This window comes from Thermocatellispora tengchongensis (assembly GCF_014202315.1).
In the GTDB taxonomy this organism is placed as follows: domain Bacteria; phylum Actinomycetota; class Actinomycetes; order Streptosporangiales; family Streptosporangiaceae; genus Thermocatellispora; species Thermocatellispora tengchongensis.
The window spans coordinates 1-225,555 of record NZ_JACHGN010000001.1; the positions used below are offsets into that span (position 1 = coordinate 1).

217 protein-coding genes, 3 tRNA genes, 1 other RNA gene and 1 pseudogene (1 of these 222 only partly in view) are annotated in these 225,555 nt (G+C 72.1%); 129 read left to right on the plus strand and 93 right to left on the minus strand.

All coding sequences use genetic code 11. From position 1 onward, the window contains the following. Together HNP84_RS54655 and HNP84_RS00010 are read right to left on the minus strand one after the other, a co-directional pair. Positions 1–2,413 (minus strand): AAA family ATPase (locus HNP84_RS54655; RefSeq protein ID WP_185047229.1); only part of this gene is annotated, 2,413 nt, incomplete at its 3' end. Between the two features lie 346 nt (positions 2,414–2,759). Beyond that, positions 2,760–4,820 (minus strand): ATP-binding protein, encoded by a 2,061-nt coding sequence (locus HNP84_RS00010; protein ID WP_246517686.1) that lies wholly within the window; start codon positions 4,818–4,820, stop codon positions 2,760–2,762. Between the two features lie 83 nt (positions 4,821–4,903). Between HNP84_RS00010 and HNP84_RS52410 the strand changes: the two genes are divergently transcribed. Continuing rightward, positions 4,904–5,077, plus strand: coding sequence for a hypothetical protein (locus HNP84_RS52410; RefSeq protein WP_246517687.1), 174 nt, complete (start codon positions 4,904–4,906; stop codon positions 5,075–5,077). A 682-nt stretch (positions 5,078–5,759) separates the two neighbouring features. On the opposite strand, the pseudogene HNP84_RS56640 reads toward HNP84_RS52410, so the two are convergent. Then, positions 5,760–5,834: pseudogene (locus tag HNP84_RS56640) on the minus strand (hypothetical protein); the annotation flags it as partial. 136 nt (positions 5,835–5,970) lie between these two features. Here HNP84_RS56640 and HNP84_RS00015 point away from each other — a divergent pair. Both HNP84_RS00015 and HNP84_RS00020 read left to right on the plus strand, forming a co-directional pair. Beyond that, positions 5,971–6,537, plus strand: a complete 567-nt coding sequence (locus HNP84_RS00015) for a cadmium resistance transporter (protein ID WP_185047231.1) — start codon at positions 5,971–5,973, stop codon at positions 6,535–6,537. Positions 6,538–7,004: 467 nt separating this feature from the next. Beyond that, on the plus strand, positions 7,005–7,862 hold the full coding sequence (locus HNP84_RS00020; protein WP_185047232.1) for a helix-turn-helix transcriptional regulator: 858 nt from the start codon (positions 7,005–7,007) through the stop codon (positions 7,860–7,862). A 152-nt stretch (positions 7,863–8,014) separates the two neighbouring features. Here HNP84_RS00020 and HNP84_RS00025 read toward each other — a convergent pair whose 3' ends face one another. Continuing rightward, positions 8,015–8,932 (minus strand): NADP-dependent oxidoreductase, encoded by a 918-nt coding sequence (locus tag HNP84_RS00025; RefSeq protein ID WP_185047233.1) that lies wholly within the window; start codon positions 8,930–8,932, stop codon positions 8,015–8,017. Positions 8,933–9,224: 292 nt separating this feature from the next. Between HNP84_RS00025 and HNP84_RS00030 the strand changes: the two genes are divergently transcribed. Beyond that, positions 9,225–12,317: an AfsR/SARP family transcriptional regulator gene (locus tag HNP84_RS00030; RefSeq protein ID WP_312923184.1), complete on the plus strand. Its 3,093-nt coding sequence runs from the start codon at positions 9,225–9,227 to the stop codon at positions 12,315–12,317. Between the two features lie 143 nt (positions 12,318–12,460). Here HNP84_RS00030 and HNP84_RS00035 read toward each other — a convergent pair whose 3' ends face one another. Then, positions 12,461–12,946: a MarR family winged helix-turn-helix transcriptional regulator gene (locus tag HNP84_RS00035; RefSeq protein WP_185047235.1), complete on the minus strand. Its 486-nt coding sequence runs from the start codon at positions 12,944–12,946 to the stop codon at positions 12,461–12,463. A gap of 424 nt (positions 12,947–13,370) precedes the next feature. On the opposite strand from HNP84_RS00035, the gene HNP84_RS00040 reads away from it, so the two are divergent. Then, positions 13,371–14,840, plus strand: a complete 1,470-nt coding sequence (locus HNP84_RS00040) for an FAD-dependent oxidoreductase (protein ID WP_312923187.1) — start codon at positions 13,371–13,373, stop codon at positions 14,838–14,840. A gap of 447 nt (positions 14,841–15,287) precedes the next feature. Here the strand turns inward: HNP84_RS00040 and HNP84_RS00045 are convergent, their stop codons facing one another. From HNP84_RS00045 to HNP84_RS00055, 3 genes are all read right to left on the minus strand, one after another. After that, positions 15,288–16,019 carry a DUF7873 family protein gene (locus HNP84_RS00045; RefSeq protein ID WP_185047237.1) on the minus strand — a complete coding sequence of 244 codons (732 nt, stop codon included), beginning with the start codon at positions 16,017–16,019 and terminating at the stop codon, positions 15,288–15,290. Between the two features lie 37 nt (positions 16,020–16,056). Continuing rightward, entirely contained in the window at positions 16,057–17,118 is a 1,062-nt protein-coding gene (locus HNP84_RS00050) for a DUF418 domain-containing protein (protein WP_185047238.1), read from the minus strand. A gap of 178 nt (positions 17,119–17,296) precedes the next feature. Next, complete coding sequence (locus tag HNP84_RS00055) at positions 17,297–18,139, minus strand: isocitrate lyase/PEP mutase family protein (protein ID WP_185047239.1); 843 nt, start codon at positions 18,137–18,139, stop codon at positions 17,297–17,299. Positions 18,140–18,220: 81 nt separating this feature from the next. Between HNP84_RS00055 and HNP84_RS00060 the strand changes: the two genes are divergently transcribed. Beyond that, a complete protein-coding gene (locus tag HNP84_RS00060; protein ID WP_185047240.1) occupies positions 18,221–19,195 on the plus strand; it encodes a LysR family transcriptional regulator in 975 nt (324 codons plus the stop codon). On the opposite strand, the gene HNP84_RS00065 is transcribed toward HNP84_RS00060, so the two are convergent. After that, positions 19,170–21,008: a serine/threonine-protein kinase gene (locus HNP84_RS00065; RefSeq protein WP_185047241.1), complete on the minus strand. Its 1,839-nt coding sequence runs from the start codon at positions 21,006–21,008 to the stop codon at positions 19,170–19,172. The genes HNP84_RS00060 and HNP84_RS00065 overlap by 26 nt on opposite strands. Positions 21,009–21,110: 102 nt before the next feature. Between HNP84_RS00065 and HNP84_RS00070 the strand changes: the two genes are divergently transcribed. Together HNP84_RS00070 and HNP84_RS00075 are read left to right on the plus strand one after the other, a co-directional pair. Continuing rightward, entirely contained in the window at positions 21,111–21,755 is a 645-nt protein-coding gene (locus HNP84_RS00070; protein ID WP_185047242.1) for an SRPBCC family protein, read from the plus strand. Between the two features lie 193 nt (positions 21,756–21,948). Then, positions 21,949–22,566, plus strand: a complete 618-nt coding sequence (locus HNP84_RS00075; protein WP_185047243.1) for a hypothetical protein — start codon at positions 21,949–21,951, stop codon at positions 22,564–22,566. 16 nt (positions 22,567–22,582) lie between these two features. Here HNP84_RS00075 and HNP84_RS00080 read toward each other — a convergent pair whose 3' ends face one another. The 3 genes from HNP84_RS00080 to HNP84_RS00090 form a co-directional block, all read right to left on the minus strand. Then, on the minus strand, positions 22,583–23,650 hold the full coding sequence (locus HNP84_RS00080; RefSeq protein WP_185047244.1) for an alpha/beta fold hydrolase: 1,068 nt from the start codon (positions 23,648–23,650) through the stop codon (positions 22,583–22,585). Positions 23,651–23,739: 89 nt separating this feature from the next. Next, complete coding sequence (locus HNP84_RS00085) at positions 23,740–24,060, minus strand: protealysin inhibitor emfourin (RefSeq protein ID WP_185047245.1); 321 nt, start codon at positions 24,058–24,060, stop codon at positions 23,740–23,742. A gap of 55 nt (positions 24,061–24,115) precedes the next feature. Then, a complete protein-coding gene (locus HNP84_RS00090; RefSeq protein ID WP_185047246.1) occupies positions 24,116–25,264 on the minus strand; it encodes an FAD-dependent monooxygenase in 1,149 nt (382 codons plus the stop codon). 83 nt (positions 25,265–25,347) lie between these two features. Between HNP84_RS00090 and HNP84_RS00095 the strand changes: the two genes are divergently transcribed. The 3 genes from HNP84_RS00095 (at position 25,348) to HNP84_RS00105 (ending at position 27,500) form a co-directional block, all read left to right on the plus strand. Then, entirely contained in the window at positions 25,348–26,085 is a 738-nt protein-coding gene (locus HNP84_RS00095) for a TetR family transcriptional regulator (protein ID WP_185047247.1), read from the plus strand. A 99-nt stretch (positions 26,086–26,184) separates the two neighbouring features. Continuing rightward, on the plus strand, positions 26,185–26,607 hold the full coding sequence (locus tag HNP84_RS00100; RefSeq protein ID WP_185047248.1) for a helix-turn-helix domain-containing protein: 423 nt from the start codon (positions 26,185–26,187) through the stop codon (positions 26,605–26,607). After that, positions 26,604–27,500, plus strand: coding sequence for an alpha/beta fold hydrolase (locus HNP84_RS00105; protein WP_185047249.1), 897 nt, complete (start codon positions 26,604–26,606; stop codon positions 27,498–27,500). Before HNP84_RS00100 ends, HNP84_RS00105 begins: the two co-directional genes overlap by 4 nt. Here HNP84_RS00105 and HNP84_RS00110 read toward each other — a convergent pair. After that, positions 27,445–28,410: an AraC family transcriptional regulator gene (locus HNP84_RS00110; RefSeq protein ID WP_185047250.1), complete on the minus strand. Its 966-nt coding sequence runs from the start codon at positions 28,408–28,410 to the stop codon at positions 27,445–27,447. The two genes, HNP84_RS00105 and HNP84_RS00110, sit on opposite strands and share 56 nt — an antisense overlap. Before the next feature lie 97 nt (positions 28,411–28,507). On the opposite strand from HNP84_RS00110, the gene HNP84_RS00115 reads away from it, so the two are divergent. After that, positions 28,508–29,344, plus strand: coding sequence for an NAD(P)H-binding protein (locus HNP84_RS00115; protein ID WP_185047251.1), 837 nt, complete (start codon positions 28,508–28,510; stop codon positions 29,342–29,344). 13 nt (positions 29,345–29,357) lie between these two features. On the opposite strand, the gene HNP84_RS00120 is transcribed toward HNP84_RS00115, so the two are convergent. Genes HNP84_RS00120 through HNP84_RS00130 form a run of 3 tightly spaced genes read right to left on the minus strand, consistent with a single transcriptional unit; the run spans position 29,358 to position 31,617 of the window. Continuing rightward, positions 29,358–29,963 carry a response regulator transcription factor gene (locus HNP84_RS00120; protein WP_185047252.1) on the minus strand — a complete coding sequence of 202 codons (606 nt, stop codon included), beginning with the start codon at positions 29,961–29,963 and terminating at the stop codon, positions 29,358–29,360. Beyond that, the gene (locus HNP84_RS00125) at positions 29,960–31,141 is read right to left on the minus strand and encodes a sensor histidine kinase (protein WP_185047253.1); all 1,182 of its coding nucleotides are present in this window, start codon (positions 31,139–31,141) and stop codon (positions 29,960–29,962) included. The genes HNP84_RS00120 and HNP84_RS00125 overlap by 4 nt, the downstream gene beginning before the upstream one ends. Before the next feature lie 5 nt (positions 31,142–31,146). Continuing rightward, the gene (locus HNP84_RS00130) at positions 31,147–31,617 is read right to left on the minus strand and encodes a DUF6069 family protein (protein WP_185047254.1); all 471 of its coding nucleotides are present in this window, start codon (positions 31,615–31,617) and stop codon (positions 31,147–31,149) included. A gap of 757 nt (positions 31,618–32,374) precedes the next feature. On the opposite strand from HNP84_RS00130, the gene HNP84_RS00135 reads away from it, so the two are divergent. From HNP84_RS00135 to HNP84_RS00165, 7 genes are read left to right on the plus strand one after another with little or no spacing between them, the layout of a single operon-like run. Beyond that, complete coding sequence (locus HNP84_RS00135; RefSeq protein ID WP_185047255.1) at positions 32,375–33,388, plus strand: DUF8094 domain-containing protein; 1,014 nt, start codon at positions 32,375–32,377, stop codon at positions 33,386–33,388. A 26-nt stretch (positions 33,389–33,414) separates the two neighbouring features. Beyond that, positions 33,415–34,980, plus strand: a complete 1,566-nt coding sequence (locus HNP84_RS00140; RefSeq protein ID WP_185047256.1) for a hypothetical protein — start codon at positions 33,415–33,417, stop codon at positions 34,978–34,980. Beyond that, a complete protein-coding gene (locus HNP84_RS00145; RefSeq protein WP_185047257.1) occupies positions 34,977–36,914 on the plus strand; it encodes a hypothetical protein in 1,938 nt (645 codons plus the stop codon). Before HNP84_RS00140 ends, HNP84_RS00145 begins: the two co-directional genes overlap by 4 nt. 38 nt (positions 36,915–36,952) lie before the next feature. Beyond that, positions 36,953–38,137, plus strand: coding sequence for a nucleotide-binding protein (locus HNP84_RS00150; protein WP_312923208.1), 1,185 nt, complete (start codon positions 36,953–36,955; stop codon positions 38,135–38,137). Further along, on the plus strand, positions 38,137–38,886 hold the full coding sequence (locus HNP84_RS00155; RefSeq protein ID WP_185047258.1) for a hypothetical protein: 750 nt from the start codon (positions 38,137–38,139) through the stop codon (positions 38,884–38,886). Before HNP84_RS00150 ends, HNP84_RS00155 begins: the two co-directional genes overlap by 1 nt. Positions 38,887–38,911: 25 nt before the next feature. Then, on the plus strand, positions 38,912–40,642 hold the full coding sequence (locus tag HNP84_RS00160; protein ID WP_185047259.1) for a hypothetical protein: 1,731 nt from the start codon (positions 38,912–38,914) through the stop codon (positions 40,640–40,642). Beyond that, on the plus strand, positions 40,639–41,391 hold the full coding sequence (locus tag HNP84_RS00165; RefSeq protein ID WP_185047260.1) for a glycoside hydrolase family 16 protein: 753 nt from the start codon (positions 40,639–40,641) through the stop codon (positions 41,389–41,391). Before HNP84_RS00160 ends, HNP84_RS00165 begins: the two co-directional genes overlap by 4 nt. Positions 41,392–41,407: 16 nt before the next feature. Here the strand turns inward: HNP84_RS00165 and mnhG are convergent, their stop codons facing one another. Genes mnhG through HNP84_RS00195 form a run of 6 tightly spaced genes read right to left on the minus strand, consistent with a single transcriptional unit; the run spans position 41,408 to position 47,503 of the window. Further along, entirely contained in the window at positions 41,408–41,758 is a 351-nt protein-coding gene (gene mnhG, locus HNP84_RS00170; RefSeq protein ID WP_185047261.1) for a monovalent cation/H(+) antiporter subunit G, read from the minus strand. Then, positions 41,751–42,014 (minus strand): monovalent cation/H+ antiporter complex subunit F, encoded by a 264-nt coding sequence (locus HNP84_RS00175; RefSeq protein WP_185047262.1) that lies wholly within the window; start codon positions 42,012–42,014, stop codon positions 41,751–41,753. Before HNP84_RS00175 ends, mnhG begins: the two co-directional genes overlap by 8 nt. Continuing rightward, positions 42,011–42,532 (minus strand): Na+/H+ antiporter subunit E, encoded by a 522-nt coding sequence (locus tag HNP84_RS00180; protein WP_185047263.1) that lies wholly within the window; start codon positions 42,530–42,532, stop codon positions 42,011–42,013. Before HNP84_RS00180 ends, HNP84_RS00175 begins: the two co-directional genes overlap by 4 nt. Then, complete coding sequence (locus HNP84_RS00185; protein WP_185047264.1) at positions 42,529–44,076, minus strand: Na+/H+ antiporter subunit D; 1,548 nt, start codon at positions 44,074–44,076, stop codon at positions 42,529–42,531. The genes HNP84_RS00180 and HNP84_RS00185 overlap by 4 nt, the downstream gene beginning before the upstream one ends. Further along, positions 44,073–44,660 (minus strand): Na(+)/H(+) antiporter subunit C, encoded by a 588-nt coding sequence (locus HNP84_RS00190; RefSeq protein WP_185047265.1) that lies wholly within the window; start codon positions 44,658–44,660, stop codon positions 44,073–44,075. The genes HNP84_RS00185 and HNP84_RS00190 overlap by 4 nt, the downstream gene beginning before the upstream one ends. Continuing rightward, positions 44,657–47,503 (minus strand): Na+/H+ antiporter subunit A, encoded by a 2,847-nt coding sequence (locus tag HNP84_RS00195; protein ID WP_221335707.1) that lies wholly within the window; start codon positions 47,501–47,503, stop codon positions 44,657–44,659. The genes HNP84_RS00190 and HNP84_RS00195 overlap by 4 nt, the downstream gene beginning before the upstream one ends. Positions 47,504–47,728: 225 nt before the next feature. On the opposite strand from HNP84_RS00195, the gene HNP84_RS00200 reads away from it, so the two are divergent. The 3 genes from HNP84_RS00200 to HNP84_RS00210 are packed head-to-tail and all read left to right on the plus strand — an operon-like array spanning position 47,729 to position 50,653. After that, positions 47,729–48,487 (plus strand): hypothetical protein, encoded by a 759-nt coding sequence (locus HNP84_RS00200; protein ID WP_185047266.1) that lies wholly within the window; start codon positions 47,729–47,731, stop codon positions 48,485–48,487. 45 nt (positions 48,488–48,532) lie between these two features. Beyond that, positions 48,533–50,014, plus strand: coding sequence for an amidohydrolase family protein (locus tag HNP84_RS00205; RefSeq protein WP_185047267.1), 1,482 nt, complete (start codon positions 48,533–48,535; stop codon positions 50,012–50,014). Positions 50,015–50,050: 36 nt separating this feature from the next. Then, positions 50,051–50,653 carry a Chromate resistance protein ChrB gene (locus tag HNP84_RS00210; RefSeq protein WP_185047268.1) on the plus strand — a complete coding sequence of 201 codons (603 nt, stop codon included), beginning with the start codon at positions 50,051–50,053 and terminating at the stop codon, positions 50,651–50,653. Between the two features lie 29 nt (positions 50,654–50,682). Here HNP84_RS00210 and HNP84_RS00215 read toward each other — a convergent pair whose 3' ends face one another. Together HNP84_RS00215 and HNP84_RS52420 are read right to left on the minus strand one after the other, a co-directional pair. After that, positions 50,683–51,231, minus strand: a complete 549-nt coding sequence (locus HNP84_RS00215; protein WP_312923216.1) for a flavoprotein — start codon at positions 51,229–51,231, stop codon at positions 50,683–50,685. A 486-nt stretch (positions 51,232–51,717) separates the two neighbouring features. Then, complete coding sequence (locus HNP84_RS52420; RefSeq protein ID WP_246517689.1) at positions 51,718–51,858, minus strand: hypothetical protein; 141 nt, start codon at positions 51,856–51,858, stop codon at positions 51,718–51,720. Positions 51,859–52,111: 253 nt separating this feature from the next. On the opposite strand from HNP84_RS52420, the gene HNP84_RS00225 reads away from it, so the two are divergent. The 8 genes from HNP84_RS00225 (at position 52,112) to HNP84_RS00260 (ending at position 64,853) form a co-directional block, all read left to right on the plus strand. Further along, a complete protein-coding gene (locus tag HNP84_RS00225; RefSeq protein ID WP_185047270.1) occupies positions 52,112–52,711 on the plus strand; it encodes a hypothetical protein in 600 nt (199 codons plus the stop codon). A 13-nt stretch (positions 52,712–52,724) separates the two neighbouring features. Next, positions 52,725–54,788, plus strand: coding sequence for a flotillin family protein (locus HNP84_RS00230; RefSeq protein ID WP_185047271.1), 2,064 nt, complete (start codon positions 52,725–52,727; stop codon positions 54,786–54,788). A gap of 2 nt (positions 54,789–54,790) precedes the next feature. Beyond that, positions 54,791–59,659 (plus strand): DNA repair ATPase, encoded by a 4,869-nt coding sequence (locus HNP84_RS00235; protein WP_312923219.1) that lies wholly within the window; start codon positions 54,791–54,793, stop codon positions 59,657–59,659. A gap of 179 nt (positions 59,660–59,838) precedes the next feature. Beyond that, positions 59,839–60,387, plus strand: coding sequence for a helix-turn-helix domain-containing protein (locus HNP84_RS00240; protein WP_185047273.1), 549 nt, complete (start codon positions 59,839–59,841; stop codon positions 60,385–60,387). Between the two features lie 5 nt (positions 60,388–60,392). Then, positions 60,393–61,508 (plus strand): retropepsin-like aspartic protease, encoded by a 1,116-nt coding sequence (locus HNP84_RS00245; RefSeq protein WP_185047274.1) that lies wholly within the window; start codon positions 60,393–60,395, stop codon positions 61,506–61,508. Between the two features lie 153 nt (positions 61,509–61,661). Continuing rightward, positions 61,662–62,942 (plus strand): PP2C family protein-serine/threonine phosphatase, encoded by a 1,281-nt coding sequence (locus HNP84_RS00250; RefSeq protein ID WP_185047275.1) that lies wholly within the window; start codon positions 61,662–61,664, stop codon positions 62,940–62,942. A 7-nt stretch (positions 62,943–62,949) separates the two neighbouring features. Beyond that, positions 62,950–63,972: a cobalamin B12-binding domain-containing protein gene (locus HNP84_RS00255; protein ID WP_185047276.1), complete on the plus strand. Its 1,023-nt coding sequence runs from the start codon at positions 62,950–62,952 to the stop codon at positions 63,970–63,972. Positions 63,973–64,010: 38 nt separating this feature from the next. Then, the gene (locus HNP84_RS00260; RefSeq protein ID WP_185047277.1) at positions 64,011–64,853 is read left to right on the plus strand and encodes a hypothetical protein; all 843 of its coding nucleotides are present in this window, start codon (positions 64,011–64,013) and stop codon (positions 64,851–64,853) included. Between the two features lie 96 nt (positions 64,854–64,949). Here HNP84_RS00260 and HNP84_RS00265 read toward each other — a convergent pair whose 3' ends face one another. Beyond that, positions 64,950–65,306 carry a YciI family protein gene (locus HNP84_RS00265; protein ID WP_221335760.1) on the minus strand — a complete coding sequence of 119 codons (357 nt, stop codon included), beginning with the start codon at positions 65,304–65,306 and terminating at the stop codon, positions 64,950–64,952. A gap of 217 nt (positions 65,307–65,523) precedes the next feature. Here HNP84_RS00265 and HNP84_RS00270 point away from each other — a divergent pair, with 217 nt between their 5' ends. Continuing rightward, the gene (locus HNP84_RS00270; RefSeq protein WP_312923224.1) at positions 65,524–67,305 is read left to right on the plus strand and encodes an ATP-binding protein; all 1,782 of its coding nucleotides are present in this window, start codon (positions 65,524–65,526) and stop codon (positions 67,303–67,305) included. A 139-nt stretch (positions 67,306–67,444) separates the two neighbouring features. Here the strand turns inward: HNP84_RS00270 and HNP84_RS00275 are convergent, their stop codons facing one another. Beyond that, positions 67,445–67,987: a hypothetical protein gene (locus HNP84_RS00275; protein WP_185047279.1), complete on the minus strand. Its 543-nt coding sequence runs from the start codon at positions 67,985–67,987 to the stop codon at positions 67,445–67,447. A 290-nt stretch (positions 67,988–68,277) separates the two neighbouring features. Between HNP84_RS00275 and HNP84_RS00280 the strand changes: the two genes are divergently transcribed. From HNP84_RS00280 to HNP84_RS00315, 8 genes are all read left to right on the plus strand, one after another. Further along, positions 68,278–69,333, plus strand: coding sequence for a glucose 1-dehydrogenase (locus HNP84_RS00280; RefSeq protein WP_185047280.1), 1,056 nt, complete (start codon positions 68,278–68,280; stop codon positions 69,331–69,333). A 104-nt stretch (positions 69,334–69,437) separates the two neighbouring features. Further along, positions 69,438–70,862, plus strand: coding sequence for an NADP-dependent phosphogluconate dehydrogenase (gene gnd, locus HNP84_RS00285; protein WP_185047281.1), 1,425 nt, complete (start codon positions 69,438–69,440; stop codon positions 70,860–70,862). Positions 70,863–70,957: 95 nt separating this feature from the next. Next, positions 70,958–71,935, plus strand: a complete 978-nt coding sequence (locus HNP84_RS00290) for a 3-oxoacyl-ACP synthase III family protein (protein WP_185047282.1) — start codon at positions 70,958–70,960, stop codon at positions 71,933–71,935. Further along, positions 71,935–72,675: a glycosyltransferase gene (locus tag HNP84_RS00295; RefSeq protein ID WP_246517690.1), complete on the plus strand. Its 741-nt coding sequence runs from the start codon at positions 71,935–71,937 to the stop codon at positions 72,673–72,675. The genes HNP84_RS00290 and HNP84_RS00295 overlap by 1 nt, the downstream gene beginning before the upstream one ends. Next, positions 72,672–73,796 (plus strand): cytochrome P450, encoded by a 1,125-nt coding sequence (locus HNP84_RS00300; RefSeq protein ID WP_312923229.1) that lies wholly within the window; start codon positions 72,672–72,674, stop codon positions 73,794–73,796. Before HNP84_RS00295 ends, HNP84_RS00300 begins: the two co-directional genes overlap by 4 nt. After that, positions 73,793–75,268, plus strand: a complete 1,476-nt coding sequence (locus HNP84_RS00305) for a class I adenylate-forming enzyme family protein (protein ID WP_185047283.1) — start codon at positions 73,793–73,795, stop codon at positions 75,266–75,268. Before HNP84_RS00300 ends, HNP84_RS00305 begins: the two co-directional genes overlap by 4 nt. Positions 75,269–75,291: 23 nt before the next feature. Further along, on the plus strand, positions 75,292–76,218 hold the full coding sequence (locus HNP84_RS00310; protein WP_185047284.1) for an NAD-dependent epimerase/dehydratase family protein: 927 nt from the start codon (positions 75,292–75,294) through the stop codon (positions 76,216–76,218). A 108-nt stretch (positions 76,219–76,326) separates the two neighbouring features. After that, positions 76,327–77,703 (plus strand): LCP family protein, encoded by a 1,377-nt coding sequence (locus tag HNP84_RS00315; protein ID WP_246517691.1) that lies wholly within the window; start codon positions 76,327–76,329, stop codon positions 77,701–77,703. Positions 77,704–77,748: 45 nt separating this feature from the next. On the opposite strand, the gene HNP84_RS00320 is transcribed toward HNP84_RS00315, so the two are convergent. Then, positions 77,749–79,005, minus strand: coding sequence for an MFS transporter (locus HNP84_RS00320; protein ID WP_185047285.1), 1,257 nt, complete (start codon positions 79,003–79,005; stop codon positions 77,749–77,751). Between the two features lie 258 nt (positions 79,006–79,263). Here HNP84_RS00320 and HNP84_RS00325 point away from each other — a divergent pair, with 258 nt between their 5' ends. Together HNP84_RS00325 and HNP84_RS00330 are read left to right on the plus strand one after the other, a co-directional pair. Beyond that, positions 79,264–80,325, plus strand: a complete 1,062-nt coding sequence (locus HNP84_RS00325; RefSeq protein WP_185047286.1) for an ATP-binding protein — start codon at positions 79,264–79,266, stop codon at positions 80,323–80,325. A gap of 33 nt (positions 80,326–80,358) precedes the next feature. Next, positions 80,359–80,745, plus strand: a complete 387-nt coding sequence (locus HNP84_RS00330) for an SCO5389 family protein (protein WP_185047287.1) — start codon at positions 80,359–80,361, stop codon at positions 80,743–80,745. On the opposite strand, the gene HNP84_RS00335 is transcribed toward HNP84_RS00330, so the two are convergent. The 3 genes from HNP84_RS00335 to HNP84_RS00345 are packed head-to-tail and all read right to left on the minus strand — an operon-like array spanning position 80,714 to position 83,423. Further along, positions 80,714–81,763: an LLM class flavin-dependent oxidoreductase gene (locus tag HNP84_RS00335; protein ID WP_425586081.1), complete on the minus strand. Its 1,050-nt coding sequence runs from the start codon at positions 81,761–81,763 to the stop codon at positions 80,714–80,716. The genes HNP84_RS00330 and HNP84_RS00335 overlap by 32 nt on opposite strands. Before the next feature lie 26 nt (positions 81,764–81,789). Continuing rightward, a complete protein-coding gene (gene rnhB, locus HNP84_RS00340) occupies positions 81,790–82,485 on the minus strand; it encodes a ribonuclease HII (RefSeq protein ID WP_185047819.1) in 696 nt (231 codons plus the stop codon). Beyond that, entirely contained in the window at positions 82,482–83,423 is a 942-nt protein-coding gene (locus HNP84_RS00345) for a LysR family transcriptional regulator (protein ID WP_185047288.1), read from the minus strand. The genes rnhB and HNP84_RS00345 overlap by 4 nt, the downstream gene beginning before the upstream one ends. Before the next feature lie 98 nt (positions 83,424–83,521). Between HNP84_RS00345 and HNP84_RS00350 the strand changes: the two genes are divergently transcribed. Both HNP84_RS00350 and HNP84_RS00355 read left to right on the plus strand, forming a co-directional pair. Then, complete coding sequence (locus HNP84_RS00350; protein ID WP_185047289.1) at positions 83,522–84,820, plus strand: pyridoxal phosphate-dependent aminotransferase; 1,299 nt, start codon at positions 83,522–83,524, stop codon at positions 84,818–84,820. Positions 84,821–84,934: 114 nt separating this feature from the next. Then, the gene (locus tag HNP84_RS00355) at positions 84,935–85,579 is read left to right on the plus strand and encodes a GNAT family N-acetyltransferase (RefSeq protein WP_185047290.1); all 645 of its coding nucleotides are present in this window, start codon (positions 84,935–84,937) and stop codon (positions 85,577–85,579) included. Positions 85,580–85,701: 122 nt separating this feature from the next. Here HNP84_RS00355 and HNP84_RS00360 read toward each other — a convergent pair whose 3' ends face one another. Continuing rightward, the gene (locus tag HNP84_RS00360) at positions 85,702–86,199 is read right to left on the minus strand and encodes a hypothetical protein (RefSeq protein WP_185047291.1); all 498 of its coding nucleotides are present in this window, start codon (positions 86,197–86,199) and stop codon (positions 85,702–85,704) included. Between the two features lie 423 nt (positions 86,200–86,622). Between HNP84_RS00360 and HNP84_RS00365 the strand changes: the two genes are divergently transcribed. Beyond that, on the plus strand, positions 86,623–89,634 hold the full coding sequence (locus HNP84_RS00365; protein WP_185047292.1) for an AfsR/SARP family transcriptional regulator: 3,012 nt from the start codon (positions 86,623–86,625) through the stop codon (positions 89,632–89,634). A gap of 337 nt (positions 89,635–89,971) precedes the next feature. Here HNP84_RS00365 and HNP84_RS00370 read toward each other — a convergent pair whose 3' ends face one another. Beyond that, positions 89,972–91,438, minus strand: a complete 1,467-nt coding sequence (locus HNP84_RS00370) for a DUF7059 domain-containing protein (protein WP_376771804.1) — start codon at positions 91,436–91,438, stop codon at positions 89,972–89,974. Between the two features lie 162 nt (positions 91,439–91,600). Here HNP84_RS00370 and HNP84_RS00375 point away from each other — a divergent pair, with 162 nt between their 5' ends. Next, positions 91,601–91,912 (plus strand): hypothetical protein, encoded by a 312-nt coding sequence (locus HNP84_RS00375; protein WP_185047294.1) that lies wholly within the window; start codon positions 91,601–91,603, stop codon positions 91,910–91,912. Positions 91,913–91,995: 83 nt separating this feature from the next. On the opposite strand, the gene HNP84_RS00380 is transcribed toward HNP84_RS00375, so the two are convergent. Continuing rightward, positions 91,996–92,595 carry a TetR/AcrR family transcriptional regulator gene (locus tag HNP84_RS00380; RefSeq protein ID WP_185047295.1) on the minus strand — a complete coding sequence of 200 codons (600 nt, stop codon included), beginning with the start codon at positions 92,593–92,595 and terminating at the stop codon, positions 91,996–91,998. A 71-nt stretch (positions 92,596–92,666) separates the two neighbouring features. Continuing rightward, positions 92,667–93,230, minus strand: coding sequence for a GNAT family N-acetyltransferase (locus tag HNP84_RS00385; RefSeq protein ID WP_185047296.1), 564 nt, complete (start codon positions 93,228–93,230; stop codon positions 92,667–92,669). A gap of 86 nt (positions 93,231–93,316) precedes the next feature. Here HNP84_RS00385 and HNP84_RS00390 point away from each other — a divergent pair, with 86 nt between their 5' ends. The 3 genes from HNP84_RS00390 to HNP84_RS00400 all read left to right on the plus strand — a co-directional run bounded on the left by HNP84_RS00390 (position 93,317) and on the right by HNP84_RS00400 (position 95,276). Then, positions 93,317–93,808, plus strand: coding sequence for a winged helix-turn-helix transcriptional regulator (locus HNP84_RS00390; protein ID WP_185047297.1), 492 nt, complete (start codon positions 93,317–93,319; stop codon positions 93,806–93,808). 62 nt (positions 93,809–93,870) lie between these two features. Continuing rightward, a complete protein-coding gene (locus HNP84_RS00395; protein ID WP_185047298.1) occupies positions 93,871–94,689 on the plus strand; it encodes an SURF1 family cytochrome oxidase biogenesis protein in 819 nt (272 codons plus the stop codon). A 5-nt stretch (positions 94,690–94,694) separates the two neighbouring features. Beyond that, the gene (locus tag HNP84_RS00400; RefSeq protein ID WP_185047299.1) at positions 94,695–95,276 is read left to right on the plus strand and encodes a putative glycolipid-binding domain-containing protein; all 582 of its coding nucleotides are present in this window, start codon (positions 94,695–94,697) and stop codon (positions 95,274–95,276) included. Here the strand turns inward: HNP84_RS00400 and HNP84_RS00405 are convergent. After that, positions 95,263–95,970 (minus strand): hypothetical protein, encoded by a 708-nt coding sequence (locus HNP84_RS00405; protein ID WP_185047300.1) that lies wholly within the window; start codon positions 95,968–95,970, stop codon positions 95,263–95,265. The genes HNP84_RS00400 and HNP84_RS00405 overlap by 14 nt on opposite strands. Positions 95,971–96,028: 58 nt before the next feature. Here HNP84_RS00405 and HNP84_RS00410 point away from each other — a divergent pair, with 58 nt between their 5' ends. Beyond that, positions 96,029–96,835 carry a tyrosine-protein phosphatase gene (locus tag HNP84_RS00410; RefSeq protein ID WP_185047301.1) on the plus strand — a complete coding sequence of 269 codons (807 nt, stop codon included), beginning with the start codon at positions 96,029–96,031 and terminating at the stop codon, positions 96,833–96,835. A gap of 64 nt (positions 96,836–96,899) precedes the next feature. Next, positions 96,900–98,096, plus strand: a complete 1,197-nt coding sequence (locus HNP84_RS00415; protein ID WP_185047302.1) for an amidohydrolase family protein — start codon at positions 96,900–96,902, stop codon at positions 98,094–98,096. On the opposite strand, the gene HNP84_RS00420 is transcribed toward HNP84_RS00415, so the two are convergent. Continuing rightward, the gene (locus tag HNP84_RS00420; protein WP_185047303.1) at positions 98,093–98,455 is read right to left on the minus strand and encodes a YkvA family protein; all 363 of its coding nucleotides are present in this window, start codon (positions 98,453–98,455) and stop codon (positions 98,093–98,095) included. The genes HNP84_RS00415 and HNP84_RS00420 overlap by 4 nt on opposite strands. Before the next feature lie 82 nt (positions 98,456–98,537). Beyond that, positions 98,538–99,482, minus strand: coding sequence for an LLM class F420-dependent oxidoreductase (locus tag HNP84_RS00425; RefSeq protein WP_246517692.1), 945 nt, complete (start codon positions 99,480–99,482; stop codon positions 98,538–98,540). 1,262 nt (positions 99,483–100,744) lie between these two features. Between HNP84_RS00425 and HNP84_RS00430 the strand changes: the two genes are divergently transcribed. Then, positions 100,745–101,068: a hypothetical protein gene (locus HNP84_RS00430; protein WP_185047305.1), complete on the plus strand. Its 324-nt coding sequence runs from the start codon at positions 100,745–100,747 to the stop codon at positions 101,066–101,068. A gap of 829 nt (positions 101,069–101,897) precedes the next feature. Here HNP84_RS00430 and HNP84_RS00435 read toward each other — a convergent pair. Both HNP84_RS00435 and HNP84_RS00440 read right to left on the minus strand, forming a co-directional pair. Beyond that, the gene (locus HNP84_RS00435; RefSeq protein ID WP_185047306.1) at positions 101,898–102,692 is read right to left on the minus strand and encodes a bestrophin-like domain; all 795 of its coding nucleotides are present in this window, start codon (positions 102,690–102,692) and stop codon (positions 101,898–101,900) included. 62 nt (positions 102,693–102,754) lie between these two features. After that, a complete protein-coding gene (locus HNP84_RS00440) occupies positions 102,755–103,429 on the minus strand; it encodes a TetR/AcrR family transcriptional regulator (protein ID WP_312923249.1) in 675 nt (224 codons plus the stop codon). A gap of 154 nt (positions 103,430–103,583) precedes the next feature. Here HNP84_RS00440 and HNP84_RS50905 point away from each other — a divergent pair, with 154 nt between their 5' ends. Next, complete coding sequence (locus tag HNP84_RS50905; RefSeq protein ID WP_221335710.1) at positions 103,584–104,717, plus strand: hypothetical protein; 1,134 nt, start codon at positions 103,584–103,586, stop codon at positions 104,715–104,717. 49 nt (positions 104,718–104,766) lie between these two features. Here the strand turns inward: HNP84_RS50905 and HNP84_RS00450 are convergent, their stop codons facing one another. The 5 genes from HNP84_RS00450 to HNP84_RS00470 all read right to left on the minus strand — a co-directional run bounded on the left by HNP84_RS00450 (position 104,767) and on the right by HNP84_RS00470 (position 108,708). Then, positions 104,767–105,825 (minus strand): aspartate-semialdehyde dehydrogenase, encoded by a 1,059-nt coding sequence (locus HNP84_RS00450; RefSeq protein WP_185047308.1) that lies wholly within the window; start codon positions 105,823–105,825, stop codon positions 104,767–104,769. Then, positions 105,822–107,132 carry an aspartate kinase gene (locus tag HNP84_RS00455; RefSeq protein ID WP_185047309.1) on the minus strand — a complete coding sequence of 437 codons (1,311 nt, stop codon included), beginning with the start codon at positions 107,130–107,132 and terminating at the stop codon, positions 105,822–105,824. Before HNP84_RS00455 ends, HNP84_RS00450 begins: the two co-directional genes overlap by 4 nt. A 103-nt stretch (positions 107,133–107,235) precedes the next feature. After that, positions 107,236–107,766: a DUF5063 domain-containing protein gene (locus HNP84_RS00460; RefSeq protein WP_185047310.1), complete on the minus strand. Its 531-nt coding sequence runs from the start codon at positions 107,764–107,766 to the stop codon at positions 107,236–107,238. Next, positions 107,759–108,358 carry a recombination mediator RecR gene (gene recR, locus HNP84_RS00465; protein WP_185047311.1) on the minus strand — a complete coding sequence of 200 codons (600 nt, stop codon included), beginning with the start codon at positions 108,356–108,358 and terminating at the stop codon, positions 107,759–107,761. The genes HNP84_RS00460 and recR overlap by 8 nt, the downstream gene beginning before the upstream one ends. 2 nt (positions 108,359–108,360) lie before the next feature. Continuing rightward, complete coding sequence (locus HNP84_RS00470; RefSeq protein WP_185047312.1) at positions 108,361–108,708, minus strand: YbaB/EbfC family nucleoid-associated protein; 348 nt, start codon at positions 108,706–108,708, stop codon at positions 108,361–108,363. A gap of 384 nt (positions 108,709–109,092) precedes the next feature. Here HNP84_RS00470 and HNP84_RS00475 point away from each other — a divergent pair, with 384 nt between their 5' ends. Beyond that, positions 109,093–110,577 (plus strand): helix-turn-helix domain-containing protein, encoded by a 1,485-nt coding sequence (locus HNP84_RS00475; protein ID WP_185047313.1) that lies wholly within the window; start codon positions 109,093–109,095, stop codon positions 110,575–110,577. A gap of 140 nt (positions 110,578–110,717) precedes the next feature. Here the strand turns inward: HNP84_RS00475 and HNP84_RS00480 are convergent, their stop codons facing one another. Together HNP84_RS00480 and ffs are read right to left on the minus strand one after the other, a co-directional pair. After that, positions 110,718–113,015, minus strand: coding sequence for a DNA polymerase III subunit gamma and tau (locus HNP84_RS00480; RefSeq protein ID WP_185047314.1), 2,298 nt, complete (start codon positions 113,013–113,015; stop codon positions 110,718–110,720). Positions 113,016–113,031: 16 nt separating this feature from the next. After that, positions 113,032–113,127: signal recognition particle sRNA small type (gene ffs, locus HNP84_RS00485), an RNA gene on the minus strand. A gap of 128 nt (positions 113,128–113,255) precedes the next feature. On the opposite strand from ffs, the gene HNP84_RS00490 reads away from it, so the two are divergent. Beyond that, a tRNA-Ser gene (locus HNP84_RS00490) sits at positions 113,256–113,341 on the plus strand. 124 nt (positions 113,342–113,465) lie between these two features. On the opposite strand, the gene HNP84_RS00495 is transcribed toward HNP84_RS00490, so the two are convergent. Then, complete coding sequence (locus HNP84_RS00495) at positions 113,466–114,365, minus strand: TIGR03564 family F420-dependent LLM class oxidoreductase (protein ID WP_185047315.1); 900 nt, start codon at positions 114,363–114,365, stop codon at positions 113,466–113,468. An 89-nt stretch (positions 114,366–114,454) separates the two neighbouring features. On the opposite strand from HNP84_RS00495, the gene HNP84_RS00500 reads away from it, so the two are divergent. Then, positions 114,455–115,030, plus strand: coding sequence for a TetR/AcrR family transcriptional regulator (locus HNP84_RS00500; RefSeq protein ID WP_185047316.1), 576 nt, complete (start codon positions 114,455–114,457; stop codon positions 115,028–115,030). On the opposite strand, the gene HNP84_RS00505 is transcribed toward HNP84_RS00500, so the two are convergent. After that, entirely contained in the window at positions 114,976–115,623 is a 648-nt protein-coding gene (locus tag HNP84_RS00505; protein WP_185047317.1) for a LysE family translocator, read from the minus strand. The genes HNP84_RS00500 and HNP84_RS00505 overlap by 55 nt on opposite strands. Before the next feature lie 109 nt (positions 115,624–115,732). On the opposite strand from HNP84_RS00505, the gene ypfJ reads away from it, so the two are divergent. Next, a complete protein-coding gene (gene ypfJ, locus HNP84_RS00510; RefSeq protein ID WP_246517693.1) occupies positions 115,733–116,608 on the plus strand; it encodes a KPN_02809 family neutral zinc metallopeptidase in 876 nt (291 codons plus the stop codon). Between the two features lie 80 nt (positions 116,609–116,688). Next, positions 116,689–116,988 (plus strand): type II toxin-antitoxin system VapB family antitoxin, encoded by a 300-nt coding sequence (locus tag HNP84_RS00515; RefSeq protein ID WP_185047318.1) that lies wholly within the window; start codon positions 116,689–116,691, stop codon positions 116,986–116,988. Positions 116,989–117,042: 54 nt separating this feature from the next. Here HNP84_RS00515 and HNP84_RS00520 read toward each other — a convergent pair. The 4 genes from HNP84_RS00520 to HNP84_RS00535 form a co-directional block, all read right to left on the minus strand. Further along, positions 117,043–117,132, minus strand: a tRNA-Ser gene (locus tag HNP84_RS00520). Positions 117,133–117,234: 102 nt separating this feature from the next. Beyond that, entirely contained in the window at positions 117,235–117,678 is a 444-nt protein-coding gene (gene tadA, locus HNP84_RS00525) for a tRNA adenosine(34) deaminase TadA (protein ID WP_185047822.1), read from the minus strand. A gap of 181 nt (positions 117,679–117,859) precedes the next feature. Then, on the minus strand, positions 117,860–118,351 hold the full coding sequence (locus HNP84_RS00530; protein WP_185047319.1) for a tRNA adenosine deaminase-associated protein: 492 nt from the start codon (positions 118,349–118,351) through the stop codon (positions 117,860–117,862). A gap of 16 nt (positions 118,352–118,367) precedes the next feature. Continuing rightward, a complete protein-coding gene (locus HNP84_RS00535) occupies positions 118,368–118,877 on the minus strand; it encodes a tRNA adenosine deaminase-associated protein (RefSeq protein WP_185047320.1) in 510 nt (169 codons plus the stop codon). Positions 118,878–119,026: 149 nt separating this feature from the next. On the opposite strand from HNP84_RS00535, the gene upp reads away from it, so the two are divergent. The 6 genes from upp to HNP84_RS00565 all read left to right on the plus strand — a co-directional run bounded on the left by upp (position 119,027) and on the right by HNP84_RS00565 (position 123,155). Next, positions 119,027–119,665 (plus strand): uracil phosphoribosyltransferase, encoded by a 639-nt coding sequence (upp, locus tag HNP84_RS00540; RefSeq protein WP_185047321.1) that lies wholly within the window; start codon positions 119,027–119,029, stop codon positions 119,663–119,665. 115 nt (positions 119,666–119,780) lie between these two features. Next, complete coding sequence (locus tag HNP84_RS00545) at positions 119,781–119,996, plus strand: hypothetical protein (RefSeq protein WP_185047322.1); 216 nt, start codon at positions 119,781–119,783, stop codon at positions 119,994–119,996. Between the two features lie 124 nt (positions 119,997–120,120). Continuing rightward, positions 120,121–120,279 carry a hypothetical protein gene (locus tag HNP84_RS00550; protein WP_185047323.1) on the plus strand — a complete coding sequence of 53 codons (159 nt, stop codon included), beginning with the start codon at positions 120,121–120,123 and terminating at the stop codon, positions 120,277–120,279. After that, positions 120,276–120,806 carry a PH domain-containing protein gene (locus HNP84_RS00555; protein ID WP_185047324.1) on the plus strand — a complete coding sequence of 177 codons (531 nt, stop codon included), beginning with the start codon at positions 120,276–120,278 and terminating at the stop codon, positions 120,804–120,806. The genes HNP84_RS00550 and HNP84_RS00555 overlap by 4 nt, the downstream gene beginning before the upstream one ends. Positions 120,807–120,939: 133 nt before the next feature. Continuing rightward, on the plus strand, positions 120,940–122,322 hold the full coding sequence (locus HNP84_RS00560) for a helix-turn-helix domain-containing protein (protein WP_185047325.1): 1,383 nt from the start codon (positions 120,940–120,942) through the stop codon (positions 122,320–122,322). A 158-nt stretch (positions 122,323–122,480) separates the two neighbouring features. Then, a complete protein-coding gene (locus HNP84_RS00565; RefSeq protein ID WP_185047326.1) occupies positions 122,481–123,155 on the plus strand; it encodes a FadR/GntR family transcriptional regulator in 675 nt (224 codons plus the stop codon). A gap of 12 nt (positions 123,156–123,167) precedes the next feature. On the opposite strand, the gene dnaN (HNP84_RS00570) is transcribed toward HNP84_RS00565, so the two are convergent. The 4 genes from dnaN (HNP84_RS00570) to HNP84_RS00585 form a co-directional block, all read right to left on the minus strand. Continuing rightward, the gene (dnaN, locus tag HNP84_RS00570) at positions 123,168–124,268 is read right to left on the minus strand and encodes a DNA polymerase III subunit beta (protein WP_185047823.1); all 1,101 of its coding nucleotides are present in this window, start codon (positions 124,266–124,268) and stop codon (positions 123,168–123,170) included. Between the two features lie 94 nt (positions 124,269–124,362). Continuing rightward, positions 124,363–125,010, minus strand: a complete 648-nt coding sequence (locus HNP84_RS00575) for a response regulator (RefSeq protein ID WP_185047327.1) — start codon at positions 125,008–125,010, stop codon at positions 124,363–124,365. An 8-nt stretch (positions 125,011–125,018) separates the two neighbouring features. Then, complete coding sequence (locus tag HNP84_RS00580; protein WP_185047328.1) at positions 125,019–126,506, minus strand: sensor histidine kinase; 1,488 nt, start codon at positions 126,504–126,506, stop codon at positions 125,019–125,021. Further along, positions 126,507–128,081: a sensor histidine kinase gene (locus tag HNP84_RS00585; RefSeq protein ID WP_185047329.1), complete on the minus strand. Its 1,575-nt coding sequence runs from the start codon at positions 128,079–128,081 to the stop codon at positions 126,507–126,509. It lies immediately after the preceding gene. Between the two features lie 151 nt (positions 128,082–128,232). On the opposite strand from HNP84_RS00585, the gene HNP84_RS00590 reads away from it, so the two are divergent. From HNP84_RS00590 to HNP84_RS00610, 5 genes are read left to right on the plus strand one after another with little or no spacing between them, the layout of a single operon-like run. Further along, a complete protein-coding gene (locus HNP84_RS00590) occupies positions 128,233–129,141 on the plus strand; it encodes an ABC transporter ATP-binding protein (protein WP_185047330.1) in 909 nt (302 codons plus the stop codon). 23 nt (positions 129,142–129,164) lie between these two features. Beyond that, complete coding sequence (locus HNP84_RS00595; protein WP_185047331.1) at positions 129,165–129,899, plus strand: ABC transporter permease; 735 nt, start codon at positions 129,165–129,167, stop codon at positions 129,897–129,899. Between the two features lie 41 nt (positions 129,900–129,940). After that, positions 129,941–130,516, plus strand: coding sequence for a TetR/AcrR family transcriptional regulator (locus HNP84_RS00600; protein ID WP_185047332.1), 576 nt, complete (start codon positions 129,941–129,943; stop codon positions 130,514–130,516). A gap of 30 nt (positions 130,517–130,546) precedes the next feature. Continuing rightward, the gene (locus HNP84_RS00605; RefSeq protein WP_185047333.1) at positions 130,547–131,920 is read left to right on the plus strand and encodes an MFS transporter; all 1,374 of its coding nucleotides are present in this window, start codon (positions 130,547–130,549) and stop codon (positions 131,918–131,920) included. Further along, positions 131,917–132,675, plus strand: coding sequence for an SDR family NAD(P)-dependent oxidoreductase (locus HNP84_RS00610; RefSeq protein WP_185047334.1), 759 nt, complete (start codon positions 131,917–131,919; stop codon positions 132,673–132,675). The genes HNP84_RS00605 and HNP84_RS00610 overlap by 4 nt, the downstream gene beginning before the upstream one ends. Here the strand turns inward: HNP84_RS00610 and HNP84_RS00615 are convergent. The 4 genes from HNP84_RS00615 to HNP84_RS00630 form a co-directional block, all read right to left on the minus strand. Then, positions 132,672–133,400, minus strand: a complete 729-nt coding sequence (locus HNP84_RS00615; protein ID WP_246517694.1) for an SseB family protein — start codon at positions 133,398–133,400, stop codon at positions 132,672–132,674. The genes HNP84_RS00610 and HNP84_RS00615 overlap by 4 nt on opposite strands. A 681-nt stretch (positions 133,401–134,081) precedes the next feature. Further along, positions 134,082–135,065 (minus strand): threonine ammonia-lyase, encoded by a 984-nt coding sequence (locus HNP84_RS00620; protein WP_185047336.1) that lies wholly within the window; start codon positions 135,063–135,065, stop codon positions 134,082–134,084. After that, the gene (locus HNP84_RS00625) at positions 135,062–135,937 is read right to left on the minus strand and encodes an SMP-30/gluconolactonase/LRE family protein (protein ID WP_185047337.1); all 876 of its coding nucleotides are present in this window, start codon (positions 135,935–135,937) and stop codon (positions 135,062–135,064) included. Before HNP84_RS00625 ends, HNP84_RS00620 begins: the two co-directional genes overlap by 4 nt. Positions 135,938–135,980: 43 nt before the next feature. After that, positions 135,981–136,409, minus strand: coding sequence for a winged helix-turn-helix transcriptional regulator (locus tag HNP84_RS00630; RefSeq protein ID WP_185047338.1), 429 nt, complete (start codon positions 136,407–136,409; stop codon positions 135,981–135,983). 112 nt (positions 136,410–136,521) lie between these two features. Here HNP84_RS00630 and HNP84_RS00635 point away from each other — a divergent pair, with 112 nt between their 5' ends. After that, on the plus strand, positions 136,522–137,466 hold the full coding sequence (locus HNP84_RS00635; protein WP_185047339.1) for an NADP-dependent oxidoreductase: 945 nt from the start codon (positions 136,522–136,524) through the stop codon (positions 137,464–137,466). A 74-nt stretch (positions 137,467–137,540) separates the two neighbouring features. Here the strand turns inward: HNP84_RS00635 and trpS are convergent, their stop codons facing one another. The 4 genes from trpS to HNP84_RS00655 all read right to left on the minus strand — a co-directional run bounded on the left by trpS (position 137,541) and on the right by HNP84_RS00655 (position 140,908). Further along, positions 137,541–138,584, minus strand: a complete 1,044-nt coding sequence (gene trpS, locus HNP84_RS00640; RefSeq protein WP_221335714.1) for a tryptophan--tRNA ligase — start codon at positions 138,582–138,584, stop codon at positions 137,541–137,543. 154 nt (positions 138,585–138,738) lie between these two features. Beyond that, entirely contained in the window at positions 138,739–139,797 is a 1,059-nt protein-coding gene (locus HNP84_RS00645) for a fatty acid desaturase family protein (protein ID WP_376771805.1), read from the minus strand. A gap of 113 nt (positions 139,798–139,910) precedes the next feature. Further along, entirely contained in the window at positions 139,911–140,762 is an 852-nt protein-coding gene (locus tag HNP84_RS00650; protein ID WP_185047340.1) for an HAD family hydrolase, read from the minus strand. 2 nt (positions 140,763–140,764) lie between these two features. Beyond that, on the minus strand, positions 140,765–140,908 hold the full coding sequence (locus tag HNP84_RS00655; protein ID WP_185047341.1) for a hypothetical protein: 144 nt from the start codon (positions 140,906–140,908) through the stop codon (positions 140,765–140,767). Between the two features lie 214 nt (positions 140,909–141,122). Here HNP84_RS00655 and HNP84_RS00660 point away from each other — a divergent pair, with 214 nt between their 5' ends. After that, positions 141,123–141,884: a TetR/AcrR family transcriptional regulator gene (locus tag HNP84_RS00660; protein WP_185047342.1), complete on the plus strand. Its 762-nt coding sequence runs from the start codon at positions 141,123–141,125 to the stop codon at positions 141,882–141,884. Between the two features lie 74 nt (positions 141,885–141,958). On the opposite strand, the gene dnaB is transcribed toward HNP84_RS00660, so the two are convergent. Next, positions 141,959–144,373, minus strand: coding sequence for a replicative DNA helicase (gene dnaB, locus HNP84_RS00665; RefSeq protein WP_486401718.1), 2,415 nt, complete (start codon positions 144,371–144,373; stop codon positions 141,959–141,961). A gap of 1,086 nt (positions 144,374–145,459) precedes the next feature. Here dnaB and HNP84_RS00670 point away from each other — a divergent pair. Together HNP84_RS00670 and HNP84_RS00675 are read left to right on the plus strand one after the other, a co-directional pair. Then, positions 145,460–146,749: an MATE family efflux transporter gene (locus tag HNP84_RS00670; RefSeq protein WP_312923275.1), complete on the plus strand. Its 1,290-nt coding sequence runs from the start codon at positions 145,460–145,462 to the stop codon at positions 146,747–146,749. A 195-nt stretch (positions 146,750–146,944) separates the two neighbouring features. Further along, the gene (locus tag HNP84_RS00675) at positions 146,945–148,447 is read left to right on the plus strand and encodes an APC family permease (RefSeq protein WP_185047344.1); all 1,503 of its coding nucleotides are present in this window, start codon (positions 146,945–146,947) and stop codon (positions 148,445–148,447) included. On the opposite strand, the gene HNP84_RS00680 is transcribed toward HNP84_RS00675, so the two are convergent. From HNP84_RS00680 to rpsF, 7 genes are all read right to left on the minus strand, one after another. Beyond that, a complete protein-coding gene (locus tag HNP84_RS00680) occupies positions 148,444–149,187 on the minus strand; it encodes an amino acid ABC transporter ATP-binding protein (RefSeq protein ID WP_221335715.1) in 744 nt (247 codons plus the stop codon). The genes HNP84_RS00675 and HNP84_RS00680 overlap by 4 nt on opposite strands. Continuing rightward, entirely contained in the window at positions 149,184–150,065 is an 882-nt protein-coding gene (locus tag HNP84_RS00685) for an amino acid ABC transporter permease (protein ID WP_312923278.1), read from the minus strand. Before HNP84_RS00685 ends, HNP84_RS00680 begins: the two co-directional genes overlap by 4 nt. A 155-nt stretch (positions 150,066–150,220) precedes the next feature. Continuing rightward, the gene (locus tag HNP84_RS00690; protein ID WP_185047345.1) at positions 150,221–151,111 is read right to left on the minus strand and encodes an ABC transporter substrate-binding protein; all 891 of its coding nucleotides are present in this window, start codon (positions 151,109–151,111) and stop codon (positions 150,221–150,223) included. Positions 151,112–151,215: 104 nt separating this feature from the next. Beyond that, on the minus strand, positions 151,216–151,662 hold the full coding sequence (rplI, locus tag HNP84_RS00695) for a 50S ribosomal protein L9 (RefSeq protein ID WP_185047829.1): 447 nt from the start codon (positions 151,660–151,662) through the stop codon (positions 151,216–151,218). A gap of 22 nt (positions 151,663–151,684) precedes the next feature. After that, the gene (gene rpsR / locus HNP84_RS00700) at positions 151,685–151,921 is read right to left on the minus strand and encodes a 30S ribosomal protein S18 (protein ID WP_030452635.1); all 237 of its coding nucleotides are present in this window, start codon (positions 151,919–151,921) and stop codon (positions 151,685–151,687) included. A 76-nt stretch (positions 151,922–151,997) separates the two neighbouring features. Continuing rightward, positions 151,998–152,540, minus strand: a complete 543-nt coding sequence (locus HNP84_RS00705) for a single-stranded DNA-binding protein (RefSeq protein WP_185047346.1) — start codon at positions 152,538–152,540, stop codon at positions 151,998–152,000. A 105-nt stretch (positions 152,541–152,645) separates the two neighbouring features. Further along, complete coding sequence (gene rpsF / locus HNP84_RS00710) at positions 152,646–152,936, minus strand: 30S ribosomal protein S6 (RefSeq protein WP_185047347.1); 291 nt, start codon at positions 152,934–152,936, stop codon at positions 152,646–152,648. A 294-nt stretch (positions 152,937–153,230) separates the two neighbouring features. Between rpsF and HNP84_RS00715 the strand changes: the two genes are divergently transcribed. After that, complete coding sequence (locus HNP84_RS00715) at positions 153,231–153,542, plus strand: hypothetical protein (RefSeq protein WP_185047348.1); 312 nt, start codon at positions 153,231–153,233, stop codon at positions 153,540–153,542. A gap of 128 nt (positions 153,543–153,670) precedes the next feature. Here HNP84_RS00715 and HNP84_RS00720 read toward each other — a convergent pair whose 3' ends face one another. Beyond that, a complete protein-coding gene (locus HNP84_RS00720; RefSeq protein WP_185047349.1) occupies positions 153,671–153,850 on the minus strand; it encodes a hypothetical protein in 180 nt (59 codons plus the stop codon). A 120-nt stretch (positions 153,851–153,970) separates the two neighbouring features. Between HNP84_RS00720 and HNP84_RS00725 the strand changes: the two genes are divergently transcribed. Then, positions 153,971–154,729 carry a deoxyribonuclease IV gene (locus HNP84_RS00725; protein ID WP_185047350.1) on the plus strand — a complete coding sequence of 253 codons (759 nt, stop codon included), beginning with the start codon at positions 153,971–153,973 and terminating at the stop codon, positions 154,727–154,729. A 582-nt stretch (positions 154,730–155,311) separates the two neighbouring features. On the opposite strand, the gene HNP84_RS00730 is transcribed toward HNP84_RS00725, so the two are convergent. The 4 genes from HNP84_RS00730 to HNP84_RS00745 all read right to left on the minus strand — a co-directional run bounded on the left by HNP84_RS00730 (position 155,312) and on the right by HNP84_RS00745 (position 161,220). Then, positions 155,312–156,475: a mannosyltransferase family protein gene (locus HNP84_RS00730; protein ID WP_185047351.1), complete on the minus strand. Its 1,164-nt coding sequence runs from the start codon at positions 156,473–156,475 to the stop codon at positions 155,312–155,314. Positions 156,476–156,491: 16 nt separating this feature from the next. Then, entirely contained in the window at positions 156,492–157,838 is a 1,347-nt protein-coding gene (locus HNP84_RS00735; RefSeq protein ID WP_246517695.1) for a glycosyltransferase family 87 protein, read from the minus strand. Positions 157,839–157,840: 2 nt separating this feature from the next. Then, positions 157,841–159,949: a transglycosylase domain-containing protein gene (locus HNP84_RS00740; RefSeq protein WP_185047352.1), complete on the minus strand. Its 2,109-nt coding sequence runs from the start codon at positions 159,947–159,949 to the stop codon at positions 157,841–157,843. Positions 159,950–160,779: 830 nt separating this feature from the next. Then, positions 160,780–161,220 carry a DUF5318 family protein gene (locus HNP84_RS00745; protein ID WP_312923286.1) on the minus strand — a complete coding sequence of 147 codons (441 nt, stop codon included), beginning with the start codon at positions 161,218–161,220 and terminating at the stop codon, positions 160,780–160,782. 131 nt (positions 161,221–161,351) lie between these two features. Here HNP84_RS00745 and HNP84_RS00750 point away from each other — a divergent pair, with 131 nt between their 5' ends. Together HNP84_RS00750 and HNP84_RS00755 are read left to right on the plus strand one after the other, a co-directional pair. After that, on the plus strand, positions 161,352–162,023 hold the full coding sequence (locus tag HNP84_RS00750) for a PadR family transcriptional regulator (protein WP_185047354.1): 672 nt from the start codon (positions 161,352–161,354) through the stop codon (positions 162,021–162,023). 13 nt (positions 162,024–162,036) lie between these two features. Continuing rightward, positions 162,037–163,116 (plus strand): inositol-3-phosphate synthase, encoded by a 1,080-nt coding sequence (locus tag HNP84_RS00755; RefSeq protein ID WP_185047355.1) that lies wholly within the window; start codon positions 162,037–162,039, stop codon positions 163,114–163,116. Positions 163,117–163,167: 51 nt separating this feature from the next. Here the strand turns inward: HNP84_RS00755 and idi are convergent, their stop codons facing one another. After that, positions 163,168–163,752, minus strand: a complete 585-nt coding sequence (idi, locus tag HNP84_RS00760) for an isopentenyl-diphosphate Delta-isomerase (RefSeq protein WP_312923292.1) — start codon at positions 163,750–163,752, stop codon at positions 163,168–163,170. 92 nt (positions 163,753–163,844) lie between these two features. Between idi and HNP84_RS00765 the strand changes: the two genes are divergently transcribed. Next, a complete protein-coding gene (locus HNP84_RS00765) occupies positions 163,845–165,134 on the plus strand; it encodes an MFS transporter (RefSeq protein WP_185047357.1) in 1,290 nt (429 codons plus the stop codon). Here HNP84_RS00765 and HNP84_RS00770 read toward each other — a convergent pair. After that, complete coding sequence (locus HNP84_RS00770) at positions 165,122–166,351, minus strand: adenosylmethionine--8-amino-7-oxononanoate transaminase (protein WP_185047358.1); 1,230 nt, start codon at positions 166,349–166,351, stop codon at positions 165,122–165,124. The two genes, HNP84_RS00765 and HNP84_RS00770, sit on opposite strands and share 13 nt — an antisense overlap. Before the next feature lie 15 nt (positions 166,352–166,366). After that, a complete protein-coding gene (locus HNP84_RS00775) occupies positions 166,367–167,764 on the minus strand; it encodes a CCA tRNA nucleotidyltransferase (protein ID WP_185047831.1) in 1,398 nt (465 codons plus the stop codon). Between the two features lie 215 nt (positions 167,765–167,979). Between HNP84_RS00775 and HNP84_RS00780 the strand changes: the two genes are divergently transcribed. From HNP84_RS00780 to trxA, 8 genes are all read left to right on the plus strand, one after another. Continuing rightward, the gene (locus tag HNP84_RS00780) at positions 167,980–168,549 is read left to right on the plus strand and encodes an aminoacyl-tRNA deacylase (RefSeq protein ID WP_185047359.1); all 570 of its coding nucleotides are present in this window, start codon (positions 167,980–167,982) and stop codon (positions 168,547–168,549) included. Positions 168,550–168,588: 39 nt separating this feature from the next. Further along, positions 168,589–170,841 carry a DUF6049 family protein gene (locus HNP84_RS00785; RefSeq protein ID WP_185047360.1) on the plus strand — a complete coding sequence of 751 codons (2,253 nt, stop codon included), beginning with the start codon at positions 168,589–168,591 and terminating at the stop codon, positions 170,839–170,841. Positions 170,842–170,862: 21 nt separating this feature from the next. Next, complete coding sequence (murJ, locus tag HNP84_RS00790; RefSeq protein WP_185047361.1) at positions 170,863–172,467, plus strand: murein biosynthesis integral membrane protein MurJ; 1,605 nt, start codon at positions 170,863–170,865, stop codon at positions 172,465–172,467. A 529-nt stretch (positions 172,468–172,996) separates the two neighbouring features. Continuing rightward, entirely contained in the window at positions 172,997–174,508 is a 1,512-nt protein-coding gene (locus HNP84_RS00795) for a protein kinase family protein (protein ID WP_185047362.1), read from the plus strand. Positions 174,509–174,521: 13 nt separating this feature from the next. Next, the gene (gene sigM, locus HNP84_RS00800) at positions 174,522–175,166 is read left to right on the plus strand and encodes an RNA polymerase sigma factor SigM (protein ID WP_185047363.1); all 645 of its coding nucleotides are present in this window, start codon (positions 174,522–174,524) and stop codon (positions 175,164–175,166) included. Beyond that, positions 175,156–176,217 carry an RsmA family anti-sigma factor gene (locus tag HNP84_RS00805; protein WP_185047364.1) on the plus strand — a complete coding sequence of 354 codons (1,062 nt, stop codon included), beginning with the start codon at positions 175,156–175,158 and terminating at the stop codon, positions 176,215–176,217. Before sigM ends, HNP84_RS00805 begins: the two co-directional genes overlap by 11 nt. A 162-nt stretch (positions 176,218–176,379) precedes the next feature. Beyond that, positions 176,380–177,312: a thioredoxin-disulfide reductase gene (trxB, locus tag HNP84_RS00810; protein ID WP_185047365.1), complete on the plus strand. Its 933-nt coding sequence runs from the start codon at positions 176,380–176,382 to the stop codon at positions 177,310–177,312. Positions 177,313–177,326: 14 nt separating this feature from the next. After that, entirely contained in the window at positions 177,327–177,650 is a 324-nt protein-coding gene (gene trxA / locus HNP84_RS00815) for a thioredoxin (protein ID WP_185047366.1), read from the plus strand. A 157-nt stretch (positions 177,651–177,807) separates the two neighbouring features. On the opposite strand, the gene HNP84_RS00820 is transcribed toward trxA, so the two are convergent. After that, the gene (locus tag HNP84_RS00820) at positions 177,808–178,425 is read right to left on the minus strand and encodes a GNAT family N-acetyltransferase (RefSeq protein WP_185047367.1); all 618 of its coding nucleotides are present in this window, start codon (positions 178,423–178,425) and stop codon (positions 177,808–177,810) included. A gap of 319 nt (positions 178,426–178,744) precedes the next feature. Between HNP84_RS00820 and HNP84_RS00825 the strand changes: the two genes are divergently transcribed. From HNP84_RS00825 to HNP84_RS00835, 3 genes are all read left to right on the plus strand, one after another. Continuing rightward, positions 178,745–179,977: an aminotransferase-like domain-containing protein gene (locus tag HNP84_RS00825; protein WP_185047832.1), complete on the plus strand. Its 1,233-nt coding sequence runs from the start codon at positions 178,745–178,747 to the stop codon at positions 179,975–179,977. A gap of 99 nt (positions 179,978–180,076) precedes the next feature. Further along, complete coding sequence (locus HNP84_RS00830; protein WP_185047368.1) at positions 180,077–181,045, plus strand: D-alanine--D-alanine ligase family protein; 969 nt, start codon at positions 180,077–180,079, stop codon at positions 181,043–181,045. A gap of 23 nt (positions 181,046–181,068) precedes the next feature. After that, positions 181,069–182,112: a threonine aldolase family protein gene (locus tag HNP84_RS00835; protein ID WP_185047833.1), complete on the plus strand. Its 1,044-nt coding sequence runs from the start codon at positions 181,069–181,071 to the stop codon at positions 182,110–182,112. 107 nt (positions 182,113–182,219) lie between these two features. On the opposite strand, the gene HNP84_RS00840 is transcribed toward HNP84_RS00835, so the two are convergent. From HNP84_RS00840 to rpmH, 9 genes are all read right to left on the minus strand, one after another. Then, positions 182,220–183,335, minus strand: coding sequence for a methyltransferase (locus tag HNP84_RS00840; protein WP_185047369.1), 1,116 nt, complete (start codon positions 183,333–183,335; stop codon positions 182,220–182,222). Between the two features lie 2,056 nt (positions 183,336–185,391). Beyond that, positions 185,392–186,399, minus strand: a complete 1,008-nt coding sequence (locus HNP84_RS00845; RefSeq protein WP_185047370.1) for a ParB/RepB/Spo0J family partition protein — start codon at positions 186,397–186,399, stop codon at positions 185,392–185,394. A gap of 179 nt (positions 186,400–186,578) precedes the next feature. Next, positions 186,579–187,568: a ParA family protein gene (locus HNP84_RS00850; protein ID WP_246517736.1), complete on the minus strand. Its 990-nt coding sequence runs from the start codon at positions 187,566–187,568 to the stop codon at positions 186,579–186,581. Positions 187,569–187,786: 218 nt separating this feature from the next. Next, the gene (rsmG, locus tag HNP84_RS00855) at positions 187,787–188,470 is read right to left on the minus strand and encodes a 16S rRNA (guanine(527)-N(7))-methyltransferase RsmG (RefSeq protein WP_312923303.1); all 684 of its coding nucleotides are present in this window, start codon (positions 188,468–188,470) and stop codon (positions 187,787–187,789) included. 379 nt (positions 188,471–188,849) lie between these two features. Beyond that, the gene (locus HNP84_RS00860; protein ID WP_185047372.1) at positions 188,850–189,347 is read right to left on the minus strand and encodes a Jag family protein; all 498 of its coding nucleotides are present in this window, start codon (positions 189,345–189,347) and stop codon (positions 188,850–188,852) included. Positions 189,348–189,396: 49 nt separating this feature from the next. Next, a complete protein-coding gene (yidC, locus tag HNP84_RS00865) occupies positions 189,397–190,362 on the minus strand; it encodes a membrane protein insertase YidC (protein WP_185047373.1) in 966 nt (321 codons plus the stop codon). Positions 190,363–190,366: 4 nt separating this feature from the next. Then, on the minus strand, positions 190,367–190,660 hold the full coding sequence (gene yidD, locus HNP84_RS00870) for a membrane protein insertion efficiency factor YidD (RefSeq protein WP_185047374.1): 294 nt from the start codon (positions 190,658–190,660) through the stop codon (positions 190,367–190,369). 163 nt (positions 190,661–190,823) lie between these two features. Beyond that, a complete protein-coding gene (gene rnpA / locus HNP84_RS00875) occupies positions 190,824–191,204 on the minus strand; it encodes a ribonuclease P protein component (protein WP_185047375.1) in 381 nt (126 codons plus the stop codon). 113 nt (positions 191,205–191,317) lie between these two features. Continuing rightward, on the minus strand, positions 191,318–191,455 hold the full coding sequence (gene rpmH / locus HNP84_RS00880; protein WP_020547366.1) for a 50S ribosomal protein L34: 138 nt from the start codon (positions 191,453–191,455) through the stop codon (positions 191,318–191,320). Positions 191,456–192,034: 579 nt separating this feature from the next. On the opposite strand from rpmH, the gene dnaA reads away from it, so the two are divergent. The 9 genes from dnaA to HNP84_RS00925 all read left to right on the plus strand — a co-directional run bounded on the left by dnaA (position 192,035) and on the right by HNP84_RS00925 (position 204,937). Continuing rightward, positions 192,035–194,101, plus strand: a complete 2,067-nt coding sequence (gene dnaA, locus HNP84_RS00885; RefSeq protein ID WP_185047376.1) for a chromosomal replication initiator protein DnaA — start codon at positions 192,035–192,037, stop codon at positions 194,099–194,101. A 592-nt stretch (positions 194,102–194,693) separates the two neighbouring features. Next, a complete protein-coding gene (gene dnaN, locus HNP84_RS00890; RefSeq protein WP_185047377.1) occupies positions 194,694–195,830 on the plus strand; it encodes a DNA polymerase III subunit beta in 1,137 nt (378 codons plus the stop codon). Between the two features lie 159 nt (positions 195,831–195,989). Beyond that, positions 195,990–196,928, plus strand: coding sequence for a phosphogluconate dehydrogenase (NAD(+)-dependent, decarboxylating) (gnd, locus tag HNP84_RS00895; protein ID WP_185047378.1), 939 nt, complete (start codon positions 195,990–195,992; stop codon positions 196,926–196,928). 75 nt (positions 196,929–197,003) lie between these two features. Further along, a complete protein-coding gene (gene recF, locus HNP84_RS00900) occupies positions 197,004–198,260 on the plus strand; it encodes a DNA replication/repair protein RecF (RefSeq protein ID WP_185047379.1) in 1,257 nt (418 codons plus the stop codon). Positions 198,261–198,426: 166 nt separating this feature from the next. Next, complete coding sequence (locus HNP84_RS00905; protein ID WP_185047380.1) at positions 198,427–198,888, plus strand: DciA family protein; 462 nt, start codon at positions 198,427–198,429, stop codon at positions 198,886–198,888. A 366-nt stretch (positions 198,889–199,254) separates the two neighbouring features. Further along, positions 199,255–201,198: a DNA topoisomerase (ATP-hydrolyzing) subunit B gene (gyrB, locus tag HNP84_RS00910; protein WP_185047381.1), complete on the plus strand. Its 1,944-nt coding sequence runs from the start codon at positions 199,255–199,257 to the stop codon at positions 201,196–201,198. A gap of 42 nt (positions 201,199–201,240) precedes the next feature. Next, positions 201,241–203,754 carry a DNA gyrase subunit A gene (gene gyrA, locus HNP84_RS00915; protein WP_185047382.1) on the plus strand — a complete coding sequence of 838 codons (2,514 nt, stop codon included), beginning with the start codon at positions 201,241–201,243 and terminating at the stop codon, positions 203,752–203,754. A 291-nt stretch (positions 203,755–204,045) separates the two neighbouring features. Further along, on the plus strand, positions 204,046–204,711 hold the full coding sequence (locus tag HNP84_RS00920) for a DUF3566 domain-containing protein (RefSeq protein ID WP_312923310.1): 666 nt from the start codon (positions 204,046–204,048) through the stop codon (positions 204,709–204,711). 149 nt (positions 204,712–204,860) lie between these two features. Then, positions 204,861–204,937, plus strand: a tRNA-Ile gene (locus HNP84_RS00925). A gap of 44 nt (positions 204,938–204,981) precedes the next feature. Here the strand turns inward: HNP84_RS00925 and HNP84_RS00930 are convergent. From HNP84_RS00930 to HNP84_RS00940, 3 genes are all read right to left on the minus strand, one after another. Beyond that, the gene (locus tag HNP84_RS00930) at positions 204,982–206,247 is read right to left on the minus strand and encodes a tyrosine-type recombinase/integrase (RefSeq protein ID WP_185047384.1); all 1,266 of its coding nucleotides are present in this window, start codon (positions 206,245–206,247) and stop codon (positions 204,982–204,984) included. A 24-nt stretch (positions 206,248–206,271) separates the two neighbouring features. Beyond that, the gene (locus tag HNP84_RS00935) at positions 206,272–206,613 is read right to left on the minus strand and encodes a hypothetical protein (protein ID WP_185047385.1); all 342 of its coding nucleotides are present in this window, start codon (positions 206,611–206,613) and stop codon (positions 206,272–206,274) included. A 237-nt stretch (positions 206,614–206,850) separates the two neighbouring features. Then, entirely contained in the window at positions 206,851–207,465 is a 615-nt protein-coding gene (locus HNP84_RS00940; protein ID WP_185047386.1) for a hypothetical protein, read from the minus strand. Between the two features lie 94 nt (positions 207,466–207,559). On the opposite strand from HNP84_RS00940, the gene HNP84_RS57100 reads away from it, so the two are divergent. From HNP84_RS57100 to HNP84_RS01100, 32 genes are all read left to right on the plus strand, one after another. Then, positions 207,560–208,000, plus strand: a complete 441-nt coding sequence (locus HNP84_RS57100) for a helix-turn-helix domain-containing protein (protein ID WP_221335718.1) — start codon at positions 207,560–207,562, stop codon at positions 207,998–208,000. A 74-nt stretch (positions 208,001–208,074) separates the two neighbouring features. Next, on the plus strand, positions 208,075–208,437 hold the full coding sequence (locus tag HNP84_RS00950; RefSeq protein ID WP_185047388.1) for a hypothetical protein: 363 nt from the start codon (positions 208,075–208,077) through the stop codon (positions 208,435–208,437). Continuing rightward, complete coding sequence (locus tag HNP84_RS00955; RefSeq protein ID WP_185047389.1) at positions 208,434–208,604, plus strand: hypothetical protein; 171 nt, start codon at positions 208,434–208,436, stop codon at positions 208,602–208,604. Before HNP84_RS00950 ends, HNP84_RS00955 begins: the two co-directional genes overlap by 4 nt. Beyond that, a complete protein-coding gene (locus HNP84_RS00960) occupies positions 208,601–208,864 on the plus strand; it encodes a hypothetical protein (protein ID WP_185047390.1) in 264 nt (87 codons plus the stop codon). Before HNP84_RS00955 ends, HNP84_RS00960 begins: the two co-directional genes overlap by 4 nt. Continuing rightward, positions 208,857–209,699, plus strand: a complete 843-nt coding sequence (locus tag HNP84_RS00965) for a PD-(D/E)XK nuclease-like domain-containing protein (RefSeq protein WP_185047391.1) — start codon at positions 208,857–208,859, stop codon at positions 209,697–209,699. The genes HNP84_RS00960 and HNP84_RS00965 overlap by 8 nt, the downstream gene beginning before the upstream one ends. Beyond that, positions 209,696–211,075, plus strand: a complete 1,380-nt coding sequence (locus HNP84_RS00970; protein ID WP_185047392.1) for a hypothetical protein — start codon at positions 209,696–209,698, stop codon at positions 211,073–211,075. Before HNP84_RS00965 ends, HNP84_RS00970 begins: the two co-directional genes overlap by 4 nt. After that, the gene (locus HNP84_RS00975; RefSeq protein WP_185047393.1) at positions 211,072–211,347 is read left to right on the plus strand and encodes a hypothetical protein; all 276 of its coding nucleotides are present in this window, start codon (positions 211,072–211,074) and stop codon (positions 211,345–211,347) included. Before HNP84_RS00970 ends, HNP84_RS00975 begins: the two co-directional genes overlap by 4 nt. Positions 211,348–211,410: 63 nt before the next feature. After that, the gene (locus HNP84_RS00980) at positions 211,411–211,740 is read left to right on the plus strand and encodes a hypothetical protein (RefSeq protein WP_185047394.1); all 330 of its coding nucleotides are present in this window, start codon (positions 211,411–211,413) and stop codon (positions 211,738–211,740) included. Beyond that, a complete protein-coding gene (locus HNP84_RS00985; RefSeq protein WP_185047395.1) occupies positions 211,737–211,898 on the plus strand; it encodes a hypothetical protein in 162 nt (53 codons plus the stop codon). Before HNP84_RS00980 ends, HNP84_RS00985 begins: the two co-directional genes overlap by 4 nt. Positions 211,899–212,007: 109 nt before the next feature. Further along, entirely contained in the window at positions 212,008–212,301 is a 294-nt protein-coding gene (locus HNP84_RS00990; RefSeq protein ID WP_185047396.1) for a hypothetical protein, read from the plus strand. Next, a complete protein-coding gene (locus HNP84_RS00995) occupies positions 212,298–212,756 on the plus strand; it encodes a hypothetical protein (protein WP_185047397.1) in 459 nt (152 codons plus the stop codon). The genes HNP84_RS00990 and HNP84_RS00995 overlap by 4 nt, the downstream gene beginning before the upstream one ends. After that, the gene (locus tag HNP84_RS01000) at positions 212,753–214,378 is read left to right on the plus strand and encodes a DNA primase family protein (protein WP_185047398.1); all 1,626 of its coding nucleotides are present in this window, start codon (positions 212,753–212,755) and stop codon (positions 214,376–214,378) included. Before HNP84_RS00995 ends, HNP84_RS01000 begins: the two co-directional genes overlap by 4 nt. An 88-nt stretch (positions 214,379–214,466) precedes the next feature. Further along, positions 214,467–214,694 (plus strand): hypothetical protein, encoded by a 228-nt coding sequence (locus tag HNP84_RS01005; protein WP_185047399.1) that lies wholly within the window; start codon positions 214,467–214,469, stop codon positions 214,692–214,694. A 117-nt stretch (positions 214,695–214,811) separates the two neighbouring features. Next, a complete protein-coding gene (locus HNP84_RS01010) occupies positions 214,812–215,489 on the plus strand; it encodes a hypothetical protein (RefSeq protein WP_185047400.1) in 678 nt (225 codons plus the stop codon). Further along, positions 215,486–215,884 (plus strand): DUF6221 family protein, encoded by a 399-nt coding sequence (locus tag HNP84_RS01015; protein ID WP_185047401.1) that lies wholly within the window; start codon positions 215,486–215,488, stop codon positions 215,882–215,884. The genes HNP84_RS01010 and HNP84_RS01015 overlap by 4 nt, the downstream gene beginning before the upstream one ends. Further along, complete coding sequence (locus HNP84_RS01020) at positions 215,881–216,099, plus strand: helix-turn-helix transcriptional regulator (protein WP_185047402.1); 219 nt, start codon at positions 215,881–215,883, stop codon at positions 216,097–216,099. The genes HNP84_RS01015 and HNP84_RS01020 overlap by 4 nt, the downstream gene beginning before the upstream one ends. A gap of 213 nt (positions 216,100–216,312) precedes the next feature. Beyond that, entirely contained in the window at positions 216,313–216,513 is a 201-nt protein-coding gene (locus tag HNP84_RS01025) for a hypothetical protein (protein WP_185047403.1), read from the plus strand. 20 nt (positions 216,514–216,533) lie between these two features. Further along, on the plus strand, positions 216,534–216,830 hold the full coding sequence (locus HNP84_RS01030) for a hypothetical protein (protein WP_221335719.1): 297 nt from the start codon (positions 216,534–216,536) through the stop codon (positions 216,828–216,830). A 155-nt stretch (positions 216,831–216,985) separates the two neighbouring features. After that, positions 216,986–217,231, plus strand: coding sequence for a hypothetical protein (locus tag HNP84_RS01035; RefSeq protein WP_185047404.1), 246 nt, complete (start codon positions 216,986–216,988; stop codon positions 217,229–217,231). Beyond that, on the plus strand, positions 217,197–218,735 hold the full coding sequence (locus HNP84_RS01040; protein ID WP_185047405.1) for a terminase large subunit domain-containing protein: 1,539 nt from the start codon (positions 217,197–217,199) through the stop codon (positions 218,733–218,735). The genes HNP84_RS01035 and HNP84_RS01040 overlap by 35 nt, the downstream gene beginning before the upstream one ends. Positions 218,736–218,750: 15 nt before the next feature. Then, positions 218,751–219,962: a phage portal protein gene (locus HNP84_RS01045; protein ID WP_185047406.1), complete on the plus strand. Its 1,212-nt coding sequence runs from the start codon at positions 218,751–218,753 to the stop codon at positions 219,960–219,962. Next, positions 219,959–220,165, plus strand: a complete 207-nt coding sequence (locus HNP84_RS01050; RefSeq protein ID WP_185047407.1) for a hypothetical protein — start codon at positions 219,959–219,961, stop codon at positions 220,163–220,165. Before HNP84_RS01045 ends, HNP84_RS01050 begins: the two co-directional genes overlap by 4 nt. Beyond that, positions 220,162–220,833, plus strand: coding sequence for an HK97 family phage prohead protease (locus HNP84_RS01055; RefSeq protein ID WP_185047408.1), 672 nt, complete (start codon positions 220,162–220,164; stop codon positions 220,831–220,833). Before HNP84_RS01050 ends, HNP84_RS01055 begins: the two co-directional genes overlap by 4 nt. 139 nt (positions 220,834–220,972) lie before the next feature. After that, entirely contained in the window at positions 220,973–222,364 is a 1,392-nt protein-coding gene (locus HNP84_RS01060) for a phage major capsid protein (protein ID WP_185047409.1), read from the plus strand. A 61-nt stretch (positions 222,365–222,425) separates the two neighbouring features. Continuing rightward, positions 222,426–222,644, plus strand: a complete 219-nt coding sequence (locus tag HNP84_RS01065; protein WP_185047410.1) for a hypothetical protein — start codon at positions 222,426–222,428, stop codon at positions 222,642–222,644. 1 nt (position 222,645) lies between these two features. Then, on the plus strand, positions 222,646–223,236 hold the full coding sequence (locus tag HNP84_RS01070) for a phage head-tail connector protein (protein WP_185047411.1): 591 nt from the start codon (positions 222,646–222,648) through the stop codon (positions 223,234–223,236). After that, positions 223,233–223,661 (plus strand): hypothetical protein, encoded by a 429-nt coding sequence (locus tag HNP84_RS01075; protein ID WP_185047412.1) that lies wholly within the window; start codon positions 223,233–223,235, stop codon positions 223,659–223,661. The genes HNP84_RS01070 and HNP84_RS01075 overlap by 4 nt, the downstream gene beginning before the upstream one ends. A 12-nt stretch (positions 223,662–223,673) precedes the next feature. Further along, positions 223,674–223,859, plus strand: coding sequence for a hypothetical protein (locus HNP84_RS01080; protein ID WP_185047413.1), 186 nt, complete (start codon positions 223,674–223,676; stop codon positions 223,857–223,859). Next, on the plus strand, positions 223,856–224,587 hold the full coding sequence (locus HNP84_RS01085) for a hypothetical protein (protein ID WP_185047414.1): 732 nt from the start codon (positions 223,856–223,858) through the stop codon (positions 224,585–224,587). The genes HNP84_RS01080 and HNP84_RS01085 overlap by 4 nt, the downstream gene beginning before the upstream one ends. 57 nt (positions 224,588–224,644) lie before the next feature. Further along, positions 224,645–225,049: a radical SAM protein gene (locus HNP84_RS01090; RefSeq protein WP_185047415.1), complete on the plus strand. Its 405-nt coding sequence runs from the start codon at positions 224,645–224,647 to the stop codon at positions 225,047–225,049. Then, entirely contained in the window at positions 225,049–225,489 is a 441-nt protein-coding gene (locus tag HNP84_RS01095; RefSeq protein WP_185047416.1) for an HK97 gp10 family phage protein, read from the plus strand. Before HNP84_RS01090 ends, HNP84_RS01095 begins: the two co-directional genes overlap by 1 nt. 13 nt (positions 225,490–225,502) lie before the next feature. Beyond that, positions 225,503–225,555: the 5' portion of a hypothetical protein gene (locus tag HNP84_RS01100; protein ID WP_185047417.1), read on the plus strand. Its footprint extends 448 nt past the window's final position; only the first 53 of its 501 coding nucleotides appear in the window; it begins with the start codon at positions 225,503–225,505; its stop codon lies off the right edge, out of view.

A 225,555-nucleotide genomic window follows, 5' to 3' on the forward strand; every position in this document is an offset into this window, starting at 1 on the left:
ACCACTGACCGTAGTGAAGCCGGGCCAGCGCCCGCGCCAGGGGCCACTGCTCACCCGCCGGATTGACCGTCGCCAGCCGGAAGTGATGCTCGGCCCCATCCGCACCTCCGGTCAACGCATCGGCGTGATGCAGCAGCAGCGTCATCCGCGCCGTCGGCCGCGACCCCAGCGCGGCACGCACCGCCGCCACCACACGCGCCGCCTCCTCCCGCCGGCCCGTACGATGCGCCGCCACCGCCAGGTCGGCGATCACCCGATGCGACAAGAAGTAGTGCAAGGGAGCACCGTCCTCGCCGAAACACTGCCGCAAGTGACGGAAGGCACCATCGAAATCCCCCGCCGCCGCGGCGGCGGCACCGGCCGCGCGCAGCAGACGCGTGTGCGTGGCCCGATTCTCCTCCAGGTCGACCGCCGTCCACGTGGTGTCGGCGGGCATGCCGACCCGCTGTCCGCGTATGGCGGCCAGGGTGATCCGCAGCGCCTCGATATCGATCTCGATATGCCTCAGTTTGTAGACGGCCGCCCACGTCGCGGCCTCCTCCAGATGCCGGTCGGCCTCCGCCCACCGCCCGGTGTCGATCAACGCCGAGGCCATCGGCGCGAACGAGAGCACGGCAGTGCCCATGGAGCCGTACGCGGCGAACAGGGCGTACGCCTGCCGCAACGACTCCACGGCGAGGTCGGACTCGTCGGCGTACCAGGCGATTCCGGCGAACGCCAACAACCGGGTCATTTCCGCAAAGCCGGCGTGCGGCTCCGGCACGTTCGGCCGCCGGACCCGCCGCAGCAGTTCGGGAGCGGTCCTCGGGTCGGTTCCGGCCAAGGACATGGCCCGCACCGCGGTCAAGGATTCGGCCATCGCCGGCTCGGAAGAGAGCGTGTCGTGGCTTCCCGTCTCCGGCTCGTCCAGCAGAGCCGCGATCGGACGCCTGAACTCGGGCAGGCCCGACTGGAACGCGATCCCCTTGAGCACGGCGGCCAGGGCGATCACGATCGCGCGGTCGCTGGGCGGGTCCGGCTCCAGCACGCTCATCAGCACCTGAAAACCCTGCCGCTGGTGGCCGGACAGCGACAGCGACAGGCCGCCGCCGCGGGCCGCGAGAGCCAGCAGGTCACGGTCCTCGGTCAGCGCAGTGATCTTCTCGTACAGCTCGCGGGCCCACGAGGGATCCCCGACATTGTTGACGGCCCGCAACGCCTTGGCATACCGGCGCGCCCCATCCTCACCCACCGGACTGCACTCCGCAGCACGCTCCAACGCCCGCGCCGCCGCGAAATAGCCACCACGCCGCAAAACAAACTCCGCACTATCCTCCAACGCCGCCGCCACCACCTCATCCCGCCCCAGACACGCCGCCGCCAAATGCCACGCCCGCCCAGCCGGATCCGACACCAGCACACCCGCCAAATCCCGATGCACCCGCTGCCGCACAAAAGCCGGAGCACCCTGATAACACCCCGCACGCACCAACGGATGCCGGAAAACCACCCGCCCCGCCACCACGCTCACCAACCCCGCACCCTCCGCCGGAGCCCACACCGAAAGATCCCGCCCCACACCCGCCGCCGCCATGATCGTCGCCAGGTCCTCACACTCCGACGCCGCCGCGTACAGAATCAACCGCCGAGTGACCTGCGGCAAAGCACGCAGACGTGCCACGTACATCTCCTGAATCCGCTGCGTCTGCGACAACCCGTCACCCGGCAACGCCCGCGCACCACCCGTCCTGACCGCCCGGCACAACTCGATGATCGCCAGCGGATTGCCCTGAGCCTGCTCCAGCACATCGATCCGCGCCCGCCCCACCGGCGGATACGGCTGCGCGTCCACCAGTTCGGCGGCGGCCTGCTCGGCCAGCGGCCCCAAAAGCAACGTGGGCACGTCCGCGGCCACACCCTCCGGAGGCGTCTGCCCGCGCGCCGCGAGCAGCACCGAGACATCCTCCATCGCGACCCGACGCATCACGAAGCGCAGAACGTCGAGAGAATCCCGATCGAAGTGCTGGACGTCATCGACGACCAGCAGTACGCGCTGCCGCCGGGAGACGCCTGTCAGCAGGGTCAAGGCGGCCATGTGCAGGAGCATCGGGTCAGGCTGTCCCTCGGCGGCAGCGATGCCCAAGGCCGTCTCGAGTGCTCGGCGCAGATGTTCGGCGAGCATGCCGACGTCGGGCAGTAGCGGGAGAAGGAGTCGGTGCAAGGACGCGAAGGACTGCTGTGACGCGGCTTCGCCGGCCTGAGACATCAGCACGAGCGTATTGTCATCACGCGCATGCTCGGCGGCGGCCGTCACCAAACTGGTCTTGCCCGTGCCGGCCTCGCCGAGCAGGAGCAGTAACCGCGGCCCGCTCGTCCTGCCCTCGACGATGTCCAGGATCTGCGCCATCTCGGTCTTCCTGCCCACCAGCGTCATGGCGGTTCCGCCCCTTCCCGGGCCATGGGCTCGACGACAGGTAGCGGAACGAGCGTGCGGTTCGACGCCAGGCGTGAGGGCCGCGCGATCGTCGTCGTGCGTGTCGTCGCCATTCACGTGGTCGTGCACAGGATCAGCATCGGCCGCGCGACTGCTCATTCGGAAGGCCATTCGCCGCTCAGCACGCTCCTGTCACGGAGCGGACACAGCCGGCCTGGTCACCTCGGCGCCTCCATGGGCGCGAGGCAGACCCGAAGACCCCGGCTGCAGCAGCCGTCCGGTTCGCCCTGCGAGAGCACGTTCGAAGGCGAGGTCGATGCCGCGTTCCAGAAGCTCAAAGGGCGGCTCACCGCGAGTGGGCCGGATCTGCGCCGTACAACTCCCGGTGCCACAGTTGGGCGCAGATCCGCTCGATGCCGGAGACGAGGTGGCGCCGGTAGGTGGCGAAGGGCAGGCCGAGACGTTCGGCGGCCAGTTCCTGGGTCGGAGCGGCGTGGAGGAAGGTGGCGTCGAGCGCGCGGTGGAACTTGGCCGAGCGCGGGTCCTCGCGCAGCGAATCGATTGCCTGTTCCAGCAGATCGCGCAGCGCCCTGGCGGGATGATCCCTCTCGCCGTGCTCCGCGACGAGCCTGCTGCGTGTCAGAGGAGAGCCGGCCAGCGCGTCCGGACGCGACAGGTGGCGCAACGCCTTGCGGACCGCCTCGGCGAACTCCTCCCGCGACAGCACCGCCAGTCTCCCCATCGTCGCGGTCGCGGCGCCGGGCGGGTCGCGTCTCTGCGCTCGGTCGAGGCGCTCCAGCCAGACCTGCGGCGGCACCGCCCGCCAGTCGTGGGCGAACAAGGTGTACGGCTCGTCGCCCAGGTGCCGGATCACGGCGATGTCGTGCATGTCGTGCCGCCGCAAGCACTCCACCTGGTCTTGGCCGGGCCGGCGAATCGCGAGGTACGACCACGCCATCCGCTCCGATCTCAGGCAGTTGGCGATCATCCGCCACTGCAGCAAATCCATGACCGGCGAATTGCCGCGATGACCGGGTAAGACCCACGACCGGCCGACCGCCAGATGCTCACCGGCGCGCAGCGGCGCGGTGGCGCGCGCGTGCGCCCACGCCGCGGCCACGACGGGGTCGGCCGCGCATTCGGCCTCGTCGGGTTCATTGAGACGCAGCCACGCATGACAGGCCACAGGCTCACCGGTCTCCGTCCGCCGGTAGATCCGGAACGCCTCCGGCCGGCGCTTCACCCAGAAGCCGGCGCGCGCCGCCGATACCTCGTCCTCGGCGGCGATGGCCAGCCGCAGGAGGGCGCCGGCGTCCTCGGCCCGTACGACGTCCTCCTGGATCTCGCCCTCGTCGTACCCGCCCTGCGGGGCGTCCATGGACGCGTTTCCGCGATGCAGGTAGCACAGCGCGGCCACCGCGCTCAGCGCGTCGTGGTCGGCCGCCGTGCGCACTTTCTCCGCCAGGTACGCGTGGATACGGTCGTGCATCGCCGCGTAGCCCTGCGGATCCCGCCATCGCAGGTCGGCCTCCAGCACCTCCCGGGCCACGTCGTGCGGGTAGAGCCCGCTGCCGCTCGACTCCACGAACGGCAGCCGCCGCAACCAGTCGAACATCGCCGCGGCGTCCTCCGGCATAGCCGCGCGCAGCAGATCCTCCGTCGTCATGTACGCGTGCGCGCATATCTCCAGAGCGTGCCGGTGGGCGTTCGAGGGAACCTCGCCCACCAACTGGTCCAGCAGAGTCGCCACCACGTCCCGGTCGGGCATCCAGCGCCGGCTCGCCCCGCCGTCCTCCAGCGCCACCGCGGCCCCCAGCAGCAGTGCCAGCGGGTGACCACCGGCGAACGCCAGCAGCGGCTCCCGAAGTTCGTCGGTCACCCCGCAACAGTCCATCAGCGCCTTGGCATGCTGAGGCGGCAGATCGCGCAGGGACATCACTTCCAGCGCCTCGGCCCAGCCCGGATCGGCCTGCCACCGCATGTCCGGCGGGAACCGGCCCGCGATCACCACGAGCGCGCCCACGGGCAACCGCGGCAGGAAGCGCTCCCGCAGCCAGCCCTCCAACCCCTGGATCCGTTCGAAGGTGTCCACCAGGAGTACGGCCCGCTCGTCACGCAGCACCGCCTCCGCCTCGGCCTCGAACGCCGCAGGCGAGGGATCCAGCGTCCGCCCATCCACCCTGGCCACCGACCACCCGGCGACCGCCGCCTCCTGCGCGAAGCGCCGCAGCAGCGCCGATTTCCCGATGCCGCCGGGGCCGTGCACGTAGAGCACGCTGCACCGGCCGCCGGACAGCGCCGCCCTGAAAAGCGCGAGCTCCTCTTCCCGGCCCACGAATGCCGGCTCGCACGCCGCCTGCGAACGCCGTCCGAGCAACTCGGGCTTCCCGCCCATCCCCGACGACATACGCATGACTCTAGCCTCTGACGATCCCAGCCTCTGCCCAGCTCGAGGACGGCCGGACCCTGGCCTGCGCGGGAAAGGACGGCGTGTCCCTCCTGGACGCGGCCACCGGGCGCGTCCGGAACGACAGCTTCCGGCAGACCCTGGAGTGGACGTGCCACATCTGCGCCAGGAACGGTGCCCGGCTGCGCTTCGACGGCCGTCACCTGGTCGCCTTCGCGGGCCGTGACCTGCGCGTGTCATGGACGACGCCGTGGTGACCGTGGACCTCGCCCCGCGCATCACGTCCACGCCGATGGAAGGGCCGGCCGTGCTCAGCCCCGACGGGCGGTGGGCCGCGGTGCACGACCCCCGGGACCAAGAGGTCAGGCTCCTGGCCCTGCCCGGCCGCCGTGAGGTGCGCGGTTCCCCGTCACGTCGGAGGAGTTCATGACGGGCACGGGCTTCGACCGGACGGGCACGCGACTGCTCATCGTGGAGTCGCCGCACCGGGTCAGGCTGATCGACCTCACGAAAGTGAAGGAGATGTGGTCGGTTCCCGCGCCCCGGGGGGAGAACTCGCCGCTCAAGGTCGTGTTCTCCCCCGACGGCGGGATCATCGCCCTGCTCATGGGACCGGCGGCGCAGATGGGCGACAGCCGCGTGGTGGTGTACGACGCGGCCACCGGACGCGTCCTGCACGACCATCGCACGGCGACGTTCCCTCTGGGGCCGTTCACCGACGAGGGCAAGACGCTCGACACCGCCAGTGGCAGGTTCCTCGCCGTGACCACCGGCGAACCGGTCGGCCGCGGCTACGACGAGGCGTACTCCGGCGCGCGTGCGCGGGGAGCACTCGTCGTGCTGGTCATCGACTCCATGACCGCGGGGACCCATCTGCACCCGGTTATGCAGGGTGTACTCGTTGACACCAAGAGCTCGCGCGACGTGCGAGACGGGCTTGCCGGTCTCCTTGACGATCCTCACCGCTCGGGCCTGGAACTCAGGATCAAAGCGACGCCTCGTGGTTCCCGCCACGACCAAACCTCTCCCGGTTCGGTCTCCATGTCACGAGGGGAAGCCCAATTCCGCGGGCCGCGTCACTCGACAGCTCGGACGGATAGATTCCTGAGCCGTGGATGGGATCGTAGGGACCCTGCTTACGGCCGCCGGCATGTTCGTCGGCACCAACGTGGACGACATCATCGTCCTGACCGTGCTGTTCCTGTCATCCCGTGCCACCGGTAGTCCCAAGGTGTGGCAAATCTGGGCAGGGCAGTACGCGGGGATCGCAGTGCTGGTCAGCGTGTCCGTGATCGCGGCCCTTGGGCTGACGATCCTTCCGGACGACTGGGTCGGCCTGCTCGGCCTGCTTCCCTTCGCGCTTGGCGTGCGCAGCCTCGTCTCAGCCATCCGAGCCAGGAACAACGGCGAAAACCACGCCCCCGCCGTCGCCTCCAACATGATCTCGGTGGCTGGAGTCACGATCGCCAACGGAGCCGACAACCTCTCCGTCTACACCCCCGTCTTCCGCACCATCGGCGCCGGCCCTACCACAGTGACCATCGGCGTCTTCGCCATCGGCGTCGCCGTCTGGTGCCTAGCCGGATCATGGCTCGGGTCGCACAAGAAGGTCATCGAGGTCGTCGAACACCACGGACGATGGATCGTCCCCGGCGTGTTCATGGCCATCGGCGCTCTCATCGTCATCGAATCCGGTGTCCTCCGAAATATCTACTGACGACGGGCCTCGTAGCGATGGGTGATGGACTTTCATGCCTCCGGCCGGGGCACTCCGGCTTCGGGATGATCGCGGAAGGGCTCGGGTCGAATGCCGTAAGTGGCTGAGGCGGGAGGCTGATCATCCCGCCATCGACCCGGGACAGGACTGCTATCTCGCGCACCCCTCGCTGCTGCCCATCCCGGCCGGACTCCGGGCTCGCGCCGGCGCCGCGATCCGGTGCAGCCTGCTCGACCACCACGGACACGAGCAGAAGCCGGCCTGGGCCAGGCCGGCGGCGTTGTTCGAGGCAGGAATGCGCTCGGCCGGCATCGACATCGCGTCCCGGGCTGCAACCGACCGAGCCCAAAGATGACCATCGCTCGTCTCGCGGAAGGGGGACGGTAGATCCTGCGGCTGGGTCAGGAGCGGAAGGTGGTGATGGCGTCGCCTGCCCCCGTTTATGGCGTTGGCCCACAATGGCGGCCATGGATCTGCGTGAGTTCGGCGAGTTCCTGAGGTCGCGGCGGGACCGCATCCAGCCCGCGGAGGTGGGACTGCCGGTCGGGACGCGGCGCCGGGTTCCCGGGTTGCGCCGGGACGAGGTGGCGGTGCTGGCCGGGGCTTCGACCGACTACTACAACCAGCTTGAGCAGGGGCGCGGCGCGCAGCCGTCGGAGCAGATGGTGGCGGCGCTCGCCCGCGCCCTCCGGCTGACGGAGGACGAACGGTCGCATCTGTACTTCCTGGCCGGCCGCCCGGTTCCGCCGCGGCACGGTCTCGCCGCGCACGTGCACCCCGGCATGCTGGACCTCCTGGAGCGGCTGCCCACGACGCCGGCAGCCGTGATCACCGACCTGCACGCCACCCTCGTCCAGAATCGCCTGGCCACCGCGCTCCTCGGGCCGATCAGCACGGCGAAGGGCCGCGAGGCCAGCTTCGTCTACCGGTGGTTCACCGATCCGGAGGCCCGCTCCCGCTACCACCCCGACGAGCATGATCACCAGTCTCGCGTCTTCGTCGCCGACCTGCGGGCCGTGGCGGCGCGCCGCGGCGGGGACGAGCAGGTGACCGGTCTCATCCGCGAGCTGCTGTCCTCCAGCGCCGAGTTCGCCGACCTGTGGGCGCACCAGGAGGTGGCCGTACGGCGGGCCGACCGCAAGCGCCTCATACATCCGGAACTGGGCGCCATCGAGCTCGACTGCCTCAGCCTGCTGAGCGAGGACGGCACCCAGCGCCTGCTCTGGTTCACCGCGCCGGTCGGCGGCGACTCAGCCGAGAAGCTCGCCCTGCTCGACGTCCTGGGCGGCCAGGACATCGGCACGGACCGGCATCCGACGCGCTGAGCCCTTCGTCGCGCCTCGCCTGCTCGGGGTGGCCGGATCGACCGCGACGTTGACGGCGCTTCGGCGACGCGGGCGCGGACCTGCTCAGGGCCTGGGGCGGGGGTCGGTGCCTGGACGGTGCGGATGGCGTCCGGGCCGTCCGGTGTATCTCGTCACGGCTGGATGACGACCTTGCCCTTGGCGTGGCCCTCGGCGAGGTGGTCGAACGCCCAGGCGGCGTCCGGCAGCGGGACGATGCGATCGACGACGAGTTCCAGCCCCTCGTCGGCCGCGGCGGCGACCTTGGCGAGGCGATCGGCGTCGGTGCTGTGGAACAGGAACTCGGCGCGGATCCCGCGGCCGGCGGCACGCTCGACATCCGGCGGGACGTTGAGGCTGATCAGCAGACCGCCCGGGGAGAGCACGTCGAGGGAGGCGGTCTCGGTGTCCCCGCCGATCGGGTCGATGACCACGTCCGCGTGCCGGGCTTCGACGCGGAAGTCGGTCGTGGTGTAGTCGATCACATGGTGCGCGCCGAGCTTCCTGGCGATCTCGGCACCCGCCGGTGAGACGGTGGTGACGACGCGGGCGCCCGCCTTCCGGGCGAACTGGATGACGAAACCGCCGACGCCCCCGGCGCCGCCGTGAACCAGCACCGTCTGACCGGGCTGGAGTTCCGCCATCTCGACCACCGCCTGCCACGCCGTACCGGCCGCGGTCGCCAGGCCGGCGGCGAGATCGAGCGGGACCGCGGCCGGGGCGGCCGCGAGGTTCGCGACAGGGACGGCGGCGTACTCCGCGACGGCTCCGCCCGAGATCGGGTCGGTACGCGCGATCACCGCGTCACCGATGTTCCAGCCGGAGACGCCGGGCCCGATCCGCTCGACGGTCCCGGCGAGGTCGGTGCCCACCACCGAGGGGAAGGCGATCGGGAAGAAGTCCTTGGCGTGACCGGCGCCGATCTTGACGTCGAGCGGGTTCAGCGCCGCCCCGGCGACCAGGACCAGGACCTCGCCCGGGCCGGGGTCCGGCTTGGGGATATCGGTGACGACCGGGCGGACGCCGTACGCGGTGTACTGCAATGCCTTCACGAATGTGTGCCTCTCAGTGCGGGGGCTGGGCCTCCAGCGGCGAACCTTCGGCAACCCACGCTCGCCGAGCCCGGCCCGTACGAGAAGGCGGAGCTCACGCTGGTGATGGCGGCACCACTTTCGCGGTTGGCGGTGCAACTCGACGTCCTCCAGCGCCGTCCTCATGAACGTCTTGGCGACGCTCAGGTACCGCGCATCGGCGGTTGGCCGGTCGTCGCCGGGGTTCGGCACAATTGCTGATGTGCGAGTCGGATTGCTCGGGCCGTTCGAGGTCCGGAACCAGGATGGGGCCGTGGTTGAGGTTCCGGGGATTCGGCTGCGCGCACTGCTCGCCGCGCTCGCCCTCGAACCCGGCCGGATCGTCACGCGCGCCAGGCTGGTGGACTGGATCTGGGGGCAACGGCCGCCCGCGGACGAGGTGAACGCCTTGCAGGCGTTGGTGTCCAGGCTGCGCAGGGTGTTGCCCGACGGCCTGATCGAGGCGGACTCCGGCGGGTACCGGCTGGCCGTGGCTCCCGACGCCGTGGACGTGTGCCGGTTCGAGCACCTGGTGGGCCAGGCCCGGGCCGCCGAGCCCGCGGCGCGGGCGGAGCTGCTGCGCTCGGCCCTGGCACTGTGGCGCGGTACGGCCATGGCGGACATCGCACTGCAGGACAGCGACGCCTTCGACGCCGCGGTCACGCGTCTGGACGAGCTCTACGTCGCCGCGCTCGGCGATCGGGTGGATGCGGATATCCGCCTCGGCCGCGGCTCGGAGCTGATCTCCGAGCTGACCGAACTGGTCGCCGCGTACCCGCTGCGGGAGGGGTTCGTGGCGGCCCTGATGCGAGCGCTCGCCGAGGCGGGGCGCGGCAACGAGGCGTTGACCCTGTACCAGCGGACGCGCGAGCGGCTCGCCGAGGAGCTGGGCGCCGATCCCTCGGCCGAGCTCGCCGCGCTGCACACCGCGTTGCTGCGGGGCGAGCTGGGCGAGCGGGCGGAGAACCACAGGACGAACCTGCGCGCCGAGCTGACGAGCTTCGTCGGCAAGGACGATGACATCGCCGCGGTCGCCGGTCTGGCGATCAAGCACCGGCTGGTCACCTTGACGGGGCCGGGCGGCTCCGGCAAGACCAGGCTGGCCACCGAGACCGCGCGCACGATGCTCACCGAGCTGCCGGACGGGGCGTGGCTGGTCGAACTGGCCTCGGTGCGGGCAGGCGGTGACCTGGCGCAGGCCGCCCTCACCGCGATCGGCCTGCGTGACCAGCCTGTGCTCGGTGACGCGCGGGGTGGGGAACCGATGGATCGGCTCATCGCCGCGCTCCGGGAGCGCGCGATCTTGCTGATCCTGGACAACTGCGAGCACGTGATCGAGGAGGCCGCGGCTTTCGCGGACCGGCTCCTGGGTGAGTGCCGCAGGCTGCGGATTCTGGCCACGACCAGAGAGCCGCTCGGTATCACCGGGGAGATGCTGTGGCAGGTCGAGCCCCTGGCGCTGCCCGCGACGGGAGCCGACCCCGCCGAGATCGGGTCCTCGCCCGCGGTGCGGCTGCTGCGCGACCGCGCGGAGCTGGTGCGCAAGGACATCGGCTCCGACGCGCACACCCTGTCGGCCATGGCGCGGATCTGCCGGGCTCTCGACGGGATCCCGCTGGCGATCGAACTGGCCGCGGCACGGCTGCGCACGATGTCCATCGATCAGCTCGCGCGCCGGCTCGACGACCGGTTCCGCCTGTTGACCAGCGGCAGCCGTACCGCGCTTTCCCGGCACAAGACGCTGCGCGCGGTCGTGGACTGGAGCTGGGACCTGCTGTCCGAGGCCGAACGCGGCGTGCTGCGGCGGCTCTCGGTGTTCTCCGGCGGGGCGAGCCTGGAGGCGGCCGAACGCGTGTGCGGGGGCGAGACGTTCGCCGGGGAGCAGGTGCTCGACGTGCTGACCGCGTTGATCGAGAAGTCGCTGCTGCTCGCCGACGGCGAAGACTCGCCGCGCTACCGGATGCTCGGCACCATCAGGGAGTACGCCGCGCACCGGCTCGCCGAAGCCGGGGAGGCCGAGCCGGCGCGCCGGGCGCACCTCGCCTACTTCACCGAGCTGGCCGAGACGGCCGATCCGTACCTGCGCCGGGCCGAGCAGTTGGAATGGCTGTCCACGCTCCAGGCCGAGCACGACAACATCAGTGCGGCCCTGCGCGGGGCCATCGCCGAGGGATGGGCCCAGGAGGCGATGCGGCTGGTCGCCGCCGCGGGCTGGTACTACTACCTCAGCGGGCAGCGGGCCGAGGGCACCGAGCTGAGCGTCGCGGCGGCCTCGCTGCGGGGTGAGGTCTCCGACGAGGTACGGGCGATGGCGTACACCCTGGTGTCGGTGTTCCTGACCTCCGCGCCCGGCCGCGATCAGTACGAGGCGCAGGAGTGGATCCACGAGGCGCACCGGCTGACCCAGCGCAGCGGGTACCGCAACCCGCTGCTGGGGTTCGTCGCGCCGCTGGAGCGGATGCTGCGGGAGCCGACGGAGTTCCTGCCCGCGTTCGAGCCGCTCATCACCGACGACGATCCGTGGGTGCGCGCGCAGGCCAGGCTCACTCGTGGCCGCCTGCGGCTCACGCTCACCGGCGACGTGACCGATGTGGACGACGACGCCGAGATCGCCCTTACCGAGTTCCGCACGCTGGGTGACCGGATGGGGATCTCGCTGGCGCTGGCCTTCCTGGCCGACCGGCTCGCCATGCGCGGCGAGTTCGCCCGCGCGTGCGAGCACTACGAGGAGGCGGCCGTGGCGCTCACCGAGGTGGGCGCGACCGAGGACGTGGTCAGCCTCCGGGCGCGGCAGGCCCACCTGTACTGGCTGCTCGGCGATGAGCGCTCCAGCACGTCCGCCATGGCCGAAGCGGAGCGCTGCGCGAGCGGGATGGCCTGGCCCGACACGCTCGCCGACCTGGCGTGGTCCAAGGCGCAGCTCGCGCGCCGGCGCGGCGAGCCGGACGAGGCGTACCAGCACCTGGCCACGATGCGGGCGACCTTGGGCGAGACGGAACTGACCGACATGGCCCGCGCCAGGGTCATGGATCTGTACGGCTACCTCACCGAGGACCTCGAAAAGGCCCGCGCGCATCGGGCCGAGGCGTTGCGCGCGGCCGTGGAGACGGCGTATCCGCCGCTGATCGCCGAAGTGTTGATCGGGGTCGCGGATCTCGCGCTGCGCCGGGGACAGTACGAGCAGGCCGTGCGGTTGCTCGCGGCGAGCGACGGCGTACGCGGCACACCGGATCGTTCGCAGCCCGACGCGTCCAGGATCACCGCGGAGACGCGGAATCGCCTCGGTGAGATCCTGTTCACCGAGGCGATCCACGACGGTCGGCGGCGTGACTGGCGCGAGCTGGCCGAGATCACCCTCGCTCCGTGAAGTGACAACGTAGTGCCCGGCGACGACCACCTTCGCGGCGTCGGGGACCGGCGGCGTGGTCAACACGTTGATCGTCGTGGTCTTGGGCCCGAGCGGGGCGAAGATCGTGCCGGGCCCGGACATCCGGGTCGCCCGGGGCGTGGTCAGCCGTCTTGTTCCTTCTCGATCGCCGACTGGGCCTGCAGATCGTCGACGAACCTGCGCATCATGCGTTCGAACTGGTAGAGGTCTCTGTCGCTCCACTCCGCGAACACCGGAGCGGCGAGCCTCTGCCGGGCCGCGTCGAGCGCGTCGGTGACCCGGCGGCCCTCGCCGGTGATCACCGCTTCCTTGACCCGTCGGTCCGCGGGGCTCGGACGCCGCTCGACCAGGCCGAGCTCGGCGAGCTTGGCCACCTGCCGGCTCACGGTGGTGTGGTCGCGTCCCGCCCGTTCCGCGAGCTCGACCACGCCGATCGGCCCGAACCGCTGGATGCCCACGAGCAGGAGGAACAGGGCACGGTCGAGATCGATGCCCGCCTCGGCGATGAGGGCCTCGTCGCGTTGCGGCAGGTTGAAGAGCGCGATCAGATCGACGAGCGATTCATGAAGGCGCCGGAACGCGGCTTGCCGACGGTGTTTGGAGACCATGCGCGCTTCGATGCCTTACGTGCGCCTTTGAACGAACGAGACGTGCCAAGGCGAGGATACCGGCGATCTCCGTCGGGCGGCCCGTGACCGGCCGGGACGCCGCCTCGGCGGCGGTGGGGGCGTGGTCGTGGCGGGCCGGCGGCAGCGGGCGGGGCTCGATCGGCGGCGACGACGCCAGGGACGAGTCCGGGGGTCAACGGCACAACCTTCTCTCTTTGGATATGCGCAGAATACACGCGGTTCAGCACCCTCGCGAGGGGCCCTCTCAGGCTGTGTGCCTGGACAGACGCACTTGACGGCCCGATCTGCCGCGAGAATACTCTGTGCTGAATACACACGATTTCGGGCTCCGGGGGCAACGAGTCCGCCCGGACGTCCGCCACCGACGGAGAGGTGAGCTGTGGCGGGTACGGAAGACTCTGAGGTGATCATCTGTGGATCCGGTGCGGCAGGGCTGACCCTCGCCATCGACCTCGCCCGCAGGCAGGTCGGGTTCCGGCTGATCGACAAGGCGCCGCGCCCGTTCGCCGGCTCGCGCGGCAAGGGCATCCAGCCTCGGACGCAGGAAGTGTTCGAGGACCTTGGGGTGATCGACCGGATCGTCGCCTCCGGGGGTGAGTACCCTCTCATGCGCGTCTACACGGAGGACGGTCCGGTCGACAAGGCCGCCGGCGTGCTGCCGGATCCGACGCCGGACGAGCCGTACCATATGGCGCTGCTCGTCCCGCAGTTCCTCACCGAGCGCCGGCTGCGCGAGCGGCTGGCCGAGCTCGGCCACGCCCCCGAGTACGGTCACGAGCTCGTCGGCTTCGACCAGGACGCCGATGGTGTGACCGCGCTGATCGCGACCCCGGGCGGCGAGCGGACCCTACGGGCGAAATACCTGATCGGGGCCGACGGCGGGTCGAGCTTCGTCCGCAAGACCCTCGGCATCGGGTTTCCGGGGAAGACGCTCGGCGTGCGCGCGCTCGTGGCCGACGTCCGGGTGGACGGCGTCTCCCCGGACTTCTGGCACCGCTGGGGAACGAGCAGTCCGGAGCAGCAGATATCGCTGTGCCCGCTCTACGGCACCGACATGTTCCAGTACCAGGCCCCGGTCCCCTTCGACGTCGAGGTCGATCTGTCGGCCGACGGGCTGACCGCTCTGATCCGCGAGCGCACCGGCCGCGGCGACATCGTGATCCGCGACGTGTCCTGGGCGTCGGTGTTCGAGATGAACGCCCGGCTGGCCGACACCTACCAGCGTGGGCGGGTGCTCCTGGCCGGCGACTCGGCGCACTGCCATCCGCCGACCGGCGGGCAGGGGTTGAACACGAGCGTCCAGGACGCCTACAACCTCGGCTGGAAGCTCGCCGCGGTGCTGGACGGCGCGCCGGAGTGGTTGCTGTCGAGCTATGAGAAGGAACGCCGGCCGATCGCCGAGGGCGTCCTCGGCCTGTCCGAGAAGCTGCTCGATGCGGCCAGGAAGGGCGACGCCCGCCGAGGCCGTGAGGTGACCCAGCTCGATCTCGGCTACCCCGACTCGCCGCTGAACCTGACCGGCCCCGACCGTGACAAGGGCGTCATCGTCGGCGACCGCGCGCCGGATGCGCCCGTGACGGGCGCGGGCGGGCTCGGCACGCGGTTGTTCAGCCTGTTCCAGGGTCCCCACTGGACGCTGCTCGGCTACGAGGCCGACGGCGCCTCCGCCCCTGAGCCGCGCCAGGGACTGCGCATCCACATCGTCGGCGCCGACATTCTCGACACCGGCGGCCACGTCCGCGACGCGTACGGGCTGTCGCCCGGGGAGTGGGTGCTCATCCGTCCGGACGGATACGTCGCGGCCGTGGTCGGCACCGTCGGCCTCGGCTCGATCGAGACGTATCTCAACGCCGTCGGGGTCGGCCGGCCATGAGGCACGAGCCCCCGGCCCCGGCTCCCCCGCGATGCCCTTGACCGCGAGGCGTCCATGAGGAATGGGGACGGCGGCGGTCCCCCGGCCTACCCAAGCCGGGGGACCTGATGGTCGCCGCCATGTGGCGGTGCCAGCGGCGTTTAACAGGACGGGTCAGTCCTTACGATGTGCGCTCTGCCATTGAGCCACCGGGGCAGGTGGAACCCCGGGCCGGATTCGAACCGGCATCTCAACGATCACAGCCCGTCCTGGGTCGATCTGGCACTCGACGGCAATGCTGAGCTTCGAGCGAGAATCTGAGTCTGATCGGCCGCCTCTGCCTGTTGGGCTACCCGGGCGTGTACCCGGGGAAGGTCTCGAACCTTCTCTGGAGCCGTTTCGTCAGCTTCAGCCTGAGCCTCAGCTTCGCGCTTTCGCGCGTCCCCGCGCTCAACGGGGAGTCTTGTGTCAGGCGAACAGGTAGGCGAACAGGCGGTCGCCGACCTGGACGTCCTCGGTGGTGGTGGCGTTGGCCTCCTCGCGGGCGTACTTGACCGCCTCCTGCAGCTTCTGCACGCGCGTCAGCAGCTCGTTGACGCGCCGCGCCGGCAGGGCCCCGGAGAAGGCGGTCTTGGTCCAGTAGCCGACGACGATGTCCTCGGTGAAGACCTGCACCTGCGCCGGGTGCTTGTCGGTCGCCTCGGCGAGGACGTGGTTGCGGGGCACCTTCTTGGTGCGGGTGGTCTTGACCGGCTCGGTCCGCCACACCTCCAGATTGTCGTCCAGCGTCCACGTCTCCGCCGGGTCCAGCGTCGGCAGCTTGGCGACGAAGGTGTGCAGGTCGGTGAGCTGCTTCTCCAGGAACAACAGGTACGTCACCGGCGCCTGCTCGATCAGAGTCCGGCCGTCCACGACCACATCGGCCCGTGCGACCGTGTTCGTCCAGTCCTTGGTGGCGGTCACGTCGAACAGCCGCGTGAGCGCCTTGGCCACATCGGCGAGCACCTGCTCCGCCTTGACCTGGACCCGGGTGGACTCCGGCGGCAACTGCTCGCCCTCGTCGTCGATCGGCTGGTATGTGCGCGACAGCCCGGACAGCAGCGGTGCCTTCTGAATGGTGTGGTAGGCATCGGTCAATGCGCGCTGCGTGCCGGCCTTGACGCCCTTCTCGACCGCGAGGATCTGGTTGAGCTTGGTCACAGGCATGACCTTAGAGGGAGTCGCGCCGCGCCACATCTCAATATTCGCCGCGGCCGGGGGCGCGCAGGGGTGGGCGGCGGGCCCAGGTGGCCCAGCGCCAGAGCCATTCCAAAGGGCCCTGGCGGTAACGGCGCAGCCAGAGGGTGGAGAACACCCACTGGACGGCGAGGATCGCACCGGCGATCAGGAACACCGTGGCCGAGGGCCATTCGTGCGGGGCGCCGCCGATGAGACGGGAGATCAGCAGGACGGCGACGGTGGCGGACAGGTAATTGGTCAGCGCCATCCGGCCGAGCGGGGTGAACAGGGCGTGCAGTGCCGTCCGGAGCGGGGTGCGCAGCAGGACCAGCAGGACGCACACGTACGCCCCCGCCAGCATCAGCCCGGCCAGTTGGAAGGCGACCGCGGACGCCGCGGAGACCTGGAGCCACAGGAACGGGGCCGCCCCGGCCGCGAAGGCCAGGGCCAGCAGTGCCGGCACCCGGGTGGAGCTCTCCAGCCGGTCGATGACCCCGAAGCGGGTCAGCGCCGAGCCCAGCAGGAACAGGCCGGCGACGAGGGTGAGCCGGTTGTCGCCGATGGCGGTGGAGGTGGCGAGGAACGCGGCGGCGAGTACGGCCACGGCCCAGCGGGGCAGCCAGGTGGACGGCAGCAGCACCACCAGGCCGACGACGGCGTACGTGCTCAGGATGTCGCCCTGCCACAGCAGGGCGAAGTGCGCCGCCCCGATCAGGAGCAGCACCAGCAGCCGGCGCAGCAAGATCACGCGGGGCCGGGGCGCGCGATCCCCGGCGGAGCGGAACATCAGGGAGAACCCGATGCCGAACAGCAGCGAGAAGATCGGGAAGAAGCGCTGCGCGACGAGCACGCCGAGCCAGGCGTCCACGCCGTCCGTCACGCCGGCCGTGCCGCCCGGGGAGTCGGGCAGGACGACTCTGCCGGCGTCGGCGATCGGCTCGACGTTCACCAGCAGGATGCCGCACAGGGCGAATCCCCGGATCACATCGAGCGCGGAGATGCGTCTGAGCGCGACACCTGGCCGGGGGGCAGGTGGCGGGGCGTCGGGGACGGCTGGGGGAGACAGGGGGTCGTGGTGCATGGGCGCCATCCTGGGCGCGGGCTCCGGCGACGGACACGGGCCGAAAGCAGGGTCGTGCGGCGCCGGGTCATACTTTCGGCCAATTCAACGGTCAAGGGGCCACGTCTCCGGGGTGCGGGCCAAGTTCGGGGTGCGCCGCCGGGGCGGGATCGCCGCCTGGGCCGGGGAGAGCGGCTGATCACTTGCTGAACAGCGCGTTCAGCTCGGCCTGGGGGATCTGGCGGGCGGCGAAGCCGAGGGTGCCGTGTTCCTGGAGTTCGCGGGCGGCGTCGCGGACCAGGCCGAGCGCGGCGCGGGCGATGCTGCCGCCGAGGCTGATCCGGGCGACCCCGGCCTCGCGCAGGGCGGCCACGGTGAGGGTGGTGGCGCCCAGGCCCATGACCACGTTGATCGGGCCGTCGATCTCCTTGACCAGGGTGGCCACGGTGTCCAGGTCGTTCACCCCGGGCACGTAGAGGCAGTCGGCTCCGGCCTCGCGGTAGAGGTTGGCGCGGCGGATCGAGTCGGCCAGGGGCGCCGGCGACGGGAGCAACCGGCCGTCGGTGCGCGCGGTGAGCACGAAGCCGGGGCTGACCTCGCGGGCGGCGATGATCCGCTCCACCGCCAGGGCCTCGTCGTACAGCCGGCCGCCCGCGTGGTCCTCGATGTTGCCGCCGGCGAGGCCCGCCTCGATCGCGAGCCGGATCGTCTCGGCCACGGCCTCGGGGCGGGCGCCGTACCCGTCTTCGAGGTCGCCGTTCACCGGCACGTCCACGGCGGCGGTGATCTGGCGGATGCGCTGGAACATCTCCTCGTGGGAGACGCGCGGGGACCCGGCGGGCACGGAGTGGTCGGCCCGGCCGAGGGAGAAGGCGATGCCGGCGCTGGTGGTGGCGATGGCGGGGAAGCCGGCCTCGGCCAGGACCACGGCGCTGCCCGCGTCCCAGGCGTTCGGCATCACGAACCCCGCGCCCCGGACGTGCAACCGGGCGAACTCACCGAACTCACCGAACTCACCGAACTCGTGGAACTGGTCGATCATGGTTCGAGCCTAGTTACGCTCGGCTCATGTGGCCAATGCATTTGTGGCAGCTAGGCCATCAGTTTCTTGCATGATGGTCGCATGGACTCCGAGTCGCTGCGCACCTTCCTCGCCATCCACCGGCACGGCGGCGTCACCCGGGCCGCCGCGGCCCTGTTCCGGTCGCAGCCGGCCGTGAGCAGGCGGCTGGCGCTGCTGGAGCGGGAGCTGGGCATGCCGCTGTTCGAGCGGGTGCCGGGCGGGGTCGAGCTGAGCGAGGCGGGGCGGGCCCTGCTCCCGTACGCCGAGCGCGCGCTCGCCGCCCTGAGCGACGCCGAGGCCGCCGTACGGGCCGTGCGCTCCCCCGGCGCGGGCTCGGTGGCGGTCGCGCTGGTCGGCACGCTGGCCGGGACCGGTCTCACCCCCGTGCTGCGCGGGTTCGCCGCCCGGCACCCCGGCGTGGAGCTGACGCTGCGCACCGCGACCAGCCACGAGGTGAGCGAGCTGGTGCGCCGGGCCGAGGTCGGGCTGGGCCTGCGCTACGGCTCCGGAGAGGCGCCCGAGCTGTGCCACGAGCCGCTGTTCTCCGAGCGCCTGGTGCTCGTGGCCGCCCCGGACCACCCGCTCGCCGCGCTGCCCGCGCCCACCCTGGCCGATCTGGCCGGTATGGGGGGTATGGGTGGGATGCGCTGGATCACCTTTCCCGAGCTGCCCGGACGCGGCGAGGCGTCGGCCGCGTACGTGCGGCGGGCGATGGAGGAGGCGGGTGTGCCCGAGGACCGGGTGCTGCGCATCGACAGCCTGACCGCGCAGAAGCGGCTGGTCGAGGCCGGGTTCGGGATCGCCATGCTGCCCGAGAGCGGGGTTCAGGAGGAGCTCGCGGCGGGCTCGCTGGCCGCGGTCGAGGTCGCCGGGCTCGCGGTCGCGGTGCCGGTGACCGTGGTGACGCGGCGCGACGGCTTCCTCGGCGCGGCGGCCCGTACGCTGCTCGCCGAGCTGCGCGCCGCCGCCGGCGACGTCGCGGTCACCCCGCTGCCCCGGCCGAGTACATCTAGCGCAGCACCTGGCTCACCGTGAGGTCGTCCACGAGCACGATGACCGGGGCGTTGGTGGCGGAGCCGGACAGATAGGTCAGGATGCCGGGGAATCCGGCCCGTTGCAGGCCGGGGGTGGCGTCGGTGGCGGTGAGCTGCCAGCCGGGCTCCGGGGCGCCGGCCGCCCAGACCTTGCCGCGCACGGTGGTGGGCGAGGTGCCGGTGACCTGGACGCGCACCCGCAACTGGCCCTGCGCGGCCACGGTGAGCCCGGGAATCCTCTGGCCAGGGAGGAGGGCGTGCTCGGCGCCGTCCGCGTCGGAGCGGATGAGCTGGAGCACCACCCCGCCGTGGGGACGCAGGGTGACGTGCGCGCGGTAGGTGCCGGCGTCGTCCACCTTGCGGCCGACGGCGGAGATGTAGATGCCGTTGCCGGTCGCGGGCTTGTCGGCCCACGCGGTGAAGGTGAGGTCGGTGTGGGTCTCTTCGAGGCGGCCGAGGTAGGCGCTGCGGCCGGTGCCCGCCTCGGCCATGGTGATCCGGCCGCTGCCGCCGTGGACGGCGTAGGCGTCGGCCGGAGGGCCGACGGACCACTCGCCGCCGGTGTCGGAGACCCCGAAGCCGCCGGCGGCGCCGCGCACGAAGGTGTCGTGCACCAGCACCGGCCCGACGACCGGGGCCGACGTGGCGGGCGCGCTCGACACGGCGGAGGCGCCGGGCGTGCCGGGTGTGCCGGCGGTATCGGGCGCGTGGGATGCGCCGGATATGCCGGACGCGCCGGGGGAGGCTGAGGAGGAGCCGCGCAGCCACGCGACCGCCCCGGCCGTGAGGGCCACCGCGGCCACCACGACGGCGACGGCGATGACGGCGACGGCCGGGCGCCCGGGGAGCCGGGCCGGGCGCGACGCGCTCGCCGGGCGTGCCGGACTCGACGCGGTCGCCGCACTCGACGGGCGCGACGGGCTCGACGGGCTCGTTGGTGCGGTGGCGGCGGTCGCGATGCGGCTGCCCTGGGCCGCCAGTTCCTCGGTGGACGGCGTCGCACCCGCGGCGGCCGGATCGACCAGGGCGATCAGGATGTCGCGTGCGGCCGGGCGCTGGAGCGGGTCCTTGGCGAGCCCGGCGGCGACCAGGCCGCGCAGCGGCTCGGGCAGCGCGGACAGGTCGGCCTCGTGGGTGACCACGCGGTGCAGCACCGCGGGGATCGTGCCGGCGTCGAACGGCGAGTGGCCCGTGGCGGCGAACACCATGGTCGCCGCCCAGGCGAAGACGTCGGAGGCGGGCGTGGCGTCCTGGCCGGCGACCTGCTCGGGCGCGAGGTACGCCGGGGTGCCGATCAGGCCGCCGGTCATCCGGGTCGCGTCGTGCGGGCGGGCGATGCCGAAGTCGACGACCCGGGGGCCGTCGGGGCCGAGCAGTACGTTGGCGGGCTTGAAGTCGCGGTGCACCACCATGGCGGCGTGGATGGCGGCCAGGGCGGTGGCGGTGCCGACGGCCAGCCGGTCCAGCTCGCCGCCCCGCAGCGGCCCGCGTTCGCGCACGTACGCGGCGAGCGAGGGGCCCGCGACGTACTCGCTCACGACGTACGGGAGCGGCCCGTCCAGGGCGGCGTCCAGGACCCGGGCCGTGCAGAAGGGGGCGACGCTCTCCACCGCGGCGAGCTCGCGCGCCAGCCGGGCCCGCGACTCCGCGTCGGCGCGCAGCAGCGCCTTGACCGCCACCTGCTCCCCGGACGGCCCCTCCCCCAGGTAGACGACGCCCTGGCCGCCCTCGCCGAGCCGCCCCCGCAGCTCGTACGCGCCCAGCCGGGGCGGATCGTCGGGCGTGAGAGGTGACGTGAGGGGTCCGGCCGCCATGCCCCAAACCTACTGATCGCTTGGCGGGCGAGGTGAAATTTCGTTGATACTTATATAAGCTGCCACTCAGACAACACCGGAAGCCCGGGAAGGAATTCGACGATGTTCGACGGGGATCAGCAGATCGACGCGGTACGGCGCCAGGTCGGGGCCAGGACGATCGAGGCGGGTGAGGCCCGCACGGTGACGGTCGCCCAGACCTATGACGCCCCGATCGAGGACGTGTGGGACGCCTGCACCAACCCCGAGCGCATCCCGCGGTGGTTCATGCCCATCTCCGGCGACCTGCGGGTGGGCGGGCGCTATCAGCTCGAAGGCAACGCGGGCGGCAAGATCGAGCGCTGCGAGCCGCCGGCCTCCTTCTCGGCCACCTGGGAGTACGGCGGCGAGGTGAGCTGGATCGAGGTGCGGCTGACCGCCGAGTCGCCGGAGCGGACCCGGTTCGAGCTGGAGCACCTGTGGGTCGGCGACGAGGAGAAGTGGTCGGAGTTCGGGCCCGGCGCGGTCGGCATCGGCTGGGATCTGGGGCTGCTGGGGCTCGCCGGCCACCTGAGCGGCGCCCCGGGGGCCGTGAGCCCGGAGGAGAGCGGCGCCTGGCTGGCGTCGGAGGAGGGCATGCGGTTCATGAAGCGCAGCGGCGAAGCCTGGTACGAGGCGCACGTCGCCTCGGGGGCCGACCCCGAGCAGGCGCGGGCCCGGGCCGACCGCACTCTCGCCGCGTACACCGCGCCTCCCACGGAGGACTGAGGCCGCACCCCGGAGTGACCGGCGGATCTGACATTGATCGCGCCGGAACTCGGGCGCTCACCTGCGGGAACACCGCGATCTTCACAAGTGGGCGCTACGCGCCGAGTTTGCGCAGTTTCGGATCGTTCATTTTCGGACATCCCTCGTGGACATTTCGGGGGATATCGGGGGTTTATTGCGTAGTGTGCGTTCTATGCACCCCCCACAGCAACACCAGCCTCAGCAGTACGACCCGCGCCCTCAGCCGTACTACGACCCCCGGGCCCGGCAGCAGTACCAGCAGCGGCAATACCCCCAGCAGCCGCGCTACCAGCCGCAGCAGCACCAGCAGCAGCCGCAGCAGCCCTATGTCGAGGTCACCGCACCCCGGGGCGGTGAGCCGGCCGCGCCGTCCGGCCCGCCTCGGCGGCGGCGGGGCGGTTCCGGCAAGATGATCGCCATCGCCGCGGGGGCCGTGGTCGCCGTCGCGGCGGGCGTGGGCGCGTTCCTGGTCCTTTCGGGCGGCGACGAGCCCCAGGCCGACAGAAAGCCCAGCGTCGTGGACAAGTCCTACGACCCCAACGACATCCCGTCGCCGACCGCGGAGGAGACCAGGCAGCTCCTGGCCGGGCTGACCGAGATCGATCCCGCGCTGAACCATCACCGCTCGATCGGCAAGGCCCGCGACACCTGCTGGAACCTGCTGCTCCAGGAGGACCGGGACCGGGTTCTGGTCAAGATCCAGCAGCGTTTCGGACAGACCGCCGACATCAACAAGACCGAGGCCGGGCGGATCATGACCCTGATCGAGGGCACGTTCTGCCGGAAGTGAGCCCCGCCGCGCGGGGTCATCGGCACGGGGGTGTCGCACGCCGGGGACGAGGACCGGACGACCGGGGGGCGGCGAGGGCCGTCCTCGCCTCGGCGACGCGACCGAGCACGGCCCGGACCACCAGGTCCGGGTCGTCGTGGTGGATGTGGTGTCCGGCGTGCTCGGCGACGACGTGGGTGCTGTCGGCCGAGAGCGCGGCCAGGTCGCGCTGGAGGGGCAGCCACACCCGGTACATCTCGCGGCGGGCGGCGATCCGCCGGGGCGAGGTGACCCCGGGGGCGTCGCGGCTGGAGCTGAGCACGGTGAGCGGGATGCGGCCCAGCGAGGGCGCGTGCCTGCCCACCTGTGCGGCGCTGCGCGTGAACGCGGCCAGCTCACGCAGTCCGGCACGCCGCTGCCGGTCGCCCAGGGCCAGCGCCGTGGCCGCGCCGGCCCACTCCGCCGGCACGTGCCGCCCGTACGGCGGGCGCCGCACGCCCAGCGCGAAGGCCAGGCGGCGCAGCCCGTAGGGGCGTAATCGGTCGCGGGCCCACCATTTCAGGATGGTCACCGGGTAATGCGGGAGCCGGCGGTGCTGCTCCTCGTGGCTGGAGTCCACCAGCACGACCGCCGCCACGTCCTCCGGATACAGCGCGGCGTAGAGGCGTACCAGGAATCCGGCCACGGAGTGGCCGACGAGCACACAGGGCGCCGCGATCCCGGCGCGGTCCAGGGCCTTGCGCAGGTCGAGCGCGGCGGCCAGCATCGTGCCCGCGGCCCGTCCGCCGGGCGCGGGATCGCTCCAGCCCAGCCCGGCCCGGTCGTAGACCACCACCGAGGTCTCCGCGGCGAGCCGCGGCAGCACTCCGGCCCAGGTCACCGAGGGCTCACCCAGCGCGGGGACGATGACGACGGCGGGAGAGCCGGCGCCCGCGCACCACAGGTGCACCCGCCGCCCGCCGCCCACCTCGACCAGCCTGCCCGGCGCCGGGAAACGCCGCCGATCCCGGAAGGAGGCCCAGGTCTGGTAGGCGGCGCTGCCCAGGACCAGCAGTGCCGCCGCCCCCGCGATCCGACCGGCCGGCGAGACGGGAAATCCGGGCATGCTCTACTCCGGTGAGATGTCGCGGCTTTCCGTCATCTTCAACCGGCCGCGCCCGTTTGTCGATGGCCGGATCGGCCGGCCGAGCACGCCTAGAACGCGCGGTTGACCGGTGCGGAGACCAGGTTCACCAGGTCGCGGACCTGGCGCGGCATGGTGCTGTCATGGAAGACGTAGGTGCGGTCGATGCCGTCGCGGGCGACGGTCAGGTGGTAGACCACCTCGTCGGCCGCGGGGGGCGGGAAGGGCCACAGGTTGTGCCCGAGGCCGAGGCCGGGCAGGGTGTCGATGAGCCGGCGCAGGTCGTGGGCCTGGTGGGCGGGCATGCGGGCGGTGTCGGCGCGCCAGCGGGCCTCGCGGCCGGCGATGCCGCCGGTGCGCCGCAGCTCCACGCGGATCGGGCTGGTGTCCATGGCGACTCCTCCTCCCCGACGCTACCTCCCGGGCGCGACGGGCGCGCGGGACCGCTCAGGCCGGCAGGAGGCGGCCCAGCGCGGCCGGGACGGAGAGGAGGCGCACGCCGCGGTCGCGCCACCGGATCGCGGCCGGGGTGGCGGGGATCAGGGTGCGCGCGCCGGTGCCGGCCTTGCGCTGGTTGCGGGTGACGAGCGGCCGGTGGGCGCGCTCGTAGCGGGCGAAGGCCACACGGTGGTCGCCCCCGGCGGCGGCCAGCTCGCGCGCCAGCACGTACGCCCCCGCCATCGCCAGCGTCGTGCCCTGCCCCGACAGCAGGGCCGGGCAGTGCGCGGCGTCACCGACGAGCACGGCCCTGCCGGCGGACCAGCCCGGCATCCTGATCTGGCTCACCGTGTCGAAGTAGAAGTCGGGCGCCGAGGTCACCCGGTCGAGCAGCTCGGCGATCCGCCAGCCGCCGCCCGCGAACGCCCGCCGCAGCGCCTCCTTCTGGCCGTCGGTGTCGCGGTGGTCCAGGCGCAGGGCGGGGGCGGTGAAGACGAACATCGCGGTGGCGCGGCCGAGGTAGGTGTAGACGGCGGTCATGCGGCCCGGCGAGTTGTGCATCACGACGTGGTCGCCGGGGACGCTCCGGTCGGCGGGCACGTCGGCCGCGGCCACGTAGTAGCCGAGGTGGTGCGCGTAGCGCTCCTCGGGGCCGAAGGCCAGTCCGCGCACGGCCGAGTGCAGCCCGTCGGCCCCCGCCACCAGGCCGAAGCGGCGCTCGGCGCCCGAGTCGAACGTGACCGCGACGCCGTCGCCGTCGTCGGTCATGGCGCTGATGGAGTCGCCGAAGACGTACTCCACGTCGTCCCTGATGCGCCGGTACAGGATCGAGACCAGGTCGCCGCGGGGCAGCTCGATGTCGCGGCCGGCGACGAGGCGGCGCAGCGCGCCCACGTCCACCCCCGCCGTACGCCGCCCGCGCCCGTCCACGAACTCCATGCGGCTCATCCGCACGGCGGCGGCCTTCAGCTCGGGCAGCACGCCCATGCGCTCGGCGATCCTGACGGCCGGGCCGCGCACGTCGATGGGGTAGCCGCCCTCGCGGGGCCGGTCGGCCCGTTCGACGACGACCGGCCGGAAGCCGTGGCGCACCAGCCAGTGGGCGAGCATCGGCCCCGCGATGCTCGCACCGGAGATGAGCACGTCCTTGTTCTTCATGGTGCCCTCCATTCCCTGACCGTCGGTCAGTACCATCACCATAGGTCGATGACCGATGGTCAGGCAAGCGGTACCCTGGGGCCGTGGACGGGAGCACCAGGGAGCGCATCCTGCGGGCGGCGCAGGAGCTGTTCGCCCAGCACGGCTACCAGCAGACCTCGGTGCGCGCGATAGCCGAGCGGCTGGGCCTGACCAAGACCGCGGTGCTGTACCACTTCGGCACCAAGGCCGAGATCCTGTCCGCGCTGGCCACGCCGATCCTCGACGACCTCGCCGCGGCCGTGACCCCCGACCCCGACCCCGGCTCTGGCTCTGGCGACCCCGAGGTCGTGCGCTGGCGCACGATGGAGCGCGTCCTCGACACCTGGATCAGGCACCGCCACGCGCTGCGGATCATGCTGCGCGACATCACGCTGTTCACCAAGGCCCCGGCGTACACCCGGTTCGTCATGCTGATGAGCCGGGCGAACGAGCTGGTGGCGGGCCCCGCCCCGAGCTTCGCCGACCGGGTGCGGGCGGCGCAGGCCGTGGCCATGCTCAGCGACCCGGTGATCGTCCTGGCCGACGCTCCGGAGGAGGACCTGCGGCGCGAGGTGCTGGCCGGCGCCCGCCGCCTGTTCGCGGCGGAGCCGCCCACCGCCACCGGCACACAGGGGGGCGCGGCGCGGCGGCGCGGCGGACGGCCCCCGGCCATGACCGCGGAGCTGGTCGAGCGGGCCCGCCGGCTGCAGTCGGAGGGACGGCTCAGCATGGCCGAGATCGCCGCCGAGCTGGGCGTCTCCCGGGCCACGCTCTACCGGCACCTGCCGTCTCAAAACTAAGCGCTATTTGAGACATGTTTTGCGACATGTTCTGAGGCATATTCCCTATCCTTCCCCATCCTTCCCTTATAGTCTGCAGGCAGGGAAGGATAGGTGCGTATGACGATGTACTCGGTGGAGCAGGTGGCAGAACACCTGGGGCTCCACGTGCGTACCGTGCGCGGCTACGTGCGCGACGGGAAGCTCAAGGCGGTCCGGATCGGCAAGCAGTACCGGATCTCCCGGGAGGACCTCGAAGCCTTCACGGGGCGCCCGGTGCCGGAGCGCGAGCCGGTCCGGCGGCACCGCCACGCCGAGGTGACCAGCATCGTGTCGATCGACGCGGTCGACCGCGAGGCTATGGACCGTGTCAACACCTACCTGACGGCCCTGGCCCGCAGCCGGGGTGACGACCAGCCGCTGCGGGTGGAGACCGCGTACGACGAGGAGAGAGCGACCATGAAGATCATCATCCTGGGCGGCCTGGAAACCAGCGCGACGCTGCTCGGCCAGATCGGCACGCTGATCGAGGCCGGGCCATGACCGCCATCTACTTCTCCCCCGAGGGGGAGCGCGTGGTCCGCGAGCGCTACCGCGAGGTGCTGACGCGCTGGCCGGTGCCCTCGCAGCAGCTGACCGTGCCGACGCGCGAGGGAGAGACCTTCGTCGTGGCCTGCGGCCCCGGCGACGCGCCGCCGCTGGTGCTCCTGCACGGGGCGGGCACGAACTCGGCGATGTGGATGGGCGACGTCGCCGACTGGTCCGGGCACTTCCGGGTGTACGCCGTGGACGTGATCGGCGAGCCGGGCCTGAGCGCGCCGTCCCGGCCCCCGCTCGGCTCGGAGGCGTACGCGCTCTGGCTCGACGACGTGCTCGCCGGCCTCGGGATCGGCGCGGACGACCGCGTGTCGCTGGCCGGCGCGTCACTGGGCGGCTGGATGGCCGTGGACTACGCCACCCGCAGGCCCGGACGGGTGGAGCGGCTGGCCCTGCTGTGCCCCGGCGGCATCGGCGCGCAGAAACGGGGCTTCCTGTTCAAGGCGCTGGCGCTGATGATGCTCGGCCGCTGGGGCAGGCGCAGAGCGCTGGAGCTGGCCATGGGCGCGACGCCCGGCGCCGAGGGGCCGGACGACGAGGCGTTCATGGCCTTCGCGATACTGACCTTCACCCACTTCCGGCCCCGCCGCAAGCCGCTGCCGGTCTTCGGCGACGACGCGCTGCGCGGGCTGACCATGCCCACCCTGGTGATCGTCGGCGGGCGCGACGTCATGCTCGACTCCGCCGATACCAGACGGCGGGTCGAGGCGACGATGCCGCACGCCCGGGTCGTCTTCCTGCCCGAGACCGGTCACGGGCTGCGCGCGCAGACCGCGCGGATACTCAGCTTCCTGCTCGATCCGGCTCCGGCCGGGCCTCCCGGTACGCCTGCGGGCTGAGGCCGCGCACCCGCTTGAACGCGGTGCTGAGCGCGAAGGCGCTGCCGTAGCCGACCCGCGAGGCCACCGCCCCGACCGTGGCCCCCGGCTCGCGCAGCAGGTCGGCCGCCAGGGCGAGCCGCCAGCTCGTCAGGTACGCCATCGGCGGCTCGCCCACCAGGGCGGTGAACGAGCGCGCCAGCGTGGCGCGCGACACGCCGGCCTCGGCGGCGAGGCCGGCGACCGTCCACGGCCGGGCGGGCTGGTCGTGGATGAGCCGCAGCACCCGGCCGACCACCGGGTCGCCCAGCGCGCGGTACCACCCCGGCGCCTCCGCCTCGGGCCGGGAGAACCAGGCGCGCAGCACCGCGATCAGCAGCAGGTCGAGCAGCCGGTCCAGCACCACCTCCTGGCCCGGCTCGTCGCGCACGATCTCGTGCGCCAGCAGCGGCACGACGGGGGTGTCGCAGGCGTCGCCCGGGAGCACCAGCAGCCGGGGCAGCGCGCGCAGCAGGCGGTCGCCGACCTCGGAGTCCATCTGGTAGGTGCCGATCAGCATCAGCGCCGCCCCGCCCTCGCCCTCGCGCCCGTGGCCCCAGGTGCGCACGCCCTGGCTCAGCGCCTCGGCCAGGTCGCGGCCGTCGGGTGTGGCGCAGCGCTCGCCGGGGTGGATCACGACCTGCGGCGGCGTGGCCGGATCGTCGGCGAAGGTGTACGGATCGGGGCCGCGGGTGACCGCGATGTCGCCGGGCGCCAGGCGCACCGGCTCGTCGCCGTCGAAGAACGCCCACGCGTGCCCGCGCACCATCGCCACCAGCGACAGCGGGGCCTCGTCCTGCACCCTGACCGACCACGGGGGCTGCAGGATCGCGCGGAGCAGGAACGCGCCCCTGGCCCGCGGCCCGTCGAGCAGCCCTCTCAGCGCGTCCACGCCCCTTACCTTAACCCCGGACACGCTGGACGCTCGCTTATGGATCTGAGCATCTCGGCCATGGCCCGTCTCAGGGGCGGGCCGTTTTCATGGACCCATGGACACGAACGCGAACACGACGGTGGTCATCGGCGGCACGGGCAAGACCGGGCGCCGGGTGGTGGAGCGGCTGCGGGAACGCGGGCTGCCCGTGCGCGCGGCGTCGCGGTCCTCGCAGCCGCCCTTCGACTGGCAGGAGCCGGCGACCTGGGCGGGCGCGCTGCGCGGCGCGAGCGCGGCCTACATCACGTACTACCCCGACCTGAGCTTCCCCGGCGCGGCGGAGTCGATCCGCGCGCTGGCGGAGCTCGCGGTGCGGAACGGCGTACGGCGGCTGGTGCTGCTGTCCGGCCGCGGCGAGGAGGAGGCGGAGGTGAGCGAGCGCGGCGTGCGCGAGTCGGGAGCGGAGTGGACGATCCTGCGCGCCGCGTGGTTCATGCAGAACTTCGACGAGTACTACCTGCTCGGCCCGGTGCTGAGCGGCACGATCGCGCTCCCGGCCGGCGACATCGGGGAGCCGTTCCTGGACGTGGAGGACATCGCGGACGTCGCGGTCGCGGCGCTCACCGAGGACGGGCACGGGGGCCGCGTCTACGAGCTGACCGGGCCCCGGCTGCTGACCTTCGCCGAGGCCGCGGCCGAGATCTCCGCGGCCTCGGGCCGGCAGGTGCGGTACGTGCGGATCGCCCCGGAGGAGTACACGGCGTGGCTGGTGGAGCAGGGGACTCCGGCCGAGGAGGCGCCGCTGCTCACCGGGCTGTTCACCCGGGTGCTCGACGGGCGCAACGCGCACGTGACCGACGGCGTGCACCAGGCGCTCGGCCGCCCGGCCCGCGACTTCGCCGACTACGCCAAGGCCGCCGCCGCGACCGGCGTCTGGTCGGCGCCCCACTGAGCCGGGGCAGGGCTCACAGCCAGCCGTTGTGCCTGGCCACGTGCACCGCCTCGGTGCGGTTGCGGGTGCCGGTCTTGCCGATGCAGGACGACAGGTGGTTGCGCACGGTGCTCTCGGACAGGTGCACCCGGCGGGAGATGTCGGCCACGGTCGCGCCGTCGGCGGCGGCGAGGAGCACGTCGCGCTCGCGTGGGGTGAGCGGGCTCGGCCCCGCGCTCAGCGCCGCCGCGGCCAGCGCCGGATCGACCACGGTCTCCCCCGCGAGCACCCGGCGGATCGCCCGCGCCAGCTCCTCGACCGGGCCGTCCTTGACCAGGAAGCCCCTGGCCCCGGCCTCCAGCGCCCTGCGCAGATAACCGGGCCTGCCGAACGTCGTCACGATCAGCACCGCGCATCGCGGCAGCGCGGTGCGCAGGGCCGCCGCGGCGTCGATGCCGCTCATGCCGGGCAGCTCGATGTCCAGCAGCGCGACGTCGGGCCGCTCGCGCAGCGCCGCGGGCACGATGGCGTCGCCGTCGCCGACCTGGGCGACGACCTCCATGTCGTCCTCCAGGTCGAGCAGCACGGCCAGCGCACCGCGCATCATGCCCTGGTCCTCGGCGATGAGCACCCGGGTCATGCGGAGTACTCCGGCGCAGGGTGCGGGATCTCCGCGATGAGACGGAAGCCGCCGCCGAGCGGCGCGGCGTCGAGGCGTCCGCCCGAGGCGGCCAGCCGCTCCCGAAGCCCGCGCAGCCCGCTCCCGGCCCCGACGTCGCGGGACGTGCCGGCACCGGCAAGGGGCGCGCCGGGCGTGGCGCCGCGGCCGTCGTCGCTGATCTCCACCCGGATCGGGTCGGTCTCGCGGTGCAGCGCGATGTGGCAGCGGCTCGCCCTCGCGTGCCGTACGACGTTCGTGACGCCCTCGCGCACCACCCAGCCGAGCAGTGCGTCGGCCTCGGGCGACAGCGCGGGCCCCGACTCGCTGACCACGCACTCGACCCCGGCCGCGGCGAGCACCGACCTGGCCCGCTCCAGCTCCAGCGCGAGCCCGGCGTCGCGGTAGCCGGTCACCGCCTCGCGCACCTCGCGCAGCGCCTCGCGGCCGATCGACTCGATGTCGGCGGCATGGGCGGCGGTGGCCCCGGGATCGCGCGGGGCCAGCCTGCGCGCGGCCTCGGCCTTCACCACGATCACGGACAGCGTGTGCCCGAGCAGGTCGTGCAGGTCACGGGAGAAGCGCAGCCGCTCCTGCGCCACCGCGGCGCGGGCCAGCTCCTCGCGGGTGCGGTCCAGCTCGGCGACGATCGCGCCGAGCCGCCGGAACCCGTACACCGTCAGCCCGGCCAGCAGCGGGGTCAGCCCGGCGCCGAACAGCGCTTCGGCCGGCTGGCTGCCCCGGGCCAGCATCAGCACCGTGGCGGCCAGCGCGACGGCGGCCACCGCCCAGGGGGCCGCGCGCGGTCCGAGCACGGTCCCCACGGCGAGGGAGAGCATGGTGTAGAGCATGACCCAGCCCTCGCCCGGGAAGGCGGCGGTCGCGGCGAGCGTGATCAGCGCCAGCACGCCCGCCGCGTACTCGGGTCGTGCCAACCGGACCAGGCGCGGCAACCGGAACGGCAGCGGCTCGCTCCCGCCGAGCACGGCCGCGGCGTACGCGGCGAGCGCGGCGGCCAGCACCGGCCATCCGGGCCACGGCGTCTCCGCGGCGCTGACGGCCGGGGCCAGGGCGAGCAGCGGCGCCGACGCGATCGGCGCCCAGGTGACCATCCGCCCGTCCGCCCACGACGCGCAACCGCCCGCCCGTTCCACTGCCATGGCACTCATTCTGGGCGGGCCTCCGCACCGCTCACAACAGCGCTCCCCGCGGCCGGGCCCGCCGTGTCACGCACCACCGCGCCGCTCACGACGGCGCTGATCGCCACCGCGCCGACGCTCAGGTGCATCGCGACCAGGGTCGCCACCGCCGCGGGCGTGACCGCGCCGAGCGTCGGGACCAGCGAGCCGATCACCGTGACCACCGCGACCACCAGCCAGATGGTCCGGGCCCGCTGGGGGAACAGCCGTCGCAGCACCGCAAGGACGCCGAACCCGGCCAAGCTGAGCACCAGGCTGCTCACCACGATGCCGGGCACGCCCACGTTCAGCGCCTCCGGCCCGGTGCCGACCGTGAGGTCCACCCCGGCCCCCGGCACCGCGACCGCCCACACCACGAGGGGCGCGGCCACGGAGCCCGCGACCCCCGCCGCCACCCCTCGCCACCGGAGCCCTCCGCCCGCCGCCTTCTGGGTCATCACCGTTCTCCCCCTTCCGTCTCGTCGTCCCGACGACCGTACGAACGGGGCGCGCGTGAGCGGCAGAGCCGGATGTCGTCTCTTGACCAGGACAAATCACCTGGGTCCCGGCCCTTCCGGGCAGCGGGTGGGGGCGCATCGGAAACTTGGCGCCTTGACAGCACCGAAACTACAAGCAGGTGATTTGAGTGGCGGACTTCTACAGAGAAGCCGGGCCGAACAGAATGAGAATCTGGTAATGTCCAAATGGCATCACGGCTTGCCTTCCCCGAGAGCATGGTGAAAGAATTTCACCTTCCACGATGCCGCTCCGAGCCGACGCACACGTGCACAACACATCGGTCCCGGCCCGCCGAAGCCGCCAATCCGTCCGCGGCGCCACATCGGCCCGCCGGCACCGCCGCACCATCTGAGGTGCTACCAGGCGTCACCGTTTCGGATAGTCCTTATCGCACCGTAAGTGATAATCACATTTGACGCCGAAAAGCCCAATTATTCATGTTCATTACCTTCCCAGCAGATCACCGTAGGTCTAATATCAGGGTTTGTGTCTCGGCATGCGGCGGATTTACCGGACAAGCAAGTATGGCCTCCGAGTGGCAGCGACGCCTCGCCCGGACATTCCCTTGACCATGCCTCCGATCATGACTTCGATCAGGTCCTGACGTACGACTGGGCCGGCGACGCGGAACCCGTACCCGCGATCGAATGGCGAAAGATCATTGTTTTCGGGTCGGCGCTGGCCGCGCTCGCGGCGGTGGGCGCGGCGGGGGCGGCCGTACTCCTCACCGCCGAACCGCCCGCGGCCCGCAGCCCCGTCGCGGGCGCCGCCCCCGCACCCGGCCGGGCCGCCCCCGGCCCCGCGACCGCGGCCTCGGCCTCGCCCTCGGCCTCGCCCGGCGTACGGGCCCAGCTCACGCCGGCCCAGGCGGCGCGGGTCCACGACCGCTTCCAGCGCGGGCTGTCCGCCGCCCAGGCGGCGATGGACGCCGAGGCGATCGGCCGCTACGAGCACGGCCTGGCGCTGGAGATGACCCGGGCGGGCATCGAGACCGCGCGGATGCGGGGAGAGAAGGTGCCGGCCGGGATGTGGCCCAAGCCGCGCGTGTGGGTGCCGCGGCACGCCGAGGGCCGCCCCGACTGGTTCGTCGCCGTCTCCCACGAGCCCGGCGTGGCGCGCATCAGCGACGTCATGGAACGTACGCGCGCCGGGTGGCGGCTGGTCGCCTCGGCCGCCGACACCCGGGCCACCCCGGAGCCGCTGCCCGCCATCGCCACCGACGCCGCGGGATACGCCACCAGCCTGTCCCAGGACGCGACCGGGCTGCGCGGCACCCCGCGCCAGATCGTCCGGGCCCACCTGGCCGCCCTGCGCGGCATGCGCGAGGACCCGCGCTTCGCCGACGGCCCGTGGACCGGCGCGGCCGTGCGCTTCTGGCGCGCGGAACGCGACCGGCTCGAACGGGCCGGCTGGCGGCTGTCCCTGTCGTACATACAGGAAGGACGAATACGCGCGCTGAGGACCGCCGACGGGGGCGCCCTCGTGTGGTACTCCGCGCGCTCCACCGACACGCGTACGGCCGAGCGGCCGGGCGCCCTGGTGAAGCTGAAAGGAGCGGCCGCGGTACGAACCGCGGACAAGTCGTTCGCCCGCTGGGCGAGCGCCACGTACGGACGGATGTACGTCGCGTACATACCACCCGCCGGTTCGGCCGAGCGTGTCCGCGTGATGGGGGAGTGGACCGATCTCTTGGAGAGCGACGGCGCCTGACGCCGGCCTGGAGAGGAGACACACTCATGGCGAGATCATCGAGACGACCCGCACGCGCCACAGTGATCACGGCCGGTGCCGCGCTGGGAGTCTTCGCACTGGGCGCCGGGCTCGGCGTCGTCGTCTCCGGAGGCTCCGAAGGCACGATGCGGCTCGCCGCCGGCACATATCGGCTGGACGACGACGGCCGGCTCCTCACCACCGAGCCTCCCGCCTCGGAGCAGGAGGCCGCGCCCCTCTCCGACGCCGACATGGGCAGCACGATCACGGACGCCGCGGATGACGAACGCGTCTGCCTGACCACGACCACCGACGGCCGGGCCGTCGGCTCCTCCGGACGCGACTGCACCCCGCTGCCGTTCGTGGGCGGTGCGGCGGGCGCGTTACGCCCCGGCAACCCCAAGCATCCCCCACGCCCGACGGCGACCCCCAGCGCGACGGGCAGCCCCACCGCCACCCCCAGCGCGACGGGCAGCCCCACCCGCACCCGGACGGCCCCGCCGTCCCCCCGCCCGACGCCCACCATGACGGGCACGCCCCGCCCGAGCGCGCCGCCCACGCGCACGCGCACGCCGGCCCCGACCGCCAGCCCCAGGCCGTCCACCACGGCGACCGGGTGCGTGCTGCGCGCGCCCAACGGGGTCGCGCTCACCCCGGCCATGCCGCAGAGCGGCAACGGCGACCGGGGCCGGCCGCGGCCCACCGGATGCCCGGCGCCCACGACGTCCGTGAGCGCGAGCACCGGCGTGACCCCCACCGCCCCGGGCACGCCGACCCGCGACGGCGGCAACCGCGAGATCCTGCCCCCGCGCACCCCCGACGCGCCCCCCACCCAAGCGCCCCGCCCCGGCGCGCCGACCGCCGACGCACCCGGTCCCGGCGCACCCACCGCCGACGCACCCGGCCCCGGCGCACCCACCGCCGACGTCCCCGCCCCCGCGCCCAGCGCGGGTGACGGGAGCCGCGACGTGGTCCCGCCGACCACGCCCAGCCAGGCGCCCACCGGCAGCCCCTCGCCGGGCACCGAGGGTGGCGGCGACGGGGCGGACAGCCTGCCGGTGTTCCGCGACCCCGAGCTGCTGCGGCGGGCGTACGAGGCGCTGGGCATCGGCACGCGCGACTACATCGACGAGAACGGCGTGTGGGACCTCAACGTGGCGCCGCCCGGCACCCCGCCGTGCCGCGACTACACCGAGGAGGAGCTGGAGCGCCTGCGCGAGCAGGCGGGCGACCGGGGCCTGCCCACCGGCGTGATCCCGCGCGACTCGTGCCTGTGGCCGGCCTTCATCCGCTGGCTGCTCGCCGACCCGGCGCCGGGCGAGGTGAGCAACTGGACCAAGTTCACCGGCCTGCCGGACCGGAACCTGGACATCGAGGTCGTCGATCCGGCGAGCCCGGCACCCGTCGCGACGCCGGCCGTCCCGGCGCAGGAGGTGCCACAGGCGCCGGATCGGCCCGGCGACGGCCGTGACGACGGCCGTGATGACGGCCCCGACGACGGCTACGGGCGGCCGGAAGGCTACGAGGAGGGGCAGGTGAACGGGTTCGGCCGGGACGAGGCCGGGCCGGATGGTCCGGGATTCACGGAATGAACACGCCCACCGGAGCCGGCAACGTCGTCCTGGGCGAAGGGGCGGCGTGGGTGAGCGAGCACGGCGCCCACCTGATGGACTACGCCGGGCACCACCTCGGTCCCGAGCAGGCGCTCTCGGCGGTGGGCGGCACGCTGGCCGCGTGCCTGCGCCGCCCGATGCCCGGCGACGCCACGCCCCGGGCGCGGCTGCTCGCCGTGCTGCGCCGCGAGTGCCGCGTCCTCGGCACGGGACCGGAGCGGGAGTACGTGCCCGGCACCGGTCCCGGCATGCCCGACGCCGAGGTGATCGAGCGCGGCTGGACGCTGGCCGAGCCCCTGGGCACCGAGGCACTGCGGCTGATGTACCGGCACGGGCTCGGCCCCAAGGACCTGGCCTACGTGCTCGCGCTGCCCGAGCGCGACGTCGGCAGGCTGGTGACCAGGACCCAGGACCTGGTCGAGACGCTGGTCAGCGGGCTGGATGCGATCCAGCACGGGCGGCACGCGTGCGCGGCGCTCGAACCGCTGGTCAACATGCTGTTCTCCGAGGAGTACGGCCCGCGCCGCCCGGCCGAGTTCGACGCCGACCGCGCGGCCCTGCTCAGCCACCTGGCCGAGTGTTCGGTGTGCACTCGGCCGATCTCCATCCGCTACACGGTCCCGCAGATGATCTCCCATCCACCGGTCGCGCCACTGTCCGCCGAGGTGCGGGAGCGGCTGCTCGCCCGGCTGCCGGCCACGGTGCAGCGCCCGACCGTGGTCCCGCTCACCGACCCCCTGCCGCCGCCCGCGGCGTCCGGCACCCCCGGCCCCTCTGACGGCGAGGGCGGCCCGGAGGAGATCACGCTGCCCAACATCGAGGCCGGCCTGCCCCCGGCCCCCCTCCGGCCGGGACAGGACACGCCGCTGTACGACGCGCTGCTGTCCCAGGTGTGGGCCCGCGAGGTGCTGGCCCGCACCGAGAATCCCCCCGCCAGACCGGGCACAACGCCAGGCGCCCAGCCCCCCGCCAGGCCGGCGCAGCCGCCCGCCTTCGGCCACGGACCCGTTTCCGGCTCGAACCCCGCTCCCGCGCCCACCCACCCCACCCCGCGGGAGCAGGAGTTCGAGATCCCCCTCCCCGCCCCGGTCCTCCTGCCTCCCGGCGAGCGCCGGCAGGACCGGGGCGGGGAGGCACGGAGCGCCTTCTGGGACGGAGACTGGGACGACGAGGACTGGGGCGGGAAGGACTGGGGCGACGACCCGACCGTGGAGTTCAGCGCGGTCCCACGCCGGCCGCACGACCCACCGCCCCCCGAGCCGCCCGCCGCCGCCCCCGAACCGCACCGAACGCGAACCGGCCTACGTACCGGCGAGCGAACCGGCGAGCGAACCGGCGAGCGAAGGGGCGAACGAACCAAGGGACGCAGTGGGGACCGGGCCGCAGGCAGGACCCGCACCCGCTCGCGGCTCGTGGCGCGCCTCGGCACCACGACCGTGAAGATCACCGTCATCGCCGTCGCGGGCACGGCCGGCGTCTGGACCGGCATCAACCTGCTCGGCCCGGCGATCGAGACCGCGCCCCCACTGAACCCCCCGGGGTCGGCCGCCCCCTCGGGCCCCGGCACCCTCGCCGGAGCGGGGTCCGGGACCGGGCCGGGAACCGGCGCGCCGGTGGGCCCGGCACCGCTGTCGGTGCCACCGGAGGTGACGCTGAACGACTACGGCCAGGGCACCATGCGCCTGACGCTGGCGGACGAGGACGCCGGCCCCGCCGACTGGCGGATCGCGGCGCCCGGCCTGGTCGCCGAGCCGTCCAGCGGCACGCTGAAACCCGGCCGGACCCAGGTGGTCACGCTACGGGCGCTGCGCGTCCGCCACTGGTGCGGCGCCCCGGCCCCCGTCACCGCGCCGCTGACCCTGTACGGACCGAAGGGCTCGGCCACCACGTCGGTGCGCTGGAGCACCTGCTGACCGAACCGCCTCACCGCAGATCGGGAAAGGACCCGGCAATGACCGAGCTATCCCCCCGTACGCAGTCGAACCACTCCTCCCCCGCCCACGCGGCCCCGCCTCTCGGCGAACACCCCGTGGCCAAACAGCCCACCGACACACAGCTCACCAACACACCGTTCACCGACACCCCGCTGATTGACGCGCCGCTCACCGGAAAGGCGCCCGCGCACGCGGCGCCGTCCACGCCTACGCCCACGCCACCGTCCACGCCCGCGTCCGGTCCGGGCCACGCGCCGGTGGACCAGTTCACCGACCCGGTGCCGCTGACCGCCGAGCACCTGCTCACCAACCGGCGCCCCGAGCCCGCGGGCGGGTGGCGGCGGATGGTCTGGCTGCTGTCCGGCAAGCGGATCATCCCCGGCGAGTCCGCCGCCGAGATCGAGCGCCGCATGCTCATCGCCCAGGCTCAGATCCCGGTCGCCAGCGGCCACCACCGGATCGCGGTGATGAGCCTGAAGGGCGGCGTCGGCAAGACCACGACCACCGCCGCGCTGGGCAACACGCTGGCGTCGCTGCGCGGCGACCGGGTGATCGCGGTGGACGCCAACCCCGACCGGGGCACGCTCGGCCTGAAGGTCAAGTCCGAGACCGCGGCCACGATCCGCACCCTGCTCGCCGAGGCCCCGAACATCGCACGGTACGCCGACGCCCGCGCCTTCACCTCGCAGTCGCCGGCGCGGCTGGAGGTCCTGGCCTCCGACACCGACCCCGCGGTGAGCGAGGCGTTCAACGCCGACGACTACCGGACGGTGGCCGGGCTGATCGAGCGCTACTACTCGATCTGCATCACCGACTGCGGCACCGGCCTGCTGCACGGCGCGATGGGCGCGACCCTGGAGCTCGCCGACCAGATCGTGCTGGTCAGCCTGGTCGCCGTGGACGGGGCCAGCTCCGCCGCCGCGACCCTGGACTGGCTGACCGCGCACGGCTACGGCGAGCTGGTCAAGAACGCGATCGTGGTGCTCAACGCCGTGGAGCCGAAGTCCGACGTGGACCTCAACCTGCTGGAGCGCCACTTCGACCAGCGCTGCCGCACGGTGATCCAGGTGCCGTTCGACCCGCACCTGAAGGAGGGCGCCGAGGTGGACCTGCTGCGGCTCAAGCCCGCCACGCGGGCGGCGTACCTGCGGCTGGCCGCCGCCGCGGGGCAGGCGTTCGGCCGGCCCAAGCGGAGCCACTAGTGCCCCCGGTCATCGAGGACCCCGTGCTGGACTGGGGCCTGCGGCCCCGCCGGCACATCCTCCGCTGGGCGCTGCTCGCGCTCGCGGGGGCGGTCGTCGTGGCCGGGGCCATCTGGCTGGTCGTCCGGCTGGCGGCGGGCACCTCCGATCCCGCGCCCTCCGAGCCGGCCCCGACCGCCACGGCGTTGACGCTGGCGCGGCCGAGCGCGTACCACGGGCCCGCCGGATATCCGATCGGGTTCCCCCGTACGGAGCTGGGCGCCGCGTCGGCCGCCGCCGCGGCCCTGGAGGCGGCCTGGACGCTCGACGGCACCGAGGCCGAGCAGGCCGCCATCCTGTACGCCCCGCCCGAGCAGCACCAGGCCGCCAGGGACGGCGCCCGCGCGGCGGCACGCGACTGGCGCCAGACCCTGGGCCTCCCCACGGACGGCGACCTGCCCGAGGGCGCCGCCATGCGCACCACCACGATCGGCGTCCAGTGGCGCAAGCGGGCCGACGATCTCGTGCTCGTCTCCGTCCTGGTGCAGGTCAACGCCACGAAGGGCGTCGAGGACACCGGCGCCACCTACTCCAGCCCGTACGCCCTGAACCTGCTCATGGCCTGGCGGGACGACCTGCGGGGCGAGGGCCGGGGCGACTGGGTGAACGTGCCCGACACGCAGGCCACCGTCGTACCCAAGGTCGCCCTCCCCGGCACCGACGAGTTCCGCTCCGCGGGCTGGTACCCCATCGCGGGGCCGGCCCAATAGCCCGACCCGAGTTCGTGGAGGATTCATGACCCCCCGCAGTTCCTCCCGGCGCCACAAGCTGGTCTCCGGCCTCCTCCTCGCCGGGGTCTCCGCTACGACCGGCGCGGTCATCGCATATCCGTGGGCCGCCGCGGCCGATCCGGCCTCACCCGAGGCGGCCTTACCCTCGGGCGTCGAGACGCCCGACCCCACGTCGGCCCCGGCTCCCCAGGAGATCCCCCCGGGGCCGTCCGAGAACGAGGAGCCGACGGACGCCGCGACGGACGAGAACACCGCCCCTCCCCCCGAGGAGCAGACCCAGCCCCCCGCGGACGACCCGCCCTCCGCCGAGACACCCACCGAGGCGCCCACCGACACACCGCCGGAGACTCCCACCGAGGCGCCCACAGAGCCCCCGACCGAGACACCGACTGAGGCGCCGACCGATTCGGAGACGTCCCCGCCCACCGAGACGGCGCGGCCGTCCCTGCGCCCGACGTACACGCCGCCGTCCAGGCACCGCAACCGCGAGCGCCGCCCCGCCCGTCGCGCCGCCCCCACCCCGGCCCCCTCGACCAGCACGCCGACGGCCACGACCACCACGCCCCCGAGCCAGGAGCCGATCGAGACACCGACCAATACACCGACCAATACCCCCATCAAGACACCGACCAAGACACCGACCGAGGCGCCCACCCCCACACCCACCCCCACGCCCACGGGCACGGGTTCCACCGCACCGCCGACCACCTCACCCCCGGCCACGACCGCACCCCCCAAGTCCACCCCGAAACCGAAGAAGACCCCACCCGCGAAGAAGACCCCGAAACCCAAGACCACGCCGAAGCCCAAGGCCACCTCGAAGCCGAAGCCCACGCCCAAGACGACCCCCAAGACGACCCCGAAGGCGACGCCCAAGGCGACCCCGAAGGCGACGCCCAAGACCACACCCAAGACGACGCCCAAGACGACGCCCAAGCCCAAGACGGGCTCCACGGCGGCGCCCACCAAGACCCCGCCCAAGGCACCCCCGAAGACGAGCCCCGCCCCGAGCCCGACCCCGGCACAAACGCAGAGCCCGACACGAACACCACCGCAGACGCAGACACCACCCACCCAGGCGCCGCCTCAAACCCAGGCGCCGACGCTGCAGGCGACCCCCACCCCCACGACTCCGCCCACCGTCTCGGCGTCGCAGCGGGCGACGGTCACCCCCACCCCCACCCCCACCCCCACGACCACGACCACGACCACGACCGCCGGCCCCGTGGGACCGCCGCCGGCGCAGCCGCAACCCGTGGCGCCCGTGCCGCCGGTGCAGCACCAGCAGGTGCCGCCGGCCGCGGCGAAGAAGGTGCTGCCGATGCCGCCGTTGAAGCGCGCGTCGTCCTGCCTGCCCTACGACCCGGCGGGCTGCTGGAGCCTGGCCCCGTGGCGGGGCCGCACGGTGTCCGGGATCGCGGCCACCCCGGCCGCGGCGGCCAAGCAGTTCGCCGAGCCGGCGGGCACCCCGAGGTGGGCCTTCGCGCCGCCGGTCGTGCCCCCGCCGCAGGCGGCCGTCACCCCGACCGCCACGCCCACGCCGACCCCCACGACCACCGTGCCCACGACCACTGTGCCCACGACCACTGTGCCCACGACCGTGCCAACGACGACCGTGCCAACGACGACCGCGCCACCCGCCACCACGTCGGCCAAGCGCGCCGCGCCGCGCGCCGGCTGCTGGTCCTTCAGCCCGTCCGCGCTCTGCGCCAGGTCTGAGGAGCGCCGCCCATGATCACCCGCATGTTCGTACGGACCGCCGCCCTCGCCGCCGTCCTCACGCTGGCCGTGAGCTCCGCCGCGTTCGCCCGTGAGAACGGGACGGCGGTGAGCCCGTGCCCGTCCGGGGTGGCCCTGGAGGGCTGGGGCGAGCCGGCCTTCTGCGAGGAGTTCGAGACCGTCCTCGATCCGGCGGAGTGGGTGCTGTACGACTCGCCGGGCCACGCGGGCAACGGCATCCGCTCGCCGGGGCAGGCGTTCATCGGCGGCGGCTCGCTGTTCCTGTACGGCACGGCCGACGGCACCACGGCCGGGATGGCGACCAGGTACAGCCAGCCGTACGGCCGGTGGGAGGCGCGCATCCGGCTGTACCCGGGGGCCGGCTCCTACCATCCGGTGGCGCTGCTGTGGCCGGACGGCGGGGGCGGGAACGTGCGCAGCGCGACCGGCGAGGAGATCGACTACCTGGAGGTCATCGACGATCCGGAGCGGCAGCGGGCCAACTTCTTCCTGCACGTGGGCGGACGCCAGGAGCAGGCGCACGCGAACGTGGACATGACCCAGTGGCACACGTACGCGGTGGAGAACACCCCCGACGGCGTGGTCGGCTACCTGGACGGGCGGGAGTGGTTCCGCTCCTCCCAGCACACCACGAGCCCGATGTCGGCCACGTTGCAGCTCGACTGGTTCCCCGGCGAGGGCACGCCGGGCGAGGCGTGGATGGAGGTGGACTACCTGCGCATCTACCGCTCCCCGGCGGGCTAGCTCGGGCCAGCTCGGGCTAGCTCGATTCCTGGCCGCGATCGTCGGCGAGATCGTCGGCGAGTTCGTCGGTGAGGAGCAGGTCGCGGCGTACCAGGCCCGAGCGGTACGCGCCCCGCCCGATCATGTGCGCCGCGACCGGGCCGGTGACGAGCTGGAACAGGCCGGTCAGGGCGAGGATGCCGATGTCGAGCGGGGCGTCGGTGCGCAGGCCGACCGCGACCAGGGTCAGCACCATCCCGATCACCTGCGGCTTGGCGCCCAGGTGCAGGCGGGACAGGAGGGTCGGGAAGCGGAGCAGGCCGATCCCGGCGGTGAGCGACAGCACCGCGCCGACCAGCAGCAGCGCCCCGGCGACGAGGTCACTCATCGGGCCTCCTGATCGCGAACCTGGCCACGGCGACGGAGCCGACGAAGCCGACCAGCGAGACCGCGAGCAGGATCGGCAGCGTGGTGGTGTGCTGGTTGTAGGCGGCTTCGAGCCCGATGCCGACCACGGTGATCGCGATCAGCACGTCCAGGGCGACCGCGCGGTCCAGCAGCGTCGGCCCGGCGATGAGCCGGACCACGGTCAGCGCGGCGGCCACGGCGAGCAGCGCGCCGCAGACGATCACGACGGTGGTCATGGGGCGGGTCCCTCCTCGGCGAGCAGGCGCCGGTCCTCGGCGTTGCCCAGCGCCCGGATCACGCGCCGCTCCAGAGCGAGCACGCCGCGCCGTACGCGCTCCAGCTCGCTCTCCGCGCGTACGCCGAGCACGTGGATGTACAGGGTGGCGGTGGAGCGCCTGACCTCGGTGATCAGGCTGCCGGGCACGGCGCACAGGGCCAGTGCGGTGATGGTCATGGTCAGGTCGGAGCGGGTGCGCAGGGTGACCGCGATGACGGCGTTGGGCGGCTGCGGCCCGGGGCGTACGGCCTGCCAGGCGACGTTCGCGGCGGAGGAGGCCATGTCGGCGACGAACCAGGCGAACAGCCGCAGGCAGTGCCAGGGGGAGACGCGGGCGCCCCCGCCGGTGGGCGGCAGGCGCGACAGGCGGGTGAGGCCTGCGGCGAGCACGAGCCCGGACACGATGTTGGCCACGGAGACGTTGCCCCACAGCAGCACCCACAGGGCGGTCAGGGTGATGAGCGGCACCGGTCTCACGACGGCAGCACCGCCGCGATGTAGGGGGCGCGGGCGAGGAGTTCCGCGGCGGCGCGGCGGGTGTAGTCGACCATGGGCCCGGCGGCGACGGTGAAGGCGGTGGCGAAGGCGACCAGCGCCCAGGCCGGGCCGGTCATCGCCGGCGGCGGGACGGCGGCGGTGATCGCGGTGCCGCCGATGCCGCGCCGGCCCTCGATCACCTGGCCCGGCTCGGGCACCTGGCGGCGTTCGCCCCAGAAGGCCCGGTTCCACACCCAGCAGATCGCGTACAGGGTGAGCAGGCTGGTCAGCAGCGCGACCCCCACCATCGCGTACGCCCCCGCCGTGCCGGCCGCGATCCCGGCCTGGATCAGCCCGAGCTTGCCGAGGAAGCCCGACAGCGGCGGGATGCCGGCCAGGTTCATCGCGGGGACGAAGAACAGCACCGCGAGGGCGGGCGCGACCCGGGCCAGGCCGCCGAGGCGGGTGAGGGAGGTGCTGCCGCCGCGCCGCTCGATCAGGCCGGTGACCAGGAACAGCGTGGTCTGCACGGTGATGTGGTGGGCCACGTAGAAGATCGCGCCGGCGAGCCCGGCCACGGTGGCGAGGCCGACGCCGAAGACCATGTAGCCGATGTGGCTGACCAGGGTGAAGGACAGCATCCGCTTGATGTCGGTCTGCGCGACCGCGCCGAGGACGCCGATCAGCATGGTCAGCGCCGCGGCCACGAGCAGCAGGGTGCCCAGCCGGTCGCCGGGGAACAGCAGCGTCTGGATCCGGATCATGGCGTAGACGCCGACCTTGGTGAGCAGGCCGGCGAACACGGCCGTGACGGGGGCCGGGGTGGTGGGGTAGCTGTCGGGCAGCCAGGCCGACAGCGGGAAGACCGCGGCCTTGATCCCGAAGGCCACGAGCAGGGTGAGCTGGAGGATCAGCCGTACGCCGTCGGGGAGCGCGTCCAGGCGCCCCGCGAGCTGGGCCATGGTCAGCGTGCCCGTGGCGGCGTAGCACAGCCCGACCGCGATCAGGAAGATCATCGAGGAGACCAGGCTGACCACGATGTACGTCATGCCGGCCCGCACCCGGGCGCCCGTGCCGCCCAGTGTGATCAGCACGTAGCTGGCGGTCAGCAGGATCTCGAACCCGACGTACAGGTTGAACAGGTCGCCCGCCACGAACGCGTCCGAGACCCCCGCGACCAGCGCGAGGTAGGCGGGGTGGAAGACGGCCAGCGGGGTGGCCTCGTCCTTGTCGGCGGAGCCCTGGCCGATGGCGTACACGACCACGGCGAGCGTGATCACGCTGGAGATGAGCAGGATGAGCGCGGAGAGCCGGTCCACGACGAGCACGACCGCGATCGGCACCGGCCAGCCGCCGGGCCGCATGGTCTGCGGGCCGTGGGCGTCGGTCTGGTGCACCAGGACCGCGGCGATGACCACGATCAGCGCCAGCACGCCGACCGTGATGCCGCGCTGCGTGCGGGCCAGCCGGGGGCCGATGGCCAGCTTGATCCCGGCCGCGAACAGCGGCAGCACCACCGGGAGGGGCACCAGGGCGTTGCTCACCGGGTGTCCTCCTCCATGGTGGTGTCGATGGCGCGGTCGGGGTCGTCGGCGGCCATCTGGCGCTCCCACTCCGCGCGCAGCCGGCGCCGGATCTCGCGCCGCTCCTCGCGGACAGCGGCGCGCAGCTCGCGCCGGGCGCGGCGGCCCGCCCGCCGGCCGCGCTCGGCCTCGATGCGCCGGACCCGGGCGGTCTCCTCGGCGATCCGGCCCCAGGCCATCTCGCGCTCGGCGCGGGCGATGACCCGGCGGTCCTCCTCGTCGTCGCGCACCTCGTCGTCGCCGGTGAGCTGCCTGCCGCGGTGCACCAGCGAGAGCAGGAACGCGACCAGGGCGAGCGTGATCACGATGGCGGTGAGGACCATGACCTGCGGCAGCGGGTCGCCCATCTGGGGCACCGGGGTGACGCCGAGCAGCGGCGCCCCGCCCGGCGGCCCGCCCGCGGCCAGGATGAACAGGTTCACGCCGTTGCCGAGCAGGATGACGCCCAGGATGATCCGGGTCAGGCTGCGCTCCAGGATCAGGAACACGCCGCACGACACGAGCGCGGCGATGGCCACGAGCAGCGCCACGGCGGTCCCGCTCACGCGGTCGCCACCTCCTCGTGCTCGCGTTCCACCCGGCGGTCCAGTTCGGCGCCCATGGCGCGCAGGATGTCCAGCACGACCCCGACCACCACCAGGTAGACCCCGGCGTCGAAGATCGTCGAGGTGGTGAAGTGGACCTCGCCGAGCAGGGGCAGGCGCGCGTCGAGCACGGCCTGCCGCAGCACCTCGCCGGAGATCGCCAGCCCGGCCAGCCCGATCCCGGCCACCACGGCCAGGCCGATCCCCTGGCACACGCCGGGGCCGAGCGGCAGCGCCTCGGCCAGCTCGTACCGGCCGCCCGCGAGATAGCGCATGGTCAGGGCCAGCCCGGTGACGAGCCCGGCCGCGAACCCGCCGCCGGGGCTGCCGTGCCCGCTGAACAGCAGGTAGGCCGACAGCACCAGCATCGGGTGGAACAGCAGCCTGGCGGCCACCTCGAACAGGATCGAGCGCCGCTCGGGCGACAGCGTCTCGGCGCCGCGCAGCCAGGTGGCGGCGTCGCGTACGGCCTCGGGCTCCTCGATGCGCGGCGCGCCCGGGATCGCCCAGACGGGGCCCGTCGCGTCGCCCACGCGGGGCAGGGTCGGGCGGCGCCTGCCGTAGATCAGGCCGACCACGCCGACGGCGGCGACCAGCAGCACCGCGCTCTCCCCCATGGTGTCCCAGGCACGCAGATCGACCAGGGCGATGTTGACGATGTTCGTCCCCCCGGCCCGCTCCGCGGCCTGCGGGTACAGCGCCGACTCCGGTACGGCCGTGCGCACGCTCACCGCCGCCAGCGCCACGCCCGCGACCACCAGCCCGGCGGCCACGGCGAACAGCGCGTTCACCACCCGGATGCCCGCCACCTGCCGCTCGCCGAACCGGGCCGGGAGCCTGCGCAGCACCAGCACGAACGCGACCAGCGTGACGGTCTCGGTGAGGAACTGGGTCAGCCCCAGGTCGGGCGCGCCGTACAGGACGTACAGGGTGGCCGTGCCGGTGCCGGCGACCCCGGCGCAGACGACGGCACCGAGCCTGCGGGGCTGCAGCACGGCGGCCAGGGCGGCGGCGCAGACCAGCGCGACGACGGCCGGCTCGGCGGGGACCTGCCACGGGCGGACGTCGTGGGGCCACGGCCCGCCGGAGACCAGCGCGCCGCCGGGCAGGAGCAGCAGCGCGAGCAGGATGGACCGCAGGTAGACCGGGAGCGAGCCGCGCTGGGTGAACCGGGTGGCCTGGTCGGCGGCGCGGTCCACGCCCCGCATGATCACCCGGTAGCCGTGCTCGGCGTCCAGCGGGAACCGGAAGGCCGGGACGGACCTCCAGCGCCGGAACAGCAGCGCCCCGGCGGCGATGACCAGCGCCGACTCGGCGAGCGGCACGGTCAGCCCGTGCCACAGGGCCAGCGGCTCGTCATGGGGCCCGGGTGGGTAGCGGCCGACGTACGCGGCCGTGAACGCGTTCAGCGCCGGCGCCCCGGCCCCGAGGGCCAGTCCCGCCGCCGCGAGCAGCCCGGCGGGGGCGAGGAACGCGGCGCCGGGCGGGTGCGCGACCTCGGTCGGCGCGTGCCCCTCCTTCGCGCCGAACGCCCCCCACAGGAACCGCGCGGAGTAGGCGACGGTGAGCGCCGACCCGGCCAGCACGCCGCCGAGCGCGACCGGATCGCCGGTGAGGGCGAGGAACGCCGCCTCCTTGCCGACGAACCCGATCAGCGGCGGCAGCCCGGCCATCGAGGCCGCCGCGAGCGCGGCCACGGCGCAGGTCGCCGGCATGGCCCGGCGCAGCCCGCTGAGCCTGCGCAGGTCGCGGGTGCCGGTGGCGTGGTCGATCACGCCGACCACCATGAACAGCGCGGCCTTGAACGCGGCGTGCGCCATCGTCATCGCGAGCCCGGCGAGGGCGGCGGCGCGGGTGCCGTAGCCGAGCAGCACGCACAGGAAGCCGAGCTGGCTGACCGTGCCGAAGGCCAGCATCAGCTTCAGGTCGTTGCGGCGCAGCGCCCGCCACGCCCCCACCACCATGGTCGCGATCCCGGCCGCGACCACGACCGGCCGCCACGGCGCCACGTCCGCGAACGCGGGCGAGAGCCGGGCGATCAGGTACACGCCCGCCTTCACCATCGCCGCCGCGTGCAGGTACGCACTGACCGGCGTCGGCGCCGCCATCGCCCCCGGCAGCCAGAAGTGGAACGGCACCAGGGCCGACTTCGACAGCGCGCCCACCAGGACCAGCGCGAGCGCCACCGGCACCGTGCCGCCGGCGGGCGGGGCGGCCAGGATCGCGGAGATCCGGTACGTCCCCGCCGCCGCGCCCAGCAGCACGAACCCGCCCAGCATGGCCAGCCCGCCGGACGTGGTGACGATGATCGCGGTGATCGCGGCCCGGCGGCTGTTGCGCTCCTCGGCGTGGAACCCGATCAGCAGGTAGGAGAAGACGGTCGTCAGCTCCCAGAAGACGTACAGCAGGATCAGGTCGTCGGCCAGCACCAGCCCGAGCATCGCCCCGGCGAACGCGACGAACACCCCGGCGAACCCGCCCAGCCCCCGGTGCGGCGTCCCGGCGAAGTACCGCGCGCAGTAGCCCAGCACCAGCGCCCCGACCCCGGCGACCACGAACACCATGAGCAGCCCGAGCACGTCCATGCGGAGCGCGAGCGACACGCCGTACTCGGGGATCCAGCCGGCCGCCCACACGACCGGGCGCCCCTCGATCACCCCCGGCGCGGCCACCGCCGCCCACACCGTGACGGCCGCGGGCACCAGCGCGAGCCACCAGAACCCGCGCACCCCGCAGCGCCGTACCACCCACGGCCCGGCCACGGCCGCGACGGCATGAGCCAGCACCGCCAGCAGCACACCCATGTTCCCCCGCCGCCCCCCAGCGACCCCCGCGCTCCCCCTTCGTACCCTCCTTCTCAGCGCGTTCAGTACGGTTGAACCAGGAGCGGTCAAACGTAGTCAAACGATATAGGGCCTTCCGTCAAGTGACGGCTCGGTGAAGGATGACGGATCGTCGGCGACACCGCAGCCGCCGGCGACAGTGAAGGTCGCCGGTCAGCGCCGGGGACGGACGAGGGGAGAGATCCTGTGCCGAACGGGGTGCGGCATGTCGTAGGGGTGATCGTCGGGGTGATCGCCCTTCCCACCGTTTACTACGGCCTGACCATCGGGACCGACGAACTGGCGCGCGGCCTGCTGAACGACGCCGAGACGCCGCGCCTGATCTCCGTGCTGTTCCTGGTGGCCACCGGCGTGGCCCTGGCGCTGCTCACCTCGTGGCAGTGGCTGTCGGGCCTCGCGCCCCTGCTGGCCGGGCTCCCGCTCCTCGGGCTCGGCGCGCTGTGGGCCTTCCAGCCCAGGATCGCCCTGGATATCGGCACCATCCTGCAACTCCCGGGCCAGCCGCGCTTCGGCAGCACGGCGGGCGCGTCGGGCCTCTACCTCGTGGCCGGCGTCCTGCTGCTGTTCGCGGCGATCTTCCCGAGCCGGTGGCGCGCCCGCGAGCGGCACATCCCGGCGCACGCGCAGACGCCGGGGCAGCACGCCCGCGACCCGTTCGCCCCCGCCTCCTCCTTCGAGCCCGCACGGCCCTTCGAGCCCGCACGGCCGTTCGAGGCGCCCAGGCCGTTCGAGCCGCCCGCCCCGGCCTCCCCGGCGGCGTCCACGCCTACGTCCACGCCGTCGTCCGCACCTTCGTCCGCGCCGTCGTCCACGCCCTCTTCCGAACAGCCGGAGAAGCAGGAAGGCGCGGGCTCGCTGTTCCAGCCCAACCCGAACAACACCGGTTCCATGCCGACCATCCCCGCGCCACTGCCCAAGCGGCGCCCCCAGCCGCCGCCGTCCTAGCCGCCGCGCGGTTAGGATCGCCGCGTACAGGCGAAGGGAGGGCCCATGGCGGACCACCACGACCTGGTGCTGACCGGCGGCCGGGTCCTCGACCCCGAGACCGGCCTCGACGCCGTCGCCGACGTCGGCGTCACCGGCGGTGTCATCACCGCGGTCTCGCGCACGCCCGGCGCGCTGCGCGGGCGCGACGTGCTCGACGTGACCGGGCTGGCGGTCGCGCCCGGCTGGATCGACCTGCACAGCCACGCCCAGACCGTCGCCGGGCACCGGCTCCAGGCCATGGACGGCGTGACCACCGCGCTCGAACTCGAAGCCGGCGCGACCCCGGTCGCCGAGGCGTACGCGCGGGCCGCCGCCGAGGGCCGTCCGATCAACTACGGCTTCTCCGCCTCCTGGGCCCAGGCCCGCATGGCCGCCGTCGGCGGCATCCCGCCCGGCGGCGGCATCGCCGCGACGCTCGCCCACATCGGCGACCCGCGCTGGCAGGCCCCCGCCACCGGCCGCGCCCTGGACGACCTGCTCGGCCTGCTCCGCCGCGACCTCGCCGACGGGGCGCTCGGCATCGGCGTGCTCATGGGCTACGCGCCCGGGGTCGATCCGGCCGAGTACGTCGCGGTGGCCGCGCTGGCCGCCGAGGCGGGCGTCCCCACGTACACGCACGCCCGCGACCTGGTCGAACGCGAACCCGCCACCCTGATCGACGGCGCCGAGGAGCTCACCCGCACCGCCGCCGCCACCGGCGCGCACATGCACTACTGCCACGTCAACAGCACCTCCACCCGCCACATCGACAAGGTCCTGGCGCTGGTGGACAAGGTCCGCGCCGAGGGCGCGAAGGTGAGCACCGAGGCGTACCCGTACGGAGCCGGCATGACCGGCATCGGGGCGAACTTCCTCGCCCCGGAGCGCCTGCCCGCCCTGGGCATCACCCCCGACGCGATCGTCTACGCCCTCACCGGCGAACGCGTGGCCGACGCCGCCCGCCTGGCCGAGATCCGGGCCACCGACCCCGGCGGCCTGGCCATCATCCACACCCTCGATGAGGACGACCCCGCCGACCTCGCCTACCTGGACCGCGCCCTGCTCGCGAACACCACCGTGATCGGCTCCGACGCCATGCCGCTCACCTGGACCGGCACCGCCCAGCCCGACCCGCTGGCCTGGCCCCTGCCGCCCGCCGCCATCACCCACCCGCGCGCCGCGGGCACGTTCTCCAAGGTGCTGCGCCGCTACGTCCGCGAGACGGGCGCCCTGACCCTGCTGGACGCCGTGGCCCGGTGCAGCCTCCTCCCGGCCCGGGTCCTGGAGCAGGCGGTCCCCGCCATGCGCCGCAAGGGCCGGGTCCAGGAGGGCTGCGACGCCGACCTCGCGGTCTTCGACCCGCAGACGGTCAGCGACCAGGCGACGTACGCCCACAGCACCCGCCCGTCCACCGGCTACCGCCACGTCCTGGTGGCCGGCCGGTTCGTCGTCAAGGACGCCGAACTCCAGCAGGGCGCGTACCCCGGCCGCCCGATCCGCCGCTGACGGATAATGGTGGGCAGCCTCACCTAAGGAGCCCGCATGAGCCCGACCGCGCGCCGAGAGCCCGGCCCGGTCCCCTCCGCGGCGCCGCCGCGCGCCTGGCTGCTGCTGATCTACAAGGTCCCCTCGGAGCCGTCACGCATCCGCGTCGCCGTGTGGCGGGAGCTCAAGCGCCTGGGCGGCCTCTACCTCCAGCAGGCGGTGTGCGTCTTCCCCGAACTCGGCACCATCACCGGCGACCTGGCCCAGATCCGCCAGCGCATCCAGTCACTCGACGGCACGTCCTACTACTTCACCGTCCCCTCCGGCGACGCCGAACAGGACGCCACGCTGATCCAGAGCTTCCAGGACATGGCGGCCAAGGAGTACGCCGAGATCGTCGAGGAATGCCAGACGAAGTTCGTCAAGGAGATCGAGTTCGAGCGCTTCCGCGACAACTACACCTTCGAAGAGGCCGAGGAGATCCGCCAGGACCTGGAGAAGATCCGCCGCTGGTTCGACCGGGTGATCGCCCGCGACTGGTTCGGCGGCCCGGGCCGCGCCGAGTGCGAACAGTGGCTCGCCACCTGCGAAACCCTCCTCGAAGAATTCGAGAACGACGTCTACGACCGAACCGGCGGCACCGGCCGCGCCGAAAAGTAACCCGCACGAACTCGTCACCGTCCCGCCCGTCAATCGCCGATCGACTCGGTGAGCGCCCGGAGGGCCAGATCCCACGGGTAGGTCCGGCCCCGCTCGGCCTCCTCGCCCGGTCCGGGAGGCTCGAAGCGGCCGGGGCCGAGCAGCACCGGCACGCCCTCGGCACGCAGGGCGGCCACGCTGCGCCGGAACGGCTCGCGGGAGGCCAGGGCGGCGCTGACGAACGGCAGGATCACCACGGGAATGCCCAGCCCGGGAGCCTCGGCCAGCAACCCCAGCGCGTACGTGTCGGCGATGCCCTGGGCCATCTTGTTGATCGTGTTGTAGGTGGCCGGGGCCACGATGATGGCATCGGGCCGCGGCGGCTTGGGCTCGCTGGGCTTGCGGTACCGGCTGCGCACGGGACGGCCGGTCTGCTTCTCCAGCGCCGCGACGTCGATGAAGTCCACGGCGTTGGGGGTGGCCACGATCTGCACCGTCCACCCCTCGTCCTGGGCCGGGCCGACGAGACGACCGACATCCCCGGCGGGCCCGGCCGCGCACACGATGACGTACAGGACCTTGCCGGTGTGTCTGGTCACGCGGCCCAGGATGCCACGGCCGAGCCACGTCACCGCCGGGGGCCGGGCGCTCATTCGGCGGGCGGGTGGCAGGTCGTGCCGGGCGGGGGCAGGCGCAGGGTGGTGAGGTAGCCAGCGAAGCCCATGCCGTCCAGGCAGCGCATCCAGGTGCTGGTCCGCACCGGCCGGGCCGCGAACTCAGGCCCGCGCCCTTTTCCCTATCGCCATTTCGGAGATTTGAATCGCCTTCCGCCCGAACCTCGCGACAGGCAATGCGATCCATCCCATTTACGCCGTCCCTTTCGCGTTGAGGACCTGAGGGACTTTCGTCAGCCGACCGTGCGGAGCGGGTCGAGCCGGACGGTGAGCCGCACGTGGAGGGCCTGGGCGACGCGTTCCGGCATCGGGATCGTCGGCAGGGCGCGCCGGATTCGAGCCGCGCCACCGCCGGTTGCCGGAGGCCCGAGCGTTCGGCCGACCGTGCCTGGGTCAGGCGAGCTCCTCGCGTCACCGGTGCACCGCCTCGGCCAGGTCGAACCGGAAATCGGCGGCGTCGTGGGCGGCACCCGCGCTGCGACGGCTCATGATCTCGGCGCGCCTGCCCGGCCACACCCTGCGCTCACCCCCGGTCACGGTCAGGGATGGCACGAACGGGATAGGGCGCACAGGTCGGCGGCCGACCGTGTGCGGCCACCGGGTCGCGTCCGGCCGGCCGGGGGAGCGGCTTCGGGCTGGGGGTGGCCGATGGCTTTAACGGGGCGTATAGCGGAAAAGTTCCGTGAATGTCATCACTCTTGCGGGCGTTGTATATCCGTCTATAGGTGGATATATTCCTCGCACTACCAAAGGGCGTCTCGGGGGACAGAGCAGCCCGTAGGGTAGCGGGGAGGACATACTGTTCATGGGGGACTTTCTCGGCGTCGCGCTGGGGTTTCCCACCGTGCTTTTCAGCTTTCTGCTGCTGGTCGTCGTCGGGTTCTGGGTGGCCGTGCTGCTCGGCGGGGCCGATCTCGACCTGCTGGACTCCGACGGGGGCGTGGGGCCGGCCGCGGGGCTCGGGCTGGGCGGGGTGCCCGCCACGGTGGCGGTCTCGTTGCTGGTCGCGTTCGGGTGGTTCATCAGCCTGGCGGGGGCGGCGCTGCTGGAGGGGACGGCGGCGCGGGCAGGGGTGCTCGTGGTGGCCCTCGGGGGCGCGTGGGGGCTGGCCCGGCTGGCCGTGCTGCCGCTGCGACGGGTGTTCGAAGAGGAGGCGGCGCCCTCGCGGGCGGACTTCGTCGGGCGCATGTGCGTGGTCAGGACGGGGTCGGTGACGGCGGACTTCGGGCAGGCCGAGGTGACCGCCGAAGACGGGGCCACCGCGCTGGTCCAGGTGCGGCTGCTGGGCGAAGAGAGACTGACGGCCGGTGACACGGCCCTGATCTACGAGTACGACGCGGACGGCGAGTTCTTCTGGGTCATGCCGTACGACGCCGCGCTTGACCCAGACAAAGTCATCAAATAGGGGACAGAAGCATATGGACGTGATCTCCACGGGGTTCGGGATTCTGCTCGCCGTCGTCCTTCTCGTCGTCATCGGGCTGCTCATCGTGGTCAGCCGGCTGTTCCGCAAGGTCGAGCAGGGCAAGGCGCTGATCGTCTCGAAGGTCAACAAGGTGGACGTCACCTTCACCGGCAAGATCGTGCTCCCGGTGATCCACAAGGCCGAGGTCATGGACATCTCGGTGAAGACCATCGAGATCGAGCGGACCGGCCATGAAGGGCTGATCTGCCGCGACAACATCCGGGCCGACATCCGGATCACCTTCTTCGTCCGCGTCAACAAGACGGTCGAGGACGTGATCAAGGTGGCGCAGGCCATCGGCACGGCCCGGGCCAGTGACCAGGAGACCCTTCAGGAGCTGTTCAACGCCAAGTTCTCCGAGGCGCTGAAGACCGTCGGCAAGCAGCTCGACTTCGTCGATCTCTACACCAAGCGCGACGAGTTCCGCGACCAGATCATCCGGGTGATCGGCACCGACCTCAACGGCTACAGCCTGGAGGACGCGGCGATCGACTTCCTGGAGCAGACCCCGATGTCGCAGCTCGACCCGGCGAACATCCTCGACGCCCAGGGCATCCGGAAGATCACCGAGCTGACGGCGTCCGAGAACGTGCGCACCAACGAGTACCGGCGGCAGGAGGAGAAGGAGATCACGCGCCAGAACGTGGACGCGCGTGAGGCGATCCTGGAGCTGGAGCGGCGGCAGGCCGACGCGGAGATCAAGCAGAAGCGCGAGATCGAGACCATGAAGGCCCGCGAGGAGGCCGAGATCGCCCGGGTGCAGGCGGAGGAGCGGCTGAAGGCGCAGACGGCCGCGATCCGCACCGACGAGCAGATCGGCATCCAGCACGAGAACCGGGCCCGGGAGATCGCGGTCGCGGAGAAGAACCGCGAGCGGGTGATCGCGATCGAGACCGAGCGGATCGAGAAGGACCGCATGCTGGAGGTCATCGCCAGGGAGCGGGAGACCGAGCTGTCCAGGATCGCCAAGGACAAGGAGGTCGAGGGCGAGAAGCGGTCGATCGCCGAGGTGGTCCGGGAGCGGATCGCGGTGGAGAAGACCGTGGCCGAGCAGGAGGAGAACATCAAGCGGCTGCGCGTGGTCGAGGAGGCCGAGCGCACCCGCCAGGCCGTGGTCATCCAGGCCGAGGCCGAGGCGCAGGAGAACCTGGTCAAGGACATCAAGGCGGCCGAGGCCGCCGAGGCGGCGGCCAAGCACCGGGCGCGCGAGGAACTGGTGCTCGCCGAGGCGCGGCAGCAGGCCGCGGAGCTGGACGCCCGCGCCAAGATCAGGCTCGCGGAGGGCTTGCAGGCCGAGGCGGCGGCGGCGGGCCTGGCCGAGGTCCAGGTGCGCGAGCGGAACGCGGCGGCGATCGAGCGCGTGGGCCGCGCCGAGGCCGCCGTGGAGCGGGAGAAGGCGGTGGCGGCGGCCGACGCCGTGCGCGAGAAGCTGAAGGCCGAGGCCGAGGGCCTGGGCGAGAAGCTGAAGGCCGAGGCCGAGGGCCTGGCCGAGAAGGCGACCGCGATGGCCGCGCTGGACGAGGCCACGCGCCACCACGAGGAGTACCGCCTGCGCCTGGAGGCCGAGAAGGAGATCAGGCTGGCCGACATCAACGTGCGCCGCGAGGTCGCCGAGGCGCAGGCCACCGTGCTGGCCACGGGCCTGGAGAAGGCCAACATCGACATCGTGGGCGGCGACAACGTCTTCTTCGACCGGCTGGTCAACTCGATCACGGCCGGCAAGAGCGTGGACGGGTTCGTGCAGCACTCGGACGTCGCCGGCGCGCTGGCGGAGCCGTACCTGAACGGGAGCGCGAGCCTGTCCGCGGACCTGGCGCGGGTGCTCGGCGCGGTGGACACGGCCGGCGTGCGCGACCTCACCCTGTCCGCGCTGCTGCTGAAGCTGATCAAGGCGGGCGGCCCGGACGAGGACCGCATGCGGCAGCTCCTTGAGACCGCGCAGCACCTCGGCGTGGCCGAGACGCCGGTCGCCGCCCTGTCCGCCGCCGCCCCCGCCGTGCCCGCTTCGGTCAGGTGACGGTGACGGAGCTGGACGCCGGAACGTACGAGGTCCTGCGGGCGCGGCTCGCCGAGCAGTCGGCCGAGCTGGCCCGCCGGGCCGAGGCGCTGAACGCGCGCAGGATCGAGACGTTCGGGGGCGCCGAGCTGCGGCTCGTCGGCACCGAGCGCATCCGCACCGGCAACAACTGCGTCCCCCGCGACATCGTCTCGGTGGGCGGGCTGATGCTGTTCGGCTACAACGTGTTCATCGGGCTGCGGCCCGAGACGACGGTCGGCGACGTGTTCTCGCTGCACGCCTTCACCCGCGACGGCGAGGCGTTCCGGTTCGAGGACGTGGCCGAGGACGGGCTGCCGGGCCTGCTGGACGACCCGGGGTTCCGCAAGGACTTCGCCGAGCTGTACCGGTACTACCGCGACACCCGGCTGATGCAGTTGCGGCGGCTGGACAGCACCCTGCTCGCGGTGTTCCAGACCGCCCCGCCCGAGCAGGCGGGGCCGCAGGACATCCGGGTGCTGCGGTGGCGGGTCAACGCGGACGGCGCGGTGTCGTACCTGGACAACCGGGGCGAACGCGACCACGTGTTCCCGCCCGCGCACGACTTCGAGTGGACCGAGACCACCCGCGACGATCACGTCCTGGGACGGCACCCGCACATCTCGATCCAGGGCGAGGTGTTCGTCGAGACGATCGGCGGCGACCTCACCATCAAGATCGAGGACAACACGGAGACCGGGCAGGGGATCTACCGCGAGCCGGTGGCGGAGCCGCTGCAAAGCCTCGCCGACGCCGACGTGCACTACGCCCGGATCGGGCCGCTGATCCTGCTGCGGGTGCGCCCGTACAAGGAGACCGAGTGGCGGCACCTGGTGTTCAACACCAGGACCACGACCGTCACCCGGCTCGACGGGATCGGCCGGGCGTGCCTGCGGCTGCCGGAGGACCAGGGGATCATCTTCCCGGGCGGCTACTACCTGGCCACCGGCGTCACCAAGACCTTCGACACCGACGTGGCCGGCCTGGAGTTCGAGCGGGTGATCCGCTCGGCCAACGGCGAGGACGTCATGTACGTCTTCCACGCCCGCGCCGAGGGACGCTCGCTGCTGCTGCCGTACAACGTGATCCGCAAGCAGGTCACCACGCCGATCCCGTGCCACGGGTACTCGCTGTTCGACGACGGCACGTTGGTGGTGTTCCGGGCGGAGTCGGACGAGCCGTCACGGGTGCACCCGATGCAGGTGTGGCAGACCCCGTTCCAGTCCGACCTGTACGCCGCCGCCCAGCCCGCCGGCACGGGCCCGCTGGAGCGGATCGGCAACGCCGAGCTGGTGCGGGGGATCTCCGACTGCCTGTCGATCGCCCGGATGACCGAGGAGATGGAGCCCTCGGCTCCGGTCTACGAGGGCCTGATCGCCGCCTGCGTACGGGCGTTCGACGCCTACCACTGGCTGGGCGAGCACGACCTGCGCGCCCCGCTCGCCGAGGTGCGGGCGACGGCCGAGCAGGTGCTGGAGGAGTTCGAGAAGGTCCAGGCCCTGACCGCGCAGGCGACCGCGGCCGTGGACGAGGCCGCCGCCGAGATCGGCGCGCTGATGCGGCACACGCGCGGCGACGCCCCGCGTACGGCGGACGCCTGGGTGGCCGCGCTGGCCGGGCTGCGCCGCGCCCAGGGGCGGCTGGTCACGCTGCGCGAGATGCGTTACGCCGACCTCGCCCGCATCGACGCGCTCGCCGCCGAACTGGAGTCGGAGGCGGCCGAGGCGGGCCGGCGCGCGGTGGAGTTCCTGCGCGGCCCCGACGCGTTCACCGGCTACCACGCCGAGGTGGACGGCCTGCTCGCCGAGGCGGAGCGCATCGGCGCCGCCGCCGAGGCCGAGCCCGTACGACAGCGGCTGGCCGCGCAGGTCGAGGGCCTGGAGGTGGTGACCGAGGTCGTCGGCACGCTGGAGATCGCCGACGCCACCGTACGGACGGGCATCCTGGAGCGGGTCGGCGAGGTGCTGGCCGGGCTGAACCGGGCCAGGGCCACGCTGGAGGCCCGCCGCGCCGAGCTGCTGGCGGCCGAGGGCCGGGCCGGGTTCGCGGCGGAGTTCGCGCTGGTCGGGCAGGCCGTCAGCGGCGCGCTGGCCATGGCCGACACCCCGGAGCGGTGCGACGAGCAGCTCGGCAGGCTGCTGCTGCAGATCGAGGGCCTGGAGTCCCGCTACGGCGAGTTCGAGGAGTTCCTGACCGAGCTGACCGCCAAGCGCGAGGACGTCTACGAGGCGTTCTCCTCGCGCAAGCAGGCGCTGCTCGACGAGCGCGCCCGCCGCGCGGGCCGCCTGGCGGAGTCGGCGGAGCGCATCCTCGGCGCGGTCGAGCGGCGCGTGGCGACGTTCGCCTCCCTGGAGGAGATCAACACCTACTTCGCCGCCGACCCGATGGTGGCCAAACTGCGCTCGGTGGCCGCCGACCTGCGCGAGCTGGGCGACCAGGTGCGGGCCGAGGAGCTGGAGGGCCGGGTCAAGGCGGCCAGGCAGGAGGCCGGGCGGGCGCTGCGCGACCGGCTCGACCTGTACGCCGAGGGCGGCGAGACGATCCGGCTCGGCCGGCACCGGTTCGCGGTCAACACCCAGCCGATCGATCTGACGCTGGTCCCGCACGGCGACGGCATGGCGTACGCGGTGACCGGCACCGACTTCCGGGCCCCGGTCACCGACCCGGACTTCGCCGCGACCCGCCCGTTCTGGAACCAGCTCGTGGTGTCGGAGTCGGAGGAGGTCTACCGCGGCGAGCACCTGGCCGCCGCGATCCTGGCCGAGGGCCCGCCGGAGGCGCTGCACGAGGCGGCCGTGACCGACGGCGGGCTGCTCGCCCTGGTGCGCGAGCGCGCCGCGGCCCGCTACGACGAGGGTTACGAGCGCGGCGTGCACGACCACGACGCCGCCGCGATCCTGGACGCGCTGCTGCGCCTGCACGCGGGCGCGGGCCTGCTGCGATACCCGCCCGCCGACCGGGCCGCCGCCCAGCTCTTCTGGGCCTTCGGCGCCGGCCCCGGCGCGCGTGCGTCGTGGGCCACCCGGGCGGCCTCGCTCGCCCGCGCCAGGGCCGCCTTCGGCCCCTCCCCCGCGATCGAGGACCTGCACCGGGAGCTGGCCCAGGCGATCGGCGCGTTCACCGCGCCGCTGGAGCTGGACGCCCCGCTGGCGGGCGAGTACCTGTTCGAGGAGCTGGCCGCGGCCCCGGAGGGCTTCGTCACCGGGGCCGGGGCGCGCTCGCTGGTGGAACGGTTCCGGGCGGCGCTGGGCGCGGCGCGTACCGAGGAGTTCGACAAGGACCTGCGCGCGCTCGGCGACGACCTCGCCACCCGGCACCAGCTCGCCCGCGCCTGGCTCGGCTCGTTCGAGCCCGGGTCGGCGGAGCTGGAGGAGGCCGCGGCGATCCTGCTGTGCGGCCCCGAGCCGCCCCGGTACGACTCCTCGGCCGCGCTGACGGCCACGGTCGAGGGCCTGCTCGGCGCGCACCCGCAGATCGCGGAGCGGCGGCTGGAGATCCGGCTGGACGAGTTCCTGGCCAGGACGCGCCGGTTCCGCACGGAGCGGGCGCCGGCGTACCGGGAGTACCACCGGCGGCGTACGGCGCTGGTCGCGGCGGAGCGGGAGCGGCTGCGGCTGGAGGAGTACCGGCCGAAGGTGATGAGCGCCTTCGTGCGCAACCGCCTGCTCGACGAGGTGTACCTGCCGCTGATCGGCGACAACCTGGCCAAGCAGCTCGGCGCGGCCGGCGACGCCAAGCGCACCGACCAGATGGGCCTGCTGCTGCTCATCTCGCCGCCCGGCTACGGCAAGACGACCCTGATGGAGTACGTCGCGAGCCGGCTCGGCCTGGTGTTCGTCAAGGTCAACGGCCCCGCGCTGGGCCACGGGGTGACGTCGGTGGACCCAGCCGAGGCGCCGAACGCGACCGCGCGCCAGGAGGTCGAGAAGATCGACTTCGCCCTGGAGATGGGCAACAACGTCCTGCTCTACCTGGACGACATCCAGCACACCTCGCCCGAGCTGCTGCAGAAGTTCATCTCGCTGTGCGACGCCCAGCGCCGTATGGAGGGCGTGTGGCGGGGCCGCACCCGCACCTACGACCTGCGCGGCAAGCGGTTCGCGGTGTGCATGGCCGGCAACCCGTACACCGAGGCCGGGCAGCGGTTCCGGGTGCCCGACATGCTGGCCAACCGCGCCGACGTGTGGAACCTGGGCGACGTGCTGTCGGGCCGGGACGAGCTGTTCGCGCTCAGCTACATCGAGAACGCGCTCACCTCCAACCCGGTGCTCGCCCCGCTCTCCACCCGCGACCGCGCCGACGTGGAGCTCCTGGTACGCCTGGCGCGCGGCGACGCCGGCGTACGACCGGACCGGCTGTCCCACCCGTACTCCTCGGTGGAACTGGACCAGATCCTCTCGGTGCTGCGCAAGCTGCTGAAGGTGCAGCAGGTGGTGCTGGCCAACAACCAGGCGTACATCGCCAGCGCCGCCCAGTCGGACGCCACCCGCCCCGAGCCCCGCTTCCAGCTCCAGGGCTCCTATCGCAACATGAACAAGCTCGCCGAGCGCATCGTCCCGGTGATGAACGACGCCGAGCTGGAGGCGCTGATCGACGATCACTACCTGGGCGAGGCCCAGACCCTCACCACCGGCGCCGAGGCCAACCTGCTCAAACTCGCCGAGCTGCGCGGCCGGCTCACCCCCGAGCAGGCGGATCGCTGGGCCGAGATCAAGGCCGCCCACCTGCGCACCCAGTCGCTCGGCGGCCCCGAGGACGACCCCACCACCCGCACCGTCGCCGCCCTGGCGGTCCTGGCCGACCGTGCCGCCGCCATCGAATCCGCCATCACCCGGGCCACCTCCGCCTCCTAGCGGCCCGTTCTGGCCAGGGCGGTGAGCCGCACGCCGCCGTCCTGGCGAAAGGGATGGAAGGGCCGCCTTCGGATTCCGTCCCGCACAGGCAGCGCCACGCGGACCCGCACGACCACCGCTTGACCCTGGCACATCACGCTAACTACGTTATTCCGTAATTTCGGAACTACGGAGGCTTGATGAACGAGGAACGATTAGCGGAACTTGAGCGCCGGGTGGCCCGCCTGGAGGCCGCGCTGACGGGCGCCGGGCAGGACCGGCGGCCTCCCGAGGCGTCGCCGTCATCACTGGACCTGCTCCGGCGCTTCGAGGCGGCGGCCGAGGAGGAGACGGGCGAGAGCGCCGGCACCATCGCGTACGTCGGGGCCGCGCTGCTCGACGGCGACCGGCACCTGTGGGCGAGTGAGCACCGCGTGGCCGACCTGATGGCGGCCGACTGGGGGCCCGCCGCCGCGCTGCTGGAGGCCATGGGCAGCCCGGCGCGGCTGGCCCTGCTCGCGGCGCTGGTGCGGGGGCCGCGGACCCGGGCGTACCTGCAGGAGGCCCTGGGCGGGGAGACCACGAGCGGCCACCTCTACCACCACCTGCGGGAGTTGCAGCGTACGGGGCTGATCGCGCAGCGGCGGCGCGGGGAGTACCAGGTCGTCTCCCGCGCGGTGGTCCCGATCCTGGCCGCCCTGGCCGCCGCCCTCGACCTCGGCGTCGCCCCCACGGCCCAGGAGGAGTAGATCCCATGCGCACGCACCCCGCGTGGGCCGCGTGGGCCCGCGGCGACATCGACGAGGCCGCCCGCCTGGCGGCCGAGCACGGCCACGACCGGGTGCTCGTGCTCACCGACCTCGTACGCGGCCGGTACGAGCCCGCCCTGGCCCGCTACGCCGCCAAGCCCCGGCGCGACCTGGCCGAGCCGATCGCGCACGCCCTGCTGCACCTCCGCCGCACCGATGAGGCGCACGACCTGGCCCGCCGCCTGCTCGGCGACCGCCGCACACCGCCCGATCTGGCGCTCCGCCGCGCCCGCCCCCTGACCGTGGCGGCGTCCGGCACGGTCACACTGCCCTTCTGCGACCACCCACTGGCCCCCTACCTCCCCGCCGTCGCCGGACAGATCGAGGGCCGGCGCACGCCGATCCACCTGGACACCGGCGGCACGTTCCTGGTCATGGGCCTGGAGCGGGCGGAATCGCTGGGCATCGCCTCGGTCCCCAACGGCCGGCACGCCCACGGCGTCACGCGTACGCCCGCCCGCTTCGGCATCGCCCGCGAACTCGTGCTCGGCGACGTCAGGCTGACGAACGTGCCGGTGGACATCCTGCCCACCTTCACCGGTGTCCAGGACCTGGTGATCATGGGCACCAACCTGCTGCAATGCTTCCTGGCCACGATCGACCACCCGGCGAGCCGCCTGATCCTCGCCCCGCGCGGCACCCCGCCCCCGCCCGGCCTCCGCATCCCGTTCTACCTATGGGGCGATCACTACATGTTCGCCCGCGGCGGCTACGGCGAACGCCGCGACCTCACCTTCTTCATCGACTCCGGGCTGGTCATGGTGCACCAGGCCGACGACGGGCCACCGCGGCAGGCGTGCGCGTACGCGACCCGGCGCCAGTACCGGGTGGCGTGGGGCATCCCGCGCCACCGCGCCGCGACCGCGTTCCACGAGGCCGAACACCCCGTCAGGCTCGGCCCCCTGGAACAGCCCGGCCACCTCCTGGCCACCACCCCCACCCGCCGGACCCCCTGGTCCTCCTTCGGCGGCGTGCGCATCCACGGCCTGCTCTCCCACGCCTTCCTGAGCCGTTACGCCTGGACGCTGGATTTCGACCGGCACGAGTACACCTTCGGCTGACATGATCGGCCATTTGAACATGAGGCGATGGCAACGGTGGCGGTCGCCGCCCTGGCGGTCCTGGCCGACCGCGCCGCCGCCATCGAGACCCGCCACCTCCCAGTGACTCCCCGCCTTGACATACCGTGAAGTGACGCCAAGGGGGGAGGCCGGATGGCGGGAGCCCAGGCCGAGCGGAACCGGATCGATTTCCTGGTGGAGATCGGCTTCCGGCTGTCGGCCGCGCTCAACGTACGGCGGTGCGCGTACGCGGCGGCGCGGCTGGCGACCACGTATCTGGCCGAGGTCGCGGCCGTGGCCCTGGGGCCGGACGAGCGGCACCGGGTGCGGTGGGTGCGCACCGTGGCGGGGCGCGACGACGCCGAGGAGGGCGAGGTCGCCGGCCGCGCCGCGGTCGCGGTGCCGGGGCTCGGCGAGTCGCCGGGCGACCTGCCGGGGTCGGCGCGCCGGCTGAAGCCGGACGAGGTGCCGGAGTGGCTGCTCCCGCCCGCGCTCGCCGCCGGCCGGCAGGTGCTGGTGGTCACGCTGTCCGGCCCCGCCGCCCCCTGCGGGGCGCTCTTCCTCGTCCGGCACGGCCCGGACGATGACCCCGACGCGGAACCGCTGGCCCGCGCCCTGGCCGAACGCGCCGGTGCCGCCATCTGCGCCGCCAGGCTGTACGAGGAGCAGTGCGCGATCAACGACGCCCTGGCCGCCGACCTGCTCCCGTCGCCCCTGCCCGAGTTTGAGGGGGTGGACCTGGCCGGCTCGCTGCGCGCCTCCCAGCAGGCGGGCCGGCTCGGCGGCGACTTCTACGACGTCCACCTCCCCCCGGCCGGCGGCGCGCCGGAGCCGACGCTGGCGGTGCTCGGCGACGTGTGCGGCAAGGGCGTGCAGGCGGCCGCGCTCGCCGGACGTGTACGCCACAGCCTGCGCGCGCTGCTGCTCCTGGAGCGGCGCCCCGAGCGGCTGGCCGACCTGCTCAACCGGACCCTGCTCGACTCGCCCACCCCCTATTCGCACGTCACGCTGGTCCTGGCCGCGCTGAGCCGGGCCCCCGACGGGCACGTGCGGCTCGGCCTCGCGGTGGCCGGGCACCCGCCGCCGCTCATCCTGCGCCGCGACCGCTCGGTGGAGGAGGTCTCCTCCACCGGCTGCATGCTCGGCGTCCTGCCCGACATCGGCGTACGCACCGTGCCCGCCGACCTCGCGCCCGGCGAGGTGTGCCTGCTCTACAGCGACGGCGTGACCGAGGCGTTCGGCGGCCCGGCCGGTCACGAGATGTACGGCGACGACCGGCTCAAGACCGCCCTCGCCTCCTGCGCCGGAATGCCGGCCGCCGCGGTGGTGGCGCGGCTGGAGCAGCTCGGCAGCGAATGGCTGGCCGGCGGCGAGCACGACGACCGGGCGCTGCTGGCCATCCGGTGTCCCCTCCCCTCCGCGCCATGGACCTGAAGGCGCCATGGACCTGAAGGCCGCCCAGGACCGCTATCTGGAGCGCGCCGCCGAGGCCGACGCCCGGGGCGCGGTGGACCTCGTGCTCGGGCTGCTGGACGACGGCGTACCGGCCGAGGACGTGCTGCTGCGGGTGATCGCGCCGGTGCAGCGGCGGGTGGGCGAGCTGTGGGCCGCCAACACGTGGTCGGTGGCGCGCGAGCACGCGGCCACCTCCGTGAGCGAGACGGCCGTGGCCGCGGTCGCCGTACACGCGCGGCCCCGGCCGGCGCGCGGCCGGATCACGGTGGCCTGCACCGACGGCGAGTACCACGCGCTGCCCGCCCGCCTGCTCGCCGAGGTGCTGCGCCTGCGCGGCCATCGGGTGGACTTCCTCGGCGCCAGCGTCCCCGGCGGGCACCTGCTGTCCTACCTGCACCAGACCGGCCCCGACGCGGTGGCCGTGAGCTGCACTCTGCCCACCCGGCTGCTGCGCGCCCACGGCCTGATCACCGCCTGCCGCGCGGCGGGCGTACCGGTGCTCGCGGGCGGCGCCGGCTTCGGCCCCGACGGCCGCTACGCCCGGACGCTGGGCGCGGACGCCTGGGCGCCCACCGCCGACGCCGCCGCGGACATCCTGGACTCCGGCGGCCTGCCCGCCTTCCCGCCCGTGCCCGACGGCGCGCTCCGGGTCGCGGACAAGGAGACCGCCGAACTCCTCCGCCGCCGCACCGCCCTGCTCGCCGCGGTGCTGGACGACCTCGGCCGCGCCTACCCGCCCATGTCCGCCTACGACCCGGAGCAACTGGAGCGCACCGCCGAGGACCTGGGCCACATCGCCGACTTCCTGTCCACCGCCCTGTTCGTGGACGACCCGGCCCTGTTCACCGGCTTCGTCACCTGGACCCGCGACATCCTGCTGGCCCGCGGAGTGCCACCGGAACCGCTCGTGACCGGCCTGCGGGTCATGCGCGACCGCCTCCCCGGCCTCCCCCGAGCCCGGGAGCTCCTGACCGAGGGCATCCGCGCCGCCATGGCCGGACTGGCATAATCGGCCATCCCACCAGCCCCCCTCACCCCAGGACGAACATGAGGCGATGGACAACGGTGGCGGTCGCCGCACTGATCGCGTCCGCCCCGGCCGTACTCGCGACCCCGGCCTCCGCCACGGCGGCCCCTGACCCGGTGCAGGCGCTCAAACGCCAGTTCCGCCCCGAGAAGGGCGTCCACATCACCGAGGTCGCCCGCATGACCTACAAGGGCGAGGCGAGCAGGACCCGGGTCTCCGGCAGGATCCAGTTCGCCGCGACCGGCCCCGTCGCCTTCGACGGCACGAGCTACGTGGTCCCCGAGCGGGAGGACGTCATCGCGCCCGTCAACGAGCCGACCGACATGACGCTCGTCGGCCGGCGACTGTACCTGTCGTGGGACGGCCTCCCGGACGGCAAGAAGTGGGTGACCCTGGACCTGGGCGATTTCTTCACCGCGCACGACCTGAGCGCGCAGAGGATCACGGTCCTGAACCCGTCGGTACTCAACGCGATGCTGCGAGGGCGCACCGGCGAGCCGGTCTCCGGCGGCTACTTCTACCAGGGCAAGGTGACCTACGCCGACCTGTACCGGGCCGACCCGAAGCACTACGGTTCGGTGCTGAAGGCCCTGCGGATCAGCGCGCCCTCCAAGCAGACGATCGCCTTCAAGCTCTGGACGAGCCGCGACGGCCTGCCCACCCGCCTGATGACCTCCGAGACCGAGCGGAACAAGCGGACGAGCCGCAGCATAGACACCCGCTACACCGACTGGGGCGCAGAGGTCATCGTCCTCGCCCCGCCCGCCGACGAGACCATTCCCTTCGACGATGTGCCCCTCGACGACCCGGAGCCCAAAGAGATCCTGAACGTCCTCCCGGGCCGCGCCCGCGACGCCGCCTGAGCCCTCACGCGGGCGCGCTCCCGCCTTCGTACAGGGCCGCCTGAGCCCCCACGTGGGCGCGCTCCCGCCACGCGGCCGGGAGCGCGCCCACGGCGCTCAGAGCTTGTTACCCGGCGCCTCGTGCGGCACCGGCCACACCTCCACGGCGTTCTGAGCCGCGAACGGGATCTCGGCGGCGATCTCCAGGGCGCGCTGCTCGCTCGGCACGTCGATCAGGTACCAGCTCGCCAGGTACTCCTTGGCCTCCAGGTACGGCCCGTCGGTCACGACCGGCACCCCCTCGCGCACCCGCACGACCTTGGCCTCGGCCGCGTCGGCGGTCCCGTACGCGCCGAGCAGTTCCCCCGTCTCGGCGTACTTCCGGTTGAACGCGTCCTGCGCCGCGATGGCCTTCTCCGTCTCCTCCGGCGGGAACGACTCCCACAGCTCGGCGTTGCCGTAAATGATGATCATGTACTTCACGACCGATCTCCTCCCGTACCGGCACCCCGTCTGGGCGCCCTTTCACCCACCGGTCGGAACCGGCACGCCTTCCTCGACATCCCACCCCCAAGATTGCGCAAAGAATGCCCGGAAAGTGCTGATCTTCCAGCAGGGCAGGGGGCAGACCTGCGGAAACGTCACATGCTAACGAGCATGCTAACTAACATGCGAGTTAGCATGTAGTTGGGTGGCCGAGGGGACGTTGGGTGGCCGAGGGGACATGGTGCTCGACCCAGAGCTCGCGGAAATCGTCGACAACCTCCGTACCATCGGCGCGGACATCGCCGACGTCGAGGTGAAGAAGGCCCAGGGAGGCCTGCCCAGGTCGCTGCGCGAAACGCTCTCGGCGTTCGCCAACACCCGAGGTGGCGTGATCATCCTAGGGCTGGACGAAACCCAGGGCTTCGCGGCGACGGGCCTGACCGATCCGGCGGACGTGGCCGCGGGTCTGGGCGCCATGTGCGCGGAGGACATGGAACCACCGCTGAGACCTCTTATCAAGATCCATCGGTTCGAGGGCACTCACATACTGGTCGCGGAGGTCCCCGAACTCGATGCTGCTCAAAAGCCCTGCTTCTCGCGGTCCGCGGGCATCACCAAGGGCAGCTACGTCAGGGTCGGCGACGGCGATCGCCGGCTGTCGGCCTACGAGGTGCAGGTCATGCTGTCCTCCCGAGGCCAGCCTCGGGAGGACGAACAGGCCGTACGAGGGGTGGGGTTGGAGCACCTCGACCCCGCAGGCGTGGACGCGTTGATCGGCCGGCTACGCATCAGCAGGCCGTATGCGTTCAAGGATCTCACCCCGATGGCGGTGCTGCGGCGCGCCAAGGTGCTTGTGCCGGACGGCCACGGTGGTGAGGCGGTCTCGCTGGCCGGGCTTCTGGCACTTGGGCGCTACCCACAGGAGCACTTTCCTCAACTGATGGTCACCTTCGTCCACTATCCCACCCCCAGCGGATCGCGACCTGATGCGCGGTTTCTGGACAACGTAACGCTGGAAGGCCCGATCCCGATCATGGTCCGCGACACCCTCGCAGCGATACGTCGCAACATGTCGCGCAGAGCGGTCATCGAAGATGCGGGCCGCGAGGATGTCTGGGAGTATCCGGAGACGGCGCTGCGGGAAGCGGTGGTGAACGCCTTGGTTCACCGTGACCTGTCCACCGGCGCGCGCGGCACTCAGGTCCAGGTCGAGATGTATCCCGACAGATTGCTTATTCGCAATCCCGGTGGACTGTTCGGTCCTGTCAGCATCGACAGCCTGGGCGAAGAGGGCATCTCCTCCGCCCGTAACGCCATTCTCATCAAACTCCTGGAAGATGTCCCCCTGCCCGGTGAGAGCCGTACCGTCTGCGAGAATCGCGGGTCGGGTATCCGGGCCATGCTCAACTCATTGCTGGCCGCGGGCATGAGCCCGCCGCAGTTCGATGACAAAATCTCCTCTTTCGTGGTCCTCTTCCCCAACCACACGCTCCTGAGTGAGGAGATTGTCGGCTGGATCCGCAGTCTGGGAGAGAAGGGTCTGACCGACAGTCAGTGCGTCGCCCTGGCCCTGCTACGCGAAGAGGGAAGCCTCGACAACCGCGCATACCGCAACGCGACCGGTGTGGACTCACGCGTCGCCACCGCCGAACTCCGGGACCTCGTCGCCCGTGAGCTCATAACCCAGTCAGGGACTCGCCGCTGGGCCAGGTATCTGCTGTCCCAGCGCCACACCGAGACGACGGATCAGTCCGCGCGCGCCGACCGCAGGCCGCAACTGCTGGCGGCTCTTGGAGAGCAGACTCTGTCCCGGGCCGAGTTGGTGTCGCGGACCGGACTCGGCGATCAGACGGTCCGGAGGTGGTTGAAGATCCTCCGGGACGAGGGCCTGATCGAGACCGTGGGAAGCCCCAAGAGCGTTCACGTCCGATATCGCCGCACGCGTCAAGAACCACTCTTCCCGCACGGGAACTCGGGGCGCGACTGAGGCAGGACCGTCCGAGCGCAGGTGAGGACGGACGGGCGCGGCCACGGCGGGGCTGAGGGGGCCGCCCGGTAGGGCCGGGGGGTGGCGGGTGGGTTTGCCGCCCGCCACCTGTGCGCGGCCGCGCGAGGACACGCGGGGTTCAGCTTCGGCCCTCTTTGGGGGGGAGGTTGGTGTCTAGCCAGTCGAGTTCGGCCAATAGGCGGTCGGGTGGGCCGGCGAGGGAGGGGTCGCCCAGGGCGAAGTCGAGGGCGTCGCGGGTGGCCTGGTAGCGGGTGGCGGCCAGGAGGCGGGTGCGGGTGACCGGGTCGCGGGCTGCGCCTGCCTCTATGACCGTGGTTCTGGCGGCTGCGGCGAGTTTGGCGGCGAGGATGTGGGTGCGGCGGAACTGGCGGCGGCGGCCGGTGGCGAAGACCCAGGACATCGCGCGTACGAGGCGCATCGGGTCGCGGCCCGCGGCGAGCTGGCGCAGGGCGGCCAGGGCGGCGCGGGGGAAGGTGGCGGCGGTGGCGCGGCGGCGGCACTCGACCTCCAGGGCGGCCAGCCGGTCGACGCGGGCGCGGAGCCGGACGAGCAGGAGCCGGGAGTACATCTCCACGATCTCCTGGCGGCGGCTGACGAGCCGCGGTTCCCACGAGGTTCCGCGTTCGAGCACCGCCTCGTCGCGGCCGGTGCCGAACACCATCTCGTGGGCATGGACACTGCAGGCGTATGTCAGGGCGAGGGTGACGTCCCTGCCCCGTTTGGTGTTCTCTGTCATTGTCGTGCCGGCCGGTTGACGCGGGGTTCTTCGGCGTGGTTCATGGCCCTCCTGAGGGACGCTGCTGCGTGGATGGCCGTCAGCGGCTGGGGAGCCGACTACCTGCAGTATCTCAGGTGTTGGTCGCCTGTGCAGGCGTCACCCACGCAAAAGGGACAAAGCTCGGCGGGGCGCGACCGACGTCTAACCGTTCGTGACCGGGGTATCGCCACCTCATGCGTGCGCTCACCGTGCGGCCGGGCGAGAAGGACTCGCTGGCGGTCGTGGACATGCCCGATCCGGTGCCCGGCGACGGCGAGGTGCTGGCCGAGGGGCTGGCGCTGGGGATCTGCGGGACCGACCGGGAGATCGCGGCGGCGGAGTACGGCTGGGCGCCGCCGGGGGCGGAGCGGCTGGTGCTCGGGCACGAGTCCCTGGGCCGCGTACGCTCGGCGCCCGAGGGGTCCGGGTTCGCCCGCGGTGATCTGATCGTCGGGGTGGTGCGGCGGCCCGATCCGGTGCCCTGCCCGGCGTGCGCGCACGGCGAGTTCGACATGTGCCGCAACGGCCGCTACACCGAGCGGGGGATCAAGGAGATCCACGGGTACGGCAGCGAGCTGTGGACGGTGGAGGCCGGCTACGCGGTCAAGCTGGACCCGGCGCTGGAGCGGGTGGGCGTGCTGATGGAGCCGGCCACCGTGCTGGCCAAGGCGTGGGACCAGATCGAGCGGATCGGGGCGCGGGCCTGGTTCGGGCCGGAGCGGGCGCTGGTGACGGGGGCCGGGCCGATCGGGCTGCTGGCGGCGATGATGGGCGTGCAGCGCGGCCTGGACGTGCACGTGCTCGACCGGGTGACCGAGGGGGCCAAGCCCCGGCTCGTACGCGAGCTGGGCGCGGAGTACCGTACCGGCGCGCTCCGGGACGCCTGCGACGGGATCAAGCCCGACATCATCATCGAGGCGACCGGCGTCGGGCCCCTGGTGTTCGAGGCCATGGCGAACACCGCCGCGGCGGGGGTCCTGTGCCTGACGGGTGTGTCGCCGGCCGGGCGTCACCTGTCGGTGGACGCCGGGCTGATCAACCGGGACATCGTGCTGGAGAACGACGTGGTGTTCGGGTCGGTGAACGCGAACCTGCGGCACTACCGGTTGGCCGCCGAGGCGCTCGCCCGCGCCGATCAGGGCTGGCTGGAGGCGCTGATCACCCGGCGGGTGCCGCTCGACCGGGCGGAGGAGGCGCTTCGTCCCGCCCCGGACGATGTGAAGGTGGTCCTGGAACTGCGAAGCGGGTGAGCCGGACCTCGGCGAGCCACCGTATCTCCGGAGAGTGGAGACTATCCACTGGGCGGGCCGATGTCCGCCCGCAGGACTCGCGGAGAGACGGCAAGGAGCCGATCATGGCGGAAAAGGCAGTCATCGGGGTCACCGGCCTGGCGGTCATGGGCCGCAACCTGGCCAGGAACTTCGCCAGGCGCGGCCACACCGTGGCCGTGCACAACAGGACCTTCGCCAAGACCAAGGCGCTGGTGGAGGAGTTCGGGGACGAAGGCACGTTCCTGCCCGCGGAGTCCGCCGAGCAGTTCGTCGCGTCGCTGGAGCGGCCCCGCCGCCTGGTGATCATGGTCAAGGCGGGGGCGCCGACCGACGCGGTCATCGACGAGTTCGCGCCGCTGCTGGAGCCGGGCGACATGATCGTGGACGGGGGGAACGCGCACTTCGCCGACACCCGGCGGCGGGAGGCGGCGCTGCGGGAGCGGGGCCTGCACTTCGTCGGCACCGGCATCTCGGGCGGCGAGGAGGGCGCGCTGAACGGGCCGAGCATCATGCCGGGCGGCTCGAAGGAGTCGTACGCCGCGCTGGGCCCGCTGCTGGAGAGCATCGCGGCCGTGGTGGACGGCACCCCGTGCGCCGCGCACATCGGGCCCGACGGCGCGGGCCACTTCGTGAAGATGGTGCACAACGGCATCGAGTACGCCGACATGCAGCTCATCGCCGAGGCGTACGACCTGCTGCGCAACGCGGCCGGGCTGGAGCCGGCCGAGATCGCCGAGGTGTTCCGGTCCTGGAACACCGGGCGGCTGGACTCGTACCTGATCGAGATCACCGCCGACCTGCTGGCCCACACCGACGCGAAGACCGGCAGGCCGTTCGTGGACGTGATCCTGGACCAGGCGGAGCAGAAGGGCACCGGGCGGTGGACGGTGCAGACCGCGCTGGACCTGGGCACTCCGGTGAGCGGCATCGCCGAGGCGGTGTTCGCCCGGTCGGTGTCGGGGCACGCCGACCTGCGCGCCGCGGGGCGCACCCTGCCCGGTCCCGGCCGCTCGGCGAAGGCCGATCTGTCGCCCGACGACGTGGAGAAGGCGCTCTACGCGTCGAAGATCATCGCGTACGCGCAGGGGTTCAACCAGATCCAGGCCGGCAGCCAGGAGTACGGCTGGGGCATCGACCTGGGCACGACCGCGACGATCTGGCGGGGCGGGTGCATCATCCGGGCCAAGTTCCTGGACCGCATCCGGGCCGCGTACGAGGCCGACCCGGGCACGCCGACGCTGCTGACCGACGACCACTTCGCCGAGGCCATCGGCGAGGCGCAGGACGCCTGGCGGAACATCGTGGCGACTTCGGCGAGGCTGGGCGTGCCGACGCCGGGCTTCTCCTCGGCGCTGGCCTACTACGACGCGCTGCGGGCCGAGCGGCTGCCGGCCGCGCTGACCCAGGCGCAGCGCGACTTCTTCGGCGCCCACACCTACCGCCGGGTGGACCGCGACGGCGTGTTCCACACCCGCTGGGAGGCCGGTCGGGTGGAGGTGGAGTCCTGACCTTCTGAGCCGGAAACCCCTGGTCGTCCGGCCTGAGCGCAGGCGTCAAGCCGTTTGCAACCCGCTTTCGATAGGTTTGCGCGCATTCAGGTCGGATGACGGAGGGGTTGCGGTTGAAGGCCCGTATTTCAGGGGTCGCCACCTATCTGCCGGAGCGCACGCTCACCAGCGGTGAGGTCGAACAGCGGATCGAGGGCTACGTCCCCCATCCCGGCATCGTGGAACGGCTGACCGGCATCCGGCAGCGGCACGTGGCGCGCGACGACCAGCAGGCGTCCGACCTGGCCGCGGAGGCGGCGCGCGAGCTCGACCTGGACGGCGTGGACCTGCTGATCTTCGCCTCGGCGTCGCAGGACATGATCGAGCCCGCGACCGCGCACATCGTCTCGGCGAAGCTGGGCCTGTCCTGCCCGGTCTTCGACGTCAAGAACGCCTGCAACAGCATCCTGAACGGCATCCAGGTCGCCGAGGCGCTGATCCGCACCGGCGCGTACGCCAAGGTGCTGGTGTGCGGCGGCGAGGTGCCCTCGCGCGCGATCCGGTGGCGGATCAGGGACCGGGCGCAGTTCGTGGACGCGTTCGCGGGCTACACGCTGTCCGACGCGGGCGCGGCGGTGCTGGTGACGGCCGACCCGCACCGCGGCATCTTCTACCGCGACTTCTCGGCCGACAGTACGGCGTGGGCCGTCGGCACGCTGCCCGGCGGCGGCACCGCCCACCCCCGCGACCCCGAGTTCTCCTACTTCCGCGGCGACGGCCGCCGCCTGCGCGAGGCGTTCGAGCTGGTCGGCCCGGACCTGTTCCTCAACGCGCTCAAGCGCACCGGCCTGAGCTGGGACGACTTCGCCGTGGTCGCGGTCCACCAGGTGGCCATGCCCTACCTGCACTTCCTGGCCGGGGCCCTGGGCATCCCGGACGACCGCCTGGTCGTCACGCTGCCCGAGCACGGCAACTGCGCCTCCGCCACCCTGCCGCTCCAGCTCGCCCAGGGCGGCTGGTCGCCCGGCGACCGGGTGGCCCTGCTCGGGCTGGCCGGCGGGATCAGCCTGGGCGTGATGCTGGCGGAGATGTGATGGCCGAGATGAACCTGTGGGTGATCGTCCCGGCCTACAACGAGGCGGCCGGGATCGAGGGCACCCTGAAGGCCCTGGCCGCGCAGGACGACACCGGCTTCACCCTGCTCGTCGTGGACAACGCCAGCACCGACGGCACCGCCGAGGTCGTGGCGCGGCACGGCGTCCAGGTGATCCGCGAGGAGCACAAGGGCACCGGGGCCGCCTCCGACACCGGCATGCGGTACGCGATCGCGCACGGGGCCACCCACCTGGCCCGCACCGACGCCGACTGCCTGCCCCGCCCCGACTGGGTGCGCAACATCAAGCGCGCCTTCGGCGACGGGCTGGAGCTGGTCGGCGGGCAGCTCCGGCCGCGTACCGACGAGTTCCGGCTCAAGCTGTGGGAGCGCCGGCTGATCCCCGCCGTGGTGGCGGTGGCGGCGCTGTTCGGCCGGTTCCGGCCCGGCAACCGCGACCCCGCCTACCTCGGCCCGTACGTCATGATGCCCGGCGCCACCATGGCGATCACCGCCGGCCTGTACGAGCGGTCGGGCGGCTTCCCGCGTACCGCGATCGAGGAGATGCACGAGGACCGCGCGCTGGTCAACCGGGTGCGCAAGCTGACCAGGGCGTACGCCTCACGCCGCGACGTGGTGGTGTTCGGGTCGGTGCGCAGGCTGCGGGCGTACGGGCTGGTGGGCACGCTCGGCTGGTACGCCGACCACCGCTACCGCCCCGAGGTGATCGACGTCCGGTGATCGACCACGAGCGCAGGCTGTACCTCGCGGCGCACCCGGTCGCGTACCCGCTGCTGCGGCTGCTGGCCAGGCTGGGCCCGGTCGTGCGGGTGCCCGGCCTCGGCGTCGTGGTGAACGACGCCGCGACCGCCCGCGCGGTGCTGATGGACGAGCGTTTCCGCAAGGACGGCCCCGGTTCCCCGGGCGACCTGTGGACGCCGGTGCTGGGCCCGTCGGTGCTGCTGAACATGGAGGGCCCGGCGCACCTGGCGCTGCGCCGCAAGCTGGCGCCGCTGTTCGCGCCCGCGTACGTGGCGGGCCTGGTCGAGGACGTGCTGCGCGCCCCGCTCAAGGAGCTGGACGAACGGCTGGCCCGCGGCGACCGGGTGGACCTGGTGGACGCGATGCGGCTGATGGCCGGGGCGGTGATCTGCCGGGTGATCGGCCTGGGCGAGGTGCCGGAGGCCAGGGCGCGGGAGCTGTTCGCGGACGGCGAGCGGGTGGTGGCGATGGTGTCGCTGCGCTCGCGCGGCCTGTCGCCGCGCCAGATCGCCGTGGCGCGCGAGGTGCTGGACCGGATCGGCGACATCGCCGCCGCCGCGTACGCCGAGGGCGACGAGACGACCGTGATGGGCCGGATGCGGGCGCTCGGCCTGTCGGAGGCGGAGGCGCGCGGCGCGGCCGGGGCGTTCTTCCTGACCGGCACCGAGACCGTGGCCACGTTCGTGCCGCGCCTGGTCGCGCTGATCCACGACCACGGGACCCGGGTCACCGACCTGGACGCGGCCATCGAGGACGCCATGCGGGTGACCACCCCGACCCCGGTCATGCTGCGCTCGGTGGCCGAGCCCGCCCGCATCGGGCGCGCCCGGGTGCGGCCGGGCGACCGCGTGATCATCGCCACGCACAACTGCGCCCGCGCGTACGGGCCGTTCGACCCGGACGCCGCCCGGCCGCCGGAGGTGCGCCGGCTGTGGTTCGGCGCGGGCCCGCACTTCTGCATCGGCTACCCCCTGGCGCTGGCCGAGATCCGCGCGGTGGCCTCCGTGGTGCTGGCGCACCGGCCCCGCGTCGTGGCCCGCCGCGCGGCCCGCGGCGTGCTCATCCCCACCTACCGGAACCTGTGGATAACCGCTTCATGATCATGGACATTGTGGCCGGCGTGCTGGACACCGCACGCCGCTCCCCCGGCGCGGTCGCCGTGATCGACGGCCGCGGGCGGCCGGTCACGTACGGCGAGCTGCGCGAGCGCGTGCTCGCGGTGCGCGCCGCCGTGACCGTCTCGCGCCCCGGCGAGGGTGTGCTGTTCGCCGTACGCCCCGGCCCGGAGGCGGTCGCGCTCGCGCTGGGCGCGGTCGCCGCGGGCGGCATGCTCGTCCTGGTGGACCCGGGCGTGGCCCCGGACGTGTTCGCGGCCCGGATGGCCGCCGCCCGGCCCGGCTGGGTGGTCACCGAGTCGCTGCTCTATCTGCTCAGCGGCCCGCTGGCGGGCCTCGCCCGGCGCCGAGGGCTCCAGCTCCCGCGGCTGGCCGACCCGGTGCCGGGGACGCCGCTGCGGCACGTCTACACCGGGCCGTGGCTGCCGGGCGTGCCGCGCGGGGCGTACCGGCTGAGGCGCGGCCCCGCCCCGGAACCCGAGGACGGCGCCGGCGAACAGGACGCCGTGGTCGTGTTCACCTCCGGCACCACCGGGCAGCCCAAGGGCGTGGTGCATTCGCGCGCCTCGCTGGCCCGCGGCGTGGACATGTTCCGGGCCGCGTTCCCGCTGGGGCCCGGCGACGTGGTGCACACCGACCAGCTCATGCTGGGCCTGCCCGCGCTGATGGCCGGGGCGACCTGGTCCCTGCCCGGCTCGGCCGGCCGTTTCGCGGCGGAGCTGGCCGAGCGCCGCGCCACGCACGCCTTCGCGGTCCCGGTGCGCCTGGACGCCGCGCTGCGCGCCGCTGGAACGCTCCCGGGCACGCTGCGCCACCTGCTGCTCGGCGCCGCGCCCGCGCCGCCGGCCGTGCTGCGCCGGGCCGTCGCCGCCGCGCCGAACGCCGAGGTGCTGTCGGTGTACGCGATGACCGAGGCGCTGCCGATCGCCGTCGCCACGGCGGAGGAGAAGCTGGCCTGCCAGGAGGGCGACCTGCTCGGCGCGCCCCTGCCCGGGGTCGGCGTCCGGATCGCCGAGGACGGCGAGCTGCACGTCTCGGGCCCGCACCTGGCCCGCCGCTACCTGGGCGGCCCGCCGCTGGCCGAGGTGCCGACCGGCGACCTGGTACGCCTCGACGCCGAAGGCCGGCTGGTCCTGCTCGGCCGCAAGAAGGACATGATCCTGCGCGACGGCGTGAACATCTACCCCGGCCTGTACGAGCCCGCCGTCGCCGCCTTCCCCGGCGTCGCCGAGGCGGCGATCGTGGGCCTGGCCGACCCGGAGACGGGGGACGAGGAGGTCGTGCTGGCCGTGGTGCCCGCCGACGGCTACGACGAGGGCAGGCTGCGGGCCGCGCTGCCCGGGTTCGTGGACGCCGGGGCCCTGCCCGATCGCATCGTCGCCCTGCCCGCCCTGCCCCGCTCCGGCCGCGCCGCCAAGCTGGACCGCGCCGCCCTGCGCGAGGCGGTCCGGGCATGAGACCCGGGCATGAGGACCCAGGCATGAGGACCATGGTCGTGACCGGGGCGTCCGGGTTCGTGGGCGGGGCGGTGTGCCGGGCGGCGATGGCCGAGGGCTGGGACGTGCGCGCGTTCGGGCGGCGGCCCGAGGTGCCGCCGGAGCACGTCGGCGGGGCGCCGTACACGGCGTGGGACCTGACCGCCTACCGGGTGCCGCGCGTGCCCCGGGCCGACGTGGTGATCCACTGCGCGGGCAGCGTGACCGACTGGGGGCCGCCCCGGGAGATCTGGGCCGCCAACGCGGGCGGCACCCGCGCGGTCGCCAAGGCGTTCCCGTGGGCCAGGTTCGTGCACGTCAGCACGGCCAGCGTGTACGACCCCCGCCGCCCCACCGTGCGCGCCAGGGAGGACGAGGCCCCGGTGCGCCGCTACGTCAACGCCTACGGCGCCTCCAAGGCGACCGCGGAGAACCTGGTCCGCGACCGGGCGATCGTGCTGCGCCCGCACGCCGTCTACGGGCCCGGCGACACCACGCTGCTCCCCCGGGTGCTGGCCGCGGTGCGCGGGCGCCGCCTGGTCGCGGTGGGCGACGGGCGGCAAGCGATCAGCCTGACCTCGATCGGCAACCTGGTACGCGCCTGCCTGCTGGCCGCCGCCGGGCCGGTGGAGCGGGGCGTGTTCAACGTGACGGACGCCGAGCCGGTCACGCTGGACTGGGCACTGCGGGAGATCCTGCGCGAGCGCGGCATCGCGGCTGAGCCGCACTACCTGCCCCTGCGGCCGGCGCTCGCGGCCGTGGCGGTGGGCGAGACGGTGTACCGGCTGCTGGGGGTGCGCCGCCCGCCGCGGCTCACCGCGTACGCGGTCGGCCACCTGGCCGTGGAGCGGACCCTGGACATCTCGGCGGCCCGCCGCGCCCTGGGCTACGACCCGGCCCCGACCTCCTTCGCCGGAGCCGCCGCCTGGTGACGGCGCTCCCCTGACGGGGCGACACGCCGACCGGACCTCCGACCCCGGCGAACGCACCCCGCGTCACTACTCTGTCACGAAAGGTGACGGACGGGGAGAAGCGCGAGGATGGCGGGCAGCGGCCGGCGGTTCGGCCTGGCGGCGGGCATGGCGCTCACGCTGGGCTCGGCACTGGTCTGGGGCCTGGCCCACCTCGCCACGCGCCGTCGTGCGGCCGGGCTCACGCTGCTCGCGGCGGAGGCGCTCCTCGGCCTGCTCGCGCTGCTGGTCACGGCCGGCGACCGGGGCTGGCTGCTGGTGCTGGCCGTGCAGTCGGGCTGGCTGACCGGGCTGACCACCGCGCTGCTCGCGCTCGGCCTGGGCTGGGCCGGGCTGATCGTGCGCTCCTGGTACCTCGTCCGCCCCGCCGACCTGTCCAGGTTCGGGCGGGCGTTCGGGACCGTGGTGGTGACCGCGCTGGCCCTGCTGGTCGTCGCGCCGATGGCGTACGGGGCGCGGCTGGCGTACGTCTCGCGGGGCGTGATCGCGAGCGTGTTCGACCAGAGCCCGCCGGACGGGGCGGCCGACGACCCGTGGGAGGGCACGAAGCGGGTGAACATCCTGCTGCTCGGCGCGGACGCGGCGCCCGGCCGGCCCGGGGTGCGCACCGACAGCATGACGGTGGCCACGATCCACGTGCGCACCGGGCGTACCGTGCTGTTCGGGCTGCCGCGCAACCTGATGCGGGTGCCGATGCCGGCCGGCCCGGCGCGCGACCGGTTCCCGTACGGCTTCACCGGCGACGGCCCGCAGACGCCCGGCATCCTCAACGAGGTCTTCCAGTACGCCGAGGACCATCCCGAGATCGTGCCGCACACCCCGGCGGGCCTGCGCGGCCCCTCGCTGCTGAAGCGTACGGTCAGCGGCATACTCGGCCTGCCCGTCCACTACTACGCGATGGTGGACATGAAGGGCTTCGCCGAGCTGATCGACGCGATGGGCGGGGTGCGGATCACGGTCAAGGAGCCCATCGTGTACGGCCGCGACAGCGAGGGCTACATCCCGGCCGGCACCCGGCGGCTGTCGGGGGAGGCGGCGCTGTGGTTCGGCCGCTCGCGTACCGACAGCGACGACTACGCCCGGATGGCCCGGCAGAAGTGCCTGCTCAACGCGGTGGCCCGGCAGGCCGATCCGGCGACGCTGATCCGCGGCTTCGACCGGCTCGCGAGGGCGGCCAGGCGGGCGGTGGCCACCGACATCCCGCAGCGGCTGCTGCCCGCGCTGATCGAGCTGGCGGGCAGGGTGCGCGAGTCGAACATCACCAGCCTGCAGTTCGTGCCGCCGCTGATCGACACCGCGTACCCCGACTACGACCTGATCAAGCGGACAGTGCGCCAAACCCTGGCGACGGAGCGCCGCGCGGGCGCCGCGGGCGCGCACCCCGGCTCGGGCGGCCCTTCGCCGTCGCCCACGGGCGGGGTGTCACTCGACGCCGTCTGCGAGTGACCCCGGACCAGAAGCCCGAACCAGAAACCCGGCCAGGAACCCGGATCAGGAGGGCTCCAGATCCCGCCAGGGCAGCAGCAGCACGGTCCCGACCAGCAGCGCCCCGGCCACCCCGATCGCGGTCCTCGGCCCGGCCAGGGCGGCGATGAGCCCCCACAGGGCGGTGCCCGCGGCGATGGCCGTACGCGTGGTGATGGTCCAGGCGGTGAGCACCCGCGCGACCGCGCCGTCCTCCACCCGCTCCAGCCGGTACGCCGCGAAGACGGGGGTGAACACCCCCATACAGGTGATCATGGCCAGCTCCACCCCCATCACCAGGGGCAGCCCGCCCCACCCGGCCCCGACGCCGGCCAGCCCGGCGAGCCACGGCACCCGCGCGACCCCGAACCCGAGCAGGATCCTCCGCCGCCCGAACCGCCGCTCCAGCGGCCGGGCGAGCCGCGCCCCCACCACCCCGCCCAGGCACGGGACGCCGAACGCGAGCCCGTACTCCAGGGCCGTGAAGCCGAGGTCGTGCAGCAGCAGGTAGGTCAGCGGCGGCGCGGATGCCATGATCAGCGCCGAGACCAGCACCGTGTTGCCGAACAGCAGCCGCAGCACGCGGTCCGCGAGGATCATCCGCCATCCCTCCGCGACCGCTCGGAACCTCGGGCCTCCTGGCTTCGGGGCCGAGGGCACCACCTCGGGCGCCGAGATCGCCCGGACCCCGGCGGCGGACAGCAGGTGGCCCACCGCGTTGAGCACCACCGTGACGACGGGCCCCACCGCCCCGACCAGCGCCCCGCCCACCGGAGGCCCCACCGCCGTCGAGATCCACATGACGGTCTCGAACCGCCCGTTGGCCCGGACCAGGTGCCGCGCCGGCACCAGGGCCTTCAGGTGCGCCCCACTGGCCCCGACGAAGACGATGTCGGCCACGGCCACGACCATCGCCACGGCGAGCATCTGCGCGTAGCTGAGCGCGCCGAGGGCGTACGCGGCGGGCACGGTGAACAGCGCCAGGCACCGCACCACGTCGGCCCGGATCATCAACGGCCGCTTCGCCCGGAACTCGATCCACGGCCCGAGCGGCACCGCGAGCAGCGCCCCCACCGCCCCGCTCGCCGCCGCGAGCAGCGACACCTGCGCCGGACCGGCGTCCAGTACCATGATCGCGATCAGCGGAAAGGCGTCCAGCGCCAGCCGCGTCCCTAGCGTGCCGGCCGCGAAGGCCGCCCACAACCACCCGAAGTCCCGCCCCATCGCATCCCACCCCGCCCGCCCCGCCCGCTCGCCCACCGACCAGCGATCCAACACCCGCATCCCCCGGCCGGACAAACAACGACCGGTCCCCCACGACAACCAGCGGTTGTACACCGCGGCCGGGAGCGTCCTGTCGCGACATGGGCGAACGCTCCGGGGGCGAAAACGGGCGGGTGGCCGGAAACCGGAGGCGCCGCGGCCCTCGGCGGGCGAGATGGGCGCGCTGGAGGCGCGGGATTGCGTACGCGGAGCGGGCCGGCGTGGCATCATGTGATCGTCGGTGTAGGAATGGTTTTCATAATCGGATTGGAGCGGGGCGTGAGAGTGGCCTTCGTTGGCAAGGGCGGCAGCGGCAAGACGACTCTGTCGGCGCTGTTCTCGCGGTACGTCGCGGCGCGGGGCGGGCCCGTGATCGCGGTGGACGCGGACATCAACCAGCACCTCGGCATGATCCTCGGGGTCGATGAGGACGACCTGCCGGCGGCCATGGGGGCGCACCTCCGCGAGATCAAGGAGTATCTGCGGGGGAGCAACCCCCGCATCGCCTCCGCCGAGGCGATGGTGAAGACCACTCCGCCCGGACGCGGGTCGCGGCTGCTGCGGCTGGGCGAGGCCACCGACGAGATCCACCGGCGGTTCGCGGTCACCACGCCCGAGGGTCCTGGGCTGATGGTCACCGGGCCGTTCGACGAGGACGACCTCGGGGTCGCCTGCTACCACTCCAAGGTGGGGGCGGTGGAGCTGTACCTGAACCACCTGGTGGACGGGCCCGGTGAGTACGTCGTCGTGGACATGACGGCGGGGGCCGACTCCTTCGCGTCCGGGCTGTTCACGCGGTTCGACCTGACCTACCTCGTGGCCGAGCCCACGCGTCAGGGCGTGAGCGTCTACCGCCAGTACCGCGACTACGCCGCCGAGTTCGGGGTGCGGATCGCGGTCGTCGGCAACAAGGTGCAGGGGCCGGAGGACGTCGAGTTCCTGCGCTCGCACGTCGGCGCCGACCTGCTGACCTGGTTCGAGCACAGCAGGTCCGTACGCGCCCTGGAGCAGGGCCGGGCGTTCCGGCTCGACGACCTGGAGCCGGCCAACCTCGACGCCCTCGCGCTGCTGCTCAAGCACCTCGACGCCCAGGAGAAGGACTGGGAGCGGTTCGGGCGGCAGGCGGTGGAGTTCCACCTGCGCAACGCCGCGGCCTGGGCCAACCGGGCCACCGGGCAGGATCTGGCGGCCCAGGTGGACCCGGAGTTCGTGTTCGGGCCCGCCGCGCTGGGCTCGCACCCGGACGCCGGTTCGCACGCGGACGCCGGTTCGCACCCGGATGCCGGTTCGCACGCGGATGTCGCTTCGGCGCCTATGGAGCCCGCCGCAAGCCTTGCCTAACGTCTGATTGATCCCCCTTTGAGAGGAGAAAGCATGTCGCTGACCGTTTCGAACGATCTTCTCGACCAGGCTCTGGCGGGTGAGGTGGACGACGAGGCGTTCGTCGCCTGCGTACGCGACTCACTGCCCTACGCGTGGTCGGTGATCAGCGAGCTGGTCGAGGAGCGCGACAGAACCGGCGCCGCATTCGCCGACAACCAGACCCCGCCCCCGGACGAGGCCGCGCGGGGCCAGCTCCTGCGCTGCCTCGCCAGCGACGCCATGCGGGGCGCGCTGGAGCGGCACTTCGGGATGCGGCTCGCCTTCCAGAACTGCCACCGGGTGGCCGTGTTCGACCCGACCGCCACCGAGGCCCTGCGCGAGTTCGTCACGCCCAGGGCGCAGATCCTCAACCAGAAGCCGGAGCTCGTCGACTGCTGAGCTCCCGCACGGCCGGCAACACCTCGGCTCCCAGCCGGGCGATGTTCTCCAGGGTGCGGGCCTGCTCGCCCGCACCCTCCACCATCAGGATCAGGTGCCGCAGGCCGGTGCGCTCGGCGGTCTCGGCGATCCTGGCCACGCAGTGCTCCGGCGAGCCCACCGGGTGCATGGCGCACAGCTCGCGGGTGTAGGCGTGCGGGTCGCGCATCGGGCGGGGCCGGTCGTCGAGCGGGCGGTGGCTCGCGAGTCCGGGGCCGAGCCAGGTGGGCATCGCCGCCGTCAGCTCCCGCACCGCGGCCTGCGTGGTGTCGGCCACGTGTCCCACCGCGGCGGCGACGTGTGGCAGCCCGGCGGGCCCCCGGCGCTCGTACGCGGCGATCATGGCCGCCTTCTCGGCGTCGGGGGCGTGCATGCCGAGCAGCATGGGCAGCCCGCGCTCGGCGGCCAGCGCGAGCGTCGCCTCCGACGTGCAGGCCACCACGGGCGCGTACGCGCCACCGATCCCCGGCACCATCGCCACCTCGCGGAAGCGGAAGAAGTCGCCGCCGGCGCCGACGCTGGGCCGCCGCAGCGCGGCCAGCAGGAGGTCCAGCGACTCGGGGAAGCCGCGCTCGTACCGCTCGGCGCCGGTGCCGAAAACCTCAAGGTCCACCCAGGGGCCGCCGCGCCCCACGCCCAGCCGGAACCGCCCGCCCGACGCGTGGTGCAGCACGGCCGCCTGCTCGGCCAGGGCCACCGGGTGGTGGGTGGACAACACGCTCACCGCGGTGCCCACCTCGATCCGGCTGGTACGCCCCAGCGCCACCCCCGCCAGCGTCGCCGCCGACGGGCACACGCCGTAGGACATGAAGTGGTGCTCGGCGATCCAGGCGTCGTCGAACCCGGCCGCCTCGGCGGCCACGATCGCCTCGACGGTGTCGGCCAGCACCTGGCCGGGGGCGCGGCCCGGAAACCCGGCCGCCACCAGGAAGACCCCGATCCGCATGCCGGCCGTGCCCGTCATAGCAGTGCCCGTCATCGCAGTGCCCGTCATAGCAGTGCCCGTCACAGCAGCGTCATCTGGCCTTCGCTCGGGTGGCGGTGGCGCTTCAGGTGCCGCCACCGCGGCAGGTCGTCCAGATAGGACCAGGTCATCCGGTGGTGCGGGGTCGGGCCGAGGTCGGCCAGGGCCTGCTGGTGGACCGGCGAGGGGTAGCCCGCGTTCTCGCCGAACCCGTACGCCTCCAGCCCCAGCCCCGCCATGTACGCATCGCGCCGCACCTTGGCCAGCACCGACGCCGCTGCCACCGAGATGGACGCCTGGTCGCCCTTGACCTCGCACCGCACCGGCCAGGGCGCGCCGATGTAGTCGTGCTTGCCGTCCAGGATCACCGCCCCCGGGCGCTCGGGCAGCGCCTCCAGCGCCCGCCTGGCGGCCCGGCGCAGGGCCTCGGTCATGCCCAGCTCGTCGATCTCGGCCGCGGACGCCTCGCCGTAGCCGATCCCGGCGGCCCACGCCTCGATCTCGGGCACCAGCGCCTCGCGCCGCGCCGCGGAGAGCTGCTTGGAGTCGGTCAGCCGCTCGGGCGGCGGGGACAGGTCGGTGACCACGGCGCACACCGTGACGGGACCGGCCCAGGCGCCCCGGCCCACCTCGTCCACCCCGGCGACCAGGCGGGGGCGGCGGGAGGAGGTGGCGAGGAGGCGTTCGATGTCATAGCTGGGGGCCATGGGGCCGACGGTACCGGTTCCGGGGCTCAGCGGGCCGCCAATCGCAGCGGCTCCAGGTCGGCGGCCAGCACGCGGGCGGCCACGTGCATGGCGCGGATCGTCACCGAGACCGACGGCCGGTGCACCCCGGACGCGCGGGCCACCGCGTGCACCTCGCGGCCCAGCGACACGCCGGGGAACTCGCGGACCACGATCCCGCGCACCCCGGCCGCCAGCGCCAGGGCGGGCACGGCGGCGATGCCGATGCCCTTGGCGACCAGGCTCAGGATCGTGCCCAGGCCCTCGAACTCCCACGGCACGGGGCGGGCGCCGCCGACCTCGGCGAGGAGCCGGTCCACGGCGAGGCGGGAGGGCTCGCCGTCGGGGGTGGCCATCCACGGCTCATCGCGCAGCTCGGCCAGATCGACCGGGACGTCGGGGTCGGCCATGCGGTGCCGGCGGGGCACGACCAGCACCAGCGGGTCGTGCAGGAGGGGGAAGACGCGCAGGGTGGCGGACTCGCGTTCGCGCACCCGGCCGTACCAGTCGTCCACAAGGGCGATGTCCACCTCGCCGGACTCCAGCTCGCGCATGCCGCGCCCGGAACGGCCCTGACGCATGCGCAGGCTGAGCGCGGAGTGGCGGCGCAGCGATCGTGCGAGCGCCGGGGCGAATGCGACCGCCGCGGTGGGGAAGGCGGTCACGGTGACCCGGCCCGAGGGCGTGGCCGCGTGGGCCGACAGATCGGTCTCGGCGGCCTCGACCATGGACAGGATGCGCTCGGCGTGCTCCACGAGCCGGCGGCCGGCGTCGGTCAGCTCGGCGCTGCGCGCGGTGCGGTCGAGCAGGGCGGTGCCGGCCTCGCGTTCGAGCGCGGCGAGCTGCTGCGAAACGGCCGAAGGACTATACCCGAGAGAGGAGGCGGTAGCGGCGATACTACCCCTCCTGGCGAACTCGCAGATCAAGGCAAGACGCCGCAGATCGAGCATCGGACTTCCTAACGCCTACCCACGAAAAGCCTCGCTTGTGGTGATGCCTGTGGGCCCTCAGTCTGGGAACGTTCCCGAGCATAAGCAGGAGGCACCCCATGAACGTAACCCTTTCCGCCACGTTGGCGGCGAACGAGGACATCGAACGAAGACGGCGCGCCGGGGAGCGGGTGCTCAACCTCGCCTTCGGCGAGGCCGGCCTGCCCGTCCACCCGGCGCTGCGGCGGCGTCTCGTCGCCGCGTCAGGGAGCAACGGGTACGGCCCGGTGGCGGGCTCGCCCGACCTGCGCGCGGCGGCGGCCGGATACTGGTCGCGGCGAGGGCTGCCCACCGATCCCGATCTCGTCGTGTCCGGCCCGGGGAGCAAGTCGCTGCTCTACGGCCTGCTGCTCGCCCTCGGCGGCGACATCGTGCTGCCGATGCCGAGCTGGGTGAGCTACGCGGCGCAGGCCGACCTCGTCGGCGCCAACCCGATCATGGTGCCCGCGCCCCCCGGCGAGGGAGGGGCGCCGGACCCCGCCCGAGTCCGCTCGGCGGTGCTGCACGCGCGGGCGCGGGGGCGTACGGTCGGCTCGCTGCTGCTGACGCTGCCCGACAACCCGACCGGCACGCTGGCGGCCCCCGAGACCGTGCGCGCTCTGGCCGAGCTGGCCCGCGAGCTCGATCTCGCCATCATCTCCGACGAGATCTACCGCGATCTGGTCCACGACCCGGGCACCCCGTTCCTGAGCCCGGCCGAGGTGGCGCCCGAGCGTACGGTGATCACCACCGGGCTGAGCAAGAGCCTGGCGCTCGGCGGGTGGCGGATCGGGGTCGCCCGGCTGCCCGACGGCGCCCATGACCTGCGCACCCGCCTGCTCGCCGTGGCCAGTGAGATCTGGTCCAGCCCGGCCGCCCCGGTGCAGGAGGCAGCGGCGTACGCGTTCACCGAGCCGGCCGAGCTGGCCGAGCGGGTGACGCGCAGCCGCCGGCTGCACGGCACGGTGGCGCGGGCGGTGCACGCGCGGTTCCGGGCGGCCGGGGCCTCGGTGGCCATGCCGCGCGGCGGGTTCTACCTCTACCCCGACCTGGGACACCTGCGCGAGCGGCTGGGGGTCGGGTCCTCCGCCGAGTTCGCGGCGCTGCTGCTCGACCGGCACGGCGTGGGCGTGCTGCCCGGACACGCCTTCGGCGACGACCCGGCGGCGCTGCGGGTGCGGGTGGCCACGAGCCTGCTCTACGGGACGACGACCGAGCAGCGGCTGACCGCGTTGCACGCCGCCGACCCGGTCGCGCTGCCGTGGATCGCCGAGGCGCTGGACCATCTGGACGAGGCTCTGGACGGCCTGGCGACCGAGCGTCACGCGGTTCCCGCGCGGCGCGTGCCCGCCCTGGTGCCGACAGCGGCGGCGAGCTGACCGACCAGGGGTTTCGCGCGTTTCACTCCGCCCGGCGGCGGCTTTTCCTGATGCTCACCGTAATGTCTCGCGCATTTGGTCCCGGCGCCGGGCCGGAGCCCCCATCATGTGCTCATGCCCGCTCTTGTCACCTTGTCCGGGCGCTCCGTGCGCCTGGAACCTCTCAGCCTCGCGGCGATCGACGAGCTGGTCGCCGCGGCGAGTGAAGACCGCTCCACCTATCGCTTCACTCGCGTTCCCGCGACGCGGGAGGAGATGGTCTCCTACGTGGAGGCCGCTCAGGCTGAACAGGCGGAGGGCCGTTGCCTGCCCTTCGCCATCAGGTGGCTGAGCACCGACACCATCGTCGGTGCCACCCGTCTGATGCACCTGGAGTACTGGCAGGGCCCGATGCCCTGGCCTCCGGGTACGCGGGGAGCGGTGGGCGAGGTCCCGTCCGTGGCCGACATCGGTTACACCTGGCTGGCCGCGTCGGCCCAGCGCACGGGGGTCAACCTGGAGAGCAAGCTGCTGCTGCTCTCCCACGCCTTCGAGACCTGGCAGGTCCACCGCATCTCCCTGAAAGCCGACGTACGCAACACCCGATCCCGGGCCGCCATCGAGGCCCTCGGCGCACACTTCGACGGTGTGCGGCGGGCGGACAGCCGAGGCGCCGACGACACGGTCCGAGATACGGCGTACTACTCGATCCTGAACGTCGAATGGCCGGCGGTACGGGATCGGATGCTCGGCAGGCTCGGCTGGACCGAGGCCGCCTGAGCGGTGACGCGCACAACCGAATAGGGCCCTGACACACGCGCGGCCCGCCCGGGATTCCGGGCGGGCCTTTCGTGTTCTTCCAATATGTTCAGCGGCCCGCGCCGGGCCGGCGGTTTTTCCGATCAGTAGTCCGCGTGCTCGTCGGCCTCGTAGATGTACTCCCACTTGCCGCAGTACTTCTTGGCGTGGAACTTCTCGTTCCAGTAGCAGACGCGGGCCTGCACGGTCTCCACGTCGTGCTCCCAGGCGTGGAAGTACTTGTAGCCGTTGGAGCCGCACTTCTTGGCCCAGTAGGTCTTCTCGTCGCCGTGCTCGTCCTCGAACTTGATCTGGACGTAGCCGCACAGCCACCAGGGCGAGTGCTTGTCGTAGAGCTTGCCCTCGACGTGCACCTTGTCGCCGTGGCTCCACACGCGGCCGTGCGCCTTGGCCCGGGAGTCGTGAGCCCACTTGGAGTAGGACGGGCCCCAGTACTCGTCGTAGTCGTAGCCGGAGGCGGTCGCGGTGGCAGAGGCGGCGGCCGGGGTGGCGGCGTTGGCGGCGGTGGCGGGCAGGGCCAGGGCGAACGCGGTGGCGCTGACGGCGGCGATCCCGAGAAGGGTGCGGGTCGTACGACGCATTTCGGTTTTCTCCTTTTGGTGAGGGCGATCCCCGCTCGGGGGAGGCAGATCCATTGATAGGCCGCCCCGCCTGCACGCCGCTTACAGCCCGTTTACGCGAACCTGCAATCCGCTGTCTCCGGCCTTGCCGTACGCCGAGCCGGACGACCGGCCTCGCTCGGACACGCGCAGGGCCCGCACTGACGAGTGCGGGCCCTGAACCAGCCGGTCTTTCGGATATGTGGAAGGCATGGCCGCCCCCGTGTCACTCGGGGCCATGCCTTTCGTTGTCTCCACGGTCTCCCAGGGCGCTCAATACCGGATCAACACCGGATCAACGCTGCGTGAACCGGCCGCCGACCACACAACCCGTGCCTTCGAGGTAAGCATCGAAGGATCTATGCTTTTGGCCAAGAAACTTCCCATTGGGGTCGGAGTGGCGAAATGGCTGTTCAGGGCATGGAAGGCGGACTGCGGTTCGCCGTGCTCGGCCCTGTCCAGGCCTGGCGCGACGGCGTGGAGCTCGATCTGGGCACCCCGTTACAGCGATCCATCCTGGCGATGCTGCTGCTGCGTGAGGGCCGGGCGGTCACTCCCGGCGAGATGATCGACGCGGTGTGGGGGGAGGAGGCGCCGCCGCGGGCGCTGGGCGCGCTGCGTACGTACGTGTCGCGGCTGCGCACCGTGCTCGAACCCGACCGGTCGCCGCGCAGCCGCCCGGAGCTGCTGACCTCGGTGGGCCGCGGCTACGCGCTGCGACTGCCCGACGGCGCCCTGGACCTGACCCTGTTCGAGCGGGACGTCGCCAGGGCGGAGGCCGCGCGCCGGGCCGGCCGGCCGGAGGAGGCCGCCCGGTTCCTGCGCGAGGCGCTGGGCCGGGGCGGCGGCGAGCCGCTGGCCGGAGCCGTCGGCCCGTACGCCGAGCACCAGCGCAACCGGCTGGCCGAGCGGCGGATGGCCGTGACCGAGGCGCTGGCGGACGTCGATCTGCTGCTCGGCAGGCACAGCGAGATCCTGCCCGACCTGATCGCGCTGACCGCCGAGCACCCGCTGCGCGAGCGGCTGCGGGCGCAGCTCATGCTCGCCTACTACCGGTGCGGGCGGCAGGCCGACGCGCTGGCGGTGTTCGCCGACACCCGGCAGGCGCTGATCGACGAGCTGGGCGTGGACCCGGGCCCGGAGCTGACCGCGCTGCACCAGCGCATCCTGGCCGCCGATCCCGCGCTCGCGGTCCCCCCGCGCCAGGCCGAGCCCGCGTCCGCGCAGGCCGAGGAGGCGGGCGAGGCGGAGCAGGACCCGCCGGAGGTCGAGGAGCTGCCGCGCCCGGCCCAGCTTCCCGCCGCGGTGCCCGACTTCACCGGCCGCCGCGAGGTCGTCAACCGCCTCCGCACGCTGCTCGCCGGGCCGGGCGGCGCCGAGGGGGTGCCGGTGGCGGCGATCTGCGGCATCGGCGGGGTCGGCAAGACCACGCTGGCCGTGCACGTGGCCCACGCCGCCGGCGACCTGTACCCCGACGGCCAGCTCTACGCCGACCTGCGCGCGTACGGCGACGAGGCCGCCGACTCCGCGCTGCGCGCCTTCCTGCGCGCACTGGGCATCCCGGCCGACATCATCCCCGAGGGCCGGGCCGAGCGGGCGGCGCTGTACCGGTCGCTGCTGGCCGAGCGGCGCATGCTGGTGCTGCTGGACAACGCCCAGAGCACCGAGCAGGTGGCGCCGCTGCTGCCGGGCGCCCCGGGCTGCGCGGCGATCGTGACCAGCCGGAGCAAGCTGGCCGACCTGCCCGCGGCCCGCCTGTTCGACCTGGACGTGATGGAGCCGGACGAGGCGCTGGCGCTGTTCTCGGCGGTGGCCGGGCCGGAGCGGGTGGCGGCCGAGCGGGCGGCGGCGATGGACGTGGTGGCCGCGTGCGGGTTCCTGCCGCTGGCGGTGCGGATCGTGGCGGCGCGGCTCGCGGCCCGGCCCGGCTGGACGGTGGCCTCACTGGTGCCCCGGCTGGCCGACGAGCGCCGCCGCCTGGACGAGCTGCGGGTCGGCGGGCTGGCGGTGGACGCGACCTTCGCCCTCGGCTACGGCCAGCTCGACCCGGCCCAGGCGCGGGCGTTCCGGCTGCTGTCGCTGGCCGGCGGGCCGGACGTGTCGCTGGGCGCGGCCGGGGCGATGCTGGACCGCGAGGCGCACGAGGCCGAGGACCTGCTGGAGTCGCTGGTGGACGCGAGCCTGCTGGAGGCCCCCGCGCCCGGCCGGTACCGCTTCCACGACCTGCTGAAGCTGTTCGCCCGCCGCGAGGCGGAGGCGTCGGAGCACCCGGACGCCCGCGAGCAGGCGCTGGCCCGGCTGCTCGGCTTCTACCTGGCCTCGGCGGCGCAGGCGCACCGGCTGGCGTACGAGGGCAGCCAGATCGCCGACCACCTGGCCGTGCGCGGGGCGACCGGGCGCACGTTCGGCGGCGCGGACGAGGCCGTGGAGTGGCTGAGCGTCGAGGCCGACGCGCTGTTCGCGGTGCTCGGCCAGGCCGTGGCCCGCGCCGGGGCGGCCGGGGAGAGCGGCGCGTCCGGTGCGCTGCTGCCGGCGGCCGACCTGCTGGTGGCGATGGAGCCGCTGCTGGAATCGGGCACGCACATGCGCGAGTTCGACCGGCACGCCCGCGACCTGCTGGCCGCCGCGCGCCGGGCGGGCGACGGCCCCAGCGAGGTGCGCGTGCGGTACGTGCTGGGCCGGGTGCTGTTCGGCGCGAACATGCTCGCCGAGGCCGAGGAGCAGTTCCGCGCCTCGCTCGACCTGGCCGGCGCGCTGGGCGAGCGGGTCGTCATCGGCGAGACCATGAACGCGATGGCGGTCGTGGCCGGCCGGCAGCGCCGCCACCACGAGGCGCTGGCCTGGTTCGACGCGGCCACCAAGGTCTACCGCGAGATGAACGCCCCGGCCGGCGAGGCGCTGGTGCTCAGCTACTCCGCCCGCGACCACCTGGGGCTGGGCCACCCGGAGGACGCCATCGCCGCCGCCGAGCAGGGCCTGGCCATCTTCCTGGACATCGGCAGCGGCGCGGGCATCGCGCGGGCGAGGTACCACCTCGGCATCGTGTTGTCGCGGGTCGGCCGGCTGAACGAGGCGGTGCACCACCACGCCGAGTGCCTGGCCTTCTTCCGGGCCAGCAACCAGCGGGTCTGGGAGCAGAGGGTGTGCACCAGGCTGGCCGAGACGTTCATCGCCGCCGAGCGCTTCCAGGACGCCGTACGCCACGCGGAGCAGGCCCTGACGGTGAGCCGGGAGATCGGCCATCCCTACGGCGAGGCGCAGTCACTGTTCGTGCTCGGCCGGGCCCTGGCCGGGCTCGGCGGCGCCGCCAGGAGCCGCGAGTGCTTCGACCGGGCCCACGCCCTGTTCGCCCGCATCGGCGCCCCCGAGGCCGACGACCTGCGCGCCCTCCTCGACCGCGACGGGGTCAAGAGCTAACGGGCCGAGATCCCGGAACAGGTCGTCGTCCAGCCGCGTCATACGCACGTGGTTGATCACCATTGCGCTCCCGTTCTGACCGTGTGATCCCCGTGCGCCCGTCGTATACGGTGCCCGACCCTTGTATACGGTGCCCGACCGGCCATCTCACCGCCGCGTGGAGCTAGGGGGCCCGGATCACCGGATGCCACACGCGACGGCTAGCCGCCTCACTTCGACGGCCGGCCGGGCCTGGCACGGACCTCGAACCCCCCGGGTCCCTGCCACGGCACTCAGCTTGGCGCGGCCTGCTCAACGTCGGATCAACGCCCGATCAACACCGCGCCGGGCGGGCGGGTCAGAGGGTGAAGAAGCCCTCCGCGATCAGGGCGCGGACGGCGGCGGGGGTGGAGGCGCGCAGCTCGGCGGGGTCGCCGCCGGTCAGCTCGGCGATGGCGTCGAGGAGCGGGGCGAGCGGGAGGGTGCCGTCCACGACGCCGGCGAGCGCCGCCTCGACCGTGCCCACCGCCGCCGTACGCCGCAGCCCGCGCGTCTGCCGCAGCACGATCCGGGCCGGGTCCTCGGCCCCGGGCGGGCCGGAGCGCTCCTCGGTCACCCCCTCGGCCACGGCCGGGCAGGCGGCCAGCAGCTCCTCGTCGGTGAGCCGGTGGGCCGCCCCGATGGCGTCCAGCACGCCGGACACGTAGCCGCCGACGGGCAGCTCGACCCGCTGGGTCAGCTCCTCCACCCGCACCACCGGGTCGAGGGTGCCGGAGTCGCGCAGCGTGATCCAGCCGAAGCCGACGCCGGTGACGTCCATCGCCTCCAGCCGGCCCAGCCAGGCGTCGTAGCGCTCGGCGTAGCGGGGGGTGCCGTGCTCGGCGGAGTCGCGCAGCCACAGCTCGACGTACTCGGCCGGGTCCTGGACGTCGCGCTGCACCGCCCAGCCGTCCAGGCCGGTCTCGGCCAGCCAGCCGCCCACGCGGTCGCGCCAGTCCTCGCCCTTGACGTGCAGCCAGTTGGCCAGCAGGTGGGCGTATCCGCCGGGGGCCAGGTGGCGGGGCGCGAGGCGGACGAGGTGGCGGCAGAAGCCGTCGGCGTCCTCGCCGGACTCGCGGTAGGTGAGCCCGCCGCCGGGGGCGATCACGAACGGCGGGTTGGACACGATCAGGTCGAACCGCTCGCCCTCGACCGGCTCGTACATGGCGCCCTGCCGGGCCTCGACCTCGGCGCGCTCGTGCACGCCGGACAGCCGCCAGGTCAGCGCGGCCAGCTCCAGGGCGCGCGGGTTGACGTCGGTGGCCACGATCCGCCGGGCGCGGCCGGCGAGGTGCACGACCTGCACGCCGCAGCCGGTGCCGAGGTCGAGCGCCCGCTCGGCGGGGGCGCGGGCGGCGAGCTGGGCCAGGTTGGCGGACGCGCCGCCCGCGCCGACGACGTGGTCGGTGCGCAGCGGCGGGTCGCCGGGGCGCACCTTGCGGTCGGAGACGAGGTAGCCGCCCTCCTCCCAGGGCTGCAGGTGCACCGCGGCGCGTACGGCGGTGCCGTGCTCGGCCGTGAGCAGCCCCGACTCGACGAGCCCGGCCACGGGGAGCGGCAGCTCGGCCGCCTCGACCGGGACGCCCAGCCACCACAGCCGGATCAGCGCGGCGAGCGCGTCGCCGTCGCGGGTGGCGCGCAGGGCGGGGACCAGCTCCTCGCGGGCGAGCGCGGAGGCGGCGACGTCGCCGAGGCGTTCGCGCACCCCGTCGAGGGTGTAGCCGGATTCGAGCAGGCGGTCGCGGAGGCGGTCCAGCAGAGCTTCGGGCACGTTCATCCCCACCATCCTCGCACCGCCCGGCCCCGCTGGGCGCGATGCCACGATGTGACGGACGGCACCTTACCGGTTACATAACGACGCAAGTGTTCTGCAAGTGGCGGTTAAGTGGATCGCGATACCTATGTCGATAGCCGCCACACTGCCGTCCCGACAAGGAGCGGATCCACGATGTTGATCCCCTGCTTGGCCTGCGACTCGCGTTTCCACCCCGACGAGTTCTTCCGCGCCTGCCACGACTACAACCGCGGGCGCGATCTCGTCGCGTGGACCTGCCCGAGGTGCGGGAACCGGGACGAGCTGCGGGTGCTGCCCGGCGAGCTCGGGTTCGGCTACCCGAGGCGGGGCCGCTTCGACGTGCACGACCGGCTGCGGGTCCCCGGCCTGCGCCGGCACCGCCAGGACCTGCGCCTTGACATCTCGCTGGACCAGAAGGTCTGGCGGGTGCCCACCCGGCTCGGCCACATGGCGGGCGCTCGCTGAGAGCCCTCGATCACTCCGAGCCCGATCGATCCGGGCTGATCACGCGGGGCCGATCAATCCGGGGCTGATCGATCCGAGGCTGATCAATCCGGGGCGCCCGGCTGGCGCAGGCTCTGCCAGGCGGCCTGGGACAGGCCGGTGATCTCCTCGGGCGTGGGCTGGTGCGCCCCGCTGAACCACAGGCGGCACATCTCCTGCGCCGGGCCCAGCCAGAGCACGTAGCACATGGTGGGGTGCACGGGCTGGAGCAACCCGGCCTTCATGTGCGGGCGCCACCAGTCGGACACCTGGCGGAAGAACGCGCGCCGCGACTCGGCGACCTCGGTGCCGCCCGGCTCGGTGCGGCGCGGCGGCCGCTCACTGATCAGCAGCCTGGCGCGCTCGGGGTGCTCGCCGCACCAGGCCATGTGGAAGGCCACGATCGCCTCGATCCCCGCCCGCGCCTCCTCGTGGCGGCACAGCTCGGCGAGGAACGCCTCCTGGTACATGTTCAGCGTCTCGGCGTACAGGACGCCGAAGACGTGTTCCTTGCTGGCGAAGTGGTGGTAGAAACTGCCGACGCTCACGCCGCTCTCGTCGCGCAGGCTGGCCAGCGTGGTGGCCGAGACGCCGTCCTGGCTGAACCGGCGCAAGGCGCCCTCGATGATCCGGGTACGGCCGTCGCGTCCTTTGACACTCTTCACAGGGTCAATGGTGTGCTAACAGAACCTTGTTCCGCAAATGGCTGCCCGCTGTCAGAGTTCCACGTCAGATCTTAGCCCACCCTTGGCCCACCATTAGCAAGATCGTTGAGATCGGGCGCGGCCGGAATCCGTACGACGACCTCGACCGTCCCCGAGCACACCCGCATGGCCGCTCCGGGCCAGCGGCGCCGGATCATGGCCAGCACCCGCCGGTTCTCCCCCATCACGTCCATCGCCGCCGTACGCGCCCCGCGCGCCGCAGCCCGGCCGAGCAGCGCGTCCATCAGCCGGGCGCCGCAGCCCATGCCCTGCCACTCGTCGGCGACCACGATCGCGACCTCCACGTCCGCGCCGCCCTCGCGGGCGTAGCTCATCGCGTGCCCGACGACCTCGCCGGTGCCGGTCGGCACGGCGAGCAGCGCGTCGCGGTTGCCGTCCACGGCGAGCAGGGCGCGCAGCAGCGTCCGGCTGGGCCGGGAGACCCCCGTGAAGAAGCGCAGCGTCTGGGTGCGCAGCGACAGGCCGGCCAGGAACCGGCGTACGGGCTCCTCGTCGCCGGGGCGCGCCGGGCGCACCTCGATCGCCTCGAAGGGCACGGTGGGCCCGGGGACCTGGACAACCTGAGTTCGAATCACGGACTCAGCCTGGCGTGGCAACCTGAGTCTGTCAAGTAGACTCAGCAAATATTGGAAGGAGCGGGGCGACGACCTACTATGCGGGCATGACCATGCCCTTCCGAGTGGACAACTGCTCGATCGAGGCCACGCTGGGCATCGTCGGAGAGAAGTGGACGTTCCTCGTGCTGCGCGAGGCGTTCAACGGAGTACGCCGGTTCGCCGACCTCCAGGCCGGCACGGGCGCGCCCCGCCAGGTGCTCAGCGCCCGCCTAGCCCGCCTCGTCGAGGAGGGGCTGCTGCGCAAGGTCCCCTACCGCGAGCCCGGCCAGCGCCAGCGCGACGAGTACCGCCTGACGCAGAAAGGGCTCGACCTTTACCCGATCATGGTCGCCCTGATGCACTGGGGCGACCGCTACCTCGCCGGCGACGACGGCCCGCCGGTGCTGCTCACCCACCGCGACTGCGGCGCGCCCGTCGAGCTGCACATGCGCTGCGCCGAGGGCCACGAGGTCGCCTCGGCGCGCGAGATCACCCCCAGGCCGGGCCCCGGGTTCCGCCCCGCCCGCCACCCCGCCCGCGCCGCCGCCGACGGCTAGCGGCCCCGGCGCCGGTCAGGGCCGCGGTCGGGACCGGTCCCCCGGATGCCTACCCTGAAGTCGTGTACAGGTTCCTCCTGACTCCGCGCTGGCTGGCGTTCCACGTGGTGGTGCTGCTGGTCATCCCGGCCTTCGTCTTCCTCGGCCAGTGGCAGTTCGGCCGGTTCGAGGAGCGCTCGGCCGCGAGCCACCAGATCACCGCCAACCTGGAGGCCGCCCCGGTCGCCCTCGGCACGCTGGTGCCGCCCGGCGGGAGCGTGCGCGAGGCCGACAAGTACCGCCGCGTCACCGTCTCCGGCACCTACGACCCCGGGCACGAGCTGGTGGTGCGGCGCCGGCCGCAGGAGGGCAGGCTGGGCTTCCTGGTGCTGACCCCGCTGGTCACCGGGCAGGGCCAGGCCGTGCTGGTGAACCGGGGCTGGGTGCCCGCCGGCGCCACCGCCGACGCCATGCCCGAGGTCCCCGCGCCGCCGGCCGGGCAGGTGACCGTGACCGGGCGGCTGCGGCTGAGCGAGAGCGAGGAGTCCTCCGGGATCAGGAACCGCTCCGGGCTGCCCGCCGGGCAGGTCCTGCTCATCGACGCCAGGGCGATCGGCGGCGGCCTGCCGTACCGGATCATCGACGGGTACGTCGAGGCGATCGAGCAGAACCCGAAGCCGGCCACGGCCCCCGAGCCGGTGCCCGAGCCCGACGTGGGCGCCGGCGGCGGGCTCAACCTGGCCTACGGCGTGCAGTGGTGGCTGTTCATCGGCGTGGCGGTCGGCGGGTGGTTCTTCCTGATCCGGCGCGAGGCCGCCGACCGCAGGGCCGCCGCGGCGCGCGACGGGCAGGAGTCGCAGTCCGTAACCTCCGCGGAACAGGCCCAGAACGTGGGAACCTGACAGGTATGCGATCGCTGGTGTGGGTGAAGGACGCCGGGGCCGAGTACGCCGAGGTCGATCTGTCGGGCGGGCTGGCCGCGACCGGGGTGGCGGTCGGCGCCGACCCGGTGCCGTACCGGCTGGAGTACTCCCTGCGCACCGCGGCGGGCGACCACGTCACCGAGGCCCTCACCGTGCGCTCCTCGGGCGCGGGCTGGTGGCGCGTGCTCGACCTGCGGCGGGGCCCCGACGGCAAATGGGTCTGCGAGGCCGACCAGGAGGGCGCGCTCGGCGGGCCGCCGCCCGGCGGCGACACCGGGGCGCTGAACGACGCGCTCGACTGCGACCTCGGCCTGTCGCCGCTGACCAACACCATGCCGGTGCTGCGGCACGACCTGCTCACCACGCCCGGCAGCGTGGAGTTCGTGATGGCCTGGGTGCGCGTGCCCCATCTGTCGGTGATCCGGCACGAGCAGCGCTACACCCACATCTCCCCCGGCGTGGTGCGCTACGAGAGCGACGGGTTTCGCTCCGAGCTGGTCTTCGACCGCGACGGCCTGGTCACCGACTACCCCGGGCTGGCCCGCCTGGCCACTACAGGGGGATGAACACCAGCAGGAACGTCAGCGCGATGGCCAGGATCAGCGCCTGCCAGCCGTCCAGCGGGCGCCGCTCGGGCAGCACCTCGTGCGGGCGGCGCCAGATCGGATAGGGCTCAAGCAGCACGTACGCCACCGCTCCCCCGCGCAGGAACAGCCAGAACCAGCCCCAGCGGGTCGCGTAGCGGCGCTGGGGCAGCCCCAGCATGAGCAGGAAGGCGATGGCCAGGGCCACCGGCCCGAGGGGCGCGAGCGGCCCCCACAGCCGTTGCAGCTCCACGTACGCCCACAGGCTGCCCATCGCGCCCAGCCGGTCGGTGACCGTCACCGGCCGCCCGCCGATCCGCGCCGCCGCGTCGATCTTGTCGAGGTACTCCCGGCGCACCGACTCAAGCCGCTCCTCGTCCAGGCGGGTCGTCACCGGGTCCCACACCTCGGGCTTGATGTAGCCGAACGCCCGGTACCACGACAGCGGGCCCTCCGACCAGGTCAGCTCCCCGTACCCGGGCCAGGCGCGGTCCATCACGATCGTGCTCACCCGGCCGGCGCGCAGGTCGGCGTACAGGTCGTCCAGGGTGCGCGGCGTGGGGTCGCCGTTCACGTTGACCGCGAAGGTGCCCAGACTCAACAGCACCAGCAGGACGATCCGGGTGTAGAGCAGCACCCGGTCCCCGATCCCCCGGGCCCCGACCACGGAATCCACGATCACCGACAATCAAGCCCCAATCCGGAAATGGCCACTGCTGGATAGGTTAGGGCGCGTGATCCGTCATATCGAATTCGACCGGCTGCACAATTTCCGGGACGTGGGCGGGTACGTCACCGCGGACGGGCGGCGGGTCCGCTGGCGCAGGCTGTACCGGTCGGACTCCCTGGGCGCGCTGACCGGCGCCGACGCCGAGCGCTTCCTGCGGCTCGGCATCCGCACCGTCATCGACCTGCGCCATCCCGACGAGGCCGAGGCCCAGGGCCGCGTCCCCGGCCGCGACGGCTACCGCTACCACAACCTGTCGGTGGAGCAGCAGCCGTGGGACCGGGCGGCGTACGACCCGCGGGCGGGGCTGGGCCGGTTCTTCGCCGACCACTACCGGCGGGTCGCCGAGATGGGCACCGCCGAGCTGGCGGACGCGCTGCGGCTGATCGCCGACGCCGACAACGCGCCGGTCGTGGTGCACTGCGCGGCCGGCAAGGACCGTACGGGCGTGGTGACCGCGCTCGTGCTCGCGCTGCTCGGCGTGCCACACGAGGACGTGATCGCCGACTACGCGCTCACCGACCTCGCCGCGGAGAAGTTCGCCCGCGACTGGCTGGCGCGGCACCCCGGAGAGGAGATCCCGTGGGCCGGTTTCGGTCGTGCCCCCGCCGAAGCGATGCGATTGTTCCTGACCGAATTGTGCGCGGCCCATGGTTCTGTGCGATCGTACTGTCGCAATGCGTTAGGAATAGGCGATGACCTGGTCGAACGCCTCCGCGACCACCTTTTGGAAGACCTCGGCGACGGCGATCGAGACCGTTCTTTGGAGCGTTCCTCACCACACGCGGCGACAGACGGCAGACTGGGTGAATGAACGGATACCAACCGGAGACCTCCCAGCTTGTTCTGTGTGATGCCTGCGTCATACGGTTTCTCATGTGACTACGCCGCTGCTTCCCGATCCAGAGCCGAGGCGGCGCGACTACGTGATCATCTCCGTGGACGATCACCTCATCGAGCCCCCTGACATGTTCGAGGACAGGCTGCCCGAGAAGTACGCCGATCTCGCCCCGAAGGTCGTCGAGACCGACGCCGGGCACCAGGTCTGGCGATACGGCGGCGCCACCTACCCCTGCGCCGGGCTCGACGTCGGCGCGGGGCTGCCGCGCGAGCAGTGGACGCTCGATCCGGTGCGCTTCGAGCAGATGCGTCCGGGCTGTCACGACATCGAGGCACGCGTCGCCGACATGGACCGCGCCGGCATCTGGGCCGCGCTGTGCTTCCCCGGCATGCTCGCCGGCCAGGCCGGCATGGTGTTCTCCCGCACCCGCGACCAGGACCTCGGTCTCGCCGTGCTGCGCGCGTGGAACGACTGGCACGTGGAGGTCTGGGCCGGCACCTACCCGGAGCGGATCATCGCGCTGCAGCTCCCCTGGCTCAACGACCCCGAGGTCGCCGCCAAGGAGATCCGCGACAACGCCGCCCGCGGCTTCAAGGCCGTGGCCTTCCCCGAGTTCCCCACCCGCATGCGGCTGCCGTCGATCCACACCGGCCACTGGGACCCGCTGTTCGCCGCCTGCGAGGAGACCGGCACCGTCGTGGCCCTGCACACCGGCGGCTCCTCCTGGACCCCGGTGCCCTCGCCCGACACCCCGATCGAGGCCATCACCACGGTCATGCCGGCCAGCGCCATGTACGCCTGCGCCGACTGGCTGTGGTCGGGCGTGCCGCTGCGCTTCCCCAACCTGCGCATCCTGATCGTCGAGGGCGGCGTGGGCTGGCTGCCGATGCTCGCCGAGCGCGCCGACTACGCCCTGGACCACCCCGTCGCCGGCGAGGCCAACTGGGAGGGCGGGCTCAAGCCGAGCGAGGTGCTGCGCCGCAACTTCTTCTTCGGCACCCTGAACGACCACGCGTTGTCGGGGGTGCGCCTCGCGGTGGGGCTCGACCACGTGCTGCTGGAGAGCGGCTACCCCCACTCCGACTCCACCTGGCCCGACACCCAGCGCACGGTGGCGCGCAACCTCGGCGCCCTGCCCCCGGCCGACATCGCCAGGGTCGCCTACGGCAACGCCGCCCGCCTGTTCGGCCACCCGCTGCCGTCGCGGGCCTGGCTGCGCATGGAGGAGATCTAGCGGCCTTCGGGCCCGCCCTCGGCAGGGACCTCAAGCGGCCGGTGCCTCCGCTCCCAGTCGACGTACCGGCCGCTCTCGCCCAGCAGCGAGGTCATCAGCCACAGGAACACGCCGAAGTCGTCGGCCACGCCCACCAGCAGCAGGAACTCCGGGATCACATCGACCGGCGAGAGGATGTAGACGACGCCCAGCCCCATCATGGCGAGCTTGCTCTTGCCCATGTGGGGGTAGGTGCCGCGCATCACCCCGCCGATCATCCTGGGCACCGCCCGCAGCCGGGCCCCCAGGCCCGGCGACCCCGTGCGGCTCACCTCCTGGTACGCGCGCCACGCCGCAGCGGCCCGCCCCGCCTTCGCCATCACAGGCACCTCCCGCCGTCCCCCAGGGCCTACCCCCAGGCCCGTCCTGCTAACGCCTGACGGGCCCGGCCCGGTTCCTCGATCACGCCTCGCCGGGCGCGAGATCCCGCACGGCCTGGGCGATCGGCACCTCCCCGCCCGGAATGGGCGCGAGCACCGGGGTGGTCAGCCCGTTGGCGACGTACTCGCGGACCCTGGCCCGGCACGTGGCCGCGTCGCCGTGCACCACCAGGTCGTCCACGACCTCGTCCGGGATCGCCTTCAGCGCCCCCTGCCGGTCGCCCGCGGCCCACGCCTCCTGCATGGGCCGCAGCGCCTCGCCACGCCCCAGCCACTCGTGGAAGGCCGCGTAGACGGGCACGGTGAGGTAGCTCGCGAGCATCCACCGGGCGCGCTCGCGCACCTTGTCCACGTCCTCGCTCACGCACACGAACAGCCGCGCGATCAGCTCGGTCTCGGCCCCGACCTCGGCGCGCACCTTGCGCACGTCCTGCGGTGACAGCCAGTTCGTGATCGCCCCGTCGGCCTCGGCGGCGGCCAGGCGCAACATCCGGGGCCGCAGCGCCGCCAGCACGATCTTCGGCGGGATCTCCGGCGCCCGCTCCAGCTTGAACCCCTTCACCTGGAAGGTCTCGTACGCCTCGCTCACCTTCTCCCCGGCCAGCGCCTTGCGCAGGAACCGCAGCGTGTCGCGCGTACGGGCGTAGGGCTTGACGAACTCGCCCGCGTTCCACCGCTCCACGATCGCCGGCGAGGACGCCCCGATCCCGAGCACGAACCGCCCCGGGGCCAGATCGGCCAGGGTCGCCGCCGACATCGCGAGCAGCCCCGGCCCGCGGGTGGACACCGGCACGATCGCGGTCCCGAGCCGCACCTGCGGGGCCCACTGCGCGGCCAGCGCCAGCGGCACGAACCCGTCCACCCCGCTGACCTCGGCGCTCCACACATCGGTGTACCCGAGGCCGGGCAGCTCCTCGACCAACTCCCTGGAGCCGGCGAGCGAGCGGTCGTAGAACGGAATCGTCATTCCCCAGCGAGCACCCGCGGCCATCCGACCCTCCATCCAGAATGTCATTCTGTCGTAGCTTGCCCCCATTGGGGTGGGCCACGTCAATAGGCCACCGTACCAACCGGACGGTACGGGGATTCAAGCACGCGTTGATCCATAGGCAAGCCCCGGCCCGACGTGCTAGAACTAGGAAACGTGAGCGCAAAGCGACGGGCCCGTCACCGTAAGCGACGCCCCACCCTCCTGTCCCGCCTGCTCACCCGCCGCCTGTCACGGCGGGGCCGGGTGATCGCCGTCCTGGCCCTGACCACCGGCCTGGCCATCACCCCGGCCCTCATCGCCCTGCTGCCCCCCGCCGCCGACGCCGCCGGCCCCCGCCCACCCGCCCCCCCACCACCCCCCGCCGTCCCCATCCCACCGCCACCCCCCACTCCCCCCGCACCCCCACCCCCGCCGGCACCCCCCAAATTCCCCAAACCCCCACAAAAGGCCCGCCCCCCACTCCCCCAGGCCCCCTCCACCCCGAACCGCCCCCGCCCCCGCCCAACCCCCACCCCGACCCCGACCCCCACCCCCGCAGCCTGGATCCCACCCCACCGCCCACCCAGCACCCTCGACCGCTTCGCCAACCGCCGCGGCCCCACCGACCGCACGACCGTGATCGTCCTGTTCACCACGGTCCTGGCCACCACAACCCTGACCCGCCGCCTCCGCTGAGCCCTCGCCACAACGGCGGCCTGACCAGGGGCCCATCCATCCGGCCGCCTTGCAGGTCTCGCCGCGCGGGCAACCGGTTGCCGGACTTGAGGCCGCCGCTCCGGACCAGGTTTCGGCCGCCGAGACCGCGGAGCTTGGCGTGCACCGAGCTGGCCGCCTTCTGCGACTGCGGCCTTCTTGCGCGCCTTGTACGGCAGGAGCACCCGATGACCTGCGCCGACGCATCCCCTGTCCGTAGCCGGCGGATGATGCCCAGATGCGCCCGAGGTCGAATCCGGCGGCGATCTCGGCGAAGGTCTCCCCTTTGTGCAGGTAGGCCAGGACAACGACGGCGGCGCGGCACGGTAGAACCGCATGCAAGCCCCTGGTTGTACCGGTTGATCTCGGTCGACAACCCTCCTTACCAAGGGCTTGGATCTGTAGTGGGCCTGCGACCTGCGATGTCACGGTGAAAAGGTTCGCTGAACGGCGACAACCTGGACGCCCAGCAGTGCATACCGCCGACATACCGGGTTTTGGTTCGATTGTCGCGCAGGATTCCCAACCCTCGGGACGGAGACCACATGCGGAAGCTTGCCGCAACGCTCGCCATCGCAGCGGGCACGTTTGTTCTGGTCAACCCCAGCCCTGCTCAGGCCCTGCCCTCCGGCTGCGTAAAGGGAATCGGTTACGCTTCCACGACGGGTCACGCGACCGATTACGGCTATGCACGTTGCGAGAAGGGCACCGGGCACGTCAGGGTAATGGTGTATTGCACCAACAATCCGGCCTCCGGTGGCGCGGCCAACTACTACGGGCCCTGGGTCGGCGTACCTTACACGTCTACGAAATTCTGCCCCAGCACTCGACCCTACGCCATATCCACACTCATCGTAAAAGGTAACTGAAGACTTCTCCGGTTCCCCTTTCCCGGACAAGAAAATGCCTCACCTCTACGGAGGTGGGGCCTTTTGTCGTTTGACTTGTGGTGTCCGCCCCACCGATGCCGATGAGCTGCCGCCCGCGCAGGCCCGTGCCCGCCTGGAGCAGCGCCGCCGCCTCGGCCTGTGCGCACACCGCCCGGCGCCGCCCCGGCTCGGCGACGTCCGCCCTGCCGAGGTGCGGATGCTGCGCATCCCCTGCCACCTCCCCAGCGCGGCCACCCCCTGGGGCCGCACGGGTCGCGCCCGCCGGACCACTCGGCCCCCGTGGGTGGCCGGGCCGGCGCGCCCCACCCCATCCGGGTGGCGGCATGACGACCACCGCTACCGGGAGTACCTCACGCGCTGCCTGACCCTCATCCGCGAAGCCCAGGACATCCCGGACCCGGCGCCGGACCCGGCCCAGGGCGCGGCTTACCACCTGCTGCTCGTGCAGACCGACTGCGCGAGCACCTGGACGTGCAGGCCCAGCGCGAGCGCGCGTGTGAGAGGGGGCGGGGTGGCTCGATGGGTTGACGCTCTGATCGGCATGGGTGGCCCGCCGGAACGCGTCGCTGCGCCGCATCGGCCGCCCCCGCCCGCCGCGGGGCCCGAGCTTGACCCGGAGGCCGGGGTCGGGCCGGACGCCGGGGTGGAGCCGGACCGCGAGGACGCATAGGGCCGATGCGGCTGCCAGGAGCTCGGGGCGGGCGCCACGTGGGCCGGCGATGAGGTGAGCGACGGGTGGGGCGATTGGGCGCCGGCGCCGGACGAAGCCCGACATGGAAAGAGCGCCCGAGCGTGGCGAGGGCCTTTGTCAGCTGCGGGGTGGCGGTGGGGGGAACTGGGCGTCGATGCGGTCGTACTGGGACTGGGCGGCCTGGAAGGCGGTGGGTTCGACGGCGGGCAGGCCGCTGTAGGGGTGGCTCATCAGTTGGATGAACAGCAGGCCGGCTACCACGATGGCGACGCGGACCACGTCGCTGAGGACCGAGGCGGCGGTGGGGCGTACGCCGAGGATCCAGGGCAGGGCGATGACGATCACGCCCGAGATCAGCATGGTGATCATGAAGATGGGTTCCAGGCGGCTGGCGGCGTCGTCGGCGCGGATGCCGCGGGCGTGGCTGACCTCGGCGGCGTGGGCCAGGGCGTCCTGGCGGAGGTCCTTTTCGGCGTCGGTCGCGGGCTTGAGCCGCAGCAGGTCGGCCCGCATCTGCTCCAGGGTGAGGTCGGGGGTCTCGGAGAGCCGGTCGCGGGCCATCATCGGCCAGTCGAGCTTGATGGACTGGTCGGTGTAGAGGCGGACCTTCTCCTGGATGGGCTCGGCGCCCTTGATCGGCGCGACGCTCCAGTACAGCTCGGTCAGGCTCTCGGCCTCGGCCGCCGCGTCGGCGTTGGCCGCGGTGACGGCGTCGCGGCACAGCACCGCGGCGTACGCGAGGACGAGCAGGTAGACCGCGAGCGCCAGGTTGGCGGCGAAGTCGAGGGCGACGGAGCCGCGCTCCTCATCGACCCTTCCCTTGCGCCGCAGCACGGTGAGCGCGATCACCATCGCGCCGAACGCCGCCACCGCGAGCACGGTCAACCAGCCCATGAGCACCCTCCGAGACATGCACACTCATCGCAGTGATACAAGCACGAAGAGTAATGGAAGTTCCCGCGTTATCCCATGGTTCAGGCGCGCAACTCGTGCACCGCGGCGAGGAAGTCTCTGGTGATCCCCCGCAAGCCCGGCAGATGGGACAGGCCGACCAGGCGGCCGACGAGCGGGACCGTGAGCTCGATCATCCGGTACGTCCGGGCGCACCCCGGCGAGGTGTCGTGCACCCAGTAGAGCACCACGCCCATGGACATCAGCCACAGCAGTTCGGGCAGTTCCGCGCGCAGCTCGGGGTCCATCCGGTCGGCCGAGCCCTCGACGACCTCGCGGTAGATGGCGATCGAGGACTCGCGCGCCGGGGTGGACTCGGCGCTGAACGGGCTGAGCGGGTTGCTCGGCTCGGCCGCGTGCTTGAAGAACTTCACCGCGAACTCGTGGTACGGCTCGGAGACCCGCACCCACTCCCGCAGCACGCCGCTCAGCCGGGCCTCGAAGCCCCGCTCGCGGTCCAGCAGGGCGCGGCAGGCGGCCTCGTGCTCGCGCTGCGCGCGGTCGTAGTACGCCTGGATCAGCGCCTCTTTGGAGGAGAAGTAGTAGTAGGCGTTGCCCACGGACACCCCGGCCTCGGCCGCGATGGCCCGCATCGTGGTCGCCTCGTAGCCGCGCTCGCGGAAAAGTCTCAGCGCGGTCTCCACGATCAGTTCTCGGGTCGCCTCCGAGCCCCGGCCCCGCCGCGTCGGTTCCGCCACGTTCGTCACTGTACGACTCACCCCCCTGTTAGGTCATGAACCCTGACCGTGATCACCACCACACCGCAAAGAGTGTGGACGAAGAGGGATCACCTGCGCGGAATCGTGGGATTGATCCTCTCGGCGGAAGGGCAATCCGCGAAAAGGGATCAACATGGGGACCAGTCCATGTAAACGGGGGCCCGTACGGCTCACGGCCTTTGTACTGCTCGCCGTACAGACGTCCATCGTCGCGGTGGCCTCGGCGGCCACCGCGGGCGCCGAGAGCCGCGCCACGTCCGCCGGCGCGGCCTCCGTCGCCGCGGGCGCCAAGGCGCCCGCTCAGGCGCGCAAGCAGACCACCCGGCCGGTACGCGCGGCGCGCGTGCCCCGGACGGCTCGGCTGCGGGTGGCGAACCCGCTGCCCGAGGGGGGCGAGGCGGGCACACCGCAGAGGGACGTGAACGTACGGGACTACCGCATCGAACGGCTGCACCGGGTCTTCGAGGACCGGGCGCCGGACATCGCGCCGTTCGACTCCGGGCTGCCGGGCGCCGAACTGCCGGGCGCCGAGCTGCCGGACACCGAGCTGCTGAACACGGCGCCATCGGATACCGGGATGGCGGTGCTCGCCGGGATCGCGGCGTTGGGGAAGGCGACCGAGACCGTCCGGCGGCCCGTCGGTGAGGGCGTTGAGAACGTTGAGAACGTTGAGAACCTGGAGGGCGTTGAGGGCGTCTCGAACGTCGGGGGCGTTCACGCGCGGCGGGTGCAGGCGCATCGGGAGAGCCGCACCTGGCGGCACCGGGCGTTCCGGCCCGTCGTGCGGGAGGCTCGGGAGAGGGTGCTGACGTACGCCCCGGCCGCGAAGCGGGTGGCCGCGGACAGGCTGACCCGCGCCAGGGCGCAGGCGGCGGTGCGGATGGGGCACCGGCAGGCGGTCGGGCGGCTGCTGCGGGCCGGGCTGAAGTGGAAGTCCTCGGGCGGCTGCTCCGACCGGCACGTGCACACCTGCACCTCGCTGGACTCGGTGCGTACCGGCACAGTGGACAAGGTGATCGCGCTCAAGCGTGCCAGCCGGTGCCCGATAATGATCACCGGTGGCACCGAGACCGGGCACGCGCCGGGCACGTACAGCCACGCCAACGGCTACAAGCTGGACATCACGGCCAACCGCTGTGTGACGCGCTACATCACCCGCACCTTCGAGCCGCACGGCACGCGCGGCGACGGCGCAGCGCTCTACAAGTCCCCCGGAGGGGACATATACGCCCACGAGTCGGACCACTGGGACATCCAGTTCATGTGAGCACGAGCCGACGGCCACGCCGGCCCGTGCCCACCGCTGCGTGAACCGGCTAGGCGGACAGCTCCGCGGCCACGAGCTCGGCGATCTCGGCGGTGTTGAGCGCCGCGCCCTTGCGCAGGTTGTCACCGCACACGAACAGGTCGAGCGTGTCGGGGAAGTCGAGCGCCTGCCTGATGCGGCCGACATAGGTCGGGTCGGTGCCCACGACGTCGGCCGGAGTCGGGAAGACCCCGGCGGCCGGGTCGTCGAGCACGACCACGGTGGGGGCGGCGTCGAGGATCGCCCGCGCGCCCTCGACCGTGACCGGCTTGGAGAAGGTGGCGTGGACGGCCAGCGAGTGGGTGGTGACCACCGGCACGCGTACGCACGTCGCCGACACCTTCAGGTCGGGGATGCCGAGGATCTTGCGCGACTCGTTGCGTACCTTGAGCTCCTCGGACGCCCAGCCGTCCTCCTTGAGCGAGCCCGCCCAGGGCACGACGTTGAACGCGATCGGCGCCGGGAACGGCGAGTCGGCCAGGTCGGGCACGGCCTTGCGCACGTCGCCCGCCACGGTGCCGATCGCACGGTCGCCCGCCAGCGCCGCGACCTCGTCGTACAGCCGCTCGGGGCCGGCCACGCCCGCGCCCGAGACCGCCTGGTAGGAGGCCACGACCAGGGCCTTCAGCCCGTACTCGCGGTGCAGCGCGCCCATCGCGGCCATCATCGACAGCGTCGTGCAGTTGGGGTTGCTGATGATGCCCTTGGGCCGCACCCGGGCGGCCTCGGGGTTGCACTCGGGGACGACCAGCGGAACGTCGGGGTCCATGCGGAACGCGCCGGAGTTGTCCACGGCGACCGCGCCGCGGGCGGCGGCGATGGGCGCCCATTCGGCGGACACCTCGTCGGGCACGTCGAACATGGCGACGTCCACGCCGTCGAACGCCTCGGGCGACAGCGCCTGGACCACGACGTCCTCGCCGCGGACCCGGAGCACCTTGCCGGCCGAGCGCGGCGAGGCGATGAGCCGGATCTCGCCCCAGACGTCGGGGCGGTTGGACAGGATGTCGAGCATGACGGTGCCGACGGCACCGGTCGCGCCGACGACGGCGAGAGTGGGCTTGCTCATCGTCCGGTACCTCCGTAGACCACGGCCTCGACCTGGTCGGAGTCGAGGTCGAATGCGTGATGGGCGGCGCTGACGGCCGCGTCGACCTCGTCCTGGCCGACGATGACCGAGATCCGGATCTCCGAGGTGGAGATCATCTCGATGTTGACGCCCGCGTCGGCGAGCGCCGAGAAGAAGGTGGCGGTGACGCCGGGGTGGGAGCGCATGCCCGCGCCGATCAGCGAGACCTTGCCGATCTGGTCGTCGAACAGCAGCGACTCGAAGCCGATCTGGTCCTGGATGCGCTTGAGCGCGGTCAGCGCGGCCGGGCCGTCGGTCATCGGCAGCGTGAAGGAGATGTCGGTACGGCCGGTGGCCGCGGCCGAGACGTTCTGCACGATCATGTCGATGTTGATCTCGGCGGCGGCCAGCGTCTTGAATATCGCGGCAGCCTCCCCGACCTTGTCGGGCACCCCGACAACGGTGATCTTGGCCTCGCTCCGGTCGTGTGCCACGCCGGAGATGATCGGCTGCTCCATCTCGCTTCCTTCGCTGTCACTGGTGGTGGGCTTCGCCCCGGCGGCCCACGCGGGCGGCTCGGCGGCGACCCACGTGCCCACCCGCTGGCTGAACGAACTCCTGACGTGGATCGGCAGCGCGAACCTGCGCGCGTACTCCACACACCGCAGGTGCAGGACCTTGGCCCCGCACGCGGCCATCTCCAGCATCTCCTCGTAGGAGATGTGCGGGATCTGCCGGGCCGCGGGCACGATGCGCGGATCGGCGGTGAAGATCCCGTCCACGTCGGTGTAGATCTCGCACACGTCGGCCTGGAGCGCGGCGGCGAGCGCGACCGCCGTGGTGTCGGACCCGCCCCGGCCGAGCGTGGTGATGTCCTTCTTGTCCTGGGAGACGCCCTGGAACCCGGCCACGATCGCGATCTGGCCGTTCTCGATCGCCTCCGTGATCCGCCCCGGCGTCACGTCGATGATGCGCGCCTTGCCGTGGGTGGAGTCGGTGATGACCCCGGCCTGCGAGCCGGTGAACGAGCGCGCCTCGTGGCCGAGGTTCGCGATCGCCATCGCGAGCAGCGCCATCGAGATGCGCTCGCCCGCGGTCAGCAGCATGTCGAGCTCGCGCCCCGGCGGGAGGGGCGAGACCTGCTGAGCCAGGTCGAGCAGCTCGTCGGTGGTGTCGCCCATCGCCGAGACGACCACGACGACGTCGTTGCCGGCTTTTTTCGTCGCGACGATCCGCTGGGCGACCCGCTTGATGCTGGACGCGTCGGCGACGGACGAACCACCGTACTTTTGAACAACGAGCGCCACGAGATGTCTCCGAAGCAATGAATGGCTGTGGAGCTCACAGTTTACGTGGTGGTCCGCCGAAGCCCTCCGGGGATATTCACCATGTGGACGATCATGACCCGAGCTACACCGACGTGCGCTCGTCCACGACGTCCAGCCGGGTGTGCGCCACCAGGGCCTGCAGCGCGCGCATCGCGGCGCCCGCGTGGTTGCCCCAGGTGTTGAAGTAGGAGTACTGCCACCACCACAGCGCCTCCAGCGGCCGGCCCGCCTTGTGGTGCCGCAGCCCGTGCACCAGGTCGGCGGCCACCGCCGCGAGGTCGTCGGAGAGCCGGTAGGCCGTGACCGAGGTGTCCTTGTACGGGTCGAAGACCTCGGCGTACACGTCCACCGGGCCCAGGCGCTCGGCGAGGGCGGTGCGGATCTCGTCCAGGTCGGGGTCCTCGCTCATCGGCGGCTCCCAGTTCCCGGGCAGGATCACGTCCTGGCTCGCGCCGAGCTGCGCGCCCGCCAGGCTCATCTGGGCGACCTCCATCAGCAGCAGCGGGAGCATGGCGTCGCCGCCCTCGCCCCGCGCCAGCCGCGTCAGGCCGTCCAGGAAGTTCTGCGCGTGCCCCGCCACCATGTCGGCGAGATTGCCCCACTCGTCAGACATCCAGCAACCTCCGTCCTTCGAACGCGCGGCCCAGCGTGACCTCGTCGGCGTATTCGAGGTCGCCTCCGACGGGGAGGCCGCTGGCAAGTCGTGTCACCTTCAGCCCCATCGGCTTGACCAGGCGGGCGAGGTAGGTCGCGGTCGCCTCGCCCTCCAGGTTGGGATCGGTGGCGATGATCAGCTCGGTGACCCGGCCGTCGGCCAGGCGCGTCATCAGCTCGCGGATGCGCAGGTCGTCGGGGCCGATGCCGTCGATCGGGCTGATCGCGCCGCCGAGGACGTGGTAGCGCCCGCGGAACTCACGGGTCTTCTCGATCGCGACGACGTCCTTGGACTCCTCCACCACGCAGATCACGTGGTCGTCGCGGCGGGCGTCGCGGCAGATGCGGCACTCCTCCTCGGCCGCCACATTGCCGCAGACCCGGCAGAACCGGACCTTCTCCTTGACCTCCAGCAGCGCGTGCGCCAGCCGTTTCACGTCGGCGGGATCGGCGGCGAGCAGATGGAACGCGATCCGCTGCGCGCTCTTGGGCCCGACGCCCGGCAGCATGCCGAGCTCGTCGATCAGGTTCTGGACGACGCCTTCGTACATCGCTAGAACCCTGGCAGTTGTCCGAGGCCGCCCCCGAGCCCCTGCGCGAGCGGGCCGAGTTTCTCCTGCTGCAGCTCGGACGCGGCGCGCACCGCGTCGCGTACGGCCGCGATGACCAAATCGGCGATCGTCTCGACCGTCTCCTGCGCGTCGCCGGGATCGACGACCTCGGGGCTGATCTTCAGCTCCTGCAGCTCGCCCGCACCGTTGACGGTGGCGACGACGAGCCCCCCGCCCGCCGAGCCTTCGACCTGCGCCTCGTTCAGCTCCTGCTGGGCGCTCACGAGCTGCTGCTGCATGAGCTGCGCCTGCTCCAGAAGCTGTTGCAGGTTGACATCCCCTGGGTTCACCGTCGTGCGCTCCTCGTGGCTTTCGCATGCCGCTTTCGCATGCCTGACGTCCGTCGCAATGAGCCTACGGGGTTCCAGCGCACCAGCGCACTGCCGAGCCCATGTGTTCCGCGCACGCGGACAGGGCCGTAACCGGGTGCGGCACGGCCGAAACTGCGGGCGGCCGGGTCCCGGCCCCCCTCCAGACGTCCGGGACCCGGCCTGCACTCTCGCCGAGCGGCCGCACTGCGGCGAGGTGTGGTGAGGAACCTAGCGAGCAACAGGTTGCATACACGTTGCGATCGATTGATCACCGTACGCATACACCGGGATTGGCCGAATCGGTTGCGGGGAACGCCCGTAACCCCGATGCTCGCGAAGTGACGTGATTACTGGGGGTGTCGCATGGGTGACAGCAGACACCTGAGGACCGTTCCGGTGGACCCGGTGGACGAACTGGACGACTACGCCGTCCGGCTGCGCAGATGGCACGAATCGGCGGTCACCGGGGGCGAGGTCGAGGACGGCGCGCCGCGGCGGCTCATCTCGGCCTCCTGGCGGCGCTCGCTGGACGCCGGCATCGATCCCGAGATCCGTTCGGCGCCGCTGGCGTACGAGCAGTCCGACATGCGCGACATCCGGCTGGCGCACCCGCTCAACCCGCTGCTCCCGCTGCTCGCCCAGACCCTGCTGCCGCTGGCCGACCAGACCGGGCACGTCATGGTCGTCACCGACGCGCAGGGCAGGGTGCTGTGGCGCGAGGGCGACCACGCGACCATGCGGCGCGCCGACGGGATCGGGCTGACCGACGGGTTCGACTGGGGCGAGAACGCGGTCGGCACCAACGGCATCGGCACCGCCCTGGCCGCGCGCCGCTCGGTGCACGTCTTCTCCTCCGAGCATCTGGTACGCGTGCTGCACCCCTGGTCCTGCTCCGCCTCCCCGATCATCGACCCCGACACCTCCGAGGTGCTGGGCTGCGTGGACATCAGCGGCACCTTCGAGCGGCTGCACCCCTCCACGGTCGCCCTGGTCGACACCACCGCCCGCCTGGCCGAGAGCCACCTGGCGCTGCGGGCGCGCGAGCGCGACGACCGGCTCCGGGCCCGATACGAGAGCCACGTGCGCACCACGTCGGGCCAGCCGCACGCCCTGGTGACCAGGAGCGGCCGGATCATCGCCGGCGACCCGGCCCGCAGGTACGGCTCGCGCATCCGCGTCCCGGCCTCCGGCGGCCGGGTCTCCTTACCCGGCGGCCTCACCGGCGTGCTCGAACCCTTCGGCGACGGGTGGCTGCTGCGCCCCGTCAAGCACGACGCCCCCTCCGCGCTGACCCTCGTCCTGCTCGGCACCGACCACCCGTACGCCCGGCTCGACGGCGCCATCGTCCAGCTCTCGCTGCGCCACGCCGAGATCCTGGCCCTGCTGGCGCTCAACCCCCGCGGCATGACCGCCGAGCAGCTCTCCTTCCACCTGTACGGCGACGACGGCAACCCGGTCACCATCCGGGCCGAGATCCACCGCCTGCGCGCTCAGCTCGGCGCGGCGGTGGCGGCCAAGCCGTACCGGCTGGCGTGCCCGGTCGAGGCCGACTTCCTGGAGGTCAAACGGCTGCTCGCGGTACGCGACCCGGCCCCGCTCGCCCGCGCCTACCCCGGCCCGCTGCTGCCCCGCTCCGAGGCCCCCGCCATCCGCCGCGAGCGCGAGGAGCTGGAGGGCCAGGTACGCGCCCGCATCCTGCTCAGCGGCTCCCCCGAGGACCTGTGGATCTACGCCCAGACCGACCAGGGCCGCCACGACCCCCAGGTGCTGGAACGCGTCGCCACCCTGCTCCCGCCCGGCGACCACCGCGCCATCACCGCCCGCCTGCGCCTGACCGCCCCGGAGTAGGACGACGGGTTCTCCACAGCCACTGTGGCACGTTCCCGGCGCCCCGTGATCCGCCCGTTCCGGCACCCTGCGTTCCGGCCGTTCCCGGCCACTCTGTGATGGCCGTTCCCGGCCTCTCCGCGATCCGGCGCCGAGCAGGGCTAGCTGTGGTCGATCTCGCCGATGATCTGGCCGCCCAGCTCACGCTGGATCAGCGCCATGCCGGTCAGCTCGTCCACGTCGGCGTCGGCGTCGTTGAGCGGATCGACCTCGTCCACCACGCCCGCCGACGGTGTGCGGGCGGGCACCGCGTCCGGCCAGGCGGCGGCCCCGGTGCCGTTCCCGCCGGCCGAGCCCCGCGCCGCCCCGCGCGCCTGCGAGGCCGCGGCGGCCGACCGCGCCGCGGCCAGACCGGCACTGGGCGCGCTCATCGGCGGTGCCCCCGGGTCGTCGTGTGGCGGCGCTTCGGGCCAGGACTCGTCGGTGGCCACCGGGCCGGCGGACGCCTGTGGCCCCTGTCCGCGCGCCCCCTCGGCCGCGGCTCCGTTGCCGCCCGGACGCGGCGCGCTCTCGGCCGCGCCCCCCGTACGCGGTGCGGCCGGCTGCGGTCGCGACGCTCCCCCACCGGCCGGGCCGCCCTGGGGCCCGCCCGGACGCGCCGGAGCGCCACCGCCCGGCCCGCCCTGCGGCCCGCCGCCGGGCGGGCCGGACCCCACGACCGCCTCGACCCGCCACTGCCCGCCCAGCACGTCGCCGAGCGCCGCGGCCACCACGGCGTCCTTGCCGCCGCCCACGAAGTTCCGCATCGCGCCCACCTGGGCGAACCCGAGCGTGACGACGTTGCCCTCGACGCCCACGACCTGGGCGTTGGTGTTGACGTTGGCCCAGACCACGATGCTGCGCTGCTTGAGCGCCCCCAGCACCGCCGGCCACGCCTGCTGGAGCCCCCCGGCCCCGCCGCCGCCTTGCGGCGCGGGCGCGCTCTGGGGAGCGGCCTGCGGCGCGGGCGTGCTCGGCGGCGTGGCCGCGCCCTGACCGGGCCGCACCGGGGCCGGCCAGTCGTCATCGGCCGCCGAGGCCCGCGCGGGCGCCGCCGGAGTGGACGCGGCAGCAGGAGCGGAAGCCGCCGGAGTGGGCGCGGCGACAGGAGCGGCGGGCGCGGCGGGCGCGGCTGCGACAGGCGCCGCCGGAGCCGCAGCGGGAGCAGCCGGACCCGCGGCAGGAGCGGACGCACCGGCCGGGGCGCCGACGAGCGGAACCGCACCCCCACCCGCGAACCCGGCACCACCACCGGCCCCGCCGGCCCCGCCGCGCTCCAGGCGCTCGATCCGGGCCAGGAGCGCCGCCTCGCCCTGGGCGGCGCCGGGCAGCAGCACGCGGGCGCACATCAGCTCAAGCAGCAGGCGCGGCGAGGTGGCGCCGCGCATCTCGGTCAGCCCGGCGTTGAACACCTCGGCGGCGCGGGTCAGCTCGGCGGGCCCCATGGACGCGGCCTGGGCCTGGAGCCGCTCCAGCTCGTCGGCGGGCCGGTCGAGCAGGCCGCTGGCCGCGGCCTCGGGGACGTTGGCCAGGATCACCAGGTCGCGGAAGCGTTCGAGCAGGTCCATGGCGAACCGGCGCGGGTCGTGGCCGCCCTCGATCACCCGGTTGACCGCCTGGAACACCTGCGCGCCGTCACGGGCGGCGAAGGCGTTGATCACCTCGTCGAGCAGGTCGCCGTCGGTGTAGCCGAGCAGCGAGACGGCGCGGGCGTAGGTGATGCCCGACTCGTCGGCCCCGGCGAGGAGCTGGTCCAGGATCGACAGCGAGTCGCGCGCCGAGCCCGCGCCCGCGCGTACGACGAGGGGCAGCGCGGCCGGCTCGAACGGGACGTTCTCGGAGTTCAGGATCTCTTCGAGCAGTGCGCGCAGCGTGGCCGGCGGCATCAGCCGGAACGGGTAGTGGTGCGTGCGCGACTTGATCGTGCCGATGACCTTCTCGGGCTCGGTGGTCGCGAAGACGAACTTCAGGTGCGGCGGGGGCTCCTCGACGAGCTTGAGCAGCGCGTTGAACCCCTCGCGGGTCACCATGTGCGCCTCGTCGATGATGTAGATCTTGTAGCGCGCCGACACCGGGGCGAAGAAGGCCCGCTCGCGCAGGTCGCGCGCGTCGTCCACGCCGCCGTGGGAGGCGGCGTCGATCTCGATCACGTCGAGGTGTCCCGGCCCGGTGGCGGCCAGCGCCACGCACGACTCGCACTCGCCGCAGGGGTCGGGGGTGGGGCCCTTCTCGCAGTTGAGCGACCGGGCGAGGATGCGCGCGCTGGACGTCTTGCCGCATCCGCGCGGCCCGCTGAACAGGTAGGCGTGGTTGATCCGGCCCGACCGCAGCGCCTGCCGCAGCGGCTCGGTCACGTGCTCCTGGCCCTTGACCTCAGCGAACGTCCCGGGCCGGTACTTGCGGTACAGCGCGAGGCTCATTGGGGGTCCCCTCCAGCTAAGAGACCCCCCGCACACCCGCCAGAGCCCGCTTATCCTTGCTGCCTTCCGGCCCTGGGGAGGTTCACAGGATGACGCCGCGCGAGGGGTCCAACGGACAGTCTAGCCCCGCCTCGGAGTGCTCGGGGCAGCTCGACCCGATCGGTTCGCCGTCCCGACGCGTCGGCTCGCCGGTGAAAATGGCGGTCATGCCGACCCTGGAAGTCAGGTAAGCTTGCCGACGGAGGATTCGCCTAGTTGGCCTAGGGCGCACGCTTGGAAAGCGTGTTGGGGGCAACCCCTCGCGAGTTCGAATCTCGCATCCTCCGCTTGACCGGAAGGCCCGGACCATCACACATGGTCCGGGCCTTCCGACGTTTCCGGGCCGCCACGGGTTTCGGGCCACCACGGGTTTCGGGCCATCCCGTGGTCTCCGCGCGGCGGCGTGCCCGGCTACGCCCGTGCCGCCAACTCCGACAGGAAGGCGAGCAGGCGGGTGCGGTCGCCCCAGGGGCTGAGGACGAGGTCGGTGGCGCCGGCGTCGGCGTAGTCGCGGATGGCCTGCTCCAGTGCGCGCTCGTCGCCGGCGAGGACGGTCTGTTCCACGCCGGTGAGGCCCTGGCGGTCCAGGGTGGCGCGGTAGGCGGGCAGGTCCGAGGCGGCGGAGTAGCGGGCGGCGATGTCGCGGCGTACGGCGCCAGGGTCGGGGGTCAGGGCGGCGACGGCCGCGGCGACGACGCGCGGGGCGGGGCGGCCGGCCTTCTCGGCGGCGCGGGTGATCTCGGGGACGACGTGCTCGCCGAGCGAGCGGGCGGTGATCCACGTCGTGACGGTGCCGTCGGACAGCTCGCCGGCGACGCGCAGCATCACCGGGCCGAGCGCCGAGACGAGCACCTGGGGCGGGGTGGCGCCCGGGACGGTCACGGCGCCTGCCGCGGTGATGGTCTCGCCCCGGTACTCGACCTGTTCCCCGCGCAGGAGCGGGACGAGGGCGGACAGGTACTCGCGCGTGTGCCGGGCCGGGCGGTCGTAGGAGTGGCCGAAGACGCCCTCGATGATCGGCGGATGGCTGGGGCCGATGCCGAGGGTGAACCGGCCGCCGACCGCCGCCTGGGCGGTGAGGGCCTGGCCCGCCAGCGCGATCGGGTGGCGGGGGTAGGTCTGCGTGATCGCGGTGCCCAGCTCGATGCCGGGTACCTGCTGCCCGGCCAGGGCGGCCAGGGTGACGGCGTCCCAGGACAGGAGCTGGCCGAACCACACGCTGTGCAGCCCGGCGTCGGCGGCCTGGCGTATCTCGGCGACGATCTCGCCGAGAGTCCGGCCGTCGGTCAGGACGTTCCACCCGATCCGCATGCTGCCTCCACGATCTAAGGTGAACCGGACGTTCCGGTTCCACTTCGCGTCAGCGTACAGTGGGGCGAGCCGAGCGGAGAGGGGGTGTCGTGCGGGCCGACGCGCGGCGGAACCGGGCGCGCATCGTCGCGACCGCGATCGGCCTGTTCACCGAGCGCGGGGCCGGGGTGGGCATGGACGAGATCGCGCGGGCGTCCGGGCTCGGGGTGGGCACGCTCTACCGGCACTTCCCCGACAAGCGGGCGCTGCTGGTCGGGATCGCCTGCGACTCGCTGCGCGAGCTGCTGGCCTGCGCGCAGGACGCGGAGGCGCGGCCGATCCCGGCGTGGGCGATGCTGGACCTCCTGGTACGCCGGTGCGTGGAGCTGCCGCTGGCCCTGACCAAGTCCCTGGACGGCGAGCACGATCCGGAGCTGGAGGAGTTGCAGCGCCGCGCCGACGAGGCCATCCAGCAGATCGTCCAGCGGGCGCAGCAGGAGGGCTCGCTACGCCTCGACATACCGGCGCGCGAGGTCGTGGGGCTGCTGAACGTGGCCGTGTGCCGGCCGGGGGCGCGGGCCGAGGACCACCTCGTCACGGTGATCCTGGACGGCCTGCGGGCCGCGCCCGGTCAGGCGCGCGGCGGCTCGCCGGTCAGCGCGGCCGTCGCACCGAGCGAGATGTAGACCACGCCACTGCCCACGTCGAGGCGGCGCCGGGCGCGGGCCGAGCGGCGCAGCCGGGTGGCGAAGAACGCGGCGAGCACGGCGTACCCGCTGTCGCTGGCCACGCCGAGCGCGATCCAGATCAGGCCGAGCAGCATGATCTGCGGCGCGACCGGCCCGGCGTGCGGGTCCACGAACTGCGGCAGGAACGCCATGAAGAAGATCGCGGTCTTCGGGTTGAGCACGTTGACCAGGGCGCCCTCCCAGAACAGGCGGGCGTTGGAGGCCCCGGCGACCTGGGCCGGCGCCTCCTCGGCGCCGTCGCCGGCGCGCGCGAGCAGTTTGCGTACGCCGAGCCAGATCAGGTAGGCCGCGCCGAGCAGCTTCACCACCGTGAACGCGGTCGCCGAGGCGGCGAGCAGCGCGCTGATCCCCAGCGCCGCCGCGGCCACGTGCACCACCGAGCCGGCGTGGATGCCGAGCACCGAGGTCAGCCCCGCCGTACGCCCCTGCGCGACCGACCGCGTGACGATGTACAGCACGGCCGGGCCCGGCACGAGGAGCAGCGCGAGCGTGGCCCCGCAGAAGATCACGATGGCTGACATGTCCGGCATATGCGCAGGGTAGGCCGCGCCGCCCCGCGGACGCACCTGGTTTACCCCCGGGGTTCATCCCGTGCCCGCGCATGTCCCGCGCATGTCCCGCGCCTGCCGGGGAAGTCGCATGCCCATGGACTTCAGGGACGACGCCCGGCTCGACACCTCCCAGGTCGAGGACGTCGGCGGCCGGGGCGGCGGGTTCCCCGGCGGCGGGCTGGCCATCGGAGGCGGAATCACCGGGATCATCGCGTTGATCGCGGCACTGCTGTTCGGCGTCAACCCGGGCGACATCCTCGGCGGCGGCGAGCCGGCCGGGCTGGCGCCCACCTCCGACCTGAGCGGGCAGTGCCGTACCGGCGAGGACGCCGACCAGTCCGAGCGGTGCCGCGTGGTCGGCGTGGTGAACAGCGTCCAGGCGTACTGGGAGGAGACCCTGGGGGAGGGGGCGTACACGCCCGCCAAGACCATCCTGTTCACCGGCGCGGTCAACACGGCCTGCGGCGCCGCCGACTCCTCCGTCGGCCCCTTCTACTGCCCCGCCGACCAGCGGGTCTACCTGGACCTGAGCTTCTTCGACACCCTCCAGCGGCAGTTCGGCGCGGAGGGCGGGCCGTTCGCCCAGGCGTACGTGATCGCGCACGAGTACGGCCACCACGTGCAGAACCTGCTCGGCACCACCGGCCGCGTCGGCGGCGACCGCCAGGGCGCGACCAGCGCCTCGGTACGCCTGGAGCTGCAGGCCGACTGCTACGCCGGCGTCTGGGCCGACAATGCCGTCAAGACGGGTTTCTACGACCGGGAGTTCACCGCCACCGATATCGAACAGGCCCTGAACGCCGCCGCCGCCGTAGGCGATGATCGAATCCAGCGGCGCACGCGCGGCGAGATCGATCCCGACGGATTCACCCACGGCACGTCCGAGCAGCGGGTCAAGTGGTTCAAGAACGGCTATCAAAGCGGAGATCCGCGCGCCTGCGACACGTTTTCCGGTGATCTGTGAGGAGGCGTCCGCAGGGGGTGTGACCTGCGGCACGGCGTCGGGGAAAGCGGGAACCGGATTTCTCTCATAAACTGCATAGGGTGATCTTCAAGATGGTCGGCGACGGACGCCCTTATCCCGAACACGGTCTCTCCCATCGAGAGTGGGCCCAGATCCCCCCGCGGCAGGTCCGGCTCGACTCTTTGATCACCACGAAAGCCGTGCTCGACCTGCACTCGCTGCTCGCCAAGGACTCCACGTTCTACGGCGATCTCTTCCCGCACGTCGTGCAGTGGCAGGGCGAGTACTACCTGGAGGACGGCCTCCATCGCGCCCTGCGCGCCGCGCTCCACCAGCGATCGGTCCTGCACGCCCGAATCCTGGAGCTCCCCGCCGAGTGACGGGCCCCGAACGCGCCGAAGCCCGTTCCACGGGGAACGGGCTTCGGTGAGGTGTGGCGGTGGAGGTGGGATTTGAACCCACGGATAGGTTGCCCCATCACACGCTTTCGAGGCGTGCGCCCTCGGCCACTAGGCGACTCCACCGCCGAGCAGCCTACCGGATGTCGAGGAGCAAGCGTTACTCGATTAGTACCGGCGTGGCCGGGACCCGCGTGGCTGGGACTCTCGTGGCTGGGACCGGCGTAGCTAGGACCGGCGTGGCCTGCGGGCGGCGAAGAAGTCGCGCAGGGCCTCGGCGCACTCGGCGGCGAGGACGCCGTGCAGGACTTCCGGGCGGTGGTTGAGGCGGCGGTCGCGTACGACGTCCCAGAGGGAGCCCACGGCGCCGGCCTTGGCATCGGCGGCGCCGTAGACGACGCGGGCCACCCGGGCCTGCACGGCCGCGCCGGCGCACATCGTGCAGGGCTCCAGGGTGACCACGAGGGTGCAGCCGCTCAGGCGCCACTCGCCCCGGCGGGCGGCGGCGGCGCGCAGGGCGAGGATCTCGGCGTGGGCGGTGGGGTCGGCGGTCGCCTCGCGGTCGTTGCCCGCCTCGGCCAGGACCTCGCCGCCGGGGCCGAGGACCACGGCGCCCACGGGGACCTCGCCGCGGGCCGCGGCGAGGCCGGCCTGGGCCAGGGCCAGGCGCATGGGACGCTCGAAGTCCTCACGCTCGAAGTCCTCACGCCCGGAGTCGTCACGCCCGGAGCCCTCACGCCCGGAGCCCTCACGCCCGGAGCCCTCGCTCCCGGAGCCCTCGCTCCCGGAGCGCTCACGCTCGAAGTCGTCGCGCCCGGAGTTCCCGGAGTCGTCGGTGTGCGGCACCCGGCTGTCAGTGGAGGCGGTCGAGTTCGTCGGCGAAGTCGAGGCGCTCGGCGATCACCGACAGCGTGTCGGCGGGCAGGACGCCCTCCTCCATGCTGAGCTCAAGCAGCTCCTCGGAGGTGACGCCGAGGTCGCTGAGCAGCTCGAAGTCGCCCGCGGGACGCACGCCGAGGTCGGCGCTCTCCTTGTCGGGGGCGACCCCGGCCAGTTCGGTGAACAGGGCGCCCAGGGGGTCGCTGACCCCGGCCTGGGCGTCGGACAGGAAGACGCGCGGCTCCTCGTCGCCCTCGTAGCGCACGATGGCGAACCACTCGTCCTCGACCTCGACGCAGAGCAGGACCAGCTCGTCGCCGGTCAGCCCCAGGCTTTCCTGCACGGCGTCGCCCAGGTCGTCCACGATCTCCGCGTCGTCGAGATCGACCTCGGCGCCGTTCCAGCCCTGCTCGGTTCGGACGAAGGCGGCGGAGAACACACTGTTGCCAGACGGTCTGGAGGGCATGGGCTAGCTCCCGGAATCAGCCGAACACCGAGTCGAGGGCGCGTTCGAACGGCTCGGAGAACCCCAGCCGCGCGGCGATGCTGGAGAGCACCTCGTCCGGAAGCAGCTCGAAGTCGCCCGAGAGCGCGCCGAGCTCCATCTCGTCCAGGCCGAGGTCGGCGAAGATCGACAGATCTCCGGCGGGAAGCGCGATCTCCTCGTCCTGGAGGATCGCTTCGAGCTCCTCCTCGTCAGGCACCGGCACGTCGAGGTATTCCAGCGCCTGCCGTGCCAGCGGCCAGTCCCACGACGCGGCGATGTCGGACAGGAACAGGCTCACCCGCTCACCAAACACCCGTAACGCCACGAAGAACTCATCCCCCACCGCGACCAGGCCAATCGTGCCGCTGATGCTCGGTTGCTGGCGTAGCGCCTGGATGAGCCCGTGGAGATCGGAGGTCAGCGCCACGGGCAGCATCGAGGCTTCCCAGTGGTCGTCCTCCCGATAGACCACGATGGCGAAGTCAAGCGCGTCTTCGTCTGTCATCGTCACCCCACCGACGTGGTCACTTACGGAATCCAATGCTCCCAGACGCGCCGCTCGGGCGTACGCCCCTCCAGCCAAATTGTGATCAAATTCGCCTGGTGGGAACCGCCCGTTCCCCCTTCTGGCCGCACAAGATACCGTTGTCGGCCATGGAGACACTGGTCGTCGACCACCCGCTCGTGGCGCACAAGCTCACCGTGCTGCGCGACGTGCAGACCGACTCGCCGACGTTCCGTCGGCTCGCCGACGAACTGGTGACCCTGCTCGCCTACGAGGCGACCCGCGACGTGCGGGTGACCGACGTGACGGTCGACACGCCGCTCTCGCCGGCCCACGGCGTACGCCTCGCACGCCCGGCGCCGCTCGTGGTGCCGATCCTGCGCGCCGGGCTGGGCATGCTCGACGGCATGACCCGGCTGCTGCCCACGGCCGAGGTCGGCTTCCTGGGCATGATCCGCGACGAGGGCACGCTCACCGCGCAGACCTACGCCACCCGCCTGCCGGAGGACCTGTCGGGCCGGCAGTGCTACGTGCTGGACCCGATGCTGGCCACGGGGGGCACTCTGGCCGCGGCGATCCGGCTGCTGTTCGACCGCGGCGCCCAGGACGTGACCGCGATCTGCCTGCTGGCCGCGCCGGAGGGGCTGGCCTACCTGGACGGGGAGTTCCGGGGCTCGGGCAAGCCGGTGCGCGTCGTGACCGCGGCCCTGGACGAGCGGCTGAACGACAACGGCTACATCGTGCCGGGGCTGGGCGACGCCGGCGACCGGTTGTACGGAGTCGTCTGAAGTCGTCTGATACCGATCCTGTTACGCACTGTTGCTTGGCGGGTACAGAGAGTTATGAAAGTATCTCTTCTGTGTCCGTCCGGAGCACCATGAGCAAGCAGATCGGGGTGCGGGCATGACCGACGCCGACCACGACCCGTACGCCGACGTCGCGGCGGCGCTGTGCGAGGAGTTCGCCGGGGTGCATCCCCCGGCGACCGTGACGCGCTGCGTCGAGGCGGCCCACTACGGCGCCCTTGAGGTGACCGGGTGCGCGCATCGGGGGCTGGTGGAGCGGATCGCCCGCAAGCACCTTGAGGTCCTGGCCCTGGTCGCGTCCGAACCCGGCTGAGCGGCGGTGACGTCACAGTCTCGGCGAGGTCCGAGACTGTCGTGCTCTGACACGCTTTACCCCCGCTTTGGCGTGGGTAATGTAGACGGCGGGTGCAGTGGGTGGTTGGTCAATGGAGGCGACAGTGCAGGTCAAGAAGGTCCTAGGGTATTCGGGAGCCGGTTTCGTGGCGTTCCTGCTCTTCAACCGGCCAGGTGACGCGGCCACAGCGGTCAAGGGCGCTGTGGAGACGATGTACAACGCGGCCGATTCGCTGGCTCGGTTCGTGGCGCATCTGTCATGAGACTTGTGACCCACGGAGACTCTGCTCCGTCGTCGGTCAACCGCTACCTGCTCCCCCACGAACACCAAGTCATCATGGTGCGGCGTCACCCCGCCGTGCTGCTCCGGCCCGTCGGCGAGGTCTTCGGCGGGCTGATCATCGCCGGGCTGCTGAGTAAGTGGCTCGGTGACAACCAACAGGGCCAGGCGCTCGTCATCGTATGGTGGGCCTGGCTTCTGTTGTTGATCCGCTTTGTATGGAAAGTGGCGGAGTGGTCGGTCGACTACTTCGTCGTGACGTCCAAACGCATGTTGCTCACCACCGGGTTGATCACGCGCAAGGTCGCGATGATGCCGCTCGGCAAGGTGACCGACATGAGCTTCCAGCGTTCGCTGCTCGGCCGGATGCTGGGATACGGGGAGTTCATCCTGGAGTCGGCCGGTCAGGATCAGGCCCTCTCCCGGGTGAACTACATCCCCTACCCGGAGACGCTCTATCTGGAGGTCTGCCAGATGCTCTTCCCGGGCGCCGATCCTTCAGATGATTAGTGCCTGATTGTCGGTATCACGGGGGCGAACCGGGTTCGCCCCCGCACGATTCCGCAGCGTGGGGTTACCCGATTCCGTCCGTTTATGCAATCATGACGACAACATTGACCATTACCCCGCCCTGAGAGATCAGATGCCGAGTCAGGGATCCATTGGCGACCGCGTCCGCGGACTGCGGTTGAGCAGGCGGATGTCCCAGGCCCAGTTGGCCGGACCCGACCTTTCAGACAGTTACGTCTCCCTCATCGAGTCGGGGAAGCGGACGCCGACCCCCGTGGTCGCGCGACTGCTGGCCGAGCGCCTCGGGTGCACCACCGAGTTCCTGTTGCACGGCATCGAGCCGCGTCAGCGCATCGACACCGAACTCGGGCTGCGTCACGCGGAGCTCGAACTCCACCACGGTGACCCGGCGGCGGCAGCCGACCGGTTCAGCGAGATCATCAAGGCCGCGGGCGAGGAGAACGCCCTGCTCGCGGCGCACGCGCGGCTCGGCCGGGCCCGCGCGCTCGAAAGCCAGGGCAAGCTGGGCCCGGCGGTGGAGGCGTATGAGCGCCTGCGCCGCGAGGCCGCGGCCCACCCCGAGCGGCTGGCCGACCTGCCGCTGACCGTGGCCCTGGCGCGCTGCTACCAGCGGGCCGGCGACACCCTTCGCGCACGTGACCTGGGGGGGCACGCGCTGCGTCAGGTGGCCAGGCTCGCGCTCACCCACGGCGAGATCGCCGTGGACCTGGCGTCCGCGCTGGTCGAGACCGGCTCGGCGCCGGCCCAGGGCCAGGGGCAGTCCAACGGCGGCATGTCGTACGTCCGCCAGGTGCTGCTCGACAACGGCGTGCCGGCCGCGGTGGACCGCGAGGCCGAGGTCCACGCGTTGTGGAAGGCGAGCGTCACCGCGGCGCAGGGGGAGGACTCCGCGTTGGCCGTACGCCTTGCCGACGACGCGATCGCGACCGGCCGGCCGGCCCGGATGGCGGTGCGCCTGGCCAGGATCGCGATGGAGTGGTCGCGGTTGACGGCCTCCGCGTCGTCGCCCACCGACGTGCAGCTCGACGAGGCCCGCGGCTACGCGAGCGCGGCGGCGCAGGTGTTCTCGGCGTTCGCCGGCACCGCCGCCGAGCACGCGATGAGCCTGGTCGTGCTGGCCCAGGTGCAGCTCCGCAGCGGCGATCCCGACGAGGCCGCCCGTCTGGCGGGTTCGGCGCTGGACGTGATGGCCGGCTCCCCCGGCGTCACCGCGGCCAACGCCCACCTCGTGCTGGCCCAGGTGGCGCTGACCGGCGAGGGCAACGGCACCGCCGTGGCGAGCCTGCGCAGCGCGCGCGGCATCCTGGAGGCCGCGACCAGCGCCGCGGAGCCCAACCGGCAGGTGGCGCGTTCCTGGCGCGAGCTGGGCGACCTGTACGGCCGGGTCGGTGCGAAGGAGGACCAGACGGCGGCGTACCGTAGGGCGCTGGAGTCGGTCGGCGTACGCTCGGCGCTGGTCGGCGCGGTGACGACGGATTCCGAACTGGTGCGATAGCCCTGCGCTCCGAACGGATCGGCCCTCCGCCGAAGCGGACGTGCCGAATGCGGGCTAACGGGACCCCTCCTCCGGATTTGTGATTCCGCGTCTGGAATAATTAGGGTCTACCAGTCATTGACTCGTAGGATGATTGGTTTCCCCGGAGGAGGCGGACTGTGAGTCTGCGCACGGCTCAGCGGGCTTCCCTCGTTGACCAGGTCATCGATCAGCTCAAGGAGCAGATCACGTCGGGATCGTGGCAGTTGCACGCCAAGATCCCGACGGAGACGGTCCTCGCCGAGCAGCTCGGTGTCGGGCGTAACACGGTCCGCGAGGCGGTACGCGCGCTCACGCACGCCGGCCTGCTCGACTGCCGTCAGGGCGACGGCACCTACGTCAGGGCCACCAGCGAGCTGTCCGGAGCCATGCTGCGCAGGCTCCGGCAGGCGGAGCAGCTTGAGATCCTGGAGGTGCGGCGCGCGCTGGAGGTGGAGGCGGCCCGCCTGGCCGCGACCCGGCGCACCGACGCCGACGTGAAGCTGATCGAGGAGGCGCTGGCCGAGCGCGAGCGGGCCTGGAAGGCCGGCGAGCCCACCGCCTTCGTCGAGGCCGACCTCAACTTCCACATGGCCGTGGTGGAGGCCACCCACAACCGGGTGCTGCTCGACCTCTACCAGGACTTCTCGGCCGCGCTGCGGGCCAGCATCACCGCCGCCGGCACCGAGCTGAACAGCACCTACATCCCGCACGACGCGATCTACCGGGCCATCGCGGCCGGTGACGTGGCCGCCGCCGAGCGCGCCGGCCACGCCTGCATGGAGCACATCCTGATCGCGCTGACCGAGGACTGATCCGGCCGGGGTTCAGCCCAGCCGCAGCGACATCACCAGGTAGCGGAATTCGGGCTGGGCGTCGCCCGGGACGGTGGTGATCAGGGCGGGCCGCGTCGGCGACTCCATGTTGATCCGCACCAGGTCGGTGTCGATGCCCGACAGGCCGTCGAGCAGAAACTGCGACTGGAACGCGATCTGGATGTCCTCGCCGGTCAGCTCGGCCTCCACGACCTCGGCGCCACGGCCGACCTCGCCGCCGCCGGCCTGGATGAGCACCTGCCCGGGGGTGAACGACAGCCGGATCGGCGTGTTGCGCTCGCCGACCAGACCGACCCGCTTGATCGCCTCGACGAACGGGGCGGTGCGCACGTCGGCCCGGATAGACCAGGAGTCGGTCAGCCGGGAGCGGTAGTCGATGAACTGCTCGTCGAGCAGGCGCACCGTCGTGCTGCGCCCCAGGCTCTCGAACCCGGCCACGCCGCCGCCGAGCCCCAGCACGACCTCGCCGCCGCGCAGCGCGCGGGCCACCTCGACCATGACCCGGGCGGGCACCATCGCGTGCTCGGCCAGGTCGGGACGCTCGGGCCGCCAGGCGAAGTCGCGGGCCGCGATGCGGTAGCGGTCGGTGGCCGCCATCGCGACGTGCTCGCCCTCCATGTCGATGCGGATGGCGGTCAGCATCGGCAGGGTCTCGTCGCGGCTGGCCGCGGGCGCCACCTGGCCGACCGCCGCCGCGAACAGCTCGCCGCCGACCGCGCCGACCCGCTGGGGGAAGCGCGGCAGGGTCGGGAAGTCCTCGACCGGCATGGTCAGCAGCGCGAACTCGGCGCTGCCGCAGGTGAGCAGCGCCTCGGTGGACGTGGTGGTGATCTCGACCGGGGCGTCGGGCAGGCTCCGGGTGATCTCGGCGAGCACCCGGCCGGGGATCAGCACCTTGCCCGGCTCCTCGATGCCGGCCTCGGCGGAGGCGCGGGCGGAGACCTCGTAGTCGAAGGCGGAGACCGTCAGCTCCTCGCCGGCGGCCTCAAGCAGCAACCCGGAGAGCACCGGCACGACCGGCCGGGCGGGCAGTACCCGCGCCGTCCATGCCACGGTGTCGGCGAGGGCATCTCGGTTGACCCGGAACTTCACCTGATCCATCCCCTTCGTCGCCAGGGCCCTTGCAGCACCTTTTCGCACGGTAGCGGGTGCCCCCGACAGAACGCCGCCCTGCTCGCGCGATCGCTCAGGTGGCGTTCAGATAGGCCAGGACGGCCAGGACCCTTCGGTTGTCGTCGTCGGAGGGCGCCAGGTCCAGTTTGGCGAAGATGCTGGCGGTGTGCTTGCCCACGGCGCTGTCGCTGAGGAACAGCCGCTGCGAGATGGCCGCGTTGGACCGGCCCTCGGCCATCAGCTCCAGCACCTCGCGCTCGCGCGGGGTGAGCCGGGCCAGCGGCTGGTTGCGGGCGTTGCTGGCCAGCAGCTTGGCGATCACCTCGGGGTCCATGGCCGTGCCGCCGCCCGCGACCCGCCGCAGGGCGTCCACGAACTGCTCGGAGTTGAACACCCGGTCCTTGAGCAGGTAGCCGACCGCGCCGGAGCCGTCGGCGAGCAGTTCGCGGGCGTAGAGCTGCTCGACGTGCTGCGAGAGCACCAGCACCGGCAGGCCGGGCACCCGCCTGCGCGCCTCCAGCGCCGCCTGCAGCCCCTCGTCGGTGAAGGTGGGCGGCAGCCGCACGTCCACGACCGCGACGTCGGGACGCTCCTCGACCAGGGCCTTCAGCAGCTCCGGCCCGCTCTCGACCGCGGCGGCGATGTCGAAGCCGTGCGCGCGGAGCAGGTGGACCAGCCCTTCGCGCAGCAGGTACAGGTCTTCGGCGATGACGACTCTCACGTGACCCCTCAAGCCCTCCGTACGGACCCGACGATACCCCCGGCGAGCAGGAGCGCGCCGCCCGCGGCCACCGCGGTCGTGACGGCGGCGGGCCAGGACGGCACCGCCAGCGCCGGGACCAGCCAGTACGCGGCCACCGGCAGCAGCAGGGGGAGCACGACGAGCAGGCAGGCCCCGGCCAGGGCCGTCACCCTGCGCAGGTTCCAGGACGGCGACGGCGCGGCGGCCCGCTCGGGCGCCTCGGGCTCCGGGTCGTGCTCGGGCGCCAGGGCCTCCGGGACGCTCAGCGTGGCGACCGTGGGCTCGCCGGGCGGGCTGTCCAGGGTGAACGTGCCGTCGAGGGCGGTGAGCCGGCGTTCGATGCCGCGCAGCCCGCTGCCGCGCGCCGGGTCGGCGCCGCCCGAGCCGTCGTCGCGCACCACCACGGTCAGCTCGCGGCGGCGTACGGTCATGTCGATGGCGGCCGAGGTCGCGCCGCCGTGCCGGGCCGCGTTGGTGAGCAGCTCGCTGACCGCGAAGTAGACCGCCGCCTCCACGGCCTCGCCGCAGCGCTCGCCGGGCGCGTCGATGGTCACGGTCACGTCCAGGGCGCTGTCCACGGCGAGCGCGCGCAGCGCGTCGGCGAGCCCGCGTTCGGCCAGCACCGGGGGCCTGATGCCGCGGACCAGCCTGCGCAGCTCGGCCAGCGCCGTCGCCGACGCCTCCTGCGCCTTGCCGATCAGCGCGATGGCCGCCGCGGGGTCGGTGTCGAGCAGGCGTTCCGCCGCGCCCAGGGTCATGCCCACCGCGACCAGCCGGGCCTGCGCGCCGTCGTGCAGGTCGCGCTCGATCCGGCGGAGCTGGGCCGCCTGGGCGTCCACCTCCTGGGAGCGCGACTCGGCGAGGTCGCGGACCCGCCCGGCCAGCCGCGCCCGCTGCGTGGGCGCGAGCAGGGCGCGGTTCCACAGCCCGGCGGCCCTGAGGGTCCACGGCCCCAGCGCGGCGCCCGCGACCGCGAGCGCCACCCCGGCGAGCGACCCGGACGCGACCGCCGACGCCGCGCCGTACAGGAGCATGGCGGCCGGGATGGCGGCGGCCGGGGCCGCGCCCAGCGGGAATCCGATGCCCCAGAGGAGGTCGCGCCAGGTGGCCGGGTCCTTCAGCAGCCAGTCCAGCCGCTGCGTGTACGCCGGGATCGTGGGCTTCTTGTACAGCCGGTTATCGGCGCGGTACCAGCCGTCGGGCTGGCGTACGGGCGGCGCCGGCCTGGGCCGGTACGGCTCGTCGATGTCCACCCCGGTCACGGCCAGGGTGATCCGGCGCCCGAGCCGGGCCTGCCACCGGCTCAGCCGGACCGCGGGCGGGAAAGGGAAGACCAGCCCGATCACCGACAGCAGCATCAGCAGCGTGACGACCGCCGTGACCGGCAGCAGCGCGAGCCCGAACGCGGCCAGGACCAGCCCGCCCGCCATCCCGGCGGCCGAGCGCCGCGCGAACAGGGCGACCCGCGACTCCATTCAGCACCCCCGCCCGCTCCAGGACCGGCCCGAGCCGTCGTCGCCCGACCCCGGGCCGCCGTGGGCGATCGGCAGCACGATCGCCGCGCCGAGCATGAACAGGCCCACCGCGATCATGGTCAGGATCGTCGGCCACTGGTACGGCTCCGGCACGTGCAGCCCGAGGAACCACGCCGGCTTCTCCTCCGCATCGATGATCTTGATGATGGCCGCGACCAGCCCCTGCGGGAACAGCGGCAGCCAGCCCACCGAGTGACCGGCCGCCACCACGCTCAGCTTCCACAGCGGCATGCGCGGCCCGGTGTCGGCGATCGATCCGGCCAGCGCGTGCGGCAGCTCGATCGTGGCCGTGCTGGGCCCGTGGGCCGTCGCGGTCACCGCGAGCACCCCGTCGAAGACCGCCAGCCGCCGTTCGATCCCCGCGACCAGGCTCTCGGCCGCGTCGTAGGCCCGGTCGCCGTCGTCGGTGACGGTCAGGCGCAGCTTGGCGCCCTCGTTACTGATGTCGATCAGCACCCGTTCCACACCCGGCCGCGTGGCGAGGTGCGTCAGCAGCTCGCTGACCGCGAAGTAGGCCGCGGACTCGAACGGCGCCCCGGCGCGTACCTCCAGGTCGGCCTCGACCTGGACGTCGAGCGGGCTGTCCAGGGCGAGCGCGCGCACGGCGTCGCCCAGCCCGCGCTCGGCCAGCACCGGCGGGTGGATGCCGCGCACCACGCGCCGCAGCTCGGCCAGCGCGACCGCCGACTCCTCGCGGGCGCCGGAGAGCAGCTTCCTGGCCGCGGCCGGGTCGGTGGCGGCCAGCTCCTTGGCCGCGCTCAGGGTCATGCCCATCGCCACCAGCCGGGCCTGGGCGCCGTCGTGCAGGTCGCGCTCGATCCGGCGCAGCTCGGCCGCCTGGAAGTACGCCGCGTCGGTACGGGCGCGCGTGATGCGGCGCATCGTACCGGTGAGCTGGGACCTGCGGGTGGGCGCGAGCAGCACCCGCGACCACAGGGAGTGGGCGCGCAGCAGCGAGGGCAGCGCGGCGAGGACGGCGCCCGCGACCATGAGGCCGAGCAGGGCGGTGACCGCGGCGGCGAGCGGCGCGGGCCCCCATGGCCACCGCCAGTACCAGGGCGCGGCCAGCGCCCCGAGAAGGACCAGCAGCGGCACCGCGCCGAGCGCCGCCGCGACGAACGGATCGGCGAACCTCCAGACGAGGTCGCGCCAGGTGGCCGGGTCGCTGAACACCCACCTCCACCGGTCGTTCCACGCGGGCACCCGCGGCGACTTGTACAGGGTGCGGTCATGGCGGTACAGGCCGTCGGGCCCCGGCACCGGTGGCGGCGGCGGGGGCAGGTACGGCTCGTCGATCCGGACCCCCGACCACGCGTACGCCCGCCGCCGGGCCGCCCGCGCGTTCCATCGGGTGACCCGCGCCAGCCCCGGGAACAGGAAGAAGAGCCCGAGCCCGAACGACACGATCAGGAAGACCACGCTCACGGCCGCCTGCGCCGCCCCGGCGACCGCCAGCCAGGACAGCATCGCCGCGCGGCCCACCGCGACGGTGTACCTGCGAGCGTACCGGCGCATCCGCCCCTCCTTCCGTCCCTCACCCAGTCTCGGCGATGGACGGGTTCACGGGGAGTGGGTCCAGGCGCCCGGCGGGGGTGTACCTAGCCCCACCCCATGGCGGCGTCCAGCCCGATTCCGCCCGGCGCGCGCCGTTCCTAGCGTCGATGCCATGACAGTCATCGAAGTGAACCACCTGCGCAAGCTGTACCACGGCCGGGCGGTCGTGGACGACGTGTCCCTCACGGTGGAGGAGGGCGAGATCTTCGGCGTGCTCGGTCCCAACGGGGCCGGCAAGACCACGACGGTGGAGTGCATAGCGGGCCTGCGCGCCCGCGACTCCGGCTCGGTCTCGGTGCTCGGCCTGGACCCGAGCGCCGACCGCGACGAGCTGCGCTCGGTGGTCGGGGTGCAACTGCAGAGCGCGGTCCTGCCGGAGAAGATCAAGGTCTGGGAGGCCATGGACCTGTACGCCTCCTTCTACGAGCGCCCCGCCGACTGGGAGACGCTGCTGGACCGGGTCGGGCTCGCCGGCAAGCGGGACGAGCGGTTCGGCAAGCTGTCCGGCGGCCAGAAGCAGCGCCTGTCGATCGCGCTCGCGCTGGTCGGCAACCCCAGGATCGCCATCCTGGACGAGCTGACCACGGGCCTGGACCCGCAGGCCCGCCGCGACACGTGGGAGCTGATCGGGCGCGTCCGCGACGAGGGCGTGACGATCGTGCTGGTCACGCACTTCATGGAAGAGGCCGAGCGGCTGTGCGACCGGCTGGCCCTGATCGACTCGGGCCGGGTCGTCGCGATCGACAGCCCCGCCGGCCTGGTGGCGCGGGTGGAGCGGGACCAGACCATCCGGTTCCGCCCCTCGGGCCCGCTGGACGACGCGGTGCTCAAGGCGCTGCCCGAGGTGAGCGACGTCACCAAATCGGGCGGCACGCTGCTGGTCTCGGGCACCGGCAACCTGATCCTCGCGGTGAGCGCCGCCCTGGCCGAGCACGGCGTCAGCCCGCTGGACCTGCGGGTGGAGGGCGCCACGCTGGACGACGCCTTCCTCGCCCTGACCGGCAAGACCATCGCCCCCTGACCCCCCGAGCGGAGACGAGACCCATGTCCAAGATCCTCACCGTCGAGGCCAAGCTGTTCCTGCGTGAGCCCGCCGCGCTGCTGTTCGCCCTGCTGCTCCCGCTCGTGCTGCTGCTCGGCCTGGGCAGCCTTCCCCGCTTCCAGGAGGCGGTGCCCGAGCTGGGCGGGCAGCGGATCATCGACACGCACTTCCCGTCCATGATGATGCTGCTCGGGCTGATCACGCTGGCGTTCACCGTCATGCCGGCAACGCTGGCGACGTACCGGGAGAGCGGGGTGCTGCGCCGCATGTCCACCACCCCGGTGCGGGCCGGGCGGCTCCTCACCGCACAACTGCTGATCAACGTCGTGGTCGCGGTGCTGGCCTCGACGATCCTGACCGTGCTCGGGTGGGCGGTGCTGGACATCGGCCTGCCGCGCGAGCCGCTGGGGTTCGCGGTGTCATTCGTGCTCGGCGGCGCCTCCCTGTTCGCGCTCGGGCTGCTGATCGCCTCGATCTCGCCCACGGCCAAGGCGGCGCCGGGCATCGGCACCGTGCTCATGTTCCCCCTGATGTTCATCAGCGGGATGTGGGTGCCCCGCGAGAGCATGCCCGAAGTGCTGCGCCAGATCGGCGACTTCCTGCCCGTGGCACCCTTCGGCCAGGCCCTGCGCGACACCTGGGCCGGGCACGCGCCCAACCCCCGGGACCTCGTGGTGATGGCGGCCACCGTGCTCATCGCCGGTGGGGCCGCCGCCCGGTTGTTCCGCTGGGAATAAATTTTTGACCACTCGTTCTCGTATGAGGTAGGGTCGATGCCATGGCGAGGACGAAGGAGTTCGATCCCGAGGCCGCCCTGAGGGCGGCCTTGGAGCTGTTCTGGGAGCGCGGTTACGAGGCGACCTCGATGGCCGACCTGGTCGAACACCTCGGCATCGCGCGGGCCAGCCTGTATTCCACCTTCGGCGGCAAGCACGAGCTGTACATGAAGGCGCTGTACGCCTACACCGAGGCGCGCGACGTCGATCCGATCGCGATGCTGGCCCAGCCGGGGCCCACGCTGCCGGCCGTGCGCGCGCTGATCGAGCTGTACACCGAGGAGTCGGTGAACGAGCCGCGCGGATGCATGATCGTGAACGCGGCGGCCGAGATGCTGCCCGGCGACCGCACCGTGGCCAGGTTCGTCGAGGCCAACTGGGCGGCGCTGGAGGCCGCCCTGACCACGGCGTTCATCCGGGCCCGCGCCCAGGGCGAGCTGCCCGAGGGGCGCGACCCGCAGGCGCTGGCCCGATTCGTCCTCGTCTTCCTCCAGGGACTGAAGGTCATGGCCAAGGGCTCCCCCGACCCGGCCAGGCTGAGGCAGGCCGCCGCCCAGGCGCTGTCCATGCTCTCCTGATCCGACCGCCGCCACCAAGGGGGCTTACGCATGCTCGAATTCAAGACCGATCATTCTAGTAGTAAAGCGTTCGCCCTCCTGGGGGCGGTCCAGATCGCGCTCATCGGCGGCATCACCCTGATCGCGGTGCCGCTGCCCGCCATCCAGCGCGACTTCGGCCTCACCCAGGCCGAGCTGGCCCTGGTCTCGGCGGCCTACGGGCTGCCGTTCGCCGGACTGCTGCTCCTCGGCGGCAGGCTGGCCGACCGGCTCGGCCCGCGCCGGGTCTTCCTCGCCGGGGTCGCGCTGTTCGGCCTGGCCTCCGTCGCAGGCGGGCTCGCCCCCGGGTACGGCGTCCTGCTCACGGCCAGGTTCGCCCAGGGCGCGGGCGCGGCGCTGACCGCACCCGCCGCGGTCGCCCTGGTCACCCTGCTCCACCCCGACCCCGTGGCCCGCGGGCGCGCGTTCGCCCTGTGGGGCACGCTCTCGGTGACCGGGGCCACCACGGGCAGCCTGGCCGGCGGCCTGATCGCCTCCGCGACCTCCACCTGGCGCTGGACCTTCGCCGTCCCGGTCGCGGCCGCCCTGGCCGCCCTGCTGCGCCACCGCGTCCTGCCCGCGGCCAGGGAGAGGCCGCCCGCCGGAAGCCTGGACGCGCTCGGCGCCGCCCTGGCCACCGCCGGGCTGGTCGCACTCAGCTACGGCCTGCTCGACGGCGTCTCACCCCTCGCCACCGGGGCGGGCGTCGCGCTCCTGGCCGCCTTCCTCCTGGTCGAGGGCAGGATCGCGGCCGACCCCCTGCTGCCCCTGCCGTTCCTGCTGAACCCGCGCCGCCTGTCCGCCCTGGCCGCGATCATGGTCACCGCGGCGGCCAGCGCCACCAGCGCGTTCCTGCTCAACCTCTGGCTGCAGCAGGTACGCGGCCTGTCCCCCGCCGTCACCAGCCTCATCCTCGCGCCCACCGTGCTCATCGTCGCCATGGGCCCGGTCTCGGCCCGCCTGATCGCCCGGTACGGCCCCCGCGCCGTCACCACCGTGGGTCTCGCGCTCGGCGCGGTGTCGATGCTGCTCCTCAGCCGCCTGGACGACCAGGCCGCCGTGCTCTGCGGCCTGGCCCTGTTCTCCTTCGGCGGCGGGATGGCCTTCTCCGGCGCCACCGTCAGCGCGCTGACCGGCGCCCCGCCCGGACGCGCCGGGGTGGCCGGCGGCCTGGCCAACACCGCCATGGAGATCGGCCCCACGGCCGGCCTGGCCGGGCTGGTCGCGGTGGCGGCGGCGCGTACCGCCTCGCTCGGCCACCTCGGCCCGGCGCGGGCGACCCTGGGCGGCTACACGCTGGCACTGGTCGTCATGGCCGCCGTCATGATCCTCACCGCGCTCCTGTTCCTGATCACCAGCAGAGAATCCAGAAAGGACCGATCATGACCCGATTCACCGGCAAGACCGTGCTGATCAGCGGAGCGAGCGCCGGGATCGGCCGGGCGCTCGCGCTCGGCTTCGCCGCCGAGGGCGCCACCGTGATCGCCGCCGCCCGCGGCGAGGACGCGCTGAAGGAGACCGTGCGGCTGATCGAGGCCGAGGGCGGCCGGGCCGAGGCCCGCACCGTGGACGTCGCCGACTCCGCGAGCGTGGCCGCCCTGATCTCCGGCATCGTGGCCGCCCACGGCCGGCTGGACATCGCGGTCAACAACGCGGGCGTGCTGACGCTGGGCCGGGTCGAGGAGCTGCCAGAGGCGGAGTGGGAGCGCATGTTCCGGATCAACACCACCGGCGTCTTCCACGCGATGAAGCACCAGATCGCCGCCATGCGGGCCGGCGGCCGGGGCGGGGTGATCATCAACATGAGCTCCAGCGTCGGCGAGCACATCCGCGTACCGGGCATGGCCGCGTACGGCGCGTCGAAGGCCGCCGTCACCGCGCTCAGCCGCACGGCGGCGCTGGAGTGCATCGGCGACGGGATCAGGATCAACTCGGTCAGCCCCGGCCCGCACGACACCACCATGTCGATGCGCCCCGGCGAGACCGAGGCCGACCGGGCCGAGCGGATGAGGACCCAGCTCCCCATCGGCCGCGTCGGCACCCTGGACGAGATCACCGGCTCGGTCCTGTGGCTGGCCTCCCCGGCCGCCGGCTTCGCCGTGGGCCTGGACCTGGTCCTGGACGGCGGCGGCTCGCTCTAGGCGCGCTGCTCGCGCACGTAGAACGGGGGGATGCCGGCCAGCAGGTGCTCCTCCCCCGGCGGCTTGATCCACACCTCCAGCTCCCGCCCGTCGGGCAGCCGGTGGGTGAGCGTGCCCCCGAACGCGGCGTCCACGCTCGCCACGTCCTCCGCCACCAGCATGATGATGAGCTGCCGCGGGCCCGGCGGGAAGTACACCCACCCGTAGTGCGCCGCGTGCACGCCGGGGATCGTGTCCAGCCGCTTCACCAGCACGGACATGGCCCCCGGCGGCAGCGGCGGCGCCTCCCCGGTGTGGATCACCGTCACCGAGTCGTCGGCCGCTTCGAGCAGCCGGTCCACGACCCCCGGCGGGAAGACCTTGCCGTAGGGCCAGTTCGGGTTCAGCACCAGCCGCTGCCCCGAGGTCATCGCGAACAGCGCCCGCGGTTCGACCTCCAGCACCCGGTAGCGCCGCGCGATCCCCGGATTCTCCGCGTACGTCTCGGCGATCCGCTCCTCGGAGGTGAAGAACGGGATCGTGTCCCCCTCCTCGGTGCCGAACATCAACACGTCCAGCACCTCGTCCCGCGCACGCCACCACCCACGCCACCACCCGGGCCGCCGTACCAGGATCAGCACCTTCCCCCTGATCAGCAGCTTGAAGAACGCCAGCAGCGCCGCATCATCCCCCGCCCGCACAGCCCGCAACGCATCCTCAACCTGCCGTGGGGTCGGCCCGTCCATCCCCCCTTGATATCCGACCACTCCCCCTCGGCCTACCCCCACCCCCTATCTCGGGTCATGATCCCCAGCCCCAGCCGGGCCCGTGCCATCCACGGGCGCGGCCCGAGCGCACCGAGGGCCGCGTCTCTCCACGAGCAGAGCCGGGCGGAGACCAGGGGTCGTCACCCCGGCCCAACAGCCGCCCCATCGGCGGTCGGTGGCGCCGGGCTCGGGCGTCGGTGGTGTCTGGCCGAGAAGCGGCGGGAGCGCAGCAACCGCCCCCGCGGGCCGGACACGCGACCCGGGCGGCCTGCCCATCGACCCGCTTCCGGCGCGCGACGGCGGTGGCGACCTGTACGGCGCGGTACGGCGCGGGCGAACCCCGCGCGCGCCGGCGATGGGGCGGAGTGGGCACGGCACCGGCCGGAGACCGGGAGGGCGCCCGCAAGCATCCAGGGCCCCCGAACCGAACCCGTGCGGTGCACGGGCCCCGAGCACCAGCCCAAACCGGGCCCGCGCTGCGCACAGGCCCGGAGCACCAGCTCAAACCGGGCCCGTGCCGGGCACGGGCCCCGAGCACCAGCCCAATCCGGGCCCGTGCTGCGCACAGGCCCGGAGCACCAGCTCAAACCGGGCCCGTGCCGGGCACGGGCCCAGAGCACCAGCCCAAAGCCGGCCCGTGCCGGGCACGGGCCCCGAGCACTAGTCCGAGCGCCGGGGGTGCGGGGCGCGGGTCAAGGACGCGGCCAGGGTTTCCGGGGTGATGTTGCGGCCGGAGACGATCGCCACGTGGGTGCCCTCGCCCTGCACCTTGCCGGTGAGCAGGGCCGCGACGGCTGCCGCGCCCGCGCCCTCGGCGACGTAGCCCCGGGCGGTGGCGAGGTGGGCCAGGGCGGCGTGGATCTCGTGTTCCTCGACGGTGACGAGGCTGTGGACGTGGCGGGCGATCAGATCGACCGTGACCGAGCCGGGTTCGATGTTGCCGGCCAGGCCGTCGGCGATGGTGGGGCCGACCTCCACCGGGACCTGGTGGCCGGCCGCGACGGCGGCCGAGACGGCGGTGGAGGCCGCGGCTTCCACGCCGACGACGCGGACGTCCGGACGGCCGGCGGCCCACAGTCCGAGGCCCGAGGCGAGGCCGCCGCCGCCGATCGGGCAGACGACGGTGACGGGCCCGCGCGAGCCGGCGAGCTGGGCGTCCAGTTCGCGGCCGATCGTGGCCTGGCCGGCGATCACGTGCGGGTCGTTGTACGCCGACAGGTAGTGCGCCCCCGCCTCGGCCAGTTCCTGGGCGTGCCGCTCGGCCTCGTCGTACGTCGCGCCGGTGACGACCAGGTCCACCCCGAGGCGGCGCAGCCGGTCCACCTTGGCCGGGGAGGCCGTCTCGGGCACCACCACGGTGGCGGGGCGGCCCAGGATGCGGCCGGCGTGGGCGATGCCCAGGGCGTGGTTGCCCGCCGAGGCGGTGACCACGCGCACCCCGGCGGGCACCCGCGACAGCGCGCTCAACGCGCCCCGGATCTTGAACGCGCCGGTGGGCTGCAGGCTCTCCAGCTTCAGCGCCGGCTCGGCGGGGGTGCCCTCGCCCGGGTCGAGCGGGCTGGGGGCCAGGTGGGCGCGGACGACCCGCCAGGCGGCCTCCAGGTCGTCCGGAGTGGGGGCGGCGACGGGGCGGTGGGCGGTCATCGGGGACCGGTCACCGTCAGGAACAGGGAGTAGATCGAGCTGGTGGCGGTCACGAACAGGCGGTTGCGCTTGGGGCCGCCGAAGGTCAGGTTGGACACGGTCTCGGGGATCAGGATCTTGCCGATGAGGGTGCCGTCGGGGTCGTAGCAGTGCACGCCGTCGCCGGCGGCGGCCCAGATCCGGCCCGCGCCGTCCAGGCGGAGGCCGTCGAAGCCCCCGGACGTGCAGCGGGCGAACTCGCCGTCGTCCTGCAGCGTGCCCTCCTCGGTGACCTTGAGCCTGCGGATGAGGGCGACCCCGCTGTCGGCGATGTACAGGTGCCGCTCGTCCAGGGAGAACGCCAGCCCGTTGGGGCGGTCGAAGTCGTCGGCGACCCGGCGTACCTCGCCGGTGACCGGGTCGGCGCGGTAGACGTGGCAGCCGCCGATCTCGCTGTCGGCGCGGTGGCCCTCGTAGTCGCTGTCGATCCCGTACGACGGGTCGGTGAACCAGATCGAGCCGTCGGACTTCTCCACCACGTCGTTGGGGCTGTTGAGCCGCTTGCCCTGCCATCGGTCGGCGATGACGGTGATCGACCCGTCGTGCTCGGTGCGGGTGACGCGGCGGTTGCCGTGCTCGCAGGAGATCAGCCGGCCCTGGCGGTCCACGGTGTTGCCGTTGGTGTAGCCGGCCGGGCTGCGGAAGACGCCGACCTGGCCGGTGGTCTCGTCCCAGCGCAGCATGCGGTCGTTCGGGATGTCGCTCCACACCAGGTAGCGGTGCGCGGGGAAGTACGCGGGCCCCTCGGCCCACCGGCACCCCTCGTACAGCTTCTCGACCCGCCGGTCGCCGCGGCACGCGCGGAACCGCTCATCCAGCGTCTCGAACACCATGTGCAGCCTCCCGATCTCGTGCTCCTCGCGAGATCATCCCGGACTACCCGGCGGCGGCGCGACCCGCCGGGGAGTTCTCGCGCGTGTCGTAGGCCGCGCGGGCCGCGTGCACCTCCTCTATGTTCCGCTCGGCCCAGCGCTTCATGGTGCCCATGATCTCCTGGAGCCCGCGGCCGAGCGTGGTCAGCTCGTAGTCCACCCGCACCGGGACCCTGGGCGTGACCGTGCGGCTCACCAGGCCGTCGCGCTCCAGGGTGCGCAGGCTCTGGGTGAGCATCTTCTGGCTCACCCCGGCGATGATCCGGGACAGCTCGCTGTAGCGCTTGGGCCCGTCGGACAGGGCCGCCAGGATCAGCGTCACCCACTTGTCGCTGATCGTGTCGAGCAGTTGCCTGGCCGGGCAGCAGGCCAGGAAGGCGTCATATGCGGCCTTCGCCGCTTCCCTGCGCTGGGCGGCGGTCTGGGTGGCCATCGCGTCACGCTCCTCGGCGTACGGTACGCACCTCAAGGTACGTACTTCCCCGCAGAGAGTAACACTCCTTACGGTCATAGCCGTTCGGCAACCGACGAAGGAGACGGAACACATGCGTGCTGTGGTGGTTCGCGAGTACGGCGGCCCGGAGGCCCTGCGGATCGTGGAGACCCCGCTGCCCGAGCCGGGGCCCGGCCAGGTGCGGATCAAGGTCGAGGCGGCGGCGGTGAACATCGTGGACGTCGCGACCCGCATCGGCATGATGACCTCGGCCGGGCTGGTGGCCGCGCGGCCGGAACACGGCCTGGGCTGGGACGTCGCCGGCACGGTGGACGCCTCGCAGGTGCCGGGGTTCGCCCCGGGCGACCGGGTGGCGGCGCTGTCGGACCGGCTGGACCGATCGACGGCGGCGTACGCGGAGTACATCGTGCTCGACGCCGGCGCCGTGGCCCACATCCCCGGCTCGCTCGGCTTCGCCGAGGCGGCCACGATCCCGCTGAACGGGCTCACCGCGCTGCAGGGGCTGGACCTCCTCGCCGGGTTCGGCCTGGCCCCCGGTGACACGCTGCTGGTCACCGGCGCCGCAGGGGCGGTCGGCGGCTACGCGGTGGAGCTGGCCGCGCTGCGCGGCCTGCGCGTGGTCGCGGTGGCCGGTCCCGACGACGAGAAGCAGGTACGCGCGTTCGGCGCCGAGCACTTCGTCCCGCGCCAGGAGGAGCTGGGCGAGGCCGTGCGCGCGGTCGTGCCCGGCGGCGTGGACGGCGCCCTGGACGCGGCGGCGATCGGCGTACGGGCACTGGACGCGGTGCGCAACGGGGGATCGCTGGCCGCCGTGCTCGACCACGCCGCCCCGCCCGCGCTGCGCGGCACCCGCGTCGCCAAGGTGTGGGTCCGCGCCGACGGCCGGCAGCTCGCCGAGCTGATCCGCCTGGTCGAGCAGGGCAGGCTCACCACCCGCGTCGCCGGCACCCTGCCCCTGGCGCGCGCCGGCGAGGCGCAGGAACGGCTCGCGGCGGGCGGCGTACGCGGCCGGCTGGTGCTCCTGCCCCAGGTGTAGCCGCGCGCCGCCGCCCGCTCGTCGAGGACGGCGCGGTGGTCACGCGCATCCGCGCCGGTGCGTGACCCCGGCCTTCACCCCACCGGCACCCCGCAGGCGCGGCGGAACCCGGCGTAGATCCCGTTGAGCCCCATCGCCTCGCGCATGTCGTGCACGGTCTGCCGGACCACGGCCCGCGTGCGCTCGGTGCCCTCCACGATCAACCGCTCCACGAAGCCGTCGCGCGCCTCGTACTCGGCCCGCCGCTCCCGCATCGGCTCCAGGAACGCGTTGATCGCCGCGGCCAGCTTGGTCTTCACCTCGACGTCGCCGACCCGGCCGGCGCGGTAGCGCTCCTTGAGATCGGCCACCTCGGCCCGGTCGGCGTTGAACGCGTCGTGGTAGACGAACACCGGGTTGCCCTCGACCCGGCCAGGGATGTCGGCCCTGACCCGGTTCGGGTCGGTGTACATCGCCATGACCTTCCGGCGCACCTCCTCCGCGGAGTCCGACAGGTAGATGACGTTCCCGATGCTCTTGCTCATCTTGGCCTGGCCGTCCGTGCCGACCAGCGTGGGCACCTCACCCGGCACCAGCTCGGGCACCGGGAACGTCTCGCCGTACAGGGCGTTGAACCGGCGCGCGATCTCCCGCGCCACCTCGACGTGCGCCGCGTTGTCCTTGCCGACCGGCACCGCGTGCGCCTTCACGCACAGGATGTCCGCGGCCTGGAGCACCGGGTAGCCGAGCAGGCCGTACGGCATCTCCTCCTTGCCCGCGTCGCGCGCCATGTCCTTCAGGCTCGGGATGCGCTGCAACCGCGGCACCGTCACCAGGTTCTGCAGCAGCGTGTTGATCTCCGCGACCTCGGGGATCGCCGACTGGAGGTAGAACACCGACAGCTCCGGGTCCAGCCCCGCGGCCAGCCCGTCCAGCACCATCTCGCGGGCGCGCGCTCCCGCCGCCGCGATCTCCTCGCGGCTGTTCTTCGTGGTCAGCATGTGCAGGTCGGCGATGATGAAATAGCTCTCGTACGCCCGCTGCAACGCGCGCCGGTTCACGATGCTGCCCACGTAGTGGCCGAGGTGAAGCCGCCCGGTCGGCCGGTCGCCGGTCAGCATCCGCTGCTTGGTCGTCATCAGGTCTCCCGTGTGTGGGGGCCACCCCGCGGACAGGACCCGGCGACGACGAACGGGCCGTCCGAAGGGACGGCCCGCGGTTCATGCGCGTCTCGGCGACCGTCCTAGGACGGCCACCACCAGTTCTGCGAACGCAGACGCGACGCGCGGCAGGTCATGAATCCACTGTACCCGAGCGCAGCGGCGCGCCGATCTCGTGCATGTGCCGCAGCGCCCGCGCGTACGACTCGATCAGCCCGCACTCCTGGTAGTCCACCCCGATCTCCGCGCAGTATGCCCGCACGATCGGCCGCGCCCGGCGCAGGTTCGGCGCCGGCATGCTCGGGAACAGGTGGTGCTCGATCTGGTGGTTCAGCCCGCCGAGCGCGATGTCCATCGCGAGCCCGCCGGTGACGTTCCTGGAGGTGAGCACCTGGCGGCGCAGGAAGTCCAGCCGGTCGTCGCCGGTGAGCATCGGCATGCCCTTGTGGTTGGGCGCGAACGTGCAGCCCAGGTAGACGCCGAACACCGCCTGGTTCACCGCCACGAACGCCAGCGCCATCCCGAACGGCATCGCGCTGAACACGGCCACCAGGAACAGCACGACGTGCCCGGCCAGCAGCGCCCCCTCGATCCCGCGCCGGCGATACCCCGGCCGCGCCAGCGCGCGGAAGCTGCTCACGTGCAGGTTCACCCCTTCCAGGGTGAGCAGCGGGAAGAACAGGTACGCCTGCCACCGCCCGATGAAGCGCGACACCCCGCGGCTGCGCTCCGCCTGGCCCCGCGACCACACCAGGACCTCCGGGCTCACGTCCGGGTCGCGCTCCTCGTGGTTGGGGTTGGCGTGGTGCCGGGTGTGCTTGTCGGTCCACCAGCCGTACGCCATGCCGATCAGCAGGTTGCCCACCAGCAGCCCGGCGATCTCGGTGGGGCGGCGGGTGCGGAACACCTGACGGTGCGCGAGGTCGTGCGCCACCAGGGCGACCTGGGCGAACACCACCGCGAGGAACGCCGCGACCGCGAGCTGCGCCCACGAGTCGCCGACCAGGAACACCGCGGCCCAGCCCCCGGCGTACAGGGCCCCGACGACGGCGAACCTCACGGCGTAGTACCCCGGCCGGCGATCCATCAGCCCGGCCTGGGCGATCCGCCGCGACAACCGCGCGAAATCGCTGCCCCTCGTTCCGGTCGCATCTGGTCGGTCGGGCGGGTCGAGCGTGACAGTGCTGGACACGGGTCTCCTCACGTCGATGCGACACTTCCGCCCGAAGGGGCGATCTCAAGTGTCGGGAGGATCGCACCTCCCGCGGAATCCCGCCATCACCCGGGCTCATGGTAGGGCCAGCCCTACCATGCACCCCCATCGACGGCCGCGACCAGCTCATCCAGCGACCGGATCACCGTGATCCCGTCATCACCGACACCGTGCCCCCCAGTATGCCCATCGGGACGCCCGTCGCCGTGCCCATCGCCGCGCCTCTCGCCGTGCCCGTCGCCCTGCCTCTCGCCGTGCCCATCGCCCTGCCTCTCGCTGTGCCCGTCGCCGTGCCTCTCGCCGTGCCCGTCGCGGACCAGCCAGTACGCCCGCAGCCCGGCGTCGCGCGCCCCGAGCGCGTCCACGTCGTACCGGTCGCCGACATAGGCCACCTCGTACGCCTCCAGCCCCAGCGCCGCGCACCCCGCCAGGAAGATGCTCGGATCGGGCTTGGCCACGCCATGCTCGCCCGAGCAGACCAGCGCGTCGCCGAAGTGACCGAGCAGCCCCACGGCCCGCAGCTTCCTGCACTGGTGCGGCAGCGAGGAGTTCGACACCACCCCCAGCCGCACCCGGCCCGCGAGCGCCTCCAGGGCGGGCAGCGCGTCCGGGAACACCCCGTACGCCGCCTCGACCTCCTCCCGGACCTCCCGGTACCCCGCGAACCACGCCGCGGCCTGCTCCGGCGACGTCGCCCGCCCCGCATGGGCCAGGAACCGCCGGGCGCGCGCCACCTGCTGCCCCGCGAAGGTCAGCTCCCCGGCCAGGAACCGGGGGTACTCCTCCTCCATGATCCGGTGCCAGAGCGCCACCGCGTCGTCCGGCGTGCCGAACGCCTCCAGCATTCCCTCGGCCGCGAGGTACCGCAGCAGCCCGGCCCGCTCGCACGCCGAATAGGCGAACAGCGTGTCATCGACGTCGAACAGCACCCCGCGCACCGTCATCGCTATCCCGAACCCCGCTGTGAGATGATCAACACCTGGCCGGAGGACTCGGCGCCCCTGCCGCCGCGCCCCTCCTCCTCCCGGTCCGCCACCGGGAACCCGGCGGTCCCGCCCGCCCCGGCCGTGCGGCGGGCGAGCGCGTCCACGTCGTCCGCCTGCTCAAGCGTAATCGAGGCCCCGCGGCCGGCGGCAGGCGCGCCCGCCCGCCCCGTCCTCGCCCCCGCCCTCCAGCACCCGCACGTAGCACTCGATGGCCCACGCACCCGATCCACGTACTCGTTGGCCCGCGCCGCCCGACCGATCCAGGACGAACCGGTGGTTCGCCATCGGTCGTATCGTCGATACATGCCTGGAGGAACCATGGATGACGTCACTCCTGCCGCCGTGCCGGAGGCCGCGGCCGACAAGCGGGAGCTCATCCGCCGGCGCGTGATCGAGGCCGCCGCCGACCTGCTCGCGCGCGAAGGCCGCGACGCGGTCACCACCCGCGCGGTCGCGGCGGCGGCCGGGGTCCAGCCGCCGGCGATCTACCGCCACTTCGCCGACATGGACGGGCTGCTCGACGCGGTGGCCGAGCACGGATACGCCAGGTTCCTCGCGGCCAAACACGCCGCCCCCGCCGCCGACGACCCGATCGAGGACCTGCGTGCGGGCTGGGACCTCGCCGTCGAGTTCGGCCTGTCCAACCCCGAGCTGTACGCGCTGATGTACGGCGAGCCCCGACGCGGCACCACGTCGGCCGCGTTCCAGGCCGGCATGCGGATCCTCGTGGAACGCATCCACCGCCTCGCGGCCGGCGGCCGGCTGCGCGTGGACGAACGCCTCGCGGCCAACCTCATCCACGCGACGGCGCGCGGCGCCGTGCTCACCTGGCTGTCACTGCCCGAAGACCAGCGCGACCCGGCCCTGCTGACCGCCATGCGGGAGTCGATGGTCACCGCCGTCACCAACGACAAGCCCGCCGTGCAGGGGTCCGGCCTCCCGGCCGCCGCCCGCGCCCTGCGTGCCGTACTGCCCGAGCAGACGACGCTGAGCAGCGCCGAGCAGCACCTCCTCGGCGAATGGCTCGGCCGCCTGGCCGGCAGCGACCGGCATGACGCCACCGCACGCCCGCCCGAGTGACACCACCGCACGCCCGCCCAAGTGACACCATCACGCGCCCGCCCGAGTGACCGGCCGAGCCCGCACAACCCCCGTCAGTGCGCGGCCATGTCCACGAACCGGCTGTAGTGCCCCTGGAACGCCACGGTCACCGTCGCCGTGGGCCCGTTACGGTGCTTGGCCACGATCAGGTCGGCCTCCCCGGCCCGCGGTGACTCCCGCTCGTACGCGTCCTCCCGATGCAGCAGGATCACCATGTCCGCGTCCTGCTCAATAGATCCGGATTCGCGAAGGTCGCTCACTTGGGGGCGTTTGTCGGTTCGCTGTTCCGGGCCGCGGTTGAGCTGGGAGATCGCGATCACCGGGACCTCCAGCTCCTTGGCCAGCAGCTTCAGCGCACGGGAGATCTCCGAGACCTCCTGCTGGCGGCTCTCGGTCTTCTTCGGCGAGCTCATGAGCTGGAGGTAGTCCACGATCACGAAGCGCAGGTCGTGGCGCTGCTTGAGTCGTCGGCACTTGGCCCGGATCTCCATCATCGACATGTTGGGCGAGTCGTCGATGTACAGCGGCGCCTCGGCGACCTCGCTCATCCGCCGGGCGAGGCGAGTCCAGTCGTCGTCGTTCATCATCCCCGAGCGCATGGTGTGCAACGGCACCCGCGCCTCGGCCGACAACAACCGCATGGTGATCTCGTTGCGGGACATCTCCAGCGAGAAGATGACCGTGGTCATCCCATGCTTGATCGCCGCGGACCTGGCGAAGTCCAGCCCCAGCGTGCTGTTGTGCGTCGGAATCCAGGTCGGACCGGCGAGGTAGAGGTGGTGTTCGTTGTCCACCTCGACGCACCGGACGGGCACCGACTCGACCGGACGGATGTCGGTGATGTAGCGATAGCGCGCCGCCGGATGCGCGCCGGTGTTCTGCCGCGCGGCCTTCCTGGGCAGCCGGAACACCTTGTCGGCGGGGGTGAAGGTGATCGCGTAGCCGATGGGGCCCGCCTGCGTACGACCCTCGGCCCGATCGGTGGTCATCGTGGCCTGGTAGCCCAGGCTGAGGATCAACTCCCAGGCGTCGTGCGCGAGCCGCTCGCCGGTCACCGCGAGCCGTACGGTGCCGCTCGGGTCGATGTGGCCGACGCCGGTGTCGAGCAGACCGGCCAGGAGCGCCCGCCGCTGCCGCTCCGACGCGCGCAGGTACGCGAGCGGGATGTGCTTGTCACCGAGCACCCCCATACGGCGCAGAACCGCCTCAACACCCCCCTGATCATCGCGGCATCCCCCGCAGAGGGGGTCGGGCTCGGGGAAGTCGAGCCGGTAGAGGATGTCGCCCTGGCGTACGGCCCGCAGGCCCTCCTGCTCGATCTCGCTGACGATCTCAGGATCGGCGGTGGTGAAGCGGGCCTCGTCGCTGTGGCCCTCGCCCAGCCACACACCCAGCGTGTACGGCGGCAGCGGCAGCTCGCGTTCCTCCACCGCGAGGGGCGCGGCGACCGGGACGCCGTGGTCGAGCCGCCGATCCTCCGTTCGGCAGCGGAGTGTCGCGGCGATCTCGGCCGTGGTCTTGACGGAGGCGAATGTCGCCTGGTCCCGCCCCAAGGCAACCCGCTGGGCGGGCCCGCGGAAATCGCCGGTCTCGGTGAGCCACTGGTGCTCGGCGTCGGCCGCGATCACCGTGCCGTCGCTGAACTCGACCTCGTAACAGGGCCGGCCGACCATGACGCCGGTCGCCGCCACGACCCGGGTCGGCTTACCGTCGGCGCCGATGAGGTGGTCGCCCACCTGCACCTCGCCCATCGTCGTCCACCCGTCGGGCGTGGGCAGGGGCGTGTCGAGCGCGAGGGCCTTGCCGATGGCCGGACGCGCCGCGACGACGATCATCTGGCCGGGGTGGAGGCCGTTGGTGAGGGCGTCGAGATCCTGGAAGCCGGTGGGGACTCCGACCATCTGACCGGCGCGGCTGCCGATGGCCTCGATCTCGTCCAGGGCGCCGGGCATGATCTCGGACAGAGGAAGGTAGTCCTCGGACGTGCGGCGCTCGGTGACCTTGTAGATCTCGGCCTGGGCGCGGTCCACGAGGTCGTCGACCTCTTCGTTCTGGCCGCCGTAGCCGTAGGAGACGATGCGGGTGCCGGCCTCGATGAGGCGGCGCAGGACGGCCTGCTCACGCACGATCTTCGCGTAGTAGCCGGCGTTGGCCGCGGTCGGGACGACGGCGGTCAGGGTGTGCACGTACGCGCCACCGCCGACCCGCGCGACCTGGCCGCGCTTCTGCAACTCGTCCATGACCGTGACGGCGTCGGCGGGCTCGCCCCGGCCGTAGAGGTCGGTGATGATGTCGTAGATGATCTGGTGGGCGGGACGGTAGAAGTCGTCGGACCTGAGCACCTCGACGACGTCCGCGATGGCGTCCTTGGACAGCAGCATGCCCCCGAGGACGGACTGCTCGGCCTCGATGTTGTTCGGGGGTGTCCGCTCGAACCCCGCTCCGAAGACCGGCGCCTCTTCGTCCACCGCTCACCCCCTCGATCCGGTGGCCGTCCCACCCCCACTTCTAGACGACCGGACAGACAGTTTCGCGCCGTCCGACCGACTCGGCAACGCGGCCTGTGGACAGACCTGTGGGCAACGTGTGTGTTACTGGCCCGAAGGTGTGAACGGCCTGGGGACAAGCGCTGTGGATAACATCTCCACAGGGGGACGATCATGGCGTCTACCTGCACGAACAGTTTCCACCGGCTGTGGACGAAAGAAAGTCGGGGCAACACGCCGGGCCCGATGAAGATGATCTCTAGGTAATAGGCAAAATAAAGAGATGTCCCTTACGCCGGACCAGCCCCACCCCCTCGCTCCACCGGCCCGCCCAGAGCCCGCCCCCTGCCGAGTCCGGCGCCATGCCCGCCCCCTGGGCAGGCAGGACAGGAGACGGCGCCCCGAGGCGCCCCCGCCGCTTCGAAGCGTTCCCACCGAGCGACCTACCGAGCGACCTACGCCTCACGACGCTCCGGCCAAGGGAGACACGCCCTGGCCCGCTCCCACCGGCGACCCCGCGCTCGTGGACGGTCGTCCCGCTGCGGAACGCACCCTTGTGGACAGTCGCCCGGCCGAGGAACGCACGCCTGTGGACGATCGCCCGGTTGAGGAACGCCCGGCTCGAAGCCGCCTGCTCGACCCCACTCCGCCTCACGGGCGCACGCCGCACAGTGCTCTCGTGGGCGAACTCCACGAGCTCCACGGAGGCCGCGCACGCGGCAACCGCCCCACAGCAAGCGCTCCGGATGATCGGCACGCGGCTCGGAGCCACTTCATGGAGGGCGGCACAGCCAAGGGGCGTCCACGGCGAAGCCGCCCTGTGGAAAACAGCCCGGCCCAGGAGCGCTCGTCTCGCGGCACCCCGAGCACCGCCCCTCCCGCCGAGGACCACACGATGCGAGACCACCTTGCCGAAGGCCGCCGGGCCGAACCGCGGCCGCGCTGCGGCGCCCCGGGGAGCACCCCTCCCCCCGAGGACCACACGACGCGAACCCGCCCTGCCGAAGGGCGGCTGCCATGCGGCCCTGTGCGGGGTGAGGGGGCGTGAAGGGGGTTCGGGGGCGGGGGGTGGATCGGGAGATTCTGCGGTTGGCGGTGCCGGCGTTCGGGGCGTTGGTGGCGGAACCGCTGTTCCTGCTTGTCGACTACGCGATCGTGGGGCGGATCGGGACGTCGGCGGTGGGGGCCCTGGGGGTGGCGGGGGCCGCGTTGGGGACGCTGGTGAATCTGTGTGTGTTCCTGGCCTATGGGACCACGGCGGCGGTGGCGCGGCAGGTGGGGGCCGGGAATCCGCGGCAGGGGATCAGGATGGGGGTGGACGGGCTGTGGCTGGCGGTGGCGATCGGGGTCGGGATCGTGGTGGTGGGGTGGCCGCTGGCGCCGGTCGTCGTGGAGGTGTTCGGGGCGTCTCCGGGGCTGGCGGCGCAGGCCGTCACCTATCTGCGGATCAGCCTGTTCGGGGTGCCCGCGCTGCTGGTCGTGCTGGCGGGCACGGGGGTGCTGCGCGGGTTGCAGGACACCGTGACGCCGCTGGTGGTGTCGGTAGGGTCGTTCGCGCTCAACGCGGTGCTCAACGCGTGGTTCGTGCTCGGGCTGGGGTTCGGGATCGCGGGGTCGGCGTGGGGCACGGTGCTGGCGCAGGGGCTGGGGGCCGCCGTGTACGTCGTGGTGGTGGTCCGGGGCGCCCGCCGGTACGGTGCGCCGTTGCGGCCCGACCTGGCCGGGATCAGGGCCGCGGGGACGGCGGGGTTCGCCCTCCTCGTACGCACGGCGTGCCTGCGCGTCGTGCTGGTGGTCGCCTCGGTGGCCGCGACCCGCATGGGCGACGCCCAGATCGCCGCGCACGCCATCGCGTTCCAGATCTGGACCCTGATGGCCTTCGCCCTGGACGCCATCGCCATCGCCGGGCAGGCGATCACCGGGCGCGCACTGGGCGCCGGCGACGTCGCCGCGACCCGGGCCGCCACCGCGCGCATGGTGGTCTGGGGGGTGGGGTCGGGGGTGGTGCTCGGCGTGGCGACGGCCGTCGCGCGGCCGTGGGTGCCCGCGCTGTTCGACGCGGAGCCGCGGGTGGCCGTGGAGCTGGCCGCGGTGCTGTGGATCGTGGCGCTGCTACAACCGATCGCGGGCGTGGTGTTCGTGCTGGACGGGGTGCTCATCGGCGCCGGGGACCGGCGCTACCTGGCCTGGGCGGGGGTGTGGACGACGCTGGCCTTCCTGCCCGCGGCCGGGCTGGTGGTGTACGCGGGCGGCGGGCTGGTCGCGCTGTGGCTGGCGATCGGGGTGTGGATGGCGGCCCGGCTGGTCACGCTGGGCGGACGCGCGTACGGAGACTCCTGGCTGGTCACCGGCGGATGACCCGTGGCCGCGTCATCGGCGCGTGATTGCGCGGTGCCGATGTTTTGACCAGCACGTAACCGGTGTGCCCCTTGTTCTTACCGAATCGTTTGGGAGAGGGTTGAGCATCCGGCCCGCGGGGCAGGCCGCCCTGGAATCCGCCAACCACTCCGGTCACGAATGGTCTCACCGTTGTCCCCCGAGCGTTCTCCGTCGATGCGGCGCAGGCTGCCGATGGCGGAGGCCGCGGTCCTGCGCACCTCGGCCCGGCACGCGTTGCCGCAGGTCTACCGCAGCGCCGATCTCATCGTGCTGGGCCTGGGCGTGATGATCGGCGCAGGGATCTTCCGGATCGCCGGCGAGCAGGCGGCCGGGGTCGCGGGGCCCGGCGTGATCCTGTCCTTCATGATCGCCGGGATCGCCATGCTGCTCGCGGCGATGTGCTACGCCGAGCTGGCCTCGACCATGCCGATCTCCGGCAGCGCGTACAGCTTCACGTACGTGATCTTCGGCGAGGTGTGGGCGTGGATCATCGGCTGCGCGCTGATCCTGGAGATGCAGCTCGCCGCGGCCGTGGTCTCGCGCGCCTGGTCCCTGTACGCCGCCCGCACGCTCGCCGACCTCGGCGTGCGGGTGCCCGAGCCGCTGGACGGGATGATCGGCCAGGACGGCGGCTTCGACCTGTTCACGCTGTTCATCATCGTGCTGCTCACGCTGATCGTGGCGGTGGGCGCCCGGGTCGGGCTGCGCGCGCTGTGGGTGATCGTGGCGGCCAAGCTGCTGGCCATCGGGGCGGTCATCGTGGTGGGCGTGCTGTACTTCGACGGGGCGAACATCGAGGGCCGCATCCCCGCTCCCGCCGGCCCCGCCCCGCCGGGCACGGACGCGCTGCACACGACCGTGCTGGGGCTGGCGTTCGGCGAGACGCACACCTTCGGCTGGTTCGGCATCTTCGCCGCGACCCCGGCCATCGCCTTCGCCTACATCGGCTGGGACATCATCGCCACCGCCGCCGAGGAGACCGGCGACGCGCCGCGTACGGTGCCCAGGGGGATGATCCGCAGCCTGATGCTGGCCACGGTGCTGTACATCGCCGTGGCCGTGGTCATGGTGGGCATGATCCCCTACACCCTGATGGACCCCGACACGCCGCTCGCCTCGGCGTTCCGGCAGGTCGGGGTGGGGTTCATGGCGCACGTCATCAACGTGGGCGCGGTGCTCGGCCTGACCACGGTGGTGCTGGTCCTGCTGGTCGGGCAGACCAGGGTGCTGTTCTCCATGGCGCGCGACGGCCTGCTGCCGCGCGGGCTGGCCACGCTGAGCCGCTTCCGCAGCCCGTCGCGGGCCACGCTGGTGATCGGGCTGGTCGCACTGGTGCTGGCCGAGACCGTGCCGGTGCTCACGCTGCAGCAGCTCGTGGTGATGGGCACGCTGTTCGCCTTCCTGTTCGTCGCCGCCGGTGTGATCGTGATGCGGCAGAGCATGCCGGACCTGTCACGCGGGTTCCGGGTGCCGCTCTCGCCGGTGGTGCCGATGCTGTCGCTGGCGGCCACGCTGTGGCTGATGCTGAACCTCCAGGTCATCACCTGGATCTACTTCGCGGTGTGGATGGCGGCGGGCTTCGTGGCGTACCTGCTGTACGGCCGCAGGTTCAGCGTGCTCGCGCCCGGCGCGCCCCCGCGGCCCTCGGGCGAGCGGGGACGCCACCGGCGCGGCTAGAGCCTGCGGGAGGCGATGACCGTGCTCAGGAACGCCCGAGTACGCTCGTGCCGCGGCTCGGTGAAGATCTGCTCCGGCGTGCCCCGCTCGCGCAGCACGCCCTCGTCCAGGAAGCACACCGTGTCGGCGATCTCGCGGGCGAAGCCCATCTCGTGCGTGGCCAGGATCATGGTCATGCCGCCCTCGCGCAGCTCCCTGATCACGCCCAGCACCTCGGCGACCAGCGCGGGGTCGAGCGCCGAGGTGACCTCGTCCAGCAGCATGAGCCGGGGCCGGGTGGCCAGCGCCCGGATGATGGCCACGCGCTGCTGCTGGCCGCCGGAGAGCCGGTCGGGGTAGGCGCCCGCCTTGTCGGCCAGGCCGAAACGGGTCAGCAGCTCGCGGGCCTCCTCCTCGGCCCGGCCCCGGGGGACGCCGTGCGCCTTGACCGGGGCCAGGCAGATGTTGTCCAGCACGGTCATGTGCGGGAACAGGTTGTAGGACTGGAACACCATGCCGATGCGCTTGCGGACGGCGTCGGCGTCGGCCCGCGGGGAGGTGATCTCCTCCTCGTCGAGGAAGATGGCGCCGTCGTCCACGGTCTCCAGCAGGTTCACGCAGCGCAGCAGGGTGGACTTGCCCGAGCCGGACGCCCCGATCAGGCACACCACCTCGTGCGGCGCCACGGCCAGATCGACGCCGCGCAGCACGCTGTGGCCGTGGTAGTCCTTCCACAGGTTCTCGATCCGCAGCAGGGTCATGCGCCGCGCCTCCTCGCCGTACGGGCCGCCAGGTAGTCGGTGAACCGGGCCATGGGGATCGTGAGCAGGACGAACAGCAGCGCGGCGGCGAGGTAGGGGGTGTAGTTGAACTTCGAGCTGGCGTAGATCTGGGCCTGGCGCAGCGCCTCGATGACCCCGATGGTGGACACCAGCGCGGTGTCCTTCTGCAGCGAGACGAAGTCGTTGAGCAGGGGCGGCACCACGTTGCGCACCGCCTGCGGCAGCACGACGTACCGCATGGCCTGGGTGTGGGACAGGCCGAGGGAGCGGGCGGCGGCGCGCTGACCGGGGTGCACGGTCGCGATGCCGGCGCGGAACACCTCGGCGACGTAGGCGGTGTAGGACAGCGTCAGCGCGATGACGCCGAGCGTGACCTCGTCGTCGGGGACGCCCTGTAGCCGCAGCGCGGGCAGCCCGAAGCCGACCAGCAGGATCACCAGCAGCGTGGGCACGCCGCGGAACACGTCCACGTACATCACCGCCAGCGCGCGCAGCGGGAAGAACACCGGCGCGCGCAGCTCGCGGACCAGCGCGATCAGCAGGCCCGCGATCAGGATCAGCGGCTCGGCGATCAGGAAGATCTGGACGTTGACCCAGAACCCGGCCACGACGTCGGGCAGCGCCTCGGCGAATGCGGCCGGGTCGAAGAACGCCGCGCGCACCCGCTCCCAGCCGGGCGCGTTGACGACCACCGCCACGACCAGGGCCAGGAAGATGATCGTGGAGGCCGAGGCCACCGACCCGGAGCGGTACGCCCGCCGCCGGCGCAGCCGCTCCCGCTCCACCTGCCGGGCGCTCTTGACCCTGCCGCCCCCCGCGACCGTCCCGGCCGGCACCGCGGACGGCTCAGACGGCACCGCAGAGGGCCCAGACGGCACCGCAGAGGGCCCAGACGGCACCGCGGAGGGCCCAGACGGCACCGCCGCCGCCCCAGACGGCACCGCGGACGGCCCGGCGGGAGTGTCGGGTGGGCCCGCCGGGGTCTCGGGGGACGGCGAGCCCGGTGCGTCCGTCACTTGAGCTCCGGCGCGCCGGCCGCGGAGCCGAGCCACTCGGTCTCGATCTTCCGCAGGTCACCGGACGACTCGACCTGGGCGATGGCCTGGTTGACGCAGGTCACCAGGCCGCTGCCCTTCTCCATGACCAGGCCGAACTCCTCCGGCGTGCCGGAGGCGGCGTCGAACTGGCCCACGATCACCGAGTTCTCCACCTGGGCGGCGGTGACGTAGAACGCGGTCGGCAGGTCCACCACGATCGCGTCCACCTGGCCGTTCTTCAGCGCGTTCACCGCGTCCACCTGCTGGTTGTACACCTTGGGCTGCTCGGTCGTGCGGATCACGTCCTGGACGGCCTGCAGCGAGGTGGTGCCGACCTGGACGCCGATCGTGGCGTCCCTCAGCCCGGCGAGATCGGTGGCGGAGGCGAACTTCGAGCCCTTCACGGCCACCACGGCCTGCTTGACCCGGTAGTAGCCGTCGCTGAAGTCCACGGCCTTGGCCCGGTCGGGGGTGATGGAGACCTGGTTGATGTCGAAGTCGAACTTCTTCGCGCCGGGCGAGAACGCGCTGTCGAAGGCCACGGTGATCCAGTCGACCTCGTCGCGGGTGAAGCCGAGCCTGCCGGCGACGGCGTACGCGACGGCGCTCTCGAAGCCCTGACCGTTGGACGGGTCGTCGTCCTTGAACCACGGCTCGTACGCCGGCTTGTCGGTGCCGATGGTGAGCCGGCCCGGGTTCTTCAGCGGCAGCGCGTCCTTGCTGCACGCGGGGGACGCGGCGGCGGTGCCGGAACCGCCGGTCGCGGGTGTGGCGGTGGTGCCGGATTCGGAGACCGGGGCGCAGGCGGTGGCGACCGCGGTCGCCAGCATGCCGGCCGTGACGAGGATGAGGGGACGACGGACCATGACCCGGCCTCCAGGGGATTTCAGGGAGAATGCGGGGGGAAATTGTAAAGGGCCTCCTCCCTGACGTGGGAGGAGGCCCTTTCAGGCCCGGTGGGGACGCCGCGTCAGGCCGCGACGACCTCGACGTCGAGCTGCGCCGAGACCTCGGGGTGCAGCTTGACCGAGACCCGGTGCGAGCCGATGCTCTTGATCGGGTTGGCGATCTCGATGCGGCGCCTGTCGAGCTCGGGACCGCCGGCGGCCTTGACGGCCTCGGCGACGTCGCCGGTGGTGACCGAGCCGAACAGCCGGCCGGACTCGCCGGCGCGGACCTTCAGCGTCACCTTCAGCGACTTGAGCCGGCCCGCGACCTCCTGGGCGGTGCCGAGGTCGCGGATCTGGCGGGCGTCGCGCGCCTTCTTGATCGAGGCGATCTGCTTCTCGCCGCCACGGGTCCACAGGATCGCGTAGCCGCGCGGGAGGAGGTAGTTACGGCCGTACCCCGGCTTGACCTCGACGATGTCGCCGGGGGCGCCGAGGCCGGAGACCTCGCTGGTGAGGATGAGCTTCATAGCCATAGTCGCGAAACCTCCCTTAGCGCGCGGTGCTCGTGTACGGCAGCAGGGCCATCTCACGCGCGTTCTTGATCGCGGTCGCCACGTCGCGCTGGTGCTGGGTGCAGTTGCCCGTCACCCGGCGGGCACGGATCTTGCCGCGGTCGGAGATGAACTTCCGCAGCAGCCCGGTGTCCTTGTAATCGACGTAGGAGATCTTGTCGTGGCAGAACAGGCAAACCTTCTTCTTCGGCTTGCGCAGTGCCGGCTTGGCCATCGTGGTGCTCCTTTCAGAGCCCCGCCGTAGGGCGGGAATGGTCAGTTCGGATGGGTGGGCAATTCACAGGGGAGGGCTAGAAGGGCGGCTCGTCGCTGAAGTCGCCGCCGCCGTAACCACCGCCGCCGCCGCCACCGAAGCCGCCGCCGCCACCACCGCCGCCGCCGCCGCCGAAGCCGCCGCCGCTCGGCGGGGCCGGGGAGGCGGAGGCCCACGGGTCGTCGGCGGGACCGCCGCCGAACCCGCCGCCCTGACGGGTGGTGCGGTTGACCTTGGCCGTGGCGTTGCGCAGGGACGGGCCGACCTCGTCGACCTCGACCTCGTAGACCGTGCGCTTCTCGCCTTCCTTGGTCTCGTAGGACCGCTGGCGGAGACGGCCCTGCAGGATGACCCGCATGCCGCGCTGGAGGGTCTCGGCGACGTTCTCGGCCGCCTGACGCCAGACGTTGCAGGTCAGGAAGAGGGCTTCGCCGTCCTTCCACTCGTTGGTCTGCTTGTCGAGATACCGCGGAGTGGACGCGATGCGGAACCGGGCCACGGCCGTCCCCGTGGGGGTGAAGCGCAGCTCCGGGTCGTCAACGAGGTTGCCGACGATGGTGATCTGGGTGTCGCCTGCCATGGCTCCGGTGGCCTTCCTACAACGGATCGGCTATGGGTTACGGCCCACACTACGGCCGCCCCCCGACAATTTCCGCCCGGTCGCCGGAGCGACCGCACGGAAGCTTCAGTGCACGTCGGGACGCAGGACCTTGGTGCGCAGGATGCCCTCGTTGAGGTTCATCTGACGGTCGAGCTCCTTGACCGTGGCCGGCTCGGCGGTCAGGTCGATGACCGCGTAGATGCCCTCGGCCTTCTTCGCGATCTCGTACGACAGCCGGCGGCGGCCCCAGACATCGACCTTCTCGACCGTGCCGCCGTCGTTGCGCACGACGGCGAGGAACTGGTCGAGGGACGGCGCGACGGTACGCTCGTCGAGCGCCGGGTCGAGGATGACCATCATTTCGTATCGACGCATGCTGACTTCGGACCTCCTCTGGACTCTTGCGGTCACGACACCGTGCCGTGACAGGAGGGCGCTGGCGCGCTCGCCGGCCGCCTCACTGCGGCGGGGCGGCGGTGCGGGCGATGAAACGCCCAGCACATCACGCAGCCGGTCCAGGCTACCAGCACCGGGCCGGTGCGGCGGCCCGTTCACGGCCGGTCACCGCGGCGGTCCCCAAGCAAATGATTGGGTAGCCATCAGCCGGGGAACGTCCATGTCACTCGTTGTATGTCCTTGATGTCGTTAGGGTCCTTGGGGGTGGCGCCCATGCCACACATGTTCGGCCCCGTGGAGCACCGGCCGTTCCGGCTGACGCTGAACAGCGACGGACGCTCGCATCCCGTCGAGAACCTGCTCAGCATCGCCACGCTGGTGGTCGGCCTGCTGGCGTTCATCACGGGGTTCATCCCCGGCGCGCACGTCATCGCCTCCTGGGCGGGCGCGCTCGGCTTCGGCGGCGGCCTGTACTCGCAGTACATCTCGGCCACCACGCCGGAACGCGCGCTCAACGTCGTCGGCATCGTGGCGTCCTTCGTGGGCGTCGCGCTGGGCATCTACCACGGCGGCTTCATGCCCTGACCGCATTCCCCGGCCGGATGCCCCGACCGCGGACGGTACGCCCGCGGGTCCCGCCGGGCCCGCGGGCGCGCTCGCGATCGGCCCTCGCCCCCGGTGAGCCTTCGAGTGCGGTCAGCCTTCGCGTGCGGTCAGCCGCTGATGTGCAGGTCCACCCCCAGCAGGGGGAGGAACCACAGGAAGACCGCGAGCACGGCCTCGGCCAGGTCCTTCAGCAGGGCGGGGGTGATGTAGTCGTAGACCCAGGCGACATAGAGGCCGACCAGGAGATATATCAGGAGAACTAATCCAGAGATCCTGCGATATGTCACGTCAAGCTCCTCGCGCTCGCCCGCACGATCGGGGGGGTGTGCGGCGCGCCGCCCGACTTCCCGTACAGACGCTCTTGAAACGGAGCCGGCCGCTCACCTGGGTGGACTACTCTCAGGGGCATGCCGCGCATCGGAGCTCATGTCGACCAGGACGATCCCCGTGGCCACGCCGAGGCCGTGGGCGCCGACGTGGTGCAGTTCTTCCTCGGCGATCCGCAGAGCTACAAGGGCCCGGTGGTGCCCGAGAAGGCGGCCGACCTGGCGGGGTCGGGCATCGACGTCTACATCCACGCGCCGTACGTCATCAACGTCGCCTCCCCCAACAACCGGATCAGGATTCCCAGCCGCAAGCTGCTCACCCAGCACCTTGAGGCGGCGGCCGGGGTCGGGGCCAAGGGCCTGATCGTGCACGGCGGCCACGTCGGCAAGGACGACGACCCGCAGGCCGGCTTCGACAACTGGCGCAAGGTGTTCGAGCGGCTCGGCGAGCACGAGGTGCCGGTCCTGATCGAGAACACCGCGGGCGGCGGCAACGCGATGGCCCGCAAGCTGGAGCGCATCGCCCGGCTGTGGGACTCCCTCGACGGCTTCGACGTCGGCTTCTGCCTCGACACCTGCCACGCCCACGCGGGCGGCGAGGATCTGGTGGACCTCGTCGACCGGGTCAAGGCCATCACCGGCCGCATCGACCTGGTCCACTGCAACGACTCGCGCGACGCCTTCGACTCCGGGGCCGACCGCCACACCAACCTCGGCGCGGGACAGATCGACCCCGAGCTGATCCTGGCCGTATGCCGCGCCGCCGGCGCACCGATCGTGGTCGAGACCCCCGGCGCGGGTCAGGCCGACGACATCGCCTTCCTGCGCAAGCACCTGTAGCCCGCCGGGGCGGAGCAACCCGCCTGGGGCAGAGCAGCCCGCTCGGGGCGGGGCAGCCCCGGCCGGGCCCGTCCGTGCACCCCCTTGCGCCCCAACGCACCCTGCGAGGCCCCGTGCGACCCATGCACACCCGCGCGACATGTGCACCCCGTGCCCGTGCCCGTGCTCCCCTGGTGCCCCGGCGACCCCGTGCAACCTGTGCACCTCGTGACGCGCACCGTCTGCACCCCTGGCCCCGCACACCTCTTCCACCCCGCGGTCCTATGCACCCCGCACACCCCTTGCACCCCGCCGGTCCTGTGCACCCCGCGCGACCTTGCACCGCGCCGGTCCCGCGCACCCGCGCGACCTTGCACCCGCAGGTCCTGTGCACCCCGCGCGACCTGTGCACCCCGCGCGGCCTGTGCACCCCGCGCGGCCTGTGCACCCCGCGGGTCCTGTACACCCGTACGGCAGTGGCCCGGCCGTCTCGTTCACCTCGCGGTGGCGCCCGGCCCGCCTGTACACACCCTGTGGATAACTTTTCTGGATTACGGAGCAGGAAAAGCGGGTAGATCCTTCTATCCCGCCGCTACCCCCCGGCTACCCCGCCCAGGCGCCCTGGAGGAACGTCAGCGTGTTCAGGGCCATCAGCGGCGCCACGAGCAGCCCGTAGACCGCCAGTGTCCACGGCCGTACCTGCGCCATGACCCCGTCCTCCTCCGGGCGGGGCGTGCTCAGGCGGGCGATGGCCAGCCACAGCGGCCACCACAGCAGCGCCGAGCGCGGGATCGAGAGGTAGTACGCCGAGCAGATCAGCGCGCCCACCTGCAACCCGACGTAGACCAGCTCGCTCCACCTGCGCATCCACAGCAGCCACAGCACCAGGCCCACGCCGACCACGGCGCCCGCGATCTCCAGGCGGAACGCCCAGGCGAACTGCCCGTCGCCGGTGGCCGAGGCCCAGGTGGTCGCGAACGACTCCCACGGGGGCACCAGCCTGCGCCCCCAGCCGGCCTCCTGGGCGTGGTTCCAGGCCAGCCAGTCGCCCGTACGGCTGTACTGGTAGGCGGAGTAGGCGAGCAGCGGCACGAACGGCACGACCAGCCAGCCCCAGTGCGTACGCAGCCGGGCGCCGGGCTCCTCCTCCGCCTGCTCGCGCCGGCGGCCCGCGACGTACTCCACGATCAACGCGAACGCGAGGAACAGCCCGGTGATGCGCACGCACGACGCGCCCGCGCCGAGCAGCCCGGCCGCGAGCCAGTTGCCGCGCCGTGCGGCCAGCCACGCCGGGATGCCGAAGGCCAGGAACAGGGCCTCGCTGTAGCCCGCGAACAGGAACACCGCCGTCGGGCACAGCAGCAGCGCCAGCACGGCCCGCCACCCCGCGCCCGGCGGGCCCTCGAACTCCGCGAGCCTGGCCAGCGCGACCATGGCCACGGCCCCCGCGACCAGGGAGATGAACATCCCGCTCAGGGTCCAGTCGCGCACGATCAGGTGGACCGCCCGCAGCGCGAGGGGCATGCCGGGGAAGAAGGCGGGCAGGCCGGGGTCGGGCCGGGCCGCGGGGTCGCCGTCGTAGCCGTGCTCGGCGATGATGATGAGCAGGTGGGCGTCCCAGTGGCGCCAGCGTTCCAGCAGCGGGCGGACGTCGTCGCGGAACAGGGTGCCGGCCGCGACCACCGCCAGCGCGAGCACGCCCAGCCTGGACGCCACCCACAGAGCGAGCGCCTGGTAGGTCGTGGCCTCCTCGGCCTCGGTCCGCACGCGGGCCACGGCGCCGTCACGCGGTGGCGGGCAGGAGGCGGAAGCCGCGGAACCTGTCGGGCGCCCCGGCGAACACGCCGCCCGACGGGTCGTCCACGCCGTCCTGACGTACGAGGTCGTGCTCCGGACGCAGGATGTCGCGTACGACCAGGGCCATCATCAGCACGATGGTCAGCGCCCGCGCCCACACCGCGGTGAAGTAGGTGTCGGCGGTGATGCCCAGCGCCTCGTTGCCGGGCTGGAGCCCCACGAGGTAGAGCCAGATCGCGAAGAAGTACCAGATCTCGGCGGCCTGCCACAGCGCGTACGCCCTGCGGTTGGGCCGGGCCAGCACCGCGAACGGCACCAGCCACACCACGAACTGCGGCGACCACACCTTGTTGGTCAGCATGAACGACGCGAGCGCGAGGAAGCAGAGCTGCGCCAGCCGCGGCCGGGTGGGGGCCATCAGCGCGAGCACCGCGATGCCCAGGCACAGCAGGGCGAGCGAGGCGATGCCCAGGAAGCTGAGCCGGGCGGGGTCGCCCAGGAAGGGCCAGCCCTTCTGCTGGAAGAAGAACCACAGCGAGCCCCAGTCGGCGCCGCGCTCGCTGCTGAAGACGTAGAACCGGCTCCAGCCCTCGTAGGCGAAGATCATCACCGGCAGGTTGACGGCCAGCCATGCGACGGCGGCGGCGCCCATGGTCTCCAGGAACGGCCGCCATCTCGCGGTGCGCAGGGTGAGCAGGAACAGCGCGCCGATGAACATCAGCGGGTAGAACTTGGTGGCGATGGCCAGGCCGAGCAGTACGCCCGCGAGCCACTGCCGCTGCCGCGACCAGGCGTACAGCGCGCCCAGCGACAGCACCCCGGCCGCGAGGTCCCAGTTGACGTAGCCGGCCAGGATCACGCCGGGCGCCAGGGCGTACAGCGCGGCGTCCCAGCGGCGCTCCCTGCCCGCCAGCGCCGCCATCAGCACCACCCCGATCACCAGGCAGATGCCCAGGGTGATCACGGTCAGGTCGTAGAACCGCTCGGCCCTCGTCGTCAGGTCGGCGATCGGCGAGACCAGCCACGACATGAGCTGCATGAACCAGCCGAGCACCACGGGGTACTCGACGTGCTTGTCGAAGGGCACGTCGGCGAAGTACGGGAGCTGGCCCTCCGACAACCGCCGGTCGAAGTACAGCGGATAGATGTCGGTGTAGCAGAAGTGGGTGAACTGGCGAGTGCCGTCGTTCCAGGCCCCGCCGACGCGGCAGGGCCACTTCCACAGGTAGGCGAGCACCGCGCCCAGCGCGCCGACCAGCGCGAACGGCAGGTACGGCAGCGCGCGGGCGCGGGCCTCGGCCATCAGGTCGCCCGAGCCGGCCGGGCGCGTCATGTTCATCCGTCTTCCGGTTCGCGCCCGTACGAGTCGGCGTTCTGCGGGGTCGTGGAGGGGACGCCGCCGCCCCACGGCTGGTCCTCGCCGCCGCCGACGTCACAGGAGCCGTCCCAGGGCAGGCAGTCGCGGCTCTCGTCGGTCGGCTCCTCGTCGATGCCGCCGTCGTCGTCCACCGTGGGCGGCCAGGTGGCGGTGTCGTCCTCGGGGAAGGTCGGCTCGGTGTCCTCGGGCGTGGGCGTCGGAGTGGGCTTGGGCGCCAGGTTCTCCGGCGTGCCCACGTTGGCCCGCGGCGGGAACTGCTCGACCTTGGCGTTCTTCAGCGCCTCGGCCATGAACGCCCGCCACACCTTCGTCGGGTAGGAGGCGCCCTGGATGTTGCCGAGCGAGACCTCCTTGCCGTTGACCTCCTTGTACATGCCCACCGCGGTCGAGAGCTGCGGGGCGAAGCCGACGAACCAGGCTTCCTTGTTCTCGTTGTTGGTACCGGTCTTGCCCGCCACCGGCCGGTTGTACAGGGCGGCGCCGCGGCCGGTGCCGCTCTTGACCACCGCCTCCAGCGCGGCCACCGCGTCGGCGGCGGCCTCGGGCGAGATGACCTGCTTGTAGGTGCTCGGCTCCTTGAAGACCACCATCTTGTCCTTGTTGAGGACCTTGATGATGGTGTGGGTCTCGTAGTGCCGGCCCTGGTTGGCGAAGATCGAGTATCCAGCGGCCTGCTCGACCGGCGTCACCTGACTGGAGCCGATGCTGATCAGGTAGTGGTGCCGCGACTCGGCGTCCTCCAGCCGCTCCCGATCCAGCCCGGCGCCGGCCGCGATGTCGATGACGGCGTCCAGGCCGACCTTCTCCGCCATCTTGGCGTACGCGGTGTTGACCGACTGCGCGGTCGCGTTGATCACGTTCACCGAGGGGCCGACGTTGTGGTCGTTGGTGATCGGGGTCGTGCCCTCCAGCTTCACCGAGCCGCTGCCCGGCAGGTAGCTGTCCAGGCTGTAGCCCTGGTTCAGCCAGGCCGCCAGCACGTACGGCTTGAACGCCGAGGCCGCCTGCTTCTGCGACATGGTGGCTTCGTTCCACTGGTCGGTGGCGAAGTTCTTGCCGCCGTAGAAGGCGCGCAGCCGCCCGTTGCGCGGATCGACCGCGGCGAGCCCGGTGCGGATCTGCTTGGGCAGCCCGGCGGTGTTGTTGACCACGGCGTCCCTGGCGATCTTCATCAGCCGCTGGTTGAACGTGGAGTAGATCCTGTAACCGCCCTTCTCCACGTCCTCCTTGCTGATGCCGTGCTTCTCCATCTCCTCCAGGACCTCGGTGATCATGTAACCGTTGAGGCCCTTGTACACGTCGCGCTGCTTGTAGGCCACCCGCTTGGGCGCGGTCGGCGACTTCGTCGGCAGCGAGCCGTACTCCTCGGGGAACAGCTCCGCCATGCCGCCGATGACGTAGTCGTAGCGCTCCTCGGTCGGGGCCAGGTTGCCGGCGATCTCGGCGCGGTCGAAGCGGTCGGGGTTCTGGATGCGCCCGGCGAGGTACGCCGCCTGCTCCGGAGTGAGCTCCTTGACGCTCTTGTGGAAGAACTCCTGGGCGGCGGCGCCGATGCCGTGAGCGCCGCGGCCGAAGTAGATGGTGTTGAGGTACTGGGTGAGGATCTCTTCCTTCGTCAGCGTCTGGTCCAGCTTGATCGCGACGAAGATCTCCTTGACCTTACGGTTGATCGACACTTCCTGGCTGAGGCCGCCGTAGTAGTTGCGGGCCATCTGCTGGGTGATGGTCGAGGCGCCCTGCACCTGCTGGCCGCTGACGGTGCTCCACAGCGACCGGACCATGCCCCGGAAGTCGATGCCGTTGTCCTCGCGGAAGCTGCGGTTCTCGGCCGCGATCACCGCGTCCTGCACCTGCTTGGGGATCTGGTCGAAGGTGACCGGGATGCGCTTGACGCCGAGCTTGGCCAGCACCTTGCCGTCGTCGTAGTAGATGACGCTGCCCTGGTCGTCCACGTCGTCCTGGGTGTAGCTGGGCACCGGCGTGTTGGCGTACGCGACCGCGATCATGCCGAAGATGCCCGCGGAGAACACCACGAGCCCGGCCATGACGATCTTCCAGGTCGGCACGAACCGGCGCCAGCCCGTCCGGGCCGGCTTCTCGTCGCCCGAGCCGCCCTTGGCCCGGCGCCGCCTCCCGGGCCCGGACCCGCCGTCGTCGTCGCCAGGACCGCCAGGCCCGCCAGGACCGCCTGGCCCGCGCCCGCCGGGACCGCCGGGCCCCCCGGGGCCACCCGGACCGCCGGGGCCCATCGGGCTGCGCGCCGCCGCCCCCCGCGCGGCACGCCGGCCACCCGGCCTGGGCATGCCCTGCGTGGGCTGAAGCCGCGGGTCGCTCGCGCCGCCCGGCTCGCCGGGCCTGGGCATGCCCTGCGTCGCGTGGAGCCGCGGGTCGCTCGCGCCGCCCGCGGCGGCGGCCAGCATCGCCTGTGTGTCCTCGAACGCGGCCTCGGGCCTGCGCGCCCCCGGCGCGGGCTGCTGCGGCCCGCGCGCACCCTGCGGCTGCTGCGGCTGTGGTTGCGGCTGCTGCTGCGGATGGGGCCCGCGCGGCGGCGGGGCGGAGCGGCGTCCGGGCTCGCCGCGCCGCCCGGGGGGCGGCGTGGGCGAGGAGTTCCACTCACCCGTCTGTGGCGACGGGGAGCGCGACGGTGGCGGAGCGGGGACGGCCTGGGGTGCGCTACCCGGAGTCGAGCGACGGCGCCGCCCCGGGCGAGCCTGGCCGGCGGAACCCTCGCGCGGTGCGGGGCCGCCGGTCGGCTCGGGGCCATAGCTGCTGTAACTCACGCGTCCTCGTTCAGTCATCGGCGATGTGGAATTGGCGACGGCCGGCGGCGGCGGGGAGCCGCGACGCCACCTGGAATTCTCGGGCAAGATCCCGGCGATCACAGGGATTTCCCGAATCAGGTCTCCTGTGGGGGATCTCCGTTCCCGAGGACGAACGAGACCGTCAGGTGGTTCCAGCCACAACCTTGACAGACCTCTACCACGTAGACCCGGAATTCGCGGTATTCGCGCGCCATCTCGGCGAGGTCTGACGTGGCCTTTACCCTGCCCACCTGGCGACCGAGCTCGTCGCCGTAGACATAGGTCACGTTGGTGACGTTCCTTCGCTCGCACACCGGGCAGAGGCGTTCGGTCGGCTCGCCGTGGTAGCGCGCGGCGCGAAGGAGGTACGGATGCGCGTCACATACGTCGTCGTGAGAGCAGCGGCCGGTGCGCAGAGAGCGAACCGTCGCCCTCTTCGCGAGGCCGTAGTCCACGACCGATCGTTGTGACCACATACGCGCCAGAGTACGGCGTTTTGCCGATTCGCCCCAACCTCTTGGGGAACTCGTGAACATCGCCGCAGGCCAGGCGGCGTTGCGACGTTATGCCGCGGCGACGTATCCTCGGGATGTATCGGCTCGATACATCGATGCGAGACGTTGGAGTAGCCGGGCCGGAGACCGACGAGAGGGGAGGCGGGTTTCCAATGGCGTCAGGCGGACGGGGCAACGTCTTGGAGCTCGCCGTGCTCGGCTCACTGCACGAGACCCCGCTTCATGGCTACGAGCTGCGCAAACGGCTCAACGCCCTGCTCGGGATGTTCCGGGCCTTCTCCTACGGCTCGCTGTATCCCTGCCTGCGCTCGCTGCTGAACGACGGGCTCATCGTGGAGGAGCAGCCGCCGGCCGAGGGCGTCGCCCCCCTCACGGGCCGGCGCTCGAAGATCGTCTACAAGCTGACCGCCGAGGGCAAGGAGCGACTGCAGGAGCTTCTCACCCAGTCCGGCCCTTCGGCCTGGGAGGACGAGAGCTTCGGCGTCCACTTCGCCTTCTTCCGCCACACCGAGGCCGAGGTCCGGCTGCGCATCCTCGAAGGGCGGCGCAGCCGGCTGGAGGAGCGGCTGGAGGCCGTGCGCACGGCCCTCGCCCGCACCAGGGAGCGGCTCGACAGCTACACCCTTGAGCTCCAGCGCCACGGGCTGGAGTCGGTCGAGCGGGAGGTGCGCTGGCTCAACGAGCTGATCGCGACCGAACGGCGCGCCGAGGCGCGGGCCGTGAACGAAGGAACCACTGACACCACGACGGGGCGGCCCGAGGGCGAGGCCGAGACCCCCGGCGCGGACGACGGTCCCCACAGGGCCACGGATACGGATGAGTAAGGGAGCGAGTGCCATGGGTTCGGTGCGCGTAGCGATTGTCGGAGTCGGCAACTGCGCGGCGTCACTGGTGCAGGGGGTGCATTACTACAAGGACGCCGACCCGGGCACCCGGGTCCCGGGCCTGATGCACGTCCGCTTCGGCGACTACCACGTGGGCGACATCGAGTTCGTCGCGGCCTTCGACGTGGACGCCAAGAAGGTCGGGCGTGACCTGTCCGAGGCCATCGTCGCCTCGGAGAACAACACCATCAAGATCACCGATGTGCCGCCGCTGGGCGTGACCGTGCAGCGCGGGCACACCTACGACGGTCTCGGCGAGTACTACCGCGAGACGATCCAGGAGTCCGACTTCGAGCCCGTGGACGTCGTGCGGGTGCTGAAGGAGTCGCGCGCCGACGTACTGGTGTCCTACCTGCCGGTGGGCTCGGAGGAGGCCGACCGCTTCTACGCCCAGTGCGCGATCGACGCCAAGGTGGCCTTCGTCAACGCGCTGCCCGTCTTCATCGCCTCCGACCCCGAGTGGGCCGCGAAGTTCACCGAGGCGGGCGTGCCGATCGTGGGCGACGACATCAAGTCGCAGGTGGGCGCCACGATCACGCACCGCGTGCTGGCCAAGCTGTTCGAGGACCGCGGGGTCGAGCTGCTGCGCACGTACCAGCTCAACTTCGGCGGCAACATGGACTTCATGAACATGCTGGAGCGCAAGCGGCTCCAGTCCAAGAAGATCTCCAAGACCCAGTCGGTCACCTCGCAGATCCCGCACGAGATGGCCAAGGCCGACGTGCACATCGGCCCGTCGGACCACGTGCCGTGGCTCGACGACCGCAAGTGGGCCTACGTCCGCCTTGAGGGCCGCTCCTTCGGCGACACTCCGCTGAACCTGGAGTACAAGCTGGAGGTCTGGGACTCGCCGAACTCCGCCGGCATCATCATCGACGCCATCCGCGCCGCCAAGATCGCCCTCGACCGCGGCGTCGGCGGGCCCCTGGTGTCGCCCTCGTCCTACTTCATGAAGTCGCCGCCGGAGCAGTACTCCGACGACGACGCCCGCGACGCCGTGGAGAAGTTCATCCGCGGCGAAGTCACCCGCTGACGCGTGAAGAAGGCCCGGCTCCGGCCGGGCCTTCTTCGTGTGCTCCCCCGGTCACGAGCGGGCGGCGGGGGGGAGGTCGGCCGGGCTGGCGATGGGCCAGGCCAGCGGGTCGGGACCGAGCCGGGCCAGTTGCGGGACCTGCTCCCGGCACCAGGGCGAGATGTCCAGCTCGCCGCTCAGGACCCCCTCGGCGAACTCCTTCCACGGCATCCAGGTGACCTCGCCGACCTCGTCGGGGTTGGGGACGGCGTCGGCGGCGACGACCGCGCGGTAGACGGGGCACAGCTCGTGCTCGACCGTGCCGTTGTCCATCACGGCCCGGTAGGCGAAGCGGGGCAGGATCAGATCGACGCGCGCCACGCTCAGCCCCAGCTCGTACGACAGCCGCCGCGCCACCGCGCTCGTCAGCGGCTCGCTGGGCATCGGGTGGCCGCAGCAGCTGTTGGTCCAGGCGCCGGGCCAGGTGGTCTTGTGCGAGGCCCGGCGCGACAGCAGCACCCGGCCCTCGGCGTCGAACACATAACTGGAGAAGGCCAGGTGGAGCGGGGTCTCCGGGCCGTGCACCGACTTCTTGGGAGCGGTGCCGATCGCGTTTCCCTCGCCGTCGACCAGCACCACGAGTTCATCAGTCGTCACCCCAGGTAGCATAACTGATCATGATGGACCCGGGGGTGCTCTAAGGGTTCATCCGGATGCCCGGCCCGGGGCGGGGCCCGTAGTCTTACCGGGTGTCCTACCTCTCCGATCTGCGTGCGGTCCTCCAGGGCCGCGATTTCAGGCGGCTGTTCGCCACCCGCCTGGTCTCGCAGTTCTCCGACGGCATCTTCCAGTTCGGAGTCGCGGGCTACGCCTTCTTCAGCCCCGAGACCCAGACCAGCGCCGCGTCGGTGGCCGCCGGGCTCGCGGTGCTGCTGCTGCCCTACTCGGTGCTGGGGCCGTTCGCGGGGGTGTTCATCGACCGGTGGTCGCGGCGGCAGATCCTGCTCATCGCGCCGCTGATCCGGGGCGCGCTGCTGGTGGTCGCCGCCGCGCTGGTCGCCGTCCGCGCCCCCGACTTCTGGTTCTACGGGGTGGCGCTCGGCGTGCTGGGCGTGAACCGGTTCTTCCTGGCCGCGCTGGGGGCCTCGCTGCCGCACGTGGTGCCGGCCGACCGTCTGCTGATGGCCAACGCGGTCACGCCGACCTCCGGCACCGTGGTCACGTTCGTCGGGGCGGGCGCGGGCTTCCTGCTGCGCGGCGTCTTCGGCCCCGAGGCCGGCGGCACGGCGCTGCTGCTGGTGACCTCGGGCGTGGTGTTCGTGATGGCCGCGCTGATCGCCGCGACCATGGCGCGCTCGCTGCTCGGCCCGGCGTACGACCCCGACCGGCCGCAGGCCCGCGAGGCGGTGCGGAACGTGCTCACCGGCCTGGTGGACGGCCTGCGGCACATCGCGCACCACCGCAGGGCCGCCGCCGCGCTGGGCGCGATGTCCACCCACCGCTTCATGTACGGCATGTGCACCGCCATGCTGATCATGCTGTACCGCTACTACTTCACCGACGACGCCGAGGAGGCGCTGCGCGGCATCGCCCTGGTGCTCGGCACCTCCGGCGCGGGCTTCTTCGTGGCCGTGCTGGTCACTCCGTGGGCCACCCAGCGGTTCCGCATCGAGACCTGGGTGCCGATCATGCTGGTCACGGCCGGCGTCACCGGGGTCGCGCTGTGCGCGCCGTTCCAGGAGTGGGGCTTCCCCGTCGCGGGCTTCGTCCTCGGGGTCACCGGCCAGAGCGTGAAGATCTGCGCCGACACCTCGGTGCAGCGCGACGCCGACGACGCCTACCTCGGCCGGATCTTCTCGATCTACGACATGCTGTTCAACGGCATGTACGTCCTCGCGGCGGCGTTCGCGGCGGTCCTGCTGCCGATGAACGGCAAGTCCTACACCGTGGTGGCCATCATCGGCCTGGGCTACATCGCCGGGGCGCTCGCCTACCGGGCGGCCACCCCCTCGGCCCCCCGGGTGGCTCAGAGCGCCTGAGCGGCGGCCACCATCGCCCGTGTGATCAGGGCCAGGTCGTCCGCGCCGATCGGATACGGCGGCATGGTGTAGATCAGCCGCCCGAAGGGCCGCAGCCAGACCCCGTGCGCCATCACGGTGCGCTGAACCTCCGGCACATCGACCGGGGCCTCGGTCTCGATCACGCCGATCGCCCCCAGCACGCGTACGTCGCGCACCCCCGGCAGCCCGCGCGCGCCCGCCAGCCCCTCGCTCAGGCCCGCCTCGATGCCCTTGACCTCCTCGCGCCAGGGCCGCTCGGCCAGCAGCTCCAGCGACGCCCGCGCCACCGCCGTGGCCAGCGGGTTGGCCATGAACGTGGGCCCGTGCATCAGCACCCCGACGCCCTCGGCCACCCGCTCGGTGCACAGGGTCGCCGCCAGCGACAGGTAGCCGCCGGTCAGCGCCTTGCCCAGGCACATGATGTCGGGCCGCACCCCGGCGTGGTCGCAGCCGAACAGCTCCCCTGTGCGGCCGAACCCGGTGGCGATCTCGTCGGCGATCAGCAGGATGCCGTGCTCGTCGGCCAGCTCGCGCAGCCTGCGCAGGTAGCCCGGATGGTAGAACCGCATGCCGCCCGCGCCCTGCACCACCGGCTCCACGATGATCGCGGCCAGCTCGGCGGAGTGGCGGGCCACGGTGCTCTCCAGCTCGGCGAGGTACGCCTCGCTCAGGTGGGCGGGCGGCTCGCCCGCGAACACGTGCTCGGGCAGCACGGAGGCGAACATGTGGTGCATGCCGTTGACCGGGTCGCACACGGCCATCGCGCCGAACGTGTCGCCGTGGTAGCCGCCGCGCACCGTCATCAGCCGTGTGCGCCCGGACGCCCGGCCGTACTGCAGCGCCATCTTGATCGCGACCTCGACCGCCACCGACCCCGAGTCGGCGAAGAACACCTTGGGCAGCCCGGTCATCGCGGTCAGCGTGCGCGCCAGCTCCACCGCCGGGGCGTGGGTGAGCCCGCCGAACATGACGTGCGCCATGGCGCCGAGCTGGTCGCCGATCGCCCGGTCCAGCCGGGGGTGCCGGTAGCCGTGGATGGCCGACCACCATGACGACATGCCGTCCACCAGCTCGCGGCCGTCGGCGAGCGCGATCCGCACCCCGGACGCCCCGGTCACCACATGCTGCGGCACGGGCGCCGGCACCGGGGCGTACGGGTGCCAGACGTGCTCACGGTCGAAGGACGCGATCTCCATGGTCGAAGGCTACGCTCACAGCCCCTGCGACTCGGCCCAGGCGCGCAGGGCCTCCTCGGCGGCGTCCTTGCCGATCAGGCCCTTGTCCAGGCGCATGTCGAGCAGGAACTTGTACGCCTTGCCGACCACCGGCCCCGGCCCGATGCCCAGGATGCGCTGGATCTCGTTGCCGTCGAGCTCGGGGCGGATCTTGGCCAGCTCCTCCTCCTCGGCCAGCCGGGCGATCCGCTCCTCCAGGTGGTCGTAGGTGCGCGAGAGCGCCAGCGCCTTGCGCTTGTTGCGGGTGGTGCAGTCGGCCCGGGTCAGCTTGTGCAGTCGGTCCAGCAGGTGCCCGGCGTCGCGTACGTAGCGGCGTACGGCGCTGTCGGTCCACTCGCCGGTGCCGTAGCCGTGGAAGCGCAGGTGCAGCTCCACCAGCCGCGCCACGTCGGCCACGACGTCCTTGGGGAACTTCAGCTCACTGAGCCGCTTCTTGGCCATCTGCGCGCCCACCACCTCGTGGTGGTGGAAGGAGACCCGCCCGCCCGGCTCGTGCCTGCGCGTCTTGGGCTTGCCGATGTCGTGCAGCAGCGCCGCCCAGCGCAGCACCCGGTCGGGGCCGCTCTCCTCCAGCGCGATGGCCTGCTCCAGCACGATCAGCGTGTGCTCGTAGACGTCCTTGTGCCGGTGGTGCTCGTCGATCTCCAGGCGCAGCTTGGGCAGCTCCGGCAGCACGTGCGCGGCCAGCCCGGAATCGACCAGCAGGGTCAGGCCCCGGCGCGGGTGGGCGCCCTGGATCAGCTTGTCCAGCTCGGCCTGGATGCGCTCGGCCGAGACGATCTCGATCCGCTCGGCCATGCGCTTCACGGCCTCGAACGTCGGCGGGTCGATGCTGAACCCGAGCTGGGCGGCGAACCTGGCCGCGCGCAGCATGCGCAGCGGGTCGTCGTCGAAGGACCGCTCCGGCGGGCCGGGCGTGCGCAGCACCTTGGCCGCCAGATCGGCCAGGCCGCCGTACGGATCGACGAAGTCGGCGGGCTCGCGCGCGGGCAGCCGCACCGCCATCGCGTTGACCGCGAAGTCGCGCCGCGACAGGTCCTCGCCCAGGTCGTCGCCGTACGCCACCTCGGGCTTGCGCGACTTCGGGTCGTACGCCTCGCTCCGGTACGTCGTGATCTCCAGCAGGAGGCCGCCCTTGCGCACCCCCACCGTGCCGAAGTCGATCCCGATCGTCCAGACCGAGTCGGCCCAGTCGCGCACGATCTCCAGCACCCGCTCGGGCCTGGCGTCTGTGGTCAGGTCGAGGTCGTTTCCGGCGCGGCCGAGGAACACGTCGCGTACGGAGCCGCCGACGAGGGCCAGCTCGTGCCCCTTGGCGGCGAAGATCTCACCGAGTTCCCCGGCGATCGGGGAGATGCGGCGGAACAGGTCCATGAGCGGCACGGCCGGACGCGCCGGGGACTCCGGCGCGCTCCGGGTCAGATTCGATTCGGACAAGCTGGGTAGGTCCTTCGGGTACGGAGAATGTTCTCCCCGGCCATACCTGGTGTAACCCGTCGGATGTACACCGTCGGCGGTCACCGGGCCACGGTCGATCAGTAGTTCGGACAGACCGTCGGAGGTCGTGCGACGAGGCTAGGAGCGCGCATATGAAGGACGCCCTCGCGATCCATCGATGGCTCCTCGCACACCAAGTCCATCATGAGATCGTACGCCTTCCGCGGGCGCTGACGTCCGCCAGGGAGCTTCCGGACGTTCTCGGCGCCGATCCCGCCGACTGTCTGGAGGTCACGGTCTTCGAGGTGGACACGCGTGTCGGGCTCGAACCGGTCGCCGTGTTGTCCTCCGTCGCCGCGCCGCCGAGCCCCGGCATCGTGGGCGCGATTCTGGGCGCCCGCAAGGTGCGCCCCGCGCCCGCGTTCCTGGTCAACGCCGCCACCGAGTACGCCGACGGCCTGGTGTGCCCGCTGCTGCTCCCCGAGACGCTCGCCCTGCTCATCGACGAGCGGTTGTACGTCGGCCAGGAGGAACACGCCGGTCAAGGCGGCGCGAGGCTGTTCCGCACGCCCACCGGCGAGCGCCACACCGCGCTGTCCATCCGGGCCGCCGACCTGCTCTCCCTCGTCTCCGGCAAGCGGCTGGACCTCGCCCCCCGGCGGCCCCTGCCGGTTGCCGGCGTACCGCGTCAGGCGCACCCCCGGGCGGTGCGGAGGCCATAGCATTGCGGGCGTGCGCCGTACTCGAACCCGGGCCGGCACGTGATCCGCGAAGCCGCGCTGCTGACCGCCCTGACCGCCACGCTCCTCGCTCCCGCGGCGAGCGCGGCGGCGGCCACGGCTGCCACCGCGACCCCCGGCCCGGCCGCCACGGCGACCGCGAACGCCGAGCAGGGCAGGGGGGCCCGCCAGACCCCGCCGCTGGTCATCGAGTCGATCACGCCCGACGTGCCCCGCGAGCGCGCCACCGAGATCAAGATCTCCGGCACGTACGTCAACAACACCGGCGCGCCGCTGTACAACCTGCGGCTACGGCTGCGCAACTCCCCCACGCCGCTGGCGAGCCGGGCCGAGATGGCCGCCTACCAGGCCGGCCAGGGGCCGCCTGACCGCGCGTCGCTGTCGGCCTCCATGCAGATCCCCTCCCTCGCCGCGGGGGCGAAGCAGGAGTGGGAGTTCACCGTCTCCCCCGCCCAGATGGAGCAGTGGCGGTTCGGGGTCTACCCCCTGGCCGTCGAGGTGGTCGACTCCCTGGGCCGCTCGCTGGCGCTGCAGCGCACGTTCATGCCGTTCGCCCCCAAGGACCACAAGGTCGCGCGGAGCAAGCTGAGCGTGGTGCTGCCGCTGGTGGACGCCCGGCCGCGGCGCAGCGACGACCGCACCTTCCTCGACGACGACCTGCGCACCTCCCTGGCCTCCGGCGGGCGCCTGGCCGACCTGCTGAAGCTGGTCCAGAGCACCGCCTCGGCCAAGAACGTCACCTGGATGGTCGATCCGTCCCTGCTCGACGACGTCAACGCGATGACCGCGGCGTACACCGTGGGCACCGGCGCCGACGCGCAACGGCGTCCCGCCGAACCGGCCGCGGCGCCCTGGCTCGACGGGCTGCGCACCGCGCTCGCCAACACCTCGGTCTTCGCCGCGCCGTACGCCGACCCCGACGTCGCCGCGCTCGTCCACCAGGGCCTCGACACCGCCACCGGCACCGCCATCTCCGCCTCGGCCGAGGTCGCCAAGCAGATGCTCGGCCGCGACGTGCCCACCGACGTCGCCTGGCCGCCCGGCGGCCTGCTCGACTACGACGCGCTCGACGCGCTCGCGGGCGGCGGCGTGCGCAGGGTCCTGCTGTCGCAGGACAACCTGCCGCCCGACCCGTCGGTCACCACCACGCCCGACGCGGTCACCACCCTCGGCAGCGTCTACGGCGACGTCACCGCGGTGGTCGCCGACCCGGTGCTGAGCCAGGCCCTCGGCGCCGACGTGAGCACGCCCGGGGCCGCGACCCTGGCCAAGCAGCGGTTCGTGGCCGAGACCGCGATGATCGCCAACGAGGTCCCCGAGACCCCGCGCAACCTCCTGGTCACGCCCTACCGGCGCTGGCACCCCGACCCCGAGTTCGTCTCCGGCCTGCTGAAGACCGCCGCCGGACTGCCCTGGCTCAGCGGCCAGACCCCGGTCACCGGGCTGAAGCAGCCCAAGACCCCCACCCCGCGCGGCGACCTGACCTACACCGACCAGAACCGCCGCGACGAGCTGAGCAAGTCCTACCTCGCCACCGTGAAGAAGACCAGCACCCAGGCCGACCTCACCGCGCTGGTCACCAACGGCGACGAGCGGCAGGCGTTCAGCCGGGCCGTGCTGCGGCTGACCTCCTCCGGCTGGCGCGGCGGCACCGGCACCGCGCGCGCCGCCGTCGAGCGCATCGACTCCGCCATCGCCGACCGCATCGACGACGTGTCGGTCACCGGCACCGAGCAGCCGCGCACGCTCGCCGGCGCCGACGGCGTGGTGCCGATCAGCGTGCACAACTCACTGCGCGATTCGGTAACGATCCGGGTCGACGTCACCTCGTCCAACCCCAAGCTGCTGGAGATCAGGCCGTACGATCCGGTGGTGCTCGTCGGCGCCAACCAGAACCAGACCCTCCAGGTGCCGCTGACCGCGCACACGAGCGGCGAGACCAAGGTGACCGTGCAACTGCGCACCGAGCAGGGCCGGCGCTACGGCCCTCCGGTCGAGCTGACCGTGCGCACGACCGGCTACACCGGGATCGCGCTGGTGATCGTGGGCGGCGCCCTGTCGGTCATGCTGGCCGCGGTGGTGCTGCGGGTCCTGCGCCGCAGGTCCCGCCGGGCCGCGAAGGCCGCGAAGGCCGCGAAGGCCGCGAAGGCGGCGAAGGCGGCCCCGGCCGCCAAGGCGTCCGGCGAGCAGCGGCCCCCGGCCGGCGCCGAGGGCGAGAAGACGGGCACGACGCACGACCCCGCACAGCGGGTCGGCGGCGGAGACAACACATGAGCGAAGAGGCATGAGCGAGGAATGAGCAGGGTGCTGCGCGCGGGCGCGATCATGGCGGCGGGCACCCTCGTGTCCCGCGTCACCGGCTTCCTGCGTACGGCCGTGCTGGCCGCGGCCATCGGCACGGCCGCGCTCGGCGACGCGTACAACGTGGCCTACACCATCCCGCTGATCCTGTTCGACCTGCTCATCGGTGGTGTGCTGAGCAGCGTCATCGTGCCCATGATCGTACGGGCGCAGCGGAACGACCCCGACGGCGGGCGGGCGTACGAGCAGCGGCTGATGACGCTGGCGATCCTGGCGCTGACCGCGGTGGCGGTGCTCGCGGTGGCGCTCGCCCCGCAGATCGTCGATCTCTACACCGACGACTGGACGGGCCCCAAGCGCGAGGCCGCGGTGACGCTGGCCCGGTTCATCCTGCCGCAGATCGCCTTCTTCGGGATCGGCGCCCTGGCCGGGGCGATCCTCAACACCCGCGACCGCTTCGCCGCCCCGATGTGGGCCCCGGTGCTGAACAACCTCGTCATGATCGCGGTCGGCCTGCTCTACCTGGTCGTCAGCGACGCGGGCAGCGCCGTGGAGGAGGTCACCCGCTCCGACCTGGCGCTGCTCGGCCTGGGCACCACGGCCGGCATCGTGGTCCAGTGCCTGGCCCTGGTGATCTCGCTGCACCGCGTGGGCTTCCGCTTCCGCCCCCGCTTCGACCTGCGCAACGCGGGCCTGGGCGAGATGGGCCGCACCGCCACCTGGACCTTCGCGTACGTCGGGATCAGCCAGGCCAGCTTCTGGGTCACCACCAAGCTCGCCACCGGCGCCGGCGACATGGCCCCCGGGGCCGGCAACGCCGCCTACTCCTACGCCTGGCAGCTCTTCCAGCTCCCCTACGGCATCATCGCCGTCTCGGTGATCACCGCGATGCTCCCCCGCATGAGCCGCTCGGTCGCCGACGGCCAGTACGACATGGTCCGCGAGGAGTTCTCCAGCGGCGTACGCCTGGTCTCCTCGGTCATCGTCCCGTCGGGCCTGCTGCTGATGGTCCTCGGCCCCGCCCTCACCGTGATCATCTTCGGCCACGGCAACATGACCACCCAGGACGCCATCTACATCGGCAACGTGCTCCAGGTCTTCGGCCTGGCGCTGGTGCCGTTCTCGGTCTTCCAGCTCCTGCTGCGCGTGTTCTACAGCTTCGGCGACACCCGCACCCCGGCCCTGATCGCCCTGGCGAACGCCGCGGTCAGCGCCGGGCTGAGCCTGCTGGCCTACCTCACCCTCCCGGCCGAGTACATCGTCATGGGCCTGGCCTTCTCCTTCACCGTCACCTACATCGCCGGCGGCACCATCACCTGGATGCTCGCCAGCCGCAGGGTGGGCGGCCTGGACGGCCGCCGCGTCGCCGCGTCCCTGACCAGAATGTACGTCGCCGCGATCCCCACCGCCGCCCTGGCCCTGGCCGTCCTGTGGGCCGTGGAGACCTTCGCCGGCCTCACCCTGCTCTCCAGCCTGATCATCCTCGTAGCGGGCGGCGGCCTCGGCGGCCTGCTCTACCTGGCCATCTCCCACAGGATGCGCATCCCCGAGATCCGCTCCATAGTCGGCCTGGTAGCCGGCCGCCTCGGCAGAGGCTAGGCCCTCCGCCACCGCGCCAGGCGGGCCGAGGACTCACCCGGAAGCGGGCGATCCTCCCTCGTTCCCGCCAGGTGGGTTGTGGTGGCTTGGGCGCGGGTCGTGTCTGGAGGAGGAGCGCAGGGAGCGAAGCGACCGGAGCGACGAGGGAAGACACGACCCTGCGAGGCGCCCAAGCCCGCGTATTGCGAAGCAATCGCAATAAACACAGTAATCTGTTGGGCTCACTCACGCGTCTTGTGGTTTGAGAGAGATCATGGACGTTCGGGACCTTGGGGACCCAGGGGTCGCATGTGGCCGACTGGGTCAGGTTTGCGGGCCGGGACAGGTTTCCCTGGGGGAGACCGGCGGAACCGTTCTTCTTGAAGGACGGGCGGAACCGGCTCGGGACTACCATGGTGCCCGACACGCGGCGGAATGGAAGCAGGAGGGGCGTGGGCGGATCCACCCGGCATCAGGTGTTGCATGCCGACCTGACTGCGTGGCCCGGCCACCGCGGCACGCTTTCTAGGCATGGAACGGTGATCGCCGCATGAGCGCCCCCGCTGTCGAACCAGGCACCCGACTCGCCGAGCGGTTCCGGTTGGAGGACCGGGTGGCCGAGGCCGAGGGGGCGACCCTGTGGAAGGCCATCGACGAGGTCCTGGCCCGGCCCGTCGCCGTGCACACCTTCGCGCCCGACTTCCCGCGGATCGGCGAGGTCGTCACGGCGGCGCGGGCCGCGAGCAGGCTGTCCGACCCGCGGCTGACCCAGGTGTTCGACGCCGCCGAGGACGACGGCCACTCCTATGTGGTCAGCGAGTGGGTGACCGGCGAGACGCTGGCCGACCTGCTGTCGGCGGGCCCGCTGGAGGCCGAGCGGGCGGCGGCGCTGGTCGGTGAGGCGGCCGAGGCGCTGGCCCACGCGCACGAGGCGGGGCTGGCGCACCTGCGGCTGCGGCCCGACCGCCTGGTGTGGACCTCGGGCAGCACGGTGAAGCTGCTCGGCGTCGGCCTGGACGCGGCGCTGTCCGATCTCTACAGCGACGAGCCCGCGCTGGAGGACACCCAGGGCCTGGGCCGGCTGCTCTACGCCGGGCTGACCGGCCACTGGCCGGCCGACGACGAGGACTGCGGCCTGCCCATCGCGCCGATGGACGACGGCCACTACCTGTCTCCCCGCCAGGTCACGGCCGGTGTGCCCGGCTACCTCGACACGATCACCTGCCGGGCGCTGCTGCCCGAGGCGCGGCGCGGCCTGACCCCGCTGACCACGCCCGCCGAGGTCGCCGACGCGCTGAGCGGCGTGCCGCGGCCGGTCCCGGTGCCGATGGCGGCGAACATGCCGCCCGGGGTGATGCCGGGCGAGGAGGAGGACGTCCGGTTCGAGATGGCGCGGGGCGGTGTCGAGACCGGCGCCCCGCTGACCCTCGCGCCCCCGCCGCCGCGGCGGCGTCCCGGCGTGCTGAACCGGGCCCTGATGACGCTCGTCGTGCTGCTGGTGATGGTGGCCGTCGGGCTCGGCGCGTGGACCCTGGGCCGCAACCTCGGCTCTCCCAGCGCCACCCCCACCACCGGCCCGACGCCCACTCCGACCAGCGAGACCGCCAAGGCCGAGCCGATCAAGGCCAAGAGCGCCCGCGGCTTCGACCCGCGCGGCGACCGCGAGGAGCACCAGGAGATCGCCCGCAACGCGATCGACGGCAAGGGCTCCACCGAGTGGCACACCGAGAACTACAACGAGCCCGACCTCGGCCCGCTGAAGGGCGGGGTGGGCCTGATTCTCGACATGGGCAAGTCCGTGAAGGTGTCCGAGGTCGAGATCACGCTGGGCAAGGCGTCCGGCGCCGACCTGGAGCTTCGGGTCGGCGACACGGCCGAGCTGGGCGAGCTGAAGACGGTGGCCAAGGAGAAGGACGCCGACGGCGGGAAGATCACCATGACGCCCGACGAATCCGCAAGCGGTCGGTACGTTTTGATCTGGTTTACTCGGGTTCCGGCCGATCAAGGAGAAAATCGTGGCACCATCTATGACGTAGTGGTCTACTCCCCCGGATCGGCATAGCAGGACTCTCCTTGTGAATTCACCACCCGAGACCCCGCCGGAGGCGGAGCGTACGGCGCGGTCCCCCCTGACCGACGCCGAACTGCTCACGCGCCACATCGGCGGGGACCCGCACGCGTTCAGCGAGATCGTCAAGCGCCACCGGGACCGCATGTGGGCGGTGGCCCTGCGCACGCTGGGCGACCCCGACGAGGCGGCCGACGCCGTCCAGGATGCCTTCGTCTCCGCCTATCGCAAGGCCGAGAGCTTCCGCGGCGAGGCCGCGGTCACGACGTGGCTGCACCGCATCGTGGTCAACGCGTGCCTGGACCGCATGCGCCGCAAGTCCGTACGCCCGGTCGCCGACGACGAGCTGATCGAGGCCGCGGAGCGCGACACCCCGATGCCGGACCAGACCGGCGAGCGAGAGGTCTCGATGGAGGTGTCCGCGGCGCTCAAGGCGCTGCCGGCCGACCAGCGGGCCGCGCTCGTGCTGGTGGACATGATGGGCTATTCGGTGGAGGACGCCGCTCACGTGCTGCAAGTGCCCAGTGGAACGGTGAAGAGCAGATGCGCCCGCGGAAGGGCGAAACTTGCCCCGATTCTTTCGCATCTGCGGAACCGATCCAACCTCACTCGCGTCTCATCCGCGAAGGGAGCAGAACTTCGTGACGGGTGACACGCACTACGACCTGGAGATCTTGGCCGAGCTGGCCGAAGGTCTCCTCGACGCCGCCACGGCCAAACAGGTCCGCGAGCATCTCGCGGTCTGCGATCCCTGCGGGGAACGCCTGGCCGACCTGGCGGCGGTTCGTGAGGTGCTCGCCGCGACGCCGACACCGGCCATGCCGATGGGGGTCGCGCTACGCATAGACCAGGCTCTCGCCGCCGAGGCCGAACGCCGGCCGCGTACGGCGGTGGCGCTGGCGGAGGCCCCCGACTGGGACCGTCTCATGGCCGGCTCCCCCTGGGAGACGGCGGCGAAGGAGGCTCCCCCGTGGGAGGCCCCCGCCGCACGGGCGCCCGAGCCGGAGCGGCCCGCCGAACCGGCGGCGCCGTGGGCGGCCGAGGAGGAGACGCCTTCCCCGTGGGAGACCCGTCGCAGGGTGCGGGCCGAGGAGCCGGAGCCGGCCTTCCTCGCCGCGGCTCCCGTGCCCGAGCCGGAGGCCGGGCACGAGCCCGAGGCGCGCCCCTTACCGCTGGGCGTGGTCGCCGACGACGGCACCATCGTGCCGGCCAAGCGGCGCAAGGCGGGGGCGAGCAGACGGCGCAGGTGGCTGATGCCGGTGGCGTCCGCCGCCGCGGCGTGCGCGGTGATCGGCACCGCCGCGGTCGGCACGACGATGTTCGCCGCGTCGCCGGGGCCGTCGAACAGTCCGGCCCCGATCGCCGCGCCGTCCAAGACGATGGTGATCGGCCCGGCGTACAAGATCACCGAAACCGACTTCAACTACAGCAACCGCGACCTGCGCGGCACGCTGAGCGACTACTTCGCCCCCGCGCCCGTTCAGAAGGGCGAGGACGAGGTCGACGCGAAGCTGACGCGGTGCGTGAACAAGGTCGCCGGCATCGTCGGCGACAAGCCGTTCCAGGTGGACCGGGCCTACTACCTGGGCCAGGAGGCCACGATCATGCTGTTCTGGAAGGACCGGGCCGCCAACACCGTACAGGTGCGCGTGCTCGGGCCCGAGTGCAAGAACCTGCGCAAGCCCGGCCTGGCCAAGTGGTAGCGCCACACCGGAGCCGCCGCTGAGACCCGAAGGAGCCCGCCCCCCGGCGGGCTCCTTTTTTCTGTCCCTTCCGCATAGCGGCAGGTCCCGCCGGGCGGGAATCACCAGACCTTAGGATCTGTTAACGCGACTGGCATTCAGCGGACCGGAAAGGCGTGGACTGTGAGCGACGTCCGTAACGTGATCATCATCGGGTCGGGCCCGGCCGGGTACACGGCGGCGATCTACTCCGCACGCGCCGATCTTCGGCCGCTGGTGTTCGAGGGGTCGGTCACCGCGGGTGGCGCCCTGATGAACACCACCGACGTGGAGAACTTCCCCGGCTTCCCCGACGGCATCATGGGGCCCGACCTCATGGACAACCTGCGCAAGCAGGCCGAGCGGTTCGGGGCCGAGCTGGTGGCCGACGACGTGGTGGAGGTCGATCTCGCCGCCTCCCCCAAGGTCGTCAAGACCGCCACCGACACGTACTACGCCAAGGCCGTCATCCTGGCGACCGGCTCCCGTTACCGTGAGCTGGGCCTGCCGAACGAGAAGCGGCTGTCCGGCCACGGCGTGTCGTGGTGTGCCACCTGCGACGGCTTCTTCTTCCGCGACCAGGACATCGTCGTGGTCGGCGGCGGCGACTCCGCGATGGAGGAGGCCACCTTCCTGACCAGGTTCGCCCGTTCCGTGACAGTCGTGCACCGTCGCGACACGCTGCGCGCCAGCAAGATCATGCAGGACCGCGCGTTCGCGAACGAGAAGATCCGCTTCCTGTGGGACAGCGAGGTGGTGGACGTCCTGGGCGAGGAGCGCGTCTCCGGCGTGCGCGTCCGCAACCTCAAGACCGGCGAGGAGAGCGAGCTGCCGGTCACCGGCGTCTTCGTGGCGATCGGTCACGACCCGCGCAACGAGCTGGTCAAGGGACAGATCGAGCTCGACGACGAGGGTTACATCAAGGTCAAGGCGCCCGGCACGGGCACCACGATCGACGGCGTCTTCGCGTGCGGCGACGTCGTCGACCACATCTACCGTCAGGCGATCACCGCGGCCGGCACCGGTTGTCAGGCGTCGCTCGACGCCGAGCGCTGGCTCGCCCTGCAGGAGAGTTAAGGAGAGGGTCCACCATGGGCACCATCAAGAACGTCACCGACGCGTCCTTCGAGCAGGACGTGCTCAAGAACGACAAGCCCGTTCTGGTCGACTTCTGGGCCGAGTGGTGCGGGCCGTGCCGCCAGGTCGCGCCGATCCTGGAAGAGATCGCCAAGGACCACTCGGACAAGCTGGAGATCGTCAAGCTCAACACCGACGAGAATCCCGAGACCGTTCGGACCTATGGCGTACTCCAGATCCCGACCCTGAACGTCTATAAGGGCGGAGAGGTCGTGAAGCAGATCATCGGCGCCAAGCCGAAGGCCATGCTGCTTCGCGAGCTTGAGGGCATCATCTAGAGCTCGTCCCCACGGAGCTCCAGGTGGCCCCCTGCGGCCGGGCGACCCCACCGCCCGCCGTACCACCGCTCTTCCGAGCGGCACCCACCCAACACCGAGCCCCCTCACCCTTCCGGGTGAGGGGGCTCCCGTATGTCTGAAAGCCGCTGAGATCGTCTCAGACGGGGCGCAGGGCGCGTTCTGGGGTCATGGAGCCGAGCAGGCGCTCCAGGGCCACCTCGACGTCCTCACGCCACGACACCGCGGACTTCAGTTCCAGGCGGAGCCGGGGGTAGCGCAGGTGCGGGCGGACGGTCTTGAAGCCGACCGCGAGAAGGTGCTCGGCGGGCAGCAGACAGCTCGGCTCCTCCCACTTCAGGTCGCCGAACGCCTCGATGGCCTTCACGCCGCGCCGCGTCAGGTCCTTGGCGACGCCCTGGATGAGCATGCGGCCGAGGCCGCCCCCGGAGAACTCGGGGATGATGTGCGCGGTCATCAGCAGCACCGCGTCGGCGCTGACCGGCGAGGTGGGGAAGGCGACCGAGCGCGGGACGTACAGGGGCGGGGCGTAGAGCACGAAGCCGGCGGGCACCCCGTCGACGTACACGATCTTGCCGCAGCTCCCCCACTCCAGGAGCGTGGCCGAGATCCACGCCTCCTTCTCCAGGGCCGGATCGCCGGACTTGACGGCCCGCTCGCCGCTGACCGGGTCGAGCTCCCAGAACACGCACCGCCTGCATCTGCGCGGCAAGTCGTCAAGGTTGTCCAGCGTGACGTTGGCGAGGCGACGCGACAACAGTTGCCCCCACTCCTGCCGAGAGTCCTGTGGAAAACCCCGCGAAAACGGCGTCCCCAGTCTGGCATCGTAGCCCAGTGGGGGGCGCGTCATGCGGCTTGACGATCGAGCCGCGCGTCACGTGCCCGACGTGGCGACGCATGGCAAGCCCGTGTCCCCCGTGAAGCCAGTCACGAATGGTGACGTACCCTGGTTTCTCCGGCTATAGACCACTAGGAGGTGGACCGTGACGGAGGAGACGGATCACGGTCGGACGGCCGCGGCCCACGGGTCGCGCATCGACAACTATGTCGATCGGTACGCCGCACGAGCTACCGGGATGGTCGCCTCCGAGGTCCGAGCTCTTTTCGCCGTCGCGTCGAGGCCCGAGGTGGTCTCGCTCGCCGGCGGCATGCCGTACGTCACGGCCCTTCCTCTCGACGTCGTCGGCGAGCTGGTCGCCGACCTGGTGGCGCGGCGCGGCCCGGTCGCGCTGCAGTACGGCTCCGGCCAGGGAGACCCGCACCTGCGCGAGCAGATCTGCGAGGTCATGCGGCTGGAGGGCATCGAGGCGGGTCCTGACGACGTCGTGGTGACCGTCGGCTCGCAGCAAGCGCTTGATCTGATCACCCGGATCTTCATCGACCCGGGTGACGTGGTCCTGGCCGAGGGCCCGTCGTACGTCGGCGCGCTCGGCACCTTCGCCGCCTATCAGGCGTCCGTCGTGCACGTACCGATGGACGAGGACGGCCTGATCCCGTCCGCGCTGGAGGAGACCCTCACGACCCTCGCCCGCATGGGCAGGCGGGTCAAGTTCCTGTACACGATCCCCAACTTCCAGAACCCGGCCGGCGTGACCCTCGCCGCCGAGCGCCGCCGCCAGGTGCTGGAGATCTGCCAGCGCGCCGGCGTCCTGGTCGTGGAGGACAACCCGTACGGCCTGCTCGGCTTCGACGGCGAGCCCATGCGCGCCCTGCGCGCCGACGACCCCGACGGGGTGGTCTACCTCGGCTCGTTCTCCAAGACCCTCGCGCCCGGCTTCCGGGTGGGCTGGGCCCTGGCCCCGCACGCCATCCGCGACAAGCTGGTGCTCGCGATGGAGTCGGCGGTGCTGTCGCATTCGACGTTCTCCCAGCTCGCGGTGGGCCAGTACCTCGCGACACAGCCGTGGCGCGAACAGATCAAATCCTTCCGCGAGCTTTACCGCGAACGACGTGACGCGATGCTCTCCTCGCTGGAGGCCCTGATGCCGCCAGGCTGCGCGTGGACCCGCCCGGCCGGCGGCTTCTTCGTGTGGATGACCGTGCCCGAAGGGCTCGACTCCAAGGCGATCCTGCCCCGCGCGGTCGCCGAGCGCGTCGCGTTCGTCCCCGGCACCGGCTTCTTCAGCGACTCGCAGGGCGCCCGCCAGATGCGGCTGTCCTACTGTTATCCACAGCCCGACCGCATCCGCGAAGGCGTGCGCCGCCTCGCCGGGGTGATCGAGCAGGAGATGGAACTGCGCGCCACGTTCGGCACCGGCTCGGCCCGCGACCACTTCGGAGTCGACACTCCCGGTCCCGATCTGGCCTGATCGGCCCAGGGTCATCGGCCGACGCCCTGTTCCTCCACTAAGGTGCAGGGCGTCGGCCTTTAATACGCCACGAGTAGTTGAGGAGAGAGGGACCGCCCGATGAGCGATCTCGGCCACGTGCTGGTTCTGGCCGGCGGACTGTCGTACGAGCGGGAGGTCTCCCTGCGATCCGGGCGCCGGGTCAGCGAGGTGCTGCGCGCGCTCGGCATCGACGTGGAGACGCGCGACACCGACTCCTCCCTGGTCCCCTCCGTGCTCGCCGACCCGCCGGACGCGGTCTTCGTCACGCTGCACGGCGGCGCCGGTGAGGACGGCGCGATCCGCTCGGTGCTCGAACTCCTCGACGTCCCGTACGTCGGCGCCGGCCCCGACGCCTGCCGGGTCGCCTTCGACAAGCCCACCGCCAAGGCCGTCGTACGCTCGGTCGGCCTGCGCACCCCCGAGTCGGTCACCCTGCCCAAGGAGACCTTCCACGACCTCGGCGCGTCCGCGGTGCTGGCCCGGATCGTGGACAGCCTCGGCCTCCCCCTGTTCGTCAAGCCCGCCCGCGGCGGCTCGGCGCTCGGCGCGTCCATGGTCGCCACCGCCGAGGATCTGCCGGCCGCGATGGTCGGCTGCTTCGCGTACGGCGACACCGCCCTGATCGAGAAGTACGTCGAGGGCGTCGAGGTCGCGGTCTCGGTGATCGACCTGGGCGACGGCCCGGTGGCGCTGCCCGCGGTCGAGATCGTCCCCGACAAGGGCGTGTACGACTATGCCGCCCGCTACACGGCCGGGCACACCGAGTTCTTCGCGCCGGCCCGGCTCTCCCCCGAGGTCGCCGCCGCCTGCGCCGAGATGGCCGTGACCGCGCACACCGCGCTCGGCCTGCGCGACATCAGCCGTACCGATCTGATCGTGGACGCCGGCGGCCACCCGCACTTCCTGGAGGTGAACGTGGCCCCCGGCATGACCGAGACCAGCCTCCTGCCCATGGCCGCCGAGGCGGCGGGCCGCGACCTCGGCACCCTGTGCCGTTCCCTCCTGGAACAGGCCGCCACCAGATCGGCGGATCATCCCGCCGGCTGACGGCGTAGCCTGGCGGGGTGCTGATGGATTCCGGATATCCCAAGAGCTTCGCCAGCGACAACCACAGTGGGGTCCACCCGGCCGTGCTCGCCGCCGTGACCGCCGCCAACGTCGGCGACGCCTCGGCGTACGGCGACGACGACTGGACCCGCGCGTTCGAGGAGCACGTGCGGGAGACCTTCGGCGAGCACGCCCTCGGCTTCGCCGTGCTCAACGGGTCCGGCGCCAACATGCTCGCCCTGGAGCCCACCCTGCGCCGCCGCTTCGACGCCATCATCTGCCCGGAGACCGCGCACATCGTCACCGGCGAGGCCGGCGCCACCGAACGCCTCCTCGGCGCCAAGCTCATCACCGTCCCCACCCCCGACGGCAAGCTGCGCCCCGAGGACATCAAGGCCCGCCTGCACACCCCCGGCGACTTCAACTTCCCGCCCCCACGCGTGGTCTCCATCTCCCAGGTGACCGAGCTGGGCACCTGCTACACCCCCGGCGAGGTCGCCGCCCTGGCCGAGACGGCCCACGCCCACGGCCTCCTCCTGCACATGGACGGCGCCCGCCTCGCCAACGCCGGCGCGTACCTCGGCTGCCCCCTCCGCGCCTTCACCACCGACGCCGGCGTGGACGTCCTCAGCTTCGGCGGCACCAAGAACGGCGCCCTGGCCGCCGAGGCCGTCATCATGCTCACCCCCTCACTCGCCGCCGACTTCCCCATCCTGCGCCGCCAGTCCCTGCAACTGGCCTCCAAGATGCGCTTCATCTCCGCCCAGCTCTCCGCCCTCCTCACCGACGACCTCTGGCGCACCAACGCCGCCCACGCCAACGCCATGGCCCTCCGCCTCGCCGAGGGCGTCCGCGACCTCCCCGGCCTGACGATCGAGTACCCCGTCGAGTCCAACGCCGTCTTCGCCGCCCTCCCGGAACAGGCGATCACGACGTTGCGCCAGAAGTACGCCTTCCACGTCTGGGACCACACAACCGGCGTGGTCCGCTGGATGACCGCCTTCGACACGACCCCCGAGCACGTGGACGACTTCATCGCCGACATCCACAAGGCGCTTCTCCCCTGAGCCACTGTTCCACGTGAAACCTCGCCGAAAGCCAAGACCTCCCACATCACCACCCCGGCCGCCACTACCTGACGACGGAGACATTCACAACGGGAGGCCGCCCCGCATCAGACCCGGCCGAGCCGCCACAGGGAAGTGACCTCGGCAGCACGGGCCGCGTGGAGTGCGTCGGTCTCCTCCCGCGCACGCGGATGCCTCGCCCGCGTCTCCAGCCGGCCCAGGACCCGCAGTCCCGCGGCCGCGAACCCGGCCAGCAGCTCGGCGCGGGTCCGCAGCATGAGACGCTCGGCCAGATCCGACAGGATCAGCCAGCCCTCCCCGTCCGGTTCCAGATGCGCCGAGAGACCGTCGAGGAAGCCGCGCAGCATGCGACCGCCGGGGTCGTAGACCGCGTGATCGAGGGGTGAGACGGGCTCGGCCGGAATCCACGGCGGATTGCACACGACGAGCGGCGCGCGTCCGGGCGGGAAGACGTCCACCCGCATCACCTCGACCCGCTCCGCGAGCCCCAGCCGCCGGAGATTGTCACGCGCGCAGGCCACGGCCCGCGGGTCCCGATCGGTCGCCACGACGCGCTCGACTCCCCTGCGCGCGAGAACCGCGGCGAGCACCCCGGTTCCGGTCCCGATGTCGAACGCCCGGGAACGCGAGACGAGCGGCGCCCGCGCCACCAGGTCGACGTACTCGCCCCGGACCGGCGAGAAGACACCGTAGTGCGGATGGATGCGCCCGCCCAGCGCGGGAACCTCGACGCCCTTCCTCCGCCACTCGTGCGCGCCCACGATGCCCAGCAGCTCGCGAAGCGAGACCACCGACGGCCCCGCCGCCGGGCCGTAGACCTCGGCGCACGCCACCCGCACGTCCGGTGCGCGCCGCAGCGGAACGGAATAGTCCTGATCGAGCGGCACCAGCAGCCTGCCCAGCAGGGTGGCCTGCCGGGAGCGTGCCTCGCGCTGCGCATGGAACGCGCCCGGCAGCGCCCGGACATCACCCCCACGCGAACGGCGCTCGACGCGGCGCGCCACGGCACTCAGCAGCAGGCGAGCGTTGTGGTAGTCGCCCCGCCACAACAACGCGACACCCTCACGGACGAACCGGTAGGCGCGATCGGCGCTGATCCGGTCGTCGGCGACGACCACCCGGCCGGGCGGCGCCGAGCCGTTCGCGGAACGCCACCGAGCGGACCGGGCTTCGCCGTCTTCGATCCAGCAGATCTCGGACACTCAGGCTCCTCATGATCGAACCAGTGATGGCCATGAAGAGCACTTCGTCGCGGTGGATCAGCCTGCGGCAGCCTCCCGCGAGGAAGTGCACGCCGAAGCGTCGCCGAGAACCATGCCGGGCGGCGGGAACGACATGATCAACCTCCTCGTGGGACCTGGAATCTTCTCATCCTAGGCTCCCCCGGCGAGCCACGTTGCCGCTGTACACCCCAACCGGGAGGAGTGGACAAGCGGACGCCGCCCGACCCCAGCCCCAGCCGACCCGAAACAACACCCGACGGTATGCGCCCGAGGCTCCGCCGCCCCAGAACGCGCGGCAGCGCCTACCCCTCCCACGAATCGGTCGCCCGCCTGCTCTTGGCAGCGATCCCGCGGCTCGCGGGTGGGGATGCGAAGGGAGTGGGGGTGAGGGCGGGACGCGAACGGCCAGGGTGGAGGCGGAAGGTGGACGGCCAGGGTGAGCGCGGGAGACGGAGGCATGGATGGGCGCGCGACACGCACGGCCGAGGCGGGCGCGGACCACGCACGGGCGAAGTGAGCGCGCGATACGCACGCCGGGGTGGAGGCAGGACACGGAAGATAGGGGAATGGGTGGGTGAGGGCGAGGGCCGGCGGCGGGAGGAACAGGGCGATGAGGGGCGGGGAGGTGACAGCCTGGGCGGCGGCCAGGGCCCGAACGACGATCAGCAGGCCCCGCCGCGACAGGCGGGATGGTGGCGGGAGAGCCGGGGCCGGTGGCGGGAGCAGCAGAGCGATGCGAGCCGGAGGGTGACGGCCAGGATGGTGGTCCGGGCCGGGAAGGCGATCGCCCGGCCCCGCCCCGACAGGCGGGAATGATCGGGGAACGGGTAGGCGGGGGCCGGTAGCGGGAGGAGCAGGGCAATGAGGGCCAGGGGCCAACGGCCAGGGCAGTGGTCCGGGCCAGGACGACGATCAACCGGCCCCGCCGTGGCAGGGGGCGAGTGAGTAGCCGGAGGGGCGATCGTGATCGTGAGGGGCCACAGCGGGAGAGCCGGGGCCAGGGCTGGCGCCGGTGGCGGGGGCAGCAGGGCGACGAGGGCCCCGGGGAGGTGACGGCCGGGAGGGCGGTCAGGACCGGGACGGTGATCAACCGGCCCCGCCGCAGCCGGAGGCGGGTAAGCAGCCGGAGGGGCGGTCGTGATCGTGAGGGGCCACAGCGGGAGAGCCGGGGCCAGGGCTGGCGCCGGTGGCGGGGGCAGCAGGGCGATGCGAGCCGGAAGGTGACCATCAGGACGGCGGTCAGGGCCGGGACGGCGATCAACCGGCCCCGCCGCGACAGGGGGCGAGTGAGCAGCCGGAGGCGCGATCGTGATCGTGGGGGCCGCAGCGGGAGCGCCGAGGCCAGCGCCGGTGGCGGTGGCGGTGACGGTGACAGCAAAGCGATGCGAGCCGGAGGTGACAGCCAGGACGGCGGTCAAGGCTAGGACGACGATCAACCCGCCCCGCCACAACAAGAAGGCGGGTAAGCAGCCGGAGGCGCGATCATGATCGAGAGGGCCGCAGCGGCCACCTCGCTGGACCACGACGGGGCGACGGCGGCTGCGGCGCTGAGCCACGACGGGGCCACGGGACCACAACAGGGCTACGGCCGCCACCTCGCTGCACGACAACGGGACCATGGCGGCCACGGCGCTGGACCATGACGGGCCACGGCCGTCACCTCGCTGCACCACAACGGGACCATGGCGGCCACGGCGCTGGACCATGACGGGCCACAGCCGCCACCTCGCTGCACCACGACAGGGCCACGGCCGTCACCTCGCTGCACCACAACGGGACCATGGCGGCCACGGCGCTGGACCATGACGGGCCACAGCCGCCACCTCACTGCACCACGACAGGGCCACGGCCGCCACCTCGCTGCACCACGACGGGGCCGCGGCGGCCTCGGCGTTGGGCCGTGTACCCCGGACTGGCGCGTATGCCGACCCGAAGAGGGCGTGAAGAGGGCGCGGAGGCGTGTTTCACGTGGAACGGTGAGGGCGCTGTTCCACGTGGAACAGCGCCCTCACCAGGCTGGGCGGGACGAGAGGGGTCACTCCTCCATGTGCATGGAGGTCACCGCCTCCGGGGCCATGGTGCCGATGATGCGTTCCAGGTCGTCGATCGTCGCGAACTCCACGACGATGCGGCCCTTGCGGCGGCCGAGGTCGACCTTCACCTTGGTTTCGAAGTGGTCGGAGAGGCGGTCGGCCAGGTGGCGGAGGCCAGGGGCGGTGGGCTTCTTGGGGGCGCGTTCGCGGGGGGCCGGGCCCGCCTTGGCGTCGCCGATGGCGACGATCTCTTCGACGGTGCGTACGGAGAGACCTTCGGCGACGATGCGCTTGGCCAGTTGCTCCTGGGCCGCCGGGTTGTCCAGGGAGAGCAGCGCCTTGGCGTGGCCGGCGCTGATCAGGCCGGCCGCCACGCGCTTTTGCACCTCGGGCGGGAGCTTGAGGAGGCGCAGGGTGTTGCTGATGTGGGGGCGGGAGCGGCCGATGCGCTGGGCGAGTTGCTCGTGGGTGGCGCCGAAGTCGTCGAGGAGTTGCTGGTACGCGGCGGCCTCTTCGAGCGGGTTGAGCTGCTCGCGCTGGAGGTTCTCGATGAGCGCGTCGCGCAGCATCTCGTTGTCCTGCGTGTTGCGGACGATCGCCGGGATCTCCGACAGGCCGGCCATCTTGGAGGCGCGCCAGCGCCGCTCCCCCATGATGAGCTCGAACTGCTTCGGGCCCGCGACCCGTACCACGATCGGCTGGAGCAGGCCCACCTCCTTGATGGAGTCGGCCAGTTCCCTGAGCGCCTCCTGGTCGAAGATCTCGCGGGGCTGCCTCGGGTTCGGCGTGATCGCGTCGACCGGGATCTCCTGGAAGTACGCGCCCGGCACCGGAGCGGGGCCGGGGGCCGCGCTCGCAGCGGCGTCGCCGCGTACGGCCCGGCCGGACTCCGTGGCGATCGTCCCCGTGGTGCCCGTGGCCGGGGGCACGCTCCCCGTGCCATCGACGATCGGGCCGGTCGGGATGAGTGCCCCGAGCCCCTTGCCCAGTCCGCGCCGCTGCTGACTCACTGAATCTCCTCATCCGCCCGGCCGCCACCGGCCACTCCATCGAGAGGTTACCGCCGCGAACGCGCGTACCACGCCGCAAAGCACTCCGGGTCGCCCGAATCATGGGTGATATCGCGCTTTCGCCATGTGCCACCGGCCAGGCCGCCCGCTCGCGGCCTGGCCGGTGGCGAGGGGGCGGCTCAGACCTCTGCGCCGCGGAAGGCGATCTCGCGCGCGGCGTCCATGTACGCCATCGCGCCGCTCGACCCCGGGTCGTACGTCATCACCGACTGGCCGTAGCTCGGCGCCTCGGACACCCGGACGCTGCGCGGGATGACGGTGTTGAGCACGGTCTGCCCGAAATGCGCGCGCACCTCGTCGGCGACCTGCGACGCGAGGCGGGTCCTGCCGTCGTACATGGTGAGCAGGATCGTGGACAGGTTGAGGTTCGGGTTCAGGTGGACGCGGACCAGGTCCACGTTGCGCAGGAGCTGGCCGAGGCCCTCCAGCGCGTAGTACTCGCACTGGATCGGGATCAGCAGCTCGTCCGCGGCCACGAGCGCGTTCACGGTGAGCAGCCCGAGCGAGGGCGGGCAGTCGATCAGGATGTAGTCGAGTTCCATGGCGTCGAAGGCGGTCAGCGCGCGGCGCAGCCGGGCCTCGCGGGCCACCATGGACACCAGCTCGATCTCGGCGCCGGCGAGGTCGATCGTCGCGGGGGCGCAGTACAGGTTCGGCATGTCCGGCACCTGCTTGACGATCTCCGCCAGCGGCAGGTCGTCCACCAGGACCTGGTACACGTCGGGCACGTCTCCGCGGTGCTCGGTGGCGAGCGCGGTGGACGCGTTGCCCTGGGGGTCGAGATCGACGACCAGCACCCGCTGGCCGTGCATCGACAGCGCGGCGGCGAGGTTCACCGAGGTGGTCGTCTTGCCGACGCCACCCTTCTGATTGGCCACGGTGATGACCCGGCATTTGGGCGGACGTGGCCAATCCCCGTTATCCCTCCGGGAGGTTCCCTCCGTGGAAGGCGCGGACGTAGTCGTCGGAGCCGATGTTTCACGTGAAACCACTGAGCTGAGTGCCTCTCGTACCAGCGGCGAATCGCCGGGGTTAAGCGGGGTCTGGGTCACGGTCGTCGTCCTTTCAACCGGCGCGGCGGGCGTGCTCGCCTCGCCCGCGCCGGCCATCACCCCGGGCGCGTCCGGCGGCGTCGGGCGCGGCGCGGCCGGGGAGGAAGTGGCCGGCTCCGGCGAGTTCGCCACCGGTACGTCGGTCGCGGGGGGAGTGGAGGCCGAGGACCGTCCCTCCGTGTCGGCCGGCCAGCCCAGGCCGGAGGGACGTCCGGCGTTCACGACGGTGTGCGTGTCCGGCCAGCCCAGGCCGCGAGCCGTTCCCGGCAAGACCGTCACCTCTTCCGTCGGCGCCGCGAAGCCTGCCGTGCTCGCGCGGGCGGGCGACCGGCGACCACCCGGACGAGAGTTGCAGGCGGCTCGACCTTACCGTGCCCGACCGAAACAAGCTCGGCCGTTCTGGCTCCGGTGGCGTGCAATTGGGCCTGCGCGCCCTCCAGCTCCTCGGCCGCCCGCTCCCCCTTCATCGCCAGCAGCTCGCCGCCCTCGCGCAACAGCGGCATCGACCACGCGAGCAGCCGGTCGAGCGGGGCCACGGCCCGCGCGCTCGCCACGTCGAACACCCGCTTGCCCGCCAGCTCCTCGGCCCGGCCGCGCAGCACCTCGACGTTCTCCAGCTTCAGCGTGTCCACGCACTCCTCCAGGAAGACGGTCCTGCGCAGGAGCGGTTCGAGCAGCGTCACCGAGATGTCCGGCCGGACGATGGCGAGCACGAGCCCGGGGAGCCCGGCGCCCGAGCCGATGTCCACCAGGCTCACGCCGGGCGGGATCGCCTCGGCGACCACCGCGCAGTTGAGCAGGTGCCGGTCCCAGATCCGGGGGACCTCGCGCGGGCCGAGCAGCCCGCGCACGACGGCGGGTCCGGCCAGCATGGCGGCGTACGCCTGGGCCTGGTCCCACGCCTCCCCGGCGAAGACCTCGCGGGCCACGGCCGGCGCGGCCGGGAGCTCGTCGCTCACCGCGCCACCTCCGCCGGGTATCGCTCCACTGCCGCCATCCGCCCGCTCGCTGATCATTCGGTCACGTTCTCCCTCGCCCGCGTACGGGCCGCGGCTTCCGGCCGTACTCCTGCGCGCGGGCGCGGGGTGCGCCCCGGATCTCCACTCACTCGACTCGCCCGAGCCTATCGTCCGGCACGGTACGGACCCGCTTCGCGCGGCCCCGTACCTCAGCACTCACCTAGATCACTCCAAGGCTAACGCCCACCCGTCGGTTCCTCCGAACACAGGGCGGTTTCGCGGCCGGGCCGGAAATGCTAAATCGGTCGCCGGCATGCAGCGGGCGACCGATTGAGGGGGAACACCAAAAGCCAGAAAAGCCAGGAAGGCCGGGAACGGGTCAGGCGGGCAGGACCACCACGTACCGGCGGGGTTCCTCGCCCTCCGACTCGCTGCGGAGGCCGGCGGCGGCCACCGCGTCGTGGACGATCTTGCGCTCGAAGGGGGTCATGGGCTGGAGCGGCTTGGGCTCCCCCGACCGCTTGACGTCTTCTGCGATCTTGGCGCCGAGCTTGCTCAGCTCGGCGCGGCGCTTCTCGCGGAAGCCGCCAACGTCGAGCATCAGACGGGAGCGCTCGCCGGTCTGGCGGTGGACGGCCAGGCGGGTGAGCTCCTGGAGGGCTTCCAGGGTCTCGCCGTTGGGGCCCACCAGGTCGCCCCCCTTGACGTCGACGACGGAGACCACGGCGCGGTCGCCCTCGACGTCCATGTCGATGTCGCCGTCGATGTCGGCGATGTCAAGCAGACCCTCGATGTAGTCCGCCGCGATCTCGCCTTCCTGCTCAAGTGCCGCGAGATCGGGGGCGGCTTGCACCGTCTCCTGCTCGGTCTCGGTCACGTCCGGCCTCTCCTTCGGTGGTGTCGGGTCGCGTCCGACCCGGCATGGTCTACGACTTCTTGGTGCCCGTCCGCTTGCTGCGCGGCTGCCTGGTGGGCTGGCGGCGCTGCATCTTGGGGGCGGGCGGCGGCGGGGGCGGCGCGTCCTGCGGCTCGGCCTCCGGCTTCGCCTTCCGTACGACCCTGCTCAGCAGGCCCGGCTTGGGCTCGGGCTGGATCATGTTGCCCTTGGCGTCGAACTTGGGCATGGGGTGACGGCTGTAGAACCAGTGCTGCTGGCCCAGCGTCCACACGTTGGTGGTCACCCAGTACAGGATCAGGCCGAGCGGGAAGTTCAGGCTGAACACGGCGAACAGCGGCGAGATGTACATCAGGATCTTCTGCTGCTGCGCCATGGGGTTGTCGGGCATCTGCGCCATGGACCGGGTGACGCTCTGCCGGACGGTGAGGAACGTCGTCAGCGAGCTGACCGCGACGAAGATGGCCAGCACGACCTTGGTCATGATCGGCTGGGCGCCCAGGGCCACGATGTCGCCGTCGGAGGTGAAGAACGTGGCGGGGATCGGCGCGCCGAAGATGTGCGCGGCGCGGGCGCTGTTCACGAGTTCCTGGGTCATGCTGAACTTGGGCTCGCCGTGGGCCATGGCGTTCAGCACGGTGAACATCGCGATGAAGATCGGGAACTGGGCCACGATCGGGAGGCAGCCGCCCAGGGGGTTGGCGCCCGCTTCCTGGTAGAGCCGCATGACCTCCTGGTTCATGCGCTGCTTGTCGTTCTTGTATCTCTTGCGCAGCTCTTGAACCTTGGGGGCGAGCTCCTGCATCTTGCGCGAGGAGCGCATCTGCTTCATGAACAGGGGGAAGATCAGCAACCGCATGAGCACGGTGAGCGTGATGATGGTCAACGCCCAGTTGATCCCGCTGTCTTTCGGCAGGAAGGTGCTGTAGCCCTGGTGGATCCAGGTGATGACGTGTGCGACGGCCGTGTAGAGCCAATTCAGCCAGGACAGCTCCACCGAGCTAGCTCCCTTGCTTATCGAGGGGTCGGATCGGGCGCGGAGGGACGGGATCGACTCCTCCGGGATGGAAGGGGTGGCAACGCCCGATTCGCCGGATCGTCAGCCATGAGCCGCGCAGTGCGCCGTGTACGGTGATCGCCTCCAGCCCGTACGCGCTGCACGAGGGATAGAACCGGCACCTGGGCCCGAGAAGCGGGCCGATGAAGGCACGGTAGAAGCGGATCAAGGCCAGCAGGACGCGGGCCGCCGGGCCGGAGCCGGTCTCCGCGACGGGGGTGTGCCGCACCGCGCTCATGATCGCGCCCGTGGCATGTGTCGGCGCCCCGCACGCCCGTCACGCCCCGCGCACGCCCTTTCGGTACGCGTGCCGCGGTGGCGCCGCCCGCCCGCGGCGGGGTGCGGCGTGCCGCGGTGCCACGGGCGCGGGGTGCTGGGTCGCTCCCGGCTCGACTGCTCGGTCATACTCGTCCATCCGTCCGGGCCTGGTGGTCAGGCCCTCGCCGCCTGAGTAAACGATCCAGCGCGACGTCGAGTTCGGCGGCGAGGTGCTCGCTTCGCGCGGACGCGGCCGGTGGGTTGGCGCGTACAACCAGCAGGCTACCCCGCGGAAGGCGGTGCAGACGGTCGCGCATCAGGTGTCGCAAGCGGCGTTTCACCCGGTTGCGCACCACCGCGCCGCCGACGGCGCGGCTCACCACGAAACCCACCAGCGGCGGCTCGGCGACGTCCTCGCGCACCTGAAGGTGCGCGACCAGCGTGGGGCGGCCGGCGCGGTTCCCCCGCCGGATCGCGGCGGCGAACTCGTCGCCCCGCCGCATTCGGGATCCGGACGGCAACACGGAATGGACCTCTCGGAAAAACCCCGGCAGGTACGGCCATCGCCCGCCGCACCTGCCGGGGGCGGTGGCGGACGGGCGACGGACTCGGCTTCCTGATCCGGCGGTGGGGGCCGTCAGGCCGACAGCTTCTCGCGGCCCTTACGGCGGCGGGAGGCCAGGATCGCGCGGCCCGCGCGGGTGCGCATGCGCAGCCGGAAGCCGTGGGTCTTCGCGCGGCGACGGTTGTTCGGCTGGAAAGTACGCTTGCTCACGAGTGGGCTCCAGGCTTCGGTCGCGTCTCGCCGGACGCGGACGCTTCGCTTCATTCACAGGGCTGGCTGTCGGCTCACGTGAATGGCCTGCGCTTGCGCGAGGGCATGCGAAATAGCCGTCACAACACAAGCCGACCGTCGTACGTTACGGGGCGCGCCCCTTCCAGGTCAAACCGGAGGCCGGCCCGGCGCGGGGTTATCCACTAATCCACAGGCGGGTTGTCCACGGGTCCACATGCGGCTTCTCCACTCCGGTCCCGTCATCCACAGGATGTGCACACAGCCTCCCCCGACCTGCCACTAGGCTGTGGACAACGTCTTGAACACGGATGTGCACACGGCTACTGTCGGCCCTCCGGACCTTCCCTCCGATGCTTGTGGACTGTGCCTGCAACCGACCCCGCAGGCTGTGCACACGATGTGGATGGGCTGTGGATCTCCGGTGGAGAACCCGCGGCGACCAGGTTGTGGATACGAGCGGCTACGAGGGGTATCCGGCACCGCCGCAGGGCAGCGGGCGAGGCCGGGTGTGGATGAACGATCGCGGGGGGCCGCGGCAGGAAGGAGGGCAGCCGGACCATGGACGCTGTGGAACTCGGCGCGGTGTGGAGCCGGTCGCTGGAGAACTTTCTCAACAGCAGCGTCCCGATGCAGCACCGGGCCTGGCTCGCCATGACCCGCCCCCTCGGCCTGGTCAACGACACCGTCGTGCTGGCCGCCCCCAACGACTTCGCCAAGGACGTGCTGGAGAGCAAGCTCCGGCCGCTGATCGCGCACGCGCTGTCGCAGGAGTTCGGCCACCCCATGCGGGTCGCGGTCATGGTCGATCCGATCGCCGCCGGCCCGGAGGAGAGCGGGCCGCGCCCCGCCGAGACGTATCCCCAGCTTCCCGGATCGGGCTATCCCCAGCACGGCGGCCCGCAGCCTGACTATGGACAACCCGCATCTCCCCAGGTGGGAGCGGGGTCGGGCGGCCAGCAGGGCTACCCGCACGGCGCCGGTCACCCGGCGTTGTCCACCGAGTATCCACAGCATCATCCACAGGGCGGCGGGCATCGGCCCGGTTCGTATCCCTATGGGGGAGAGGACGGAGCCCAGCCCTTTCTGCCCGGCTCCCAGGACGGCGCCCCGGCGGAGGGCGGGCGGCATCGCGCGCCTCCCGGGCAGGGCGTGGTGCTCCCCGGCACGGTGGTGCCCGGCGCCCCGTACGGCGACGCGCGGCACCAGGCGTACGGGGGCGATCAGTACGACGGTCAGTACGAAGGCCAGTACGACGGCCAATACGAAGGCCAATACGAAGGCCAGTACGCCGGCGCCCCCGAGCGCGGCGGCGACGGCCAGCAGGCGGGGCGGCCCGTCCCGTACGGCGAGGCGCGGCAGGGCTCGCCCGACTTCTCCGATCCCTCGCTCGACGCCCCCACGCTGAGCTTCGACGCGTCCGCCCTGTTCGGCGACGGCAAGGGCGCCGCCCAGGTGGCCGGGCCCGGCGAGGGGCAGGGCGCCGACCGGCAGGACCGTCCGGCGCCGAGCCCGGCGGCCCCCCACGGCGCGCCGCCGCCGCAGGCCGGGCAGAACCGGTGGGACGGGCGCGGCGCCCGGCCGGGGGAGCCCGCGCGGCTGAACCCGAAGTACACCTTCGAGACCTTCGTCATCGGCTCCAGCAACCGCTTCGCGCACGCGGCGGCGGTCGCGGTCGCGGAGGCGCCGGCCAAGGCGTACAACCCGCTGTTCATCTACGGCGACTCGGGGCTGGGCAAGACGCACCTGCTGCACGCGATCGGCCACTACGCCCAGAGCCTGTACGACGGCGCGCGGGTGCGCTACGTGAGCTCGGAGGAGTTCACCAACGACTTCATCAACAGCATCCGCGACCACAAGGCCGACGGCTTCCGCAGCCGCTACCGGGCTGTGGACATCCTCCTGGTGGACGACATCCAGTTCCTGGAGGGCAAGGAGCAGACCCAGGAGGAGTTCTTCCACACCTTCAACACCCTGCACAACGCGAACAAGCAGATCGTCATCTCCAGCGACCGGGCGCCCAAGCAGCTCGTCACGCTGGAGGACCGGCTGCGCAACCGGTTCGAGTGGGGCCTGATCACCGACGTCCAGCCGCCCGAGCTGGAGACCCGGATCGCGATCCTGCGCAAGAAGGCGATCCAGGAGGGGCTGGCCGCGCCGGGCGATGTGCTGGAGTACATCGCCTCGCGGATCTCCACCAACATCCGCGAGCTGGAGGGCGCGCTGATCCGGGTGACCGCGTTCGCCAGCCTGAACCGGCAGTCGGTGGACCTCCAGCTCGCCGAGGTGGTGCTGAAGGACCTGATCACCGAGGACTCCGGGCCGGAGATCACGGTCGCGATGATCATGGCGCAGACGGCGGCGTACTTCGGGATCTCGATCGACGACCTGTGCGGCGGCTCGCGCTCGCGGGTGCTGGTGACGGCCCGGCAGATCGCGATGTACCTGTGCCGCGAGCTGACCGACATGTCGCTGCCCAAGATCGGGGCCCAGTTCGGCGGGCGTGACCACACCACGGTCATGCACGCCGACCGCAAGATCCGCTCGCTGATGGCGGAACGGCGCTCGATCTACAACCAGGTGAACGAGCTCACCGGCAGGATCAAGCAGCAGTCGCGCAACGACTGATCCCGGCAATACACGACTTGTCGTCATTTATGGCTGTGCACAGCCTGTGGATAACGCTGTGGATCGATGTGGACGGAGCCGATCGGCCGGTGTACACGGGGCTCCGGCGCTCGCGACGATCATCAGAGGCGGGGAGACGCCGGGAAAGGCTGGTCAGAGGCTGGGGATAACTCTGTGTACAACCCTGTGCACAACCTGTTGATAACTTGTGGAGAACCTGGGGAAGGGCTGTGAACTCTTTACCTTCGGGTCCGCAAAACGGACACGTACCCGGTGGATAACCTGTTGAAACCTTGTGGAGAACCGGTGGATGACGACCCCGCCATCTGGGGATGGACTGTGGGCAACTCTCGGTCATCCCCAGCCGAACAAGTTTCCAACAGGCGTCACCCACAGTGCCAGTGGATAGAAAAACCGGGGCTGACCTGCGGAAACGATGGTTACCCACAGTATCCACACCCCCTAATGAGATGACTCCCTATGTCTCTCTCCAAGAAATCAAAAACCCATAGAGGGGTTCCCTCCCAGCCAGGGTCCGGGAGGGTGAACACTTGAACCCCGACGAGAGCCGAACCAACAGGAGGCGATCCCCGTGATGTTCCGGGTCGATCGAGACGTACTCGCCGAGGCCGTCGCGTGGACGGCGCGCAGCCTCCCCGCGCGCCCGTCCGTGCCGGTGCTGGCCGGCATGCGGCTGGAGGTCACCGAGGACCACCAGCTCAAGCTCTCCGGCTTCGACTACGAGGTCTCCGCCGAGGTCACGCTGGAGCTGCAGACGGGCGAGCCCGGCGTCGTGCTCGTCTCCGGCCGCCTCCTCGCCGAGATCACCCGCGCTCTCCCCGCACAGCCTGTGGACTTCGTCATCGACGGCGCCAAGGCCGTGGTCACCTGCGGCAGCGCCCGGTTCACGCTGCTGACCATGCCGGTCGAGGACTACCCGACCCTCCCCGCGATGCCGCCGGCCGCGGGCCGGGTCGGCAGCGACGTGTTCGCCTCCGCCGTCGCCCAGGTCGCCACCGCCGCGGGCAAGGACGACACGCTGCCGATGCTGACCGGCGTGCGCATGGAGATCGAGGGCGACATGGTGACCCTCGCCGCCACCGACCGCTACCGCCTCGCCGTGCGCGAGCTGAAGTGGCAGCCCGACCAGCCCGACATCTCCGCCATCGCGATGATCCCCGGCAAGACCCTCGCCGACACCGCCAAGTCGCTCACCACCGGCGCTGAGGTCGAGATCGCGCTCAGCTCCACCGGCGGCACCGGCGAGGGCATGATCGGGTTCTCCAGCGGCGGCCGGCGCACCACCACCCGCCTGCTCGATCCGGAGTTCCCCAAGTACCGCTCGCTGCTGCCCACCGAGTTCTCCGCCCGCGCCGACCTGGCCACCGGGCCCTTCGTCGAGGCGGTCAAGCGCGTGGCCCTGGTCGCCGAGCGCAACACTCCGGTGCGGCTGTCCTTCCGCGGCGAGGAGGTCGTGCTGGAGGCCGGCAGCGGCGACGAGGCCCAGGCGGTCGAGGTGCTTCCGGTCGAGTTCGACGGCGACGAGATCAACATCGCCTTCAACCACCAGTTCCTGCTGGAGGGCCTGGGCGCGATCGACTCCGACGTCGCGCGGCTGCAGTTCACCACCGCCACCAAGCCGGCCATCCTCACCGGCGGCAAGCCCGCCGACACCGGCACGGTGCCCGACTACCGCTACCTGATCATGCCGATCCGCCTGTCGAGCTGATCGCGGGTGAACCCCCGCTGGGCGGCGTGCGTACCGGCTAGGATCTCCCGCGGGGGGAGCGAGCCCGCACGGCCGGCGCCGGTCGGTTTGACGCGCCACCCACCGGGAAGGCCGTGTGGCTGTGCGGCCGGGGCGAAACCGAGGATGAGGGGGGCTCTCATGCAGATCGGCATGGTCGGGCTCGGCAAGATGGGCGGCAACATGGCCGAGCGCCTGCGCCGCGGCGGCCACGAGGTCGTCGGCTACGACCGCAACCCGGAGGTCAGCGACGTCCCCAGCCTGAAGGACCTTGTGGACAGCCTGGCCGCCCCCCGCACGGTGTGGGTCATGGTGCCCGCGGGCCCGCCGACCCACGCCACGATCGAGCAGCTCGGCGAGCTGCTGTCCGAGGGCGACCTCGTCATCGACGGCGGCAACTCCCACTACGTGGACGACCAGAAGCACGGCGCCCAGCTCGCCGAGAAGGGCATCGGCTTCGTCGACGTGGGCGTCAGCGGCGGCGTGTGGGGGCTGGAGAACGGCTACGCGCTGATGGCCGGCGGGTCCGAGGGCGACATCCGCCGCCTGTGGCCGGTCTTCGAGACCCTCAAGCCCGAGGGCGACGGGTTCGTGCACGCGGGCGACGTCGGCGCGGGCCACTTCGCCAAGATGGTGCACAACGGCATCGAGTACGGCATGATGCAGGCCTTCGCCGAGGGCTGGGAGCTGCTGGAGGCCGCCGACGTCGTCAAGGACGTGCCCGGCACGTTCGCGAGCTGGCGCCATGGCACGGTGATCCGCTCCTGGCTGCTCGACCTGTTCGTGCGGGCGCTGAACGAGGACCCCGACCTGTCCGACCTCCAGGGCTACGCCCAGGACTCCGGCGAGGGCCGGTGGACCGTCCAGGCCGCGGTCGAGCACGCCGTGCCGCTCCCGGTGATCACCTCGGCCCTGTACGCGCGCTTCGCCTCCCGCCAGCCCGACTCCCCCGCGATGAAGGTCGTCGCCGCGCTGCGCAACCAGTTCGGCGGCCACGCCGTCGCCTCCAAGGAGGGCGCCCACGCCAAGGGCGCCGACTCCCCCGGCGCCGACGTCGCGCCGCCGCGCGAGGTCTCCTGAGCGTTCCGGAGTCGTGACATACCCGGCGGCACGGGTGTGACGACGGTGAGTCCTGAGGCTCGGTAACCTTCCTGGGTGCACGTCGCCCACCTGTCGCTGGCCGATTTCCGGTCCTACGAGTCCGTCGAGCTCGACCTGGAGCCCGGCGTGACGGCGTTCGTGGGCCCCAACGGGCAGGGCAAGACCAACCTGGTCGAGGCGCTGGGCTACGTGGCCACGCTGTCCAGCCACCGCGTCGCCGGCGACGCCCCCCTCGTCCGCCACGGCGCCACGCGGGCGATCATCCGCGCGGCCGTGGTCAAGGACGACCGGCGGGCCCTGGTCGAGCTGGAGATCAACCCGGGCCGGGCCAACCGCGCCCGGCTGAACCGCTCCCCGGTCCCCCGCCCGCGCGACGTGCTGGGCCTGCTGCGCACGGTGCTGTTCGCGCCCGAGGACCTCGCGCTGGTCAAGGGCGACCCGTCCGAGCGGCGGCGCTTCCTGGACGACCTGCTGGTGGCGCGGGCGCCGCGGTTCGCCGGGGTGCGGGCCGACTACGACCGGGTGCTCAAGCAGCGGGGCGCGCTGCTGCGCACGGCGGCGCTGGCGCGGCGCGGGCGGGGCGGCCCGCGCCGCGCCGAGAGCGAGGCCGCGTTCGCGGCGGCCGGCGCCGGCGACGTGCTGAGCACCCTTGAGGTCTGGGACGCCCAGCTCGCCAGGTACGGCGCGGAGCTGCTCGGGGCGCGGCTGGAACTCGTCGAGGCGCTGCGCCCGCTGGCGGCCGAGGCGTACGCCGCGCTGGCCCCCGGCTCGGGCGCGGCGACCCTGTCCTACCGCAGCACGTTGTCCACAGGTGGGGATACCGAATCCGATGTGAGCGCCGGTGGGGGCGTGTCTACGGGGTTGTCCACAGAGTCCCGTTCCCTGGGGATAACTCCTGCGGTGACCGATCGCGACGCCCTCGCGGAACGGCTGCGGGCGCGTCTGCTGGAGGTGCGCCAGGCGGAGCTGGAGCGGGGCGTGACGCTCGTCGGGCCGCACCGCGACGAGCTGTTCCTGGGGCTCGGCGACCTGCCCGCGCGGGGCTACGCCAGCCACGGCGAGTCGTGGTCGTTCGCGCTGGCGCTGCGGCTGGCGGCGTACGAGCTGCTGCGGGCCGAGGGCACCGACCCCGTGCTGATCCTGGACGACGTCTTCGCCGAGCTGGACACCCAGCGCCGCAGGCGGCTGGCCGAGATCGTCGCGCCGGCCGAGCAGGTGCTGATCACCGCCGCGGTACCCGAGGACGTGCCCGCCGAGCTGTCCGGGGCCCGATTCGACGTCTCGGAGGGGAGCGTGACCCGTGTCGCCTGAGCCCGAGCCCCGTCCACAGCGTTCACAGAGTCCACACGGTCCACAGAGTCCACAGGTGCCTCCGCGTCCGGCTGTGGACCCGATGGCGCCCATCCGTCCCCAGCCGGCCGGTCCTGTGGAAAACATCACACCCACGCCCCAGAGCGCGGCCGCGCGGGGGGCCGCGATGGCACGCGAGAAGCTCGCCCAGGCGAAGGCCGACGCCGCCCGGCGCGGGCGCCTGCCGCGCACCGAGCCGCGCCGCAAGGCGTCCGGCGGGCGCCGCGACTCCGGCGATCCACAGCTTTTCGGACGGGCGATCCGCGAGTTGCTGGCGGCCCGCGGCTGGGAGCGCGAGGTCGCGGTCGGCGGCGTGTTCGGCCGCTGGGCCGAGATCGTCGGGCCCGACCTGGCCGCGCACACCAGGCCCGAGACCTTCGCCGACGGCGAGGTCGTCGTCTCCGCCGACTCCACCGCGTGGGCCACGCAGGTGCGTCTGCTCGCTCCGACGCTGGTCAGACGGCTGAACGAGGAGCTGGGCGACGGCATGGTGCGCCGGGTGAAGGTGCGCGGCCCGCAGAACGGCCCGCGCCCGTCGGGCGGGCTGCGGGTGAAGGGCACGCGGGGGCCGCGTGACACCTACGGCTGACATCTCCGTTCGCAACAGCCGCCACATGCGCGACGCGGCGGCGTACCGGCGATCGGCCGGACGCTGAGAGTCCGAATCGGCCAGCGCGGCGTCTGCGGCGACGATCGTCGCGCCCGTGGGGGGATGCTTGACCGAGGGGTGAACGCGGGACAGGGCATCACAGCGGCCGTCAATGCCCCTTCGGGGCTTCAGGACCGGTAGAATGGAAAGCGATTCCGGACACGTCCGCTTGCGTGTCACCCCGGCGGCCTGACGCCGATTCCCTTGGGTGAGCGCATCGGGGCACTCACGACGGTGACGGGCACGGCAGGGGACGCACATGCACACGCCTCCTCGGCCGCGTGTCCGCGGCAGGAGGATTTGCACTTGTCCTACGACGCTAGCTCAATCACCGTACTCGAAGGGCTTGAGGCGGTCCGCAAGCGCCCGGGTATGTACATCGGCTCGACCGGCGAGCGTGGCCTGCACCACCTGGTGTACGAGGTGGTCGACAACTCGGTCGACGAGGCCCTGGCCGGCTTCTGCGACACCATCGAGGTGACGCTGCTCGCCGACAACGGGATCAGGGTCGTGGACAACGGCCGCGGCATCCCGGTCGGCATCGTGCCCGGCGAGGGCCGCTCCGCCGTCGAGGTCGTCCTCACGGCGCTGCACGCCGGCGGCAAGTTCGACAGCAAGTCCTACGCGGTCTCCGGCGGTCTTCACGGCGTGGGCGTCTCGGTCGTCAACGCGCTGTCCACCGCGCTGGAGGTCGAGGTGCGCACCGACGGCCACGTGTGGCGGCAGTCGTACGACCACTCGCGGCCGACCGCGCCGCTGGCCAAGGGCGAGCCCACCGACGAGACCGGTACCAGCATCACCTTCTGGGCCGACGGGTCCATCTTCGAGACCACCACCTGGAACTTCGAGACCCTCTCGCGGCGCTTCCAGGAGATGGCCTTCCTGAACAAGGGCCTGACCATCACGATCCGCGACGAGCGGCCCGAGTACATCAACGGCGAGCCGCGCGTGGTCACCTACCACTACGAGGGCGGCATCTCCGACTTCGTCCGGCACATCAACTCGAAGAAGGAGGCCGTGCACAACACGGTCATCGACTTCGAGGCGCAGGGCGACGGCATCTCCGTCGAGATCGCCATGCAGTGGAACAACTCCTACACCGAGTCGGTCTACACCTTCGCCAACACGATCAACACGGCCGAGGGCGGCACCCACGAGGAGGGCTTCCGCGCGGCGCTGACGTCCATCGTCAACCGCTACGCCCGGGAGCAGAAGTTCCTCAAGGAGGGCAAGGACGACAACCTCACCGGTGAGGACGTCCGCGAGGGCCTGACCGCGATCATCTCGGTGAAGCTGGCCGACCCGCAGTTCGAGGGCCAGACCAAGACCAAGCTGGGCAACACCGAGGCCAAGTCGTTCGTCCAGAAGGCGTGCAACGACTTCCTGCGCGACTGGTTCGAGCGCAACCCCGGCGAGGCCAAGGAGATCATCAACAAGTCGCTGCAGGCGTCCCGCGCCCGCATCGCCGCCCGCCAGGCGCGCGACCTGACCCGGCGCAAGTCGCTGCTGGAGGCCGGCTCCGGCCTGCCCGGCAAGCTGGCCGACTGCCAGTGGACCGAGCCCGCGAAGTGCGAGCTGTTCATCGTCGAGGGCGACTCCGCCGGCGGCTCGGCCAAGGGCGGCCGCGACCCGAGGTACCAGGCGATCCTCCCGATCCGCGGCAAGATCCTCAATGTGGAGAAGGCCCGGATCGACAAGGTGCTCAAGAACGCCGAGGTCCAGGCGCTGATCACCGCGCTCGGCACCGGAGTGCACGACGAGTTCGACATCTCCAAGCTGCGCTACCACAAGATCATCCTGATGGCCGACGCCGACGTGGACGGCCAGCACATCACCACGCTGCTGCTGACGCTGCTGTTCCGGTTCATGCGCCCGCTGATCGAGGCCGGCCACGTCTACCTGTCCCAGCCCCCGCTCTACAAGATCAAGTGGGACCGCCGCGGCGACGACGCGTCGTACGCCTACTCCGACCGAGAGCGCGACGCGATCATCCAGGCCGGCATCGAGGCCGGCAAGCCCGACCCGCGTCCCCGCGACAACGTGCAGCGGTTCAAGGGTCTGGGCGAGATGAACGCCAGCCAGCTCTGGGACACCACGATGAACCCCGACACCCGGCTGCTGCTGCAGGTCACCCTCGACGACGCGGCGCAGGCCGACGAGCTCTTCAGCGTCCTGATGGGCGAGGATGTCGAGGCCAGAAGGTCCTTCATCATCAGGAACGCCAGGGACGTCCGGTTCCTCGACGTGTAACCCGCTGAACTCGGCTGAACTCCACAAAGGATCGAATTTCCCGTGACGGAAGTGAACACCACCCCGCCCGGACCGCCGGCGGACCGCATCGAGCCGGTCGACATCCAGTCCGAGATGCAGCGCAGCTACATGGACTACGCGATGTCGGTCATCGTCTCGCGCGCGCTGCCCGACGTCCGCGACGGCCTGAAGCCCGTCCACCGCCGCGTCCTGTACGCCATGTACGACGGCGGCTACCGCCCCGACCGCGGCTACTTCAAGTGCTCCCGCGTCGTCGGTGACGTCATGGGGTCCTACCACCCCCACGGCGACAGCTCGATCTACGACACGCTGGTCCGCCTGGCGCAGCCCTGGTCGCTGCGCTACCCGCTGGTCGACGGCCAGGGCAACTTCGGTTCCCCCGGCAACGACCCGGCCGCGGCCATGCGCTACACCGAGTCGAAGCTCGCGCCCATCGCCATGGAGATGCTGCGCGACATCGACAAGGAGACGGTCGACTTCCAGCCCAACTACGACGGCCGCTCCCAGGAGCCCGTCGTACTGCCGTCGCGGTTCCCCAACCTGCTCGTCAACGGCTCCAACGGGATCGCGGTCGGCATGGCCACCAACATCCCGCCGCACAACCTGCGCGAGGTCGCCGAGGGCGTCAAGTGGTGCCTGGACCACCCCGAGGCCACCGACGAGGAGCTCCTCGAAGCGCTGATCGCCCGGATCAAGGGCCCCGACTTCCCCACCGGCGCGCTGATCGTCGGCAAGCGGGGGATCGACGACGCGTACCGCACCGGGCGCGGCTCGATCACCATGCGCTCGATCGTGGAGGTCGAGGAGGACGCCAAGGGCCGTCAGTGCCTGGTCGTCACCGCGCTGCCGTACCAGGTCAACCCGGACAACCTCGCGCTGACCATCGCCGACCTGGTCAAGGAAGGCCGGATCACCGGCATCGCCGACGTGCGCGAGGAGTCCTCCCAGCGCACCGGCCAGCGCCTGGTGATCGTGCTCAAGCGCGACGCGGTCGCCAAGGTCGTGCTGAACAACCTGTACAAGCACACCCAGCTTCAGACCACGTTCGGCGCGAACATGCTGGCCCTGGTCGACGGCGTGCCGCGTACGCTCCGGCTGGACCAGTTCGTGCGCTACTACGTCGCGCACCAGGTCGAGGTCGTCGTCCGCCGCACCCGCTACCTGCTGCGCAAGGCCGAGGAGCGCGCGCACATCCTGCGCGGCCTGCTCAAGGCCCTCGACCGCCTGGACGAAGTGATCGCCCTGATCCGGTCCTCCGAGTCGGCCTCCGCGGCGCAGCAGGGCCTGATGGGCCTGCTGGACATCGACGATGTCCAGGCCCAGGCCATCCTGGACATGCAGCTCCGCAAGCTGGCCGCGTTGGAGCGCCAGCAGATCCAGGACGAGTACGACGGCCTGATGGCGCAGATCGCCGACTACAACGACATCCTGGCCTCCGAGGCCCGGCAGCGGCAGATCGTCGGCGAGGAGCTGACCGAGATCGTCGCCAAGTTCGGCGACGACCGCAAGACCGAGATCATCGCCTACGACGGCGACATGTCCATCGAGGACCTGATCGCCGAAGAGGACATGGTCGTCACGATCACGCGGGGCGGCTACGCGAAGCGTACGAACACCGACCTGTACCGCGCGCAGAAGCGCGGCGGCAAGGGCGTACGCGGGGCGCAGCTCCGCCAGGACGACATCGTCGACCACTTCTTCGTCACCACGACCCACCATTGGCTGCTGTTCTTCACCAACAAGGGCCGGGTGTACCGGGTCAAGGCGTACGAACTGCCCGACTCCGGCCGCGACGCGCGCGGCCAGCACCTCGCCAACCTCCTGGCCATGCAGCCGGACGAGGTGGTCATGGAGGTCCTGGACCTGCGCGACTACGACGTGGCCCCCTACCTGGTCCTGGCGACGCGCAGCGGCCTGGTGAAGAAGACCAGGCTCGCGGAGTACGACTCCCCGCGCTCGGGCGGCCTCATCGCGATCAACCTGCGCGAGGACGACGAGGTGATCGCGGCCCGGCTGGTCAACGAGACCGACGACCTGCTGCTGGTCTCCCGCAACGCCCAGTCCATCCGCTTCACCGCCTCCGACGAGGCGCTGCGCCCGATGGGCCGCGCCACCAGCGGCGTCATCGGCATGAGGTTCGTCGAGGGAGATGAACTTCTGTCGATGAATGTCATCCGAGACGGCGATGATGTGTTGGTCGCGACCGAAGGTGGGTATGCGAAGCGCACACCGGCTGAGCAGTATCCGGTGCAGGGACGCGGCGGTAAGGGTGTGCTGACTGCGAAAATCGTCAGCTCGCGTGGCAAGCTTGTCGGTGCCGTCATGGTCAAGCCCGAGGACGAGGTCTTCGCGATCACGTCCGCGGGCGGGGTGATCCGGACGAGCGCCGCAGAGATCAAGCAGTCCGGCCGCCAGACCATGGGAGTGCGCCTGATGAACCTCGCGGAGGGCGACAGCGTGGTGGCCCTCGCCCGGAACGCCGAGTCGGAGTCGTTGGAGACTGTGGAAGACGCGGACTCCGGGGGAGGAGAGTAACCCATGAGTGCCCAGTCGAACTCGGGCGGCGCTGGAGGCGGCGGCCCGACGAGACCCAATCCCGCGCAGGCCGGCGCCGGCGGCGCGGGCTCGGGCAGGCGGAAGTCGCCGCCGGCGGCTTCATCATCCCCCTCGCGTAACCGGGTGACGGAGAAGATGGACAGAGCCACCGAAAACGATACGATCAACGTGGCCGAGTCCAAGAGCGCGCCCACGCGCCCCGGCCCCACGAAAACGCCACGACCGCCTCAGGGTGACGGTAGCGCCAAGGCCCCCGAGCCCGATGTCCCGGTGAACGACAACACCAAGGATGGGCAGAAGGTGACCACGACCCGCGACGACCGTCCCGGCGCCCCGATGGGCCGGGTCCGCCCCACGCCGGAAGCACGCCCGGCCGAGCCCCGCGAGAACGGCCAGCAGGCCACCCGCCCGGCCGGCGTGCGCCCACCGCAGGCACAGCAGCAGCCCGGCGGCCAGGCGGGCGGCCTGACCTTCTCCCCGTCTCCGTCGCCCACCACCGGCGACACCGAGACCACCACCCGCTCGAAGAAGAAGCCGGCCTCCGAGACCACCCGGGCCCCCCGCAAGGCCCACCTGGTCCTGCGCCGCATCGAGCCCTGGTCCGCCATGAAGTTCAGCTTCGTGGTGGCCCTGGTCTGCTTCGTCATCCTCTTCGTCGCGGTCGCCGTCCTGTACGGCGTCCTCAGCGCCCTCGGCGTGTTCGACTCCATCGTCAACACCATCAACCAGATCACCAACGGCGACCAAACAGCCGCCGCTTCCGGCCTGGACGCCTCGACCTGGTTCGACCCGGTCCGCATCCTCGGCTTCACCGCCCTGATCGGCGCCATCAACGTGGTCCTCATCACGGCCCTGTGCACCCTCGGCGCCGTCATCTACAACATCGCCGCCGACGTGGTGGGCGGCGTAGAGGTCACCTTCAGCGAGGCCGAGTAACCCCCATCCCCCCGGCCCGGCACCCGCCGTACCGGGCCGGGGGATAACCGTCCCGACCACCCCGCGAAACACGCTAAGCTAGTCACCACACCGGCCGACGAGTTCGCCTCTCATCCAGAGAATGCGATACTCTTCGACGGCACCCGCAAGGGGCTATAGCTCAGTCGGTTAGAGCGCTTCCCTGATAAGGAAGAGGTCCCAGGTTCAAGTCCTGGTAGCCCCACCAGCAAAAAGGCCGTAAGCGATCAAGGGCCGTGCGTCACAGGTGCGTCAAACCTGCGAAGACGCTTCTCTGGTCTCCCTCCGTGACCACGACTCCAGGATCTTCCCGTGCGCGTCCGGCGCGAGGTGAGCGTACCTCTGCGTCGTCGCGAACGACTCGTGGCCGAGCAGGTGCTGCACGTCGTACAGCGGCACGCCATCCATCACGAGCCAACTCGCCGCCGTGTGCCGCATGATCTTCGGAGGGAACCGGCGAATCTGGTGCGCCGGGTCTGCGCACACCCCTGCACACTCGCCCGCCGGGAAGTCATGCCCTTCCGCGGGCGGCTTGCCGCACGTCCGGGCCGCGTCCACCGCCGGGTACCAGAACCGGTCCCGGAAATTCCCGTCATCGATCGGGCCGCCCTTCTCCGCCGGGAACATCAGCCCCGGACACGGGCCGCGCCCCGGCTGCCGCTCACCGGTCGGCAGCACCCGCGGGCACGTACACGCGCCCACCGTCCGCCCGGCCGTCAGCTCCTCGATCGCGTCCAGCAGCGCCGGCGGAATCGGCACCGACCGCCTCGACTTCTTCGACTTCGGATACTCCCGCAGCCCCGCCCGCGTCATCACGTGCGTAACGTGCACCAGCCGCCGATGCCGGTCCACACGGCCCACATGCAGCCCGTACGTCTCACCAGGGCGCAGCCCCACCTGCATGCCCAGCTCGACCAGAGTGCGCCACTGAAGGCCGTACAGCCGCTCCAGAGCGCTGTACAGCGCCTCAGCCTCCTCCCGCTCGTAGAACTCGACCACGCCCAGGTCCAACGGCGGCAGATCGAGCCGCGCGAACGGGTTCGCGCCCACCACCGGCGGGTCCTCATCCATCGCCGCGGCGTACAGCGCACTCATCACGTGCACCGCGGCGTGCACCGTCGCCGCGCTGAGGGTCGGCACGTCCTTGTCGGACGCGCGCACCGCCCGGCCCTGATGGCGGGCCCGCCGCGTCTGCCGGAGCTGCTGGACCCACGCCTTTGCGTCGGTGCGCGTAACGGCGTTCAATGGCCACGCCCCCCACGCTTGCGCGCAATGCGTCTCCCACAGCGAATCCGTTTTCGCCAGAGTGCTGGCCTCCAACCCGGACACCGCCCGGACCTTTTCCCGCCACTTGCTGATCGTGATCTCTCCCGCTCGCGGATCAATGCGGGAGCCTGCCTCGAACTTGGCTTCCTGCTCGGTTGCCCATTTCTTGACCACTGACTTGAGCCGGCTGGTCTTCGTCCGGCGCTTGCCGTTCGGCATGCGCACCGTGGCCTGATACTTGCCGCTCGGCAACTGCCGTATGTATGGCACCTCGCCTCACCACCTCGTCAATCGGGGAACGGGGATACTCAAGCGCGCCCCTGCGCCCACGATGGGCGTGGTCGCGATGAACCACCGCAGCACCTCCGTACCGTGTTTGCCAAGCTCGCGGACGACATCGGTGGTGACCAGGCACCGCGGCAGCATGATGTCTACCGTGTTCGCGGACATGTCGGCGTCGATCAGCCGGTCGCCGCCAAGGTGGCGGTCGCGGTGGATGCGAACCGTCCAGAAGGGGTTGTCACGGCGCGACGCCGATCGTGTAGCGCCGAGGGCAGCCATGAAGATGTCGCTCAGCTTGCCGATCGCCTGGGGCAAAATCGGGTCAATCTGCGCCATATCCACATCAACCCGGACTAACCCATTTCGGGTGACATGAATCGCTATCGGTCCAAGGGGAATCTGGTCCGCTGGGCGAAGGCGGTATAGGACCGTTCCATCCATGGCGCATCGTCCCTCTCTGCACCCCGTTGTGCCGTGGTGGTCGATATCAACACTTCGGCCACGCCCGTGACAACAAGATGGCGGAGATTTCGGACAACAGTGACAGCACAGTGGCTAGTGCGCTACACCACGTCACTCCGCGGAAGGGTCAGCCAAATCCGCGGCCAGCCGCTCCGCCATGCGAATGACCCGCCGGCGGTCCTCCTCGCTCAGGTTCGGCGGGACGCTGATCGTCACGAATCCCCCATCGGAGACAGGAATCGCCTCGACTTCGGACAGCTCCAGCCACTGCACCGCCGCCCACCGCTTGATCTCCTCCAGTCGGGTCCGGTAGTCAGGCTGGTCGGCACCGGACTCGACGGCAGCCATCCCCGCAGCTAGAGCCCGCAGCCGCCACATGTCCGGCAGGCGGTTGACGCTGCCATACATCAGATCCTGGATGTACCCGTGCAGGAGCGACTGCCCAGTCTCAGGGTCGATGCAGTACCTCGCGAACTGGCGGCCGGTCAGATCGTGCCTGGTCATGAACCGCTGCACCTGGTCACTCAGCGGGCGAGCCCTGGTGCCGTTGTTGAGCGGCGACATGATGACGCCTTCCTGGTAGCCCTCGCCTAACTCGCGGACCTTGCCGTCTGATGATTCGCACGACAGGCGCCACCCGCCCGTTGTACCGCGCACCTCTCCAGACAACAAGATGAGGCAATCAAACCAGACCTGTTCGGCTATACGCACGCCGGGGCTGGACATCGGCAGCACTGGGGGCGTACGGTGTTGGAATCTTCCAACAACATTAGCGTCACGGGATTGCACGGAGGTCCACAGAGTGTCAGGCCGTCCCCGGATGATCCTCCGCTCAAAAGATCACCTTCGCGAGATCATGTCGGCCCAGGGCCACGACACAGCCTCGCTGGCGCAGGCCACCGGCCTGTCAAAACAGCTCATCGACTACCTCCGGGGAGACGGGCCCTCCAGTCGTGAGACGTGCAGTCACAAGACGGCTCGACTGCTCGCGTCGGCCCTGAACGTCCAGATCGACACCCTTTTTTGCGATCGACTGTTGGATTTTTCCTACACCAAACAGGAGGAGGACATGGACTCCTACACCGTCGCGGACGCCGCGGAGGTGCTGGGTGTCTCCCCGAGCACCGTCTACCGGCGCATCGCGGAGGGAGAGCTGGAGGCGTACGACATCTCCCGCCGCGGCTCCAGCCGACCCAACCTGCGCATCACCCGCACCTCGATCGAGGCGTTCCAGGCGGCCCGCACCGTCACCGCCGCCTGACACAGCAAAGCGGGCCCGGCCTGCCCGCCGAACCCGCCAAATCCCCGCTCACCAACCCGCAGAGAGCAGGAACCATGACCAACAGTACCGACCGCGCACAGCAGCAGCTCGCCGCCGGCCTCGCCCTCGCCGACCTGCTGACCCACGCCCACCGCCTCCCCCCGATCTACGCCTGGAGTATCGAGGCGGACGGTCCCGTGACCATCCGGGGACAGCTTGGCCAGGCATGCGACGGGCTCGCCGCCATCCGCGGCGCGCTCACCGAGTGGGCCAACACCCTGGACAACCCGACCTGGACCACCCGGCGGTACACCGGCTACGACGGCGGCCAGATCGCGGTGACCGGCACCTACATGGGCCAGTCCGTCACCATCTGGGAGGGCCTGACCGCCGGCCAGCTCGCCGAGGTCGGCGACGCCGTCAGGAGCGCGGCGTGACGCTCCTCGCCATCCGCATCGGCCTGCGCGCCCTGCTGCTCTGGGTGCGGGCCCGGCTCATCAGGCGCCACCGGGACGCCGACCGAGCGCTGAGGGCGTGGGCCGCCGACCCGCGGAACTTCTGCGACCGGCCCGGCTGTGACCGCTGCTGGCGGTGGGCTCTATGACCGGCCTGCCCGTCGTGGCCGTCGATCCGCACGCCGTACGCGCCGGCCACCTGCTCCAGCTCGACGGCCTGCTGATCGCCCGGGTGACCACCACCACGCGCGTGCCGAACGGGCGCCTGCTGTGGTGGGTCCTCCTCGGCCCGTGCCCGCTCGGCGCGACCGGCGCCGGGGCCCTGTTCGTCGGCGACGGCGACACCGCCCCGTGCGTCCGCGTCGCCGACTGGCTCGCCGAGTTCGAGGGCGGTCGCGAGGATGCTTGACACCGTCATCGCCTCGCCCGGCATCTACGACCTCGCCGAGGACGAGTACCACGCCGACCCCGTCCCCGGAGGCAGCCTCTCCAGCAGCGGCACCCGCCGCCTGCTCGCCACCTGCCCCGCGGTCTACCGCTGGGAGCGCGAGCACGGCGCCCTTCCGCGTCGCGCCTGGGACCTCGGCACCGCCGCACACAAGCTCGTGCTCGGCGTCGGCCCCACGCTCGCCGTGATCGACGCCCCCGACTACCGGACCAAGGCCGCCCAGCAGGAACGCGACGCCGCGCGCGCTGCCGGCGCCGTGCCCCTGCTCACCAAGGAGCACGACCAGGTACAGGCCATGGCCGCCGCCCTGCGCACGCACCCGATCGCCGGGCCCCTGCTCACGCCCGGCAACGGCGACGCCGAACAGACGCTCATCTGGTACGACCACCCGACCGGCGTGTGGTGCCGGGCCCGCCTCGACTGGCTCCGCCGCCCCCAGACCGGGCGCCCCATCATCGCCGACTACAAGACCACCACCGACGCGAGCGAGGAAGCCATCGCCCGCGCCGTCGCCTCCTACGGCTACCACTGCCAGCACGACTGGTACACGACCGGCGCCGCCGCTCTCGGCCTCGACGCCGGGATGGTCTTCGTGTTCCAGGAGAAGCAGCCGCCCTATGTCGTGACGGTGGTCGAGCTGGACCACGACGCCATACGCGCCGGCCGCCGCCGCAACCGCCGCGCGATCGAGATCTACGCGCGGTGCGCCGAAACCGGCCACTGGCCCGCCTACGCCGAGGACCACATCCCGCTCATCACCCTGCCCGCATGGGCCACGCGAGAGGACAGCCTGTGACCACCACCAACCACCGCGCACTTGATCAGGTCGCGCCCCGCCTTCCGGCCCCTGGACGCGTCGGCCAAGCGACCGCCGTCGAGCAGTCCCGCGCCGTCGCCGAGGTCCACGCCGCGATCGTCGTCGCCCAGCAGTGCCCCCGCAACGTGCAGTCCGCCCGCGCCGCCATGCTCGACACCTGCTCCTTCCAGGGCATGGCCGACCGAGCGTTCTACCGCTACTCCCGCGGCAAGAACACCATCACCGGCCCGTCCGTCCACCTCGCCCGCGAACTCGCGCGGTGCTGGGGCAACGTCCAGTACGGCGTCTCGGAGCTAAGGCGGGACGATGACGCCCGCCAGAGCGAGATGCAGGCGTGGGCGTGGGACGTCCAGACCAACACCCGCAGCGTCCTGACCTTCGTCGTGCCGCACGCCCGCGACACCAGCGACGGCGTCAAGGCCCTGACCGACATGCGCGACATCTACGAGAACAACGCCAACGCTGGCGCCCGCAGGCTCAGAGAGGCCATCTTCGCGATCTTGCCCGCGTGGTTCATCGAGGAGGCCAAGGAGCGGTGCAACTCGGTCCTAACCAAGGGCGGTGACGTACCGCTCGCCGAGCAGGTCGCAAAGGCCATCGATGAGTTCGCCGGGCTCGGCGTCACCGCCGATCAGATAGAACGCAAGCTCGGCCGAGGTCGCAGTGAGTGGACGCCGTACGACCTCGCCCAGCTCCGCGTCATCCACCGCTCACTCCGCCGCGGTGAAATCACCATCGGCGAGGAGTTCCCGCCCGTCCGCGTGACCCCCGAGGAGATCAAGGGCGAGACCGCCCCGCCCGCGCCGGTCGCCAACGCGCCGACTCCGACCAGCGAGCCGTCCGCGGTTGCCGCGGACGCTGGCAGCACCACGTCGGGCGCGAGAGCGTCGCAGGCCAAGCTCCGGGAGCTGAACATCCTGTTCACCGAGACCGGTATTGCCGCCAAGACCGGCAAGGGGTCCACGGCCGCGAATGACCAGGCCCGGTTCGCGTGGATCGCCGAGCACGTCGGCGTCCAGGTGGAGTCCACCAAGGACCTCACCGCCGAGCAGGCCGACCGCGCGCTCACCCTTCTGCGGGACGCCAAGGTGCAGGCCGCCCGCGCCCGCGCCGAGACCACCAAGCGCATCGCCGCCCTCTTCGACGGCCTCGACACCCCCCTCACCGCCGAGCAGCGGCTCCGCGACCTCACCACCCTCCTCGGCCGCACCATCACCGGCCCCGCCGACATCACCGACGCCGAGCACGCCGAAATCGAAGCGCTGCTGACCGACTGCAAGGGCCAGACCAGCGTCTGGAACACGGCCATCGCCGCGGCCAAGGCCGCCCAGCCTCAGGGGGAGGGCACCCGATGACGCAGTGCGACTGCGGCCCCGAGGAGAGCTGCCCAATCTGCATCCCCTGCGACATCTGCCGGGAGGGCGAGGAGGAGTGCCCCTGCGACGGTGAGCGGGACTGGGACGGCAGTTACGTCTGCTGCCCCGGCTACCGCATCCCCGAGCACTGCTGCGACTGCGGCGGCTCCCCCTACTGCGTGAAGTGCCACAAGTGCGGCGCGCCCTGCTTCGGCGCCTGCACCTGCCCCGTCACCGTGCGCCTGGAGAACGGCGCCGACCTCGTTCTGTAGCGCGCTCGCCGCGACATCACCGCCCCGGGCCTCGCCACTGGCCCGGGGCCGGAAGGGGAACCCATGGACACCCCACTCGGCCGCCCCACCGCCGGCCCACTCATCATCCACGACGGCCACCCGTACGCCTGCGTCACCTACGCCGGACTCAGCATGTTCGACTGGACGAGCAGCCCCGCGTTCGCCCGTGCCGCCTCCTCCGCATGGCTCATCGCCGCGCACGTCCTGGAGGCCGAGCACGACCGCGCGTTCATCGCCGCCGCGGTGCACCCCGCCTACCCGAACAGCGTCTGCGACGACTGCGCGTCGCCCATCCCCGCCGGCTACGACTGCCCGCGCTGCGCCCCGATGACCGCCGTCCGCGTTCTGCCCACGCTCGGCGGTGAGCGATGAGCACCGTACTGATCAGCCTCGACGCGATCCGCGCCCGCCACGCCGCCACCCTCGCCCAGTACGGCGACCTGTGGCCCCAGTACGCCCAGCAGGCCGAACTGGACCGTGCCGCCCTGCTCGACGAACTCGACCGCCGCGAGCACGAGGGCAAGCCGTGAACGGCACGCTGATCGGCCTTATCTGGCTCGCCGCGCTCTACATGATCGGCCACCTCGCCATCGGCGTCATCTGCGACCTCGCTCAACACCACGACGACGGGGGAGACCCATGACCACCGCCTACACCCCCACCCGCCACGAGCCCGACGCGCTGCGCCTCCTCCAGGGCGTCGAGATCGGCAACGACATCATCAGCCGTCGCCGCCCGCCGCGCACGCGGGACTACGCCGGCCTCGGCGTGTGCATCCACGCGCCCGACCCGGACGAGACCGCCGCCGCCCGGCGCACCGCCGAGCAGATCCTCGACCGTCTCGGCTACTCGCCCACCGACCGCGCGGTGGTGCTCGAAGCGCTGGGGTTCATCTCCACCGCGCGGAAGACGACCCGGGCGGGTGCTGCATGAACGCGTGCACCCACTGGAACGGCGCCACCTCCAGCCGATGCGGTACTACCCCCGCCCGGCTCTACATCGGTGGCTGGCGCTGCCCCAGCCACACCCCCGCCGCCCTCGCCCAGCTCCTCGCCGCCCTCGACGACATCGAGACGCGCGTCCACCGGGCGTACCGCGACGGGTACCACGACGGCCACGCCGCCGGCTGGGACATCGGCCACGCCCACGCCCACGAGCACATCGCCGCCGAGTGGGCCCACTACGCCGCCCGCATCCGCGCCGTCACCCGCCACCGGACCCTCGCCGAGCGCGCCGCGCTGGACGACGCCGCCGCCCGCGGCGAGCCCTGCCCGGCGCGGTGCTGGCGGTGCTCCCGCTGCATCCGCGCCCACGCCGTCCACCGCCACGGCGGCGACTACCTCGGTGGCCCCGCCGCGTGGGACACCACCGCCCGGGGGGCTGCGTGACCGCCCTGCACGAGCCCCCGGCCGCCCCGCTGCTGGCCGAGGGCGAGACCATCCCGGCGCCGACCGACCCCATGGCCGTCGCCCGCTACCTCGCCCCGGCCTGGCACGAGGACGACGCCCTGACCCTGCGCCACTGGCGCGGCTCGTGGATGCGCTGGCAGCGCACCCACTGGCGCGAGCTGGACGCCCAAGAGGTCCGCGCGTCGCTGTACACGCTGCTGGAGCACGCCACCTACATCCACATCTCGAAGAAGGGCGAGCGGGAGATCGTGAAGTGGGCGCCCACCTCGCGCAAGATCTCCGACGTTATGGACGCGGTTGCCGCGGTCACGCACCTGCCGCCGACCGTGGATGCACCGGCGTGGATTGACCCCGTGGCACGCGTTGGCACGCGATCCAACGCATTGTGGGCTCAATTTATCGCGCACGGAAACAGCAAGATCATCAACGGTTCTCCGAGTGCGAACCACAATGCAGCGGATCGCGTGCCACCGCGTTCCACCCCAGACGACGAAACCCCCGTTGTGGCCACCCGAAACGGACTCCTCAACGTCGCCACCCGCACCCTCCACCCCCACACCCCGGAGTTCTTCAACCTCGTGAGCGTCCCCTTCGACTACGACCCCACCGCCACCGCACCCACCTGGACGACCTTCCTCAACCAGATCTGGCCCGAGGACCCCAGCAGCATCGCCGCCCTCCAAGAGTGGTTCGGCTACGTCATCTCCGGCCGCACCGACCAGCAGAAGATCCTCCTCATGGTCGGCCCACCCCGCTCCGGCAAGGGCACCATCGGGCGCATCCTCGCCGCGCTAGTCGGCAAGGGCAACATGGCCGGCCCCACCCTCGCCAGCATCGCCACGAACTTCGGCCTCTCACCGCTCCTCGGCAAGCCCCTCGCCGTCATCTCCGACGCGCGCCTCGCCGGCCGCGAAGGTCACCAGGTCGTCGAACGGCTGCTGACCATCTCCGGTGAGGACACGATCGACGTAGACCGCAAATACAAGGACCCGTGGACCGGCAAGCTCCCCACCCGCATCATGATCATGTCCAACGAGCTGCCCAACTTCGGTGACGCCTCCGGCGCCATCGTCCGCCGCTTCGTCGTCCTCACCATGACCGCCTCGTGGCTCGGCCGCGAAGACACCCCCCTCACCGACAAGCTCATCGCAGAACTGCCCGGCATCCTCAACTGGGCCCTCGACGGCCTCGCCCGACTGAAGCAACAGGGCCGGTTCACCGTCCCACTGTCCTCCGCCGACGCCGTCACCACCATGCAGGACGCAGCGAGCCCCATGGGCGCGTTCGTGCGCGCCTCCTGCGAAACCGGGCCGACGTGCGAGGTCTCCGTGGACGAGCTGTGGGACGGCTGGAAAACCTGGTGCGAGGACAACGGCGTACGCCCCGGCACCCGCCAGATGTTCGGCCGCAACCTCCAGGCCGTCGTCCCCCAGGTCAAGGTCACGCAGCCCCGCGTGGACGGCAAGCGGGTCCGGTACTACACCGGCATCACGCTCAGGGCCGACGCCTGGACGGCCGGGTCTAAATGCGCCGCCTGCGGGGAGCCGATGAAGGTCGTCCAGGCGGGCCAGACCCGGCACCCCATGTGCGAGGAGTCGTGATGAGCGAGACCGAGACCAGCATCACCTGCCCGTACTGCGCCGAGGGCATCCCACACCCGCACGACCACGACGCCGCAGAGGGGGAGACGTGATCGGCCGGACCTACCTCGACCCTGGCGACCGGCTCGCCGGCCGTTACGACCCGCCCCGCTGCTGTGTCATCCTCGCCCGCTGGGCGGACGGCGGCGGCCCCCGCAACGTCCTCGTGCGGTACGAGGACGACGGCTCCCGCGCCGTGATCCCGTTCCCGCGCCGCCTCCGCCGATGGGACCCCGCCCGCCACGGCTACCAGCCGCCCCTCTGGGAGGAGGACTGAGATGGTCGCCATGCCGTGCCCCTCACCTGGTGCGACCGCGCGATGCCCATAGCCAGCCGCGTCTGCACGACCCCGACACCCACCAGCCCTAGGCTGGCCACCACGAGGTAGCGCCCCATGCACACTGACCCCACCTACCAGGCGCTCAACGCGCTCAGGACCGCCCTGCCGGACCTGGCCGACGCCGTCCACCCCGGCACCCCGCGACGGTGGGCACAACGCGACCTGAGCCCCGAGCAGCGCCGGCGGATGGACGCCCAAGCGGTCACCGAACGCGAGGCCAAGGAACGCAACCTGGCCGCCGGTATCACCGCCCTCGGCACCGGCCGCGCCCCGCTGAACCTCGCCGTCCTCGACGCCCTGGCCGACATGACCGCCGCCGTCGCCGAGCTGGAGGGCGCCGTGTGCGACCGGCTCGCCCTCACCCCACTGCGCGGCGCATCCACGGCCGCCCGCATCACCCGCCTGGTCGGGCTGCTCGACCGCATCGCCGAGCAGGACGACCTCGCCGAGCACGTCCAAGCCGAAGCCGTACGACTCGCCCGCTACGCCCGGCTCGTCCTCGGCGACGTCGAATCCGTCCGCCGCCTCAACGGCCGGTGCCCACTCTGTGACGCCCGCAGCCTCAGGGCGTTCCCGGAGAAGGACATCGTGCTGTGCATCAACCGGGCCTGCCGCTGCGGCGACGAGACGTGCGGCTGCCACCGGCCCCGCCCGGACCTGCACGTTTGGCCCTACGATCGGTGGTCACTGCTCGCCCAAGTCCTTGCCGACCAGCTCGGAGAAGCCTCATGAACGATCTCGTCCAGTTCATCCACGCCCGCCTCGACGAGGACGAGCAGACAGTGCTGGCCTGGCAGCAGCACAAGCAAGCCCTGACCGACCAATTCATGAACGACCCGGCCAGGAAGCATGTCCGTTTCCGCCGCGAGCCGGTGACGGATGCGCAACTGGCCGAGTACGCCTACCGCGACCGGTTCGACCCGGCCCGAATGCTGAGGGAAGTCGAGGCCAAGCGCAGCATCCTGGGCCGTCACGAGCGTTGCGGGTCAGGCGTCGGCTACTGCGATGACGGCGGCCACGGATGGAGCGAGGCGGACGGCGAGCCCTTCACCGGATGTCGCGACCTTCAGGACTTGGCCCTTCCGTACGCCGACCACCCGCGCTACCGGCCAGAGTGGCGCCCATGACCGACGAGGAGGAGCTGTTCACCACGGCCGAGGTTGTCGAACTCACCGGCTTCACCCGAGCCGCGATCGAGAACTGGGTACGCCGCGGCTACCTCACCCCCGTCCCTGGACGCAAGCGAGGCCGGTCGAAACTCTTCCGGCTAGATGATGTATTCACCTGCGAAAAGACACGCAAGCGCAAGCATCGCCGGAAGAATTCCGGTGATACGCTATGAACTGACTGATCAAACCCGCGTAGCGACAGCTATGCCCAGGCCCGCCACCGTGCGGGCCTTCGCCATTCCCGGCCCCCTTGCTCGCGCACGAGTCGGGCCGTGCGCGACCGCCGCCGTACCTGCCGGGGTACGCGCGGCCCCCGGGGCGAGGTCCAGCCCTGGCCCCCCCGTACTCGGCGGGACCTCGCCCCCACCACCGCACAGGAGGCAGCGTTGCAGCCCACGTCCATCGCCTTCCGTCAGCAGATCCGCGAGATCGAGCCCACCCCGAACGGGTGGCGGCAGATCGAAAACACCGGCCTCACACTCGACATCACCTATGACTGCGGGATCACCGCCCACATCGACGTTCCCCGCCACGCCGCCGCCCAGTTCCGGGACACGCTCAGCCCAGCCCTCGGCCTCGCCCAGTAGCCCAACCTCGGGAGGCGGCCATGCCGCGCAGCAGACACCGGGCCGGCCGCCCCTACCGGCGAGCACGCGAGCAGATGTTCCAGCTCTACGGCGACACCTGCCACATCTGCCTCCACCCCGGAGCGGGCGAGGCCGACCACCTCGTGCCCGTGTCGATCGACGGCGCCCAGCCCATCGACCCCCACGCGATGCGCCCCGCCCACGGGGCCAACGCGCCCTGCCCCACATGCGGCAGGAAGTGCAACACCGAGAGAGGTGCCGGCCCCGTGCGCACGCCCGACCTCGGCACCTCACGGGACTGGTACGCCGGCCCCTGAACCGCGTTGCAGCACGTCAGAGACCCAAGAACCTCGAAACACGTTTCCGCAGGTCAGAGGCTTTTGATCATGAGGGGTGGGAGACCCGCGCCCAAGGCTCCCTTTTTCTCCCCCCGGAACGATCTTTCAGATGGTGATCATGGTTGGAGGTCGGCATGGGGCCGGTCGAGAAGGCCGTACGTGACGACGTGGACCAGCTCGGCGACCTGGTGGGGGTCGAGCCCTCGCTGTCGGAGATGGCGTTCACCCTGGCCCGCGAGATCGACGCGGGCGGGGGTGAGGACGGAAGGCAGCTTCCGGCGCTGAATCGCGAGTTGCGGGCCACGCTCGCGCAACTGCTGGCTGCTCGGGCTCCGGAGGAGGACGATGACGACCTCGGAGACCTGGCAGAGCCCTCCTGAGTTCGCCGAGCAGTGTCGTGAGCTGTACGGGCTGGAGGCTCCGCCGCTGTGGGGGCCGCCGCGGCGTCTTGAGTACCCGTCGCTGGGGCCGAAGCTGTGGCGGGTGATGGACCGGCTCGGCTATCCGCCGATGCCGTGGCAGAAGTACGTCTCCGACGTGGCCTTGGAGATCGACCCGAGGACCGGGTTCTTCGCCTACCGCGAGGTGGGGCTGTCGGTGCCGCGACAGGAGGGCAAGACGCAGCTCCTGCTCGGCGTGCAGGTGCATCGGGCGATGGCGTGGCCGCGGCAGAACATCGTCTACGCGGCCCAGACGCGCGGCATGGCGCGGCAACGCTGGGAGGACGAGTTCCTGGTCACGCTGGACGAGTCCAGCCTGGCCGGGAAGTACCGGGTGCGGAAGACGAACGGCCACGAGGCGATCATCTGGAGCCGCACCCGCTCGCGGATGGGGATCACGGCGAACACGGAGAAGGCCGGGCACGGCCCGCCGCTGGACCTCGGCCTCATCGATGAGGCGTTCGCGCACGAAGACGATCGCTTGGAACAGGCGTTCTCCCCGGCGATGCTCACCCGCGCCATGGCGCAACTGTGGTGGGCCAGTGCGGGCGGCACGGAGCGGTCGCTGTGGCTGAACAAGAAGCGCGCCGCCGGCCGCGAGCTGGTCGAACGGCTGTGGGAGACCGGCGAGCACCCGCGCGTGGCGTACTTTGAGTGGTTCGCGCCCGATGATCTGCCGCGGGACGATCCGGCGACGTGGGCGAGGTGTCTGCCCGCGTTGGGGTTCACGGTGACGCCGGAGACGGTGCGGGCGGAGCTGGAGAAGCTCGACGCCGCCGAGTTCGACCGGGCGTACCTGAACCGGACCCGGAAGGCGACACCTCCGCAGGACCCGAACGTGCCGGTGAAGGCGTGGCCCGGCCTGGTGGACCCCGGCTCGCGGCCCGGCGATGAGGTGGCGTTCGCGGTCGATGTGTCTCACGATCGGGAGCACGCCTCGATTGGCCTGGCCTCCCGGCGGGACGACGGGCGGGTGCACCTGGAGCTGGTGGACCGCCGGGCCGGTACGGACTGGGTGGTGCCCGCGGTCGTGCGGCTGCGCGAGTTGTGGGACCCGTTGGTGGTCGCCATCGCCTCGACGGGCTCCCCGGCCGGGTCGCTCATCGACGACCTGGTGGCCGCCGGCGTGGACGCGCCGGAGGACAAGGACAACCCGGAGCGCGGCCACCTGGTGGTGATGCGGACGGGGGACATCGTGGAGGCGTGCGGGCAGATGGCCGACGCGATCAAGCAGGGCATCGCGGCGCACCGTGACCAGCCGCTGTTGACGGCGGCGGTGACCGGGGCGCGGACGCGGCCGTTCGGGGATGCGTGGGCGCTGGACCGGCGCCGGTCGCTGACCGATGTGTCGCCGTTCTTCGCGGTGACGCTCGCGCGGTGGGCGCTGCTGGTGCGGGGGCCGTTGGTGACCGACGACTACGACGTGGCGGACTCGTTCGGCTGATGAGAGGAGGGGTTCGTGGGCTTCTGGTCGAGGCTGCGGGGCGCGCTGGCGCGTGAGGCGCAGATCACCAGCGCGGAGGACCTGCTGGCGCTGAGCCGTGGCCTGCGCACCGGGGCCGGCGGGGTGACCGTCACCAACGACACCGCGCTGAGGCATTCGGCGGTGTGGGCGTGCCTGAGGTTGCGGGCGGACCTGGTGTCCACGATGCCTGTGGACGTGTACCGGCGGGTGGCCGGCGTGCAGGTCGAGGTGCCCGCGCCGCCGGTGCTGGTCTCCCCGGGCGGGCAGCGCGTGGGCATCAAGGAGTGGCTGTACTCCACTCAGGTGGACCTGGACCGGGCGGGCAACTGCTTCGGGTTGGTCACGGAGCGGTCGGGCGTGCCCGGCCCGGACGGGCACAACCTGCCGTCGCGGATCGACCTGGTGGCGCTGTCGGATGTAACCGTGCGAGCGACCGGCGCGCAGATCACCAAGTACGTGATCGCCGGAGTCGAGTACGACCCGCACGAGGTGTGGCATGAGAAGCAGTTCACGGTGGCCGGGCTGCCCTTGGGGCTGTCGCCGGTGGCGTACGCCGCGTGGACGATCGAGGAGAACCTGAACGCGTCACGGTTCGCCAAGGACTGGTTCGCGGGGGGTGCGGTGCCGCTGGCCGAGCTGAAGAACACCGCCAAGAAGATCAACCCTGACGAAGCCAGGATCGCCAAGGATGCGTTCAAGGCGTCCGTGGCGAACGGCGACCTGTTCGTGCACGGCCACGACTGGGAGTACAAGCCCATCCAGGCGGTCGCCCAGCAGAGCGCGTTCATCGAGGCTCGCCAGTTCGGCCTGACCGACATCGCCCGGTTCTTCGGCTGCCCGTCCGACCTGATCGACGCCGCTGTCTCGACCGGCCACATCACGTACGCGTCGATCACACAAAGAAACTTGCAGTTCTTGATCATGAACCTCGGGCCGGCCGTGTCCAGGCGTGAGGACGCGCTGACGCGGGGCCTGGTGCCCGGCCCGCGGTACGTGAAGCTGAACCGTAGCGCGCTGCTGGCCATGGACCCGGAGGCGCGGGCCCGCACGCTGCAGACCCGGATCAACTCGCGCACGCTGACCCCGAACGAGGCTCGCGCGCTGGAGGACCTGCCGCCGCTCACGCCCGAGCAGATCGCCGAGTTCGAGGCCCTGTTCGGCGTGCCCCGTACCACTCCGACCACCGCGACATCGGGAGCGGCATGAGCAGCGGCGAAACGGTATGGCTGGGCGACCTGTCGGGCTACGAGGTCATCACCGACGACGCGGGCGCCATGTGGCTCACGCACCGGTGCGGGGCCACGTGGCCGACCGGCAGGCTCGGCAGGCCCGCCTTCCTGGGCAACCTCATCGACGATCACGTCAGGCCGCACATGGACGAAGGCTGTCAGCAAGGAGCGACACCATGACCGCGACCACCCGCGCCGAGGCGGCGACGGCCCGCGCCCAGCACGTGCGCCAGCGCGCCGACCGCCCCTCCCAGCGCCGATGCGCCGAGCACCCCACCGCCCGCGCCGCCGCCCGGGTGCCCGCGCGGATCGAGTTGCGCGAGGCCGCCGGCGGGTCGGGGCTGCTGGAGTTCGCCGGGTACGCCACGGTGTACGAGCGCGAGTATGAGATGTGGGACATGTGGGGCCCGTACACCGAGATCGTCTCGGCCGGCGCCGGTGCCGAGTCGCTGGCGCGGGCCGACCTGGACGTGCCGCTGGTGCTCGGGCATGACCAGCTCCGGCGTCTGGCTCGTACCACGACCGGCACGCTGGTGCTGGCCGAGGACGAGACCGGGCTGTCGGTTCACGCCCCGGCGCTGGACCCGGGCGACTACGACGTGGCGTACATCGCGCCCAAGCTGCGGGCCGGGCTCATCGATGAGATGAGCTTTGCGTTCCGGATCGAGTCGGGCCAATGGTCGCCGGACTACACCGAGTACCGGATCACCCGGTACGACATCCACCGCGGCGATGTGGCCATCGTCGGCTACGGCGCGAACCCGGCGACCGAGGCCGCGCTACGGCAGCAGAAGCCCGCGCCGTCGAGTAGGGCCCGCGCGCTGCTGGAGATCGCGCTCGCCCGCTGACCCCTTGGACTTCCCGCCCTCGGGCGGGTGCTTTGCCCTGCGCTCTGCGCGCACGAGCCCACCCGGCGCACTGCCTCGGGTGGCCGTCTGACCTGGACCGGGGCGTCTGGAAACCATCACGAGCAAGGAGTGACGAGCCATGACGCTCGCAGATCTGATCAAGCAGGCGCGCGAGAACCTCGCCGCCGCCATCGCCAAGCGGCAGCAGGAGCAGGAGGCGCTGCTGGCGCTGCGCTCCGACCCGGACCTCACCGAGGAGGCCGTCGCCGAGCGCGTCGCCGCGCGGGACGAGGCCGACGCCGAGGTGACCCGCCGCCAGGCGGCCCTGGAGGAGCTGGAGGCCGAGCAGCAGCGCGAGGAGGAGATCGCCGCGCTGGCCGCCCGCACCGCCCCGACCGGCACCCGACCGCCCGCCTACGACCGTGTGGGCCGCGTCGGTGTCGAGGAGCGCACGTACCGGCCTGACCTGGACCGCAAGGGTGCCGGGTTCGAGCGGGACGTGGCCGCGGCGTTCCTGGGCGACTACGAGGCGCGTGAGCGGCTGATGCGGCACATGGCAGAGGAGCGGGTGGAGCGCGCGGCCTACCTGGAGCGCGCAGTCGGCACCGGCGCGTTCTCCGGTCTGGTGGTGCCGCAGTACCTCACCGACCTGTACGCGCCCGCCGCGGCGGCCCGCCGCCCGTTCGCCGACGCGATCCGGCGGCACGACCTGCCGCCGGAGGGCATGACGGTGAACCTGTCGAGGATCACCACCTCCACCAGTGTGGGCATCCAGGCGACGCAGAACACCGCGGTGTCGGAGCAGAACATGGATGACACGCTGCTCACCATCGACGTGCAGACCAACGCCGGCCAGCAGACCATCTCGCGTCAGGCGATCGAGCGTGGCAGCGGCGTCGAGCCGGTGGTCCTGGATGACCTGTTCCGCCGGTACGCGACCACGCTGGACTCCACGCTGATCAACCAGGCCACGACCGGCCTGACCAACGTGGCCACGGCGGTGACCTACACCGACGCCTCGCCGACCGCGGCCGAGGCGTACCCGAAGATCATCGAGGCTCTGGCCGGTGTGGAGTCCGCGCTGCTGGACATGGCTTCCGGCGACAACATCGCGGTCATGCACTCCCGCCGCTGGTACTGGCTCCAGAACGCCATGGGCTCCACGTGGCCGCTCATCACCCAGCCCGGCGTCGTCCCGCAGACCCTCGGCGCGAACTATGCCGAGGCGTACGGCCGTGGCGTGCGCGGTGTGCTGCCGAACGGCACTCCGGTGATCGTGGACAACAACATCGCCACGAACCTGGGCGCCGGCACCAACGAGGATGAGATCTACCTCGTGGACCGCATGGAGTGCCACCTGTGGGAGGACTCCTCGGCGCCGCTGTTCATCCGGGCCGAGCAGCCGGCCGCGGCCAGCCTGGGCGTCCTGCTGGTCGTGTACGGCTACTTCGCCTACACCCACGCCCGGTACGCCCAGGCCCGGAAGGTTAGTGGGACCGGCCTGGTCACGCCGACGTTCACCGGCGTCTGATCCCTTGACGTGCCGGGGTCCGGGCTGCGGTCGGGCCCCGGCTCCTCCGAAGGAACGAGCAATGACCGATGATCCGATGGTCGCCGCGCTGCTGCGGGAGCGGGAGGGCTACGTGCAGGGGGGCCTGGACGACCGCGTGGCCGCCGTGGACGAGCAACTGGCGCTGCGCGGCCACACTCCGCCCAGCGACGCACCGCCCACGACCGCGAGTGGCGAGAAGGCACAGGACCGATCGACGCCGCCGCGCCGCCGCCGGGCGCCGCGCAAGGACACGACCTGACGTGGCCAACGAGTACGCGGACCTGGCCACGCTCAAGCTGGCGCTCAAGATCACCGACGCGGAGCGGGACGACCTGCTGACCGCGGCCCTGGCCGCCGCGTCGAGGGCGATCGACAAGAAGACCGGCCGCCGGTTCTGGCTCGACCCGTCCGCTACTGCCCGCACGTACCACCCTCAGGGGCGGGTGCTACGGGACGAGCGGGGTGACCTGCTGCTGATCGACGACGTCGGCTCGGCTACGGGCCTGGTCGTGGAGACCGGCCGTGGGAGCACGTGGAGCGCGGTGACGGGGTACGAGACGAGCCCGGACAACGCCCTGACCGAGGAGCGGCCCATCACGGGCCTGCTGCTCGCTACGGGCACGTGGGGCACCGGCACGACCCGGGTCCGCGTCTCCGCCCGTTGGGGGTGGCCGGCCGTACCGGATGAGATCGCCCAGGCCACGCTGCTGCAGGCGGCTCGGCTCTACCGGCGCAAGGATTCCCCCGAGGGGGTCGCCGGGTCTGGGGAGTGGGGGCTGGTGCGGGTGCCGCACCTGGACCCGGATGTGCGGGCGCTGATCGAGCCGTACATGCTGCCGGGGTTCGCATGAACATCAGTGCCGTCCGTGCGGCGATAGCCGACGCCGTACGCGACGCGATCCCCTCGCTGAACTGCTTCGGCTACGTCCCCGACGCGCCCGCCGAGCCGTGCTTCTACGCGGGTGAGGTCGAGATCGAGTACGACGCCGCGATGGGACGCGGCCTGGACGAGCTGCAGATCACGTGCCGGTTGCTCGTCTCCCGGGGCGATGACCGCTCCGGGCAGGAGGCGCTGGACCGCTACCTGTCCGGGTCCGGGCCCGACAGCGTGAAGGCGGCGCTGGAGGCCGCGCGTGGTGCGCCCGGGGAGATGGCGCTGGGCGGGCTGGCGCATGACCTGCACCTGATGGCCGTGCAGGGCTACAGCCTCTACCAGGTCGGTGAGGTGCAGTACTTCGGCGCTGAGCTGCTGGTCCGCGTGGTCGGGCCCGGCTGAGAAGGGAGGATCGTGGACACCTACCGAGTGACCGGGCCGCGGCATGTGGCCGGGGCCGCGCCGGGCGACGTCGTCGAGCTGGACCCGCGGCGGGTCAACGTCGCCGCGCTGCTCGCCGCCGGCCACATCGCGCCGGTTCCGGCGAAGGGCAAGCGGCGCGAGCATGCCGATCAGTCTGGGCAGGGGGTGGCGGAGTGAGCGCCATCGCGCTGACCAACGCCTACTGCTACGTGCACGCGCACAACTTCACCTGCGACACCAACCAGCTCGCGCTGAACGCCGAGGCCGCCACCCTCGACAGGACCACGTTCTGCCACCAGGGGTGGACCACGCTTGCTGGCGGCGGTCTCAAGTCCGGCACCTTCTCCATGGGCGGCTTCTGGCAGTCCGCCGCCTCCGACGCGGTGGACCCGCAGGCGTACGCCGACCTCGGCGTGGCCGACCGCGTGTTCACCTTCGGCCCGCAGCAGGCCGAGGGCGGGGTGGCGTACCTGTGGCAGGGCGGCCACTTCACCTACAACCTGCTCGGCACGATCGGGGAGCTGGCGCCGTTCACGCTGGAGGCGCGCTCGACCGGCGGCGCGGGCGTGGTGCGCGGCCAGCTCGCCGCCGCGGCGCAGAGCGTGGACGCGACAGGCGTGCTCGGCTCGGTGGTCAACCTCGGCGCGGTCGCCGCCGGCCAGCACCTGTACGCCACCGTGCACGTCCTGGGCACGCCCGGCACGTCGATCAGCCTGGACATCGAGTCCGACGACTCCGCCGGGTTCGCCTCCCCGACCGTGCGGGCATCGATCGGGCCGCTGGCCGCCGCCGGCGGCATGTGGGTGACGCCCGTCCCCGGGCCGATCACCGATACCCATTGGCGGCTCGACGTGAGTTCGATCACCGGCGAGTTCACCGTGGCCGCCGCCCTCGCCGTCCAGTAGCCCACCCCCACCGCGGGCCCGCCGGGTGCGGGCCCTTCGTCATGTCTGGAGGACCCCATGGCCGTGCTGGCCCTGACGAACGAGTACGTAGAGATCAACGGCGTGAACCTGTCCGATCGGGTGCGGGCGGGGACGCTGACCGTCGAGGCGGCGCAGCTCGACCCGACCGCGATGGGCGACGGCTGGACCCGCGTGACCGGCGGTCTCAAGAGCGGCCAGTTGGCGATCGAGTTCATCGACGACTTCGCCGCCGGCGAGGTGGACGCCACCCTGTGGCCACTGTTCGGCACGGTCGTGCCCTTCGAGGTGCGACCGACCGCGGACGCGGTTGGCGTCGGCAACCCGTCTTACACGGGCGAGGTGTTCATCGCGCAGCACGTGGTGGGCGGGTCGATCGGCGAACTGGCCGCGAAGTCCGTCACCTACCCCACGTCCGGCCCGGTGGCGCGGGCGACGGCCTGATGGTCGAGGTCCGCCTCGACGGCAACAAGGAGCTGCGCCGCCTGGTGCGCGACTTCGGGAAGATCCCGCCCGACCTGCGCAAGGAGCTGCGGCCGGCGCTGGTACGCGCGGCCAAGCCCATCCTGGCCGCCGCGCGGGCGAACGCCTCGTGGTCGAGCCGCATCCCGAGAGCGACGCGGATCAAGGTCGGTTTCACCGCACGCAAGGGCGGCGTGTCGATCGTCGTGAACTCCAAGCGGGCGCCGCACGCGCGCCCGTACGAAAACCTCGGCGACCCCGGGACCTTCCGGCACCCGGTGTACGGCAACCGCGAGGTGTGGGTGACGCAGGTGGCGCGCCCGTTCCTGATCGACGCGGTGCAGGAGAAGGGCGGGATCGTGACCCGCACCCTCGGGCTGCTGGTGATTCAGATCGGCCGCAAGCACGGCTGGAAAGGGTGAGAGGGGAACCGTGGTGGGTGGATCGCTCAGGGATCGGCTGCGGGCCCGGCAGCGGCCGAGCGTGCC

Excerpts from the sequence above, each read along its gene's own strand:
- HNP84_RS00010 (WP_246517686.1), bottom strand. The coding sequence starts at position 4,820 with ATGTCGTCGGGGATGGGCGGGAAGCCCGAGTTGCTCGGACGGCGTTCG.
- HNP84_RS00015 (WP_185047231.1), top strand. The coding sequence starts at position 5,971 with ATGTTCGTCGGCACCAACGTGGACGACATCATCGTCCTGACCGTGCTG.
- HNP84_RS00020 (WP_185047232.1), top strand. The coding sequence starts at position 7,005 with ATGGATCTGCGTGAGTTCGGCGAGTTCCTGAGGTCGCGGCGGGACCGC.
- HNP84_RS00035 (WP_185047235.1), bottom strand. The coding sequence starts at position 12,946 with ATGGTCTCCAAACACCGTCGGCAAGCCGCGTTCCGGCGCCTTCATGAA.
- HNP84_RS00050 (WP_185047238.1), bottom strand. The coding sequence starts at position 17,118 with ATGCACCACGACCCCCTGTCTCCCCCAGCCGTCCCCGACGCCCCGCCA.
- HNP84_RS00055 (WP_185047239.1), bottom strand. The coding sequence starts at position 18,139 with ATGATCGACCAGTTCCACGAGTTCGGTGAGTTCGGTGAGTTCGGTGAG.
- HNP84_RS00060 (WP_185047240.1), top strand. The coding sequence starts at position 18,221 with ATGGACTCCGAGTCGCTGCGCACCTTCCTCGCCATCCACCGGCACGGC.
- HNP84_RS00065 (WP_185047241.1), bottom strand. The coding sequence starts at position 21,008 with ATGGCGGCCGGACCCCTCACGTCACCTCTCACGCCCGACGATCCGCCC.
- HNP84_RS00070 (WP_185047242.1), top strand. The coding sequence starts at position 21,111 with ATGTTCGACGGGGATCAGCAGATCGACGCGGTACGGCGCCAGGTCGGG.
- HNP84_RS00075 (WP_185047243.1), top strand. The coding sequence starts at position 21,949 with ATGCACCCCCCACAGCAACACCAGCCTCAGCAGTACGACCCGCGCCCT.
- HNP84_RS00080 (WP_185047244.1), bottom strand. The coding sequence starts at position 23,650 with ATGCCCGGATTTCCCGTCTCGCCGGCCGGTCGGATCGCGGGGGCGGCG.
- HNP84_RS00085 (WP_185047245.1), bottom strand. The coding sequence starts at position 24,060 with ATGGACACCAGCCCGATCCGCGTGGAGCTGCGGCGCACCGGCGGCATC.
- HNP84_RS00090 (WP_185047246.1), bottom strand. The coding sequence starts at position 25,264 with ATGAAGAACAAGGACGTGCTCATCTCCGGTGCGAGCATCGCGGGGCCG.
- HNP84_RS00100 (WP_185047248.1), top strand. The coding sequence starts at position 26,185 with ATGACGATGTACTCGGTGGAGCAGGTGGCAGAACACCTGGGGCTCCAC.
- HNP84_RS00105 (WP_185047249.1), top strand. The coding sequence starts at position 26,604 with ATGACCGCCATCTACTTCTCCCCCGAGGGGGAGCGCGTGGTCCGCGAG.
- HNP84_RS00115 (WP_185047251.1), top strand. The coding sequence starts at position 28,508 with ATGGACACGAACGCGAACACGACGGTGGTCATCGGCGGCACGGGCAAG.
- HNP84_RS00120 (WP_185047252.1), bottom strand. The coding sequence starts at position 29,963 with ATGACCCGGGTGCTCATCGCCGAGGACCAGGGCATGATGCGCGGTGCG.
- HNP84_RS00125 (WP_185047253.1), bottom strand. The coding sequence starts at position 31,141 with ATGGCAGTGGAACGGGCGGGCGGTTGCGCGTCGTGGGCGGACGGGCGG.
- HNP84_RS00130 (WP_185047254.1), bottom strand. The coding sequence starts at position 31,617 with ATGACCCAGAAGGCGGCGGGCGGAGGGCTCCGGTGGCGAGGGGTGGCG.
- HNP84_RS00140 (WP_185047256.1), top strand. The coding sequence starts at position 33,415 with ATGGCGAGATCATCGAGACGACCCGCACGCGCCACAGTGATCACGGCC.
- HNP84_RS00145 (WP_185047257.1), top strand. The coding sequence starts at position 34,977 with ATGAACACGCCCACCGGAGCCGGCAACGTCGTCCTGGGCGAAGGGGCG.
- HNP84_RS00150 (WP_312923208.1), top strand. The coding sequence starts at position 36,953 with ATGACCGAGCTATCCCCCCGTACGCAGTCGAACCACTCCTCCCCCGCC.
- HNP84_RS00160 (WP_185047259.1), top strand. The coding sequence starts at position 38,912 with ATGACCCCCCGCAGTTCCTCCCGGCGCCACAAGCTGGTCTCCGGCCTC.
- HNP84_RS00165 (WP_185047260.1), top strand. The coding sequence starts at position 40,639 with ATGATCACCCGCATGTTCGTACGGACCGCCGCCCTCGCCGCCGTCCTC.
- mnhG (WP_185047261.1), bottom strand. The coding sequence starts at position 41,758 with ATGAGTGACCTCGTCGCCGGGGCGCTGCTGCTGGTCGGCGCGGTGCTG.
- HNP84_RS00175 (WP_185047262.1), bottom strand. The coding sequence starts at position 42,014 with ATGACCACCGTCGTGATCGTCTGCGGCGCGCTGCTCGCCGTGGCCGCC.
- HNP84_RS00195 (WP_221335707.1), bottom strand. The coding sequence starts at position 47,503 with ATGGGTGTGCTGCTGGCGGTGCTGGCTCATGCCGTCGCGGCCGTGGCC.
- HNP84_RS00205 (WP_185047267.1), top strand. The coding sequence starts at position 48,533 with ATGGCGGACCACCACGACCTGGTGCTGACCGGCGGCCGGGTCCTCGAC.
- HNP84_RS00210 (WP_185047268.1), top strand. The coding sequence starts at position 50,051 with ATGAGCCCGACCGCGCGCCGAGAGCCCGGCCCGGTCCCCTCCGCGGCG.
- HNP84_RS00225 (WP_185047270.1), top strand. The coding sequence starts at position 52,112 with ATGGGGGACTTTCTCGGCGTCGCGCTGGGGTTTCCCACCGTGCTTTTC.
- HNP84_RS00230 (WP_185047271.1), top strand. The coding sequence starts at position 52,725 with ATGGACGTGATCTCCACGGGGTTCGGGATTCTGCTCGCCGTCGTCCTT.
- HNP84_RS00240 (WP_185047273.1), top strand. The coding sequence starts at position 59,839 with ATGAACGAGGAACGATTAGCGGAACTTGAGCGCCGGGTGGCCCGCCTG.
- HNP84_RS00245 (WP_185047274.1), top strand. The coding sequence starts at position 60,393 with ATGCGCACGCACCCCGCGTGGGCCGCGTGGGCCCGCGGCGACATCGAC.
- HNP84_RS00250 (WP_185047275.1), top strand. The coding sequence starts at position 61,662 with ATGGCGGGAGCCCAGGCCGAGCGGAACCGGATCGATTTCCTGGTGGAG.
- HNP84_RS00255 (WP_185047276.1), top strand. The coding sequence starts at position 62,950 with ATGGACCTGAAGGCCGCCCAGGACCGCTATCTGGAGCGCGCCGCCGAG.
- HNP84_RS00260 (WP_185047277.1), top strand. The coding sequence starts at position 64,011 with ATGAGGCGATGGACAACGGTGGCGGTCGCCGCACTGATCGCGTCCGCC.
- HNP84_RS00265 (WP_221335760.1), bottom strand. The coding sequence starts at position 65,306 with ATGATCATCATTTACGGCAACGCCGAGCTGTGGGAGTCGTTCCCGCCG.
- HNP84_RS00275 (WP_185047279.1), bottom strand. The coding sequence starts at position 67,987 with ATGGTGTTCGGCACCGGCCGCGACGAGGCGGTGCTCGAACGCGGAACC.
- HNP84_RS00280 (WP_185047280.1), top strand. The coding sequence starts at position 68,278 with ATGCGTGCGCTCACCGTGCGGCCGGGCGAGAAGGACTCGCTGGCGGTC.
- gnd (WP_185047281.1), top strand. The coding sequence starts at position 69,438 with ATGGCGGAAAAGGCAGTCATCGGGGTCACCGGCCTGGCGGTCATGGGC.
- HNP84_RS00290 (WP_185047282.1), top strand. The coding sequence starts at position 70,958 with ATGACGGAGGGGTTGCGGTTGAAGGCCCGTATTTCAGGGGTCGCCACC.
- HNP84_RS00295 (WP_246517690.1), top strand. The coding sequence starts at position 71,935 with ATGGCCGAGATGAACCTGTGGGTGATCGTCCCGGCCTACAACGAGGCG.
- HNP84_RS00305 (WP_185047283.1), top strand. The coding sequence starts at position 73,793 with ATGATCATGGACATTGTGGCCGGCGTGCTGGACACCGCACGCCGCTCC.
- HNP84_RS00310 (WP_185047284.1), top strand. The coding sequence starts at position 75,292 with ATGAGGACCATGGTCGTGACCGGGGCGTCCGGGTTCGTGGGCGGGGCG.
- HNP84_RS00315 (WP_246517691.1), top strand. The coding sequence starts at position 76,327 with ATGGCGGGCAGCGGCCGGCGGTTCGGCCTGGCGGCGGGCATGGCGCTC.
- HNP84_RS00320 (WP_185047285.1), bottom strand. The coding sequence starts at position 79,005 with ATGCGGGTGTTGGATCGCTGGTCGGTGGGCGAGCGGGCGGGGCGGGCG.
- HNP84_RS00330 (WP_185047287.1), top strand. The coding sequence starts at position 80,359 with ATGTCGCTGACCGTTTCGAACGATCTTCTCGACCAGGCTCTGGCGGGT.
- HNP84_RS00335 (WP_425586081.1), bottom strand. The coding sequence starts at position 81,763 with ATGACGGGCACTGCTATGACGGGCACGGCCGGCATGCGGATCGGGGTC.
- HNP84_RS00345 (WP_185047288.1), bottom strand. The coding sequence starts at position 83,423 with ATGCTCGATCTGCGGCGTCTTGCCTTGATCTGCGAGTTCGCCAGGAGG.
- HNP84_RS00350 (WP_185047289.1), top strand. The coding sequence starts at position 83,522 with ATGAACGTAACCCTTTCCGCCACGTTGGCGGCGAACGAGGACATCGAA.
- HNP84_RS00355 (WP_185047290.1), top strand. The coding sequence starts at position 84,935 with ATGCCCGCTCTTGTCACCTTGTCCGGGCGCTCCGTGCGCCTGGAACCT.
- HNP84_RS00360 (WP_185047291.1), bottom strand. The coding sequence starts at position 86,199 with ATGCGTCGTACGACCCGCACCCTTCTCGGGATCGCCGCCGTCAGCGCC.
- HNP84_RS00365 (WP_185047292.1), top strand. The coding sequence starts at position 86,623 with ATGGCTGTTCAGGGCATGGAAGGCGGACTGCGGTTCGCCGTGCTCGGC.
- HNP84_RS00370 (WP_376771804.1), bottom strand. The coding sequence starts at position 91,438 with ATGGTGGGGATGAACGTGCCCGAAGCTCTGCTGGACCGCCTCCGCGAC.
- HNP84_RS00375 (WP_185047294.1), top strand. The coding sequence starts at position 91,601 with ATGTTGATCCCCTGCTTGGCCTGCGACTCGCGTTTCCACCCCGACGAG.
- HNP84_RS00390 (WP_185047297.1), top strand. The coding sequence starts at position 93,317 with ATGACCATGCCCTTCCGAGTGGACAACTGCTCGATCGAGGCCACGCTG.
- HNP84_RS00400 (WP_185047299.1), top strand. The coding sequence starts at position 94,695 with ATGCGATCGCTGGTGTGGGTGAAGGACGCCGGGGCCGAGTACGCCGAG.
- HNP84_RS00420 (WP_185047303.1), bottom strand. The coding sequence starts at position 98,455 with ATGGCGAAGGCGGGGCGGGCCGCTGCGGCGTGGCGCGCGTACCAGGAG.
- HNP84_RS00425 (WP_246517692.1), bottom strand. The coding sequence starts at position 99,482 with ATGACGATTCCGTTCTACGACCGCTCGCTCGCCGGCTCCAGGGAGTTG.
- HNP84_RS00430 (WP_185047305.1), top strand. The coding sequence starts at position 100,745 with ATGCGGAAGCTTGCCGCAACGCTCGCCATCGCAGCGGGCACGTTTGTT.
- HNP84_RS00435 (WP_185047306.1), bottom strand. The coding sequence starts at position 102,692 with ATGTCTCGGAGGGTGCTCATGGGCTGGTTGACCGTGCTCGCGGTGGCG.
- HNP84_RS50905 (WP_221335710.1), top strand. The coding sequence starts at position 103,584 with ATGGGGACCAGTCCATGTAAACGGGGGCCCGTACGGCTCACGGCCTTT.
- HNP84_RS00450 (WP_185047308.1), bottom strand. The coding sequence starts at position 105,825 with ATGAGCAAGCCCACTCTCGCCGTCGTCGGCGCGACCGGTGCCGTCGGC.
- HNP84_RS00460 (WP_185047310.1), bottom strand. The coding sequence starts at position 107,766 with ATGTCTGACGAGTGGGGCAATCTCGCCGACATGGTGGCGGGGCACGCG.
- recR (WP_185047311.1), bottom strand. The coding sequence starts at position 108,358 with ATGTACGAAGGCGTCGTCCAGAACCTGATCGACGAGCTCGGCATGCTG.
- HNP84_RS00475 (WP_185047313.1), top strand. The coding sequence starts at position 109,093 with ATGGGTGACAGCAGACACCTGAGGACCGTTCCGGTGGACCCGGTGGAC.
- HNP84_RS00480 (WP_185047314.1), bottom strand. The coding sequence starts at position 113,015 with ATGAGCCTCGCGCTGTACCGCAAGTACCGGCCCGGGACGTTCGCTGAG.
- HNP84_RS00495 (WP_185047315.1), bottom strand. The coding sequence starts at position 114,365 with ATGCGGATCGGGTGGAACGTCCTGACCGACGGCCGGACTCTCGGCGAG.
- HNP84_RS00505 (WP_185047317.1), bottom strand. The coding sequence starts at position 115,623 with ATGCCGGACATGTCAGCCATCGTGATCTTCTGCGGGGCCACGCTCGCG.
- ypfJ (WP_246517693.1), top strand. The coding sequence starts at position 115,733 with ATGCCCATGGACTTCAGGGACGACGCCCGGCTCGACACCTCCCAGGTC.
- tadA (WP_185047822.1), bottom strand. The coding sequence starts at position 117,678 with ATGCGCCTGGCCCTGGCCCAGGCCGGCCTCGCCGCGGCCCGCGGCGAG.
- HNP84_RS00530 (WP_185047319.1), bottom strand. The coding sequence starts at position 118,351 with ATGCCCTCCAGACCGTCTGGCAACAGTGTGTTCTCCGCCGCCTTCGTC.
- HNP84_RS00535 (WP_185047320.1), bottom strand. The coding sequence starts at position 118,877 with ATGACAGACGAAGACGCGCTTGACTTCGCCATCGTGGTCTATCGGGAG.
- upp (WP_185047321.1), top strand. The coding sequence starts at position 119,027 with ATGGAGACACTGGTCGTCGACCACCCGCTCGTGGCGCACAAGCTCACC.
- HNP84_RS00545 (WP_185047322.1), top strand. The coding sequence starts at position 119,781 with ATGACCGACGCCGACCACGACCCGTACGCCGACGTCGCGGCGGCGCTG.
- HNP84_RS00555 (WP_185047324.1), top strand. The coding sequence starts at position 120,276 with ATGAGACTTGTGACCCACGGAGACTCTGCTCCGTCGTCGGTCAACCGC.
- HNP84_RS00560 (WP_185047325.1), top strand. The coding sequence starts at position 120,940 with ATGCCGAGTCAGGGATCCATTGGCGACCGCGTCCGCGGACTGCGGTTG.
- HNP84_RS00580 (WP_185047328.1), bottom strand. The coding sequence starts at position 126,506 with ATGGAGTCGCGGGTCGCCCTGTTCGCGCGGCGCTCGGCCGCCGGGATG.
- HNP84_RS00585 (WP_185047329.1), bottom strand. The coding sequence starts at position 128,081 with ATGCGCCGGTACGCTCGCAGGTACACCGTCGCGGTGGGCCGCGCGGCG.
- HNP84_RS00590 (WP_185047330.1), top strand. The coding sequence starts at position 128,233 with ATGACAGTCATCGAAGTGAACCACCTGCGCAAGCTGTACCACGGCCGG.
- HNP84_RS00595 (WP_185047331.1), top strand. The coding sequence starts at position 129,165 with ATGTCCAAGATCCTCACCGTCGAGGCCAAGCTGTTCCTGCGTGAGCCC.
- HNP84_RS00600 (WP_185047332.1), top strand. The coding sequence starts at position 129,941 with ATGGCGAGGACGAAGGAGTTCGATCCCGAGGCCGCCCTGAGGGCGGCC.
- HNP84_RS00605 (WP_185047333.1), top strand. The coding sequence starts at position 130,547 with ATGCTCGAATTCAAGACCGATCATTCTAGTAGTAAAGCGTTCGCCCTC.
- HNP84_RS00610 (WP_185047334.1), top strand. The coding sequence starts at position 131,917 with ATGACCCGATTCACCGGCAAGACCGTGCTGATCAGCGGAGCGAGCGCC.
- HNP84_RS00615 (WP_246517694.1), bottom strand. The coding sequence starts at position 133,400 with ATGGACGGGCCGACCCCACGGCAGGTTGAGGATGCGTTGCGGGCTGTG.
- HNP84_RS00620 (WP_185047336.1), bottom strand. The coding sequence starts at position 135,065 with ATGACCGCCCACCGCCCCGTCGCCGCCCCCACTCCGGACGACCTGGAG.
- HNP84_RS00625 (WP_185047337.1), bottom strand. The coding sequence starts at position 135,937 with ATGGTGTTCGAGACGCTGGATGAGCGGTTCCGCGCGTGCCGCGGCGAC.
- HNP84_RS00630 (WP_185047338.1), bottom strand. The coding sequence starts at position 136,409 with ATGGCCACCCAGACCGCCGCCCAGCGCAGGGAAGCGGCGAAGGCCGCA.
- HNP84_RS00635 (WP_185047339.1), top strand. The coding sequence starts at position 136,522 with ATGCGTGCTGTGGTGGTTCGCGAGTACGGCGGCCCGGAGGCCCTGCGG.
- trpS (WP_221335714.1), bottom strand. The coding sequence starts at position 138,584 with ATGACGACCAAGCAGCGGATGCTGACCGGCGACCGGCCGACCGGGCGG.
- HNP84_RS00650 (WP_185047340.1), bottom strand. The coding sequence starts at position 140,762 with ATGACGGTGCGCGGGGTGCTGTTCGACGTCGATGACACGCTGTTCGCC.
- HNP84_RS00660 (WP_185047342.1), top strand. The coding sequence starts at position 141,123 with ATGGATGACGTCACTCCTGCCGCCGTGCCGGAGGCCGCGGCCGACAAG.
- HNP84_RS00675 (WP_185047344.1), top strand. The coding sequence starts at position 146,945 with ATGCGGCGCAGGCTGCCGATGGCGGAGGCCGCGGTCCTGCGCACCTCG.
- HNP84_RS00680 (WP_221335715.1), bottom strand. The coding sequence starts at position 149,187 with ATGACCCTGCTGCGGATCGAGAACCTGTGGAAGGACTACCACGGCCAC.
- HNP84_RS00690 (WP_185047345.1), bottom strand. The coding sequence starts at position 151,111 with ATGGTCCGTCGTCCCCTCATCCTCGTCACGGCCGGCATGCTGGCGACC.
- rplI (WP_185047829.1), bottom strand. The coding sequence starts at position 151,662 with ATGAAGCTCATCCTCACCAGCGAGGTCTCCGGCCTCGGCGCCCCCGGC.
- rpsR (WP_030452635.1), bottom strand. The coding sequence starts at position 151,921 with ATGGCCAAGCCGGCACTGCGCAAGCCGAAGAAGAAGGTTTGCCTGTTC.
- HNP84_RS00705 (WP_185047346.1), bottom strand. The coding sequence starts at position 152,540 with ATGGCAGGCGACACCCAGATCACCATCGTCGGCAACCTCGTTGACGAC.
- rpsF (WP_185047347.1), bottom strand. The coding sequence starts at position 152,936 with ATGCGTCGATACGAAATGATGGTCATCCTCGACCCGGCGCTCGACGAG.
- HNP84_RS00715 (WP_185047348.1), top strand. The coding sequence starts at position 153,231 with ATGCCACACATGTTCGGCCCCGTGGAGCACCGGCCGTTCCGGCTGACG.
- HNP84_RS00725 (WP_185047350.1), top strand. The coding sequence starts at position 153,971 with ATGCCGCGCATCGGAGCTCATGTCGACCAGGACGATCCCCGTGGCCAC.
- HNP84_RS00735 (WP_246517695.1), bottom strand. The coding sequence starts at position 157,838 with ATGACGCGCCCGGCCGGCTCGGGCGACCTGATGGCCGAGGCCCGCGCC.
- HNP84_RS00745 (WP_312923286.1), bottom strand. The coding sequence starts at position 161,220 with ATGTTCACGAGTTCCCCAAGAGGTTGGGGCGAATCGGCAAAACGCCGT.
- HNP84_RS00750 (WP_185047354.1), top strand. The coding sequence starts at position 161,352 with ATGGCGTCAGGCGGACGGGGCAACGTCTTGGAGCTCGCCGTGCTCGGC.
- HNP84_RS00755 (WP_185047355.1), top strand. The coding sequence starts at position 162,037 with ATGGGTTCGGTGCGCGTAGCGATTGTCGGAGTCGGCAACTGCGCGGCG.
- HNP84_RS00770 (WP_185047358.1), bottom strand. The coding sequence starts at position 166,351 with ATGGAGATCGCGTCCTTCGACCGTGAGCACGTCTGGCACCCGTACGCC.
- HNP84_RS00775 (WP_185047831.1), bottom strand. The coding sequence starts at position 167,764 with ATGGACCTGTTCCGCCGCATCTCCCCGATCGCCGGGGAACTCGGTGAG.
- HNP84_RS00780 (WP_185047359.1), top strand. The coding sequence starts at position 167,980 with ATGAAGGACGCCCTCGCGATCCATCGATGGCTCCTCGCACACCAAGTC.
- murJ (WP_185047361.1), top strand. The coding sequence starts at position 170,863 with ATGAGCAGGGTGCTGCGCGCGGGCGCGATCATGGCGGCGGGCACCCTC.
- HNP84_RS00795 (WP_185047362.1), top strand. The coding sequence starts at position 172,997 with ATGAGCGCCCCCGCTGTCGAACCAGGCACCCGACTCGCCGAGCGGTTC.
- trxA (WP_185047366.1), top strand. The coding sequence starts at position 177,327 with ATGGGCACCATCAAGAACGTCACCGACGCGTCCTTCGAGCAGGACGTG.
- HNP84_RS00825 (WP_185047832.1), top strand. The coding sequence starts at position 178,745 with ATGGTCGCCTCCGAGGTCCGAGCTCTTTTCGCCGTCGCGTCGAGGCCC.
- HNP84_RS00830 (WP_185047368.1), top strand. The coding sequence starts at position 180,077 with ATGAGCGATCTCGGCCACGTGCTGGTTCTGGCCGGCGGACTGTCGTAC.
- HNP84_RS00835 (WP_185047833.1), top strand. The coding sequence starts at position 181,069 with ATGGATTCCGGATATCCCAAGAGCTTCGCCAGCGACAACCACAGTGGG.
- HNP84_RS00850 (WP_246517736.1), bottom strand. The coding sequence starts at position 187,568 with ATGGCCGGCGCGGGCGAGGCGAGCACGCCCGCCGCGCCGGTTGAAAGG.
- yidD (WP_185047374.1), bottom strand. The coding sequence starts at position 190,660 with ATGAGCGCGGTGCGGCACACCCCCGTCGCGGAGACCGGCTCCGGCCCG.
- dnaA (WP_185047376.1), top strand. The coding sequence starts at position 192,035 with ATGGACGCTGTGGAACTCGGCGCGGTGTGGAGCCGGTCGCTGGAGAAC.
- gnd (WP_185047378.1), top strand. The coding sequence starts at position 195,990 with ATGCAGATCGGCATGGTCGGGCTCGGCAAGATGGGCGGCAACATGGCC.
- HNP84_RS00905 (WP_185047380.1), top strand. The coding sequence starts at position 198,427 with ATGGCACGCGAGAAGCTCGCCCAGGCGAAGGCCGACGCCGCCCGGCGC.
- HNP84_RS00935 (WP_185047385.1), bottom strand. The coding sequence starts at position 206,613 with ATGGCGCAGATTGACCCGATTTTGCCCCAGGCGATCGGCAAGCTGAGC.
- HNP84_RS00940 (WP_185047386.1), bottom strand. The coding sequence starts at position 207,465 with ATGTCCAGCCCCGGCGTGCGTATAGCCGAACAGGTCTGGTTTGATTGC.
- HNP84_RS57100 (WP_221335718.1), top strand. The coding sequence starts at position 207,560 with ATGATCCTCCGCTCAAAAGATCACCTTCGCGAGATCATGTCGGCCCAG.
- HNP84_RS00950 (WP_185047388.1), top strand. The coding sequence starts at position 208,075 with ATGACCAACAGTACCGACCGCGCACAGCAGCAGCTCGCCGCCGGCCTC.
- HNP84_RS00960 (WP_185047390.1), top strand. The coding sequence starts at position 208,601 with ATGACCGGCCTGCCCGTCGTGGCCGTCGATCCGCACGCCGTACGCGCC.
- HNP84_RS00965 (WP_185047391.1), top strand. The coding sequence starts at position 208,857 with ATGCTTGACACCGTCATCGCCTCGCCCGGCATCTACGACCTCGCCGAG.
- HNP84_RS00975 (WP_185047393.1), top strand. The coding sequence starts at position 211,072 with ATGACGCAGTGCGACTGCGGCCCCGAGGAGAGCTGCCCAATCTGCATC.
- HNP84_RS00980 (WP_185047394.1), top strand. The coding sequence starts at position 211,411 with ATGGACACCCCACTCGGCCGCCCCACCGCCGGCCCACTCATCATCCAC.
- HNP84_RS00985 (WP_185047395.1), top strand. The coding sequence starts at position 211,737 with ATGAGCACCGTACTGATCAGCCTCGACGCGATCCGCGCCCGCCACGCC.
- HNP84_RS00990 (WP_185047396.1), top strand. The coding sequence starts at position 212,008 with ATGACCACCGCCTACACCCCCACCCGCCACGAGCCCGACGCGCTGCGC.
- HNP84_RS00995 (WP_185047397.1), top strand. The coding sequence starts at position 212,298 with ATGAACGCGTGCACCCACTGGAACGGCGCCACCTCCAGCCGATGCGGT.
- HNP84_RS01010 (WP_185047400.1), top strand. The coding sequence starts at position 214,812 with ATGCACACTGACCCCACCTACCAGGCGCTCAACGCGCTCAGGACCGCC.
- HNP84_RS01015 (WP_185047401.1), top strand. The coding sequence starts at position 215,486 with ATGAACGATCTCGTCCAGTTCATCCACGCCCGCCTCGACGAGGACGAG.
- HNP84_RS01020 (WP_185047402.1), top strand. The coding sequence starts at position 215,881 with ATGACCGACGAGGAGGAGCTGTTCACCACGGCCGAGGTTGTCGAACTC.
- HNP84_RS01030 (WP_221335719.1), top strand. The coding sequence starts at position 216,534 with ATGCCGCGCAGCAGACACCGGGCCGGCCGCCCCTACCGGCGAGCACGC.
- HNP84_RS01035 (WP_185047404.1), top strand. The coding sequence starts at position 216,986 with ATGGGGCCGGTCGAGAAGGCCGTACGTGACGACGTGGACCAGCTCGGC.
- HNP84_RS01040 (WP_185047405.1), top strand. The coding sequence starts at position 217,197 with ATGACGACCTCGGAGACCTGGCAGAGCCCTCCTGAGTTCGCCGAGCAG.
- HNP84_RS01050 (WP_185047407.1), top strand. The coding sequence starts at position 219,959 with ATGAGCAGCGGCGAAACGGTATGGCTGGGCGACCTGTCGGGCTACGAG.
- HNP84_RS01055 (WP_185047408.1), top strand. The coding sequence starts at position 220,162 with ATGACCGCGACCACCCGCGCCGAGGCGGCGACGGCCCGCGCCCAGCAC.
- HNP84_RS01060 (WP_185047409.1), top strand. The coding sequence starts at position 220,973 with ATGACGCTCGCAGATCTGATCAAGCAGGCGCGCGAGAACCTCGCCGCC.
- HNP84_RS01065 (WP_185047410.1), top strand. The coding sequence starts at position 222,426 with ATGACCGATGATCCGATGGTCGCCGCGCTGCTGCGGGAGCGGGAGGGC.
- HNP84_RS01075 (WP_185047412.1), top strand. The coding sequence starts at position 223,233 with ATGAACATCAGTGCCGTCCGTGCGGCGATAGCCGACGCCGTACGCGAC.
- HNP84_RS01090 (WP_185047415.1), top strand. The coding sequence starts at position 224,645 with ATGGCCGTGCTGGCCCTGACGAACGAGTACGTAGAGATCAACGGCGTG.
- HNP84_RS01095 (WP_185047416.1), top strand. The coding sequence starts at position 225,049 with ATGGTCGAGGTCCGCCTCGACGGCAACAAGGAGCTGCGCCGCCTGGTG.